The organism is Flavobacterium sp. J27, assembly GCF_004303025.1.
GTDB lineage: Bacteria > Bacteroidota > Bacteroidia > Flavobacteriales > Flavobacteriaceae > Flavobacterium.
Genome location: NZ_PJQW01000002.1, coordinates 1 through 188778 on the forward strand (window position 1 = coordinate 1; position 188778 = coordinate 188778).

Below are 188778 nucleotides of genomic sequence, written 5' to 3' on the forward strand. Positions count from 1 at the left end.
TTGTTAGAATTGGAATTTGAAAGACTTTTGAAATCGGGATATTCATCAAAGAAAGGTTTGGAAATTATATTAATAAAAGTTATGAGATAAAAAAAGAGGCAAATTTTGCCTCTAATCTAATTTCCTCTATTATCTATATTTTTATTTTACTGCTTCTACTTTATATCCTTTTTTTCTAAGTAACTTAATCACACCTTCTTCTCCTGCTAAATGAGCTGCTCCTACAGCAAAAAAAGTAGGTTTTAATTTTACTACTTTTTCAATAATTGGTATCCAATTCTTATTTCTTTTATTTAATAAATCATCAGTATATTCTGAAAACATTTTATTATTTGAGTCCTTTGATAAAGTAAGCATTTCTTCTATATTTTCACTTTTATAAATAGCTAGCATTTTTACCATTTCTTCTTTATCAGATGCTAAATTGTTTTTTGAAGCTTTTACTAATTCCTCTACTTGTACTTTATATGGAATTTTATCGAAAACATTGAATTGATCTTCTATTGTTTCTAGTCCATAAACTTCTTCATTTTGTTCTTTTGAAATTTTCATTAATTCAGCATCTACAGCTATCATTGGACAATCTAATAATTTTGGTAAATACATTGAACTTAAGGTAAATGGTTTGAAATTATCCATCATTTTTAAAGAAAAACCAATATTATCTTTTAAAAATTGATCAATCTGTTTTGATTCTTCTTCAGTAACCAATGAACTAATTGTTACTCCATCTTTCATCATTATTTTGGACATCATGGTAGCTTGAAGCGAAGGGTCGTCCATATCTATTTCTAGATAAAGCTGAGATGTTTTATCAAATGCACTTAAAACAGCTTCGTCTATGTTTGTTTCACAAACAGCATGCATAGTACCATACAAATAAGATGGTTTTTCAATACCATTTCCAGATATTTTCCATAATAATGTGTTCTCTAATTTTTGTGCATTGGCAATATAGCTCACAACCATTATAGCAAATAAAACCGAAAATTTAACTAAATTAACAATGATTTTAATCATGATTATTGAGATTAAGTTATAAATCTAATTTTTCTAATTCTTTGTAATTTTTATTTAAACGTTTTAATAAAATACCATAAAGTAATTTATAAAAAAGCCAAATAAGTGTAATGATAACCGCAACGGAAAGAATATATACAGCAAAAAGTACAAAATAAAATACATTTGGATTTACGTTTTGTGTTGCTTTTTCAATAACTTCATTTAAATTAGGATCATATTTAAATTGGAAAGTAAAAACTAATATGAAGGAAATAAATGACATCATTAAATTATACCATACATAATACTTTACCGTTTTTCTGGTTTTTATGATGGTTAACATTAGTTTTTTTACTGTTTCGGTGGTATTAATATTTTTAAAATTTTTATAAAATAAATAAATAAAGAAAATCAATATTCCATAGTTTATAATTGAAATAACTGGAATTATCTTATTTAAATGATATACCTCAAGTGTTTTAAAATAATTTTCATCGGTTGTTAAAAAACTTAAACTCAACCAAAAAACAATCTCTAAAATACTTATAATTAAAATCCACTTCACAATTGAAGACGATCTTTTGTGTAGCATCTTATAAATGTCTCTTTCTGTAAGTTGGTTAAAAGAATGTTCTTTCTTTTTCCAATCTTTTTTTAATATTTCTAATTCATCCATGTAACTACGGATTTAATATTTTTTTTAATTTTCCTTTTACTCTGTTCATTTTTACTCGGGCATTAACTTCGCTAATTCCTAGAGTTTCTGAAATCTCTGCATAATCTTTATCTTCGAGATATAAGAATATTAATGCTTTTTCAATATCGTTTAATTCACTTATGGCACTGTATAAAAGCTTTAGTTGTTCTTCTTCTTCATAATTATAATCCTCTTGTTTTACTTTATGAAAAGTACTGTCAAATTCAATAGTATTAACCGATTTTTTCTTTTTTCTATATAATGTTATAGCCGTGTTTAAGCCTACACGATATGCCCAAGTAGTAAATTTAGAATCACCTCTAAATTTGGGAAATGCTTTCCATAACTGAATGGTTATTTCCTGAAATAAATCGTTATGCGCATCCTCATCAGTAGTATATAACCGACAAATCTTGTGGATTATATTCTGATTTTCCTGCAACTGTTTTACAAAAATTTCTTCCGATGTTGGATTCATAGAACTATAAGTAGCCATTTCCTGCTATTCGTTACATTTTTTTTAATCCTTTTGTATTTTTCTAACAAGCACAAGAACTTCCTACGGTCGTTTTGTTCTTTTAACAAAAATAAGAAAAGGATTTCAAAAAGATTTCCACTACTATCAGGGCTAGAAATACAATATCAATAACAATATCAATAACAATAACAATATCAATAGCAATTTCAATAGCAATAGCAAAAAACAATAGCAATTTCAATTTTATAGGATTCATTCCAATACTTATAACTCTTTAATACATCAAACGACTTTATAAATGCCTTATGAATAGTATAAATTCAATGAATAAATCTGTATCTTTGATAATACTAAATTAAGTATCTCAAAAATGAATATACCTCGTAGTAGTTTTCCTAGAATTGTAATTATAGGTGGAGGATTTGCAGGCATCGCTTTAGCCAAAAGATTAAGAAATAAGAAAGTTCAAGTAGTATTATTAGATAAACATAATTATCACAATTTCCAACCTTTAATGTATCAAGTTGCGACTGGAGGATTAGAACCCGATTCTATCGCTTATCCCATTCGTAAAGTGGTGCAAGAACACAAAGATTTTTACTTTCGTTTAGCCGATGTTAAAGAAATTGATTCCAATAACAATAAAATCATTGCGGATATTGGTGAATTAAAATACGATTATCTCGTAATTGCTACCGGTTCAAAAACGAACTTTTTTGGAAATAAAGAAATGGAACGCAATTGTATGGCCATGAAGACCATTCCGCAATCGTTAAACATTCGTAGTCTTATTTTAGAAAACTTTGAACAGGCTTTATTAACTAATGATATTGATGAAAGACATAGTTTAATGAACTTTGTTTTAGTGGGTGGTGGACCAACAGGTGTAGAGCTGGCTGGTGCATTAGCAGAAATGAAAAAAGCCATTTTGCCTAAAGATTACCCCGACTTAGACATTAGAAAGATGGAAATTAACCTTATTCAAAGTGGAGACCGCATTTTGAACACCATGAGTAAAAAAGCATCTCTTAAAGCTGAAGAGTTTTTAATTAAGTTGGGCGTAAGTGTTTGGAAAAATGTACGTGTGACTGGGTATGACAGTAGAGTAGTTACAACTAATTCCGATTTAACTTTTGATAGTGCCACTGTAATTTGGACAGCTGGTGTGCAAGGTGCTTTGGTTAACGGGCTTAATATACATTCTTTAATAGCAAGAGCCGATCGTATTAAAGTTAATACTTATAATCAAGTGGAAGGGTATGATAACATTTTTGCTATTGGAGATATTGCCTCCATGTCTTTAGAAGAGTATCCACAAGGACACCCTATGATGGCACAACCTGCTATTCAGCAAGGGAAGCATTTGTCTGAAAATTTAGCCCGATTATTAGTAAAGAAAGAAATGAAACCTTTTATATATAAAGACAAAGGTTCTATGGCAACCATTGGTCGTAATAAAGCCGTTGTCGATTTACCGCATTATCATTTTTCTGGTGTTTTTGCTTGGTTTGTTTGGATGTTTGTACACCTTTTTTCTTTAATTGGTTTTAAAAACAAAGCCGTTGTCTTTTTAAATTGGGTCTATAATTATGTTCGTTTTGACAGAGAAGCTCGATTGATTATTCGACCTTATAAAAAGAAACAAATCGCGACTTTTACTACTGATGAGATTTAGTTTTTTATTTTCTATAATTAAACTATTTTCTTATTTATGAAAAGATGAACGAAATTATTTTGTGTTCTTTTTTTATTACTACTTTTAGCTTTACCACCTTTGGTCAATCCACAATTTGTAGTACTTATAAACAAGCTAGTTTCGATTCTGATTATTTAAAATATTTATGCTAGACTGAAGCAGTTTTAGAAGAAGCAGTAAGTAAAAATATTTAAAAAGATCAAGTTATTGTTCGTTTTTCTATAGGCGAAAATTGTAAAGTAGATGTGTTGGAAATAAAAAGAAAATTAATTGCCTTTAATAAATCAATAGATTAGAGTAAAGAAAAAATTATCGCTCATTTCCAATCCAAAATTGATTGTAAAAAATTACTAAAGGTAAATATGCAATAGCTTTTTATTTTAATATGGAATAATTTTTTATTGGATGTGATGCATTCAACCAACAACCAACCACTAATCACTCTTCACTAACCACTAATTTCTCATACCCAATCGTCAAGCCCACAAATTTACTATAACTTTCCAAACCGTCTTTTTGTTGGTTCATCTTTAAAAAGTTATCATAGAAATATTCAAAAAAGGTATCAATAGGAGTGTGGTAACTTTCCCAAAAAGCTTCGTTTTCATCAAAATTTTTAACAACACCCAGGTTTAGTTTTTCGAAGAAAGGTTTGCTTTTACCTTCTTTAATTTTTTCTAAATTTCCTAAACAATAGCGTGTGATAAAATTATAGGCAGAGTATTGAAAATAGACATCTTCATTTTTTATTGCAGCTAGAAAACCAATAAAATTACACTCACTTTCGCTTGCTATTCCAGTTTGATGTGCCATTTCATGACAGGTGGTCATTGGACAATTGTATTTAGGTTTTAAGGTATTTACCTGAGCTTCATTGGTAAATGGATTTAAATAACCACCAAAACCCATATAACTTAACGGATAACTTAATAAAGAACCTTTTATACTTTGCTGTTCATATTGAAACTCTTTTACATTTTCAGGTAAGTTTTGATACCCTTTTATCGCTAACGTAAAGATTTCAGCTTCTGTATATGGAATGGCTACAGCTAACGAATCAGTACCCGTAATTTTTTCTTGTAAAGTATTGGTTTTGAGAATCATTTTATCGGTGAAAGCTTCTAATTGTGCCAAGGTATATTCTTTTGGAATACCTAGTTTTTTGTTTAATGGAACCCGATAGTAATTCAAACCCCATAAAATATTGAAGAAGAAATAGAATATCGCAAACCAACTCATGATGGTTAATCCATTGGTTTTCCAATTTTTAAAAAATCCTTTTCTGTTTTTCCAAAACCATCTCACTAAAAAAAAGATGAGAATGAAATAAATGAGATCTCCAATAGAGAAAGGAATCCAACCCAAACTATTTCTGGAAATAAAGGCAATTTTTGGATACAAACCGTTACTGTACCATTTCTCAACTCCTTCTGGAAATAACGCAATTAGTTTTACAATAAGAATTTGTAGGAGTAAAGAAAGCGGTAGAATATATTTTTTCTTCAAAGCATAAATTTTAAATGTAAATATAATTAGAAATCATTTAGTAAAGCATTTAAACTTTGTAACTTTGGCATGTTAAAACCTTGAAATTATAAAATAACATGAGTCAAGAAGTAAGAAACTTAGAGCCTAAAGCACTTTGGAACAAATTTGCTGATCTAAATGCAGTACCCAGACCTTCAAAAAAAGAAGAGCGTGTCATTGCTTTTATTATGGACTTTGGAAAAAAGCTAGGCTTTGAAACCATAAAAGACCAAGTTGGAAATGTCATTATAAAAAAACCAGCCACTCCAGGAATGGAAAACAGAAAAACCATTGTCATGCAATCGCATTTAGATATGGTGCATCAAAAAAATAACGATACCGTTTTTGATTTTGATACTCAAGGTATAGAAATGTACGTTGATGGTGATTGGGTTCGTGCTAAAGGAACTACTTTAGGAGCTGATAACGGTTTAGGTGTAGCAACTATCATGGCTATTTTAGAAAGTAATGATATTAAACACCCAGCTATTGAAGCGTTATTTACTATAGATGAAGAAACAGGAATGACAGGTGCTATGGGCTTACAAGGCGGTATGCTTGAAGGTGAAATTTTACTAAACTTAGATACGGAAGAAGATGATGAAATTGATATTGGTTGTGCTGGTGGTGTAGATGTTACTGCTGTAGCAGAATACGATGAAGAAGACACTCCTGAAGGTTCGGTAGGATATACTATTACCGTAAAAGGATTACAAGGAGGTCATTCCGGTATGGATATTCATAAAGGATTAGGAAATGCAAACAAAATCATGAATCGCTTATTATTTGATGGTTTTGATAATTTTGGTTTACAAATTGCTTCTATTAAAGGAGGAAGTTTACGAAATGCAATTCCAAGAGAAAGTGTGGCTCAGGTAATTATTGCCAATGTATATGATGAAGCTTTCGTTTTTGATATGCAAGACATTATTTCGGAAATCAAAACAGAATTAAAAACTACTGAACCGAATTTACAAATTGTAATTGAAAAATCGGAAACTACTCCTACTAAGGTAATGCCTCCAATGGCACAATATTATTTAGTACGTGCTTTATACACCGCACATAACGGTGTGTATAGAATGAGTGCAGATTTTGATAATTTAGTAGAAACGTCAAACAATATTGCCAAAGTAACTGTAGGTGAAGGAAAATTAAACATTCAGTGTTTGACTCGCTCTTCTGTTGAAACGGCTAAGTTTGATTTGGCAAATGCGTTGCGTTCTGCTTTTGAATTAATGGGATGCGAAGTAGACTTTTCAGGAAGTTATCCGGGTTGGACACCAAATGCTAATTCTGAAATTTTAGATGTGCTAACCACTATTTATGAAAAGCAAAATGGAAGTAAAGCCAATGTGGTGGCTTGTCATGCTGGATTAGAATGTGGTATTTTAGGAACGAATTATCCTGATATGGATATGATTTCTTTTGGACCAACTATTCATGGTGCACACAGTCCAGATGAAAGAGCAAGTATTTCTTCTGCTCAAAAATATTGGAAATTTGTGTTGGAAATTTTAGAAAATATTCCAGTGAAAAGTAATTAGTCTAAAGTAATAGTGAATAGTAAAAACCTCGTTTATTTAAAACGAGGTTTTTTATTCTAACATATTTAATAAATAATTTCTGTTTTCTTGAGATAAAATGGTTTTTAAATCTTTACTAGTTGTATCAGACGTGTTTTTTCTTAAATTTTCTACTAATGCATTTAATAAGATGGTTATACCAACGGTATCAAATTGCCCAACATTTTCAGTTGAATACCAATGGATACAATTTTTTAAGTGATTTTCTAAGTCTTCAAATGATGTAAAAGTAATTTTTTCTTTAAAATCCATTTTTTTATTAATTTAAGCTTTAAATTTAGTTAAATATGGCAAGAATTACATAATTTTATTGAGAATTTCCGTTGGTATTAAAAAGGCTCTCTCTTCATGAAAAAATGGCTATTATCTATTCTAATTTTATTGTTTTTACAATCTTGCTCAGATACAAATAAGATAAAAAATGTAACACCAGCATTTTATTATTGGAAAACTTCTGAGTGGAGATTAGATGATAATTTAATGAATATTTTAAAAAATGCTCAAGTAAAAAAAGTATATGCGAAATTTTTTGAAGTTTCACATGATGAATTAATGGGTAATATTCCTATTTCAAAAAATAGTATTCGTTTTAACAATTTAAATGTTGAATTTATACCAACAGTTTTTATAAACAATGATGTTTTTCTAAAAAGTTCTGAGAAGGAATTAGATGTATTGGCTGATAATATTAACTTTTTAATTACTAAAATGCTATCCAATGATTATTCAGAAGATGATTATTTCAATGCAAAATCTTGCAAGGAATTTCAAATTGATTGTGATTGGACATTAAAATCTAGAAATAATTATTTTTATTTTTTGAAGAAAATTAAAGAAATTTCCAAAAAAGAAATTAGTTGCACACTACGCTTATATCCTTATAAGTATCCTGATAAGATGGGAATTCCTCCAGTTGATAAGGCTACATTAATGTGTTATAATTTATTAAATCCATTATCAAGTCCTAAACAAAATTCAATTTTAGATGTAAAAGAACTATCAAGCTACTTAAAAGGAACAAAACAATATCCTTTGCATTTAGATATCGCTTTGCCTATTTATTCATGGATGCAATTATATCAAAACAATCAATTTCAGAAAGTCATTTATGAAGATCATGAAGAGGTCATGAAAAATTTAAAAAAAATTGACAATTTATGGTATGAAGTAATTAATGATTTTACTGCAAGTGAAACTTATTTCAGAATTGGTGATAAAATTAAGTTTGAAGAAATAGATCAAAAATTGGTACATCAAACAATAGATCTATTAAAAAGAAATGTAAAATTTGATAATGAAACTACCATTTCTTTATTTCATTTAGATAATTCTCAATTGAAAAAATATACTGATGAAGAAATTTCTAGTTTTTATACTGCTTTTAATTAATAATTTTTATTCTTTTTCTTGTGGGTTTTATCCTTACGGAGAAGAAATAAGAATGTATTTTTTAAATCCGTCTCATTTTAATTGCTCTACTTTTAATGGTTTTCATTATTCTTCTAAGTCTTTTTCATTAGAATATCCTTATGCAAAAAATGAAATTGCGCCAAATGACCAACTATGGTTTAACTATTGTTTAGGAAGAGTGCCAATTCAAGCAATTGAAGACGCAGTTTATACAATACCTATTGAACTTTTTAATGAAAGGAATCAAAATAAAATGATTCAATTTCTTTATGAAAGTAAAGATTTAGATGCTATTAACTATTTAAAATTTGCCAAATCTTGTGAAGCAGGAAATATGTATCTAAATGATCCTTGGGAGAGAAATGCTGTTTTTGAAAAAGATAAAATGATTAATAAGATAAATGAAGCAATATTTTTTTCTAACAATGTCAAAAACAAGGAGCTAGCCTTTCGTTATCAATTCTTAGCTATTCGTCTCGCTTTTTATGCTGGTGAGAGAACAAAAGTGATTTCTATTTTTGAATCATTACCACAACTTAATAAACCAACTATTTTAGATTATTGGTGCTTATATTTTAGAACTTTAGTGGAAGAAAATAAGGCGTTGCAAAGTTTTTATGCCGCTCAAGTATTTGCAAACGCTCCAGAAAAAAGATTCGCAATACATCGTAGTTTTGATAAAAAGCTTCCATTAGAAGTCATATTAAAATATGCAAAAAATGATGAAGAGAAAGCTAATGTTTATGCTTTAGCTGCTATGAAGAAAGTGGATAAATCTTTGGATTATATTAAAAAGGCATTTGAATTAAATTCTAATGCTATATTTAATACTTTTATATTAATAAGAGAAATCAATAAAATTGAAGATTGGGTCTTTACACCTTATTACACTACTTTTTTTCCATCTTTAGAAAAGAATCCTTTTCAATGGGATGATAATTTAAAATTTTCTTACTCTATTTTAGAGAAAAGAATACAATCGGATAGATTATATGCTAAGGAAGTACTTCAATTTTTAAATTCATTGCCTTTTAAAAATCCACAAATTGAAGTTTGTAAAGCACATTTGGCTTTTATTTCAAAAGAGTATCAAGAGTGTAATAAAATAATTGCAAATGTAGAAAATCAAATACAAAAAGATGAAAAGCTTACTAGCGAACTTCAATTGATAAAAGCTTTGAATGAGATAGTGAGTCAAAAAAATGGAAATGCTACAATTTCAAAAGATATACAAGAAATACTATTACAAAATAAAGACAATGATAGATTTTTGTTTGCCATTGCTAGAGAATTAGAATTTTTAGGAAATACTACTGATGCCGCATTTCTTTTATCAAAAATTAATTATAATAGTAATTTTGAAGAAGGGTATTATAATGGTAGTTTTTTAACTTGGAAATCACGTGCTCATAAGAAAGGTTCTTACAGAGATTATTTCGATGATTACTTTGGATATTTAGATATTATATATACACCACAACAACTAGAAGTGATTATTAAAACTGCTTCAGAAAATAATACTAATTCTATTTTTATTAACTGGATGAAAGATCGAATTATTAAAGAAATGCCTAAATTATATGATTTACTAGGAACCAAATATATTAGGCAAAATAATTTAGAAAAAGCATTAGCATGTTTTCAAAAAATTGATGAAAAATATTGGATCACAAATTATTCCTTATGGGGTGATGATTATATTGCATATGATAAAATATTTGATAAAAACCCATTTTTTACATTTAAAAACACACCAGAATTTATACCCGAGAAGGAAGATTTTTATTTAACCAAAAAATCGGTAACGGAAAGATTGATTTACTATTTAGAAAAAGCCAATAATCCAAACGAAAGCGAAAGAGATTTTTATTACTTCTTAGTAGCAAATTGCTATAGGAATATGATAAAATATGGGAATGTTTGGATGATGAGGCGATTTGGAACCTCAAGCTATGATGTAGCACCATTTCCTGAAGATGAAGCCGAGTTTCAAAATGGTTATCTGTCTAAAAAGTATTATAAATTGGCCTATAAATATTCAAATTCAGAAAAATTTAAAGCTTTATGTTTATGGTTAGCTGAAGATTATAAACAATTAAAAAATAAATTTGAAAATGAGTATTACGATCTTTCTGATAGAAATTGCACAGCTTTTGAAGATTATTTTAATTCCAGAAAATAGCTTACACCTTAATAAAAATCTTCTTTTTATATAAAAAGTATAAGAAGAACCATTCTACAATAAGTAATCCGAGGGTTAGAATAATGGGTTGGTAGTTTCCAAATAACGAAGCAATTCCGCCAAAAATAAAATTAGAGGTAGCTTGAAAATGGATCATTGCCACAGCCATATAAATAGCAATTGAGTTTAAACCAATGACTCTGAAAGCAAAGGTCCATTTTTGGTATTTCCAAACATCGATAACCAAATAGAATAGTGCTAACAAAATAAAACTGATACCGCCAGTTAACAAATTAAAAGTAGATGTCCAAATCGATTTGATAATAGGGTAAACATTTTGTAACAGTAAAGCCAATCCAATTAAAGCCAGTCCGGTTATAATGAATAATTGCACTTTTTTATAAGGAGTAAAAGAATGGGAACGCAAAATAATGCCAGCTAAAGTTCCCATTAAGGTAATGGCAGAAGCCGAAATAATACATAAAAGACCTTCTGGGTCAAATACGATTCCATATAATTTTCCAGGAAGTAATAACCGATCTAGATAGCTGTTTATACTTCCTTCAGGCGTTAAATTTCCTGCTCCAAAATTTGGTACTGGAACAACCAATTGTAAAATTGCATAACCGACTAAAATTCCGATGACCCAAAAAAGTAAGGTTTTAAAATTTTTAAAATGTATCGAGATGAAAGCTGCTATAGCATAAGCAATGCCGATTTGTCCTAAAACACTCGCTATTCGTAATGTATCGAATTGAAAATTCAAACCACCATTGTAAATGATTCCTAATAAGATAAGAATGAAAGCTCTTTTTAGAATTTTGGGATACAATTCTTTTGTCGTTTTTCCTTTTTCTAACTGACTGAATAACGCATAAGGAATAGCTACTCCTGAGATAAACATAAACAAAGGAAAGATCAAGTCGTAAGCATAAAATCCTTCCCATACTGCATGATCCATTTGTCTCGCAAAAAAGTCTGCCCAAGCCCAATTGGTTTCTTGTCCTAAAGCTTTAAAAAGCAAATCACCGCCAATGATCCAAAACATATCAAATCCTCTCAAAGTATCTAAAGCTAAAAGTCGTGGTTTAGAAGTATCGTTCATCGTTTGTTTGTTTGTTTGTTTGTTTGTTAAAGTAAATATAAAAAAACACCAATGTCTTGATGCATGGTGTTTTAGATTCTTTTAAAGTTATTGATAAACTTATACGATAGCCACTGCTTTTTCAGTAGTATTATGGTATTCAAATAATTGAGAACAATCCATTACATTTGGAATACGATCCAATGCACAAAGTTGGGCAACAACAGCTTCTAAACCTTTAAATAGCTTGTCTTTTGAAAGTGTTTTGCTAGTTTTACGATTCAATTGTAAAGGTAAAGTATAACCACAATGGATTAAAAAAGCCATTTCAATTTGTAATAATTCAAGTGGTGTGTATCCATTAAAACGTTTGCCTAATCTTTGATTTACTAAGCCTACATAGTTGAGTTGTAGGGAACCATGTTCATCTGATAAATGTTTCCAAGAATCTTTATTATCCAAAATGTTACCTACTGCACATTGTGTACACGATTCGGGATGCAAGGTGTTATTATGAAAAGCTTGATATAGTTTTTTTACAGCAGTATCAAATCGTTTTGTAGTTTCCATAAGCTAAATTTTGTAAGTTAAAGATACTAAAAATTTAGTTTTGTAACTAGTTATTCAACAGGAATACACAAATCGATAATCGCTTTTTTTTCAGGATGCTTATTGAAATCATTATGATATACTTCAAACGGATTGTGATCTGCTTTTTTATAGCTATTTTCATTCATCCATATAAATAAACCTGTCCAAGCTTTTTCTAAATCTTCAATTAACAATTCATAACGACCTACAATATACTTTCCTTTTGGTAAGTTTCCTATACTAATTTCTCCATTAACAGCAATAGTTTCGGGTAAAGTAACCCCAATACTCATGCGTACTTTATCTGAAGCTGTAATTTTAAAACTATCATGAAAAACACGAATGATTTTAGAATTGTTATTTTCTAAAATTTGTTTTGGTGTACACCATTGAATAATTTTTTGAAAGGCTTTTTCTAATTCTTCTATACCTATATGAGAAACATAAGCATAAGGTTGAGCATTTAGTTCTTTAATTTCAATTTTTGCATGCATAGTCGTAAAATTTTTAAGATGAATAAGGTTACAAATGTAGGTTTCATAATTCTCCATTTGTTGACTATTCTTGCTATCTATTTGACTTATCTTGCTAAATTTATGAGGATGTGTTTTTCTAAAATCGGAAGGATTTTGATGGTAATAATTTTTAAAAGTTCTGGTAAAAACAGCATTACTTGTAAACCCCAATTGATGAACAATAGTAGTAACACTAAGTTCTCTTTTATGTACTAATAAAGAAGCTGCTTTTTCAATTTTTCTACGAATGATGTAATTGTTCAGCGTTTCATTGGTAATCATTTTAAAAATGCGATGAAAATGAAAAGGGGAATAATAAGCTATTTGCGCTACTGTTTCTAACGACAATTCGGAATCCAAATTGGCATCAATAAATTCAAAAACGGTATTTATTCTTTTTTGATATTCTTCTGTCATTGTAGTATTTTTTCAATTTCAGATTGATACATACTATTTTCATTCATCCCATTGTGTCCAAGGTAATTTATTAAAATGAGTTGGGAAACACCCATACATTCTTCTTTTAATTTTTGCGAGGATTGAAAAGGAATAATAGTGTCTTCTTTTCCATGAAAAAGATATACTGGACAACGACAAGTCTTTAAATACTCATTGTTCTCTAATTTATACTTTAAAATAAAGCTAGGAATAAAAGGCATCTTTTGTTGCATCATAGTAGTGAGATTATAATAGGGAGCTTGTAAAATGAGTTTTTTAGGATGATTTGTTGCTGCTAAATAAGAAGCAATACCCGAACCGATAGAATCCCCTGTAATAATAATTTTATTTTCATTATATTCTTGTTTCATTTTTTGATAAGCTAAAGTAGCGTCGTCAAATAATTGTTGTTGACTTTTAATTTTTCCTTCACTTTTGCCATAACCACGATAATCTAAAATAAAAACATCATAGTGTAAACGAGTGTACGTTTCAGCTGTAAAACCCCACGAATTCAAATTGCCTGCATTACCGTGTAAATAGAAGATAAGTCCTTTTAGATTTTCGGATTTAAAAAGTAGGCCATTTAATTTTTTACCATCTGGAGTAATAAAGTTTCTTTCTTCAAATGACTGTTTAAATTTAAACTGAAAGTTCGGATTTAATTTTGTAGGTAAAAAGATAATTTTTTCCTGATAAAAATATAAAATACCACAGAGTAGTATATAAAGTATAATAATAATTTTAAAAAAGTTAAAGAGGAGTTTCGTCATTATTTTTCTTTTCTTTTTTTAGCTTCCTCTTTTGCCTCTTGAAAGGCATCTTTAAATTCGACATCATTATCTACTTGTCTAGTAAAAGCTTCAATCCATGCATTTTGAAATATATGAATCACGGTGGGCCAAACACCAGCTTTAACATTATTTAAATTACCTTCAATAGGAACTTTAGTTGCTAATGTATTAGTTTTTTGATTTTTAAGGACAAATTTAAAGAAACCCACAAAACCTTCCCATAGTTTTTCAAAAAATCCATCTTCTTTGCCTATTAGTTTAGAATCTTTTAAAAGAGGTTTTATATAGCCTTTTAAATAGCCGTCAGCAATAGCCACTTCACTATATAATTCAAAAGTACCCTTTTCAAAATCGATACCAGCATAGTGATTTGACAAATCATTTAAGGCTGTTGCATTAGCAGATTGAAGTGAAAATGTAAGATCCATATCAGGAATTTCTTTAATTAAGTTAATAGTACCTTCTAAAGTCATTTTTCCGTTTCCTACTGATATGCCAGTAGCATGAAAAGGAGAAGGTAAGGTACGAGATTTGGCAACTACATTTCTAAGATTATCGGCATATAATTCAATTTTTTCAATATGTAAATCAATATCAGGACTGGCTTGTATTTGTACAAAAGCAACTTTTCCATTGTGAATTTCAAAATGGTTAATATCAATAGGAATAATTTCAGTTAAAGCTTTAGTCCAATCGTCTACATCTGGTGCTTTACCTTTGGTTTGTTGATCTTCAAATACATATATCACATCGGGATGAAACAGAATTACTTCACTTACAATTTTTCCTTTAAAGAGAGATTTCCATTCGATTGAAATATCGCTTTTTGGGAACTTTAAAAATGGAATTTGCGTTTTAGCATTTACTTTATTTAAGTACATTCCTTTAATAACATAAGCGCCTCTAATTAAGGCAATATCTATATCTTCAACAGCACCATAATAACCAGGAATATCAGCTAAGGTTTTATTTATTTGGTTTTTGACCAAAGTAGGTAAGTAGATTCTAAAAATAATAAGACCTAATAATAATATAGCGATAAAAACATACCGTTTCTTTTTATAAAATGCTATTTTTTTCTTGTCTATCATAGTATAAAAGTACTTTGAAAATAGCGAAGAATAGTTATATTTTTTTTTGGAAATGTTATATAATTTTTTGGGTAGCATACTAGCAACCCTATTTTTTGTTTTTCTTTTTTAATGTTATTTTATCTACAAATTGAACTACTGGTTTTGGAGGATTAAATCGATAACCAATGTAAAAAAGTAAATAACTTTTTCCTTGACTTACTGTTTCGGTATTATTTTCTTTGTAGGCATTGACAGAAAAATTTAATTTGGTACCAAAAATAAAATGATCGGAACTATATCCTAATTGCAATCCGCCATCTAAAAATTGAGTAGCATAAGTATTTTTAGAAATTGTTTTTTCATTTGAAGAGATAGTTGTATTTTTCGAAAAGCGAACACCAGCACCTGGAGCTAAATAAGCAGAAGCAAAACCTTTTTTTCGAATTACCAAAGTATAATAGTACCCTAATGCCAATCGAATGTTAAAAAAATCTTCGGCTAATTTTGTGGTTTCAAGTTGTAATGAAGTTCGGTTATAATCATAATACAAAGTAGGGACAAAGCTACCTGCGCTTTTTTGTTGCCATTCCGATTGAAAAAGGACATTTCGATAGGAAAACTTTGGATTAAAAACATAACTTGTATGGGAACCTATGGTAAGGTATTTTAAATCTGAAAATTGTAAATAAGGGTCTAGATTTTCAGTCCAATTAGGAATATAATCTTGCGTATTTTCAATATAAAATCCTTTCACTTTAACATATTCAAAACCTTGGACCCATTTGCCCAAGAAAAAACGGAATTTATAATTTGTATACGAAGATTTCCCTTTTAAATAATCGTCTGTATTATCTGAAAAAAAATGAGGAGCAAAACCAATGCTTCCTCCAATAAATTTATAATCTAAAGATAAAAAGAGTTTAAAACTATTGTTAGATTGTAGTGTAAGTTGACTATTGTCTTCCGTATTTTTTAGTGAAAATAGGTCTTCTTGAGTATCTACATTTATTCGTATTGAAATTTTATCAGGAAACGATTTTATATAAGTAGAATCGATTGCTTTTTTTTCTTGAGCAGTTACATTGGAACAGAAACACCAAATAAATAACAATATGACATTTTTATAAAACAAATCCTGTAAATTCTTAGTTACTCAAAGATATAAAATATTGAATTACTGTACTTACAGGATTTTTTTAATACAAATAGATTGTTTACTGTTTTTAAAATAACAAAAAACAATTTTATTTATTTCTTTTCCCCCACCAAATCATAAAACCCGTAATTGGTAAACTAGCAATTAACAAACTGATTAAAAAAGCAAATATTTTTCCAGGTAATCCAATGATTGCACCTGTATGAATGTCATAGTTCATTCTCATGATTTTATCTGAAATAGTTGCGTTTTTAAGTTTTCCGTAAATATGTTCCACTTCTTTTTCTTCTAAAGTGTAAGGGTCAAAATAACGGTAATCAGTTTGCCAATAGGTTCCTTGTCCTACATTGGCATTAGCCGCAATAGGCGCTTCATTTGTTTCTGGAGGATGTACCTCAATAGCAGAGGCATTGGGATATTCTTCAACCATTTTTAGCCAAACTTTATCCAAAGGATTTTCAATGACTAAAGGGGATTCAGATATTGAAGCTACTGGCTCAGCATAAAGTAATGATTTCTCTCCACCAATAACCGTATAATAAGAGTAGGCAAACCAAGGAAAACCCCAAACTAAACCTGTAATAGCAAAAATTAAGGCAATCGATAACACATAAAAACCAGTAATGTTGTGTAGATCATAATTTTTGCGTTTCCATTTGGTCGTATTTTTCCAACGAAACCAAAAACGTTGTTTGGCTGCTTTTTTATTTTTGGGAAACCAGAGTATAAATCCAGAAATAATAAGTAAGACAAAAATTAAGGTCGCAGAAGCAATTACTGTTTGTCCGATTTTCTCAGGTAACCAAAGATAAAAATGACCATCCAGAATAAATCTGAAAAAACCAGAGAGTTCATTTACCGTTCGAATTACTTCGCCATTGTATGGATTAACATAACAGATATCATAATACAACGGATTTGCGTTATAAAAAATTACTTCAGCAGCTTCTTCTTTTCCTCTATACTGAATGGCATGAATGTGCTTGTTGGGCAATTGTTGTTGGCCAATAGTTTTTAATTGTGTAGGTAGTACAAAATCGTGTTCTTGTTTTTCTACTTTTTTATAGGTTTCTGTTAGCTCTAAAATTTCTTCTTGAAAAGCATAAATACAACCCGTTATTGCCACAATAAAAACAATGATTCCAGATGCCAATCCCAACCAGAGATGTATTTTTCGAATACTTTTTTTAAAATTCATAATTTTTTGTTCAAAATCTAAGACGTTTCTTGTAATGAGAAACGTCTTAGAAATTACTATTAAAATTTATAGGTTAAACCAGCAACCACATTTCGTAGTTGTTGAGGTGTTACTGTAGACCAACCTGCGTAATACTTTTCATTCAATAGATTATTTACTTTTAGTGCAAAGTTGAAGTTTTCTGTGTTATATGATAATGCACCATTTAAAACAGTGTAAGAAGGAATCTCAAAAGTACCAATATTAGCTCTGTTTAAGGTTTTATAGACACTCGCATAGTTTCCACCAAAGCCTAACCCAAAACCTTTTAATGAACCTTGTGTAAATGTATAATTAGCCCATAAATTAATTAATGTTTCAGGACCTGCTTCTTCTGGTCTTAAGCCTAAATAACCAGCACCAGGTGTTTCTTCAGTCACTTCACTTTTGTTATTACTTATTCCCGTGATAATATTTAAACCTTTGGTAGGATTTAAAACAAAGCTCAGCTCTACACCTTTGCTTTCCACTTTGCCACCTTGTGTAAAACTATTTGGGTTATTAGGATCAGCCATTAAAATATTTTGAACAGTAATATCGTAATAACTTATAGAAGCTGTTAAAATATCTTTAAATAAATTAGTTTTTACACCAAATTCTAATTGATTAGCATGTTCTGGATCATAAGAGGCAATTCTTTGGTTACTGCCATCCACATTAGCTACAGTTTGAGGTGTAATATTTTTAAAACCATTCATATAATTTCCAAAAACAGAAACCTTATTTTCCACAATTTGGTACACCACACCAAATTTAGGCGATAAAAAAGTTTGGTTGTCAATTTCTTCCGTATCATATTGTGAAGGTTTTCCGCCAAAGTTATCCAAACGTAAACTAGTCATTACGGATAATTTATCAGTTATATTTAAAACATTTGAAAAATAAGCGCTGAAAATCTCTTGTGTTGCTTCAGAATTTGGGCTAAAGGAACCAGATAAGGCATTATCAACACCTGCTTGTGTTAGAACCGTAGGATCAGTACCATTTAAATCGGTACCATTCACTAAAGAAACTATTCCGTAACTTACCCATCCTGGACCACCATTAGTTAGTCTTGAATTAAAATAATCTAAGCCAACAGTTAGTCTGTTTCGTAAAGAACCAATTTTAAAGTCGCCTATAAAATTTTGTTGGATATCGGTAGTATAATTGGTACCAATCGCTTTAGAAATAAAACGTGTAAATTCATCGCCATTAGCCGAATCCCATAAATATTGATAATACCCATTTGTTTTAGTGGTACTTTTTGATAACACCGTTTGAGACGTCCATTTGTCAGATAATGTATAGAAGGCTTGTGCTTGTAGATTAAATGAATTGGTGTTTATGGTTAAGTCATTTGCTGTAAATGATTTTTTATAATTTTTTTCAAATAAATCCATTGAATCGAACGAAAGAGGAGAATATCTACTTAAGAAAATCATAGCAGCTTTAGCAGATGTGTTTTTATAGATTTCTGTATTTATATAGAAAGTTAGCTTGTCATTTACCTGATATTTTAAAGAAGGTGCTACAAATAAAGAATTGGTAAAACCAGCATCTTGAAATGATTCTCCATTTTCATAAGCCGCATTTACTCTTACCGCAGCTTTATCATTTACAGGAAGATTGATATCTGTTGTAACTCTGTTTAAGCCATAAGTTCCAGTATTATAGCTAATTTCACCACCAAATTTATAATATGGTTTTTTGGTAACAATATTAATTAAACCACCATAAGAAATAACACTACTTCCAAATAATGTTCCTGAAGGACCTTTAATTACTTCAATATTATCGATATTAATTGGGTCGATAGTTGTATTACTTAAAGCAGGTAATCCATTTATCATTGATGGTTGTACAGCAAATCCACGCATAGAGTAAAATTCGGCACCATCTCCGTTTCTACCTGTAGATTCCCAAAGTCTTGTTACGCCTGTAGCATTTTTTAAAGCATCGTTAAGGGTAGTAACCACTTGTTCTTTTAATAATTCATTGGTAACTAAATTATACACTTGTGGATTCTCTATGTTTTTAAGTGGCATTTTAGCAACAGTATTGCTTTTTTCTCGGCTGTATTTATAATTGCTGGTAACAGTAACTTCTTTTAATTTTTTAACAGTGTCCTTTTGTGTTTCATTGGTTTCTTGACCGAAGATTGAAAAGGAAGAAAAAATCAAAATAGCGGGTAAAAGTTTTTTGTACATTTTATTTAGATTGAATTAAAATAATGATGCAAAAATAAGTTTGTTTACAGAATTATGCAAAATTTATTTAGACTTATTTAATTTAAAAATATAACATTTAGTACTTCTAATGTTTTATTTTTTTGAGAAAAAATGACTATTGTATCAAAAAAAAAAATCCTCAATAAGTAATACTCATTGAGGATTAGGGTTTTATATTTGTTTTTAAGAGAAAATTAAAAACAAGATAGGGAAGAGCAGCCCAGCAAGAGCTAATTTCCATCCTCTTCTTTTAAAAGTATGCTTACCATGCTTAATCATCATAGCACCAGTAACGGCTATTACTATTAAAGATATTCCAAATATATCAGAGAAATAAATCCACCAATTAGAAGTGTTTTTGTGTAAAAACATCGATTGACTAATTAAGGGTGTTTTGATAAAAGAAACAATCTCACCATCACCAGATTTTAAGTCAATTTCGACTTCTGTGTTTTCAAATTGCATTCTAAATTTACCTTTACGAACATTATGTCTTCTAATTTTATCCTCAATTTTTAATTCTTTAGCCAAATTTTCAGCATAGGTATCGTTGATGTCTTTTTCGTTTTCAGGAAGCGTAATATGAATTTCTTTGGCTTCTAAAGTATATTTTTCTGGATGCCAATGTTCTCTATGATTCATCATAATTCCAGAAAAGGCAAAGGAAATAATTAAACCAAGATAAATATATCCTAAATCTCTGTGAAGGTTTCTAACAGTAGCTTGTTTCATTTCTAATTAATATTAAAGATTGTATTGTAATGCAATTGAAAAATTTCGAGGTGCAATTGGATTTAAGCTGTTGTCATCGTGTACATTATAGCTCAATTCGTTAAAAAGGTTGCTTAGTTTTGCTCTAAGTGTCGCTTTTTTGAAATGATATCCTAAAGTAGCATCTACCTGAAAAAAATCTTGCAAATATATTAATTGTCTGGTATCATTTGCAACTCTTACTTGTGTAGATCTTCCTGCATACCTTTCTCCAAAGTAAGTATTAATTACTCCTAAGTTTAATCCTTTTAATGGGCCAGCTTCAAAAGTATAATTAGCACTTAAATTAGCTGTATTTTTGGGATTATATCTAAGTAAACTACCTTCTACATACGTATTGCTTTTTACATATTTAGTTTCATTAAAACTATATCCTGCCACTACTTGTAAGCCTTTATAGGGTTTAGTAATAATGTCAATTTCTAGACCTTCACTTTTGATGGAGCCAGCTAATTCTTTAAAATTAGGGTCTACTAATGATGTTTGTGCTAAGTTATTGTTATTAATTTGGTAAAAAGTAATATTTGCTTGAATAATATCTTTAAATAATTTGTTTTTGAAACCTATTTCATATTGATCAATTATTGAAGGCTTTAAAGGTTCGTTATTAATATCTGCTCCAGTATTAACATCAAAAGAATTAGAATACGTTGCAAAGACGGTATGATTCTTAGTAGGTTGATAAATTAAACCTACTCTAGGAGAAAAGGCATCATCATAGTTATTGGTAACGTTAGTTTGATTGTTATTATAAGTTAAAACATTCGTCTCTGTATCTTGATAACTATATCGTACACCTGCTAACACTTTCCATTTTTCGGTAAGACTTACTAAATCTTGTATGTAAATTCCAAAACGACTAATAGGAGTAGTGGTTAATCTATTTTTTGTAATATCTGGAATTGCTGTTTCCGTATCCGAATTATAGTCTTCAAAAATATTTATCGTATCATATGAAGCATTGTTGTATCTCGTGGCATAATTTTTAAAATTTTCAACATCAGCTCCAAATAAAACATTATGTTTCGTTGTGCCAAGTGCAAATAATCCATTTAAATTTGCTTGTTGTGTAAAATAATTATCTTTTGAATCTGCTTTTTGAACATTTCTGTTCCAATCTCCATTTTCTGATATTAAACCACCTGTATTTGGTCGTGCATTTGACAAAAGCTCGGTTTGATAGTAACGAATTCCGTTAATAAAATTCACACTCCATTTTTCATTGATTTTATGGGTTAAAGTAAGTGTACTTGATAGTTGTTCCGCATCATATGTTCCCCAAGTAACACCTAAAAAACGATTTCTTGGAAGTTCAACAATTTGATAATTAATAACTCCTGCTCCGAAATCGGGAGTTCTAGAATCATTGGTATAATCCGCTTCTACTAATAATTCGGTTTTTTCAGATAGTTGGAAAGAAAAAGACGGATTGATATAATATTTTTCAGAAGTGACATAATTTCTAAAACTTTCCGCATTTTCGTAGCTACCATTTAATCGGAAAGCCACTTTTTTAGACGAACCAAGGCCGTCATAAATATCAAAAGTAGGTTTGTAAGTACTAAAACTACCTTGAGCAAAACCGATTTCGCCTCCAAAAGTGTTTTTTGGTTTTTTGGTAACCAAATTTAAAATACCACCAGGAGCTACATTTCCATATAACATGGCAGCACTACCTTTCAGAAATTCTATTTTTTCCAATCCGGAAGTTTCTATCATCATGCCATTATAATAGCGAATTCCATTTTTAAATGTATTATCACTACGTAATGAAAAACCCCTAGAAGCTATTTCTTCTTGGTAACCACCACTTGTCCCCATTATATAAACACCATTTGCATTTTTTAATATATCAGTTAAAGATTTGGCTTGTTGTTTTTGTAATACTTCAGCAGTAATAATGCTGGAAGCTTGTGGTAAATCCATTTCTTTTATAGTTGATTTACTGGCACTAGGTGTATTATTTTGCGTTGTACCATTTACAATAACCTCATTTAAGATATATTTTTTTGGTTTTACCGTATCATTTTCAATTTCGTTTTCAGTATATAAACTTTCTTGGGCATAACCTGTAGAACATAAAAGAGTGAAGGAGGCAACAGCCACTATATTTTTCATTTTATTTAGATTTAATTAAAATAACGACGCAAAAATAGATGCAAAGTTGGATTTTCCAAAATTTATTTAGAATTATTTTAAATAAAAAAGATAACCTATTAATTTTGAGAATATAAAAAGTAGTTTCTATTATATATTAACCGATTGATTTTTTTATTAACTTTGCACTCCAAAATATAAAATTACTATGTTAGATAGATTGCAATATGTGAAACAACGTTTCGATGAAATATCTGATTTGATTATTCAGCCAGATGTAATTGCGGACCAAAAACGTTATATACAACTCAACAAAGAATATAAAGATTTAAAAGCTTTAGTAGAGAAAAGAGATGAGTATATCGTATTAGAAGGCAACATTACTGAAGCAAATGAAATTATTGCAGATGGTTCTGATGCAGAAATGGTAGAAATGGCAAAAATGCAGTTAGATGAAGCTAAAGAAAGATTGCCACAACTTGAAGAGGAAATAAAATTCATGTTGATTCCTAAAGATCCAGAAGATGCTAAGAATGTAATGGTAGAAATACGTGCAGGTACAGGTGGAGACGAAGCTTCTATTTTTGCAGGTGATTTATATCGAATGTACACTAAATATTGTGAGTCTAAAGGGTGGAGAACATCTGTAGTTGATATGAATGAAGGTACTTCGGGAGGTTTTAAAGAAATTATTTTTGAAGTTACAGGAGAAGATGTTTATGGTACTTTAAAATATGAAGCAGGAGTGCATCGTGTGCAACGTGTACCTCAAACAGAAACACAAGGTAGAGTACATACTTCTGCAGCAACCGTAATGGTATTGCCAGAAGCTGAAGAATTTGATGTACAAATTGATATGAATGATGTAAGAGTAGACTTCTTTTGTTCGTCTGGACCTGGAGGACAATCAGTTAATACTACAAAATCAGCCGTACGTTTAACGCATATTCCTACTGGTTTAGTGGCTCAATGTCAAGATCAAAAATCACAACATAAGAATAAAGATAAAGCTTTAGACGTTTTACGTTCTCGTTTATACGAATTAGAATTAGCGAAGAAAGAAGCAGAGGATGCTTCTAAGAGAACTTCACAAGTAAGTAGTGGGGATCGTTCTGCTAAAATTAGAACGTATAATTATGCGCAAGGTCGTGTAACAGATCATAGAATAGGTTTAACATTATATGATTTAGGCAATATTATGAATGGAGATATTCATAAGATAGTAAGTGAACTTCAATTAGTTGCAAACACTGAAAAGCTGAAAGAGACTGAGGTGTTTTAAAAAAAAATATTATTTTTGAAAGGCTATAAATTAATTTATAGCCTTTTTTAATCACCCTAAATCCTTAAATTATGTGTAAAAGACTCATTTTAATTGTGATTTGTTTGTTTAGCATTATTGGTCAGTCACAATCATTTTTTGGGAGCCAATATGATAATTATGCTGGAATATATAGTGTTATTAATAACCCAGCTAATATTGCTGATTCTCGTTTTAAAACAGATGTTAATATAGCTTCGGGTAGTTTTTTTGCGGGAAGCGACTATTATGCGGTTAAACTAGGTGATGCATTACAGCATTCTGATTTTGAGGATTATGCAAGAAAAACGCCCACAAATAATAATAATTTTTATACTAATGTAGATTTGATGGGACCTTCCTTTCAAATGAATTTGAACGACATAAGTGCGATTGCTTTTTTTTCCAGAGTAAGAGGAATTGGTCATGTTTCAGAAATAGATGGTCTTTTTTTAGAGAAAATACAGGATGATGTAGAACAAGATTTTAATGTTTCCAATCAAAACTTTAGTATTGCAACAAATGCTTGGTTTGAAGTTGGGTTATCTTATGCTAGGGTCTTATTTAACAATGAAAAACATTTTTTAAAAGGAGGTATTTCTGCTAAATATATTGGCGGTATTTATTCAGGATATATAAAAGCAAGAAATTTATCGATTGATTATGATTATACGGGATTAGAAATTACAAATACGACGACTACTTCAGGTGAAATTGAAACAGGTAACGTAAGTAGTTTAGAAAATTTTGATGACCCGGTAGAAAATTATGGGAATGGTTTTGGTACAGACATTGGTTTTACCTATGAATTTAGAACAAATAGCACTAATATAAGTGCAGCTCAAGGAGTAAATAAATATTTATTAAAAATAGGTTTATCGGTTACCGATATTGGTTCAGTTTCGTTTAAAGAAGGGGAGCAAGTTGTTTATGAAGCCAATGCATCTTATACCGATGCAGAATATGCAATCAATGATAATTTTGATGCCTATTATACTAGAATAAGTGAAAGCAAATCTTTTAAAGTTTCTTTACCAACAGCTTTACATTTAAATGCTGATTGGAATGTTTACCAAAAATACTACTTCAATTTAAATACCGATTTCAATTTAAATAAACAGACAAAGCCAAACGCGAATTACATTAAAAATACAATAAGTATGACTCCTCGTTATGAATCGAAATGGTTGAGTATTTATTTACCTTTTTCGATTGTAGAAGATACAGGATTTTTATCTGGTTTTGGTTTTAGAGCTGGTCCACTAACGGTGGGTTCTGGTTCTGTTTTTAATGGTCTTTTTGGGTATACTAATGCTATAGATGTTCATATAGGTTTAAAAGTTCCGCTTTATAAAAGTTCAAAATAATGAAAAAACCGTTTGGAAATTATTTCCAAACGGTCTTCAATAACTAAAACTTTTGTGGAATAAACAGTGAGCATAGCTTACTGTTTGTTTTTATAGCTAAGCTATTATTTTTTTGCTTCTTGGTTTTCTTCCGATTTTGCACCCATTCTATTCACAGTATACATTGGAGCAAATTTAATTTTTAAAGCTGCAATTTTTCTGTTATCTTCAGCACTTAAACCTTCTTTTTCAACTGTGTTTTTTCTGGTATCAAGTGCTTCATATAATAATTTAATTTCATCCCAATCTTCTCTTGAATACGAATCTTTGTTATTCTCTACTGTGGTTACAAAATTGTCATATACACTTAAAATATTATCTTTATTTACCCAAGCAAAAGACATATCTGTTGAACCATCATAACCCTCACCTAATAAAGTTTTACGCATGGTCATTTTGGCATTTTCCATATCTACTTTTTCTTTTTCAGTAACAACTTTTACTTTGTATTCTTCATATCTAATAGTGGTGTTATCTATAGATTCTTTTAATTTTTGCTCATCTTCAACACCAGTTAAAGAGTTTTCTGCATTCATTTTCAATCTTTCATAATCTTTTTGAATTTCATCCCATTCATTTGCTGCTTTATCCATTTCAACATTACTTACAGAATCTACATAGTTAGCATACATAGCAACGTCTTTTTCCGCTTGTAATTTTTTTTCATCTGTACATGCAGTTAATGAGATGGCAACTGCAAATAGTCCTAAAGTGATTTTTAAATTTTTCATCTTTTATTTTTTTATTGTTATTATTGTTTTGTAAAATTAGTTTTGTTAATTCTTTTAGTCATTACATAATTTTTGTAGAGAATTATACAATTTCAATTTGAAGGTATATACGATAAAATAATGGTATCCGATTTTAAATATTTTGCTCATTAGAAGTCATTTCTTCTGCTTTATTTTTAATAAAATTTGAAACAAAATACTGAGCTACTGTTGCTGATAATTTTTTAAATAAGCTTGCCGATTTTCCTACCATCATTTTTCTAGTAATAAATCCACCAGCAATGCCTAGCGTAGTTTCTAATAATGAATTCTTAATTTCTTTAGAAGCTTTAAAATCATGAATGGTTTCTTTAATTATGTTAACAGGTTTCATACTATCTATAGTTGTATGATATTGTGCTCTTAAAATCTCAAAGTCATGCTCGTGTTTTATTTTTAAGAGTCTTATTTTTTCATCCAATAGTTGATTTTCATTTACTCTTCTCATTTTATCTCATTTTAGTTTCTAAAAGCTTTTTAATAACTAAATTAGTTATAGGCGCTTTAATTAATTTATTTCTAAAAAAGTATACAATAATTGCAAGAAGTAAATAGAAACCTGAAACGATGAGGAAGCCTACATATGTTTCTCCAATTATTTTTCCAAGATAAAGGCTAATACCTATATTAACAAATAAGGAAAACATAGCTACAATTAAACCAAAAGCTAATCTAAACGTTAAAGCTGCTGTAATGTCTGCCGTTTTATCTATTGCATTTAACCGAAACAATTCTATGCTAGACTTTGTATACTCTTGCGTTTTTTCAAAAAGCATCTCGATATTTGTAGCTATTTTTTCCATTTTTTAATCTATTAAATTTTTGCTAATTCTTCTTTGATTTTGCTTTTCCCTTCTTTAATTTTTTCGTCAATATTTTCAGAAAGGTAATTGTACTTATCTTGAAGTTCTCCATATTTTTTTTCTATGGTATTCACGGTATTATCAATGCCTTCTTTAAAAGTGTCTTTTAATTCGTTTGCTTTTTTACCGATTTTTTTTCTTGTATTTGATCCTTTATCTGGAGCTAATAAAACTCCAATTACTGCTCCAGCTGCTAAACCAGCTACTACTCCTAAAATTGCTTTATTCGCTTTCATAATCTTTATTTTTATAATTAATATTTTTTAAATTCTTCTTCCTTGTATAATTCTAATTATAATTGCTATTACGGCTATTATTAATAATATATGTATTAATGCCCCAACGCTATACACAAAGAATCCTAGTGCCCAGCCAATAATTAATATGACTGCAACGAGATATAATAAATTTGACATCTTGATTAATTTTTAATTGTTATTAATTTAAACGTAAGGCTAAGTATAAACTTAAGTTACTGTTTTTACCATCTGGAATGGTATACGTTGTACCCGCAAATTCTCTTTCTTTACCTACAGTTTGTAAACCATAATTGTATCTTAGTCCTATTCCTATTGCTTCAAAATCTAGCCCTACACCAGCAGATAAGCCATAATCAAATTTGTTAAAATCGTCATTATTATAATTGTCTTCAAAGTCAAATGTCCCGCTTTCCGTTTCATTCGTTACTTGAGCATCAACTAAATAAGCAAGATATGGACCAGCATGAATATTAAAGCTATTTGTAATATTTACTTTTAATAATACAGGTAACTCAATATAGTTTAATTTGAATTTTGCTGTTCCTTCAGCTAAGGCGTTATTATAGACTAATTCGGCTCCTTTTCTACTGTATAAAAGTTCAGGCTGAATAGCTATTGCATCTGAAAGGGGCAGTTTTGCATATACACCTGCATTAAAACTGGTTAATACATTCTCATCATCCACATCATCAGTATACATATTAGAGAAGTTTACACCACCTTTTACACCAAATTCTGCATTGGAATCTTTTGATTGAGCATTAACAGCTAATGATGTCATTAAGGCTAATGCTAGGGTTGCTACAATTTTTTTTCTTTTTTTCATGTCAATTGTTTTTAGTGTTTGTATTTAAGTTATTATATTTTAGTTTGTTAATATGATACTTGCATTGGCTAAAAGTGTAAAAACGATACATAAGACCAGTGCTATAATCCATTTTTTCATGTTTGAGAGGTTTTAATTTGGTTTACCCTGTCTAAGGATGTGTTTAATTTTACTATAGTTTGTAGGGCTAAAATTTTAAAATCTGCATCTTTAGTTGCTTCAGACAGTACGGTTAAATCTTGTATTTGATTTGTTAAAATTGCGGTAACCGTTTCTAAGTAAATTTTTTTAAAATTCTCTGTTTTTGTTTTGTCTATTTCAGTTATATTTCTTTGTAAATGTATGTTAGGAATTATGATTAATTTTTCTGTTGTTATTTGATTAATTACTTCATTAATAGTATTCTGCTCTTCAATTAAGCTATCGGCCAAACATTTTATTCTAAATGGAATTTCTTTTTCTTTTGCTTTGGTACTAATCTTAATTAGGTTCGCATTTCTTTGATTAAATTTTGCTAGCACTTCAGCTTCTATGTTTTCATATTTTGTTGTATTATTCATACTTGTGAAAATACTTTCTTCTTTTTGATTATTTGTAAAGACACAAGAAGTAACGGTCAACAAAGTAATACTACACAGAAAGAAGTAAAAATGTAACGTTCTTTTGGGGTTTGTCTTTCTCATTTTATTCTCTTTTTAATACATTACAAAGTTGGTTCATTGTAATAAAATTCTTCTTACATGATTTTTTGTATTGCTTATATCATTTCCATTTAACCTTGATATTGCTTATGTTGAAGAACTTATAAGACAAAATTACCTATATCTAATAGGTAAGTTGTTATATGATTTTTCGAGAAGCTTATAGAATTTTAATTTTTAATAAAAAGAGTATTAGAAATAATAAAAAATGCACTCTTTATGGAGTGCATTCTAAATTAAAGTATCTTTTTTTAATTATTTTCTTGTAAAATTTGACTTTCCGTTTTTTTTTCTGTAACCGATATAAATTCAGCAAAAGCAGAAGGTTGAATAGGTGAGGCATACTCTACAGCATAAGATTTTGCTAATTGAGCACCAAAATATAAAATAACAGAAGAATAATATACCCAAACAATTATAATAACAAATGATCCTGCAGAGCCATATACAGAATTTATATTAGAATTTGCAATATAAAATGAAATTAAAAATTTGCCTAAAATAAATAAAGATGCTGTGGTGAAAGAGGCAAATTTTACTTGTCTCCATTTAATTTCGGCATCGGGTAATATTGTAAAAATTGCTCCAAATAACACCGATATGACTATAAATGATAATAAGGAATTGGCTACATAAATAACATAATATAATACTTCTGGAAAGTAAGAGGTTAATTGAGCACCAATAGCATCTAAAATAGCTGAAATGCCTAAAGATACAAGTAAAATAAAACCAATACTTCCTATCACACCAAAAGACAATAATCGCGCTTTTAAAAAAATCCAAAAGCCAGAGGATTTCTTTTTAGGACGAATGTCCCAAATAGTATTGATTGAATCTTGAATTTCTGCAAAAACAGATGTTGCTCCAATAATCAGCATAACTATACCCGTTATTCCTGCTAAGCTACTACTATTAGAAATGCTTAAATTTTGAATCATTTCTTGTAATTGCACAGCACTTTGGTTGCCTACAAAACTTTTTAATTGATTGTATATTGTACCTTCAATAGCTTCCCTTCCCCAAAAAATATCGCATAAGTAAAGAATAACCAGAAGTAAAGGGCCAATTGAAAAAACGGTAGTATAAGCCAAAGCGGCGCTCATTTTAAGGATTTTTTTTTCCAAAAAACCAGTAAATGTATTTTTCAAAACTTTCCATAATCTTTTAAAATCCATTTTCAGCTGTATTTAGGAATATAAATGGTAAATGTAGCCCCTTTACCAGGAACACCATTGGCAAAAATAAAACCACCATGATTTTCAACAATTTTTTTACAAATGGCTAGTCCTACACCAGTTCCTTGATATTCTGTTTTTCCGTGAAGTCTGTTAAATAACAAAAAGATTTTTTCAGCATTTTCTTGTGCAAACCCAATACCATTATCTTTAAATTTGATTTTGTGGTAGACATCATTAGAATCGTCATTTAAAATGGCTTCATTTTTGGCTTTTACTTTTTTATACTTAATGATAATTTCTGGAGCTGCATCTTCTTTAGAATATTTTAAAGAGTTGCTAATTAAATTAGTAAAAAGTTGTTGCATTTGAAATTCTACCCCTTCAATAATATCAAAAGAATCATAAGTAATAATTGCTTTTTTTTCTTCAATATTTTGAGACAATTCTAGCATACTATTTGCCAAAACTTCATTTAAATCTACTTGTGAAAAAACATTGTCACCTCTATTTGTTCTGGAGTATTGTAATAAATCATTAATTAAAATACGCATACGGTTAGATGCTTTTTCAATTCTGATTAAGTAATCTTTTCCAAAATCGGTTAAGTTTTCTTTTTCTTTATCGGTTATTCTAGAAATAAAGGTTTGAATTTTTCTCAATGGTTCTTGTAAATCATGACTGGCAACATGGTTAAATTCACTTAGTTCTTTAATATTTTGTTCTAATTCATAATTTCGTTCTTCTAGTAACTCATTTTTGTTGTATTCTTCCGTTACGTCTTGTGTGGTTCCTATCATGCTTTCAGAACCACTTAAATCGGTAAAAGATTTAGCTACTGTTTTAAAATGTCTAATTTCTTTATCTTTTCTAACAATTCTATAATTTAAAGTAGGAATTTCGCCTGATGTTTGTGCCTGTTCTAAAGCTTCTGTTACCATTTCTTGATCATCTTCATGTACACGAGCCACAAGATTTTCCATTGTTGGCACAAAAGATTGTGGTTCAAATCCCATTAATCTAAATTTATTATCAGAATAGATACATTCATTCGTTTCAAAATTTAAAGTCCAACTCCCATAATTACCTAATATTTCCGCTTGACGACTCGACTCGTCAAAAATCATTAATTCATTATTTGATTTTTGTAAATCATTAATAGTGTCTTGCAGAAGCTTTTTATTTTTAACCTCATCAGTGATATCATGTGTAACTCCTAAAACAGTTTTTTGTCTTAATTTCTCATCATATAATTTTCCTGTGGCTCTAAAAAAACGAGTTTCTCCATCAGAACGAATGATTCTAAAGACTGTAGGTTCTAAATTTTCCTCTCTTACGATTTTGTCCATAATACCAACGACTAATTCTTTATCTTCTGGATGTACAAATTCAAGAAAATTAGCATTAGAAGAAATAAATGCTTGTGGTTCATATCCTAAAATTCGGTAGAGATTATCTGAATACTTGGTCACATGTGTAATTAAATTCCATTCCCAAGTACCAAAGCTTGAAAGTATTTCGGCTTGAGAATTTAAGAAGAACGATTTGCTAAGAATATTGTTGGCTTCTTTTAGTCTTTCCAAATCTTTATTTGTCTTGTAATAAGAATATACAATTAAAAGAATGGTAATTAATAAGATACTGAGCGTTAAAATAGGCGTTAGGCTAATTTGCTCGTAAAAAATGGAATTTCGTTTTTTTAGATAAGATTGTTCTAATTGAATCATCTCATTGATTTTATTTCGAATAGCCACTAAAAGTTTGCTACTTTCATTAAAATCTTTTTTGAACTTCTTTGTTTTTTCAATGTTTTTACTAATGTCAGGATCTGAGTATTCTCCATTATAATCTAAACGTTTTTTTATTATTTCATATAAATCATTTAGGTTTTGTTGTTGTTTTTTATTGTCTTTTGTTAAGTTTTTTAATTTTGAAAAAGACGAATTTATATTACTATTCGCTGTATAATAAGGGTTTAAATAAATACTCTCTTTAGTAATTAAAAAACCTCTCATGCTATTTTCAGAGTCTTTTATGTAAGAAAACAATTGTTCTAATTCTAAATTAACCTCATAGGTATGAATAATTTTTCTTGAAGTAGCCGAAACACCCTCAAAATGACGATACGTTATGGATCCAATAAATAGAACCACAAACAAACTAATTGTAAAAATTATTTTATGAAATTTTGAAGTTTTAAATTTATTTTCTCTCATGAAATATAGTTATAAGCGTAGTAGAAAATTATCTTTATTTAATCCACTGGTGTGGTATTGCCAATTAATGGTGACAACTTCTGATAGTACTTTTTTTAGTGTATTGAAATCACTTGGTTTTTTAATGTAAATATTGGCACCTAACACAAAAGTATTTTCAACATCTTGTTCCGATGATGAAGTAGAGTAGATGGCAATAGCAATATTATTAAATTTATCATTCTTTTTAATTTCTTTTAAACACTCTATTCCATTTAGAATTGGCATATTCAAATCTAAAAATATAATATTAGGTAAAATAGATTCAGGGTGATGTAAAAAATCCAATAGTTCTTTTCCGTTTTTGAAAGTATTAACAACGGTATTGATTTTTAATTCATCAAAAGCATCTGTAAAAAACAAACGATCATCTTCGTCATCGTCGGCTAATGTTATTAGGATATAATCTTTTTGCATTTTTATTAGTTTATATTTTTTGTGGCAATTTCTCTTCGTTTAGCAATGATTCTCTGAAAAGCAGATGGTGTTATTCCTGTGGTGTTTTTAAATTGAGTACTTAAATGTGCTACACTAGAATAATTTAATTTAAATGCAATTTCGGTTAGGCTTAAATTTTCATTTATAATTAAATGCTTTGTTAATTCTATTTTTTGAAGAATAATAAAATTTTCAATTGAAGTGTAAGTAACTTCAGAAAAAATATTTGAAAGATAACCATAACTATGGTCTAATTTTTCGGCTAAAAACACCGAACTTTTTACGTTAGGAGCCTCTTCACTGAACACCATTTCTATAATGGCGTCTTTTATTTTCTGTACTAAAATGTTTTTTTGATTCTCTATAATTTCGAAGCCATATTCTTCTAATACTGCCGTTATTTGATGATATGTTTCAGTTGGAATATTCTCCAGAAACAAAACTTCTGAGGCATTTATAACTTCAAATTTGATGTTAAAATCGCTAAGCTTTTCGTCTAAAATTTTTTTAGCTAGAGCATTCGTGTCGAGCTTTAAGAATAGTTTCACGGTTATTTGATTATAATTTTAGTAAAAGTAATAAAAATGTTTAATAAAAAAACCCTTGTTATTAAACAAAAACTCGGATTCGTTTATTTTTTAGTGGCTTCTTCTTTTGTGTTTTCAGCCTCTTCTTGTGCCTTCTCCAAAGCTTTTCTTTTTTCTCTTTCTTTTTTTCTGAAATACCCCCTTAATAAAAAATTATGCTTAGCAGCTTCCATATTTTCATTTAGTCCTTTGGAACTTTTTCTTAAATTCTCCATTGTTTTTTCTAAGTCTTCTGCCATACCTTCATCGTTCATTAGTTTCCCAAGAGTTCCTTCTCCTTCGTTAATATCTCCTAATAACAGGGCTAATTCGTCTGTAATTACTTCCGCATTTTCTGCTGTAACTTTTACCGAAGCTAAAATGGCATCCATTTCTACAGGTTCATAAGAACCAATTACATCTCCATCGTCTACTTCTTTGGAAGTTGAAGAACCTTGTGAAATGGTAAGTAATTTATCTCCAATAACACCTTCAGAGCCTATAGAAGCTTTGCTGTTCTTTTTAATGAATTTTTTAATATCTGATTTAATAGATAAATCTACTTGAACTGTACTATCATTTACTATTTCTATATTATCGACTGTTCCTACATCTATCCCTGAAAAGCGTACAGAACTTCCTATTTGTAAACCACTTGCGTTTTTAAATCGAGTGGTAAGTTGGATTTCTGAACTAAAAAGATGTTGTTGGCTACCAATTAAAAATATAATTGCTATTAAGAATACTAAGCCTAAACTTACGAAAAGACCTAATTTAATTTTATATGAGTTATTTTGTGTTTCCATGTTTGTTTCTTTTTTGATTAGTTAAAAAATGATTGTATGTAACTGTCTTTATCGTTTTCAAAATCGGATAGTGTTCCTTCTTTGTAAACCATTCCATCTTTTAGCATAATAATTCTATCGGCAACCGTTTTTACACATTTAATATCGTGGGTTATAATTATGGATGAGGTATTGAACTTGTTTTTTGTTGTATTTATCAATTCGCTAATTTCATCTGAAGTTATAGGGTCTAAACCCGTTGTGGGTTCATCATATAATAATATTTTTGGATTCACAATTAATGTTCGGGCTAAACCAATTCTTTTTTTCATCCCACCAGATAATTCAGAGGGCATTTTGTCTATTGCTTCGGGTAAGCCCACATCTTCTAAAATCTTTTCGATTTTATCTGTGATTTCTTCTTTAGAAAACTTTTTGTCTAATCGTGTTAACGGGAATGTAAGATTCTCTCTAACGGTCATAGAATCATATAATGCAGCACCTTGAAAGAGGAAGCCTATTTTTTTTCGTATAGCTGCTAATTCTTCTTCATTACTTTCTGCTACTTCATAATCATCCACTTGTATTTTTCCAGAATCTAATTCCAATAAGCGAACGATGCATTTTATTAAAACTGATTTTCCTGTACCCGATTTTCCTAGTATAACTAAATTTTCATTTTCAAAAAGTTGCATAGTAACTCCTTTTAGGATTTTCTGTTTTCCAAAACTTTTTTTAACTTCTTGGATATCGATTAATACATTTTTCATAATAAATCTGTTATTTGTACTGCAACTAAATCGACAATAATTAGTAATAAAGAGGCTGTAACGACTGCTGAATTTGCTGCTACACCTACACTTTCGGTTCCGCGACCAGCATTAAAACCTTTATAACAGCCTACTAAACCTATGACAGCACCAAAAAAGAAAGATTTAATAAATGCAGGAATTAAATCGATAAATTCAACACTATTAAAAGCCTGATTGATAAAAAGCGTTAAACTGACATCATCTTTTATGTTGACCCCTAACCAACTACCAACTATTCCAATCACATCGGCATAAATAGTTAATATAGGAATCATCACTGTGGTTGCTAAAACACGTGGTATAATTAAAAAATTAACTGGATTAGTATTAGAAACTTCCATAGCATCGATTTGCTCGGTTACACGCATAGAACCTAATTCTGCTCCCATACTAGATCCTATTTTTCCAGCACATATTAGGGCTGTAATTACAGGCCCCATTTCTCTAATAATTGAAATAGCAACCATGCCTGGAAGCATGGCTACCGCTCCAAATTCTACTAAAGGTGGTCTAGACTGAATAGTAAGTACTAAACCGATAATAATTCCAGTTATAGAAATTAGTCCTACTGATTTATTCCCAATTTGATAACATTGTTTAAAGAATTCTTTAAGTTCAAATGGTGAAGAAAATAGATTCTTAATCATATTTTTTAAATAAGACATAACATCGGCTACATCTATAAAAAAGGATATAAATTTTTGCTTTACATTATTAAAAAACGTGTTTTTAATAACGTTGTTATTGGTCTGTAAAGATGTCATTGGTGGTTTTTATTAGTTACTCAAAACTAGAAATAAAACCTCTATGGCTATTTATATAATTTTTTTAAACTTTTATATAATTTATATTAAACACTACTCAAAGGACAAATTATAGTATGTGTTAATTTTAAAATGGGTAACCAATAGCTAAGTTAAAAATTAAATTTTCTTTTCTCCAATTACCATCACCAAAGTTAATGTCATCGATAACCCACTCTTCTCCTTTTGGCAAATACGGTTTACGTAAGGGGAATGCAAAATCGGTTCTTAAAACTAAAAAATTAAAGTCAAATCGAAGTCCTACACCAGTTCCAATGGCTAATTGACTCATAAAATCTTTGGTAAATTTTGCTCCAGGTTTGTTAGTGTCTTCATGGATTAACCAAATATTTCCACCGTCTAAAAAAACAGCTCCTTTTATAAAATTATAGATTTTCGCTCTTAGTTCGGTATTAAATTCGAGTTTTACATCTCCAGATTGATCAGGCAAAAAGGTATTATTAGTAGTGTCTAAAAATGTTCCAGGACCAATAGAACGGGCACGGAATGCTCTAATACTACTTGTACCTCCTATAAAAAATTGTTTAATGAAAGGTAATTCATTTGAATTTCCATAAGGAACACCTACACCCATAATAATTCTACTAGCTAATTTGGTTTCATTACCTAAATTTAAATAATGTCTGAAATCAACTTCAAATTTAGCAAATTGACTAAAAGGAACTCCCAAAATACTTTTAGGATTATTAGGATCATTGGCACCCATTATCAAACCAGTCGCATTAGCTGATAAGTCAGCTGCACCTTTAAAATAAAAAGTATGTTTTTTTTGAGACAGCATAGTATTGGTATACGTATATGAATAAGTAGGACCAAAAATGAGTTGTTTTCGAATTACTTTTTCTAGAGAAGGGTTGGCTTCTATTTGTTCGCGGTATAAATCGGTAACACCATTTGAAGTGGTATAGGTAATATCGAATACATTGAGATTATGCTCTTTTCTAACATTTTCTTTCCATTGATAACCAAATGAACTCTTAAAAGTTTGTAAGGAATATAATTGAGAACGAAATTGATATTCATAATTAATGAGTGCTTTGGTTCGTGGTACAAATCCACTGGCGGTATGTGCTTTAAAAGGAGCTATAAAACGAGGCCAAGTTAGACTAGTTTCACCTCCAAAACGATAAACATTAAAGCCATTGTTTTGTCCTGAAACCTGCACTTCCAAACCTCCAAAGACAGAAATAGCAAGTATTTCTGCACCTCTAAAAGTGTTGCGATTGCTCCAATTTACGTTGATTTCAGTACCAGAATAATTGGCAGAATTACTTTTAGCCAAGGCTTCAAAACGAATTGATTTTTTTGGCAAAGGAGTGAGGTAATAATAAGCATCTAAATAATTTCCTATAGTATCTTTTTCTTTAAATTGATTCTTTACAAATTTAAAAGCACCTAAGGTAATTAATCTATTCAACGATAAATTGTGGTGAGTTCTATTATATAAGTCTCCTTTTTTAAAATTAAGTGTATTCTCAAAAACAACAGGTTTAAATAGGCTATCTTCATCAATAATAGTGAAATTCTCTTCTTTTATAGCATAATTTGTTTTCTGATTAAGTGTATCTTCTTCAATTTTAAAATTAGAATACACCAAAATATCATGAATTTTAAATGGTTTTTTTGCTTTCTCAGGAGTATTCTCTTTGAGTTCTAATAATAATGTTACTTCATGATTACCCACGGTACTATCTACTTTCGTTAAAATATAATTTTCATTGAAGTAGTAATAACCTAATTCTTTTAGCTTTGAATCAATTCGTGCTCTTTCACTTTTAATTTTATCTAGATCATAGGCTTCTCCCACAGTTAAAAGACTTCTTTTATGGAAGCGAGTCATTTCTTTTGAGATTTCTAATGAATCTTTTGGATATACTATATTTTTTAAAAAATATTGGTAATTTAAGGAAACAGTATAAGTAGCTTTTCCTTTTTTACCTCTTCGAGTAGAATCGGTTGCGACTTTTACATTAAAAAAACCTTTATTTTCGGCATGATTTTGAAGTATTTTTTTGTTATAAGCTAAATCCACTTCACTAAATAAAACTGGCTTTTCGCCTAATTTATATTTTAACCAATGTCTAAACCCTTTTTCTTTAGTAACTTCACCAGCTAAATTATAAAAGAAAATTCCAGGACGCATCCCAAGAATTGATCGATTCGTTTTTGGGCGAACAAGTTCGTTTAAGCTTTTCTCTATTTTTTTTCTTTCAGACTTGGTGGTTTTTTCTCCATTTATTTTCAGTTGATGACCAGTATATAATAAATCACCTTCAGGTATATTTTTTGTACCGCTACAACCCGAAAGGAGTAAAATTGTAAAAAATATAATGCAATATTTTGTTCTCATTATTGTTTTTTGTCTTTGTTTTTTTGGAATAATTCTTTAAACTTATCATAATTCATGGTAATAATAAATGCCACTCCGGTTTCTATAACCTGACCTTGTAATGCCACCTGATAATTGTTTTTACGGTAGGCTTTTAATTTATATCGTCCGTCTTTAGTAAGTAAATATTCAGCACTAAGATCACCAGCAATGGTATTTGCTTGTTCGTTTTCATTTGGTGTTCCTTCAACGCCAAAACTACTACCAATGGAAATTTTTAATCGGTCATCTAATAATTCTTTTGTAACACCAATATTTAAATCAGTGCGATCTTGTTTTTGACCAGTTGTATAATCTTCAGTTGCTTCTAAATCAAAATCAATTTGGAAACCATCTATTAAATCACCAGCAATTTGATTGAGTTGCTCCGACAAAATACGACTCGCACTTTGTTTAGCTAAATATCCAGCGCTTAAGCCACCACTTTCACTTTGAAACGGATTTTCGCCAATAAACCTGTTCAATAAAAGGACTGCAAAAACTTGTTTATTTAAAACATCTTCTTGTTGTCTTATCTGTTCTAATTTTGCTTGTGTTGTACTAATAACTTCATTGGAAACATCATTATTTCCATCTGGTAAAACGATATCAAATTGAATTTCAGGTTGCATTAATTCGCCTGACATTTTCAATTGAGTTTCAAAAGAGATTTTTTGTTTGTAGGTGTTTCTCTCATCTGTGCTTGCAGTTCCTAATTGATCGTTTACTAAATCTATTGGGGCAATATCTGATTTATAAATAGCCGTTACACTTACATTGGCACTGGTAGGCTCACCTGTCCAGAGAATATAGCTACCCGGTTTTATGTCAAATTTTCTTTTGATTAAGTTAAAGTTCATTTCATAAGAACCGTCAGTAAATTCATATTTTCCAGTAAGAGTAGTTTTTCCCGAAGGATCAATGCCTCCAGTTAATTTGGCTTCTCCTTTTAATTTTAAAAAATCACCATTTGCTTTATCAATAATAATTGAAATTTCGGCATCCTTATCGATTTCAATTGTTGCCGAAGCATCAATTCCTTTTACATCTGTTTCTGTAATTTGTTTTAAAGAATCTTCGACAGTAATTAATACAGGCTGATCTTGGTCTACAAACGTAACAATACCTTCTCGATCAGCAATAGAAGGATCTTCTTGAGGCAATACGATAGTAAATTCGGTATCTTTATTTATTTTGATATTCCCGTTTACGATTGGGCTTTCTAAAGTACCTTTTAAGTTGATATTGTTATCTAAAAATAAGGTACCATAAAATAATTCATTATCATTTGCTTTAGAATTAATGGCTTTAAAATTTTTGGCAATAATATTTAAATTAAATTCTGGATTTGTATAATCGTTACTATTTACTGTGCCATTTATTTCTAAATCATTGTCATTTTCATCTTTAAATCGAAAGGTTTTAAATGAAATAAGATTGGAATTAAAATCTATTTTATCATTAATTAATTTAAATTTTGAATTAAGAGGAGCGACTATAAAGCCTACATTATTGAATTTTAGACTTCCATTTATATTTGGATTACTTGCTTTACCAGTAACTAATAATTTACCATTCAAATACCCTTCACTTTCTTTTAAATTTTCAGATGTAAAAGGTTGTAATGAGTGCATTTGTAACCGATCTAAATTAATTTGAAAATGCAATGTTTCAATATCCTTTTTATAATCTCCAGTAATAGCTACCTCATTATTTTTTCCTGTTAAAGCAATATTAGCCGAATAGGTATTCGCTATTTTGTTATCAATTTTTACAGATAAATTACCGATTGTATCTTTTTTAAAGGTAAAATTAGCTATAGCTACATCAGCCATAAAAGTAGGTGAGGAGTTGTTATTTTCTATGGTTGTAACACCGTTAGCTGTTCCACCAAATTCATAATTTGAACTAATAATATTTGTTACCGATTGTAATTCAAAATCTTTTAAATCAATTTGAATAGGTGCTGAAAAAGAGTCAGTTTCAGATTGAATTTTTAACTCATTTCCTTCTTTAGATAAAATGAAATCGGAAATGTGAATGCCTGATGAACTTATTTTAATTGTGTTTTCTGCTGCAATGTTCCATTTATTATAATTTAAAACTAAATTTTCTGGGTTAATTTTAATTTCAGAAATATTTTCTTTAGTAATATAATCTCCAGAGATAGCATATTTTTCAATTTCTTTTGCATCTACAATACTGGCTTGGTACGTAAGTGTATTATTTTCTATTTTACCAGAAAGCTTGGTTTTTGGAATGGTAAAATCATTGTTTTTAATGGTTCCAATTTGGGTATTGTAGCGTAAACCTTTTTCTTTTTTATCTACAGAAAACTGTGTGGCAATAATTTCTGTACCTGCATATTTTATATTTGGAATAGTTGCTTTTAAAGCAATACTGTCGGTAAGGGAATTATAGGCCCCAATGATAGAAATAGCTTCCATTTCTTCCAAATTTGGAACTATTTTCTTTAGAATTTCTTCTTCTTTTATATTGATTTCAAAATTTAGAATTTGTGGGTTGTTGTTGTTGTTGTTTTGTGGTTTGGAATTGGAATGTAAGTCGATATAATTTGAAATACTTTCTTGTACATCGCTTACTAAAGAAGACAATTGATAATTTCCGTGAAAGGTAGCATTTGCAAATTGTGATTTTAAAATGATAGAATCTTTTTCAGCAGTTGCTACACTTCGTAAAGAAATAGTATCTAGAGGAAATTGTTCTTTTTCTAGAGCGACTAAAAAATTAGTTGCTTGAAAATGCCCGTTTAAATTATCGATAGCTAAGGTTTCAAAATCGGCCATAACATCGCCTCTCATTTTTAAAGGACCAGCATGTAAGTTCAATTTATTCAAATCAATTAGGTCTATAGTTAAATTAAGTTTGGCTTTAGGGTATTTGCCATCAAAATCACCAGTAGTTTCTAAATTATAAGTCAGATTTGGATCAGAAGATTGAGAAGTAACTGTAAAAGTACCCTTTTGAAGAGTTCCATCTACAACAATATTTTTGTATTCATAGTCATTATATTTTGCTGAAAGTACTTCAATTGTAGCGGTTGCATTTGCTTTTTTAGGGTTTAAAGAACTTCCTTTTACATTGGTTTTAACCGAAACTTTACCTAATGCTTTATTTTGAATGAGTTTACCAATATAAAATTCTTGTAATGAAGCATTCAGAGCGTATTGTTCGTTTTCTTTTTCTTGTTGATTAAAAGAGGCTTCAACAATGGCATTACCATACGAACTTTTGAGATCAATAGAGGTATTAAAATTTTGCATTGTACCTTTAAAATTGCCTGTAGCCGCAAACTGTTCTGGTAAACTAATTGAAGTGGGTATGGTTCCATTAGGAAGTAGATTCTTCATATCTGAAGCAGTACTTTCTAATTGAAGAATATTTAAATCAAAATAAGCTTCATCCATTTTTGGTAAACCAGTAATCGTTCCTTTGGTATTTATTTTTGTGTTTCCAATTCCAGATAGCGTAAATTGATTAATTATCAAATTTGCTAATGAACCATTGGCTCTTGCAGTAAAAAGAACATGATGGTTAGAATATTCTTTAAAAGGCGATTGGTTCGCTAATTTTGGAACTATTAAAAGGACATCTTGTATACCTAAAGTACTATTACTAAAGTTAGTATTTACTTTAATTTTTTCTGGATGCGATGTTATTGAAGCAATAGATGGATAACTGAGGTGAATGTTTTCGTTTTTAAACTGAGTTTGCGGAGTAATCAATTTTAAATTTTTCAAGAAAGCATTTTTTTTAGAATATTGAAATTGTGCACTACACTCTTGAATTGTGAGGCCACTTTTTTCATAAAAATGCAACTCTGAAATAGTTCCAGAGATGGCATCTGTGCTATATACTAAATCGTTTCCTTTAAAGTTGAAATTTTGTACATTTATATGATTAAAATCGAAACCTTTTTTTGTTTTTATGGTTGCATGGTTGTGAAAAGCATAATTAATTTTTTTTAATTCTACTTTTTCGAGAACAATTTTCCAATCGGAATCTTGCTTTGTCGTGTTTTGCACTATATTTCTAGATTCATTTTTGCCTAAATTGAATACTCCTTTTGTGTTTTTAAAAAGTAATTCGCTACAATGAAGATAACGTTGATTCCAATCAAAATCGGTAATTTGAGTTTCTAGCTTTTCGAAAGCAATTTGTGTGTCTATTTTTGAATTTTTGTCATTATAAGTTACTTCAATTTGTGATAAATCGATATGTTTTAATTTTAAATCTACAGATTGTTTTGCTGTTTCTTCTTTAATTTTTGTGTTTACTTTATCTACACTTTCCACTACTCCTTGATTTAATTTTAATTGCAAACCTGTAAGTTTAATTTCAGGAATATCAAATTGCAAACTATCTAAGTTAAATGCCTTAAAATTAGTTTCAAATTGAATCACTTTTAGCGTAACATCGTTTTTATGGATTACATCATTATAATAAAATTTTGTATTTGTAATAGTAACTCCGTCAATTTTTATTTTCATAGGTTGGGAAGTCTCTTTCTTATCTGGAGAAGAAAAAGCGGTAATGATATAGTCGAAATTATAAACAGAATCTTTGTCTTTATCAATTTTAGCGGTTATACCATCTAAATTTACCTGATTAATTTCAATAGAATTACGCAATAGTTTGATAAGACTCACGTCAACATCGATTTTTTTTCCACTCAGTAAAGTATCACCAGATTGATCTTCGAAATAGAAATCGGTTAGAATGACTTTCTTTGGTAATCCAATTTCTATAGAACCAATTTCAACTTTTGTTTTAATTTTATTCTCTAGATAAGAAACGGCTTTGTCTTTGACATAATTTTGGACAAAAGGAATTTGTAAAGCTATCATTAAAAGGAAAATAAGTCCAATTATAGAACCTACGATCCAAAGTATAATTTTTGCAATTTTTTTAATCTTATTCATTCGAATTAAAAGGTATAATTTATGCCAATTCCTTGATATCCTAAACCAACTTCAGTTGCTGTAATTAGATTAGATTGTTTTTTTATGTAGTTTGGGAACTAAAATACCACTGGTTGCACCAATAATATAGCCTACAATTGCATCGGAAAGAAAATGATTTCTTCCCTTTACTCTGTAAAAACCCACCGCAGCAGGAAGTATTGCAGCGCCAAGCCAAATATAAGGTTTTGCTTTCGAATTAGGATAAAAGTCAGGATAAACTTGTGCCGCAAAAAATGTGTAAGCTGTAGCTGTGGCAACATGACCACTAAAAAAGGAATGTTTTTTGTTGCTTTCTAACCGTTGGTCCCAACTTAAATTTGTATTGTATACTTTAGATCTCGATTTTTCTACTAACGCTGAAGTCATAGTAAATGTAACTAAAGACAAACCTACTGCTTCTACATACATTACTGATAATTGCCTTGCATATTCTCTCGTATTTTTATTTAAAGTAAACAGGAAAGGGACTGCTAATGAGGCATACAAAGGAATGTCGCTTTTTGCAGAAGTTTCTTTATTGTAATTTCCAGCAGACGAACGATCAACAAACCAAATATTATTAGAATTTAATTGTTCTAATTTAGCTTCAGTGAGAGTTTTTTTATTCTTAATTAACAATAAACTGACTGTATTTATACCTGCAGTTTTTACAATAATGGAACCATCTGTTACCAAGTCAGTAAGGTAAGAAGAACTGTTTTTTCCTAAACTAATGTTTAGGAAAAACAAACTATATAAGATTGCTATTTTCTTCATTTGGAACTTGTTTGTATTTGTTGTATACAAAATAACAACTCCTCAATAAGAAACGTCTTACACAATATGAGTCAACTTTTATATAATTTAAAGGCAAGTCAGCATATCAAATAGTAATTATATAAATGATTCATAGTAAAGTATAACAGGGTAAGCTTAGTGTAGTTCTAATTTTACAAGACAAAAATAAATACTATGAAACTGAAACCAATAATCCTTATTATTTTTTTCTGCTTTACTGCATTACAAGCACAGTTTGATACAGATGCAATTCGCTTGAATATTTCTCATATTCCTAATTCCAATCTAAAAAATGCAGCAGCAAGAGCCGATTTAACAGAGGTTGATTTTCAAAGTTTCACACCCACAATTAGAATTGGTAAAACCACGAAACTCAATAGCATTATAAATTATAGACTGTATGATTATAATTTCGATTCTAGTGATGCTGAAGCCAATTCGTATCCAGATAATATGCATCATTTTAAGTATGTGTTGCTCATTCGTCAAAAAATAAATGATAATTGGAACGCTTATATTGCTCCTAGGTTAAACATAAGAACTGACTTAAAAACCAATTTTAATCAACAAGATTTATTTCCAGCATTAACAGCTATGTTTGTAAAAAATGTAGTAAGAAATCCACATTATAAGTATGGAATTGGGTTAAATTTTAATAATAATAACGGTAAATTTAGAGTGTTACCCACAGCTTATTTTCATTATCAAAAAGACAATATGAAAATTAGCGCTTTTATTCCATCTAAAGCATCTATTATGTTTTCAAATCATAATGCAATCTACGGATTTGGATATCATTCCGAAAGTAATATAACCCATTTAAATTTGTCTAACAATCTTGGTGCAAATCCCAATAAAATTACTTATCTTAGAAACATGAATGTATTTGTCTATCCTTCTTATTCAAGGCACTTAGGATCAGATATTTGGGCAACATTAAAAGCAGGAATTACCATCCTTCGACTGTATGAACAATACGATAGTAACTTTAATGATATTTCGGAGTACTATAATGATTCATTTAAACCTAATGTATTTTTTAGTATAGGTTTTAGTTACAAAGTCGATGACAGTAAGAAATAACTATGATAACTAAAGAGAATATAAAACAAACACCATCTCCTTTTCAAATTCGATTTTCGATACAATCTTTTGTGGAACATTTTGAAATGCCAAAAAATCCAGTTTTAGCAAAGTATTATAAAGAATTATTTGAAGAAATTGATTGTCTTGTTCAAGATTCTGAAGCAATTGAAACAACGATAGAGACGAATAATGATTTGTTTGACGCTTTTTTTCAAGTGGTGATACCAGAACATATTTCCAGAAACGAATACAAAGGAGTGGTTTTACCTTTCAATAATGGTGTTTTTCATAAATCTGAGAAATTAAACAATATCGATTGTACTATTAAAGAAACGATTAAGTTTTTTAATATTGATGCCGATTATTTATATAAATTGAAGTGTACAATTATTTTAAATTCTCTAATCGAAAATAAAATTGAGTTAGATAATAAAGTCATTTTTGAATTTAAGGATACCAAAGGTGTTTTTCGGACATTTTATATCTCCAATAGTAATAATTTCTTAAAAATTACTCCAAAGAAAAAAGAATATTATCCAACAACAAAACAAATTGAAGAATTGTTAAACGATTTAGATAATACTGTACTTTGGAAAACAACTTTTCCTGAAAATTCTTGGAATATAGAAGGGTTTAGTATTTTAACTTTGGTAGAAAATACGCTTGAAAATGCGGTTTCTCAATTAAAAACAAAGTTACTGAGTTCTCAAAATGATACTATTGTAAATGATGAGGGTTTCATTAAAGTATTTCGTTCGATATTTGATATATGTGATTTAGAAATTGGTATTACTATATATAATGAAGAAGAAAATGCACTAATAAAAACGCGTTATGAAGAAAAAGAAATTGATAGTTTTATCTTGAATGAAACCTTTTCTAAAAAAATTATAGAGTTTAAAAATGATCCTTTGTTAAAGAATTATATTCTCAGAAGACATCCCATTTTAATTCAAAACTTAGAAGAATACCGTATTCAATTTCCTAATTCAGTTTTATTAAAAATTCTGACGGAACAAAATTTAGAAAGTTTGATCATAGCACCTATTGTTAGTAATCAAAAAATTATTGGAACTATAGAGTTAGTTTCCAAAACAAAATATGCTATTAACAAGAGAAGTATCACCAGATTAAATCTTATTTTACCAATTATTACCAATACATTAGAACGTTCTCTTGAAGCAACGGCAAATAGAATTGACGCGATTATTCAAAATGAATATACCTCTATTCATCCTAGTGTGTACTGGAAATTTAAACAGGGAGTTAGAGATTTTTTAAATTCAAATAAAAAAATAGACGAATACACTTTTAAAGATATTGTTTTTAAAGATGTTTATGCGCTCTTTGGTCAGATAGATATTAAAGATTCGTCTCACAACAGACAATTAGCCACTATTGATGATATTCGACATCAACTGCATTTACTTATTGCTATTTTTAATCTTATTATTGAGGAAAACAAAATTTTAATCATCGATCAAATTTTATTTGAATTAGATAAATTTTCAAAAGAACTTGAAAATACATTCGATACTACATCTGAAAACAATTTTAGAATTTATGTGGAAAGTGAAGTACATCCTATTTTAGAAAGTATGGAATTCTCTAAGGAAATAAGTGATAAGATTGATGCCTATTTTGAAAAACTAGATAAAAAATTACATATCATTTATGACAGTAGAAAAGCATACGATCAATCGGTTTCTTTATTAAATAAAAAAATGTCTTCTTATTTGGACGAATGTCAAGTAAGTGCTCAAAAGATATTTCCGCATTATTATGAGCGTTATGCTACAGATGGAATTGAACACAATTTATACATTGGAGCTTCAATCAATCCAAGAATAGAATTTAATCCTATTTATTTTAATAATTTGAGATTGTGGCAATTAAAATCCTTGTGTGAAACGGTCTATAATTTTCAAAAATGGAAGCATATTTTAGAATTTCCATTAGAAGTAACCACATTAATCCTAGCATTTAGTTCACCATTAACGATACGGTTTAGAATGGACGAAAAATTATTTGATGTTGATGGATCGTATAATGCAAGATATGAGGTTGTAAAAAAACGCATCGATAAATCTCACATTAAAAATTCAGAAGAACGAATTACCCAAGAAGATAAGATAACGATTGTTTACGCACAAAATTCAGAGAAAATTGAGTATATGAAATACCTTAAGTTTTTGATTGCAAAAGGTTTATTGGAAGAAGATATTGAAAAATTTGATGTGGAAGAATTACAAAGTATTTCAGGATTAAAAGCTTTGCGTGCCACGATTAAAAAATGGGAAGACTAAGAATGCTGATAAGCATATAAAAATGTTAATACCGAAATAACAATACCCACCATAAAAATATTGTAAGTAATTCGAAGTAATTTATATTTTCGATCTAAAATAATCCCTAGATAATGCAAGTCTTTGGTTAATGAATTATACAAATAATCATTATCTACCATCATTTTATTAATTTCATCTTCATAGTCTTGGTAAGGTACTTTATAAAAATTACCAAAGAATAAAAGATTTACTTTTTTATTTAAAATATCCTCTTTTGTAAATTCTGTTGAGGTTACTTTTGGACGTGTAGCCAAAATAGCAAATACAATTGAAATAACACTGAAGAAAAGTAATACGAAAGTTGGTAACGTTAAATAGGCATTACCTGGACTATCTAATTTAGGAATTAAAACTGATAAAGCTACAGAAATAATAATGGCATTAACAGAAAGCAAAATATTAGCTTTACTATCGGCTATGTCACTCAAGCGAGTATGATTAGTTATTGTAACTCGAAATAAAGTTTCTACACCACGACCTAATTTCTTTTTTTTCTTTTTTTTAGGTTTTGTTACTGTAGCTTCCGTTTGCGCTATGGTTCCATTTTCTTCTTTTTTTTCTTCCAAGATATTTAGATTTTGTTGTTTTACTTTATTCCAGTTATTTTTTGCATAGTCAGTATAAAAAGTATGCTTACTTTTTAAAAAACTAATATTTTCTTTCAGCCATTCTTTTTCAGTAAAAACGGCAACATTGCATAATTTCCATTCGGTACGTAATTCTTTTAAAAATGAAAAATAATCACAACTGCCTACATGATAATAATCGGCATCACAAATAATTTTTTCTAGTAAATCTTTAGGTGTATGATTAAAAACTGTGGCCATAATTAATCGGTTGATTACCTCAATTTTTTCTTCAGGAACATGGTTATCCCTTAAAAATGATGAAGCAATACGTGTACTTTCTTCTTCGTGACCGTCTTTTGTTTTAATATAACCAGTATCATGAAACCATGCTGCTACTTGAAGCAATTCTAAATCTTCTTCGGAAACGCCCTCATATTCACCTATTTGCCTTACTGCATGAACTACATTTTTTGTATGATTTACGTCGTGATATTTATATTTAAATTCTAATACTTTTTTAAATAATTCTGTAACGAATTGTTCCGCGTTTTTTACTAATTTCATACATTCAAAATATACTACTACTAAATTATGAAATTTAATTACTTTAAAAAGCATTTTTTGATAAAAATAACAGGTGTTTTATGTACCATACTCTTTCTCAATTCTTGTGCCACATATTCTGTTCAAACAGGAAGAAACTTAAAAGAACCAGTTGCAGATATCCAAGTAAATGCTAATCAAGTAGATTATACTTTTTATCTGGTTGGCGATGCAGGTAATGCGAATGAAATTAACTCAAAAGAAGCGTTGTTACCTTTGGAAAGCCAACTTCAAAATGCCGCTACAAATAGTACACTAATCTATTTAGGAGATAATGTTTATCCTGTAGGAATGTCTGATGATAAAAACAGTGAGGCTTATAAAACAGCGGAAAAAATTTTGGAAAACCAATTGTCTATTACAAAAAAATATAAAGGAAAAACTTTGGTTATACCAGGAAATCACGATTGGTATAGTGGGTTAAAAGGACTTAATAATCAGGAAGATTTTGTAGTGAAATATTTAAATGATAAAAAATCTTTTTCACCTAGAAAAGGATGTCCAATTGAAGATTTTGAAATTAATGATAATATTACTTTAATTACAATAAACAGTCAGTGGTATTTAGAAGATTGGAATAAAATACCTACAATTAATGATGATTGTACCATTAAGAGTAGAGATGAATTCTTTGGAGAATTTGAAAGCTTACTAAACAAAAACCAAGACAAAATTGTAATTGTAGCCATGCATCATCCTTTATTTACAAATGGAGTTCATGGCGGTCACTTTGGCGTAAAAAAAATGTTGATATCTGCTGAAGCTTCTTTTCCTGTACCCTTACTAGGTACTTTATATAATTTGTTGCGAAAAACTTCTGGTGTTAGTACACAAGATGTTTTAAATAAAGATTATATGACAATGTCAAAACGAATTCAAACCTTAATTCAGAAACATGAAAATATCATTGTGGTTTCAGGACACGAACATAGTTTAGAATACATTGAAAAAAACGGTATTAAACAAATAGTGAGTGGATCAGGAACCAAAACTGATGCTGCTAGAGCGATTTATCCGAATGATTTTTCTTATGGTAAAAATGGTTTTGCAAAATTAGAGTTGTTAAAGTCTGGACAAGGTGTTTTAACATTCTTTGGTAAAGAAAACGGAAAAGAAATTGTACTATACAAACAGACTATCTTAGAACCTGTAAATACCGAAACGAAAGATTACCCCGATACTTTTCCAGAATATGTGGAAGCTACAGTTTATAAACCAGAAAACACAAAACGCTCTAATTTTTACAATTTTTTATGGGGAAAACATTATAGAAATTATTATGGAACACCTATAAAAGCAAGAGTGGCTACAATTGATACGCTTTTTGGAGGTTTAAAAATAGATAGAGAAGGAGGAGGGCAGCAATCTAATTCGTTGCGAGTGGTAGACAATACTAAAAAGGAATATGTTTTAAGAGCAGTAAAAAAGAATGCAACTCGTTTTTTTCAAGCAGCAGTATTTGTGGACCAATATGTTCAAGACGATTTAAAAAATACTTATGTAGAGACTTTTTTAATGGATTTTTTTACTACAGGTCATCCTTTTACGGCCTTTATCATTGATGATCTTTCTAAAAATATTGCTATTTATCATGCGAATCCAAAATTATATTACATTCCAAAACACGATGCTTTAGGAAAATTCAATTCTAGTTTTGGTGACGAATTGTATATGGTACAGGAGCGAGAATCGGATAGTCAGCTGGATGAAACATCTTTTGGTAAACCCAACGATATTATTGGTACCGATGATTTATTTAAAAAATTAAGAAAAGATGAAAAATATAAAGTGGACGAAGCTGCTTTTATAAGAGCTCGTTTATTTGATATGTTATTGGGTGATTGGGATAGGCACTCCGATCAATGGAAATGGTCTGAATTTAAAATAAGTGATGACGAAATTAGTTATAAACCTATTCCAAAAGACAGAGATCAGGCTTTTCCAAAATATGGAGGTGTTTTAATGAGTTTAATTTTAAATCTTCCCGAATTTAGAAAAATGCAGACCTATGATGGAGAAATTCAAAATTTAAAATGGCTTAATCATGTGGGTTATAAATTAGATATGGCATTTTTGCAATCTAATAAAAAAGAAGATTGGATGGCACAAGCTCAGTTTATTCAAAATAATTTAACAGATGCTGTTATTGATGCTGCTTTTCTTCAGTTACCAGTTGAAGTACAAGATGCTACGAGTGAAAAATTAAAAACGGATTTAAAATCGAGAAGAGATCATTTGCAAGAATATGCTGAAAAATATTACAAACTTTTAGAAAAAAGAGCCATCCTTGTAGGTACTGATAAAAAAGAAGATTTTTATATAAAAAAAATAAGTCCAACCGAAATTGAAGTAACTCAAATCCGAAATAAAAAGGATGGAAAAGAGCAATTAATTAGAAAACGTACTTTTAACTCAAAAAATACTAAAGAAATTTGGATTTATGGTTTAGATGATGATGACAAATTTATTGTAGAAGGTAATTTTAAATCTAAAATTAAAATACGACTCATTGGCGGACAAAACAATGATACCTATAAAATAGAAAATGGGCATCACGTTAAAATTTATGATTATAAATCCAAAGACAATACCTTAGAAACAGACCATAAAACAGCAACACGTTTAAGTGATAATTATGAAATGAATGTTTACAGCTATAAAAAAGCCAATTATAGTTCGTTTTCAACAATTCCAGGTGGGGGTTTTAATCCAGATGACGGATTAAAATTAGGTGTTATTATGAATTATGTACACAATGGTTTTAGACAAAATCCTTATACTAGCAAACATACAATTTCTCCTAATTATTTTTTTGCTACCAATGGATTTGAAGTAAAATATAAAGGTCATTTTCCAAAGTTATTAGGTACATTTGATTTTAATATCGATTCAAAATTTACTAGTCCAAATTTTACAATCAATTATTTTGGTTATGGAAACGAATCGGTATATAATGATTTAGATGAAGATATAGATTTTGATTACAATAGGGTAAAATTAAGTACTATTAATTTCTTTCCATCAATAAATAGAGTTGGAAGAAAAGGGAGTATTCTTACCTTTCAATTAGGTTTTGAAAATTTAGAAGTGGAAAAAATAGCTGATCGATTTGTTAGTATTCCCAATGTATTAGAAGATCGATTATTTACGAATCAGCAGTTTGCAAGTACAAAATTAGCCTACGGATTTGAAAATTATGATATTGTATCTTTACCTACTTATGGTATGGGCTTTTTATTATCTGCAGAATGGAAAAGTAATTTAAATGTAGAAAACAAAAACTTTGTTACTCTTGAGAGTAAGTTTAATTTTTCGCATAAAATTGCTACTAATGGTAATTTAGTATTTGAAACCTTATTTAGAGGAAAAATACTAACGAATGATAATTTTGATTTCTATCATGCAGCAGCTATAGGTGGAAACAATGGCTTAAGAGGTGTAAGAAATGAACGCTTTATAGGAAGACAATCTTTTTATCAAACGTCTGATTTACGATTAACTTTAGGTAGTATTAAAAGAAGTTTCATTCCTATGAAGTATGGAATTATTGGAGGGTTTGATTATGGTCGAGTATGGACGAGTAATGATACGTCTAATACTTGGCATACTTCTTATGGTGGTGCTTTATGGCTAAATGGTATCAATATGATTACAGCAAAAGCAGGTTATTTTAAAAACCCTAATGATAAAGGACGTCTCACTTTTGCCGTTCAATTTGGGTTTTAGTTATGCTTCAATATAAACATAAAAAAAGAGTAGTGATTTTAAATCACTACTCTTTTTTATATAAATAATATAGGATTTATTCTTCTAATTTATATTCATAAATTTTTCCACCTACTTTTTTGGTTTTTTCATCCGAAATTAAAAGCAAATCATTGTCTTTAAATGTAACGCCTTCTCGTTGTGTATAAGTATCAAACTGTACTTCTTTTAAGCTTCCTTTTACAAAATTATCTTCTACAAAATCGGTAAAAATCCACATTCTTTTATTACTTAATAAAACAACTTTGTTGTGATCTGGACTAATGGCTGCATCTGTTATTGAACAAGCCGTAAATTTATCACAAGTAACATATTTGTTTAGTAAAATGGCTTTGTGCTCTCCTGGTTCATTTGGAATTTTATAAATATGCGTAGTGCCATCAAAATTTTTACTTCTGTTTTTGGTAAACAAATAAAACGAATCATCTTTAATTAGAAAGGCCTCACAATCATAGAATAAGTTTTCTTTATTTGGTGGAAAATCTTCCTGATCTTCATAATAAAATTCTATTTTTTCTATAGAATCGATAGCTTCTTTTTTTAAGTCGGTATGATTAATTTTATAAATTGCTAAATTTTTTCTTTTATTTCCATTGTTACCAAAATCGCCTATGTATATATTGCCTTCTTCATCCGAAGTTAATGCTTCCCAATCATGATTTTTTGCAGGATTAATTTTTATCGATTTTATGAGTTTACCATCTGTAGTAATTTGGTACAATTTATTTGCATTTCCACTATCTTGAATTACCCATAAAGTATCCTTAACAAATGTCATTCCGGAAACTTCATTTAACTTGTCTGGTAGTTCTTGAACTTCAGTTACAGTAATTTCTTTTATATCAGAATCCAGTGAAATGCAGGAATTGAATACTAATCCTGAAAATAAAAATAGTGTAAGCATGGTGTAATTTTTCATTTCTTTTTCAATTTTTTCTTTAAAGTTTAAACATCTCAAAAATTATGTCGCAATCATTTTTACTTCAACAATGTCTGATGGTAAACCAAATCCTTTATTTAATAACAATTTAAATACCTTGAGCATAATATTACTTTTTAATTTTGCACCAGGTACTTTAATATCATTAGTCATGTACCAATAGGACACTCTTACATTAACAGTACTAGTTGCTAATTCATCTATAACTGCAAAAGGTTCTGGATATTGTAATACACCTTCTTCTGTTTTGAGAATATTTTCTATAATATTTAACGCTTCTTCTGTATTATCATTGTAATCTAACCCAATTAAAAATTCAGTTCGTAATAAATCGTCTAATGTATAATTTACTAAACCATTTTTTGCAATTAAACCATTAGGAATAAAAACCTCTTTACCGTCTAGGGTTTTTATCAAGGTTTCTCTCAAAGACATATTAGTTACTTTCCCTTTAAAACCATCAATTTCAATTAAATCTCCTATTCGAAAAGGTCTTTTAAAAGCCATTATAATTCCTGATAAAAAATTTTCACCAATGTCTTTTAATGCAAAACCAATGATAAAGGTTGTAATTCCTGCACCAGCTAAAATTTTATCGGTAATTTCTCCCAAACCTAAAATACTTAACGAAATGATAAGTAAAAAGATGGTGAGAACTAATGCAATAACATTTACTAAAAAATCGCTAACTAATGGGTCTTTTGATTTTTTATCGATACTATTAAATGCAACCGATTTTAATTTTCTAATGATAAAAATACCAATTATAAAAATACCAATTGCAAAAATTATAGCTGGTAGAGCAACATAAAAATTATTCCAACTTTCTTGTACTATTTGATTGATGTTTTCCATTTGTGAATCCATAGTATGTTCCTTTTATAAATTAGCTGTTATTTGTTTTTCTCTTTTCTTATTTTTTTCCAAATTTTCAATCGGTTTTTAGCTCTGCTACTAAAGTACTTTTCATCTGCTTGCCCAAGTACAAAACCTATGGCTTTAAATTTTACTGAATTGTCAAAAATTACTTTTAATGATGCTGTTATTGGTAAGGCCAAAATCATCCCTGGAATTCCCCATAACATAGAAAACAATAAAATAACTAAAATGGATACAAACGAATTTAACGAAACTTTTGAACCTGTAATTTTGGGTGTTATAAAATTACCTTCAATAAATTGAATAAAGCTAAAAATGGCAATTACACCAATAGCATACCAATAGGAATCTTTGGTCGCCAAAGCAACTAACGCTGGTAACATAGAGCCAATGATGATGCCTATGTAAGGAACTAAAAGAAGCAAAGCGCATAGAAACCCAAAAAAGAAAGGATAATCTATCCCCAAAGCAACTAACCCTAAGCTATTTAATAATCCCACAATTCCCATAACACTTACTAAACCCACTAAATAGTTTTGTTGTACTTTGTAAAGTTCGTTTAAAATAAAACGCATACTCTTTTTAGTACTTACTCCAGCTGTTGCTTTATACAAAAAGCTAATTAAAAAACTACGATAAAGTAACAGGAAAAACATATATAAAGGAGTAAAAAGAAAATCGCTAATTACGGTTCCAGATTGGGTAATAAAATTGAGAATCTTATTCGAATTTTGTTTTACAATTTCTTTAACTTCTAATTTTTCTGAACCTACAATATCTTTACTTTCAATTCCTGTAGAATTTTCAGTTTCTCTAATTAAAATATTGGTTTTTTCTACAATTTTATCATAATAGGTATCACTTTTATCCATAATGTCTTGAAATTGAATACCAATGGCAACAAAAATGAAAAAGATAATGGCAGAAAACACTAAGATAGCTATTAGTATCGATATAATTCTGTTAAAACACAGTCGGGTTTCAAAAAATTTCACAATCGGATATACTAATACACTTAGGAGTATAGCAAATAAAATGGGTATTAAGAAATCTTGCAATATATAAGCCATGAATACAATCAATATAAATGCAAAAAGATCTTGTACAATATGTGTTTTGTGGTTAGTTGTATTCATTTTGTTTGATATAAAAACTGTCTATAAATGTATTAATAGCTTTTTACAACATATCAATAGATTCATAGACAGTAACATTAATTGAGGTTTAGATTACAGCTCAGCAATCCATTGTTTAATTTCATCTTTTGTTTTACCAACTTTCTTTTGGATTCGTCCATAAAGTTCGTCTTCTTTACCTTCTTCATAAAGTAGGTCATCGTCTGTTAAATCGGCATATTTTTGTTTTAGTTTACCTTTAACTTCGTTCCAGTTACCTTTTAATTCTGTAGTGTTCATAATGTTTGTATTTAAAAATTAATATTTGGTTTTTTTCAGTTTATTTATTTGTTTGCTAATTTGTTTATTCTTAGCTTAAATATTTTCTTAAAATCCAAGATTTTGATTCGTGTTCTTGTAATATAGCGGTTAAGAAATCGGCTGTTCCTGCATCTTTAACATCTTCTGCATTTTCAATAAATTCTCTTAATTGGATGATGATTTTTTCATGGTCGTCTAATAATTCTTCCAGCATTTGATTTTGATTTACATATTTTGATTCTTCTTTCAAAATAGAATGTTCAATAAATTCTTTCATTGTACCAATGGTTTTACCACCCAGTTTGCTTATTCTTTCTGCTACTTCATCTATTGTTTTTTCTAATTTACTATATTGATTTTCAAAAAGTTTATGTAACTCCATAAAGCTATTTCCAGTTACATTCCAATGAAATTTTCTACTTTTTACATATAAAACCATTTCATTAGATAATACAATGGTTAAATCTTGTATGCTTTTTGATAAGTTTTTTTTCTCTAATCCAATTTTTGGCGCTAACATTGTTTCCATGATATTGTTTTTATTTGATTTTTTATTACTACAAAGTTACTTTGCTTCTTATTGGTAGTGCTTATATGATTTTTGTGAATACTTATATAATTTCAAGTTTCACTTCTTTTTTCAATGAAGACGAAACGGAACTATTTTTTTCTATTGGAATTTAAAAATCCTAAAGTACTAACTGCGTTAGAAAAATAGGAATAGTTTATCTTTTCAAAAAGAAGCTCATTTTGAAGCTTAAAATGATAATGGAATTCAACATTTTTACTGTTTTTCAATGAAATAAAAGTTTGTTTTATATTTTGTAAAAATATACCTAGCGAAAAAGTGTGTTGGTGAAACCAATAGCTTTTACATTCAATTACAAATGAAAGTAAAAACATTTCAAAATAATTCACTTGTTTAGCTTGTACCACTAAATCATTAGTACAAGTTGCCACCATCAAACAAAATGAATCGATAATTACCTTATTATATATTGCACTTGTTTTCATAACTGTTACATTTTAATATTACAAAGCTACACTAGACTAGAATAGCTTCGCTTATATAATTTCGACAGATATTTACACAATATTTATTTAAGTAATTTAAACTTTGTAGATTTGCACAACTACAAAATTATTGACATGACAACACCACAACTTGTGCATCAAATTAAAACCAAGAAATCCTTTTTATGTATTGGTCTTGATGTTGATGTAACCAAAATTCCTGCGTTTTTACTTGAAAAAGAAGATCCTATTTTTGAATTTAATAAAGCCATTATCGATGCTACACATGATTTATGTGTTTCCTACAAACCAAATACTGCGTTTTATGAAGCTTATGGAATAAAAGGATGGCAATCCTTGCAAAAAACCATACAATATCTCAATGATAACTATCCTGATATTTTTACGATAGCAGATGCAAAAAGAGGAGATATTGGTAATACTTCTTCCATGTATGCGAAAGCTTTTTTTGAAGATTTACAATTTGATAGTGTAACAGTAGCACCTTATATGGGGAAAGATTCTGTAGAACCGTTTTTAGCTTTCGAAGGAAAACATACTATTATGCTAGCACTAACTTCTAATGAAGGAGCATTCGATTTTCAAACCTTACAAACCAAGGATAAAGAATTGTACAAACAAGTATTGGAAACCTCCAAAAAATGGGAAAATGCTGACAATTTAATGTATGTGGTGGGTGCTACAAAAGCAGAATATTTTACTGAAATCAGAAAAATTGTACCCGATAGTTTTCTTTTAGTTCCAGGTGTAGGCGCACAAGGCGGAAGTTTGTCTGAAGTGTGTAAATACGGGATGAATGAGAATATAGGGTTGTTAATTAATTCTTCCAGAGGTATTATTTATGCCTCTAATCAAGAGAACTTTGCTGAAAAAGCGAGAGCAGAAGCATTGAAATTGCAGAAGGAGATGGAAGAAATAATTACAAAGTAAAAAAAATGAAAGAATTAATAGATCAAATGGGAACAAAACACCTATTTGAAAATACACCCAAAAGAATTATTTCATTAGTGCCTTCGCAAACCGAATTATTATATGATTTAGGTTTGGAAGATTATTTGTTGGGTATAACTAAATTTTGCATTCACCCTTTACATTTAAAAGCGACAAAAACAATTGTTGGTGGTACCAAAAAAATAAAAGGAGACAAAATTAAGGCTCTTAATCCAGATATAATTATTTGTAATAAAGAAGAAAATACCAAAGAAATAGTTGAAGAGTTAAGTACTATTTGTCCAGTTTGGGTAACCGATATTCTAACTATTGAAGATAATTTACAAATGATTCACGATTTTGGGATTCTCTTTGATAAGCGCACCGAAGCTAGAAAATGGATAGATAAAACCCGTTTTGCTTGGCAGAATTTTAAAAAATATATCGTTGATAAACCAGTTAAGAAAGCCGCTTATTTTATTTGGGCAAATCCTTACATGGTGGCAGGAAATAACACATTTATCAATGAATTATTGAATTTAAATCATTTTACCAATATTTATGAAAATAAAGAAAGTCGCTATCCAGAAGTAGAACTCAAAAAAATTAGATTAGAAGGTGATCCAGATTATGTATTTTTATCTTCCGAACCTTTCCCTTTTAAAGATGAACATGCTTTTGAAATTGGCAGGGCAACACATCATGCGAAAACGGTATTTGTTGATGGAGAAATGTTCTCTTGGTATGGAAGTCGATTGGTAAAGGCATTCGATTATTTTAAAATACTACACGAAAAAATAGCCTAAAAAATAAAATTAAAAGCATAAAAAAACCACGTCTGAGAAAAACGTGGTATTTTTTTAACTAACCTTAACCAAACAAATATGAGATTTGTTACTTTTAACACTGCAAATATCCGACTATTTTTAGCTAAGGTGTGTTAACGATGTGTTATATATATGTTATTGAATATTAAAATTTGATTACTTATTATCTTGTAACGCAAATACTTTTTTTAATAAATCTGATGTTCTTGAACTTAATTGCGTTCTAATATTCCCTTCTTCAACAGCAATCATTTTAAACACGCCTTCCATGGCTTTATTGGTAGTGTAGTCTGTTAAATCTGGATTTACTTTTGTTACAAAAGGAATATTATTGTATTTTGTAATAATATTTGTCCATACTTTATCAGCACCTACTTTTGTGAAAGAATTCTTAATAACAGGATTAAATTTACTATACAAAGCATTTGAAGTGGTACTTTCTAAATAAGAAGTAGCAGCTCTGTTATCTCCCATTAAAATATTTTTGGCATCATTAAATGTCATTTGTTTTACAGCATCAACAAATATTGGTGTTGCTTCTTTAACAGCATCTTCTGCCGCTCGGTTTAAAACCTTTAAACCTTCATCAGCTAATTTAGATAAACCTATATCTCTTAGTCCTTTATCTACTTTTTGTAATTCTTCTGGTAGTAAAATTTTTACCAATTCGTTTTTGTAAAAACCATCAACCGCTGTTAATTTTGTTACTTGTTTATCAATTCCATTGTCTAACGCTTCTTTTAAACCATTAGCAATATCTAACTGACTTAATCCACCAGGACCTTGGGGTAATTGATTAACTACTTGTTGTAATTCTGAACAACTTAAACTAATAAATGCAAATAAGCAAAATACAATTTTTTTCATGTGTACTATTTTAGGACTTTTCATCAAAGATAATGCCTTTTTTTTTAGCGTGAAATTCTACACTGAAATAACCGCAGAAATTTATTAAATTCGTAAATTGCAGCCTTAAATTTGACATAAAATTACAAATGGAACAACAACAACCTTATATTCCTGTAAATAAAGTAAGAATTGTTACTGCAGCTTCCCTTTTTGATGGGCACGATGCAGCGATTAATATTATGAGACGTATCATTCAGGCAACTGGATGTGAAGTGATACATTTAGGTCATGATAGAAGTGTGGAAGAAGTGGTTAATACTGCTATTCAAGAAGATGCTAATGCTATCGCAATGACCTCTTATCAAGGTGGTCATACCGAATATTTAAAATATATGTTTGATTTGCTAAGCGAAAAAGGAGCAAGTCATATTAAAATTTTTGCTGGTGGAGGAGGTGTTATTCTTCCTAGTGAAATTGATGAATTGCACGAATACGGTATTGAAAAAATCTATTCTCCAGATGATGGACGTGCTATGGGTTTACAAGGGATGATTAACGATTTAGTAAAACGTTCTGATTTTCCAATAGGTAATGCATTAAATGGTGAAGCAGATCATTTAGCGAATAAAAACCCCCGTGAAATTGCGCGTGTAATTTCAGCTGCGGAAAATTTCCCAGAAATTGCAAAAGCGACTTTAGATAAAATACACCAAGAAAATGAAACATCAACCACACCTGTATTAGGAATTACTGGAACAGGCGGTGCTGGTAAATCGTCTTTAGTAGACGAATTAGTGCGTCGTTTTTTAATTGATTTCCCTGAAAAAACAATTGGTTTAATTTCGGTTGACCCATCCAAACGTAAGACGGGTGGAGCTTTATTGGGTGATAGAATTCGTATGAACGCTATCAATAATCCTAGAGTGTATATGCGTTCTTTGGCAACCCGTCAATCCAATTTAGCCTTGTCAAAATATGTAGCGGAAGCAATCCAAGTTTTAAAAGCAGCAAAATACGATTTAATTGTATTGGAAACTTCAGGTATCGGACAATCGGATACTGAAATTATGGACCACTCTGATGTTTCATTGTATGTAATGACTCCAGAATTTGGTGCGGCTACACAATTGGAAAAAATCGATATGTTGGATTTCGCAGATTTGGTAGCACTAAATAAATTCGACAAAAGAGGTGCTTTAGATGCTATTCGTGATGTAAAAAAACAATACCAACGCAATCATAACCTTTGGGATGCCAATCCTGATGATATGCCTGTTTTTGGAACCATTGCGTCTCAATTTAACGATCCTGGAATGAACTCGCTTTATAAAGCGATTATGGATAAAATTGTAGACAAAACAGGAATTGATTTACACTCTACTTTTGAAATAACCAAAGAGATGAGTGAGAAAATCTTCGTCATTCCGCCACATAGAACACGTTATTTGTCTGAAATTGCAGAGAATAATCGTAAGTATGATGAGACAGTTTTAACACAGGTTGAAGTGGCTCAAAAATTATACGGAATTTTCAAAACGATTGAATCGGTAAATGGAAACTTCCCTCAAATTGATAAAGCAGGAATCGTTGAATCATCATTACAAATTAACGATTCAAACAAGGATTTCGTTTCGCTTTTAGTAAAAGAATTTGACCGAGTTAAAATGAATTTAGATCCATACAATTGGGAAGTAATTCAAACTTGGGATGACAAAGTAAACCAATACAAAAATCCTATTTACTCGTTTAAAGTAAGGGATAAAGTAATTGAAATTAAAACACATAGTGAGTCGTTATCACATACACAAATTCCTAAAATAGCCTTACCAAAGTACCAAGCTTGGGGTGATATTTTAAGATGGAATTTACAAGAAAATGTACCGGGAGAATTTCCATTTGCATCTGGATTGTATCCTTTTAAGCGTGAAGGAGAGGATCCAACGCGTATGTTTGCAGGTGAAGGAGGACCAGAACGTACCAACCGTCGTTTCCATTATGTAAGTTTGGGTATGCCAGCAAAACGTTTGTCAACCGCTTTTGACTCGGTAACACTTTACGGAAATGATCCCGATCACAGACCCGATATTTATGGGAAAATTGGGAATGCAGGAGTTTCAATTTGTTGTTTGGATGATGCTAAAAAATTATATTCTGGTTTTGATTTAAGTCACCCAGCGACTTCAGTTTCGATGACTATCAATGGACCAGCTCCTATGTTGTTAGGTTTTTTTATGAATGCTGCAATTGATCAAAATTGTGAGAAGTATATTAAAGAAAATGGTTTAGAAGCAGAAGTTGAAGCAAAAATTAAAGCGATTTATAAAACTAAAGGTTTAGAAAGACCAACTTATAACGGGGCTTTGCCTGAAGGGAATGATGGTTTAGGATTAATGCTTCTTGGTGTAACTGGAGATCAGGTTTTACCTGCGGATGTTTACTTAGACATTAAAATTAAAACCTTAGCGCAAGTGCGTGGAACGGTTCAAGCCGATATTTTAAAAGAAGACCAAGCGCAAAACACTTGTATTTTCTCTACGGAGTTTGCGTTGCGTTTAATGGGTGACGTTCAGGAATATTTCATTCAAAACAATGTGCGTAACTTCTATTCGGTTTCGATTTCAGGTTACCATATTGCAGAAGCTGGTGCAAATCCAATCACGCAATTGGCATTTACTTTAGCCAATGGATTCACGTATGTGGAGTACTATTTGAGTAGAGGTATGGATATTAATGCCTTTGGACCAAACTTATCGTTCTTCTTTTCTAATGGAATTGATCCAGAATATGCGGTTATTGGTCGTGTAGCACGTAAAATTTGGGCAAAAGCCTTAAAATTAAAATACGGTGCCAATGAAAGAGCTCAAATGTTGAAATATCATATTCAAACCTCGGGTCGTTCATTACACGCTCAAGAAATTGATTTCAATGATATTCGTACAACGTTACAAGCGTTATATGCCATTTACGATAATTGTAATTCGTTGCATACCAATGCGTATGATGAAGCGATTACAACACCTACAGAAGAATCAGTACGTAGAGCAATGGCAATTCAGTTGATTATCAATAAAGAGTTAGGGTTGGCGAAAAACGAAAACCCAATCCAAGGTTCGTTCATTATTGAGGAATTAACCGATTTGGTAGAAGAAGCCGTTTTAGCTGAATTTGATAGAATTACCGAAAGAGGAGGCGTTTTGGGTGCTATGGAAACCATGTACCAAAGAAGTAAAATTCAAGAAGAATCGTTGTATTACGAAACCTTGAAACATACAGGTGAATTCCCAATCATTGGTGTGAATACGTTCTTAAGTTCGAAAGGTTCACCAACGGTTATTCCTGCGGAAGTAATTCGTGCAACGGAAGAAGAAAAGCAATTCCAAATTAAAACCTTAGAAAACTTACATGAGGCTCATGAAGATAAAGTAAAAGAGCAAATAGCGTTATTACAAGAAGCAGCCATTAAGAATCAGAATATTTTTGAAATATTAATGAATGCTACTAAATATTGTTCGTTAGGGCAAATTACTTCTGGTTTATTTGAAGTAGGAGGTCAGTACAGACGAAATATGTAAGAAGGATGCATCTGAAACAAGGCGGAAGCCGAAGTTGAAGAATTGCATATCGCTTATGCTGAGCTTGTCGAAGCATCTCAGAGAGCCGAAATCTTTGAAAAAGATTTGGTACGAATCGTTTATACCGAGCTTGAGGAAGTGTTTCAGACTAAAAATTAAATAGTATAAATTAAAAACCTTTCAGAAATGAAAGGTTTTTTTATTTAATAAGAGCAGAAACCTATTAATTACAACCCCAAAGCTATTATTTATAACCTAAAAGGTAGTAGCAATAACCAAAAAGGTTCTAATTATAACCTTAAAGCTCTTATTTATAAGCTAAAAGCTATTAATTTTAACCTCAGAGCTTATATTTATAACCAAAGAGGTTCAAATTATAACCTCAAAGCTAGTATTATGAAGCTAAAAGGTATTCGCGATAAGCTATTTGGTTTTAAATGAATAGTATCTCAAATAAAAAAGACTTTCTAATTAGAAAGTCTTTTTGTTTCCTACTTATAAAAGTAGTCAAATTAAAGAAACATTATCGTACAGGATCGTGTTTACCTTCTTTAATTTCTTCAATCATTTTTTTGTTGAAAGCAGGTAAATCATCTGGTTTTCTACTAGTTACGAGTCCTTTATCGACTACAACTTCTTTATCGTACCATTCGGCTCCTGCATTGATTAAATCTTGTTTTATAGAAGGATAGGAAGTCATTTTTCGACCAGCTACCACCTGTGCACTAATTAAAGTTTGTGGTCCGTGACAAATAGCAGCTACGGGTTTCCCTTTTTCAAAAAAATGTTGTACAAATTGTACGGCAGCGGTATTGGTTCGCAACTGATCAGGATTAATTACACCTCCAGGTAAAACTAAGGCATCATAATCGCTATGATGGGCTTCTCGTAGTGTTTTATCTACAGGATGTAGTTTTCCCCATTCTGTTGAAGCCCAAGCTTTAATACTTCCCGATTCTGGACTTACAATTTCTGTTTTCCAACCTTCTTTTTCTAATGCTTTTCTAGGAGATGTTAATTCAATTTCTTCAAAACCATTGGTAGCCAAAATGGCTATTTTCTTTTTCATAATTTCAATTTTTATAGGTTTACTACTTAATTTGTTATCGTAAAAGTACAGCCCAATGGCTCCTCTTATGTTACATTATTTCACGAGAGTGTTATGAAATATTCAGAGACATCATGCCTTGATAGTATAAAAAAGAAAGACCTTCTGAAAAGAAGGTCTTTTGGAATCAACAATAACACATTTATAATTATTCAACAACTACTTTTTGTGCGACTCCATCTTTTGTTTTTATAAAATAAATTCCTTTAGGGTAATTCATTTCTAAATTTTGTGTGTTTTCCTTTTCAATTAATTTTTTCCCAGTCATATCATATAAACTAACCGAAACAGTAGTGTTAAAATGAACAATTCCGTTTGTAGATGGATTAGGATAAACGAAAAAGGCATTGGTGTTTTCTGCGAAATTTGGAGTAGAAAGAACATCATTCGTAATTTCATATAAGCTTAAAGTAGCACTCACTTCATTTGCCATAATCACTAAACCTTTATTAATTGGACTATTTTCTGGAGTGATGTAAATAATGCCTTCAGGACCTAAATCACCACCTATACCAGATGTATCGCGACTGTTTTTATACGAAATAAAAGTAGGACTCATTGGATTTGAAATATCATACGTCATTAATCCTCCAGTTCTTTCAAGAGTAATAAAAGCATAGGTTGCTCCATTAATTTCTGCAATAGTTATTCCTTCTGGCTCCGGACCTTTGTTATCACTTCTGTTTTTAAAATTATTGTTGTCGTTACTCGCATTGAATAAACTTCCATACAATGGGTCTGCAGCGGTGATTTTTTCAAAATCAGAACCACTATCATATACTAATTGCCCTGTAGCAGTGTTCCAAATACTGAATGAACGAGTACCAAAAACATGTATTTCATCAAAATCACCATCATTATCTGTGTCACCAGTAGCATTGGTAACCGTTAAACGACCTATGTTTTTACTGTTTTTTAAGAAAGTAGCATTTGGAAAAACGGTAGGATCTAAAACATAACTTCCACTACTAATTCTCTTTTCTTCAGAAAGTCCGTTGTAATCTCTAGAATCACCTTCATTAGCTGTTACTAAATAAGTGGTACCATTTACGGTGTAATTCGCAATTGCATCTGGCATATACATTCCTTTTACAGGCCAGTTGCCTAAAAAGATTTCCCCAAACTGATCTGAAGTATCTAATTCATTACCTGGAAGCATATGATCTTTAAATCCAAGTGGTGTAATTTGTGTAATTTGATTGTTTACCAAATCGATAGTTGCAATAGCATTATTTTCTTGTAACGAAACCCAAGCGGTGTTTCCATCTGCTGCAACTGTAATATATTCTGGCTCTAAATCTTTTGATACAGTAGCATTAACACCAAATATTCTTACATTATTGGCTCTTAATGTAGCTAACTGACTGTCAAAAGCATTGAAAGTAAGATGAGTTACATCACTTTGTTGAATATTATTTAAACCAGCCGTTACATCAACTATAGTAATACTTCCTTCTGGATCAATAGTATAATCGTCGTTAGGCTCTCCTTCATTAGCAATAATAACTTTGGTACCATCTGGAGTAAAAGTAACCATATCTGGTAAAACACCAGCATCTACTGTAGCGCCAATAGTTCCATTGGTATCCATAAAAATTACTTTTCCATTTCCGTAATTTGCTCCTTGAACAGTAGCTGCCACTAAACCATTTTTAAAAGCAATACTCGTTCCGCCAATTCCATAAGTTGCTAAATCAACCGATTGAATTGAAGTAATAGCATTTGGATTAGAAAAATCTAATATTTCAATCTTAGATGCGGTAGAGTTCATTACAAATAAGCGTTGTGTAGTTGGATCATGTGCTACAATTTCAGCTGAACCAGAAGGATCTACTAAATAACTAGCAATAAAATTAATATCTAAAGCAGTAGTATTTGCTGGAGCATTTGTTTCGTCTTCTAAAATATAAATTGTTGTTTCTGAAGTTCCTACAATACTTCCATTTACAGCATTGGAAAGTGTTAATACAAAATAAGTATCTCCTGTATATGCATTATCATTAGTAATAGGAATAGTGATGGTTTCTGAACTAGCGTTTAAAGTAAAAGTTACCGTTTGATTAGCAAATGTAAATTGTTGTCCGTTTGTAGCAGTACCATAAGAAGAAACAACCACATCTACACTGGTTATACCATCAGACGGACTGTTTAAATTGAGTATAATGTCTACTGTATTATCGTTTTCGTTAACGACATAAAAATCGGATGCAAAGGTAATATCAGAGGCATATGTGGTTGTCTTTTTATTTTTAATGGGTGTATTATTTTCAGCTAATATAGCTTTGGTAAAAAACACACTTAAAAGTAAGAATAGCGTAATTTTAGATTTCATATTGTAAGTTTATAGTTTCTGGCACAAACTTACAGGTATGATGTCATCAAATCGTTATTTAAAAATTACTAAATCTTTCAGAAAACTTTACTGAAATGTTTAAAAAAAGTAAACAAGTAAATTTATTGTTAAGTGGTTTCTTATTTTTTTACGGTATAAATACCTCCTACAAAAAGTGCTGCTGCTAATCCTAAAAAGATAAAACCTTGTGTTTGACCTGATTCATTAGACGCATCGATTTCTATTCCTAAAAATTTAACTTCAGCGGTGCTGTCGGCTACTTTATTCGCTCCTAAATAACCTACATAAATGGATAATACAATTAAAAGAGTTCCGATGATTTTTGTTGCTTTCATAATTTTTGGTTTTTATTAAGTTAGTGTACTACTTTTGGTAAAAAGAGTACTTTTATTTTCATTAGTAAAAGTAGTAAGCAACCTTATAAAATAATTTACAGAGTTTTTTATTTCTTTTATATGATTTGCATCTTCATGTTTTTTAGAAATACCCATTGTTAGTGATTTTTTTATTATTTTAGAGAAGTAAATTTGTTTTATAATACAATCAAAACATTATGAAAACATATCAATCTTGTGGAAAAATTAATTTAGAGTCTAAAACAGTAGAAATAAAAACGGTTTTACCAGATTTAGAAGAAGGTAAATATAAATATGTAAAATACTATAATATTTCAAATGCCACGTATTTTGGTATTTTAGGTATTCTATATGTAGAAAACGGACCCAATAAGGATTTATCTGAAGTGGTTAACAATCTTAAAAAAGTCCAAGTAGATTTGCAACCACTATCTTTAAAAGAATTAGCTCCATTTAATTCGGGTAAAAGTTTTTCAGATTTAAAAAGTAATGACGTTATTCATTTCATGTGTTTTCATGACGACTCTTTCAGTTTGTCTGAACGTGATTTGTTAATATTTCAAGAGAGTTTGCCTAAATTCCCTGATTTTGATTTAATTGAAGAGCCAAAAGTAGGCAATGGAGGAGTACTTACTATGGAAGGTTGTTCTTAATGAATTCTTTTAAAAATACCATATTTTCTATAGCAGCAATGGTAATTGTTGCTTTTTCATTTGCACAAAATAAAGCGTTAGTCTTATTGCAAAAAAGTATTGCTACCAATAATATCGATTCTTCTAGGATTATGATTAACCAACTCAATAAGGTTGGATTATCTACTTTAGACAAAGCAAGATTTGCTTATTGTAAAGCCAATTATTATAAGTTACTTAATGAAGACGATTTAGCGTATACCAATTATTTAGAAGCTAAAACAACGTTTTTACAACTAGATAGCTTATCAAAAGTGGCTAAAATTAATATTGAAATCACTTCTTTACTCTTAGCAATTGAAAATAATACGATTGATTATAATGTATATATTAATGAGTTTTTAGAGTATGCACAACAATCTAAAGACACTCAATTTTTGAGTGAAGCGTATATGCAATTAGGAAAATCATTTTACAATTCGAATCCTAATCTAGCCATTACTTATTTTTTTAAAGCGCTAAAAGAAAGTCGATTAAAAAAAGACGTCGTTTATGAAGCAAGAATTATGCAGAATTTAGGAGCAACTTATGCATCCGATAAAATTTTAAAATTAGACTCTGCCTTGTTTTTTTATGATAAAGCCATGAAAGTCTACGAACAAAAGCAATTAAAAGAATACATATCTTATATTTATATTAATAGAGGTGTTGTTTTTACCAAACAAAAAAAATATGAAAAAGCAATAGCTAGTTTTCATAAAGCTGATACTGTCTCGGTTCAGGAATTTAAAAATAAAAACAAAGCCATTATTTATGATTTTTTGGCAAATGCCTACAAAGAAAGTGGCGATTATAAAAATGCAATTGCTTATTTAGAGAAACAAAAAGTTTATCAGGATATTTTAGATGAAAACGAACAGAAAAAAGCGATAATTGAGATTGATACAAAATACAAAACTGCCGAAAAAGAAAAAGAAAATATAGCCTTGCGCGGTGTAGTTTCGCAAAATAAAATGATCTTGAGTATTCTTTTAATAATATTATTTTTTTCGATTGTAATTGGTTTTTTAGCTTTTAAAAATATTAAGAGTAAAAAGAAAATTGTAGAACAAAAAAAAGAGATAGAAGTAACTAATTTGGTAAACCAATTAAAAGAAAATCAATTGCATGAAATTGATAAAATGTTACTGGTTCAAGATAAAGAGCGACAAAAAATAGCAGACGAGTTACATGATAATTTAGGAAGTTTACTCACCACATTGAAAATAAATTTTGAAACATTACATCATACAGAAAAAAATACAACCTTATTTGATAAAACGAATCAATTAATTGACGAAGCGTATAAAGAAGTTAGAAATATTGCTCATCTAAAAAATATTGGCGTTATAGGTAAAGAAGGCTTGTTAGTTGCTGTTAAGAAAATGGCAACAAAAATGTCTGTGCCTAATAAAATTGTGTTTACTGTTATTCCATCCGGACTACATAATCGTATCGACAATACCATTGAAGTATTGCTCTTCAGAATCATTCAGGAATTAGCTACTAATTGTATAAAACATGCTCAAGCTTCAGAAGTAAATATATATATGAATCAATACGATAACGAGATAAATATTATGGTGGAAGATAATGGAAAAGGTTTTTATATAAACAATATTAAACATAATGAAGGTATTGGATTAAAAAATATGGAACGGAAAATTGAACAGTTATCAGGAACATTCACCATAGATAGTAAAATAGGAAAAGGAACTACCATAATAATAGATTTACCATTATGATACGAATAGTAATTGCAGAAGACCATCAGGCATTAATTGACGGAATTAAGTTAGCCCTAGAATATGAAGAACATATTGAAGTAATTGGAGAAGCGTTAGATGGAGAAATGTTATTAGAATTAGTTACCCAAAAAAAACCAGATGTGGTTGTAACCGATATTAGAATGCCAAAATGTGATGGTATTGCGGCAACAAGAATAATAAAAAAAGAAAATCCTAACATTCAAATTATTGCTTTTAGTATGTTTGATCAGGAAGAAGCTATCGAACAAATGAAAGAAGCTGGAGCGATAGGATATATAATGAAGAATTCTTCTTTAAAAAAATTAATAGAAGGAATTAAAAGTGTGGCCAAACGAATACCTTTTTATGATGATGCCATTATTACTAAAGATAGTGTTACCAAAGAAGAAATTATTTTAAGTTCGAGAGAAAAAGAAATATTACGCTTAGTAGGAGAAGGAAAAACCTCTCAAGAAATAGCAGATTTACTATTTGTAGCCAAAAGCACTGTAGACACACACCGAAAAAACATTTTAAAAAAAATGAATATTTATGGAAAAACCGATTTGATTCGGTTTGCTATCGAAAGAAAGTATGATTTTTAAGTAAGAAATAGTTTAATTATATGAAAAATCCCTATCGTTAGGGATTTTTTTTTGCTTTATAATGAGCAATTTTACCATGTGTTAGCTAACAAATAAACCAAAAATGGAGTCTAGAAACCATACAAACAGGGCGTAACCGAAAAGCCATATGAGTAGGGATTAATTTAAATATATATTATGGCATTTGGTGTTACAGCAATTAAAAAAATCGTAAACAGAACAAATCAATCTGTAGAAGTAAGAAAGCGAGATAATATAAATGATATAGCCATTGTAAAACCATTATGGGAAGTGTATGAAGATATATGGATTCCTTGGGTATTTCATGAACAAGATTTTGAAGAAAAGGTAATTCAAATTACATATTTACGTGATAACAGAACAGTTTATTTATGGCAAATTGGAGAAAAAGTTAGGTATTCAAATTTTGGATTTGATGCTTTTGCTAAACCAGTTAATGGTATTTCAAAACCCGATGGAGATAGAATGTTAGTAATTGATGATCAATCAATTTCATTGCAATTAATTAGATAATAAAAATTTAAACAAATATAAATATTATGGCAACTATTTGGAACCCACAAAAAAATATCCCTCTATATACCACTAATAATTTTAAAGCAATTTGGAAAACTGTTATTGATGAACCAAAACCAGGAATGATGGTTGGAACAGGTTGGTTAACTCCTTCTTGGATTAATTTTAGAGGTCATAATGAACGTGAATATCAAGAATGTGTTATTTATCATTGGCCTAGAGAAATAATTCCTCAAACTATTTCAGAAAAAGATAAAGTTTCAGATTTATTGGGACATATTAAGGAAATAATAGTAAAAGCAGCTGAATTAAGTGGAATAAAAGAGTTAGAGGTAATTAATAATTTAATAGCAATATGTACAGATTTTTTTACTATTTTCACAAGTGGTCCTGTTGGAGGATTACCTTTATTTAAATTAGCAAACCCAGATGGAAGCTTAACATTTATTTATGCTCATTGGTATGAGGGAACTCCACAAAGTTTGCAATGGGTCTTTGATTTCAATTGGGAAAGATACAATAGGTTACGTGTTTTAAATCAGCAAATTATCCAGATGGAATCTGAAATAGAAAAACTAATAACTCCTTTTGATTTTTTAGAAACAGAACCTTCAAACTTCGCTTCTTCAATTATAACTAAACGATTTGATGAAGAAACTTCTTTTGAAGCAGTAATAAATAGCGTTTTTCAAACTTTGGAAGGTAGATTGGAAAAAAGAATATCTATTAATGGAAGAGGAAGCATTGAATTATGGCATCCTACTTCAAATAATAAGTTAACTGACTTACAATCTTCTAAATATGATATTACAAGAATTCCTGATTTGTTTGAAGATAATATAGTTCAAGTGGTAGGATATGTATTAATCGGAGAGAATGAAAAGTTAGTATTTGATGTGCAAAACTTATTCGTTATAAAAGATGGAAATACAATTTATAACCCTCCATATGAATATGATTTTAATGAAACAAAAAAGGAGTTTATAATATATGATACTAAGGTTTCTTGTCCTCTAGAAGTAAAAAAGAGAATTTTAAAAGAAGTAGCTATAATAAAAGATGCCTCAGAAAAGTTAAATAAAATTGAATGGAAAAAATATGGTACAATTGCTTTAGGCGCAGGCTCTCTTTTAGCAGTAACAATAAGTGCAGCAATTGGTATTTTATCTACAACTACAGTTGCAGGTTCAGTTTTAGCAACATACATTTTAAGAACGAAAGTTATTTCTCTTTTAAGTACTGTAAGTGCTTTACACAATTTAGATGGATGGGCGAAAGCTGAAATTAATAGAATAAAAAGCTCTAAAGATTTAATAGAGAGCTTAAAAAAAAGTCATCCAGAATGTTTTAAAGATTAAATTAGAGTTTGGCACGACTATTGGTTGTAAGTAAATAGAAACAATTTTTAAAAACGAATAGATATGAAGAAATTTACTTTAATTTTAGCTTTAATCGGGATGATTACGCTACAGAGTTGTTATACAGAAGAAGTTATTGTTGATGATCCTATTGATAATGATACTATAAGCGAAGTATTTGAGTTGAGAAATGTTAATTTTAATTACAATAATTCAACTGGAGGATATTTTATTTATAGAGAATTAAATCCAGTAATTTTCTCTTCTGATGTTGTGCTAATTTATAGATTGTCAGATATAATTAATGCTAATACACCAGTTTGGCAATTAATACCTAGAACTGTTTATTTTAGCAATGGTGATGAATTAGATTATGATTTTGATTTTAGTAGAGAAGATTTTACAATTTATGCGGATGGAACATTCAACTTGTCAACAGAACCAGATTATATTTATAATCAAACTTTTAGAATAGTAATTGTTCCAGGTTATTTAAGTAATAGAAGTGCTACACCTATAGACTATTCAGATTATAATGGTGTTATTGCGTATTATGGTATAAATGATAAAAATATTACGACAATAAAATAAAAAATATATAAATTAATTATTGAAGAATCCAGTTTTATGCTGGATTCTTTTTTTATTTTATATATTGCAATATAACTAAAACGTTTTATTATGAAAAAACTAGGTGGATATTTAGCGTTCTTCGGAGGATTTGCTATCGTATTAAAATTTTTTGATAGAGTACCAAGATTATTGTTTTGGATTTATACTTGGGGCGATACGGTCGCTTGGATTATTATGCTTGGTTTTTTAGTAGGAGGTTTAGCTCTTATGTTTCTAACTCCAAGTGAAGAAACCGAAGAAAAACCATCTAATGAATGGAATAGTAAGGAAGAAACAGAAAGTAAAGAATAATAAAAACGTCCTAATTAGGACGTTTTTATTTTATCAAATTTAAGATAACCTATATGTTTTTCATCTTCTTTTTGCGTAGTTGAAGGAGTTATTTTTAATTGGTATTTTTCTTTAAATTTTGGAGGTAAAATATCATCAATTTCATGAATATCATCTACATCTACACCATACTTATCATCAATATGCGAAGTAGCACCTTTAAAACCACAATGTTTGTAAAAAGTAGTTGCTTTCGCTTTTTTTATGGCTTCTGCTTTATTTTTGGCAACAGCTAAAACTTTATAATGGTATTCTTCAAATTCATTTTCTTTATAACCGCCTAGATTAATAAAAAACAACTTTTGTTCTTGGGTTACATTATTTTCTCTGGCTTCAATTGTAATCGTATAATGCTCAATTTGAGTTACTTTTTGCCAAGCATCTAAATGAATTTTCCCTTCCGCTTCTGGCCAAAAATCTAGCATATCTTGTTTTAAATCAAATAAAGAATTGCCAATACCAAAAAAGATATCATGCTGTTCCGTTAGACGACCTTTTGGTGTGCAGCCCAGCATTATCATGAATAAGTTTTTTTCTTCCATCTTTCAAAGATAAAAAATACCCTATTAAAAGCAGTTTAATTTGTTTTATTTAATTTGTTTTTTTAATAAATCGTTAAAAAAAGATGTTTATTTTGAAAATACTAAAAAATAGAGGGGGTGTTTTGTGTTCAAAATATATATTTTTATATATTTGTACCAAAATTTAAGGGGTATAACTCAAAACTATTAAAATTTATGTCAACTTTTCGTTTCCAAGCATTAAAAGAAACAGCAAGCAGAAAGCCTGTTTCTGTAGAAAAATTAGAAAGAAAATCCAAGATTTTTGGAAGTAATGTATTTAATGATAAAGCAATGCGTCAGTTTTTAACACCTGAAGCATATAAAGCAGTTCAAAATGCAGTACAAAATGGGGCAAAAATCGATAGAGTTATTGCAGATCAAATTGCAATGGGAATGAAAGAATGGGCTTTGTCTAAAGATGTAACGCATTACACGCATTGGTTCCAACCTTTAACAGGAAGCACTGCTGAAAAACACGATGCTTTTTTTGAAACTTCTTTCGATGGAAGTGATCCAGTTGAAAAATTTGGTGGAAGCCAATTAGTACAGCAAGAACCAGATGCTTCTTCTTTTCCAAATGGAGGCATCAGAAATACATTTGAAGCAAGAGGCTATACCGCTTGGGACCCTACTTCTCCAGCGTTTATTTATGGAACTACATTGTGTATACCTACAATTTTTGTTTCTTACACTGGAGAAGCATTAGATAATAAAACGCCTTTATTAAGAGCTTTACAAGCTATTGATACTGCAGCTACAGACGTAGCTAAATATTTTGATAAAAACGTAAAAAAAGTAACACCTACTTTAGGTTGGGAACAAGAATACTTTTTAATTGATAAATCATTGGCCAATACAAGACCCGATTTATTAGCAACAGGAAGAACTTTGTTAGGTCATGCTTCAGCAAAAGGACAGCAATTAGATGATCACTATTTTGGTTCAATTCCTTCTAGAGTTTTAAATTACATGCGCGATTTGGAAAATGAGTGTATGTTATTAGGAATTCCAGTTAAAACACGTCATAATGAAGTAGCTCCAAGTCAATTTGAATTAGCTCCTATTTTTGAAGAGATCAATTTAGCCGTAGACCACAATTCTTTATTAATGGATGTGATGCAAAAAGTAGCAGAAAGACATGATTATAAAGTATTGTTTCATGAAAAACCGTTTAAAGGTGTAAATGGTTCAGGAAAACATAATAACTGGTCATTAGCAACAGACACAGGAATAAATCTACTTTCTCCAGGTAAAACTCCAATGAGTAATTTACAATTCTTAACTTTTTTCATCAATACCATTAAAGCGGTTCACGATTATGAAGAATTATTAAGAGCTGCTATTGCTTCTGCAAGTAACGATCATCGTTTAGGAGCAAATGAAGCGCCTCCAGCTATTATTTCTGTATTCATTGGTCAACAATTAACTAAAGTATTAGCAGAATTAGAAGGAGTAACCAAAGGAAAGTTATCTCCAGAAGAAAAAACAGATTTAAAATTAAATGTAGTAGGTAAAATTCCAGATGTATTATTAGACAATACCGATAGAAATAGAACTTCACCGTTTGCTTTTACAGGAAATAAATTTGAATTTAGAGCAGTAGGATCTTCAGCTAACTGTGCTACTTCAATGACAACATTAAATGCTATCGTAGCCAAACAATTAAGAGATTTTAAAGCGGAAGTAGATGCTTTAATTGAGAAGAAAGACCTTAAAAAAGATGAAGCAATTTTCAATGTTTTAAGAGAATATATTAAGCAAACTAAAAATATTCTTTTTGAAGGAGATGGTTATAGTGAAGCATGGGAAAAAGAAGCTAAAAAACGTGGTTTAAGTAATCATAAAACAACACCAGAAGCGTTAAAAGCAAAAGTGTCTAAGAAAGCTATCGAATTATTCGAAGAGTTATCAATTATGAATCACGTGGAAGTTGAAGCACGTTATGAAATTGAATTAGAAGAATACACTAAGAAAATTCAAATTGAAGGAAGAGTTTTAGGAGATATTGCTAGAAATCATGTGGTGCCAACAGCTATTCGTTATCAAAATACATTAATTGAAAATGTAAAAGGGCTAAAAGAAATTTTTGGAAAAGATTTTGAAAAAATTGCAAAAGAACAAATTTCATTAATTAAAGAAATTTCAGAACATATCGAAGGAATCAACTCTAAAATTGATGCCATGATTGAGGAGCGTAAAAAAGCAAACAACCTTTCTGATATCTCTAAAATGGCGGCTGCTTATTGCGATAAAGTAAAACCTTATTTTGAAGAAATTCGTTATCATTCTGATAAATTAGAATTATTAGTGGATGATGAAATGTGGACATTAGTAAAATATAGAGAATTATTGTTTTTAAGATAATTGTTCCCTATGGTTGAAGTAGTTAGAACCCATTCATCAAATCCAGACTTTATTCATTTAGTTTCCAAATTGGATAAAGATTTAGCGATACGAGATGGAGATGAACATGTTTTTTATGCTCAATTTAATGCTATAGATACAATTAAACATGCTGTTGTTTTGTATTTAGATCAAAAACCAGTTGCTTGTGGTGCCATAAAACCCTACGACGAAAATACAATGGAAGTAAAACGAATGTTTGTTCCAGAAGAGTTTAGAGGTAACGGGTTTGCAATGAAAGTTCTAGTAGCTCTAGAAACATGGGCGAAAGATCTTAATTGTACTGAACTAGTTTTAGAAACAGGATTGAAACAACCAGAAGCTATAGCGTTGTATAAAAAAAGTGGATTTATAATTATTCCTAATTATGGACAATATATTGGAATAGAAAATAGTGTCTGTTTTAGAAAAATAATTTAAAATAAAAGCCTATTCATTTATTTGAATGGGCTTTTTTATACTTTTTAAACCTTCTTGCCGTTAAATAAGCAGTAAGGCATTTTTTTATTTTCTAAAAAAAGTGTTACTTCGTAAAAAAAATAGTTTAATGAAGGCAGTTTTGTTACTAATATTACTCTTTTTTTTAGATAGTAGTTTTGCTCAAGAGCAATTCTCTGTTTATTTTGAAAGTAATAAATCTCATTTAACAAATAAAGAATTACTTCGATTAGACGATTGGATTCAGAAAAATAAAAAATCAAAAATAGTTGCCATTAATGGGTATACTGATGAAGTAGGGTCGGTGGAATATAACGATTCTTTAGCGCAAAAAAGAGTCGATTTTATTTCTGAATATGTTTTGGAAAAAGTAGCAATTCGAGATGATTTTAAAACGAGAAGTTACGGAGAAAAATTTAATCAATCTGAAAATAAAGCAGAAAACAGAAAAGCAACCATCTATTATATTTTAGAAAAAGATTTAGATAGAGAAAATGAAATTTTAGGAATTAAAGAAATACCTATTGATGAAAATTTGCCTTTGCATGAAAAAATTAAATTAGCTAGAAAAGGTACGAAAATTAGGTTAAAAGACATTACATTTTTTCAAAATACATTTGCCATTACTCCAGAATCGAATGGAGCTTTGTATGATTTATTATTTGTAATGCAAAATAATCCTACTTTAATGATTGAAATCCAAGGACATATTTGTTGTGTAAGTAGCGATAGAAGAAAATTATCCTTGGAACGAGCAAAACAAGTAAGACGATTTTTGGTAGCCAAAGGAATCGCTTTAAATAGAATAGCGGTTACGGGTTTTGGAATAAATTATCCTTTATATCCTATACCTGAAGCAAATGAAGAACAAGCTGCCGCTAATAGAAGAGTAGAAATTGAAATTTTAAGTAAATAAACCCAATAAATGAAAAAAAACATTTTTGTAGTAATAAGTTTTATAAGTCTTATTTTATCTGGTTGTTCTGATAAGTGTATTGAAGGAAAACAGCCGGTTCCTGCTTCTTTTTTTGTTGAAATTATCGATGAAACTTCAGGAGAAAATGTTTTTTCTAATGGGACATTCATAAGTACAGAAATTACAGTAACAGATGTTATTGGTACCGAGATTCCTTTCAAATTTGTTGAAGAAGTAAATATTATACACATACTTCCTAAAACGACAATTAATGCTAACAACATTGATGTGAAAATTACTTTAAGTAACCCAGATACGATGGTTACAGATGAAGTAAATTTAAAATATAATGTTACCTCTCAAGAAGAAGAATGTTATACTTCTTTTCAAATAGGAAATGTTTTGTTTCCAGAAAATCAATCTGAATATGATGAAGGGGTGTTTATTGTAAAAATTTAATCCTTTTTTTGGTTCAAATTTTAGAATTTTAAGATAAAAAACTATCTTTGTGCCACAACACAACAAACTACTTTTTAATGAGTTCTGATACGAGCCAACGCTACAATCTTAGAGGGGTTTCTGCTTCTAAGGAAGATGTGCATAATGCCATCAAAAACATAGACAAAGGATTGTTTCCAAACGCTTTCTGTAAAATTATTCCAGATTATTTAACTAACGATGAAGAATATTGTATCATCATGCATGCTGATGGCGCAGGAACAAAATCGTCATTAGCATATATGTATTGGAAAGAAACGGGTGATATTTCTGTATGGAAAGGGATAGCACAAGACGCTTTAATCATGAATATTGATGATTTATTGTGTGTTGGTGCAACCGATAATATACTACTTTCTTCAACTATTGGTAGAAACAAAAGTATCATTCCAGGAGAGGTTTTGTCTGCCATTATCAATGGAACTGAAGAATTAATACAGGATTTAAAAAAACATGGAGTGGTTATTCATTCTACAGGTGGCGAAACGGCTGATGTAGGTGATTTAGTACGTACCATAATTGTAGATTCTACAGTTACAGCCCGAATGAAGCGAGCTGATGTAATTGATAATGCGAATATTCAGGCAGGAGATGTTATCGTAGGATTAGCTTCTTTTGGTCAAGCAAGCTACGAGAAAGAATACAATGGAGGAATGGGTAGTAATGGATTAACTTCTGCACGCCATGATGTTTTTGCCAAATACTTAGCCGAAAAATATCCAGAAAGCTATGATGCTTCAGTTCCTAAAGAATTAGTATATTCGGGTCAGGCCCAATTAACCGATGCCGTTGAAAATAGTCCAATTGATGCAGGAAAATTAGTTTTATCTCCGACCAGAACTTACGCACCTGTAATAAAGAAAATTTTATCTCAATACAAGTCAGATACAATTCACGGAATGGTACATTGTAGTGGTGGAGCGCAAACCAAAATACTTCATTTCGTAGATAATGTTCATGTTATAAAAGACAATTTATTTCCAGTACCACCTTTGTTTAAATTAATTCAAGAACAATCTAAAACCGATTGGAAAGAAATGTATCAAGTTTTTAATTGTGGACATCGTATGGAAATTTATGTACCAGAAGCCATCGCTCAAGATATTATTGATATTTCGAAATCGTTTCATATTGATGCGCAGATTGTGGGTAGAGTTGTAGCATCTGAAACAAAAAAATTAACCATAACAAGCGAATATGGAACTTTTGAATATTAGCTTTGAAGTAAAAAGTAAAAAGTTGAAGGTTTATGTTTATGCTGAAAGAAAATGATTTATTGAAAAGAACCTTTAATTTTGGAATTTCGTATTTGAAATATTTAAGGAAATTAGAAGTAAATCCTGAAAACAATCTAATAGGATTTCAGTTAGGTAAATCTTGTACTTCAATCGGTGCTAATTATGAAGAGTCTCAAGCTGCTTCATCAAAAGCACATTTTATTAATAAAGTAAAAATTGCTTTAAGGGAAGCTAGAGAGTCAAATTATTGGTTACGAATTTTTAAAGAATTAAATGGGAAAAATGATGAGATAATTGATGTATTGATTAAAGAAAGTCAAGAATTAAAAAATATTTTAGCAGCTATAATAATAAAATCAAATAATAATTAAAATGTAAGGTTTAGGTTTTTGGAAGTTTTTAACTTTTTCCTTTTTCCTTTTTCCTTTTCTTAAACAACAACAATGCAACACAACGTATTAATTTTAGATTTTGGTTCTCAATACACGCAATTGATTGCAAGGAGAGTAAGAGAATTAAATATTTTTTGTGAAATTTTTCCTTATAACAATCCGCCTAAAGATTTAGATAGTTATAAAGCCGTTATACTTTCAGGAAGCCCTTTTTCTGTTCGTGCAGAAGATGCTCCTCATCCAGATTTATCTGAAATTAGAGGTAAAAAGCCATTATTAGCTGTTTGTTATGGAGCGCAATATTTAGCACATTTTTCTGGTGGAGAAGTAGCACCTTCCAATATTCGTGAATATGGTAGAGCAAACCTTTCTTATATAAAAGAAAACGAATTGTTCTTAGAAGGTGTATCAGTTGGGAGCCAAGTTTGGATGAGCCACTCAGATACTATTAAAGCTTTGCCAACGGGCGCTATTCGCTTAGCTAGTACCAAAGATGTTGAAAATGCTGCTTATAAAATAGAAGGAGAAACCACCTTTGCTATTCAGTTTCACCCAGAAGTATATCATTCTACCGATGGAAAACAAATGCTAGAGAATTTCTTAGTAAAAATAGCCGAAGTGCCTCAAAACTTTACACCAAATGCTTTCGTCGAAGAAATTGTAGCTGAAATGAAAGAAAAAATTGGTAATGACAAAGTAGTTTTAGGACTTTCAGGAGGTGTAGATTCAACCGTTGCAGCTGTATTGTTAAATAAAGCAATAGGCGCGAATTTATATTGCATTTTTGTAAATAATGGATTATTACGTAAAAACGAATTCCAAAGCGTGTTGGATCAATACAAAGGAATGGGATTAAATGTAAAAGGAGTAGATGCTTCACAACGTTTTTATGATGCTTTAGCGGGTCTAGATGATCCTGAAGCAAAGCGTAAAGCTATTGGAAATGCTTTTATCGAAGTATTTGATGATGAAGCACATCAATTAACTGATGTGAAGTATTTAGGTCAAGGAACAATTTACCCAGATGTTATCGAGTCGGTTTCTGCTACCGGTGGTCCATCAGCGACTATTAAATCACATCACAATGTAGGTGGTTTACCAGATTTTATGAAATTAAAAATTGTGGAACCGTTGCGCATGTTGTTTAAAGATGAAGTGCGAAGAGTTGGAGCAACTTTGGGAATTGATCCAGAACTTTTAGGACGTCATCCTTTTCCTGGACCAGGTTTAGCGATTCGTATTTTAGGAGATATTACTCCTCAAAAAGTAGCTATTTTACAAGAAGTTGATGCTATTTTTATCAATGGATTAAAAGAACATGGTTTGTATGATAAAGTTTGGCAAGCGGGTGCAATTTTACTTCCAGTTAATAGTGTAGGTGTTATGGGAGATGAGCGTACTTACGAAAAAGTAGTAGCATTAAGAGCTGTAGAATCTACAGACGGTATGACCGCAGATTGGGTACATTTACCGTATGAATTTCTTATGAAAACATCTAACGAAATCATTAACAAAGTAAAAGGTGTAAATAGAGTCGTTTATGATATTAGCTCTAAACCGCCTGCAACTATTGAGTGGGAATAATTTTTTAGATATATTTAACAAAAAGCTTTGAAAAGTCGTTACAATAAATAACTTTGTAATGACTTTTTAATTTTTAACAAACAAACTTTCATGAGATACTTTTGGATTTTATTTGCATGCACAAATTTGCTTTTTGCTCAAGAAATTAAAACTAAAAAATATAAAGTTCAACCCCAAGAAACCTTATATTCTATTTCAAAAAAACTTAACATTTCTATTGAAGACATTAAAAAAAACAATCCGACTTTGGCTGAGAATAATTTGTCTATTGGACAAGAAATTCTTATTCCACTTTCTGCTGAAGAAGTAAAAAAAGGAACTTCTAAAAATAATACAAGTCATACCGTTCAACCTCAAGAGACCTTGTATGGAATTGCAAGAATGTATAATGTTTCGGTTCAGGATTTGGAAGATTTAAATAAGTACGATTTAAAAGATGGCTTGCAGATTGGTCAGGTTATTGCTATTCCTACAAGAAAGAAAACCATAGATGGAAAATCTAGAATTATTAACGAAGAAACCGTTTTTCATAAAGTAAAAGCAGGTGAAACGAAGTATTCTGTCTCCAAATTATACAACATTAGTATTAAACAATTAGAATTACAAAATCCTGAAATTGTGAATAGATTTGCCGTTGGTACAGTTTTGGCAGTAAATAAAAATGGCATCACTTCGCAGGATATTTCTAATGAATTGTTATTGGCTTTAGCCGAAAAAGATGCTGCAATTGAAAAAAGTAAAGCGCAAAATGCAAAAATTGAAGATTTAGAAGATCGTTTAATTGTGCAACAACAAATGAATCAAAAGATTATAAAAATGAATTCTGTTGCAGTCGATTTAAAAGAAATCGACGATTCTAAAGGATCTTCAGTAGATAAATTGAAATTAATTCTTCAATCTAATAAAACGATTCAAGACGTATTAACGACCAAGCTGGATTCTTTGGTAAGTACAATGTATGAAGATTTAGAAAAGTTAAAAAATTCGAATATAGTTGATGTGGATGAATATAGAAAAATGCAAAAAGAAACTCAAGCGAATCGAATTGAAACGAGTAAATTAATTATTCAATTGAAAAGAGATTTAAATGAGTCTAGAAAGAACTATGTGGCTTTAATGAACAAAGTGCAACGAGTAAATGTAGCCCAAGATCAAGAACTAAAAAGACGTAGTAAATCTATGGCAGAAATTGAAGCTCAAAATAAAGCAGAACAAGAACAAATAGAGAAAATTAAAGCACTTCATGCTGATAGTGATAAAACGAATGAATCGCTATTTTTTAAAATGGCAACAATAGAAAAAGAAAAAGAATATATTATTACAAAACGTATAGAAAAAGCAACTTTTTACAGTGCAGCCGCTAGAGAATATGACGATCGTTTAGCATTACAAAAATTAATTCGTTATCAAAATAATATTAAAAAAGAGAAAAATATTGTAGATCAACCAGAAAAACAAGTTACTTTAGAAGAGATAAGAGCAAAAATTAAAGCGAGTAATTTTAGTAACGAAAAACTACCAGCCATTGAAAGGATGACTAATTTAAAACAGGTTGAAGACGGTTTTTATATTGTACTTAAAGTTACTAAAAGTCAGACAGAAAGAGATGATTTTGCCCGAGAGTTATCAGATAAAGGAGAGTTAAAAACTAGTTTTTTCTATGATATTAGTACCTTCACTTATTGTATTTATACTGAAAAATTTAAATGGTTTGAAGAAGCTTTGTTTGCTATTAAAACCAAAGAAAGTTTACCTTTGTACGAAAATGCAAAAATAGTTGAAGTAAAATTGGAATAAAATTTGACCATATAATATAATAAATCACAAATCTGTTTGTTATTCTATAACAATTTAATACCTAATTATGAGAATTTTTAAGCTTTTAATTTTATTCTTTGTTTTTACTGCTTGCGCAGCAAAAGTAAAACAAGATAATTTCTTAAGACATAATGTAGCCAAAGGCGAAACAATATATCAGATTGCCAGAAAATATCAGGTTACTCCTTTTGATATTTACAGATTAAATCCAGATGCAAAAAACGGTATCGAAGAAGGTCGTGTACTATTAATTCCAAATGGATCTTCCAAAGTTACTTCGGTAAAAACGGAAACAAAAAATATTATACATGAAGTTAAAGCAAGAGAAACTTTATATAGTATTGCTAGAGAATATGAAGTAACGGTTCCGCAATTACAAGAATGGAATGCCGAATTATTACAAGATGGTTTAAAAAAAGGACAAGAAATTATCGTTGGAAAAGAGGCATTACCAGTTAATGAAAATTATATAGAAGTTCAAAATACAAAAAATACAGTTGAAACTTTTTCTCATAAAGTACAACCACAAGAAACATTATATGGTATTTCTAAAAAATATCATATTACTATTGCAGATATTATTGCACAAAATCCAGAAGCTAGTGATGGTTTAAAAGTAGGTTCAGTTTTAACATTGAAAAAGAAATCTGAAAAAACAGTTACAGAAATTAACCATGAAACAAACCTTTACACAGTTAAACCAAGACAAACTTTTTATAGTTTAACAAGAGAACTTAATATTTCCAAAGAAGAGTTAGTTGCTTTAAACCCTGAATTAAAGGAAGGTTTAAAAGAAGGTATGATTTTAAAATTACCTGGTGCATCAAACTCAAATACAAATACAGATGGAATCACAAATATAACGGATAATGGAGTTGCAAAAGATACCCTCATATTCGAAAAAAGAGTGAGAAATTTACAGAACTCAGTAAATAAAAATAAAAAGAAAAATTTAGTACTATTATTACCATTTAATCTTAGTAAAGTAGAATCAAATTCTTCTTCTTTCAAACAAACCTTAAAAGAAAATCCATTATTAAATTTATCTTTAGAATTTTACTCAGGTGCAATAATGGCAATCGATTCTGCTAGAGTATTAGGATTACCAGTTAATGTAAAGATACTCGATGTTGAAAGCTCAAGAACCACTTCTAATATAGCAAAATTAATTTCTGATAATGATTTTTCTAATGTAGCGGCAGTTATTGGACCTTTTCAAAATTCTCATGCAGAAAAAACAGCCGAATTGTTATTAAAAGATAGTATTCCAGTGATTTCTCCATTGTCTAAAGAAGTAGGAGCTAAGTATCCTAATTTATATAATGCCGTACCTTCTGAAGAATTTATGATAAAAAAATTATTTGAACATTTTAAAGCAAATAATGGTAATGTTGTAGCCGTGGTAAGTGCTAAAAAAGGTTCTACAAAAGAATTTTTAGAAAGCCGATACCCCGAAATTAAATTCCCAGGTTTCAATGCAAAAGGAGGTGTAGATACAGATCAATTAAAAATATTTTTACAAAAAGGGAAAAAAAATTATGTGATTATCGAGTCTGAAACAACCGCACAGATTTTAAATGTAACCAATTTCTTAAATAAACTGCAACCTGAATACGATATTCAATTAGTAGTACTAAAGTTATACGATACGTTAGATTTTGAAGAAATACCAATGACTAATTTAACGGAACTTAATATGTTGTTTCCGTCAAACAGAAAAGAAATTGAAACTGATACAGATAAAGCTTTTGCTAATAAATACAAAAAAGAAAACGGAACATTGCCAAGTGCTGCAGCTGCAAAAGGATTTGATATTACATGGGATACTATTTTGAGAATTTGTCAGGAAGAAGGCTTTGCACAATCGGTCAAAAATTATAAAACAGAATATTTTGAAAACACTTTCGATTATGTAAATTATAATGGAAACATTATTAACAACGGAGTGTACTTATTGTATTACGATACAGATTATACAATTAAAACAGTAAAATAAAAATATGCCAACTTCAAAAATAACTTACCTAGGAGAACTGCGCACCACTTGTATTCATTTGCAATCAGGTAATGAAATTATAACAGATGCACCTACTGACAATCACGGAAAAGGGGAAGCTTTTTCACCTACCGATTTAGTCGCAACAGCTCTGGGAAGTTGTATGGTGTCTATCATGGCTATAAAAACCAAAGATTTAGATGTCGATTTGAAAGATTCTACTATTTTGGTTACCAAAATAATGCAGGCAGAACCTAGAAAAATTGCCAAGATAATTGTAGAATTAAACATGGCTATTGCAACTTCAGATAAGAATAAAACGATCTTAGAAAGAGCAGCCATGACTTGTCCTGTTTTATTGAGTTTGCATCCAGATATTGAAAAGGAAGTAACTTTTAATTGGAAATAAATTCACGTTTAAATATAACGGACAACACAATCATTAGAAGTTTTATACTGATACTTTTAATGATTTTTATTTCCTGTAAAAAAGAAAAGCAAATAGAGGTTGAGCATAAAATTGAAATTACCAATGCAGCTTTAATTAATAATGAACTAGAAACTTCAGAAATTGATTCCTCTCTGCTTAGTTTTGATTCTATAGTGTTTGATAATAACACGTTTTATCTTGAAAGATTAGATAATCATTTTTGGAAAGATAAGAGTATTCAAGATTGTAATTTTATTCTTTTTAACTCAAATCATGATACGCTTTACAAGCATAATGGATTAACTAGTGGGTATGAAATCAAAGATTTTAATGAAGATGGATTTATGGATATTCAAATTGATTATATAACAAATGTTCCGGGAATAAATGATATTCTTTTGTTTGATACTATTAACCTAAACTTTAGACTAGTCAAAGATTTTGATTATTATCCATATGCGATTAAAATTCAAGGAACTGAATATTATTATTCATATCATAGAGCAGGATGTGCTGATTTAAATTGGGAAAGCGATTTATTTTATATCCAAAATTTTGAATGTTTTAAAATAGGAAATATTTCTGGTAGAGGTTGTGATGGAGAAGAAAGAAATGGAATTATAATTTCAAAAATAAAAGGGAATAAAAAAATGGAGTTAGAATATATTAAACGTGATGTTGGATATTATGGAGATAAATGGGAATCTATTGACAACTATTGGAAAAAGAATTACAAAAAATTTATTCCAAATTAATTTAAGTTTTCACCTTTCTAACAACCAACAACCAACAACCAACAACCAACAACCAACAACCAACAACTAACAACTAACAACTAATTTTGACCCCAAACGAACAACTCATAAAATTGGCTCATGCCACCATGCCATTTGGGAAATATAAAGATCGATTTTTAATTGATTTACCCGAATATTATATTGTTTGGTATGCTAATAAAGGATTTCCTAAAGGACAATTAGGTGAACAATTGCAATTAGTATATGAATTAAAACTAAATGGCTTAGAAGAAATGATTCGGAATATTAGAAGAAATTTTCCAAAAAAATAAAAGCTCCAATTTTTGGAGCTTTTTTATTATGATATTTAGTAATGAATTTTAAACATTAACTACTTTTGTTTTTGCGATATTATCACCTAGTCTAGGTTTGTCTATCAAAACTAAGATAGCATCCACTAAGGGAATTAATAGCGTTACATTTCTTAATATACTCGTAACAAAGTCTCCATTTAACGAAGTTCCATCTTCTTTAACAGCTTTGTATTTCATTACTTTTTTTCCGATACTTTGCCCGCCAAATAAAGCATCTCTTAACAAAATATAGGCAAGATAAGCTAACCCACCGATAGATACTAAAAAGGTTATACCAGTTGCTCCATAAAGAAAAACGCCTAAATAATAAATGACAGAACCAATTATTCCGTCAATAAAAATGCCTAAAAATCTGTTTAATTTTGAAACTTCCATTGTATTTGTTTTAATTGTTTATTATCTCAAATATATAAAAAAAACTTATTTTTTTAACATTTTTGCATGTATAATACTATCTTTTTTTTTGTATCACAAAAAATGAAATAGTTTAGAGTTTAATGTTTCCATATTAATAATATATCATCCACTAAATCTATTAAGTTCAAGTAGCTTTGGTTTCATTTTTTTACAATTACTAAAAAATAAATTTTACGTATTGGAAATTGCCTATTTCATAAATTTAATCGTATTTTTGCCAAGTTTTTTAAACAACTACAACTACAAACCACAACACAATGAATCAAACGAAGTATATTTTTGTTACTGGAGGTGTTACTTCTTCCTTAGGAAAAGGAATTATAGCAGCTTCTCTAGCTAAATTGCTACAAGCAAGAGGGTATCGAACGACTATTCAAAAATTTGACCCTTACATTAATGTCGATCCAGGTACACTTAACCCATATGAACATGGAGAATGCTATGTAACTGATGATGGTGCAGAAACAGATTTAGATTTAGGACATTACGAGCGTTTTTTAAATGTACCTACATCACAAGCAAATAACGTTACCACAGGAAGAGTATATTTATCTGTTATCGAAAAAGAAAGAAGAGGAGAATTTCTTGGTAAAACGGTTCAAGTTGTGCCACATATTACTAATGAAATCAAATCACGAATGCAATTGTTAGGTCAAAGTGGCAATTTTGACATTGTAATTACTGAAATAGGAGGTACAGTAGGAGATATTGAATCGTTACCTTATATTGAGTCGGTGCGTCAATTGTTATGGGAATTAGGTGATGAAAATGGAATTGTAATTCATTTAACTTTAGTGCCTTACCTAGCTGCTGCTGGCGAATTAAAAACAAAACCTACACAGCATTCGGTGAAAACCTTGATGGAAAGTGGAATTAAAGCAGATATTTTAGTTTGTAGAACAGAACATGAATTATCTGATGATTTACGTCAAAAATTAGCTTTATTCTGTAACGTAAAAAAAGAAGCCGTAATTCAGTCTATTGATGCTTCCACCATTTATGATGTACCTAATTTAATGTTGGAAGAAGGTCTAGATAAAGTTACCTTACAAAAATTAGGATTGCCAGAGAAAAACAATCCAGATTTAACACAATGGAATGAGTTTTTACAGAAACATAAAAATCCAAAGCATGAAATCAATATTGGACTAGTTGGAAAATATGTGGAATTACAAGATTCTTACAAATCCATTTTAGAAGCTTTTATTCATGCGGGTGCTGCCAATGAGACTAAAGTGAACATTATTTCGATTCATTCAGAACATTTAGATGTCAAAACGGCAGAAAAACACTTAAAAGGATTAGATGGCATACTAGTTGCTCCTGGTTTTGGAAACAGAGGTATTGAAGGAAAAATAGAAACCGTTCGTTATGCGCGTGAAAATAACATTCCTTTTTTAGGAATTTGTTTAGGAATGCAAATGGCTGTTATTGAATTTGCTCGTACTATTTTAGGATTTACAGATGCTAATTCAACAGAAATGAATGAAAATTCATCTCATCCAGTTATTAATTTAATGGAAGAGCAGAAAGATATTGAAAATATGGGAGGAACCATGCGCTTAGGTGCTTGGAAATGTAGTTTAAAAGAAAATACGTTGGCTAACCAAATTTATGGAACTACAGAAATTATGGAACGTCATCGTCATCGATATGAATTTAATGGAAAATATTTGAACGAACTGGAAAGCGCTGGGCTTATTGCTTCCGGAATCAATCCAGAAACTGGTTTGGTAGAAGTAATAGAGATTAAAAACCATCCTTTCTTTATAGGCGTTCAGTATCATCCAGAATATAAAAGTACAGTTGCTAATCCACATCCGTTGTTTGTGAGTTTTGTGAAAGCTGCTGTAGCATATAAAAATAAATAGAGTTTGAAGCGAATGGCTTGGTAATTGTTGCAATCCATTTTCCCGCTTTACGTTACCATCTGTTTGGATAACAAAAAACATATCAAAGAATATTTGATATTTGATCCAAACAGGATGTTCACTGCAATCGGGGCTATTCCTTTTTCTATTCGATAATTAGTAGTAATATTAATTTCTAGGAGCATTGGCTTATAGAACAAATAATTAAAATGGAAGAAAAAAAGTTTGATTTTAAATCAATTATTGGATTTGTATTAATTTCTGGTATTTTAATGTGGATGATGTATTCAAATCAACCCACACCTGAAGAATTAAAAGAAAAAGAAAAACAAGAACAGGCTAAAAAAGAGCAAGAAGAAAAGCAAGATGTAGTGGCATCACCAGCAACTGCTAGTATCGAATCAGATTCTATTTCTAAAGAGAAAGCAAAAGCGGCTTTAGGAACTTTCGCGTATTCAGCTACTTTACCTTCAGCTAAAGAAGAAGTTACAGAAATAAAAAATGATGTTCTTTCTTTAAAAATAGCAAGTAAAGGAGGTTACATTGTTGATGCAACTGTTTTAGGTTACGACAAATTTCAAAAAAAATCCAATCAACCTGTAAAAATCATCAAAGATAACAATGCTAAATTTGACTTAGCTTTAAATACAACAGATAACAGATTGTTGCATACTTCCGATTTATTTTTTGAACCAAAAGTTTCTAAAGAAGGGGATAATCAAGTAGTAACCATGCAGTTAAAAGCAGGGCCAACACAATTTTTAGAGTATCGTTATGTATTGAAACCAGGTGAGTATATGTTGGATTTTTCTATACGTTCACAAGGTTTAGAAAATGTGATCAATACCACTAAACCAGTTGATTTAGAATGGCAATTGAAAACTTATCGTAATGAGAAAAGTATCTCTTATGAGAATAGATATACAGAATTAGTTTTTGAATATGAAGGAGGAAAAGACGATTATTTAAATGCGGCTAGAGATTCTGAAGATACTGCTGAAGAAGTAACCTATATCGCTTTCAAACAGCATATGTTTACTTCAGTCTTATTAACAGATACTCCTTTTAAATCAGCTAAATTTGTTTCTGACAATTTGGTTGATGATGAAGAGAAAGATACCATTTTCACTAAAAATTTTATCGCTCAAGTACCTTTGGAAGTTAAAAATGGTACGATTAATTATAATATGAATTGGTATTACGGACCTGCTAAATATCAGATTTTAAATGATTATGATAGAAATTTAGATGAAATTATGCCACTTGGTTGGGGAATTTTTGGTTGGATTAACCGCTATATTTTTATTCCTGTATTTGGATTCATCTCAAGTATAGGTATAGGATATGGTTTTGCCATTATTATATTTACTATCTTGGTAAGATTAGTTATGTCTCCAGTAACTTATAAATCATATGTTTCTCAAGCTAAAATGAAAGTACTTCGCCCAGAAATTGCGGAATTAAACGAAAAGTACAAAGATAATGCAATGAAGAAACAACAAGAAACGATGAAGCTGTATTCAAAAGCAGGAGTAAATCCTATGGCAGGATGTTTACCCGCTTTAATGCAAATGCCTGTTTTTTACGCTTTATTTCAATTCTTTCCATCGATGTTCGACTTAAGACAGAAAAGTTTCCTCTGGGCAAATGATTTGTCATCGTATGATAGTATCTATGAGTTGCCTTTCCGTATTCCTTTATATGGAAGTCACGTGAGTTTATTCCCAATTTTGGCATCTATTGCGATTTTCTTTTATATGAGAATGACAACAGGTGATCAACAAATGAGCGCACCTACACAAGAAGGTATGCCAGATATGAGTAAAATAATGAAGATTATGATTTATATTTCTCCGTTAATGATGTTATTCTTCTTTAATAATTACGCGTCTGGTTTATCATTATATTATTTTATCTCTAACTTAATTACTATTGGAATTATGTTAGTAATTAAAAATTATATTGTAAAAGAGGACAAGATTCACGCTCAAATACAAGAAAATAAATCAAAACCCAAAACAGAAAGTAAGTTCCAAAGAAAAATGAGGGAAATGATGGAACAAGCAGAAGCACAAAAGAAAAAATAATTGAATACTATTTTTATATACATCCCTATTTTGCTAAATAGGGATTTTTTTTAAACAATAATTTAGAAATTGTTATAAAATAAAGTATAATTTTAAAGTAAATAGATAGCTAATATCTTTAAAAAAGATTATAAAAAGCTTAAAAAAAACAGTTAATACAACATGAAAACTTTAATCATCGGTTATGGAAATATGGGACAAACATATGCTAATAGCTTTGTAAGTTCTCGATTTATCTCAGCTACAGATATAAACATCTTACATCGAAGTAATGTAAGTAACAAAAATAAATTCTCTATTTCAGAATCAAATTTTTATACGCAACCAGAAACTAAATTATTCGATGTAGATATTATTATACTAGCTGTTAAGCCTCAGGATTTTGACACTTTGGCACAACAAATACAATTGTTTGTACATAACGAACATCTTATTTTATCTGTTATGGCAGGAATACCTATGCAAGTTATTCAGGATAAACTAGGTTGTGAAAAAGTTATCCGTTCCATGCCAAATATTCCTACTCAAATAGGCTTAGGAATGACTGTTTTTTGTGCCTCTCCAAAGGTTGATCGCAAAGAATTATTTATTATTCAGAATTTGATAAATACTACAGGGAAATCAATTTATATTGAAAAAGAAACGATGCTGAATGCTACTACAGCCGTTTCCGGTAGTGGACCTGCTTATGTGTTCTATTTTATGAATGCAATGATTGAAGCGGCAATAGATTTAGGATTTTCAAAATCTGAGGCTGAATTTTTGGTAAACCAAACCTTTATTGGAGCCGTACAATTGCAAAACCGAAGCGATTTATCTCATCAAGAATGGATCGAAAAAGTGGCCTCTAAAAAAGGAACTACCGAAGCTGCATTATTACTTTTTAAAGAGCATTATGTTTTGGATTCTATAAAAAAAGGAATTTTTGCGGCTAATAATAGAGCAGAAGAATTAGGGAAATAAAAAATCCCTACTAATAATTCATTAATAGGGATTTTTGTAAGAAATTCAGATAGTTTTTGAATTTATAATGTTGGTTGTAAAACCTTATCTACAGCATGTATCATTCCATTAGCACATTGAACATCAGTTATTATTATATTAGCTTGTGTGGTCGATTGATCTGTTATTTTTGGTGTAGCAGGTGCAGATAAATCAATAGTTATATTTTGTTCTGGATTAGTTATCATTGGTATAACTTGAGCATCAGTTAATGCCGATGATTCTACATTACCAGCAGCAGTAACATGGTACTGAAGTACAGTAGAAACTTGTTCTGGAGTTGCATTTTCAGCAAAACCACCAGAGCCAACAGCAACCGCAAACGCATCATTCGTTGGCGCAAATACAGTTAAAGGATTTGTGTTTGTAGTTAAGGCTGTAGCTATTGCACTTTGATCACCAAAACCGTTTCCATTCGTGTCTGTACTTGTTACTACGGTTACTAATGTAGAAAAATTTGGATTTGCCATGGCATGATCTACAATCGTTGCTAAACCAAGTACTGCATCTACCTGATGAATAACACCATTTGTTGCTAGAATATCTGTAGCAGTTACACTAGCAACTCCATTAATTATCACACCATTTTCAGTATTAATAAATAAGCTGAGTGTATTGGTAGATGAGGCAGAACCTTTACCTAACGATTTTACATATCCTGTGGAAAGATTTGATGATAAATTTGTTCCCATAAGCACATGATTCAATAAGATTTCTTTTAAAACAGGTACTGGTACATCATCTAAAGAAGTGTAATTGTTAGCTGTTAAAAATGCACTAAATGCATCATTAGTAGGAGCAAAAACTGTAAAAGGACCATTTTGGTCTAATGTTTGTACTAATCCTGCTTTATCTAATGCAGCAACTAAATTGGTAAATTGTGGTGATCTAGATGCAACTGCAGCAATACTATTGTTTACTGGGGTTACCACAGTATCATCATCTGTACATGAAAACATCGTTAGAAATGTTGTCGCGATTAAAGTTAATTTGATTAATTTTGCAAAGTTTTTCATAGCTTTTTGTTTTATTGTTTAAACAAATTTAAAAAACTTTAAACAAAATAAAATAGATAAGACAATAAAAATGAAAAATTTAACGTTCAGTTAAAAACTGTTCAACCAATTGATTATAAAAATAATACTTATATATTTTAAATGAGAGTGATGAAATTATATACTGTTTTACTTTTTTCCTTATTGCTTTGTTTTGATGCTCATTCACAAGAACAAACGAATCAAATGGATGCCAATGGTAAAAGGCATGGTGTTTGGAAAGGAGTTCACAAAGAATCTAAAAGACCGCGTTATGAGGGTAAATTTAATCATGGCAAAGAAACAGGTATTTTTAAATACTTTGACGACACTAAAGCGGGTACGGTTATAGCTACTAGAGATTTTTCTAAAGGAGATGGGTCTTGTTATGCTATTTTTTATCATCAAAATGGTAAAAAAGTAAGCGAAGGGTTATTAGTTGATAAATTGCCGCAAGGAGAATGGAAATATTATCATTTTGATAGCGACCAATTATTATCTGTAGAAAATTATAAACAAGGAAAATTAAACGGAATAAGAAAGGTTTTTTACCAAGATGGTTCGCTTGCAGAACATGCCAATTATGTGAATGGTAAATTAGATGGTGTATATAAAAAATATGCTGAAAATGAAACGATACTTGAAGAAGTAAGTTATAAAGATGGTAAATTGCATGGTACTGCATTATATTATGATGGTAAAGGGAATTTAAATGTAAAGGGACAATATAAAAACGATCGCAAATGGGGTTATTGGGAAACTTATGAAAACGGTAAGTTAATTTCAAAAGAGAAAATTTCAAAGGAAACCAGAAAAACATTTCACTTAGAAAAAAATAAAGAAGGTAAAATGGCACCAACAGAATTAAAGCCAAAAAATAAAATTGAATAAAATGAAAAGAGTAGTAGTAGGGTTATCTGGTGGAGTAGACTCTAGTGTGGCCGCTTATTTACTGCAAGAGCAAGGATATGAAGTAATTGGCCTTTTTATGAAAAATTGGCATGATGATTCTGTAACAATATCTAATGAATGTCCTTGGTTAGAAGATAGTAACGACGCACTTTTAGTTGCTGAAAAATTAGGAATTCCTTTTCAAACAGTTGACTTATCTGAACAATATAAAGAGAAGATTGTAGATTATATGTTCAAAGAATATGAACATGGAAGAACTCCCAATCCAGATGTTTTATGTAATCGGGAAATAAAGTTTGATGTTTTTATGAAAATAGCACTATCATTAGGTGCTGATTATGTAGCTACAGGACATTATTGTAGAAAAGGAACTATTGAAAATGAAGGTAAGAAAATATATCAATTGCTAGCAGGTAAAGATGCAAACAAAGACCAATCTTATTTTTTGTGTCAGTTGTCTCAAGAACAGTTAGCAAAAGCATTATTTCCAATTGGAGAATTAACCAAACCACAAGTTAGAGAAATAGCTGCCAAGTTAGATTTAATCACAGCAGAAAAAAAAGATTCTCAAGGACTTTGTTTTATTGGGAAAGTACGTTTGCCCGAATTTTTGCAACAACAATTACAACCCAAAGAAGGTATTATTATTGAAGTTCCCGAAGAGGCAGCTATTTTTAATCAAGAGATTCCAACATTTAATTCAGAAGAAGAATTTTTTGCTTACGAATCAAGAAATAGAGATTATTCTAACGAAATAGGAAAAGCTGTTGGAAAACATCAGGGAGCTCATTATTTTACCAAAGGGCAAAGAAAAGGATTAAATGTAGGAGGAACCAAAGAAGGATTGTATGTCATTGAAACCGATGTAGAAAAAAATATTATCTACACTGGTCAAGGAGCAAATCATCCAGGATTATTTAAAAAAGCACTATTTATAAAAAATGAAGAAGTTCATTGGATACGAGAAGATCTAGCTTTGTTCCCTCATCAAACCATGGAAGTAATGGCACGTATTCGCTATCGTCAACCTTTACAAAAGGCGATTTTGCATCAATTTGAAAATGGAATGTATGTTGTATTTGATGAACCTCAATCTGCTATTACAGAAGGGCAGTTTGTAGCTTGGCATCAAGATGATGAAGTATTAGGTAGTGGAGTAATTTCTTAATTTTTTATGGAAAACATATTTTTTATTATTGCAGGATTAGTTTTGTTAGTTTTAGGAGGGGATTGGTTATTAAAATCTTCAGTAGGATTATCCTATCGATTAAATATCTCAAAAATTATTGTAGGCTTAACAGTTGTCTCCTTTGCTACATCGGCACCCGAAATGATAGTGAGTGTTAAAGCTGCAATGAATGGCTTTCCAGACATCGCATTAGGAAATGTTATTGGTTCAAATATTGGTAATATTGGGCTAGTATTAGGTGTTGTTTTGCTAATAAACGCAATACAAGTAGATCGAAGTTTTTATATTACAGATTGGCCCACTAAAATGATAGCTTCTCTTCTATTATTCATTTTTTTGATTCTAGACGGAGGACTAACAAGAGTAGACGGTTTCTTATTTATGGCATTATTGGTCATTTTTTTAATTATATTAATTAGAAATAACCAAAAAGTGCAAATCGATATTGAAGACACTGCAAAAGAGAAACCAATGCCTTATTTTAAAATTTTAGGATTTTTAGTGGTTGGAGGTGTCGCTTTGTGGGGCGGTTCAGAATTATTAGTAGAGGGAGCGGTTAGTTTGGCGACAAATTTAGGGGTGAGTAAAAGAGTAATTGCTATTACCGTTGTATCTATTGGGACAAGTATTCCAGAATTAGCCTCTTCTATTATTGCAGCCATTAAGAAAGAAAACGACATATCCATTGGTAACATTATTGGTTCAAATATTTTTAATATTTTGAGTGTTTTAGGAGTTACTGCTATAATTCATCCCATAGAAAAAGTAGATGTTCGTATTATTCATCAAGATATATATTGGATGTTAGGATTTGCTTTTATTTTGTTACCAATGGTAGTTTTACCCAAAAGAGGTAGTCTCAGTCTAAAAGAAGGAATTTTATTATTGTTTGCATATGGTGTTTTTTTATATTTCACTGTAATTTAAACCAGCTAAAGTTCAGAATTTCATATATTTGGATACAAATATTTACAATATGAAAAAAATAGCTACTCTCTTATTATTTGTACTTTCATTTTCTTCTTTTGCTCAAGAAGAAGATGCATGGGTATATTTTGTAGACAAGCCAGACGAAGTTTATTATGCCAATAATCCATTAGAAATGCTAAGCCAGAGAGCCTTAGATAGAAGAACAACACAAAATATAGCTTTGGATTTAAAAGATATTCCTATTTCTCAAACTTATATGGCACAAGTTGAAGCTGCTACAGGAATAACTGTCATGGCGAAGTCAAAATGGTTGAATGCATTGCATATTAGAGGTTCACAAACGAATATACAAGCATTAACTGCCTTATCATTTGTAGACCATGTACAATTTGCAAATCATAGTTTGAATCCTACCAATAGAGGAGTTGCATATTCAACTTCTCATAGAAATAATGAAGCTTTTGAAATAATGGCTAATTATAACTATGGTAATTCGAGTAATCAAATTCAAATGTTAAACGGACATTTATTACATCAACAAGATTATACAGGTCAAGGCAAGGTTATTGCTGTTTTAGACGCTGGATTTCCGGGTGTGAATACAGCTTCTTCATTTCAAAGATTACGTGATAATAATTTAATTTTGGGAGGTTATAATTTTCCAGATAGAAGTTCTAATTTTTATACTAGAAATTCACATGGCACCAATGTACTTTCTACAATGGGTGGTTATGTTGATGGGCAATTAGTAGGGACAGCACCTGATGCTGGCTATTATTTATTTATTACAGAAGATGTAAATTCTGAAAATCCTGTTGAAGAATCTTATTGGGTAGAAGCATTAGAAATGGCAGACAGTTTAGGTGTAGATGTGGTAAATTCTTCATTAGGATATGGTGAATATGATAATGCAAGTTATAGTTATTCTTATTCTCAACGCAATGGGCAAATAGGGTTTGCCTCTCGTGGTGCTGGTATCGCTCATTTAAAAGGTATTGTATGCGTGATAAGTGCAGGAAATGAAGGAAACACTTCAGAACCTCATATAGGTATACCTGCAGATGCGGATCATGTATTGACAGTAGGTGCTGTGAACAGTTCAGAAGCTTATGCTAGTTTTAGTTCTATAGGACCTTCTTTTGACGGTAGAGTTAAACCAGATGTTTGCGCCAAAGGGCAAAGTGCTACTGTTAGTAGTACGACAGGAGCAATTACTACTTCTAATGGGACGTCTTTTTCAAGTCCAATTTTAGCTGGTATGGTAGCTACATTTTGGTCAGCTTTACCTAATTTAACCGCAGATGAAGTAATTCAATTTGTAAGAGAATCAGCAGATCAATATACTACTCCAGATATTTACAAAGGCTATGGTGTTCCCGATTTTCAATTGGCTCTTAACAATGTCTTAAGTACAGAATCTTTTGTAAAGCAAAGCCTTACTTTTTATCCAAATCCAGTAGGAAATTCATTATATATTAAAGGAAATTATTTTGACAAAGGAGAGTTTAAATTATATAATGGTTTAGGGCAGAAAGTGTTACAAATTGTAGTTTTGCAAAATGATCAAAAAATATCTTTAGAAAGTCTAGCTCCAGGAATTTATGTCTATGATTTTTCTGCTAATAATACTAACTTGCAGGGCAAATTAATCAAGCAGTAATGAATAGAATTACCCAACTTTTCAATATAAAATATCCAATTGTTCAAGGAGGAATGATTTGGAACAGTGGTTATAAATTAGCAAGTGCAGTTAGTAATGCTGGTGGTTTAGGCTTAATAGGAGCAGGTTCAATGTATCCTGATGTCTTAAGAGAGCATATACAAAAATGTAAAAAAGCTACCGATAAACCTTTTGGTGTAAATGTTCCTATGTTATATCCTAATATAGAAGAAATTATGCAAATTATTGTTGAAGAAGAGGTTAAAATAGTTTTTACTTCTGCAGGAAATCCCAAAACATGGACATCTTTTTTAAAAGAGAATGGTATCACTGTTGTTCATGTTGTAAGTAGTTCAAAATTTGCTTTAAAAGCACAAGATGCTGGAGTTGATGCAGTGGTTGCTGAAGGTTTTGAAGCTGGAGGTCATAATGGAAGAGAGGAAACCACTACTTTAACTTTAATTCCTATGGTTAAACAACATTTACATATTCCTTTAATCGCTGCAGGTGGTATTGCAACAGGAAAAGGGATGTTAGCCGCTATGGTATTAGGTGCAGATGGTGTGCAAATGGGAAGTCGTTTTGCCGCTTCATTAGAATCAAGCGCTCATGATAATTTTAAAACTACTATTATTAATACAAATGAAGGGGATACGGTATTGACATTGAAAGAATTAGCTCCCGTTAGACTCGTTAAAAATAAATTTTACAACGATCTTCAAAAGTTATATACCCAATGTCCATCAGTAGAAGATTTAAAAACACTGTTAGGTAGAGCAAGAGCTAAAAGAGGTATGTTTGAAGGTGATTTAGAGGAAGGAGAACTAGAAATTGGTCAAATTGCAGGAGTAATTCATGATATTTTACCAGTTAAAGATATTATTGAAAGTGTTGTACAAGAATTTAATTTTGAAAAAGAAGCGATGCGTAATTTCGCTTTTTAATAGGATAAGAATTTTTGATTATGGTACTTAAATTTATTAAAAAAATAGACAAAACGTTTCTCTATACTGTTAAAAACTTTTATACTAATGAAATTCTTTAAAATTATTGCATTCATTACTTTGTTTTCTTTAAGTTATTCTTTTGGACAACAATTCAATTTTCAAACGACCTCTTTATCTGTATTACAGAAAGATAAAAAAGGAAATTGGGGAAAATGGAGTACTCCTGAAAAGGTAAAAGTTATCGTAAAATTAGATTATGATAAAAACAAAATTATTATTTATTCAAATGTTATTCAGTATTACTCTGTTGTAGAATATTTACAAAAAGAAATTACTAAAGTTGATGAAATCAATTCGTATTTATGTAAAAATATTGATGGCTATCCTTTTAAAATATCTTTTATAGTAAGAAAAGATTTAAAAAATAAAACCCAATTATATGTGTATGGTGAAGATTATATTTTCTGTTATGATATTGTAGAAATTGTAAAATAATACCATTAAAACTTTCAAAATTTTAAAAATTACCATGAAAAAGTTTATCCTACTTATTGCTAGTTTATTCATTTCTATTATCAATGCTCAAGACAAACCAAAATTAGTTATTGGAATTGTTGTTGACCAAATGAAAATGGAGTATTTGTACCGTTTTTCAGATGATTTTTCTGAAAATGGTTTTAAACGTCTTATGAAAGATGGTTATACATTTCATAATACGCATTACAATTATATGCCTACATTTACAGGTCCAGGTCATGCTTCTATTTATACAGGAACCACACCAAGTGTTCATGGAATTGTAGGAAATACTTGGTTTAACAAAGCCATTAGTAAAGAAATGTATTGTACGGATGATAATTCGGTTACAACTTTAGGTAATGGTACAGATTATGAAGGTAAAATGTCACCTAAAAATTTAGTAAGTACAACAATTACTGATGAATTGAAATTAGCAACTAACTTTCAAGGAAAAGTAATAGGAATAAGTTTAAAAGATAGAGGAGCAATTCTGCCAGCTGGTCATTTTGCAGATTGGGCATTTTGGTACAGTAAAACAGGAGCATTTGTTTCGAGTACTTATTATGGTGATAAATTACCAGATTGGGTTACCCAATTTAACAATGAAAAAAATTACGAGAAATACCTCAATAAAAAATGGGAGCTTTTTAAACCAAAAGAAGTGTATAACGAAAGTTTGAATGATAATAATCCATACGAAGGAAAATTATATAAGAAAATACCTTTTTTTCCTTATAATATGAAAGAGATGTATGAAAATAATGATGCTGGAGTATTGCGATCTACACCTTTCGGAAATAATTTAATAGCTGATTTTGCCATGAAAGCTATTGAAAAAGAAAACTTAGGAAAAGATAATATTACCGATTTTTTAACGGTTAGTTTCTCTTCTACTGATTATATTGGTCATTTGTTAGGACCTCGTTCTATAGAACTTCAAGATACTTATTTACGATTGGATCAAACTTTAGCCGATTTTCTAATGTATTTAGATAAAAATGTAGGTAAAAATAATTATTTGGTTTTTCTAACAGCAGATCATGCTGGAGCAGAAAATGTGACTTATCTAAAAGATAATAAATACAATGTCGATCAGGTTAATGCTAGAAAGTTTACTACAGATTTAGAAACCTTTTCTAAAGAAAAATATGGGGAAAATTTGCTTTTAAATTATTCCAATTCCAATATTTTTTTCAATAAAGAAAGTATTGATGCTAGTAATTTGGATATAGAAGAAGTAAAAAATAGTTTTAAGAAATTTATTTATACTCAAAATTTTATTAGAAGAGTATACACAGATACTGAAATATTAGCAAATTCAGGAAATGATATTTATCTTAATGCTATTGCTAAAGGATTTGACCCTATACAAAATGGAGATATTATCATTTTAGAAAAACCAGGCTATTTAGAATATGGTGCAACTGGAACAACTCATGGTTCACCTTATACTTATGATACTCATGTACCACTATTATTTTATGGATGGAAAATAAAACCAGGCGCTTCATATAATAAAAAAGAAATTACTCAAATTGCACCTACAGTTGCTTTAAAGTTAAAAATAACATTGCCAAGTGGAACGGAAGCAAAAGTTTTAGAAGAAATAGTAGAATAATTTTTATGTCATTAGTCTCTTATAAAAAATATCCAACTAGTGCACAAGCCAAAGAAGTAGCCACTCTTTTAAGCAAGCATAATATTCTAAATGAATATGTTGAAAATAAAAATACATTAGATTCCAACTTTAGTAGCGTTTTATTAGAAGAATATGAAATTAAAATAAAGCCAGAAGATTTTAAAAAAGCAGACGAAGTTCTTTTTGAAGATGCTTCACAAGTAATCGATTCTTTACCAGAGGATTATTATTTATTTTCGTTTACCAATAAAGAGCTAATTGATATTGTTATTAAGAAAGATGAATGGAACGAATTAGATTATGTTTTAGCCATACATTTACTAAAGTCAAGAGGTGTTTCAGTAACCGATGAAAGTATTGAAAAGGCTAATAATCAAAGAATTGCTGAATTAAAAAAGCCTGAAAAAAGTAATTCAGACTGGATTGCTGTAGGTTATATATGTGCACTATTAGGTGGTTTTTTAGGCTATGTAATAGGATATATTTTAGTCACACAAAAGAAGACCTTGCCTAATGGAGAAAGAGTGTATGTTTATTCTGAATCGGATAGAAAACACGGTAAAAATATCTTATATTTAGGAATATTTTCTTTTGTACTTTCCTTAATTTTGGTTTTATTTTTATAATGTAATGAAATTTAAAGTTATTAAAATAATTGCTGTAGTTTTTATTCTTTTTGCAGTTATTAATGTTACTGGAATGTTTTTTTTAAACTTGAAAATTTTTAATAAGGAATTAAAAACATCTTTTAAAAGAAATGCATATTATTCATCATCGGAACATGCAGATGTAGAAAGATATCATCAGAAAATCGAAATTTATACTTATAAGTTAGATAGTTTATTAGAGATTAATCCAGTTCAAACGGAATTATTTGCTGATAAATTAATCCAAAAATATAAAAATGAATCTGTCTTTTATAAATATAAAGCGATTGCTTTATTTGATCAAAAAAGATATGAAGAAGCATTACAGCTTTTTAAAAAAAATCGCATTAAATATCTAGGAACTCCTCAATCTAATGATAATTACAGAAATATAGCCATTTGTTTTGAAAATTTAAAACAATTTGATTCAGCTGTTTATTATTATAAAAAAGCCTCTTTAGATGATTCTTTTTTTAGAATAGCAACTTGTTTTGAAACTAAAAAAGAAAATGATAGCGCCATTTATTATTATTCTATTTTATTAAAAGAATTAGAGTCTAGCGAAAACAAAATCTATCAAATAAAAAATATCGATTTTTTAAAACAAAAAATAGCCATTCTAAAACGTAAAAATTTGTAATATTTTTACATGTTTCACAATAATAAGATAAAATGTTATAAACGTGTATATTTGTGTTAATAATTTGTTAATACATTCTAAAAAAGTAAGATAAATAGGTTGTTTTATCTATTTTTTAAATGCTTATGAAGTATTTTATCTGTAAAAAATGTTTTTTATCGTGATTTGAAACAAATTTAATTTTTTAATTCATAAGCTAAAAGATTATATTTGTTTCAAACCAAACAAACAAAACATGAAAAAAAACTACCTATTTTTAATGGGCATATTCTATTGTTCATTAGTGAGAGCTCAGGTTGGTATTAATACTACTATGCCTTCAGCAACTTTAGAAATTCAATCATCTAATATTTCAAACCCAAGTCCTACCGATGGTTTGTTAATTCCCAGAGTAACAAATTTATCGCAAATTAATCCGTCACTTGCTCAAGAAGGAATGTTAATTTATGTGTCAACTGATGTTACTAAGAATGCAAAAACATATTCCAAAGGTTTTTATTTTTGGGACAATGAAATGGAAGATTGGCTGTCAATAAGCTCTAGCGAATGGAAATCTGGCTCAAATTTAAATGGAGAATCTTTAATCTATTCCACATTAGCAAATGCTAATGGTACAAACATAGTAGTTACCGATACAGGTAAAATAGGAATTGGGTTGCAAAATCCAACTGCAAAATTAAATTTGCCTGCCGCTGACGGTTTATCCTATTCAGCCCCTTTAAAGTTTACTCCAGGAACCAACCTAATACAACCTGAATCTGGCGCTATGGAATATGATGGAACCAATTTATATTTTACCAATTCTTCATCAGTTAGAGAAGTAATGATGAAAGGAGTTGTTTTAAATGATATGCTCGATTTTCCTTCCATTTCAAATTTATCTTCTTATGAATTAGAAATACCAATTACAGGTATCTCGTCGAATAGTATTTGCAATTGTAATCCAGAAGGAGGATTAGAAAGTGGTTTAACTTGGAGTTGTTACATCAGCAACAATGCTATAAAAATAAGATTATTAAATGCTTCTATTTTAGGAGCAGTAGATCCAGTTAGTAGAAATTGGAAGATTACCGTTTTTAACCTTAATTAAAATAAAAAACAGTACCAAAGTGATTTGGTACTGTCTTTTTAAAATTAAAATTAACTACTAGGAATTAAACTTTCGTTCAATATATCTATTTCAACTTGATTTCGAATAATATCCTCAAAAGTTTCTCTTTGCCTTATTAAATGACCTTTTCCATTTATCCAAAGAACTTCTGCAGGTTTTACTCTGGAATTATAATTGGAAGCCATAGAAAAACAATAAGCTCCGGCATTTTTAAAACACAAAATATCACCTTCATGAATTTCTGAAATACGTCTGTTATTCGCAAAAGTATCTGTTTCACAGATATAGCCTACTACAGAATAATAACGTTCTTTTCCTTTTGGATTTGAAATGTTTTCAATGTAGTGTTGTGATCCATACAACATCGGTCTAATCAAATGATTAAAACCACTATCAATGCCTGCAAAAACAGTTGACGTTGTTTGTTTTACTACATTTACTTTAGCCAGAAAAAAACCTGCTTCACTCACTAAAAATTTACCTGGCTCAAAAGCAAGAGTTAATGGTTTGCCATATTCTTTTTCGAAAGCAAGAAAACGCTTGGTTAATTTTTTTCCAAACTCTTCTACATTAGTTTCGATATCATCTTTTTTGTAAGGTACTTTAAAGCCACTACCAAAATCGATAAATTCCAGATTTTTAAAATTCTTAGCTGTTTCAAATAAAATTTCTGCAGCATATAAGAAAACATCTACATCTAATATATCGGAACCTGTATGCATGTGAATTCCATTAATATTCATGTTTGTATTTTCAATAATGCGAAGTAAATGTGGTAATTGATGTATAGAAATACCAAATTTACTATCAATATGACCAACAGAAATATTAGCATTACCACCTGCCATAACATGTGGGTTGATTCGCACGCAAACTGGTGTTTTTGGGTGTTTTGTTCCAAATTGTTCTAAAAATGATAGATTATCAATATTTATTTGAACACCCATTTCAGCTACTTTCTCAATTTCTTCCAATGAAACACCGTTTGGAGTATACATAATTTCTTGTGGATCAAAGCCTGCATGTAAACCAAGCATAACTTCTTCAATCGAAACCGTATCTAATCCTGAACCTAATCTTTTTAAAACTTTTAAAATAGATATATTCGACAAAGCTTTAACAGCATAGTGAATTTTAAACTGTTCTACTTTTGAAAAAGCACTAGTTAATCTTTTATATTGTGTTTCAATTTTTGAAGCATCATAAACATATAGTGGTGACCCAAATTCTTCAACTAATTGTAATAATTCCTGATTTTTCATCTTCCTTTTTTTATGCAAATTAAAAACATTTAGTACAAGCAATAATTAAAAAGGTGTTAATTAAACAAAAAATAACATTTAGTTATAAATGTAACAATATTAAAACTTTTTAAATTAAGTTCTAAGCACCAAAGAATTCCAAATTATCCTTAAAAATGTTAGCCAATTAGAAATTAGTTTGTTATTTTTGTGGCACTTTTTAAAAAGAAATAACCTATTATATTATGAATTTACACGAATATCAAGGTAAAGAAATATTAGCTAGCTATGGAGTACGTATTCAACGTGGGCATGTTGCTAATAACGCTGAAGAAGCTGTAGCTAAAGCAAAACAACTAACTGCTGAAACAGGAACTGGTTGGCACGTTATTAAAGCTCAAATTCACGCTGGTGGTCGTGGAAAAGGAGGAGGAGTAAAATTAGCTAAAAATTTAGATCAAGTAGCTGAATTAGCAGGTCAAATTATTGGAATGGATTTAATTACACCTCAAACCCCACCAACAGGTAAAAGAGTTCATAAAGTTTTAGTAGCAGAGGATGTTTATTATCCAGGTGAAAGTGAAACTTCAGAATTTTATATGTCAGTTTTATTAAATAGAGGAAAAGGTAGAAATATGATTATGTATTCTACTGAAGGAGGAATGGATATTGAAGAAGTAGCTGAAAAAACACCTCATTTAATTTTTACTGAAGAGATTGATCCTGCTGTAGGTTTGCAAGGATTTCAAGCAAGAAGAATTGCTTTTAATTTAGGATTATCAGGTAATGCTTTTAAAGAGATGATAAAATTTGTTGACGCTCTTTACAAAGCTTACATAGGTTCTGATGCTTCAATGTTTGAAATTAACCCTGTTTTAAAAACATCTGATGATAAAATTATTGCAGTAGATGCTAAAGTTGATTTAGATGATAATGCATTATTCCGTCATAAAGATTTAGCTGAAATGAGAGACGTTCGTGAAGAAAATCCAATTGAAGTTGAAGCTAAAGAAGTAGGTTTAAATTATGTTGACCTTGATGGAACTGTAGGATGTATGGTCAATGGTGCTGGTCTTGCAATGGCAACTATGGATTTAATTAAGTACGCAGGTTTTGAACCAGCAAACTTCTTAGATGTAGGAGGAACGGCTGATGCAAAACGTGTGGAAACGGCTTTCCGTATTATTTTAAAAGATCCAAATGTAAAAGCTATTTTGATCAATATTTTTGGCGGAATTGTTCGTTGTGATAGAGTAGCTCAAGGTGTTGTAGATGCTTATAAAAATATGGGTGATGCAATTAAAGTGCCTATCATTGTGCGTTTACAAGGAACAAATGCAGAAATTGCAAAAGAATTAATTGATAATTCTGGTATGCCAATTTTATCTGCTGTACAATTCCAAGAAGCTGCGGATCAAGTTAAAGCGGCTTTATCGTAAATAAGATTGAAATCTTTAGTTATATATAAAAAATCTCAAGTTTTACTTGAGATTTTTTATTTTATATAATATCTAAATCAAACTCTAAAAAAAGATGCATTTTATGCACTAGTAGACAGAGAAATAAGATTATTATTGTTTGTGTTATTCTTTTTCTTAGTAATGGAGTTATGTGTTTGATTGTTAGGTGATTAATGGTAAAAAAGAGTAGAACTGAAATAAGACCTAGAATACTACCAATGCTTATAATGATAAAATTTTGTAAGGTTTCAACTAACTTTAAGTTTGTCGTTTTACCAATTTCTAAATAGATAAGAAACATCGAAAGCAAAATACTTAATGAAGTACAAGTAATGAAGAATAAAATTTTTTTTATGACTTTCATTTAGTTAGAATAAAAAAAATCTCAAACTTTTAAGAATGAGATTTATATTATGGAATTCAAAGTTTTTTTATTTAATAGCAATCATCGAGATTTCTACATTTACATTTTTCGGTAAACAGGCCACTTGAACCGTTTCTCTAGCTGGTGCCGTTTTTTCGTCAAAATAGCTTCCGTAAACCGTATTTATTTTAGTAAAGTCATTCATGTCACTAATAAAAATACTAGTTTTAATTACATTTTCAAAGGTCATTTCTGCAGCTTCTAAAACCGCTTTCATGTTTTCCATTACTTGTTTTGTTTCAGTTTCGATATCTGTTAAAACTAATTCACCATTAACCGGATTTATGGCAATTTGTCCAGAAGTGTATAAGGTGTTTCCAACTAAAACAGCTTGATTATAAGGACCAATAGGAGCAGGTGCTTTATCTGTAAAAATTATTTTTTTCATGTTTTTATTGTATAAATTGATTATCTAAAAACGCGATCTGGTAATTGATTCTTTTCCCATTTGATATCGCTTAATACAGAAGAACTAATACCGATGAAGAATCCCCAATAGGTATTGGTTCCAAATGGAACCCAATTGAAGTTCATTCTCCAGCTTTCTAAATCTCTTTCAAAACGCAACTGTGTAAATGTTACTCCTTTTTGTTTAAAATCATAACCTGAAGAAAAGCCTACTTTCCATTTTGGAGCTAATTCAACATTTCCAGATACCATTAAAGAATTTGAAGCTATTTCATTTTGACGATTACTGTTATTATAGGTTAAAGAATAGGCTAATCTTAAATCCCAAGGTAATTTAGTGTTGTACCAATCATTATTTTTATTTTCATTATCTTTTTCATCATCTTTAAAGAGGCTTTGCCTATTGTCATTTAAATTTGTTCCAGTACCAAATAAATCGTCTTGTCTGCCGCCATTTTGTTCTGTTTGATTTGAGCTATTTCCTTTTTTATCACCATCTGCACTTGAAAAACCATAATTGATAGTCATATTGGCGCTTGTCATTCTAAAAAGACTACCGCCGTTATCTATATTGTACGTGTCTATTCTACGTCCAGAATTATCTATTGCATAAGGGTCTAATGTAGCTCCAAAATTAACATTCATTTTTTGTTTGAATAATTGTGTTCCTCCACTAACTCTTACGGGAGACCAAGCTAATGAATCAGCAGCTAAATTATAGCTAGTTGAGAAATTTAAATTATTTAAAAGCATTACTTTTTTAGGTTCGCCTTTTTCACTCTCATCATCTCTTACTTTTGCTTCAAAAGTATTACTTAATGAAAAACCTAAACTGTTGGAATAACTTTTCCCTGGAACACCAAAAAGGCCGCCTTCAAAACGTGTATACTCTTGGTAAGTATTTCCTGTGGCATCTATGGCATAGGTATCATAATATTGATCAAAACTCGGTGTATATCCATATGAAACGCTAGGGCGCATTACATGTCTTAATGCTTGAATTTTTTTATCATCACCAAATTTAAATGTTCCATAAATTGTTGTTCCGATGCTTGCATTGAAATTATAGGTTCTGAAAGCATCAAAACCTTTCACATCTTCAGTAACAACTTTATTTTCTTCTTGACTAAAATATTTTTCGACAGTATTTAATGCCCAAACCTCATTATAACTTGCTCCTGTAGTAACACTAAAATAATTAAAAATTTTAAAATTGGTACTAATTGGAATAGTATGTTGAAACCCTGTTTTGGCATCTCTAAACATTTGAGGTTTAAAAAATAAAGAGTCGGCTGTAGTTATTCTATTTTCCCCTCTTAAATTGTATTGGAAATTTATATTTTTTATGAATCCTTTCTTTATACCATCTTTTGGAGCAAAAGGGAAAATACGATCAACACTTGCTTGAAGTGTAGGTAAAGTCATATTGATAACCTCTGTATTGGTATTTTGATTATGTGTCGCAGATAATGAAAAATTTACTTGAGGAACCGTTTGAAATGTTTTGGAATAGGATACAGAAGAACTTAAGTTGTTGTTTAAACTAGAACCAATGTTTGCTAAATTTACAGATTGTCTAAAATACTGACTACTACCTAAATTTACAGAGGCAGAAAAACGGGAATTAGCTGCTGCTTTAGCATCTTGACTATGAGACCACTGAATATTGTATTGCTTTGACTTTACATAATCAGGTAATCCTTTCTCGCTTTGTATATTATTTTCAAATCTAAAATTAACACGGCCATTAAATTTATACCTTTTGGCGTAACTGCTTTCAAAACGTAAACCATAACTGCCATTTGTATAGTAATCACCTAAAACAGCTAAATCATAATAATCACTTAAGGCAAAATAATAACCACCATTTTGTAAGAAATAGCCTTGCTGGTTTGATTGACCAGGTGTAGGAACAATAAAACCTGAGGTATTATCTTCCGACATTGGAAAATAGGCAAATGGTAAGAATACAGGAGTGGGTACATCTACAATTACTAAATGTGTAGGACCTACAACTACTTTTTTCTTAGGAACAAATTTTACTTTGGAAACAGCAAAATAATATTCAGGATCATCTACATTTTTAGAAGTAGTAATTCTAGCATTTTTTAAGAAAATTACAGAATCGTTTTCTCTTTTGGAGATTTCTGCTTTAATATTGAGTTCCCCTTGTTTTGTTCTTGAGTTCCAAACTAATGCTTTTTTTGTCTTAAAGTTAAAGCGAATAGAATCGGGTTCTATTACATTACTTCCTTGCTTAAAAATGGGATATTGTGTATAATTTCCTAAACTATCTTTAATTCTTCCAGCATATACTTCATTTTTTTCATAATTAAGAACGATAATTCCAGCTTTTAATTCAATATCAGTATAATATAATTCGGCTTCATTGTAAAGGGTGAGTTCTTTTGTTTTTTGATTCGCTTTTTCGTAATCTTTAGCCTTTCGAGTAACCACACCTTCTAAAAGTGGCTTTTTCTTAATCGAATCTCCTTTTTTGACAGTTATTTCATTTGATTTTCTAAGACTATCATTTTTTATAGTAAGGGTATCAATAACTTTATAGACATTGATAGTGTCGTTGCGATTTACCCGTTTTTCTTTCAAAAAAGATTTTTTTGGTTTTATTTCTTGTGAATAGGTTACATAATTTCCAATAATTAGAAAAAATGCTAAAAAAACGATATGAAATAACTTTGTATACAACGCTAATAATAGTATTTTTGTAAAAATTTGGCTTACTTTTTGAAGTGTCAAACTTACATATATTTTTTTGTAAAAATAAGCTTTTAATAAAATTATAACTATGCTAAAGAAAACCTGCTACATACCTCAAATGAAAATTAATTATAAAGCGCTTATTATCATTGGTTTGGTGTTTTTTTATTGTAATTCCTTTGCACAAAATAAATCCAAATTTAAAGTTGTTTTGGATGCAGGACATGGTGGGAAAGATTATGGAAATGTCCATAATGGTTATATTGAAAAGAAAATTGCTTTGGCTGTTACTTTAAAAGTGGGAGAATATTTAAGTAAAGATAGCGATTTTGACTTCTTCTATTCTAGAAAGACTGATGTTTTTGTTGAATTGAAAGATAGAGCTATTAGAGCTAATAAAGAAGATGCCAATCTATTTGTTTCAATACATTGTAACGCTGCTAAAAATTATTCTGCTTTTGGTACCGAGACTTTTGTGATGGGATTAAGTAGAAGTTCAACTAATTTAGAAGTTGCAAAAAATGAAAATTCGGTTATCTTGTTAGAAGATGATTACAAAGAAAATTACAAAGGATTTGATCCAAACAAACCAGAATCATTAATAGGTTTGAAAATTTTACAAGAAGAATATTTGAACCAGAGTATAGAATTAGCCGCTTTTGTAGAAGAAAATTTTAAAAACGGATTAAGTAAGAAAAGTAGAGGTGTTAAGCAAGCTCCTTTATGGGTATTAGATGCTTCATATATGCCTGGTGTACTTATTGAAATTGGTTTTTTGTCTAATAAAGCTGAAGGGCAATATTTAAGTACAGATAAAGGACAAGATGAAATGGCTAAGGCTATTGCTGATGCTATTTTTTCTTATAAGAAATTATATTATAAATCTTCTTCAAATGGGAATCCTACAGCTATAAACACAGTAAAAACGGATGAGCACACTGAAATAGCTAAAGAAAATTCAGTTGAAACTATCATTGAAAGTGTTAAAAAAGGAATTCAATTTAAGGTACAGTTATCGGCTAGTGGGTCAAAAATTGCTACAACACCATCAAATTTTAAAGGATTAAGTGGAGTTCATGTTGAACAATCAGGTAAAATTTACAAGTATCTTTTTGGTTCTGAGGATACTTATGAAAATGCACAAAATAAATTATCAGAAGCAAAGAGTAAAGGTTTTGAAACAGCCTTTATAGTAGCTTATAAAGACGGAGTAAAAATTAACTTGTCGGATGCTATTAAATAAAATAAAGTTTTATTTTTGTTAAAAATAATTTATTTTGAAACTAACCAAAGAAATTAAAACAGCTATATTAGTTATAACCTCTATTTTATTATTCATTTGGGGATATAATTTTTTAAAAGGTAAGAATCTATTTGATTCTAGTAAAAAAATATACGTTATCTATGATTCAGTTGAAGGATTAGAACCTGCTTCATCTGTAAAACTTAAAGGGGTAAATGTGGGAAGAGTAAATTCCTATCATTTTTTAGATAATAAAAAAGTACAAGTTGAATTAGCGATAACTTCAGATTATCCAATTTCTAAATCAAGCGTGGCTGAATTATCGGGTTCTTCTCCATTAGGAGGCAAAGAAATTATTATTTTTCCAAATGATGATGATCCCAATTTAATTCAATCGGGTGAATTTTTGCAAGCTAGATCTAAATTAGGTCTTACTGACGCTTTAGCAGAACAAATGGTACCTTTAAAAGATAAAATTGAAAAATTATTAGACAATGCTAATGTATTATTTACTAATTTTAATGAGGTTTTTGATCAAAACACCAAAGCAAATTTGAAAAGTAGTATTAGTGAACTGAACAAAACGATGAAAGAATTTAGTGGAATTTCTAGAAATGTAAATTCTTTATTAGCAGAAAATAAAACCAAGTTGAATCATTCTTTTGAAAACTTAGATAAAACTACTGCAAATTTTGCAATAATGTCAGATTCTCTTGCTCAAGCTAATTTAGGGCAGACTGTTAAAAACCTTGAAAAAACTTTAGCTAGTGTAGATAAAATTATGAAAGGAATTGAAAGTGGTAAAGGAACAATAGGCAAACTAATGAAAGATGATGCAATGTATACTAATTTTACAAAAGCTTCTAAAGAATTAGAATTATTACTACAAGATTTACGACTACACCCAACACGCTATGTAAACGTTTCTCTTTTTGGTAAAAAAGAAAAACCATATGTGGCTCCAGAAACAAATAAAAAATCAGAAAATTCAGAACAAAAATAAATAAAGACGAACCCTTATGAGTATTTTACCTAATATATTATTCGCTATCGTATTAGTTATTGGAATTGGTTATTTTGCAAAAAATGTAAAGAAATTAATTCGCAATATAAAATTGGGTCAAGATGTAAATCGAAATGATAATCCTTCAGCAAGATGGAAAAATATGACCATGATTGCTTTAGGTCAATCTAAAATGGTAAAAAGACCTGTAGCGGGTTTTTTACATATTATAGTATATTTAGGCTTTATTATAATAAACCTTGAAGTTTTAGAAATTATTATTGACGGTTTATTTGGTACTCATAGAGTTTTTGCTTCTTTAGGAGGATTTTATAATTTTTTAATAGGTTCTTTTGAAGTATTGGCTTTCTTAGTATTGGTTGCAGTTATTATCTTTTGGATTAGAAGAAATGTTACTAAATTACAACGCTTCTGGAAACCAGAGATGAAAGGGTATCCTAAAAATGATGCCAATTACATCCTTTATTTTGAAATGGTATTGATGACTTTGTTTCTAACCATGAATGCAGCAGATTTTCATTTACAATATATACCTGGTGGTTTTTCACATTACCATCAAGCAGGAAGTTTTCCAATTTCCCAATTTATTGCTCCCATTTTTAATGGAATGGATAATACAGTGGTTTTCATGATTGAAAGAGCAGCATGGTGGTTACATATTTGTGGAATTTTAGTGTTCTTAAATTATTTATACTTTTCTAAGCATTTACATATTTTATTGGCTTTCCCAAATACCTATTTTGCTAATCTGAAACCACAAGGACAATTTGATAATTTAGGAAGTGTAACCAATGAAGTAAAATTAATGATGGATCCTTCAGCTGATCCGTTTGCAGCACCTGCGAATCCAGACGCTGTGCCTGCCAAATTTGGAGCATCTGATGTGCAGGATTTAAATTGGGTACAATTATTAAATGCTTATACATGTACCGAATGTGGAAGATGTACTTCATCTTGTCCTGCGAACCAAACTGGGAAAAAATTGTCTCCTAGAAAAATTATGATGGACACAAGAGACAGACTGGAAGAAGTTGGTAAAAATATTGATGCGAATAAGGGGACATTTATAGAAGATGGTAAGAGTTTATTAAACGATTATATTACAACAGAAGAGCTTTGGGCTTGTACTTCTTGTAATGCCTGTGTAGAAGAATGTCCTGTAAATATTAGTCCATTATCTATTATTATGGATATGAGACGTTATTTAGTTATGGAACAAAGTGCCGCTCCAATGGAATTAAATAATATGATGACTAACATTGAAAATAATGGTGCTCCATGGCAATATAACCAAATGGATCGCCTGAATTGGAAAAACGAAAACTAGTAAAAAAGAATTGCAACAACTGCATCAGATGAATTAAATTAGATAATAAAATTTCATTTGCATATAAAGTTGCTGAATAAAAATTTATAGATTAAATAGAAAAGATGTTTCGATTCACAATTTTGATGGCGAACACACTAAATAATAATTGAAAATCATATTTTAATATGTCAGATAATAATATAGTTGTGCCTACAATGGCCGAAATGATGGCAGAAGGAAAACAACCTGAAGTATTGTTTTGGGTAGGATGTGCAGGTAGTTTTGATGATAGAGCTAAAAAAATTACCAAAGCTTTTGTAAAAATTTTAAATAGAGCTAATATTTCTTTTGCCGTTTTAGGAACAGAAGAAAGTTGTACAGGTGATCCTGCTAAAAGAGCGGGTAACGAATTTTTATTTCAAATGCAAGCCATGACGAATATTGAAGTGATGAATGCTTATGAAATTAAAAAGATAGTAACTGCTTGTCCCCATTGTTTTAATACATTAAAGAACGAATATCCTGAATTAGGAGGTAATTATGAAGTAGTCCACCATACTCAATTTTTAAAATCATTACTAGAAGATGGAAGACTAACCATTGAAGGTGGTCAATTTAAAGGTAAAAAAATTACTTTTCACGATCCTTGTTATTTAGGAAGAGCAAATCAAGTATATGAAGCACCACGAGATTTAATCCAAAAATTAGATGCTGAATTAGTTGAAATGAAACGCTCAAGAGCCAATGGTTTATGTTGCGGAGCAGGTGGGGCGCAAATGTTTAAAGAACCAGAAAAAGGAAATAAAGATATCAATATAGAACGAACAGAAGATGCTTTAGAGGTGGCACCAGAAATTATCGCAGCTGGTTGTCCTTTCTGTAATACCATGTTAACAGACGGTATCAAATTCAAAGAAAAAGAAAATAATGTAAAAGTGATGGATGTCGCTGAATTAATTGCTAATGCTCAAGATTTATAATAGTATATGAAAAAAATAAGCTGTATTATCCTGTTTTTTGTAACAACAACATCGCTGTTTTCACAAAAATTGTCTAAAGACGAGTTAAAAACAAAATTAGCTGAAGTAACTTGTAAATGTGCTGAAGGTAAAGAAATGACTAAAGATAATTACGAATTATCATTAGGTCTTTGTATTCTTGAAGCAGTTAATAAATACCAACCTGATGTTGAAAAACACTATGGTAAAGACTATATTTCTAAAATTGAAGAAATTGGTGGCGATGTAGGTGAAAAAGTAGCTGTTGTATGTCCAAATTTGTTATTAAAAATATTAGAAACATCTGGTAGTGATTTTAATGATAGCGCTACAGATGCAGTTGATGAAACCTATGAAGATGATATCATTGAGGGAACTTTTGTAAGTACAAGTGTTGATGGTTTCCTTTATGTAAAAGTGAAAGAAGCTACAGGGAAAACGAATCAATTTTTGTTAATTAATAGTTTTGAAAATTCATATTTAATTTTAGATAAGGTTTTAAAAGCTAATGATAAAGTAAAAGTATATTATTTTGATGCAGAATTATACAATGCAAAAACAAATAAATATGAGTATTTTAAAGTAATAAACGATTTAGTTAAATTATAATGTACGTACCATTTGATACATTACCTTCGCATTCTAGAATTTGGATTTATCAATCTAATAGAAAATTAGCAGATAATGAAGTTGCTGAAATAGAATCGGCTATACACGAGTTTCTTGAAAATTGGGCTGCTCATGGGCAAAGTTTAGAAGCATCTTACAAGATTGAATACAATCGTTTCATTATTATTGCAGTCAATCAGGATGTTCAAGCCGCAACAGGATGTTCAATCGATGCTTCTGTTCAATTCATTCAAAATTTAGAAAAACAATATCAAATTGATTTATTAGATAAAATGAATGTGACTTTTAAGCTTGGAGAACATATTGCGCACAAAACATTAATCGAATTTAAAAAAATGGCAAAAGAAAAAGCAGTTTCTGCTAATACTATTGTTTTTAATAATTTGGTTAACACAATTGAAGAATGGGAAGATTTTTGGATGGTTCCAGCCAGCGAGAGTTGGCATAATCGTTTTTTTTAATATTAATTATCACTAATGGCGAGTGAAATTTTTTTACTAAATATATCCGGGCAAGATAAGCCAGGTTTAACCTCTTCTCTAACTGCTGTTTTATCTGAATATGATGCTAAAATATTAGACATTGGTCAAGCTAACATTCACGATACATTATCCTTAGGAATACTTTTTCAAATAGAATCGGGTAAAAAATCAGCAGCAGTTTTAAAGGACTTATTATTCAAATCCTATGAATTGGGCATAAAAGCTAAATTTAAGCCAATTCCACTCACCGATTATGAAAATTGGGTTGCTCTTCAAGGAAAAGACCGTTATATTGTCACTTTATTAGGCGAAAAATTATCAGCAAAGCAAATTTCTGAAGTTACCAAAGTAATTTCAGAAAAAGGATTAAATATTGATGCTATTAAAAGATTAACAGGAAGAGTTTCATTAGTAAAACAAGATTCTTATCCCAAAGCTTCCATACAATTATCTATTCGAGGTGCTATACACAATAAAGCAGAGTTTACTGAAAAATTCATGCAAATTTCTAGAGAACTAGATGTTGATATTGCTTTCCAAGAAGATACTATTTTCAGAAGAAATAAGCGATTAGTTTGTTTTGATATGGATTCTACTTTAATTCAAACAGAAGTTATAGATGAATTAGCGGAATTAGCTGGAGTAGGAGAACAAGTTAGAAAAATTACTGAGTCGGCAATGCAAGGAGAAATAGACTTTAAAGAAAGCTTTACGGAAAGAATGAAACTTTTAAAAGGATTAAGTGAAAGTGTACTCGAAGACGTAGCTATTAATTTACCTATAACAAAAGGAGCTCGGAGACTTATTGATACTTTAAAAAAATACGGTTTTAAAACAGCCATACTTTCCGGCGGCTTTACATATTTTGGTCGCCATCTTCAAAAAGAATTAGGGATTGATTATGTTTTTGCTAATGAGTTAGAAATTAAGGATGGTTTCCTAACCGGTAATTATATTGGAGAAATTGTAGACGGAAATAAAAAAGCCGAATACTTACAAGAATTAGCCATAAAAGAAGGAATAGATATTAGTCAAACCATAGCGGTAGGCGATGGAGCAAATGATTTACCAATGCTAAATTTAGCTGGATTAGGAATTGCATTTCACGCTAAACCTATGGTAAAAGATAATGCGCAAAGTGCCATTTCTAGTATAGGTCTAGATGGTGTACTTTACTTATTAGGGTATCATGACAAGCATATAGATTTGCATTAAAAACAGCATTACATTACAAAAGATTTAAGATAATTTTGTTATTATTTCACTATATTTGAAAACATCATTAGACCAATTTAATGATGTTTTTTTATTAATATTTTTTTCAATGCGTTATTTATTTTTTCTATTCTTTTTATCGCCAGTTATTTATGCTCAAAAATATTCTAAATTACCACAAGAAAAGTGGGTTGATAGTATCTATAATCAATTGAGTTTTGAAGAAAAAGTAGGGCAATTATTTATGGTGGCTGCCTATTCCAATAAAAATGAATCGCATTATAAAGAAATAGATGAGTTAGTAGAAAAATACAAAGTTGGCGGATTGATTTTTTTTCAAGGAGGTCCAGTAAGACAAGCACAATTAACCAATCGGTATCAGTCTAAGTCAAAAGTACCTTTGTTCATAGGGATTGACGCAGAATGGGGGTTGAGTATGCGACTAGATTCTACCTATAGATACCCTTGGAATATGACACTTGGTGCTATTCAGGATTTTAAATTAATTGAAAAAATGGGAATTCAAATGGGAGAACAATCCAAACGAATGGGAATTCACTTTAATTTTGCACCCGTAGTAGATATTAATACTAATCCTAGTAATCCAATCATAGGAAATCGTTCTTTTGGTGAAGATAAAATTAACGTAGCCAATGCTGCTATTGCCTTAACTACAGGGCTTCAAAGTCAAGGAGTTTTTGCTACTGCCAAACATTTCCCTGGTCATGGTGACACAGAAACCGATTCACATCATACTTTACCTGTTGTAAAATTTTCAAAAAAGAGACTCGATTCTATAGAATTGTATCCTTATAGAGAGTTAATAAAGAATGGTTTAGCCAGTGTTATGGTTGCTCATTTAGATGTGCCTAGTATAGAGCCAAGAAAAGGATATCCAACTTCTATTTCTTACAATGTGGTTACCAATATTTTAAAAGACGAATTAAAGTTTAAAGGTTTAATTTTTACAGATGCCTTGAATATGAAAGGCGCTAGTAATTTTAAAAAACCAGGCGATATTGATTTAGAAGCTTTTTTAGCAGGTAATGATGTATTACTTTTTGCAGAAAATGTACCGGTAGCCATCCAAAAGTTTGATGAAGCTTATAAAGAAGGAAAAATTACAGAAGAGCGTTTAGCTTATTCTGTAAAGAAAATATTACAGTATAAATATAAAGCAGGTTTAAATAAATATAAATCTATAGAAATCAATCATTTGTATGAAGATTTAAATCAGTCAAAATACGATGCCATGAACTATTCTTTATATGAAAATGCTATTACCACATTAATAAATAAAGAAAATCTATTTCCCATCCAAAATTTGGAAAAAGAAAAAATTGCCTATGTAAAATTAGGAGATGCTGATGCCGATTTTTTTGTACAAGAATTAAGAAAATACACTTCGATAGACGAAGTAGATGTTACTATAAAAAAGATAGATGAAGCTTTAGAAGAATTAAAAAAGTATACCAAAGTAATTATCGGATTTCATAAAGAAGATGGTGCTTGGAAAAATCATAATTTGGATAAAGATGAAAGTACCATTTTAGATAAAATTGCTAAAGAAAATAAAGTTATAGTCACTTTTTTTACAAAGCCTTATTCTCTTCTTAAAGTGGATCGCTTTTCAAATTTTGAAGGATTTATTTTGGCATACCAAAACAATATATTTTCTAATACTGTTGCTGCTGAAGCTATTTTTGGCGCTATTGGTACCAAAGGAAAATTACCTGTTTCTATCAATAATGATTTCTATATTAATGATGGAATTACTACTAAACCATTGAACATTTTAGGATTTGGTGCACCAGAAAATGCAGGATTAGATGCTAAAGTTTTAACCAAAATAGATTCTATAGTTAATTTTGCTATTGCTAAAAAAATGACACCAGGAGCACAAATCATCGTGGCTAAAAAAGGAAAAGTTGTTTACAATAAATCATTTGGATATCATACTTATGATAATAAAACGCCCGTTAAAAATACAGATTTATACGATGTTGCTTCATTAACAAAAATTTTAGCAACTTTGCCTAATGTCATGGTGGAATATGATAGCGGAAAATTAAACCTAAAGACCAAACTAAAAGAAATGCTTCCCGTTTTTAAAGGGTCTAATAAAGAAAACGCTACTTTTTTAGATATGCTAACACATCAGGCTCGTTTTCAAGCTTGGATTCCTTTTTATAAAGCCACATTAGATTCGGTAAATAAACCAAGTAAAAAGTATTACAGTAAAAAGTATTCTGAAGCATTTCCATATCAGGTTGCAGAACACTTATTTATAAGGAAAGATTATAATGATACTATTATAAAGAGAATTGCTGATAGCGATTTACTAAGAAAAGTACAATATAAGTATAGTGATTTCTCTTTTATTTTAATGAAAGAATATTTAGAAAAAGCAACGGGAAAGAAATTAGATAGTCTTGCCTTTGAAAATTTTTATTCAAAAATGGGATTAACTACAATGACTTACAATCCATTACACAAATTTGATGTAGACCAAATTGTACCTACTGAAATTGATAATTACTATAGATACCAAACGATTCAAGGATATGTGCACGATATGGGAGCAGCTATGCAAGGCGGTGTTGCTGGTCATGCTGGTTTGTTTTCCAATGCTTTAGATGTTGCCAAAATGATGCAGATGTATTTGCAAAAAGGAAAATATGATAACCAACAATTTTTTAGCGAAAAAACATTTAACGCATTTAATACCTGCTATTATTGCAAAGATAAAAATAGAAGAGGCTTAGGGTTTGATAAACCTCAATTAGGAGAAGCCGGGCCTACTTGTGGTTGTGTTTCTATGACTAGCTTTGGTCATACTGGATTCACAGGAACAATGGCTTGGTCTGATCCTGAAAAAGAAATTGTTTATGTCTTTTTATCCAATCGAACATATCCTGAAGCCAAAACAAATTATTTATCTAAAGAAAACATAAGAGAGAATATTCAAGAAGTTATTTATGAATCCATAATTGAATAAATATGACATCGCAAGCTCAAAATCCAGAGGAGTATATAAAAGAAGTACCAGAAGAAAGAAAAGTAACTATTATAAAATTACGCAATGTAATTTTAGAAAATCTTCCTAAAGGTTTTAAAGAAGCAATGAGTTATGGTATGATTGGTTATGTTGTTCCTCATGAAATTTATCCTTCTGGCTATCATTGTGATCCAAAATTACCACTTCCTTTTATGAGTTTTGCTTCACAAAAAAACAGTATTAATTTCTATCATATGGGGATTTATGCTGATAAAGAATTATACAATTGGTTTGTTACAGAATACGGTAAATTCTCTAAAAAGAAATTAGATATGGGAAAAAGTTGTATGAGATTTAAAAAAGCTGAAGATATTCCATTTGATTTGTTAGGTGAATTAGTTTCAAAAATAACACCACAAGATTGGATTGCAACTTATGAAAAAGCATTTACAAAATAATTTAACGAATATTTAAAAATTGAGGAAATAAAATTATAGTATTTTTATACTTTTAAAAACCTAATCATGAAATCGCCTCAATTAAAAATTTTTAACACAAAAATCTTCCTAATAAAAGCGATGGCATATATGACCTTTTCTAAATAAATATACATATATGAAAATAGCTATAGTATGTTATCCCACTTTTGGTGGAAGTGGAGTAGTGGCAACTGAACTAGGACTAGAATTAGCTCGTAAAGGGCATGAAATTCATTTTATTACTTATAGTCAACCAGTTCGTTTGGCCCTTTTAAATCAAAATATTTTTTATCATGAAGTACACGTTCCAGAATATCCGTTATTTCATTATCAACCTTATGAGTTAGCCTTATCTAGCAAATTAGTTGATATGGTTAAACTTCATAAGATAGAAGTTTTACATGTACATTATGCAATTCCTCATGCTTATGCTGGATATATGGCTAAAAAGATGTTAGAGGAGGAAGGAATACGATTACCAATGGTAACTACACTACATGGAACAGATATTACTTTGGTAGGGAATCATCCATTTTATAAACCAGCCGTAAGCTTTAGCATCAACAAATCAGATGTTGTTACTAGTGTTTCTAAAAGTTTAAGGGAAGATACCTATCGCCTTTTCGATATTAAAAAAGACATTAAAGTAATTCCTAATTTTATTGAAATCAATAAAGAAAGATTGGATATAAATGATCCTTGTCATCGTTCATTAATGGCTACTAAAGATGAAAAAGTAGTAACTCATATTTCAAATTTCAGAAAAGTAAAAAGAATTACTGATGTAGTAAAAATATTCTATGAAATTCAAAAAGAAGTTCCAGCAAAATTAATGATGGTTGGAGATGGACCTGAAAAAGAAAAAGCAGAAACACTATGTCAAGAATTAGGCATACAGAGTAAAGTAATCTTTTTTGGAAACAGTAATGAAATAGATAAGATTTTATGTTTAACAGATTTGTTTTTATTACCATCTGAAACAGAAAGTTTTGGCTTAGCTGCATTGGAAGCAATGGCATGTGGTGTACCCGTTATTTCTAGTAATTCTGGTGGTCTACCAGAAGTAAACAGTCATGGCGTTACAGGATATTTAAGCAATGTGGGTGACATACAAGATATGAGTAAAAATGCCATTTCGATCTTAAAAGATGATAAGGTATTGAATACTTTTAAACGTAATGCTTTGAATGAAGCTTCAGAATTTGATATTAAAAAAATCCTTCCTTTGTATGAAAATGTATATGAGGAAGTTATAAAAGAATATGCTCTATGAAAATAGTATATTTAAATGTATTTTTATTCTCTTTATTTTCTTGCTGTTCTGCAAAGCATAATAATATAGTTACTAAAAAGGCCGAAAACAATACCTATGCAAAGTTAAATGAAGATGCCAAATATGATGTAATGTATTCATCAGAATATGGTGGTAATGACACATTTGGTTATTTTGTAATCGAAGATAAAAACGGTTATGAAAAAGAGCTTATTAAATTGAACTTAAGTAATGAAATACCTCTTTTAGAAGATGATTTCTTTGCTAAAAATACAGTTTTGTTTTTGTATTTAGGTCAAAAAAACACAGGAGGTTATGCTATTGGTGTTGATAAATTAGAAATTTTGGATAATAATAAACTTATAATTTACACTAAAATAACCCATCCAAAAAAAGGAGAAAACGTTACTATGGCAATCACAAACCCTTTTAGTATTATTCAAATTCCAAAATCTAAAAAATATATTGTAAAATAAAAAAGGAACTCTAAGAGTTCCTTTTTTATTTATAGATGTTATTTATTATGATTATTAAAATCTATATCTGATACCTAAGGCGATATCTGGTCCAAAATTATCATTAAAATCTGCATAATCTCCACCAAAATAAATTTCTGGCCTGAAATCTAAAGATAATTGTAATGGAATATCAAATAGATATTCAATACCTATGTCACCAGCAGCAAAAAAGAAGGAACCATCATCTTTGTATCCGTGTTTGTTGTAGTTCCAAGTACCTAAACCACCACCTACACCAGCATACCAGTTAAATCCACCTTCAATATTCCAAACCCATTGGTATAATCCAGCTAATTTAATAGCATCAACATCGTTGCTGTTTCTCCAACCTAAATCAAGTTCTAAACGGTTATTGTCAGATAAACCTCTTTGGTAAGAAATCTCTCCTCCAAATCCATCATTATCACCTAATCTTAGACCTAATGCATTTTTCGATATGTCCTGTGCTTGTGCACTAAAAACCAAGCCTACTAGCATGAAAGCTGTTAAAAATAATTTTCTCATTTGTTACTATTTTATTTATAATTGTTGATTACAAAAGTAGAATTAAAAACGTAACTTTTTTTATAAAATTATAAAAATAAGTTACAGAATTACTATTTAATTTAGTAAATAAGTGTCAAGATACTCATTCTGAGTAGCATAATATGTTGTTGGAATATTTAACTGATTAATAATTTCTGATGGTAATTGAGAATTTAAGGTGTAACTAGTTACTGTATTTGTGTGAACAACACCTATGCTTTCAGCGACAAACTGTTCTGATACTAATACATTTTGTTGTGGCAAAACAGTAACAGTTATTGGAATTCCTGCTATAACTTGAGTCGTAGAAATTTTTACATTTAATACAATTTTACCTGATTTAACATTAGAATAGGTATCTCCGTTTGGTGACGTATAGGAAGAATAACTAACACCACCCACCGATTTTAGAACATATTCAATAGTTAATGGATAACCACTAACAGTTTGTTGAAAACTGCCTGTTCTAGTAGAAGGATTTTCATTTTGAGGGGCATCAGCATCAAAGGCAATGAAATCATTTAAAACTAAATTAAAGTTTAAAGGGGTACTTTGTCCAAGGTTTGCAGAAAAATCTCCAGAAAGAAATAATTTGTTGCCTACAACTCGAACACCATTATTGCGTAACGAATTTGAAAAGAAACCAAAAGCAATATCATCTTTTACTTTCATTTTTTTATATGTTTTAGCGTTGATAATTGTATCATTTCCAACATATAATGAGTCTCGACTAGTATTCATTTCAGAATCTTCAATGTCGTAGGTCCAATAGTTATTTGAATTAAATGGAATGGTAAATGTTACTGCTTGGCTTTCTTCTGTTACCGAATCACTTGAACAAGAGGCAAAAAGCAAACCTAACACAAATAATGTAATTAAATTCTTCATAGAAATTGTGTAATTGATTTTAACAAATATAGAATTTTTTACTAATTAATAATCTATATCTTATAAATTTAAGCTATTTCTCAATAATAAAATTGTTTTATTTAATTAATTATAAAAGTGGTTTAATACATAAATAAAGACTAAATAATAACTAAATTTGTTAACAAGAATAAGTTAAATTATTTTTATAAACTATATTAATAAATCCTAGAATTATAATATTATGGCTGGAAATACCTTTGGAAAATTATTTTCATTAATGACATTTGGAGAATCTCATGGTGAAGCTTTAGGAGGTATAATTGATGGTTGCCCAGCAGGAATTACTTTAGATTTTGAGGCAATTAAATTAGAAATGCAAAGAAGAAAACCAGGACAATCTAGTATTGTTACACAAAGAAAAGAAGAAGATGATGTACAATTCTTATCTGGTATTTTTGAAGGTAAAACAACAGGTACACCAATTGGTTTTATAATACCAAACACAAATCAGAAATCTCATGATTATTCAGATATTAAGGAAACTTATAGACCAAGTCATGCAGATTATGTTTATGATCAAAAGTATGGATTTAGAGATTATAGAGGTGGTGGAAGAAGTTCTGCTCGAGAAACGGCAAGTAGAGTAGTGGCTGGAGCTATAGCTAAACAAGTATTACCAGATATTAAAATTACTGCCTATGTTTCTTCGGTCGGAGAAATTGCTTTAAATAAGCTTTATTCTGAAGTTGATTTTTCTAAAATTGAAAGCAATGCAGTTAGATGTCCCGACACAGATTTAGCCTTACAAATGGAATCTTACATTAAAGAAATAAAAAAACAAGGTGACACCGTAGGAGGTACCATTACTTGTGTTATTCAAAATGTTCCTGTTGGCTTTGGAGAACCTGTTTTTGATAAGTTGCATGCCGAATTAGGTAAAGCAATGTTGTCTATCAATGCAGTGAAAGGATTTGAAATTGGTAGTGGATTTGAAGGAACTAAAATGAAAGGAAGCGAGCATAATGATTTGTTTAATGAAGATGGTTCTACAAAGACAAATCTTTCAGGAGGAATTCAGGGAGGTATTAGTAATGGGATGGACATTTATTTTAAAGTAGCTTTCAAACCTGTTGCAACGCTTATCCAAAAGCAAGATGTTCTAACTAAAGATGGGAAAATTATTAATTTGCAAGGTAAAGGTAGGCATGATCCATGTGTGGTTCCAAGAGCCGTTCCAATTGTTGAAGCTATGGCTGCATTAGTGATGGTAGATTATTATTTATTGAATAAATAACTAATTTTTAATTTGTTTTTTTTGGTTTTTTTATAAGAATTATTTTTTATTTTAACATTTTTGTTGTTTAAAATTTAAATAATTCGTTTTAGATGAATTGGTTTTTGTTTTTTAAATAAATCGCTTACAGTTAGCTAGTTAGTTAAGTTTTGTGAGATTTTTTAGTATACATTTACATAAAAACTAAAACAGCGCTAATTATGAAAAAAAAATTACTTTTCTTAAAGAATGGGTTCCTTTTTTCTCTTTTCTTTATTTCATTCTTTTCAAATGCTCAGTCAGATTACTATGATGTAGTTGAATATGATTTGTCTTTTTCTGCTAATGCAAGAGCACCACAAGGGTCAAGAAGATATGCCAGATCTGTCTTTTTAATTCCTGCTTCAGAAATTACAGGTTCAGGAATTTTAAATGGTGATGTAATTAATGGTATTGCATTTAATTATTTGACAGCACAAGATGTAGCTACAACTGGTTCTTTAATTTTATATTTACAAAACACTACAGATATTGCAAATAATAAAAGTACCACTTGGTCTACAGCTATTTCAGGAATGACAACAGTAAGTAATACTTCTTTAAGTATACCTACAACTACTGGAGATTTATATATACCCTTTTCAGGAGGTAGTACTTTTACATATACAGGAGGAGGTATTTATGTGGCATTTGATTATTCCAATCCTGCTGGAATGATAGCTACGACTAATTCTAGTATTGCTTGTAATACTGCGCTAACTAATGGATTAAAAGGAGCACAATCAAATACAGCTGTACCAACTATAATCGCGGCATCGTCATTTAGGCCAGCTACTAAATTAGCAAAAGCAGTTAGTTGTGCTAGACCTATTAATTTAAATGTGTCTGGAGCAACATTAAATAGCGCTACTTTAACTTGGAACGCTGTAGGCGGTTCAAATATTGAATTAGAATATGGTTTATATGGTTTTACTCAAGGTACTGGAACTGTTTTAACTGGTGCTTCTGTTGTAAGTCCTTATAATGTAACAAGTTTATCACCCAGCTCAGTTTACCATTATTACGTAAGAACAAATTGTGGTACAGGAAATTTTAGTGCTTGGAACGGACCTTTTGCTTTTAATACCGTATTCGAACCTTCGTCATCTCCATATACAACAAGTTTTGAACAGGAAACTTTTCCTTTTATCGGTTGGACAACAGAAACAGGTACACCACCAGGAAGTGATTGGCAAGTAGGTATTTTTGGAGCAGGTGCATTAGTTCAAAATGGGGTAGTTTCTGTTTATTCTTTATCAGGTGTTACCACAGCTGCTGCAAATAACTGGATGGTTTCTAGAGGAGTTAATCTAACTTCTGGTTCAACAGTTACGGTCAGTTTCTATGTTAGAAATTATGTAGACAATGGGTCCACTGGATCTGCAAGTTATAATGTAACTGTAGGAAATGCTCAAACTGTTGCAGCTCAAACTACAACTATCGCTACTCAAACACCATTTACTGACGTGGCTTGGGTACAAAAAACATATACTTTTACGGCTGGTTATACTGGTACTCATTATTTTGGTATTCAAAATACATCACCTACGAATACTGTAGGACGACAAGCATTATTTGTAGATAATTTTTCGGTTTCTGAAGTGTTATCTTCTGAATCTTTCTTAAATAATAAATTTTCAATATATCCTAATCCAGTTTCTGATATAATTACGGTACAAAGTGATAAAGTGGTTTTTAATTCGATTTCAATAGCGGATATAAATGGAAGAATTATTAGACAAATTACGACTCATTCGGTTACTCATTATAACTTGAATGTTTCTGAATTACTTTCTGGAGTTTATTTATTGAAAATAAACACTTCTGAAGGCACATTTGATCAAAAACTCATTAAAAATTAAAAAACAAAGGTATCAATCTAATTGATGCTTTTTTTTAAAATAAAAAGTTAAAAAATTAATAATTATAGTTGTATTGGATTAGTTTTTTGTAATTTCATTCAATTATTATAATCCAAATTTTAATTTAGAAACAATCATGAAAAGAAAATTACTTTATTTATTCTTGTTAACATCCACAATTAGCAATGCGCAATGGGTGTCACAAGCAACAGGTTTTACAACAACTAGTAGAGGTGTAACAGATATTAATATTGTTGATGCTAATACTGTTTGGGCTTTGGGATACGATGGAAGTGGTGGTGGAGCTAATGTGCAAGAATTTACAAGAACTAGCAATGGCGGAACCACTTGGACATCAGGGGCAATTAATATAGGAAATACGGCACTTGAACTAACAAATATATCTCCTGTAAGTGCTACAACCGCTTGGGTTGGTGCTGTAAGTCCTACAAATGGTATGGGGGGCGTTTGGAAAACAACAAATGGAGGTACTACTTGGACACAGCAAAACGCAACCGCTTATACTAATGCAAATTCCTTTTTTAATGTGGTTCATTTTTTTGATGCCAATACAGGTATTACACAAGGAGACCCAATTACCGCAACAGATTTTGAAGTTTACAGAACAACTAATGGAGGAACAACTTGGACTGCTGTACCTGCATCAAGTTTGCCAAACATTGTTTCTGGAGAATATGGTTACAATGGAGGAAATGTAGCTGCTGGTAATTCTTTTTGGTTTGTAACTAATAAAGGAAAAATATACAGAACTACTGATATGGGGGTAACTTGGACAAAATATAACACTCCAATTACTGATTTTGCTGGAACTAGTGTGGGTGGAACATTACTTTTTAGTGATAATAATAACGGTATCTTATTAGGTAGAAACGGTTCAGGAACTTCAGCAACTTACACTATGTATACTACTTCTAATGGTGGAGTACTTTGGAGTGCAGGTGTTCCTTACACGCAACCTTATTTAAGTTTGAGTTTTATTCCTGGTACAACCATTTTAGTTGGAACAGCAAGTAATAATACAACTTTTACCTATAATTCTGGATATAGTACAGATTTTGGTGCGACTTGGACTCCAATCGATAGTGGTGTACAAAGAACGAGTATTAAATTTTTAGATGGAACTACTGGTTGGGCTGGTGGATTTACAACATCTTCTACTACTGATGGAATTTATAAATATACTGGAGCTAATTTAGGCTCAGATTCTTTCTTAGCTTCAAAATTTGCGATTTACCCAAATCCTGCTAATGACGTTATTTCAATAGTAAGTGATAATTTATTATTTGAGAGTATTTCTTTAACTGACATCAATGGTAGAGTTGTCAAAGAAACAAATGCAAGTTCGACAACAAATTTTAATTTGAATATATCAGATTTAAATGCTGGAATTTATTTTATGAAAATAAAAACTGCTGATGGAATTTTAGATAAAAAAATTATTAAAAATTAACTAAAAAAATAAAAAATGCTCAATACTAGATTGAGCATTTTTTTTATAAAAACTTTGCTTTTAATTCTGGAGTAGGAATCATACACGATTCTTTTTTACCATACCATTTGTACCTGTTTTTTGCAATATAGTCATAAACCGTATTTTTAATTGGATTTGGAATAAAACTTAAATATCCTAATATAGCATACACACCTTTTAATCTTTTTGAAATTTGTAAAGCCGCTTCAGCTTTATAATAATATGCTTTTTCTGGTATATATAGTATAATCGAATCTGTTTTTGACGTGTCTATACCTATGTGTTTTATAATTTGCTGACCTAATTCAGATTGAATGGCAACAAACCTGAAAAGGTCTTTTTTATCTCTTTTTATAATAAATTGGACCGATGATTCACATAAATTGCAAACACCGTCAAAAAGAATAATCTGCTTCTCTTTTGGTAAATTTTCTATTTCCATTATTCTTTTTTATTTTATTTATAAAGGTTGGATATATTCTAATTGATCAAGATTTACTTTAGAAGTAAAAATACCATAATTTACAGTGGCTTTATTTTTCTCAATTTTATCAATAGTTCCTATTGCTTTTCCATCGTTCATTCTAACGCGATCACCCACTTTTAAAATTACTTTTGGTTTTTCAGCTTCAATTTTTTGAGCTTTAATTTTCTTCTCTTTTTTCTCAATTCTTATTTCTTCTACTTTCTCCTTAACTTCAGCAATAATTTCTTTTTCTACTTTTTCTTTGGCAATCTTTTCTTTTTTAGTGATTTTTTTTCGTTTAGAATTTTCTATTTCAACCATCTTTAAAAAGTCGCCTATTAAAGTTTTTTTATCTTTATTATTAAAATATTTTTCAGACATATCATCTAAGCGTTGTCCTAGATATATTAAACGCTGATTAGCATCATACAATTCTTGATAACGCTCTAATTTATCTTGAATTTTAGCATTAATGTTTTCCATTTTTTTGCTTTCTTCTCTCGCTTTAGATTCTTCTTCTTTTAAGTTTTGTGACGTTTTTTCTAACTTAGAACGTTCTTTTTGAAGGGTAGCTATTGTCTTATCAAAACGCACTTTACTGCCTTCAATTTTCTTTTTTGCTCTGTTAATTAAACCAAAAGGAATTCCATTTTTTTGGGCTACTTCAAAAGTAAATGAACTACCTGCTTGCCCTAAATGCAATTTATATAAAGGTTCTAGTGTTTTTTCATCAAACAACATATTGGCATTTGTTGCAAACGGCAATTCGTTAGCTAAAATCTTTAAATTTGTATAATGTGTTGTAATAATTCCAAAAGCTTCTCGAGCATAAAATTCTTCTAGAAATGTTTCGGCTAAGGCACCGCCTAATTCAGGGTCTGAACCTGTACCAAATTCGTCAATTAAAAACAAGGTTTTGGAATTACATTTTTTTAAAAAATAATTCATGTTTTTTAATCGATAGCTATACGTACTTAAGTGATTTTCTATAGATTGATTGTCACCAATATCGGTTAAAATACGATCAAATAAGAAAGTAGTACTACGCTCATGAACAGGAATTAAAATTCCAGATTGAAGCATTAATTGTAGTAAACCAATTGTTTTTAAAGAAATGGTTTTTCCACCAGCGTTAGGTCCGGAAATTACTATAATTCTACTTTGATTATCCAATTCAATAGTTTGAGGATGAATAACTTCATTTTTAGCTTTGTTTGTCAAATATAGAATAGGATGATACGCTTCTCTAAAATACAAATGCTTTTCATTTGTAATAGTTGGTAAAATTCCATTAATAGCATTGGCGTATTTGGCTTTAGCCGAAATTAAATCTACTGAAGCTAAGAAATTTTGGTACTCTGATAACAAATCTTTATAAGGTCGTATTTGATTCGTTAACTGCTTTAAAATACGAATAATTTCTTCTCTTTCGTCTTGTTCTAAATCACTTAGTTCTCTAGAGTAACGTAATGTTGCTTCAGGTTCTATATATACAATACTACCTGTTTTTGAACTTCCTAAAACCGAACCTTTTACTTTTTTTCGATACATCGCTAAAACAGCCAAAACTCTTCTGTTTTCTACTACCGTTTCTTTAATGTCATCTAAATAACCTGAAGCATTATATTGCGTTAGTGCGGTGCCAAAACTTTGATTGATTTTGCCTCTAACCAATTGCATGTTTCTACGAATAGCAACTAAATCAGGTGAAGCATTATCTTTAATTTCACCATATTTATCAAAAACAGTATCGATGTGTTTGTTAATGTCTTTGGTATATTCTATTTCACTTGATTTGAAATATAATTTTGGATAATATTCCTGAAACTTTTTTAGAAAATGTAATAAAGTATTGGCTGTTTCTGCAACATGAGCAATCTTTTTAAAGCTTGATGCATCTAAAAAACTATCTTCTATGCCTAAAAACTGTAATTCTTTGGTAATCGTTTCAAATCCATGATTAGGAATAGCATTATTGTTAGAATAAGAAGAGACGTATTCTGATGTTTGTGCTAATTCTAATAGTAATTGCTCTTTATTTTTAAAAGGCACAATTTGTTGCGCTTTTTGTTGGCCAATTTCGGTAGTACACTTATTGGAAATAGTTTCTAAAATAGTATGAAATTCTAAATCCTGTAAAGTTTTGTTTGTAACTGAAATCATTTCTTCTCTCTCTCTTTTTACTTGCAAATTTACATTCTATTATAGTATAAATTTCTATTTTTGGTAAAATTTTAAATTATGTCGATTAAAATTCATGATTCTTGGAAAATAGTATTGCAAAATGAGTTTGAAGAAGAGTATTTTCAGAACTTAATCTCATTTGTAAAAAATGAATATCAATCTCATACTTGTTTTCCTCCTGGGAATCAAATTTTTGCTGCTTTTGATACATGCCATTTTGAAGATGTTAAAGTTGTTATCATTGGTCAAGATCCCTATCATGGCAAAGGGCAAGCTAATGGTTTGTGCTTTTCTGTAAATGATGGCATTTCATTTCCACCTTCATTAATTAATATATTTAAAGAAATTCAGAGCGATTTAGGACAAACTATTCCAGTAACTGGAAATTTAGAACGTTGGGCAAAACAAGGAGTATTGCTTTTGAATGCAACATTAACTGTAAGAGAATCTCAAGCAGGAAGTCACCAAAATAGAGGGTGGGAAACCTTTACAGATGCAGTGATTAAAAAGATTTCTGATGAAAAAGATCAGGTTGTTTTTTTATTATGGGGTGGATTTGCCAAAAAGAAAGGAATAAAAATAGATAGAAATAAACATTTTGTTTTAGAAACGGGTCATCCTTCACCATTGAGTGCTAATAGAGGCTTGTGGTTTGGTAATAAGCACTTTAGTAAAACGAATGATTATTTAAAAAGCATTGGTAAACCAGAAATAGATTGGTAAAAACAGCTAAGAAATTATAAATTAATTAAAAGTCAATTCTCCTAAGATTTCTTCTTTCATAAACGGACCTCCAGGATAATTAGCGGTATAATCTAAGTTGAGCCAAATCTGTCCTCGTTCATCAATATGGTAGTGTATTTGTTGATTTTTAGCTTCTTCTTTAAACAACACTTCTTTAATTAGAAAAATAGCAGTTTCTAAATTATTTTTATCACCAATTAACATCTCAGGATATAAATGCCCTCCAGTATGTATAATTCTTGGCGTTCCTCCAATGGCTTTTATGCAAGCCGACATTAAAATAGCATGATCGTCACAATCTCCTGAAAAATGTTGTAAACTTTCTGATGCATAAGCGATATATTCTCTTCCTTTAGGATCGTTTACATAATTCCAGTTGTCTTTAATTTCTTTAAAAACGGCAAAACATTGGATTAGTTTTCGGTTTTTAGTATATCCTTTAATATTCTTAAAATGTTGAGTTGTTGCATATAATGCAAAATTTCTCACTTTTGGATTAGTAAAATCTACAGCATCAATAATTTTTGATTTATTTGGAAACGGTAATAACTTAGAAATGATTAAGTCTTGCGGTTTTGGATTTTCACTCATAGAATAAATCATGTATTTGTAATCCTCAAAGACGCGATCAAATCCATAATTTCCAAATAAAGTACCGTAGATTAAGGTTAATAGATAAACAAAAATACAAATAATGATAATTGTTTTTAATGCTCTTAAAATGAGTTGTATAAGTACTAAAATAATTAAAAACAATAAGATTCTGTCTAAGTTGTATATCCAGTTTAATTCTATTAAATTTTGATGAGCAATTAAAAAAACGGGTATTGTAATTAAAATATTTAATAAAAAAATGATAATAGTATCCCATGGCTTTGGTAGAGAAAGCTTTTCTTTAATTTTTTTGAGTGAAAGGGATTCTTGGGTTATCATTTATATTTAAAACGATAAAATTAAGTATTTATTTAGCTATCGTTTCATATGGTACTATTTTTTCAATAATATTTAACGTATGAAGTTGGTTTTGAACTTTTTCTACCGTTTGTTTATCTATTTGTTTTTGTGACCAGTGTGTTAAGGATAACCATTCTTGTATATCTTCTGTTTTTTGATTGTATTTAGATGCTAATGTTCGGTCGATGCTAGGAATATGTTTGAATTCTTCTGTAGTAGCATTGATAATTTCTAAAATTTGAGTAACAACATGTCCTTCTTTTTCAAGAATTTCATTTCTAACAGCAATAACAAAACATGGCCAAGGAGTAGGGCAGTCAGCTACTTTTCTAAACGTGCCATTATCGACTAATGGTTTGGTCATAAAGCGTTCCCACATAAAATAATCCGCCATTCCTGAAGTTAAAGCAGTTACTGCACCATCTATAGTATTTACAATTTCAAATTGTAATTGATGTGTATCCCAATGATTATTTTGCGCATTTACATAACTCATTAAGTGCGATCCAGAGCCTAATCTTGAAATAGCAGCTTTGGTATTTTCTAAATCGGAAAGTGTTTGATACGAGGCATTAGCCGCAACATGAATCCCCCAAATTAGAGGACTTTTTACATATACTTGTACTATTTTAGAAGAATTTCCAGCAACAATATCTTTTATCATACCTTCGGTTAAGATAACTGCAATATCGGTTTCTCCGTCACGAAGCATTTGACACATTTTTCCAGTTCCTTCAGGTACATTGGACCATTGCAAATTAATTCCTGCTTCTTCAAATTCTCCATTTTCAATACATAAATGCCAAGGAAAATTAAAATGTTCTGGTACACCAGCTATTTTTATTGTTTTCATATTTTTTACTAAACTGTTTGTGTTATTTGTTTGTGTTTTTCAACTGCCACCATTTCCATAAAACACCTTCTGGATCTGGATAATCTTCTCTAAATTGCATCCCACATTTACTGAGTACTCTATTGGAAGCTCTATTCTGCGCATGAGTATACGCATTTATTTCATCAATATTCATTTGATTCATTCCATAATCTAACCAAAAATGAGTGGCTTCAGTTGCGTATCCTTTATTCCAAAATGGTGCGTTTAAACGATAGCCATAATCAAAGAAATTAGTGTTTCCATTTTCAACATGATCATTCACAAATTTTATGCCAGTCCAACCGATAAATTCGCCTGTATCTTTTAAGATTGTAGCAAAACGACCTATATTGTTTTCTTGGTATTGTCGTAGTACATATTCTATAACTTGAATGGATTCTAGAATATCTTTTGCAGGTTTATTCCAAAGATATTGGTGAACCAATGGATTGGCATCCATCGCAAACATGGCTTTTCCATCCGATAATTCTAAAGGACGAAATAGCAACCGTTCTGTTTCAAATTTGAGGTTCAAATTCATCTTTTTTAATTTTATACCAATTGTGTAATGTGTTATTTACTATATATTGATTTATTTTTTTAAACCCCACTTTTTCTAATAAATGGTTTGAAGCTCTATTTTCATTGTCGGCACAAGCATGAATTTCTGGCAATTTTAAACTCTTTAAACCATATGTAATCCAAAATTGAGCCGCTTCTGTGGCATAACCTTTGTTCCAATGCTTTTCAGCAAAACGATAACCTAAATCATAAAAATTTGAATACCCATTTTCTTCTGTTGCTCTCAATTTTAACCCTGAAAACCCAATTAATTCGTTTTTTTCTTTTAAAATTACGGCAAAGCGAGCTATTTCGTTTTTTTGGTGTTCATTTATAATTTTATCGAGATAATTTACTGAATCTGTTAATGATACAATTGGATTTCTTAAAAATCGATTGATTTTAGTACCTGAATGCATTTCTAAAAAAGCTTTTGCATCGGAAAATGTTAAAGGTCTTAATAATAACCGATTTGTTGTAAATTCTTGAAACATATTTGCTTATTTTGAGGCGTACCAAACACACGTAATGCTGTTATTCCAAAGGTATTCGTTTTTTAATTGTAATCCTATTTTTTCCAAGATTCTTCTAGAGCCTTTATTGTCAATATGTGCGGAAGCGTATAACGTGTCTACTTTTAAATTCGAAAAGGCAAATTCATACCAAACTTTAGCTGCTTCATAAGCATAGCTTTTTCCCCAGAATTCTTCTTTTAAACGATAACCAATATCATAAAAATTGGAATGATTGTTCTCTATTTCGGTAATAAATTTTAATCCACACCAACCCACAAATCGATTTCCATCTTTAGTAATCATAGCAAAACGACCTATTCCATATTGTTCATATTGTTGTAATACATTCTTGAGATAACCAATGCTCTCTTCTTTGGTTTTAAAAGGAGTATTACCTAGATAAATATGTACTTTAGGATTGCTATCCATAGCAAACATATCGTCGGCATCATTTAAATGTAATGGACGAAGAATTAATCGCTCTGTTTCTAATTTTAGATTCATATTTTATAATTTACAACTGTATGATATATAAAATTATAAGCAATCTATGAAAAACTATTTGAAATTAATGTACCAATTTTTCTAAGGTATAATCAATTAAGTTTTCAACTACCTCATATGGATTTTGACTAAAATCACCTGTCGCTCTGTTTGCGATAATGGCATTCAATGACAAACAATGATGTCCTAATAGCTTTCCTAAACCATAAATGGCAGCGGTTTCCATTTCAAGATTGGTCATTCGTGTGCCATTAAAATTAAAATTATCCATTTTGATATTCAATTCTGGATCTTGAATAGCTAATCGCAATACTCTACCTTGAGGTCCATAAAAGCCACCCGCTGTTCCTGTAAAGCCTTTGTGCATTTTAGAACTAAATATCTTTTTGGCTAATGTATCGCTACATTTAATAACATAGGGACGTCCTTTTTTTAAATCCCAATTGGTTTGCGCAATAAACGCTTCTTCAATTGTTGATTCTGAAATAGTATCTATTAAATAAGAACGTAACATATTGTCTAAACCAATTGCATATTCACTCATTACAAATGCATCTACAGGAATATCTTTTTGTAAGGAACCAGAAGTTCCAATACGCACAATATTAAGTGAGGTGTGTGTTTCTTTTGGTTTTTTGGTTTCTAAATTAATGTTTACCAAAGCATCCAATTCATTTATAACAATATCAATATTGTCTGGTCCTATTCCTGTTGAAATAACGGTTAATCTCTTTCCTTTATAACTACCAGTTTGTGTTTTAAATTCTCTTTTTTGAGTGGTAAATTCGATACTGTCAAATCGAGAGGTTATTTTTGAAACTCTATCTTGATCTCCCACAAAAATAATATCGTGAGCTATGTTTTCTGGTTTTAAGTTAATATGGTATAAACTACCATCTGGGTTTAATATTAATTCTGAATTTTTAATCATAATGTTATTGTGAGATTGCTTTGCAAGCTCAATATTTAAATTTTATAAATTGTCAATGTTATATTTTTTTAACCTCCAACTCGTTTTGTTTTAAAACCTTTATTTTGAAGGAATTGCATTATTTTATCACGATAATCGCCTTGTATGATAATTTCTCCATCTTTAAAACTACCACCTACAGCAAATTTATTTTTGATTTCTTTGGCTAATAATTTAAAGTCTTCTTCTTCACCTTCATATCCAGCAATAATTGTTGTTGGTTTTCCTTTTCTTTTTTCATATTTACAAATCATAGGTTCTTTTTGAACAAACAATTCATGTTCTGAAATTTCTGGTGTTTCTTCTTTTTCGTTTGATGGCTGATGATCTGGAAATAATTTTTTTAATTGGTCTTCTAAACTCATAAAAATATAGATTTAAAAAAAGCAAATTCCAAATCCCAAGTTATTACAATTGGAATTTGGAATTTTATAATTTGGAACTATTCCGATTACTTTTTGATTAATCCTAATTCCACTAGTCTTTCATGTAAGAACTCACCAGCGGTTATATCTTCGTATAGTTTTGGATTATTTTCATCAATACATTCTGGTAAGCAGTTTAAACTCATATCACTTACTGGATGCATGAAAAATGGAATAGAATATCGCGAACTCCCCCATAATTCTCTTGGCGGATTTACCACTTGATGAATTGTAGATTTCAATTTATTGTTCGTATGACGCGATAACATATCGCCCACGTTAATCATTAATTCATCAGGTTGTGCAATCGCATCTACCCATTCTCCATTATGGTTTTGTACTTGTAACCCTTTTCCTTGAGCTCCCATTAACAAAGTAATTAAGTTAATGTCTCCATGAGCAGCAGCTCTAACAGCGCCATCTTTAGGCTCATCTGTAATAGGAGGGTAGTGGATAGGTCTTAAAATACTGTTACCGTCTTTGATGTATTTGTCAAAATAAAACTCATCTAAACCAATGTATAAGGCTAAAGCTCTTAAAACATAAATACCTGTTTTTTCAAGCATTTGATAGGCTTGTTTTCCAACTGGGTTAAAATTAGATAATTCCGTTACCTGAACATTATCAGGATATTCGTTTTCGTATTTTGACCCTTCAGAAACATATTGTCCAAAGTGCCAAAATTCTTTTAAATCTCCTGCTGAACGCCCTTTAGCATGTTCTTTTCCGAAAGAGACATAACCTCTTTGCCCTCCAATACCAGGAATTTCATATTTTGATTTGGTTTCTAGAGGTAAATTGAAGAAATTTCTAACTTCAGCATATAAATCCTCTACTAATTTGTCATCTAAAAAATGACCTTTTAATGCTACGAAGCCGATTTCTTCGTAGGCTTTTCCGATTTCATTTACAAATTTTTGTTTACGTGCCGGATCGTCCGACAGGAAATCACGTAAGTCAACACTAGGAATTTGTTGCATACTAAAACTTTATTGTTAATAAATCTAAAGGCGCTTAGCCCAAGTAAATACAAATGTATTGATTTATTTTTAATTTAAAATGAGGAAGTTATCAACATTTTTTTGTGGTTGTCTTTTTTTGGAAAATAAATTTTATAACAAATCATTTTAAAAATGTTATTTTTTATATTTTTGAAATAAAATAATTTAGAAACCTAATTACCATGAACTTTGATAGAAAAGAGTTAAGTAATCCGCAACTTATAGATTTGTATAAAAAGCTTTTAAAACCAAGAATGATTGAAGAAAAGATGTTAATTCTTTTGCGTCAGGGTAAGGTTTCAAAGTGGTTTTCTGGAATTGGACAAGAAGCTATTTCTGTTGGTATTACTGCCGTTTTAGATAAAGACGAATACATTTTACCCATGCACCGTAATTTAGGTGTTTTTACTACTAGAGAGATTCCTTTATATCGTTTGTTTTCACAATGGCAAGGTAAAAAAACAGGTTTTACTAAAGGTAGAGACAGAAGTTTTCATTTTGGAACACAAGAATTTAAGATTGTGGGAATGATTTCTCATTTAGGGCCTCAAATGGGCGTTGCAGACGGAATAGCTTTAGCTAATAAATTGAAGAAAAATGGTAAAATTACGGCTGTTTTTACTGGTGAAGGAGCTACTTCTGAAGGAGATTTCCATGAAGCTTTAAATATTGCTTCTGTTTGGGATTTACCAGTTTTATTTGTAATTGAAAATAATGGATATGGACTTTCGACACCTACAAATGAACAATATCGTTGTGAAAATTTAGCAGATAAAGGAGTAGGTTATGGAATGGAAAGTCATATTATAGATGGGAATAATATTTTAGATGTTTTTCATAAAATTACAGAACTAAAAGCATCCATGATAGAAAATCCGAGACCTGTTTTATTGGAATTTAAAACTTTTAGAATGCGTGGTCATGAAGAGGCGAGTGGAACTAAATATGTGCCTCAAGAATTAATGGATTTATGGGCAGAAAAAGATCCGATTGCTAATTTTAAAGATTATTTATTTAGAACTTTTGTTATAAATGAAGATGATGATGCTTTAATTAAAGAGCGAATTAAAGCAGAAATAGACGAACATTGGGCGAAAACTCAGTTGGAACCCGAGGTGGAAGCTAATTTAGAGGAAGAATTAAATGATATGTATGAACCTTACGAACATGAACAATTTTTTCATTCTGATGCCACTGAAAATATAAGAGTTATTGATGCCATTTCAAGTGCCTTAAAATTGTCGATGGAAAAACATGATAATTTAGTGATTATGGGCCAAGATATAGCTGAATATGGAGGTGCATTTAAAATTACAGAAGGTTTTGTAGCCGAATTTGGTAAAGAAAGAATTAGAAATACACCAATTTGTGAAAGTGCCATCGTTTCTGCTGCAAACGGATTATCGATAAACGGATACAAAGCAATTGTAGAAATGCAATTTGCAGATTTTGTTTCTACCGGTTTTAACCCCATTGTAAATTTATTAGCAAAGCAACATTATCGCTGGAATGAAAAAGCCGATGTAGTAGTGAGAATGCCTTGTGGAGGTGGAACTCAAGCAGGACCTTTTCATTCGCAAACCAATGAAGCTTGGTTTACCAAAACACCAGGATTAAAAGTGGTTTACCCTGCTTTTCCTTATGATGCAAAAGGACTTTTAAATACGGCTATTAATGACCCAAATCCAGTTTTGTATTTTGAGCATAAACAATTGTATAGAAGTGTTTATCAAGATGTACCTGTAGATTATTACACCATTCCTTTTGGAAAAGCGGCTTTGTTAAAAGATGGAAATGAAGTAACTATTATTTCTTTTGGAGCAGGAGTACATTGGGCTTTAGAAACGTTATCAAAAAATCCTGATATTTCAGCGGATTTGATAGATCTAAGATCATTACAACCCCTTGATGTAGAGACTATTTTTAATTCTGTGAAGAAAACGGGTCGTGTTATTATTTTACAAGAAGACACCCTTTTTGGAGGTATTTCAAGTGATATTTCTGCTTTAATCATGGAAAATTGTTTTGAACATTTAGACGCTCCAGTAAAAAGAGTAGGTAGTGTTGAAACGGCAATACCATTTGTAAAAGCACTGGAAGATCAATATTTGCCTAAAAATAGATTTGAAATGGAATTAATTACTTTATTGAAGTATTAATCTAGGATATAGAAAAGGGAACTAAATGTAGTTCCCTTTTTTAATTTTTATTTTCTAAAGCATTCCAAATTACTTCATTAGGAGTAGGAGCAACAAAAACTAAATTTTCTTTGGTAACAGGATGCATAATTTCCAGTTTTCTGGCATGTAAATGGATTCCTCCATCTGGATTGCTTCTGTCAAAACCATATTTCAAATCTCCTTTTATTGGGCAACCGATTGCTGTTAATTGTGCTCTAATTTGATGATGTCTCCCAGTATGCAATAGAATTTCTAAACCAAAATAATGGTCCAGTTTTTTAAAAACAGTATACTCTAAACTTGCATTTTTACTCTCAGGTACTTCTTTTACATGTGCCTTTGAAGTGTTATTCTTTGGATTTCTTTTTAAAAAATGAACTAAAATGTCTTTTGTTTTTGGAGGATTATTTTTTACCACAGCCCAATAGGTTTTTTTAGTATCTCTATTTTTAAAGCTTTCGTTTAATCGTGTTAATGCTTTTGAAGTCTTAGCAAAAACAACTATACCAGTTGTGGGTCTGTCTAAACGATGAATAACACCCAAAAAAACTTCTCCAGGTTTATTGTATTTTTCTTTAAGGTATTCTTTTACTACATCAGAAAGAGGTTTGTCACCCGTTTTATCTCCTTGCACAATATCTCCCACTCGTTTATTGATTACAATAATGTGGTTGTCTTCATGTACTATTTGTAGATTGTTTTTGGTTGAAATAATTTTCGATGACATTTATACTGGATTTATAAGATACAAATGTACTATTTTATTAAATTTTCTTTTCATTTGATTTATTAAATTGAATCATTTTGAAATGAAAATAATCTTATTAAATATGATATATTTGTAACAATGGAAAAACTATTAAAAAATAAGATTTTTTTTTTCTTTCAACTATTTGTCTTTTTTTATCCAGCTTTAGCTACATTTTCTATACCTTTTCTTTTGCATGGTATTTATTTTAAGACAGATATAGTTCAAAATGTACTACTTGGTATATTATTGTTTCTTTTTTCAAATTTCTATTTAACAAAAAATAAAATAATCCTACTGATTCTACTATTTTTTGTTTATTTATTTTCATTAATAGAAACATTTTATTTAATAACTTTTAGAAGTTATCTTACAAGTTCAAGTATTTTTATTTTTTTTGAATCCAATTTTTCTGAAATTAGTTCTTTCACAAACGAATATTTTACCCTTACATTTTTTTTAATTGCTACAAGTTTTGTTTTGATATATTCCACTTTTACGATTCTATTACGCAAGAAAATTATTTGTTTGCCCTATATAAATTTAAAAAAGCAAACTAAAATAGTATTTAAAATAATTTTATTTTTAGGTTTTATTTTATTGATAATTCCACCACTCAACAAGAGTTACTTTCCAATGGTTATGCTAGAAGCAATTCAAGATTACAAATTGCAAATGATAAGTTATAATAATCAGAAGTTTAATAAAACTAGTGATTATTTTAAGAATGTGACTTTAAAAAAGGATTCGATACCAGAAACTTATGTTTTAGTTATAGGCGAATCTACAACAAAAAATCATATGGAATTATACGATTATTATAGAAACACGACTCCTTTATTGCATTCGATTTCTAATGAGCTGCTTGTGTATAATAATGTAATTTGCCCTAATACACACACTTTAACGGCATTGGAAAAAGTATTAACCTTAGGTACAACCGATAATTTAGATTTAAAATATAAAGGTAATTTGTTGCAATTGTTTAATCAAGCAGGTTTTACTACTTATTGGATATCAAACCAAAAACCAACAGGAATATGGGATAATTTTATTACAGGAATTGCGAATAGTTCCCATCATAAGTTTTTTTATAATATTTCAGATAACAAATCTCCGTACGATGAAGTCCTTTTTGAAACTTACAAATCAGTTTTAAAAGAAAAGACTAGTAAAAAGTTAATTATACTACATTTAATGGGAACGCATTTATCATATAAAGATCGTTATCCAAACTCGTTTAATGTTTTTGTAAATAAACCGAAAACTAAATTCAATACAAAAGAAGTCTTTGAAACCATAAATAATTACGATAATTCTATTTTATACCAAGATTATATTTGGTTTTCTATTATTGAACTTTTAAAAAGAGAAAATCAAAAAGCAGCTGTTTTATGCTTATCTGACCATGGAGAAGAGGTATATGAAAGTATAGATTTTTTTGGTCATACTGAAACAAAGGGGACGAAATCTATGTACGAAATTCCATTTCTTTTATGGCTTTCAGATAAAAAAAAGGATGAAAAAAATAATTTAGTTTTCGATGTTAAAAGAAGATATTGTTCTGAAGATTTAATTTATTCGATGGCAGATTTAGCAGGAATACATTTTACTGCTTTTCATTCTAAAAAAAGTATTTTAAATGTTAATTATATGCCTTCTAAAAAGGTAGTAATAAAGATTTTAGAAAAATGAAGCATTACATGGGAAAAAAAGGAAAAAGAGTACTAATAGTCTTGATTAGTTTTGCAGTTTTATCATTAATTTTTTATTCTAATCAAACTATTGCTATTTTATTTGCTCCTAAAATTATGGTACATCGAGTAAATAGTATGGAGAAATTAGAGGAAGTAAAGAATAAGTATAGAGGAGTTGAGCTAGATATTGTGTTTGATTCTTTGAGAAATGTTTTTGATGTAAATCATCCACCAGCAAAAAGCATACAGTTAGATTTAAAAACCTATTTTTCAAATAGTAAAGGAGTAAATGATTTATTCATTTGGCTGGATTTTAAAAATTTATCTGAGAGTAATCAGACGAATGCTATAAATCGATTGAATGAAATAGTGATTCAAAATCATCTTATAAAAAAAAATATAATTTTAGAAACTACTAATCCAAAATTAGCTTTGGCTTTTAAAGATGCAGGTTACAAGACCTCATATTATTTACCACCTTATCTATACACTAAATCTAAAGATAGTTTGGCCTATTATATTTCTATAATAAGCCAAAAGAATACAATTTATCCTACAGATTATCTTTCATTTGATTATAGGGATTATACAATTGTAAATAAATATTTTAAAACCAAGAAGAAATTAACTTGGTTTGCCAATGAATCATCTTACACAAAAAAAATTCCTTCAAAAATAAAATTATATAAAATATTATTCGATAGAAATGTGCATCATGTTTTATTGCCCTATGTTTCCAAAAAAGGAAATAGATAAAATTATAATTGATTTACTTCTTAATATTGCTCGTTTTCATTTGGAAAGTCAACTGCTTTAACATCAGTTACATATTGGCTAATAGCTGTTGTCATATCTTCATACAAATTCATGTATCTTCTTAAAAATCTTGGACTAAACTCATGTGTCATACCAATCATATCATGCAATACTAATACTTGACCGTCTACACCGTTTCCTGCTCCAATGCCTATCACAGGTATAGAAATACTTTTGGCTACTCTTTCTGCTAAACTAGCTGGTATTTTTTCTAATACAACAGCAAAACATCCTACTTTTTCAAGCATTTTAGCATCTTCAATTAGTTTTTCAGCTTCTGCTTCTTCTTTAGCTCTAACGGTATAAGTTCCAAATTTATAAATAGATTGAGGTGTTAATCCTAAATGACCCATCACAGGTATTCCAGCATGTAAAATACGTTTGATTGAATCCTTAATTTCTTGACCACCTTCTAATTTAACGGCATGACCACCACTTTCTTTCATAATTCTAATAGCAGAACGCAACGCTTCTTTTGGATCTGATTGATAACTTCCAAAAGGTAAATCGACAACCACTAAGGCTCTTTCAACAGCTCTAATTACTGAAGAGGCATGATAAATCATTTGATCTAAAGTAATTGGTAAAGTGGTTTCATGTCCAGCCATAACATTGCTAGCTGAATCACCTACTAAGATCACATCTACACCAGATGAATCTACAATTTTAGCCATAGTGTAATCATAGGCTGTTAGCATGGAGATTTTTTCTCCATTGTCTTTCATTTCAATTAATGTTCTAGTGGTAATTCTTTTATAATCTTTTTTAGCTACTGACATAATGTTTTATGGGGATTTATCCTGAATTGAGGTAAAAATTAAATAATTGTTTTTATAAGAATGTAAAATTAACATATTCTTAGAAACTGTAACTATTTTTAAGAAAAAACTACTAATACTAATAAATAAAATAAGATGAAAAAAATAGTATTATATTTTTTGTTACTTTCTTTTACAGCTTTAAAAGCACAAGAAGTTAATCCTAAAGCCACAATTGTAGCTTTTTTTAATGCTTTTCATGCAAAAGATACCGTTAATTTGCAAAAAATTTCTCATAAAGAAATTAGTATACAAACGATTGCTACCACTAAAGAGGAGGAAAAATTAATTACAGAAAAATATTCCGATTTTTTAAAATCTATAAGTGCTATTCCAAATACAGTAAAATTCGAAGAGAGAATTTTAGATTATCAAATACAAATAGACGGTGGATTAGCACACGTATGGACTCCTTATGAATTTTACATTAATAATACGTTAAGTCATAAAGGAGTCAATTCTTTCACATTATTAAAACAGAATAATGGATGGGTTATTATTCATATAATAGATACGAGAAGAAAATAGATAAAAGGTTAGCAATCAGCTAAATTTACACCAATCGCTAAACCACCTTCTGAGGTTTCTTTGTATTTAGTATTCATGTCTTTTGCTGTTTCCCACATGGTGTTTACTACCTTGTCTAAAGGAACTTTGGTATTCTTTGCGTCTGTTTCCAATGCAAGTTCGGCAGCATTAATAGCTTTAATAGCTCCCATGGTATTCCTTTCTATACAAGGAACTTGAACTAATCCACCAATAGGATCACAAGTTAATCCTAAATGATGTTCCATAGCTATTTCAGCAGCTATCATTACTTGCTCTGGCGTGCCACCCATAACTTCACATAAACCTGCAGCGGCCATTGCACTAGAAACACCTATTTCGGCTTGACAACCACCCATGGCAGCAGAAATTGTAGCTCCTTTCTTGAAAATACTACCAATTTCTCCAGCAGTCATTAAAAACTGTTTGATTTGTTCTTCGTTTGCTTGATGATTTTCAATAACTAAATAATACATTAAGACAGCAGGAATTACTCCAGCACTTCCATTTGTAGGTGCTGTTACAACTCTTCCTAATGAGGCATTTACTTCGTTTACAGCCAAAGCAAAACAACTTACCCATTTTAGAATTTGTCTAAATTTTACTTCTGTTTGTCTAATAATTTGCATCCAAGAATAGGGACTATCATAAGGTAATACACCAATCATATTTTTATGCATATCATAGGCTCTTCGTCTCACATTTAATCCTCCAGGTAATATCCCTTCAGAATGACAACCAATGTACATACATTCTAGCATTGTGTCCCAAACACGCATTAACTCGTTATGAATAGCTGCTTCACTTCGCATAGATTTTTCATTTTCATATACTATTTCCCAAACCTTTTTGTTTTCACTTTGACAATAAACTAACAATTCTGAAGCTTTATCTATGGGAAATGGAAAAGCGCATTTTATTTCTTCATTTGCAGCCGAATTAATTCGTTCTTCTACAACTACAAATCCGCCACCAATGGAGTAATAGGTATTTTCATATTCAGAATCTGTGGTGTAAGCGGTAAATTTAATGCCATTAGCATGAAAAGGTAAAAATTCGCGATTAAAAACAATATCTTCTTCAAGATGAAAGGGAATAATTATTTCATTACCTAGAAATAGTTCTTTTTTATTTTTAATAGCAGATATTATTACATCAATACTTTCAACTGGAATGTATTCAGGATCAGCACCACTTAAGCCTAACATTACAGCTAAATCTGTTGCATGTCCTTTACCAGTTAACGATAAAGAACCATATAAATCAACTTTAATTCTATTAATAGAATCTATTAACTCTTTTTCTTTTAGTTCTTTGATAAATCTTTCTGCTGCTCTCCAAGGTCCTAAAGTATGAGAGCTAGAAGGGCCAATACCGATTTTTAACATATCAAAAACTGAGATACATTCCATGGGACTTTTTTTATTTACAAATATAGAATAGAAAATTAAATTTAGATTATTATTTAAAAATTCTTATTTCGTTATATTTTTTTGACGAAGGTTGTTTTTTGTTAATTTTTTAGAAATTTTTAGAAAAAATACCGACAAAAGTTCTTTTTTATAGATATGTTGCTTTTAATTGAAAAAATTAACTTTTAAGACAGATTTAATGTAAAATTAATAATAAAAAAATACATAATATTGTCATATTAATAACCTTAACTATTTTTAATAATGAAAACAAATTTCAGACATGCTTCTCTTTTTTTAGGAGCATTAGCATTAAGCACGATGCTTTCTTGTAGTAAAGACGAAGAAACAACTCTTGATTCTCAAGACGAAGTTTTATCAGTAGTAGATCAACAACCTAATAGCAGAGAAGGAGACTGTGGTTATGTTGATGGAAACTGGAGTTCAACAGCTAGTCTTTATACAAGTTTGCCAAACAGTGGAAGTACCAGAAACTCTAGTTTAGTTACTTCACAGAATAGTGCTATTGCGTCTTTTTGGGGAAGATCAGCTCCTACATTCCGTTATGTAAGAGATTTGTCTAATCCAAACTCAACTTTCAACGCTATTTCTTATAGTAATGGAAAAATTTATTTTGGTGAAGCTATTTTCAAATGGGCTTATGATAGAGACAATTCTAACTTAATCAATGTAATGATTTTAGCACATGAATATGGTCATCAATTACAATATGCTTATGGTCTACCTTCTCGAAATGAGTCAACGGCAAGAGCTGCAGAATTAGAAGCAGATGGGTTTGCAGGTTACTATTTAAGAAGAGGATATGGTAAGTCTACTTTTTCTGCTATAGCATCAGCTTCTGAAGCGGCTTATGCAATTGGTGATTACTCTACTACAAGTCCCGGTCATCATGGAACACCTCCACAAAGAAGATCAGCTGTTCGTTTAGGATTCCTTTTAGCTGATCCAGGAAATCCAAAATTATCAGCATCTAGTTTTGATTATAACTTCTTTTATTACTATAATGGAGTGTTAAATGGAACATATAGAATGGCTAAACCAGATGGAATTAGCCAAGAATTCCACGATTTTATGTTATCTCATATGGAAGAACTAGGAAAAATTGCTAGAGGAGAAATGTCTGAAGAAGAATATATCAACTTAAGATAATTCTAACTATCTAAATTTATAAGAAGGGTTGCCAGTAGGTAACCCTTTTTTTATGACATTCTGTCATTGGTAAAAAAAAGTTATGACAAAATTCTGACAAATAGGTAATAAATTGTTCTTGGCATAATGATTGACTATATGGTTAACAAGTTTTAAAGAATAAAATAAAAAACACACAATAAATTAAGATTAAAATTATGAGTAAAATTATTGGAATTGATTTAGGAACAACAAATTCATGTGTGGCAGTTATGGAGGGTGGAGAACCTGTTGTAATTGCAAACGCAGAAGGAAAAAGAACAACTCCTTCAGTAATTGCATTTGTAGAAGGAGGAGAAATTAAAGTAGGTGACCCTGCAAAAAGACAAGCGGTAACTAATCCAACAAAGACGATTGCTTCTGTAAAACGTTTTATGGGTAATAAATATTCAGAAAGTGCTAAAGAAGCATCAACAGTTGCTTACAAAGTAGTTAAAGGTGATAATGATACGCCACGAGTTGATATTGATGGTAGATTATACACACCACAAGAATTGTCAGCTATGACACTTCAAAAAATGAAAAAAACGGCTGAAGATTATTTAGGAGCATCAGTAACCAAAGCAGTTATTACCGTTCCAGCTTATTTTAATGACGCACAACGTCAAGCTACTAAAGAAGCAGGTCAAATTGCTGGTTTAGAAGTAATGCGTATTATTAATGAGCCAACTGCAGCTGCTTTAGCTTATGGTTTAGATAAACAAGGTAAAGATCAAAAAATTGCCGTTTATGATTTAGGTGGAGGTACTTTTGATATCTCGATCTTAGAATTAGGTGATGGTGTATTTGAAGTATTATCTACAAATGGGGACACACATTTAGGAGGTGATGACTTTGATCAGGTAATTATTGATTGGTTAGCAAATGAATTTAATACAGCTGAAGGTATCGATTTACGTAAAGATCCAATGGCTTTGCAACGTTTAAAAGAAGCGGCTGAAAAAGCTAAAATTGAATTATCATCTTCTACACAAACAGAAGTTAATTTACCTTATGTTACAGCAACAGCAACAGGACCTAAACACTTAGTACAAACATTAACAAGAGCTAAATTTGAACAATTATCTGAAAATTTAGTAAAACGTTCGATGGATCCAGTGGCTAAAGCATTAAAAGATGCAGGTTTATCTACTTCTGATATTGATGAAGTTATCTTAGTAGGTGGTTCTACACGTATTCCTGTTATCCAAGAGCAAGTTGAAAAATTCTTTGGTAAAAAGCCTTCTAAAGGTGTAAATCCAGACGAAGTAGTTGCTATTGGTGCAGCGATTCAAGGTGGAGTATTGTCAGGAGATGTAAAAGACGTATTATTATTAGACGTAACACCATTATCATTAGGTATTGAAACTATGGGAGGTGTTTTAACTAAATTGATTGAAGCGAATACAACTATTCCTACTAAGAAATCACAAGTTTTCTCTACAGCAGCAGATAACCAACCATCAGTTGAAATCCATGTTTTACAAGGAGAAAGACCAATGGCGCAAGATAATAAAACAATTGGTAGATTCCATTTAGACGGTATTCCACCAGCAGCTAGAGGAATTCCTCAAATTGAAGTAACTTTTGATATTGATGCAAATGGTATTATTAAAGTTTCTGCTACCGATAAAGGAACTGGTAAATCACACGATATTCGTATTGAAGCATCTTCAGGATTAACTCCAGAAGAAATTGAAAAAATGAAGAAAGATGCTGAAATGAATGCAGAAGCAGACAGACAAGCAAAAGAAAAAGTGGACAAATTAAATGAAGCAGATTCTATGATTTTCCAAACTGAAAAACAATTAGCTGAATTTGGTGAAAAATTATCTGAAGGTAACAAATCAGCTATTCAAGGAGCTTTAGAAGAATTGAAAGCAGCTTATGAATCTAAAGATGTAGCTACAATTACTCCAGCTTTAGATAAAATTAATGAAGCTTGGAAAAATGCATCTGAAGAAATGTACAAAGCACAGGCTGAAGGTGGAGCGCAAGAAGCACAACCACAAGGAGAAGCTTCTGGTGATCAAACTCAAGATGTAGATTTTGAAGAAGTAAAGTAAATTTTTTTCTTAATATTTAAAAGAAACCCGAGTAAAATACTACTCGGGTTTTTCTATATAAAAAACCGTTTACTTATTGGTAAACGGTTTTGTTTTTATAAAAGATACTATTATTTTGGGTCTAAAGCCAAATCAATTTTTGATAATAAATCTTGTAAATGGAATTTACTTAATCGATCACTAGTTAGGGTTAATGCTGTTTTAATTTCTCTTTTTAACTCCGATAACTGACCTCTAGAAATTGAAGGAATATCCGTTTCATTATAACTTACCGTTCTTCTATTTAACGCTCTAGCTGTTTGTTTTCCTTCCACATCTAAAGCTTGAATTAATTCATTAGTATATAATTTTTGTAAATTTCTTCGATATATATCTATGGTTTTTCCAGTCTTTAATTCTGAAAAAATTCCTTTTCTTAAATCTCCCATTAGTTCATCCACTGAATAGTTGTCTTTACTTAATGAGGATGTTTCAATTAATCGAATTAATCTATCTCCTGATAATAAACTTGATAAAGTGCTGTTTTGTAAAGCTTTAATCGATTCTACACCATTGTCTGGGTTTATTTTTGAAAGGATATTTAGGTCTAAAATCCAAGTTGGTGTTGCAAATAAATTTTCATTTAAAAAGGCCACTGCATCATTTTGTATAGTACTCGGAACAACTTCATACTGTGCGCCTTCCATATCGTAGGTTTTAGGTGTTTCATATATTCCTCCTACATTTTTAGTTACATGCCCCATATATCTTCTGAATTGACCGACTAATGATCCATATAAATCTTGTAATTCAGAATAATCTTCTCCATCTTCTTTACTCCATTGAATTAAATTAGGTAAAATTCGTTTTAGATTTTTAATTCCATAAGCAGAAGCTTTCATGGCGTTATCTCCTAAATCTTCCGTTTGATATCTTGGATCATACGGACTTGTTTCTGTTCCAAACCATAAACGACGATTTTTATAGGCTTCTTTTGTCATCGTATTTAACATGGCTTTTTCTTCTTCTTCATTTTTAGCATCATCAAAATAGGAATAACCCCATTTAATAGCCCATTTATCATAATCTCCTATTCTTGGGAATAAATCTGTAATATTATCTTCGGGTTGTGCTACATAATTAAAACGGGCATAATCCATGATTGAAGATGTATGGCCATTTTTTTCAATAAACTCTTTGTTGCGTAACATTTCTACTGGAGTGGCATTACTTGCTCCCATGTTATGACGTAAACCTAGAGTATGTCCCACTTCATGAGAAGACACAAAACGAATTAATTCTCCCATCAATTTGTCATCAAACTTTTTATTTCTTGCTCTTGGATCTACTGCAGCAGTTTGAACTAAGTACCAATCACGTAATAAACTCATTACATTATGATACCAACCAATATGACTTTCCATAATTTCTCCAGTTCTTGGATCATGAACATTTGGTCCATAAGCATTTGGAATATCAGCAGCAAAATAACGTAAAACTGAAAAACGAGCATCTTCTAAACTCATTGTTGGGTCATTTTCTGGCCAGTATTCACCACGAATTGCGTTTTTCCAACCAGCAAATTCAAATGCTTCTTTCCAATCGTCAATACCTTGTTTAATAAAAGGCTTCCATTTGTCTGGTGTAGCTGGATCGATATAGTATACAATTGGCTTTTTAGGTTCTATCAATTCTCCGTTTTTTTGTCTTAGTGCATCTTCTTCATTTTTCGGTTCAAGTCTCCATCTTACTGCAAATACTTCTTTATCAGCTTTTAAAGATTCTTCTTTAAAAACATCATAATGATTAGCAAAATACCCAACCCGCTTATCGAAAGCTCTTTTACGCATTGGTTTTTCTGGAAGTAATAACATAGATGTATTTAATTCTAAAGTAACCACACCAGCATCTAAACCTGAAGGTAAATCTACTCCAATTTTTGGGGATGGGTTTCTTGAAATTTTTGGTTGTTCTGTTGAGAACGTTTTTACGCTTCTTATTTCAGTATTAATAGGGAAACTTTTTATATCCTGTATAAACGATTTATCTTTCTGAAATGATTGAATACTTAATAATTGCTTATTAATTGGACTTAGCGAAAATGTTTGAACATCAGCATCAAATGTTGCATTCATATCTATTACATATCCAATATTTTCTTTACCAGAAGCATCTTTTTTATATGCTAAAATATCATAGTTACCAATTATTGGATCAGAACTCGAATTTTTCACAGCTCGTGCAATAGGTTTGTCTTCATCTGGAGACATAATTACATAGGTAATCGATCGTAAAAGAATATTATCATTTAATCCTTTTTCAAATTTTACTACTTGTCTATTAATTTCTTCCCCTCCAAATATACCACCACCAGCTGGTGTTTTAGAATATCTTGTGATGGTCATAATTTCCTTCCCGATTAAAGAGTCAGAAATTTCAAATAGAAATTTTTTGTCTACTTTATGAATATCAATTAATCCTCTTTGCGTTACAGCTGAAGAATCAATAACCTTATTATAAGGTTTCGGACCTTTTTTTTCATCTGTTTTTTTTGCTGAAGCAGTTGTACTTGCTTTAGCATCTCTTTTTTTGTTTTTTCTTTGACCATAACTATCAACCCCAAACAAAAAAATCAAACAAGTTGCTAGTAGTGTTACTTTTTTTAACATAAATTAAATTATTGGTTATTTTGGTTTTGTTAATTTCAAATTTATTTGAAAAAAACCAGATTTATTTATTTCTTAATAAATTATTAGAATTATTTAACATTTTTTATTTTTTCATTACAAAAAAGAAGTATTTTGTGTTTTATCTTTTGTTTGTCTATTTTTTGTATTTTGGTATGCAAAAATGAAATAAAATCTTAAAAAAATAGTTTATAAATAATATTTAATAAAAAACAACTAACAACCCCTTAATTTGAAATAAATATGAAAAGAATATTTTTAGTTTCGTTGCTAATCTTATCCACTGTTTGCTTTTCACAAAAGAAAAAATCTACTACTAAAAAAAGTAATGCAAAAACTGTTTTAGCTAAAGTTGATAATATTTCAGCAGAAATGATTAGTGTTAACAAGCAAAAACAAATCGTTTTATTTGTTACCAATGGTAATGTACTAGATACGCTGAAATTAAAAACATCCGATAATCTCGATTTTAAACCACTTAATTTTGCGATTTCATCTTATACAACAAATAATGTAAAACTATATTATGTGCATTGGGAAGAAAATAATGTGATTAGTACTAAATTAAAAAAGGAAGATGAAAACTTTGTAGAATCTCAAATTTGGAATGTATCTAAAAAAGAATTACTTATTGGTAATATTCAAAAAACAAGCCATATAGTAGAAACTGTTTTTTTGGATAAAAATAAAACAGCTTCAGAAACTCAAGAACGTAATAGAAGAGAAGGTTTTGAATTTAATTTATTGCCTAATGGCGATTTTATTTTAAAAAATAAAACTCAGCAAAATACCTATACTTACAATGTTACTGCTGATAAATATGAAATGAAAAAAGGTAGTTATTCTAAAGCATCTTCTTCTAAAAAAAGAAGGTAATATAGATTATTAAATAGTATGCATGCATACTATTTAATAAAACTTTACTATATTTGAATAAAAATACAGTAAAATGGAAAAACCAAATTTGACCACTATATTAGGAATAAAACATCCCATTATCATGGCGCCTATGTTTTTAGTCTCAAATACCAAAATGGTAATTGAAGGTATGAAAAATGGTGTTGCGGGTTGTATACCTGCATTAAACTATCGTACATTAGAAGAATTGAGAGCTTCTATTCATGAGTTGAAGAATGCCAAGGTTGAAGGAGGTAGTTTTGGATATAATTTAATCGTAAATAAATCGAATGTAAAGTACAAAGAACAATTAAGAATATTATGTGAAGAAAGAGTAGACTTCATTTTAACTTCTTTAGGTAGTCCTGAAGAAACAATTCGAGAAGCACATAAAGTAGGAATAAAAGTTTTTTGTGATGTAACCGATTTAAATTTTGCAAAAAAAGTAGAAAGCTTAAATGCAGATGCTTTAATAGCGGTTAATAATCAAGCTGGGGGACATAGAGGGAATATTAGTCCTGAAGAATTGATAAAGCAATTGAATGAAGGCACTTCATTACCAGTTATTTCAGCAGGTGGAGTGGGTAGAAAGGAAGATGTTGATAAAATGTTACAATACGGCGCTATTGGTGTTTCTGTAGGGAGCCCATTTATTGCTTCTATTGAAGCTGGTGTTTCTGATGAATATAAGCAAGCTTGTGTAGATTATGGAGAGAAGGATATTGTAATGACAGAAAGAATATCGGGTACACCTTGTACTGTTATTAATACTCCTTATGTTCAAAAAGTAGGAACCAAACAGAGTTGGTTAGAACGCATTTTAAATAAGAATAAATCCTTAAAGAAATGGGTTAAAATGGTTCGTTTTTACATTGGGATGAAAGCTACAGAGAAAGCAGCAAAACAAGTTACTTATAAGACAGTTTGGGTTGCTGGACCAAGTATTGAGTACACTAAAGCTATTTTGCCTGTAAAAGATATTGTAGCCCATTTGACAGTATAATGTGATGTATGACGCTCTATTTCAATTTTTAAATCGATTTTTTAAAAAAGCTACATTGTTCAAAACGATGTTTAATATTTCTCCTATGTATAGGAGAAGTTGTGGAAGAATTATATCTGTTTCTGAAGATTTACTTACAGTAAAAGTGATTATTCGGTTGAGTTATAAAAATAGAAACTATGTAGGTTCTATGTTTGGAGGCAGTTTGTTTGCTGCCACTGATCCTATTTATATGATTCAATTAATGCAGATTTTGGGAAAAGAATATGTAGTTTGGGATAAAGCCACTGAAATTAAATTCAAGCGTCCTGCTTATCAAAACGCTTTTGTTACGTTCGATTTTACTTCTGATGAAATTCAACAAATAATTGAGAATGTAAAAAATGAAAATGAGATCGATTTGGTAAAACCATTATTTATTACAGATAAAAACGGAAAAGTATTCACAGAAGTAACTAAAACAATTTATATAAGTTCTAAATCGTATTATAAGGAAAAAAGAGCTAGAAAAACATCGTAACAATATATTATTAAGTTTAACTATAATTAGTAAAGCAAAAATAAATTAACATTATTTTTGCTTTTTTTCATGTTAAAAGTGGTTAACTTTACTCTAATTAATGTGTTACAATGAGTAAGTATTTCAAATACTTTATATTTCTATTTTTTTCTTCTCTTTTATATTGTAGTAAAAGTGATTTTAAAGATATATCTAATGTTCAATTGGTTTCCATTTCAGAGCATCAATTTGTAACAGTATATTCAAAATACGATTGCAATACTTCTCTATTTGAAAACCCAAACTCATTTATAGAAGAAACCAATGAAAGTTGTGTTGATACTGAAAAAAATAACCCTTTTTATCCTTTTTACACTACTAATAATACAAGTAGAGAACAGTTTTTTTCATTTTTAAGCACTTTAAATGAGAAAAATTTAAATCACAATTTGTTTACCTTTTCAAAGTTCCAAATTATTTATCCTTTTCATAGTTTTTGGTAATCAACATTATTTTTTAAATCAAAATAGAAATAATTAATCAAAACTTAAATTAAAATGAATGCATTTGGAAACATAATAGGAATATTGATTTTTATAATAATCTTTATTCCTATCTTACTCATAAATAACAAATTAAATAAAAAAAGAAAGCGTCTTATTGATGCATTAAACCAATTTGCTGCTCAGGAAAATAAACGAGTAACAGAATTTGACACTTGGACAGATAATTCTATTATTGGAATAAGTACCGATAAAGAATATCTTTTCTTTATTAGAAACAAAAATGACTATCACACTAAAATTAAAATTCCTGTAAACCAAATAAAAAATAGTTACACGAATCAACAAAAAAATAATTCAAAATCTATTGCGTTTTTAGAATTAATTTTTGAAATGCAGCATCAAAATGAAAACATACGATTGGAGTTTTTTAAAGCGGATAAAAAAGATGCTATTATGGGAGAAGAATTGCGTATTGCCAAAAAATGGATAGCAAAAATTACTGAAGACCTACCAAAACCTAAAGTACTATTATATTTTACATGAATAAAAGGGAGATTTTTTCTCCCTTTAAAAATGAAAACAATTATAATGTTTACTTTTTATTACATTTGTATCTTTAAATGCCCTTTTCTACAAAAAATATAAAACTCCTTTGTACTATAACGATTAGTTTTATCGTTGTTTTATTGTTTTCTTTATTTACTAATACTGTAGATAAGAAAAAGGACATAGTATCTTTAAAATTAAATTCTTTCCAGCAGAATCTTACAAATCACTCAGAGCATGCTGTTTTGTCATCAATCGAATATCATTTTACAGCTGTAACGCGTGGAATTTCTCAAAAAGAATTTACAAATAAGCGTTTTTTTATTGCAAAAACTGCAACCAAAAGAAACAGCATTGTTAATGAAAAAAGATTTAGCAAGTATATTTCACTTACCATACTTGATTCGCATATTTTAATTGGAAAATTAAATCTTCTAAAGATTATTTTCCCTTTTCACCAATTCTGGTAAATACATTCTTTTTTACAGATTACATAACTTAAAATAATTTTAAAAATAAAAAAGACATGGATTTATCTAGTGCCTTAATAGGTTCTGTTTTTATAATTTTAACAGGATTACCTATCTACATAATTAATAGAAGTACAAAAAAGAAAAAAGAAATTTTGATGCAAAACTGTAAGCATGAATTAGGAATTACAGAACCAATATTAGAATATGATATATGGAATTCCAATGAATCAATTATTGCTCTAACTGAAACAAAATTATTTTTTGCAATAAAAAATGATGCTAATTTTATTTCACAAAGTATTTGTGTTCAGGATATTATTAGTTGTAAAACAAGGAAAGAGTTTGCAAATCAATCTGCAACTCATGGTAATAAAGTAATTAAAGGTTTGTTTCTTGATATTACTTTAAATGATACTGTAAATAGTGTTTCTGTTCCTTTTTTTCAATTAGATTCCAAAAATTTTATGATTACAAATGAAATTAATCTTGCAGATAAATGGGTAACAAAGATGTATCAATTGCATCAAAGTTAATAAATAGAAAAGCCGAGTTTAACTCGGCTTTTCTTATTCTAAGATAATTTCAAATGCTTTATCCCAATTTTTACCCGTTACAAAAATGGTTTTTGTTTTTGGGTTATATGCAATACCATTTAAAACATCAACATCTGGATGTTGTGTGATTTTTGTTTTTAAATCACTCAAATTCATGATACCTTCTACAGCACCATTTTTTGGATTAATAACAGCAATGGCATCTCTACCATATACATTGGCCCATATTTTTCCATCAATCCATTCCAATTCATTTAGTGCTTCAATTTTAGATTTCTTGGTATATACATTTATATAGTCTACTTCTTGAAGCGTTTCAGGGTCTAAGATGTAAATTTTTTCACTACCTTCACTCATGTAGATATTTTTGCCATCATTGGTTAAACCCCAGCCTTGCATTTGCTTAAAATACTTAAAAGTTTTAATCTTTTCAAAAGTATCTGCATTGTAAACATACCCTTCATTATTCAACCAGGTTAATTGGTATACTTTATTATTTAAGATGGTAATTCCTTCTCCAAAATATTCTTGAGCAAGAGGCACTGTTTTATACACTTCCCCTGTTTTATAATTTGTTTTACGTAAACTGGAAATTCCTCTAGTTCCTGTACCTTTTCCTTCACCGTTACCAGTTCCTTCGAAAAGTGTATCTCTGTAAAATTCATAACCTTGTGTATACGCTTTGATATCGTGTGGGTAGGTGTTTATAATTTTATATTTTAATTCTTTAGGATTAATGTTAGAAGCTACCATAAAATTAGCATTGGCTTCATAGGAAGTATTATTTGCATAAATCACAGCTTTTACACTCTGATAACCTAACTTTTGATTTTCTAAATCAAACTTAAAAGGAGAATTATTTTTTACAGAACCAATTCTGTTTTCATTGATTGTGTAAACAACAGAATCTATAGTTTCTTTATTTTCGTTTTTTATAACCAAATTAACGCGTTCATCTAATTGATAAACCTGCTTTAAGGCAGATGTATCAATAGAAAATAATTTTTTTTCATCATTTTTATCTTTCCCACAGGAATTAATAAAAAGGCTTAATAGTATGAAAGCGAATGGCTTAAGATTCATCATTACAGTAAATTTTTATTAGTACAATATACAACGATTTTTTAAAGTTACAATTACCCTTGCAAAAATATAAAATGTTTGTATATTTGCACCGGCAAGTCCTACACGACCAGCTCCTGCAGACTCCCCCAGGGTGGGAACGCAGCAAGGGTAAGCGGTTGTAGCGGTGCGATGTAGGTCGCTTGCCATTTTTTTATTTTTTACATGTTTTTTATATTTCTGTAGTCTCCTTTTAGGAGATTTTTTATTTTTATACCAATTCTATAAGGTATGAAATTAAGTTGGAAACATGTTCAATTACAATTAAAAGAAACTTTTACCATTAGTTATGGTTCTTATACCAATAGAGAAGCAATTATTGTTTCATTAAGTTGTAATGGTTTATTTGGTTATGGAGAATGTACCGCAATTGATTATTATGGTATTAAAATTAAAGACTTAATAACGGTCTTAGAACAAATTCAAAGTAAAATAGAAAAGCAACCCATTGAACATCCAGTGTTTTTTTATGTTTTTTTACAACAACTTAAATTGTCTACTTTTTTAACTTCTGCATTGGATTGTGCTTATTGGGATTTATTTGGTAAGCTTGAGAATAAAAATTTTTTAACTCTTAATACAATTTCATTTAATGCTCTTCCAGAATCATCTATTACTATAAGTATCGGCTCTCTTAAGGAACAATTGGAGAAGATTAATAGCTTGAATTGGTCAAAAATAAAAGTAAAATGTAATTTTTTTAATTTAAAAGATATAGAACTACTTTTAAAAACTAACAAAGCGATTGCATTAGATGCTAATGGGAGTTTTTCAATTGAAGATTGTAAAATGCTAGAAAATAATAGTATTTCGGAACAATTGAGTTACATAGAACAGCCCATGCCTATTGGTTACCAAAATTATGCACAATTAGATGCTTCAAAAAAAGTAAATTGGATGGCAGATGAAGATTGTCAGGGAAAGGAAAGCTTATCAAATTTAAAAGCACATTATAAAACAATTAATATTAAATTAGTAAAAGTAGGTGGGTTAACACCTGCTTTAGCGTTAATTGAGGAAGCTAAAAGGGCTCATTTTAAAATTATGATTGGTTGTATGACTGAAAGTACAGTAGGTATTTCTGCAGGAGCGGTTTTAACTCCTTTCGCAGATTATGTGGATTTAGATGGAGCTAATTTAATAGCTAATGATTTGGCGTTGGGAACAAGTATTGAAAATGGAAAGATTCTACTTTCTGAGCAACCCGGATTAGGAATTTATATGAAATAGTTTTAAATAACTTATTAAAAGTTTTAATTTCGCGTTTTAAATATAAAAAATGAGCAAAGTTATTTTTATTACAGGAGCATCATCAGGAATTGGTAAGGCTATTGGAGAATATTTATTAGATAAAGGATTTGTAGTATATGGAACAAGTAGAAATCCTGAAACCGTTTCTAATTCGAGGATACCGTTATTAGCTTTAGATGTAAGAAACGTAGAAAGTATCCAAACTGCTGTAGCTGCATTAATTGCTAAAGAAAACAGGATAGATGTACTCATTAATAATGCAGGTGTAGGAATTACAGGACCATTGGAAGAAATTCCTGCAACAGAAATAAAAAATAATTTTGAAACTAACTTATTTGGTCCTATAGAAGTAATGAAGACTGTTTTACCACAAATGAGAACTCAAAAAAGTGGATTAATTATCAATATCACCTCTATTGCTGGTTATATGGGATTGCCTTTTAGAGGCGTATACTCGGCTTCTAAAGGAGCTTTAGAATTAATTACTGAAGCAATGAATATGGAAGTACAATCATTTGGTATTCGAATTACTAATGTGGCTCCAGGTGATTTTGCAACCAATATTGCTGCAGGAAGATATCATGCACCTGTTGTTAAAGGTTCTGCTTATGAAAAAACATATGGTATGACATTAGATATGATGAATAGACATGTAGATTCTGGAAGTGATCCTAAAGAAATGGCAGCTGTTGTCCTAAAAATTATTACATCTAAAAAACCGAAAATTCACTATAAAGTAGGTGCTTTTATGCAAAAGTTTTCCATTGTACTTAAAAGAGTTTTACCAGATACAGTTTATGAGCGTTTATTAATGAATCATTATAAGTTGTAATATTTTATTTCTAAATCTGAATAAATAAATCGTAATTTTGCATTTTTAAACAACACACATATTATATAAAACAAAAAAGTATGAAATTTTTTATTGACACGGCTAATTTAGACCAAATTAAAGAAGCACAAGCGTTAGGAATTTTAGATGGAGTAACAACAAATCCATCATTAATGGCGAAAGAGGGAATTACAGGAAAAAACAATATCTTAAAACATTATGTTGATATTTGTAATGTAGTTGATGGCGATGTAAGTGCTGAAGTAAACGCTGTAGATTATGATGGTATGATTAAAGAAGGTGAGGAGCTAGCGGATTTACATGAGCAAATTGTGGTGAAATTGCCTATGACTAAAGAAGGAATTAAAGCGTGTAAATATTTTTCTGATAAAGGAATAAAAACCAATGTAACTCTAATTTTTTCTGCTGGACAAGCTTTATTAGCAGCTAAAGCAGGCGCTACTTATTGTTCTCCTTTCTTAGGAAGATTGGATGATGTTTCTACTGATGGCTTGAATTTAATTGAAGAAATTCGTTTAATTTATGATAACTATGGTTTTGAAACACAAATTTTAGCCGCTTCTGTACGTCATACAATGCATGTAGTTAATTGTGCTAAAATTGGAGCAGATGTAATGACAGGACCTTTATCTTCTATATTAGGATTATTGAAACACCCATTGACAGATATTGGTTTAGCTCAGTTTATTGCTGATTTTGAAAAAGGAAATAAATAATAATGAAATAATATTATAATAAAAAAAGAGCTATTGAAAAAGAGCTCTTTTTTTATATTTTTTGTTAAAGATTTTTATCAAAATGAGCGTCGAAAAGATTGACAAAGGCATTTTTAATAGTCCCATCTGGATTTAAAATGATGGTTCTTTGAATTTTAGTAATTACCCAAGTTTTCTTAATCTCTTCAAAATTAGTTGCTTTTAATTCAATAATATCTTTAAAATTATATTTGTTAAAAGTAGATAACCAATTTTCTTTGGAATCATTAACGTTAATGGCAATAAAATTAATGTTAGGGTATTTTGTTTTCAATGCTAATACTTTTTCATGAACAGACTTTATATGTGATTCAGCATGTGTAGTCCAAAAGAATATAACAGTTTCTTTATTATTAAGGTAATCTGTAATTGAAACTTCTTTAGAATTAGTATCAATTAAATCTACTTTAGGTAAAACATTACCTACTTTCAAGTTTTGAACAGCATTATAAATTTGGGTTACTTCATGATGTTTTTCTTCATCGGAAGATAACTCAATATAGCGATCAATAAACTTTTTGTTGTTATACATGTTTTGATCTTCTAAAAGATACATGTATGCTATATTATTTAAAACAATATTTTTTACATTTTGGTCTTTTAATAAAGTATCAGCAATATTTAATTTTTGAATGTTTTTCTCAAGTGATTTTGTTTCTAGTTTGCATTTCCCTTTTTCGTAAGTAACATTATTTAAAAGAGCAGAAACATATTTTATAAAAGGAGAAAAACTTCCTAATTCTGGATTATTTAAGTTTAAAGATTTTCGATAAGAATAATAGTCTTTGGGTAATTTTGGGCAGATATTTTCACCTGTTTTATATTCATGTGCATAGGGATACAATTCTTTTTTATAAAAATAATGCATGTCTACACCTGCTTGAGCTACTGCATCAAAACTAGGCGTCCAATTAATTTCAGATTTACGTTTCAAATAATATTCTTTTCTATTTTCATAGCTAGAATCAATAGCTTTTGAATAGGTGTTTAAATCTTTATCTAATATTTCATACAAATTGGAACGATCATTTTCATTTTTAAGATATAAATCAATTAGAAAGTTATTTTTTTCATCACCTCTTCCACAGAAAGATAATGAATTGTCAAAATCTAATGAATTCAAACGAATCATTAAGCTATCGTTTTTATCAAAATAAACATATTGAAATTCTGGAGTATGTTTAAAAGTGTATAAACCAGGTGCTAATGAATCAAATTTATGTAAAAAACGATTGTTTTTATCTAAGTATATGGTGTCTAAGATGGTTTCATCCTTCATAAATAAAACATATTTATCTTGAGGGTTAATTATCTCGCCACCAAAATAGGCCACATAATTGTCTGGTTGAAATTGTTTTTTACAAGAAAATAATGTGGTTAAAGCTAAAATAGATAAGGGTAAAAAGTATTTAATATTTTTTTGAATCATTTATTAATTTACTAATTATTAGGTAACAAAATTAAATTTTACATGTTAAAAGTGCTGTTAATGATGCGTTAAAATAAACATAATACGACTTATAGATGTAATAGCATTCCAAAACTGCATATTTTTTTCTACTTTTGCAACAATTTTATAAAAACAATCATAATGTTAACAGTTTCTAACTTATCAGTTCAATTTGGAAAACGTGTCTTGTTTGATGAAGTGAATGTTACTTTCACGCAAGGAAATTGCTATGGAATCATTGGTGCAAATGGTGCTGGTAAATCTACTTTTTTAAAAATTTTATCTGGCGAAATTGACCCTACATCAGGAAGAGTAATACTTGAACCAGGAAAACGTATGTCGGTTTTAAACCAAAATCACAATATGTTTGATGAGCATACAGTTTTGGAAACAGTATTAATGGGAAATAAAGTATTGCATGCAATTAAAACAGAAATGGATGCACTATACTTAGATTATACAGATGAAAATGCAGATAGAATAGGAGAGTTGCAATTACAATTTGACGAAATGAACGGTTGGAATGCTGATTCTGACGCGGGAGCTATGTTGTCAAACTTAGGTATTTCATCGGATTATCATTATACTTTAATGAGTGAATTAGAAGGAAAACTTAAGGTTCGTGTGTTATTAGCTCAAGCACTTTTCGGAAATCCTGATGTGTTAATTATGGATGAGCCTACTAACGACCTTGATTTTGAAACCATTGGTTGGTTAGAAAATTTCTTAGCAAATTATGAAAATACGGTATTAGTTGTTTCTCACGACCGTCACTTTTTAGATGCCGTTTGTACACATGTTTCTGATATCGACTTTGGTAAAATTAATCACTATTCGGGTAATTATACATTTTGGTACGAATCGAGTCAGTTAGCAGCGAAACAAAAAGCACAACAAAATAAGAAAGCGGAAGAGAAAAAAGCTGAATTAGAAGAGTTTATTAGACGTTTTAGTGCAAACGTAGCCAAGTCTAAACAAGCTACTTCGCGTAAAAAAATGATTGAAAAATTAAATTTAGACGAAATAAAACCATCTAGTAGAAGATATCCAGCTATTATTTTTGAAACAGAAAGAGAAGCTGGTGATCAAATTTTAAATGTTCAAAATTTAAGTGCTTCTATTGATGGTGAAGTTTTATTTAGTAATGTTGATTTAAACATGGCTAAAGGGGACAAAGTTGTTGTTTTTTCGAAAGATTCACGCGCAACTACTGCTTTTTACGAAATATTAAATGGAAATCAAAAAGCAGACTCTGGTACTTTTGATTGGGGAATTACTACCACACAGTCTTATTTACCAGCTGAAAATCACGATTTTTTTAAATCCGATTTAAATTTAGTAGACTGGTTACGTCAATGGGCAAAAACTGAGGAAGAAAGAGATGAAGTTTATGTACGTGGTTTCCTTGGAAAGATGATTTTTTCTGGCGAAGAAGCCTTAAAAAAATGTAACGTTTTATCAGGAGGAGAAAAAGTGCGTTGTATGTTGTCTAGAATGATGATGTTAAGAGCCAATGTTTTAATGTTAGACGAACCTACTAATCACTTAGACTTAGAATCTATTACAGCTTTTAATAATTCATTAAAGAATTTTAAAGGTTCCGTTTTATTTACGACGCATGACCACGAGTTTGCCCAAACTGTTGCCAATAGAGTTCTAGAAATTACACCAAAAGGAGTTATTGATAGATACATGACTTTCGATGAATATTTGGAAGATCCAAAAATTAAAGAACAAAGAAAAGCTATGTATTCATAAATAGAAAATCCCGAGAAATCGGGATTTTTTTATTTCACAATTATTTTGTCTTTGTTCGATTTTAAAAAGGTTTCAATGAATGTTGTGGCAATTAAATCATCTTTATTTGTAATGGTAGAGAAATCATCTTGATACGTTACAATTTCTTTAGTTTCAATGGTTTCTTTTTGCACACCATTAAACGCCATTTTCCAATTCGGATATATTCGATTGGTCACTTTCCCTTCAAACACTTTAATAATGTGTTTGTGCCTGGGATCCATTATAATTTTACTATACAGTTTTTTTAGAGCCTTTTGTTTCCCTTCAATAATTTGCAAAATATTCCCGTCTGAATATAAAAGCAAACCCGTAATTTCATTTTTTTGATTGTTGTCTCTTGATTTTTCTAATAATTGATTTATATCTTCTTTTGTAAATTTGGTTGTAGCAGAACTGAGATAAATAATTCTATACATAATTTACTGAGTTACATTGCTTTCTAAAATTACGATTTTTTTTACAAATTTAAAAGTTTTTTTTACCAAATTATATTTGAGAATTTTATTGTAAATTTGCACACCAAACAAAACACTATAATGAGTCAAAAAATATTGCTAACTGCAAAAGAGATTAACATCATACTGCACCGTTTGGCTTGCCAACTTATAGAAAATCATTTTGATTTTTCCAATACAATTCTCATTGGAATTCAGCCTAGAGGAAAATATCTTGCACAACGTTTAGCTACTGTATTACGAGAAGAATACCATATAAAAGAAGTACAATTAGGTTTTTTAGATATTACTTTTTTTAGAGATGATTTTAGAAGAAGTGAAAAACCATTGGAAGCGAATAAAACTGAAATAAACGTTATAGTTGAAGATAAAAAAGTCGTCTTTATAGATGATGTATTGTATACTGGTAGAAGTATTCGGGCAGCATTAACAGCAATACAATCTTTTGGAAGACCTTCAGAAATTGAATTACTAACTCTAATAGACAGAAGATTTAGTCGTCATTTGCCTATTCAACCAGATTATAGAGGAAGACAGGTAGATGCCATTAACCATGAAAAAGTAGTAGTGAAATGGAAAGAAAATGATGGAGAAGATTTAGTCTTAATGGAACAAAAAAATTAAAAACAACGACAACACAACAACATAAATGAAAGAATTATCAGTAAATCATTTAATTGGAATTAAGCACATTAATAAGAATGATATTGATTTAATTTTTGAAACCGCCGATCACTTTAAAGAAGTTATCAATCGTCCCATCAAAAAAGTACCATCTTTACGAGATATTACCATTGCAAATATCTTTTTTGAAAACAGTACTCGAACTAAATTATCATTTGAATTAGCCCAAAAAAGACTGTCAGCAGATGTAATTAGCTTTTCCGCTGCTCAATCATCTGTTAAAAAAGGAGAAACGCTAATCGATACGGTAAATAATATCTTATCAATGAAAGTTGACATGGTAGTTATGAGACATAGTAGCCCAGGTGCAGCACATTTTTTATCTCAAAATGTAAATGCGAGTATAGTTAATGCTGGTGACGGTGCTCATGAACACCCAACACAAGCTTTACTAGATAGTTTTTCTATCAGAGAAAAATTAGGAGAAGTAGCTGGAAAGAAAATTGTAATTGTAGGTGATATTTTGCATTCTCGAGTGGCTTTATCAAATATTTTCGCTCTGCAAATGCAAGGAGCAGAAGTAAAAGTATGCGGTCCAAAAACATTACTACCGAAATATATTGAAAGTTTAGGTGTAACAGTAGAATCTAATTTAAGAAAAGCTCTAGAATGGGCAGATGTGGCGAACATGCTTCGTGTACAAAATGAGCGTTTAGATGTAAATTATTTTCCATCAACAAGAGAATATGCGCAACAATATGGTTTAACCAAAGATTTTTTAGATTCATTGGATAAGGAAGTAGTTATTATGCACCCTGGGCCAATTAATAGAGGAGTAGAAATTACTTCAGACGTTGCCGACTCACAACAATCGGTAATTTTAAATCAAGTGGAGAATGGTGTAGCGATTAGAATGGCGGTAATTTACTTACTTGCTAGTAAAATAAAACAATAATATGGTATTATTTTGTAGTATCTAAAAAATAAATTATTTTAGTTAACTCAATTTTTATTGCATTTTTAAATTAGCAATTATACTATGAAAGTAGATAAAAAAGGACACACTACAATTCTTAAAGAAACAAAAGGAGATGTTAAAGCATTTATTGAAAATGTATCTAATCAATACGCATCTTATAAAGATCAAAACCTCATTTTAGATGTATCGCAAGATAAAAAAGTAAGTATTCAAGATATTATTCATTTTAAAGATTTGGCTAAAAAACATCAAAAATCAAAGAAATCTTTTGTTATTGTTACAGATAGCGTCGAATTTAATAAAGTTCCAGATCAGTTAACTGTAGTGCCATCACTTTTAGAAGCACACGATATTATTGAAATGGAAGAAATTGAGCGCGACTTAGGCTTTTAAAGATGGACTTTTATAAAAAAAATACTGGAATCAATAAAGTAAGAATTGGAGTAGCTATTGCCGCTTTAGTTTTACTTGTAATCAATATTTATCTCTCTATATCTGAAGGAGAAATTAAATACTTAGCTATAATTGCGAATGTGTTATTAATTGTGAGCATGTTTATGTCTTTAAAAAACACCAAGAAATTGAATTCCTAAAAATTAAATAACTAATTTGAAACTAACCATACTTGGTTGTTATGCAGCCACACCCAGAACTATTACCAACCCAACTTCTCAGGTTTTAGAAATAAAAAACCAAATGTTTTTAATAGATTGTGGAGAAGGAACTCAGGTACAATTAAGAAAACATAAAATTAAATTTTCTAGAATTAATCATATTTTCATATCCCATTTGCATGGCGATCATTTTTATGGATTAGTAGGCTTAATTTCAACGTTTATGTTGCTCAATAGAGTAAATGATTTACACGTTTATGGACCAAAAGGAATTAAAGAGTTAATCTTAATGCAATTAAAAGCTTCTGGTTCTTATACAGGCTATAATTTATATTTTCATGAATTAGATTCTAATGAAAGTGAAATTGTTTTTGAAGATGAAAAAGTAATAGTACAAACCATTCCGTTGAAACATAGAATTTATACCAATGGTTATCTTTTTAAAGAGAAAAACACCCAACGTAAAATAAATATTGAAGCGGTTAATAACTACAATATTGATACGTGCTATTTCCAAAAAATAAAATCAGGAGGCGATATTATTCTGGATAATGGAACTATTATTGAAAATAAATTACTAACTTTCAATCCAGAACCCGAAAAAAGTTATGCTTTTTGTAGTGATACAGTTTATAACGAAAGTATTTTGCCTATTATTAAAGATGTAGATACACTTTATCATGAGTCGACTTTTTTAGAAAGTGAAGCACATTTAGCAGAAAAAACAATGCATACAACAGCAAAGCAAGCGGCTCAAATTGCTAAAAAAGCGAATGTGAAAACATTAATAATGGGACATTATTCTACACGATACGGAAACATAAACTTGTTTAAAGAAGAAGCAGAAACCATTTTTGATAATGTAATACTAGGAGATGATGGAAAAGAAATCGAACTCTGAAACATATTTCACAAAAATTATTAGATTTTTATTTCAATTTTTTACCAAAAAGAAAAAATAATTTTAATAATGAATGGGATAGTGTTTTTATAACGTATGTTTTGCTATACGTTCTCATTTATGTATATAATTTATCAAAAAATATACTATTATCCCTAAAGATGGTTTTTTACCTTCATATGCCTAAATTATATCTTTTTTAATACTTGTTATTAGTACAATTTCCTAGCATATTAATACCTTTGTAGGTATAGATAATTGAATTATGTCAGATTTAAGTAATTATAGAAAGTCTTACGAAAAAAGGGAGCTTTTAGAGATCAATTTACCAGAAGATCCCATAAATCTTTTTAATAGGTGGTTTCATGAAGTAGAAGACTTCGGAGGTGTAGATGAAGTAAATGCCATGACTGTAGCTACTATTGGGCTAGATGGCTTTCCAAAAAGTAGAGTTGTACTATTAAAAAGATTTAATGAAAAGGGTTTTATCTTTTATACGAATTATAATTCGGAAAAAGGGAAAGCAATTATAGAAAATCCAAATGTATGCTTATCTTTTTTTTGGCATTCTATGGAACGTCAGGTAATTATTAAAGGAATTGCTGAAAAAACAAATGCTGTTATTTCGGATAATTATTTTGCATCAAGACCACTCGGGAGTCAATTAGGTGCTTTAGTTTCCAATCAAAGTGAAATCATACCTGATCGTAATTATTTGGAAAATAAATTAAAAGATTTAGAAGCTACATTTGAAAATAAAGAAGTTCCTCGACCAGATTTTTGGGGTGGATTTATAGTTAAACCTGTTGAAGTAGAATTTTGGCAAGGTCGTCCCAATAGATTGCACGATAGAATTCGATACAAATTGTCAGAAAAATACTACTGGAATATTGATAGATTATCCCCGTAAGCATTAAAATCTGTTAAAAATGTTAAAATTTAGTGTTTTTTATCGATTTTATTTGTATTTAATCGATTTAGTTGTATCTTTGTCTTGTAAATATGAAGTAACAGATATTTACAGCAAAAAAAGAAATTTTGAGTTTATACCTTTTTGCCCTAAATCGTATAAATTTTATATATAAGAAAAAATATTTATATACATATATAAATTTTTCATGTTTGTTTATTTGTTTGTTAAAAAGGCATTACTACCGCCAACGTAATGCCTTTTTTTTATTCTATTTTTGTAACAATAAATTCACTTCTTCTGTTTTTTTGATGGTCTTCTTCACTACAATACACACCATCTGCGCATTCATTTACTAAACGTGTTTCTCCATAACCAGTAGCCGTAAGTCTTTCTATTTCAATACCATTTGCAACCATAAATTGTAGGGTAGATTTTGCTCTTCTGTCAGAAAGTAATTCATTATATCGATGCGTTTCTCTACTATCAGTATGCGATTGAATGGCCACGTGCATTTTAGGATACTCTTTCATAACTTCTATTACTTTTTGAATATCTCTGGCAGCATCTGGTCTAATATTCCATTTGTCTAAATCAAAATAAATAATGCTGATATCAAATACTTTTGCTAAATCTGTGCCTATTTCAAAAGGAAAGATGTTACGGTTTAACTGAAGATTTAAAGTTGTATTAGCAGTAATAGGGTTTATAGGTGTTTCTAATGTTTCAAAATCTTCATTATAAGTACGGATAAAATATTTTGTATTACAATCTAGTTCTATTTCATATTTACCTTCTTTATTTACAATAAGTGTATCAATTTGATTACCATGTTCGTCTAAAATATACAGTGAGGTTTCGGTAAGTATTTCATTGGTCTTACTATCTGTTACTATTCCAGAAATCGTTTGGGTACAAATTTTAAAAAAATAAATATCGTCAAACCCTAAACCCCCTTCTCTGTTAGAAGTAAGATAACCAGTTTGTTTGTCTTTGGTAATCAAACTAAAATCGTCTTTAGAGCTATTTATTGGTTTTCCCATATTAACAGGAGTTAAAAAGATATCCTTTTCTTTTTTTGCTTCAAAAATATCTAATCCTCCTAAACCTAGATGACCATCAGATGCAAAATATAAATTCCCTTCTGGTCCAATAAAAGGAAACGTTTCTCTCCCAGAAGTATTAATTACTGGGCCTAAATTTTCTGGTTTCCCATATTGATTATTTCCTTTTATTGCGACTTTAAAAATGTCGGCTCCTCCTAATGTTCCTGGTCTGTCTGATACAAAGTATAGTGTTTTTTCATCTTCGCTTAAAGCTGGATGTGCAGTACTAAAAGTGTCACTATTAAAAGGAAGCTCTTTGATGTTTGTCCATTCTGCATTGATAAAACTAGCTTTGTAGACTTTTAATAATGTGGTTCTGTTTTTGTCTATTCCTTTATCTCGTCCTTTTTTACCTTCTAAGAAATTATTTCGAGTAAAATACATTGTTTTTCCGTCTTTTGTAAAAATGGCTGATGCTTCATTAAATTTTGAATTGATTGTAGAGGAGAAATTTTCTGGTTCAGATAATATACTATCATTTGTTACTCTAGCAACATAAAAATCGGTAAAATTTTGATTTGTCCAATTGTGTGTTTTTTTTACTAAGACTAAATCTGGTCTGGAAGATGTAAAAACAATTTGATCTTTATAATAGGAAGGATTAAAATCATAGTAAGCCGTATTAATTGTGGTTGTTTGAACAATATAGTTACTTTTCTTTTCTAGAATTTCTTCAAAATTTGAATTATTATTAAAAGAGGAATTGTTTGTTTTTAGGTTGTATAATGCGAGATATTTATTCGCTTCATCATATTTTTCAAGTGACTTTAAAGATTGATAGTAACGATAATAATATGCTGCTTGTTGTTCTGCTTGTAAAGAGAAAAGCTTTTTATACCATTTAGCGGCAGGTTCAAATTCACTATTAAAATAGTAGGCGTTGCCTAATTTTTGAAATAATTCGGGCGATTCATATCCTTTTTCAGCTACTTTTTCATAAATTTTTATCGCATCTATATATGCGTATTTTTCATATTTTTTATCTGCAATGGCAAGATTAGTCTTTTGAGAATATCCCAAAAAGCAAATAAAATAACAGATAATAATACTTATTTCTTTCATATTCTTAAATTAAAAAAATCGAGGAGAAGTAATTCGATTAGTGGTACTAATTTCATATCTTAGAAAGATTTCATGAGAGCCCGAATTATAATTACTTAAATGGGTGGTTTCAGCATCATAACCATAACCTATAAACCAAGATTTTGAAATCTGAAATCCAGCTAGTCCACTAATGGCAGAATCCCATCGATATGCCATACCTAAGGTTAGTTTACTATTTATTAAAAAATTAGCTGTTAGATCTAATTGTAAAGGTGCACCTTCTACAACTTTGGATAAAAAAGCGGGTTTAAAATCGAGATTTTCATGTAGTGAAAAGACATGTCCAGCCATAAAATAATAATGTAATTTCTCTTTAAAAATGGCTACCGAATTATCATTATAAGCATTGGTTTCCGAGATATTGGGAACAGAAAAGCCAAAATAGGTATTATTAGAATACAAATATATTCCTGCACCAATATTTGGAGAGAATTCGTTTTTAAAATTTTGGAATTCGGGGTCGTTTTGATGATAAATATTTAGTTTATTAGTGTTCAAGCTAAATAAGTTGGCAGTTGCTTGTACACCTAAGGACAGCTTAAATTGTTGAGAAACAGGAATAAAGTATGTAATATCAGCTGAAATTGTATTTTCTTCAGTAGGACCTATTCTGTCATTCACAAAAGTCAGTCCTACACCCCAATTTGTAACTCCAATGGGTGTATGAATTGAAACGTTATTGGTAACGGGAGCACCATCTAAACCTACCCACTGTTCTCTATGCAATAAAAAAATACTTAATAAATCTCTACTTCCTGCATAGGCTGGATTAACAACAAGAGGATTATACATGTATTGTGTATACTGCGAATCTTGTTGTGAATAAGCATTTTTGATTATGATAAATAGAAAAAATAAATATAGTTTTTTAAGCATAAGCTAATTTAAAATAGGTTTTATTTTCTGAAATTACTATAAAAATAATACATAAAATTCATATTATAAGTATTATATGCTTTAGGATTGTTTTTTTGTAAAAAAGAGGAGTAAAGTTGTAATATCTTTTTATTGAGAAGCCACTCATAACCAAAACATTTCCTTGAACTACCTTTTCCGAAAAACTTTTGCCTTAAGAATCGGAAAAAAAGTGTTAATATAGAAACTGATAACAGGTACATAAAAAAAGAAAAAAATACCTACAAATAAGTATTGATAGATAGTTATAAACAACTTACCTTTAGGATTTAAAAGTAATAATTATGAACGCTACAGAATTTTTAATTTCATTTAGTATCATAATGATGATGCTAAGTCTCATTTCTGAGAGAGCATCAAACTTTGCTAAACTCTATTTTCAAGGGAAGACCATATATATTCCTTTTCTTTATAAATTAAATAAAAAATGGATTACACATTTAAAAGTAAGACTTGATATTTTAGCTTATAAACAGCCCACTGTAGCAGGTGAAAAGGAAAGGGAATACCGTTTAATGGTAATTAACATTTTAATTGGAATTAGTATTGCTACATTAGCTAATGCTAATTTATTTGAAATAATAAGGTCAATAAAAAAGCAAGTAAAAACATTACCTATAAGTGGTTATGATATCAGTATTATGGAGACCAAACATATCATTGGCTTTTTGTATATGCTTTTCTTTTTATGGTCTATTAGTATTATATTATTCTCGAGATTACCTGAATATGAAACGAAAATAAAAATAAAAAACTATAAATATCCTTTTCTAATTTGGATAGTATTGTCTATTATATTAGTAACTATAGGATTTTTGCTTAAAAAAGCATGGTGCTTGTCTATTATAACGCATACACTAGGTTTTATTTTTGTAGGACTATTTATAAGCTTAGGCTCCAAGTTTTGGCATGATTTACTAGGCATCTTATTTAAACTTAAAAACACCCAACAAGTTTTATCAGATAGTAAAACCTATACCGATTATGATAGTGAAGATCAATTGTTAGCATTAGCTGATACTTCTCAGTATGATGTTGTAGAGCAACTTTTTGAATTATATAAAAATGAAATTGTAGCAATTGAAGGGGTTGTTTCTTATGGACTGAATACTATTTTAGATGAGAAAACGAAATTATATAAAAAAATTATTGAAGTAGAGTTTATAAACGATGAAGCCCAAGATCAATTGCAACGCATTAAATTTACAGGCTCAGTTACTTTAAAATATAATACATTCTTCTTAAAAGATTATTTAGTATATAAATATACTTCCCAGCTGATTGCTTTATCATCAATAGAGGATACCCCTAAATGTTATGCATATAATGCTAATCCTTCAAACCTTAATCCTTCTAAAGGTTCTTTCTCTGTCTATAAGGATGGAGACAATTATTTTGCTATAAGTAATTTACATGTTTTTGCTGACGATGATGAGTTTAAAAATTTTGAGAATAATGCAACTTATAATCTAAATCATAGAACAGTTCAATTTGTTGTAGACAACAATATAACACAAAAAGGGACTATTGTAGATTATAAATTTGGATCTTTTGAAGGTTATGGTATTGATCTTTGTGTTTGTAGAGTGGATAAAGAACTTTATGATTTATTTATTGAATATATTGATATTGATAAGCTTATAGATATAAACGAATATAGTATGAGAATGTTTGGAGCTTATACAAAATATACTAATTTTCATTCATTTAGAAAACCAACAACTTGTTATGTGGAATATAATGGTTTTAGAAATAGGAAAGAATTGTATTTATTTAAAATAGCAGTATCATCAATTGGTATTAAAAATATAGGTAAAGGAGATAGTGGCTCTACAGTATATTACAAAATAAAGAATAAAAATACTATTCTTTTAGCTACAGGCATTATAGTATCCAAAAGTGATGATTATGCCTATATTTTCAGAGGTGAATTATTAACAAATACTAATAAACTTGAATTATGGAAAAATTAATTACAATCTTTTTGCTTTTATTTACCTTTAACCTAATAAATGCACAAATAAAAGTTGAAATCAAAAATGAACAAATAACTATTAATGATGGGGTTCCTAACAAAAATGAATTTCATTTAATTCATGGTACAGACTCAACGAAGGATATAAAAATAAATAAATCCGCTTATGATTTAATGAATGATGAAACTACTATAGATTTTGAAGGAATAATAAATTATAAAAAAGTTAAATCTGAAGATAAGATTAAATTTTGGAAAAATGGTGATCAAGAGCAAAATGCTCACGAATATTTTTTATGTACTACGTCTGAAATTTTTGTCAAAGACAAATCAAAATGTACTAGCTCAAACTCTTCAAGCGATATTAAGTATGAGAATGCAAACCAAATTCCATTTCCTGCTTTTCAAGAACCTAATAATGATATCTTAATTAATAACAAAACAAGTAGATATCTTATTCTAGATGCTAGTCCTAATCATAACCAAAAAATTAATAATAGTCTCTTTAAAGCTAAGAATATTGAAACATTTGGAAAAACAAATACTTTTGAAGATAATTTTCAAAAAGCTGATGCCTTACCTGTAAATGGAAGCTTAACTATTTTTATCAGAAATTATAATTTTCATAATTTAGAGAAAGTTTCTATCGAAATAACTGGCGCTGATTTTTCCTATACTTATAGTATAAAAGACATTCTGGCACAGCTTAAAACTAGGGTTGAAGATAATCAAGAAAATACTGAAGCCACAGATGATAAAAAAATAGAGGTTAGTAAATTAAACAATGATTTAACAGTAATACTAGATAAATTTGAAACGTATAATTACTTAAATTTAAACGACTTATACAAAATAGAAGAGTATAAAAAAATATTATACGATTTTTATAAACTAAATTTTAAAAGCTTTACGGATGAGGAAATCACTATTCTCAGTAAAATAATAAATTGGTATCCAGAATATTTATCGATTACTCCTATTGCTATTACTGTTCCAGAAAATGATGAGGTAGAAATTAATGTAACAATTAAAAACAGAAATGAAGATATGCCATATCAGTCAAAAGTAGGACATTTTAAAACAACAGGTGGTATTGGTTTTAACTTAGGAGGGATGTTTTATATTACGAATTTAAAGAATAATTCAGTTTATACGAAAGCTTCAGAAACATCAGGAAATGTAAGAGCTTTTATGAATTCTAAAAATCAAAGTTCAGTAGGTATTGGATTAAATTCTGAAATTTATTTTAGAACAGGATATTTATTAAGACCAACCTTAAATATGGGATTTTTTCTTCCTTTTGATGAAGATTTAACTCCATTTGGAGCCATTGGACCAGGAGTTAGTATCGCTTCAAAAAAAGTAAAATTTAGTTTATCTTGGGGATTAGCTGTTGGAAAAGTAAATGTTATAAAAGAACAATATGATAATGTTGAATTTGATCCAACTGATTTAACAAACGATCAACTAGAAGAAAAAGTTTGGAAATTTGGAAATTACTTTGGTTTTGGTTTAACATATAATTTGTAAACCAATCTTTATTTTAAAAATAATTTAATATAGTAAAACCGTAAAACAATTAGTTTTACGGTTTTATTTTTACTCCAAAAATATTTTAAATAAATAATTTAGGAAATCATAATCTTAACCTAGAAATTTCATAAGTCTAAAACTTTAAATTAAGTATGATTCGTTTTCCTTGATTGTTAATTTATTGATAATCATGAAAGAAAGAATAATTAATGTTTCTTTTCACTATTTTTTTACAAAAAAGCGAAAAAATTTTCAATAAACGATTTGAAAAGTAATCTTATAAGACACTAAAAAAATATTTATTATTTCGTAAATCTTTTTAAATAAATTGTTAGTTTATCTGAAAAAAAAACACTTACTTTATATGACTAAATTAATGATTATGAAAAATTTAATCCTTATTCGTCACTCAAAATCTAGTTGGGATTTGCCTCTAAATGATATAGAAAGACCTTTGTCTAAAAGAGGAATTCATGATGCGCATTTAATATCTTCAAAGATACAGTCCTTGTTGCCTAAGTCGTTCATAGTATGGTCGAGTAGTGCTAAAAGAGCAAGAGAATCAGCTATTATATATTCACAAAATTTATTAATTCCATTTGAAAATGTTATCATTAAAGAAGAGTTATACACTTTTGATGAAAAACGCTTAGAAGAAATCATAAAAAAATGTGAAAATCGATACGATAACTTAATTCTTTTTGGACATAATGAAGCTATTACAAATTTTGTTAATAAATTTGGGAACCTTTTAGTTGATAATGTACCTACATCAGGATTTGTTTCGATGCAATTTAACATTGATGATTGGAAGTATCTAACAAAAGGAGAAACTATTAAAACCGTTTTCCCAAGTCATTACAAAAATGAACAACATACAGCAAAGCAAGTACATTGATAGAGAAAAAAGTTGGTTAACATTTAATGCGAGAGTATTACAAGAAGCAGCTGATGAATCGGTACCATTATTAGACCGATTACGATTTTTAGGAATTTTTTCAAATAATTTAGATGAATTTTTCAGAGTTCGTTATGCTGCTATTAGAAGAATGCGTTTTGAAAATGTAGATAGCGAAAAGATTTTAGGAGGAATTTCTGCTGAAACCTTATTAAAAGAGATTACAGAGATTGTTATTGAACAACAGTCTGAAAGTTTACGCATATTAAGTGAAATTGAACAAAAACTAGAAAAAGAAAATATTTTTATCCTGAATGAAAAGCAAATTTCTAAAGAACAAGAACTTTTTATAAGAGATTTCTTTATTCAGACCGTAAGTCCGGCAATTGTAACCATCATGTTAAATGATTTGGATAAATTTCCACTCTTAAAAGATACTTCAGGATATTTGGCTATTAAATTAGTCATGCAACAAGAAAAAAATGACGTAGAAGTTACTAAAGAAGTGCGTTATGCAGTCGTTGAAATTCCAAGTACAGTAAATCGTTTTGTGGTCTTACCAACCAATTCTGAAAAACAATATATTATTCTTCTAGACGATGTTATCCGTCTCAATTTAAATTACATTTTCAATATTTTTAATTATGAGAGTATTTCAGCTCACATGATTAAGATTACTCGTGATGCGCAATTGGAGTTTGATAGTGACCTAAGTAAAAGTTTTATTGAAAAAATATCAGATAGTGTAAAAGAAAGAAGAGTAGGAGAACCGGTGCGTTTTGTATACGATCAAGCAATAGGAAAAGATACCTTAGCTTTTTTATTGGAGCGCATGCATATTGATAGTTCCGATAGTATTATTCCTGGAGGAAGATATCACAATCGTAGAGATTATATGAATTTCCCTAATTTGGGTCGCTATGATTTATTATACAAAAAGAATCCGCCTGTAGCCATTCCTGACTTAAATATGGAAGGAAGTATATTGGAGAAGATTAGACATAAAGATTATTTGTTAAATGCTCCCTACCAGTCATTTTCATATATTATTAAATTCCTTCGTGAGGCCGCTTTGGATCCAAAAGTAATCTCAATAAAAATTACATTATATCGTTTAGCAAAAAATTCTCAAATTATTAGTTCATTAATTAATGCTGCTAAAAATGGAAAGAAAGTAACCGTACAAATAGAATTGCAAGCCCGTTTTGATGAAGCAAGTAATATTTCCTACGCAGAACAAATGCAAACCGAAGGCATCCATCTTATTTTTGGGATTAAAGGATTAAAAGTACATAGTAAAATATGCTATATTGAACGAATTGAAGACACTAAAATAAGAAGATACGGATTTATTTCAACGGGTAATTTCAATGAAAATTCGGCTAAAGTATATACTGATGTTACTTTGTTTACTTCGAATACACCTATTTTAAAAGATGTTTCTAAAGTGTTTGATTTCTTTGAAATTAATTATAAAGTGCATCGATATAAACACTTATTTGTTTCTCCACATTATACAAGATCAAAATTTATTAAATTAATTGATCGCGAAATAATGAATGCTTTATCAGGGAAAGAAGCCTATATCAAGTTAAAAATGAATAGCGTTTCAGATTTTAAAATGATAGACAAACTCTACGAAGCAAGTCATGCAGGAGTGAAGATACAAATGATTATTAGAGGAATCTGTTGTTTGATTCCTGGTAAAAAAGGATTGAGTGAAAATATTGAAGCTATTAGTATTGTTGATAATTATTTAGAACACTCACGCGTGTATATTTTTTCAAATAACAATAATCCTGAAATTTATATATCTTCAGCCGATTTTATGACTAGAAATATTGATGCAAGGGTGGAAGTAACTTGTCCTATTTATGACGAAGATATTAAAACAGAATTATTAGAAACCTTTGATATTGGTTGGAAAGCAAATGTAAAAGCAAGATTACAATCGGAAAATCTTAAGAATGAATACCGAAAAATTGCTGGTGAAAAACCATTTAGAGCACAGCTCGAAATGTATCATTATTATAAAGAAAAGATGGAAGCTGCTACCCAAAAAAATAAAATTACAGAAATAAAAGAATCGTAAAATACTACTTTTCAGAACAGATTAAGGATGATTAAATTAAAAAAATATGCTGCTATAGATATTGGTTCCAATGCCATGCGTCTATTAGTAACCAATATTGTTGAAGAAGAAGGAAAACCTACTCAATTTAATAAAAGTTCGTTAGTGCGAGTGCCTATTCGTTTAGGACAAGAAGCGTTTACTGTAGGAGAAATCTCTGATGAAAATATAGATCGAATGGTAGATGCGATGAAAGCGTTTAAGTTATTAATGAAAGTGCATAAAGTTGAAAAATACAAAGCTTGTGCTACTTCTGCGATGAGAGAAGCCATTAATAATGATGAAATATTAACATTAATCAAGAAAAAAGCCGATATTAAAATTGAAATCATAGATGGTAAAAAAGAAGCTTCTATTATTGCTTCTTCCGATTTAAAACAATTTATCAATTCCGATAAAACATTTTTGTATGTAGATGTTGGTGGTGGAAGTACCGAATTTTCAATTTTCTCTGGTGGTAAAATTGTAGCATCAAAATCATTTAAAAACGGAACCGTTCGTTTATTAAACAATATGGTCAATGATATTGTTTGGACAGAAATTGAAAAATGGATAAAAACCATGACAGCTCCTTATGAAGAAATAACCATGATTGGTTCTGGTGGAAATATTAATAAATTATTCAAATTGTCTGAAAAACATCAAGAAAAACCACTTTCTTATTTGTATATCAATTCGCAATATCAAAAATTAAATAGTTTAACCTACGAACAACGCATTTCCGAATTAGGTTTAAACCCAGATCGTGCCGACGTTATTATTCCAGCAACACGCATTTATCTAAGTGCGATGAAATGGAGTGGTGCTCGACAAATTTTTGTGCCTAAAATAGGACTTTCAGATGGTATTGTGAAAGCTATGTATTATGGTAGATTGTAACATTTGAAGTAAGAAAATCAACTAGTATTTTTTTTGAAATTTAAATGAAACAACCACATAATTAAAACGATACAGCCAATCAGTTTTGTTCCAGAAGGAGTAATAGTACCATTATCAACACCGCCTCTAGTAAAAACGTAGCTACTTGATTCAACTTCAAAATAGTCCATTAAATAACCTAAACTTACTATGAAAAGACCTCCAATTAGTGTAAGCCAATATGTAATTTTAAATGGTTTCATTAATGTACGTAAAAAATTAAATCATAAAAGGCTATAAATGCCTATAAATGTAGGATAAATCCAATTATATTAAAGATAAAATATTTTTTATTCATACTATTTCACTTTCTGCAACGTCAATTTTTCAATCCAAGGTATTTCAGAATGATAGAATCGAAATTGATTTTTGTTTTTACCATCAAATCTTCCAGAACTGTTAGTGAAATTTAAGATGTGTTTTTCATCTAAATCATTTGCATTGGTAACAAAATGAATCACATTTTTAATGACTTTCCAAGTGCCTTTACCATACACATTTTCATCTTTACTGATTGATTGACCTAAATTTCTAAAAAAATGAAAGGTAAACGTGCTATCGGAGAGAATTTGTAGTTCGTATTCAAAAACCTCATTTTTAACGCTTTTAATTTTCTTTTCATAAATGCCAACATAGTTGTTGTTTTGCGCATTCAATGTAAAAGAAAATAAGAGTAAAAATAGGAGTAAAGTATCATTTTTCATGTTTTTGGTTTTCTAAAATGTAACAAAAATTAAGCCTTAATTTATTTCAACCAAGTATATATTTTGATAAACTACAAATCCAAATCAAACAATTTCTTTAATAATTCAATATTTGGATTGATGGTTTTTAGTTTTTCAAATTTTTCTAAAGGAGTAAAGGCATACCTTGTTTCTGAGACTTCATTTACCTTAACTTCTATAGTTATGTCGTGGTTGTGTAATTTTCCTCTTAAATAGCCTAATAATTCAATATGACCACTTAAAAACTCTTCTTTAGTACTATGATTTGGTAATTCCAAAGTAATTGTACTGCCTTTAAGTACAGGATCATTCATTTGCATGTAGGTAGCCATAAGTCGTTTTCCTTGATCGGTTAAACGTTGGGCAAACTTGTTCCATACGAGTAACATATCTGTTTCTGTAAACGCTTCTGTAGGCAACTCTTCATGATGTTGCTGATGTTGCGCTTGTTTGGCTTCTAGTTCTTTCTTCGCACGAATGCTAGACAAGGATAAAGCCGATATTTTCGGGCTGGTATTAGTTGTTGGTTGTTGGTTGTTGGTTGTTGGTTGTTGGTTGTTGGTTGCTGGTTGTTGGTTGTTGGTTGTTGGTTGTTGGTTGTTGGTTGTTGGTTGTTGGTTGTTGGTTGTTGGTTGCTGGTTGTTGGTTGTTGGTTGTTGGTTGTTGGTTGTTGGTTGTTGGTTGCTGGTTGTTGGTTGCTGGTTGTTATTTTCTATAACTTTACTTTCAACTTTTGACTTTTGACTTTTAACTTCAGTTATCGAATAAGTAGTATTTCTAAAATAGCTAGCTGGAATTATAAAGGACTTAGCTTTTTTTTTTCTCCATCAATAGTGATAGAGGCTAATTGCATTAAGCATAGTTCCACAAGTAACCGTTGATTCTGACTATTTTTATATTTTAAGTCGGTATCATTGGCTAATTCAATGCCTTGTAATAAAAAGGATTGTGAGGCTTTTTGCGCTTGAGTAGCATACAAACTTTGGGCTTGTTCTCCTGCTTCTAAAAGGGCTAAAGTAGCTGGGTTTTTGCATACCAATAAATCTCTAAAATGAGAAGCTAAGCCAGCTACAAAATGATGACCGTCAAAACCTTTTGCTAAAATATCATTATACCCTAAAAGTAATTCTGGTATTTTATTTTCTAAAATTAAATCGGTAATTTTTATGTAGTACTCAAAATCGAGCACATTTAAGTTCTCTGTTACTGCCTGACGCGTTAAATTGGTTCCACAATAAGAAACCACACGGTCAAATATAGATAGTGCATCACGCATGGCACCATCTGCTTTTTGTGCAATAATATGTAACGCATCATCTTCAAAAGTAACCCCTTGTTCTTTGGCAATTTCAGCTAAATGTTCTTTGGCATCGTTAACCGTGATACGTTTGAAATCAAAGATTTGACAACGCGATAATATCGTAGGGATAATTTTGTGTTTTTCGGTAGTTGCTAAAATAAAAATAGCATGTTTTGGTGGTTCTTCTAAGGTTTTTAAAAAAGCATTAAAAGCAGCTTGAGACAACATATGCACCTCATCGATGATATATACTTTATATTTTCCAGTTTGAGGCGGTATACGCACTTGGTCAATAATACTACGAATATCATCCACACCATTATTTGAAGCGGCATCAAGCTCAAATACATTAAATGAAAAATCTTCATGTGGATCATCATAACCTTCCTGATTGATTTTTCGAGCCAAAATACGAGCACAAGTAGTTTTTCCTACACCTCTTGGACCTGTAAATAATAGCGCTTGAGCTAGGTGATTGGTTTCAATAGCATTCAACAACGTATTGGTAATAGCTTTTTGCCCCACAACATCTTTAAATGTTTGCGGACGGTATTTTCGAGCTGATACTATAAATTGTTCCATTGCAGTAATTGAATTACAAATATAGTGTACAAATTATGATTATTCAAAAGTAAATTTAATATATATTTGAAAAATAATAAGCCAAACTATGGAGTGTAAAAATTGCTTGAACCAGTTAACTAGTAATCAAAAGTTTTGTCCAGAATGTGGAGGCAAAGTAATTGTAAACAGAATCACTTTTAAAACCATTTTTGAAGAGTTTTTGGATAAATTTTTTAATATTGACAATAAATTTTATCAAACCTTTCTCATCTTATTAAAAAGACCACAAGAGGTAATTAGCGGTTATCTAGAGGGAAAAAGGGTAAATTACTTTAATCCGGTTTCTTACTTTGCTTTTGCTTTAACGTTATCAGGTTTATACTTCTATTTGATACAAAAAGGTTTTATAGATTATGGTCAATTGATGGATGCTTCTGCAGCTAGTTATGACAATGACATGCAAAAAGAGATGGCTTTAAAAATCAATTCATATATCGTAGAATATTCAAATGCTTTCGCAGTGCTGTTTATTCCGTTATATGTGTTTTTTACAAAAGTCTTATTCTCAAAATATAAGAATTACAATTGGGCTGAACATTTTATAATCAATATTTATCTGTATTCGGAAGCAGCTATCATTAGTACGGTCGTGTTGTTATTTTCGGCATTTAATAAAGAAATAATAGTAGTGATTAATATGTTGATGTTTTTCTTTCAACTGGCTTATTTTACCTATTCACTTCGAAAAATATTTGGTCTCAGCATCAAATCCATGTTACTCCGAATCTTATTTTTTGTATTATTGATTGCTAGTTTTTTTCTTTTAATCCTAATTGTTGGCATTATTATAGGAATTCTAACGCATAAGGGATAAGTTTTAGAATTTTAATTGGGCTTTACATCGTTTAATTTTTTTTAATAATTCATTTTCCGAACAAAGTGTAGGCTTTTTTACTTGCTTTTAAAGCTTATGTATACATGGCCAATTGTTCTGTTTTGTCCTTTTATATCATGAACTTCCCAATCTTCAGGTAATTCTTGAACCCTTATATCCCTCAATTGATTGCTGATGCTTTAATTTCCTTTACCAAAATGAAAACGCACTAATCTATTAGGTGTCTATTATAATTTTTGTTATGATCACTATTTCCAAACAGGAATTTTAATAAAACTCTCATTATGCCATTTTATTTCCAAAGGCTCTTTGGCATCTTTTATAGTTTCTTCAGAAACTGGTTTTCCTGACCCATAATTAATAATTTCAAATGGATGTTTATTAATGTTGAGTAAAATGATAAGACGACTACCTTTACTTATTTGTTTACTTATAAAACGAGTAGTACTAAAAGGGATACTTTCTTTCTTATTTGGAGTTAAAAGTTGTCTTTTTTCATTGTTTTTAGAATAACTTGCTCTTCCTACATATCGAGTTAGAAAAAAATAGTTTCCATTTGGCATTAGTTCATATAATGCAACGGAAATATCCATGTCTTTTTTATTAATCGTAGCAAATAAATTTCCTATAAATGAGCCATTTATTGAAAACGCATTTTCAAATGGTTGTGATTCAAAACGTATTCCATTACTAATATCGAGTGAGTCGAAAATTATTTCTGGCGTGTAATAATTATTTTGATTTTCACGATTTTTAAAATCTACGATTTGTTTTTCAAAGTTACTCTTTTTAGGCTTATTATTAGTTAGTTTACCTTGATTTAAATAAAAAGAAAGGGTATCATTATTTATCATTTTTAAGGACGAAGCATGCTTCCATTCGTTGGTTCCCATTACCTGATAATTGACTTTGTCTTTTAAGATTTCTGGTTTTGGTTTACCTTTTAAAATATAATCAAGCCAATCATAAGCTAAATCTAGCATGTTAATACTAGCAACTTCATCAATGGTATAACCCATTACTTTTTTTGAAGGCTTTCTTTGTGCTCCCCAATGATCATAAGGCCCTATCACAAAGTAATGATTTGCATTTTTATTATATTTATGATGTAATTTGAAATATTGAATAGCTCCAATTTGTGATCCATCATAATACCCCGTTGTAGTTAAGATAGGAATATTAATTTTGGCATATTCATCAGGACTGGGTACCATAGATTGCCAATAGCTGTCATAGTCAGGATGGGATAGCCATTTTTGAAAAATCAGATTTTTATAACCTGCTAAACTATCCATCTTTTTAAATGCTATTCCTTTTTCAAACCACTCAAATGGTAAACTTCTTCTTAAGGGCTCTTTTTTATAGATATTATCATGTGACCAATACAAGCCTAAATTCATTTGAACATTATTCTCCATTGGTGCATCAAAGCCGGGCATAACGGCTACTTGAGGAACTATCGTTTTTAAGGCGGGATGCACATTTTTTGTTGTTGCCCATTGCGAAAATCCAGTATAACTACCACCATACATTCCTACAGTTCCATTACACCATGATTGTTTACTTAACCAATCGATAACATCATAAATATCGCTTGTTTCGTGTTCATAAGGTGCATAATCTTTTAAATCTGTTTTAATGCCACGAGCGTATGTAACTACACCAACATATCCTTTGTCTGCTGATAACTTTGCAAAATAGGCATCTGATTTCCCTTGATAATATGTGGTATAGAATAAAACAACTGGTAATGGAGTGTTACCTTCTTTTTTTTGTACTATTATCGCTGATAAGGCAACACCACTTTTTGTGGGAATCAATACATCATCTTGAATAACGTAAAGACTATCTTGTGTAACAGATTGTTGTCCTAAGATTGTTGAAATAGAACACAAAAAGAGGAGGATATAAAAATATTTTTTCATGGTTTAATCACTATAATAATTTTATAAAGTTTTAATCTATTGAAATAAGCTGGATTACAACATTTATTTATTATTTACAAATCTAAGCATTTAAATATTAGTTTATAAACAAAAAAAGAGTGTCATTGTGACACTCTTTCAAACTTAAAAAATTATAAATTAAAAAAGGGAACTCTTACTCGGTAGTCGTATTATTTTTGGTAACTAACGTACTGCTGGCACTAGTATTTGGGAAAAACTGTCTCATTTCGTCTACTTTCCCAGTAAAACCTGGTGTTTTAGTTGTCGATTTGTATTTGCTAAAATCATAATCGGTGAGGGCATCTTGGTAATTGTCGTAATCGTGTACAATTTTAAAGTCACTCAGCATGCGGGTAATTGTTGCCAAACGATCTAAACGGGTATCGGCAAAAAGACGATCTTGAAAATCGGCTTCAAATTCTACCCAATCCACATCGGGAGAAGCCAAGCTACTTTGGGTTTGTTGAAATTCGCGGCATTTGTTTACCAATAATTTATTGGTTTCTTTAATGCTACCAAACTTCTGACGCTCTTCATTAGATAAGTTTTGAGTAACCGAAGTTAAATTTGCTTCAATGCTCGCCAAAGCATCGTCAATAGCTTGTTTCTGTGCTGGAGTAAGATGGTATACTCCTAAATTGTTTAATGACATATTTGTACTATTAATTTGTTATAAGAAACTATTTACAAATGATATGCCACAAATGGTAAGAAATATGTTATAAATATGTTAAATGCATGAAAAAACATAAAATTTTATGTGCCGAGGTTAAAATTTTATGTTGTTGAGATAAAATTTTACGTCTCTCTACGTAAAATTTTGGGTCTCTTACCTAAAATTTTAGGTCCTTGAGGTAAAATTTTAGGTTATTGGGGGTAAAAATAAAGATGTTTTAGGAAAGGAGTTCTTTGAAAGAGTTTAGTGATTGGTAAAAACGATGTTGGGCGTTGGTTTTTATTCATTTATAGATTCTATTTCCCCTGTTTGGTATAATCTTTCAATTAAAGGTTTAAGTTGTTGCCAATTAATTCCTTCTATTTCTTTTTTGTATTTTTCAGTTGAATTCATGTAAGATAAAAGAAACCAACTATTAATATGCCCAAACTCTGGATTATTACTTAATACAACTTCGACTTGTTGCTTATATTTTTTATTATAAAATCCACATTCACAACCGTGAAAAGCATAATTCCAGCGTTTAGAAAGTTCACCTTTTCTTGGTATTTCTTTATTATTTCTTGAAATTAATTTTTCGTAATCTTTTTCATTTTCAATATCAAGTCCATATTTTTCTGCAAGTTTACGCATCAATTCTTTACCGTCACTTCGATAATCAATTATGGCTTCTTTAACAACATCAAGTTTTATTTTGATAGTATTCTTTTTAAAGTATTTCAACCATTTTTGTATCATTTTTTTGATGTAGAATTTTTGTTTGACGGTTTTCTTAAAACGGAGTAAAGGTTTAGGATATTAGAAGTGGTGTGAATTTAGCAATAAATTCCACAAGTACAAATATATGGCAGAAATTCCGCAGGAATTTCTAAAGTAGGCGAGAACAAGCAATTACTTATAGCCAATGTTGGTAGCCGTTTTTTATTTTTAATTTTCGTCAAAGTTCAATTCCTTATTTTTCATTGCAGTTTGCCAACCATAGGGAAAAATACCGTGTTCATTTTCTGTTATACTTGTCATTATTTGACTAACTCGTTTTTGTATTCCAATTGGTAGTTCGTAATACGATTCGTCAACTTTAGTATTTCTCTCAAAATCAAGAGTTCCGTTTTGATGCCTAATTGCTCTCTTTTTCCCATTATGATAAACCACTATTTTAATTCGTCCATCATCTGTTCCATTCATTCCATATGTTCCATAAACTATAATTGGGTCAACAAATCCATCATTATCGTAGTCATTTAATTCAAAATATTTTGTCCAAAAATTAATAGAATATTCCTCTGAAACTTCATTGCCCTTTGGAAGAATAAAGTCTTTTAATTTCCATTCTAAATGATATTGTTCCTCTTTTAAATTAAAGCAAAAAGCCTTTATAGAATCAAAGCATTCTTTTCCATTATCACATTCAGTTTTATTTTCGGTCATAATAAGATAATGAGTTCCACCATTATCTTCATACTTATAGATTCGGTATATAGAATAATCTATTTTGAGTTTTGTCTTTAAGCTTTCAGTGAAAATTGAAACAATTTCTTGTTCGGTTAATTGACTGCTATTAGTTTTCAAATTTTGTCCAAACGCAAAATTTGTAACTGTAATTAAAAGTAATATTAATATTTTCCTTTTCATCATTTTGTTCAAATGGCTACCAACGTTCTCACGCTTGACGAGGTTGCGAGCTTTGGAACCGATTATTTTCTGTTAAAGATAAAATATTTTCGTGAAGGAATAATTTCAATTCAAGAAAAACCAACAATAGCGTGAAACCGCTTTTAGTTGTTGGTGTTATTAGATTCAAAAACATATGGAGAATTAATAAAATCCATTATTATTTGCGGATATTTCTCTTGTAAAAAATCCATCAAGTTAATTGAAAATGGTAAAATTCGGTCGTCTTTAATTCCGCTTGTTATATTATTCCAAGCTGTTGGATAATATCTTGAAATTGTACCAAAAATAAAAGACGTAGCAAACATTTTTGAAATATCATTCAGAAAGAAAAAACCATTGAAAGGCGGAATTAAATATGGATCTCCAATAACTTGAAATGTACTAGACCATTTTTGAGATAGATGTGGAGGAACATTACTTTCAAATGTAATTTTGGTTATTCTGTCGGTTTCTTCAATCTTTCTATTTTTATAAATATGTTCAGGAAATATTTCTTCGAAATTTCCTTTACCAATAGCCTCAACAATTGTTTTGTCTCCAGCATGTTTTAACTTATCCAGTTCGTAAGAAGGAACAGATTCGCCTAACCAAGCTTTCACAGATTTCTTTAAATCAGGATAAGAGTACGAAAGTTCTTTAAGGCTAAATTCATATTCTCCGGTAAAAATTACGTATTCTGCATGCCAATTTATTCCGCTGCTTTTCGCACGGAAGTATGATTTATTGTTTGTTGCTTTTAAAAGTTCTTTAAAAGTTCCTGAAGATGATTTTACAATAATATTTTCGAACTTTCCGGTGCATGAGATATCTGTCCAATTATTTATTTTTAATCCATGAGAAGGGAATATATTATTTTCTCTTGAATCTCTATTTAAGATTAATATTAATCCTCGACTTAATGCAACAATACCATAATATTGCAACAAAGGTTTTACGGAAACATCTGCGCTTACGACTGACTCGAAATAACTTCTTCCTTGTTTAAAAGCTGATGTAATTTCTGTTGCTTTGGAAGTATTAATTTCATAACCAAATTTCGTTTTGATATATTGTTTAACCAAATCTTTACTTTCAAACTCGCGTAAAAAATGCCAAATATCATTCATAGTTTTCTGTTAATCGAGGGTTGTCGAACACTTGCCACTAACTTGTATATACTCGCAATCCTATCACCAATCTACCACTTTATGGATATATAAGCCCTACAAGATAACGTTTTTCAAATATATTATTTTTCTATTTAAAAACGATGAAAAAACTTTTGTAGAACTACATAAGTTAATGGGAAGGTGTTTTAATGGAAATATCAATTTCAATGTCAATTTCAATGTCAATTTCAATAGCAATTTCAATAGCAATGGCAAATTCAATGGCAATAGCAATATCAAATTAAACGAACAACCAACAACCATCAACCGACAACTCACAACTCACAACCAACAACTAAAAAAAACAGGTATTTCTACCTATAAATCCCTGCTATATTCTTTGTTACTTTGGGTAAACTAATCCGAACAATAAACAACTAAATATGGCTAGTACCAAAAATCAAAAGGCAATGTATGACCAGGTGGTTTCTATTTTAGATACCTTACAAGGTAATACCATTCCCAGTTATCAAGGCCTGTATGCCTTCTGGCAAAATCCAGAGGTATTCCTTAATGCGTCTTTGTATGGGCAACGCTTAATTGCTCCTCAAGACGGGCTTACGACCCAAACGACGGCTTCAGGATGTTGTGGTAGTAGTGCTCCCGCAAGCAATGCACCCGACAAAACCATGAGTCCTGTAAAAACAGAAGGCTGCTGTGGTTCTCAAGAAACCGCAATGGCACCTATCGATAGTCAACCGCAACTGACTTCTTCGGCTAACTTAGCGGCACCTAAAGTAACTACTGATTGTTGGCCTTCAGGAGGCAGTAGTGGTGGAGGTGGTGCTTTTCCAACGGTGAAAAGAAGCGATCAATCGGGTATTATCATCGGTTTAAAAGGCCAATATCCTTTCGATGGAAGTATGTTCCCTAAATTGTTATGGGACACAACCAATGAAGCAACTGCTGAACAAATTCAGTTTATTGCCAATTGGATCGATTCGGGTTGCCCGTTGACGTTAGAAGAAGAACAAATGAATAAACTGCAATTGGTTTCCACAGCCAAAGTGAGCAATTTAGTGGCTTTAGCCCGTGGAGAAATGTTGCATGCCCAAGCGCAAGCACCTACCAATGAAAGCAAATCAAGTGTAAATGGCTTAACCGTTCGTAAAGAAATTAGTTCGTTAACTGCTGAAGAATTGGAAACGTTCCGTGAAGCGATTAATTGCATGAATCAATACAACGACTATTGGCAAGACGATAGAAGTTTCGATTATTGGGCACGCATTCACACCAATTCGTGTCAGCACGGTTGGGAGCAATTCTTACCTTGGCACCGTTTGTATTTGTATTTCTTCGAGCAAAAATTACAAGATTACAATCCCAACATATCATTACCGTATTGGTCTTGGACCGATTATGCGGATGTAAATACGAATACGTTTAACAATTCACAATTCGATTTAGGAGTCATTCCCGATGCGTACGGTTGTTTTTTAACTGCCAAAGGGTTTGAAAAACTAAGCACGATGAAAGCTGCTGACGGTTCGTTGTTGTTTTCACCCAAAGAAACCACCGCATTGGCTTCGTTAACCAAAAAAGGTACGATTTTCAATTCGGGATTGCGTTTCTTAAAAGCAGCAGGTATCGATTATGAAATTATCAATCAGAATAATGTTGCCATTTGGTCACCCAAAATCAATGCATTGTATACCGTTTTAAAAGAAGTCAATCCCTTATGGTTCCCGAATAGATGGCCGGGCTCTTTAAATGGTACGGCTGCCATTTCACAATATCCAACCAAAGACGATATTGCCTTAATTTTAGACATTAATAACTTTGCCGATATGGGTGGTGGTTCGGCTTACGACCACTATTTTGGAGCTTTGGAAAAAGTCCACAATGGCATGCATAATTTTTCAGGGGGAACTAATCCGAATTATCCTGATAATAACAAAGATTGGGTTAAGATATACCAAAAATTAAACCTAACTCCAGATCCACAAAATTTAGACAACCCTATTTACGGTTGGATGACCGATAATCGTACCACCGCATTTGATCCGTTGTTTTGGGGACATCATTCTAACGTGGACCGTATTTGGGCCAAATGGCAAGAACAACATAATGGGACACCACTAGAAATGGATGCGGTTATGGCTCCTTGGACATTAACCGTAAAAGAAGCGATGAGCATTCAAAAATTAGGGTATACTTACATGAGAGATTCGGTGTTTTATCCGGTTTCTAATGCGGTGGGTTTAACCCAATTTAAAGCAGCTCCAGCACAAGTGTCGCAAACCACTTTACAAGCACACCGCAAAGCGGAAATTGTATTGCATCGTGTTCAAATGGGGAATTTACAAAATGCCAGTATTCGTGTTTTCTTAAACACACCTGATGCTTCTGTAGACACGCCTATTACCGATAATCCCAATTTTGTAGAAGCCTTTTCTACTTTTAATGGCAGTTGTTTTGGTGGTCCAGGACATTGTAATTTACCCTTACCCAATACACGTACGTTCGATAGAAGACCGTTGCACAATCACGAACCTCGAAATTATAAAATCGATGCTTCAGATGCGGTACAACGTGTTTTAAATAATGGAGCGAAAAACATTACCGTGCAATTGGTAATCGTAGGCTTAAATGGAAAACCAGTAGAAAATGCGGTATTCATAGAAGGGGTTTCATTAAATTTTATGGATTAAAAAAACAAAACAAATGAGCAAATCATATACGACATTCAAAATACATCCTAGTATCGGAATTGCGAGATTAGGGAATTCAGACCAATTTTACATCGCTCCTGAACAACCAGGTGCTTTGCCTATTGTTTGTGATGCTTCGGGCAAAGAAAAACAAGATACCAATGGAAACCCAGTGCGTGTGTCTTCGTTTAAAGATGATAACGATTTATCAAAAATCAAAAAGCAAGCGGCTCGTTTTCGCGTTTTTGCTTATGCTGATGAAGGCGATAGCGAAGGCAAAGAGATTCAAGTGGGTGGAAAATATAATTTTATCTATCAAACGGCAGTAACCGCTCCAAGAATAGTGGAAGGCACAGTTACAGATATTGATTGGACCGTACATTTAGCGAATAAAAAGGCTTCTTGGTATGAGTTTCAGGAGAC

At 30.1% G+C, this 188778-nt stretch carries 169 protein-coding genes and 1 other RNA gene; 91 read left to right on the forward strand and 79 right to left on the reverse strand.

The genetic code is table 11. The annotated features are described in order from the left end of the window. Window positions 1-141: 141 nt before the first annotated feature. From CX675_RS02020 to CX675_RS02030, 3 genes are read right to left on the reverse strand one after another with little or no spacing between them, the layout of a single operon-like run. Window positions 142-1020: a TraB/GumN family protein gene (locus CX675_RS02020; protein WP_130733550.1), complete on the reverse strand. Its 879-nt coding sequence runs from the start codon at window positions 1018-1020 to the stop codon at window positions 142-144. A 16-nt stretch (window positions 1021-1036) separates the two neighbouring features. Next, window positions 1037-1678 (reverse strand): hypothetical protein, encoded by a 642-nt coding sequence (locus CX675_RS02025; protein WP_130733551.1) that lies wholly within the window; start codon window positions 1676-1678, stop codon window positions 1037-1039. A gap of 4 nt (window positions 1679-1682) precedes the next feature. Then, on the reverse strand, window positions 1683-2177 hold the full coding sequence (locus CX675_RS02030; protein WP_130733964.1) for an RNA polymerase sigma factor: 495 nt from the start codon (window positions 2175-2177) through the stop codon (window positions 1683-1685). 370 nt (window positions 2178-2547) lie between these two features. Between CX675_RS02030 and CX675_RS02035 the strand changes: the two genes are divergently transcribed. Continuing rightward, window positions 2548-3852: an NAD(P)/FAD-dependent oxidoreductase gene (locus CX675_RS02035; protein ID WP_130733552.1), complete on the forward strand. Its 1305-nt coding sequence runs from the start codon at window positions 2548-2550 to the stop codon at window positions 3850-3852. Window positions 3853-4311: 459 nt separating this feature from the next. Here the strand turns inward: CX675_RS02035 and CX675_RS02040 are convergent, their stop codons facing one another. Continuing rightward, window positions 4312-5379: a DUF3810 domain-containing protein gene (locus CX675_RS02040; protein WP_130733553.1), complete on the reverse strand. Its 1068-nt coding sequence runs from the start codon at window positions 5377-5379 to the stop codon at window positions 4312-4314. 98 nt (window positions 5380-5477) lie between these two features. Between CX675_RS02040 and CX675_RS02045 the strand changes: the two genes are divergently transcribed. Beyond that, a complete protein-coding gene (locus tag CX675_RS02045) occupies window positions 5478-6947 on the forward strand; it encodes an aminoacyl-histidine dipeptidase (protein ID WP_130733554.1) in 1470 nt (489 codons plus the stop codon). Between the two features lie 51 nt (window positions 6948-6998). Here CX675_RS02045 and CX675_RS02050 read toward each other — a convergent pair whose 3' ends face one another. Then, the gene (locus CX675_RS02050; protein WP_130733555.1) at window positions 6999-7238 is read right to left on the reverse strand and encodes a hypothetical protein; all 240 of its coding nucleotides are present in this window, start codon (window positions 7236-7238) and stop codon (window positions 6999-7001) included. 96 nt (window positions 7239-7334) lie between these two features. Between CX675_RS02050 and CX675_RS02055 the strand changes: the two genes are divergently transcribed. Together CX675_RS02055 and CX675_RS02060 are read left to right on the forward strand one after the other, a co-directional pair. Then, the gene (locus tag CX675_RS02055) at window positions 7335-8375 is read left to right on the forward strand and encodes a hypothetical protein (RefSeq protein ID WP_130733556.1); all 1041 of its coding nucleotides are present in this window, start codon (window positions 7335-7337) and stop codon (window positions 8373-8375) included. Then, window positions 8338-10578: a hypothetical protein gene (locus tag CX675_RS02060; protein ID WP_130733557.1), complete on the forward strand. Its 2241-nt coding sequence runs from the start codon at window positions 8338-8340 to the stop codon at window positions 10576-10578. Before CX675_RS02055 ends, CX675_RS02060 begins: the two co-directional genes overlap by 38 nt. Window position 10579: 1 nt before the next feature. Here the strand turns inward: CX675_RS02060 and CX675_RS02065 are convergent, their stop codons facing one another. The 10 genes from CX675_RS02065 to CX675_RS02110 form a co-directional block, all read right to left on the reverse strand. After that, window positions 10580-11683: an acyltransferase family protein gene (locus tag CX675_RS02065; RefSeq protein ID WP_130733558.1), complete on the reverse strand. Its 1104-nt coding sequence runs from the start codon at window positions 11681-11683 to the stop codon at window positions 10580-10582. Window positions 11684-11782: 99 nt separating this feature from the next. After that, window positions 11783-12232 carry a Na(+)-translocating NADH-quinone reductase subunit F gene (locus CX675_RS02070; protein WP_130733559.1) on the reverse strand — a complete coding sequence of 150 codons (450 nt, stop codon included), beginning with the start codon at window positions 12230-12232 and terminating at the stop codon, window positions 11783-11785. Window positions 12233-12282: 50 nt separating this feature from the next. Further along, on the reverse strand, window positions 12283-13185 hold the full coding sequence (locus tag CX675_RS02075) for a GyrI-like domain-containing protein (RefSeq protein WP_130733560.1): 903 nt from the start codon (window positions 13183-13185) through the stop codon (window positions 12283-12285). Then, complete coding sequence (locus CX675_RS02080; RefSeq protein ID WP_130733561.1) at window positions 13182-13979, reverse strand: alpha/beta hydrolase; 798 nt, start codon at window positions 13977-13979, stop codon at window positions 13182-13184. The genes CX675_RS02075 and CX675_RS02080 overlap by 4 nt, the downstream gene beginning before the upstream one ends. Then, entirely contained in the window at window positions 13979-15091 is a 1113-nt protein-coding gene (locus tag CX675_RS02085) for a DUF748 domain-containing protein (RefSeq protein ID WP_130733562.1), read from the reverse strand. Before CX675_RS02085 ends, CX675_RS02080 begins: the two co-directional genes overlap by 1 nt. Before the next feature lie 88 nt (window positions 15092-15179). Continuing rightward, complete coding sequence (locus CX675_RS02090) at window positions 15180-16184, reverse strand: DUF4421 family protein (RefSeq protein ID WP_165395957.1); 1005 nt, start codon at window positions 16182-16184, stop codon at window positions 15180-15182. A gap of 133 nt (window positions 16185-16317) precedes the next feature. Beyond that, complete coding sequence (locus CX675_RS02095; protein ID WP_130733564.1) at window positions 16318-17427, reverse strand: PepSY domain-containing protein; 1110 nt, start codon at window positions 17425-17427, stop codon at window positions 16318-16320. Between the two features lie 59 nt (window positions 17428-17486). Further along, complete coding sequence (locus CX675_RS02100) at window positions 17487-19655, reverse strand: TonB-dependent siderophore receptor (RefSeq protein ID WP_130733565.1); 2169 nt, start codon at window positions 19653-19655, stop codon at window positions 17487-17489. 204 nt (window positions 19656-19859) lie between these two features. Next, entirely contained in the window at window positions 19860-20408 is a 549-nt protein-coding gene (locus CX675_RS02105) for a PepSY-associated TM helix domain-containing protein (protein ID WP_130733566.1), read from the reverse strand. 12 nt (window positions 20409-20420) lie between these two features. After that, complete coding sequence (locus CX675_RS02110; RefSeq protein WP_130733567.1) at window positions 20421-22565, reverse strand: TonB-dependent siderophore receptor; 2145 nt, start codon at window positions 22563-22565, stop codon at window positions 20421-20423. Window positions 22566-22752: 187 nt separating this feature from the next. Here CX675_RS02110 and prfA point away from each other — a divergent pair, with 187 nt between their 5' ends. Together prfA and CX675_RS02120 are read left to right on the forward strand one after the other, a co-directional pair. Further along, window positions 22753-23826 carry a peptide chain release factor 1 gene (gene prfA / locus CX675_RS02115; RefSeq protein WP_130733568.1) on the forward strand — a complete coding sequence of 358 codons (1074 nt, stop codon included), beginning with the start codon at window positions 22753-22755 and terminating at the stop codon, window positions 23824-23826. Window positions 23827-23897: 71 nt separating this feature from the next. After that, window positions 23898-25211, forward strand: a complete 1314-nt coding sequence (locus CX675_RS02120) for a DUF5723 family protein (RefSeq protein WP_130733569.1) — start codon at window positions 23898-23900, stop codon at window positions 25209-25211. A 104-nt stretch (window positions 25212-25315) separates the two neighbouring features. On the opposite strand, the gene CX675_RS02125 is transcribed toward CX675_RS02120, so the two are convergent. The 17 genes from CX675_RS02125 to CX675_RS02205 form a co-directional block, all read right to left on the reverse strand. Further along, window positions 25316-25981: a DUF6565 domain-containing protein gene (locus CX675_RS02125; protein ID WP_130733570.1), complete on the reverse strand. Its 666-nt coding sequence runs from the start codon at window positions 25979-25981 to the stop codon at window positions 25316-25318. A gap of 133 nt (window positions 25982-26114) precedes the next feature. After that, entirely contained in the window at window positions 26115-26468 is a 354-nt protein-coding gene (locus CX675_RS02130) for a hypothetical protein (RefSeq protein ID WP_130733571.1), read from the reverse strand. Window position 26469: 1 nt separating this feature from the next. Further along, complete coding sequence (locus CX675_RS02135) at window positions 26470-26823, reverse strand: hypothetical protein (protein ID WP_130733572.1); 354 nt, start codon at window positions 26821-26823, stop codon at window positions 26470-26472. 11 nt (window positions 26824-26834) lie between these two features. After that, window positions 26835-27119, reverse strand: a complete 285-nt coding sequence (locus CX675_RS02140) for a YtxH domain-containing protein (protein WP_130733573.1) — start codon at window positions 27117-27119, stop codon at window positions 26835-26837. Window positions 27120-27146: 27 nt separating this feature from the next. Then, entirely contained in the window at window positions 27147-27299 is a 153-nt protein-coding gene (locus CX675_RS02145; RefSeq protein ID WP_130733574.1) for a lmo0937 family membrane protein, read from the reverse strand. Between the two features lie 22 nt (window positions 27300-27321). Beyond that, window positions 27322-27969, reverse strand: coding sequence for a porin family protein (locus tag CX675_RS02150; RefSeq protein ID WP_130733575.1), 648 nt, complete (start codon window positions 27967-27969; stop codon window positions 27322-27324). 116 nt (window positions 27970-28085) lie between these two features. Next, complete coding sequence (locus tag CX675_RS02155; RefSeq protein WP_130733576.1) at window positions 28086-28652, reverse strand: DUF4142 domain-containing protein; 567 nt, start codon at window positions 28650-28652, stop codon at window positions 28086-28088. Window positions 28653-28921: 269 nt separating this feature from the next. Further along, window positions 28922-29848 carry a YihY/virulence factor BrkB family protein gene (locus CX675_RS02160; protein ID WP_205728591.1) on the reverse strand — a complete coding sequence of 309 codons (927 nt, stop codon included), beginning with the start codon at window positions 29846-29848 and terminating at the stop codon, window positions 28922-28924. 2 nt (window positions 29849-29850) lie between these two features. Beyond that, window positions 29851-32064, reverse strand: coding sequence for a PAS domain-containing protein (locus CX675_RS02165; protein WP_130733578.1), 2214 nt, complete (start codon window positions 32062-32064; stop codon window positions 29851-29853). Window positions 32065-32073: 9 nt separating this feature from the next. Then, window positions 32074-32520, reverse strand: coding sequence for a response regulator (locus CX675_RS02170; RefSeq protein WP_130733579.1), 447 nt, complete (start codon window positions 32518-32520; stop codon window positions 32074-32076). 5 nt (window positions 32521-32525) lie between these two features. Then, window positions 32526-33089, reverse strand: coding sequence for an AraC family transcriptional regulator (locus CX675_RS02175; RefSeq protein ID WP_130733580.1), 564 nt, complete (start codon window positions 33087-33089; stop codon window positions 32526-32528). 83 nt (window positions 33090-33172) lie between these two features. Beyond that, on the reverse strand, window positions 33173-33913 hold the full coding sequence (locus CX675_RS02180) for an MlaD family protein (protein ID WP_130733581.1): 741 nt from the start codon (window positions 33911-33913) through the stop codon (window positions 33173-33175). A gap of 17 nt (window positions 33914-33930) precedes the next feature. Next, window positions 33931-34662: an ABC transporter ATP-binding protein gene (locus tag CX675_RS02185; protein WP_130733582.1), complete on the reverse strand. Its 732-nt coding sequence runs from the start codon at window positions 34660-34662 to the stop codon at window positions 33931-33933. Further along, entirely contained in the window at window positions 34659-35468 is an 810-nt protein-coding gene (locus tag CX675_RS02190; protein WP_130733583.1) for an ABC transporter permease, read from the reverse strand. Before CX675_RS02190 ends, CX675_RS02185 begins: the two co-directional genes overlap by 4 nt. Window positions 35469-35595: 127 nt before the next feature. Next, entirely contained in the window at window positions 35596-37878 is a 2283-nt protein-coding gene (locus CX675_RS02195) for a BamA/TamA family outer membrane protein (protein ID WP_130733584.1), read from the reverse strand. Next, window positions 37878-42839, reverse strand: a complete 4962-nt coding sequence (locus CX675_RS02200; protein ID WP_130733585.1) for a translocation/assembly module TamB — start codon at window positions 42837-42839, stop codon at window positions 37878-37880. The genes CX675_RS02195 and CX675_RS02200 overlap by 1 nt, the downstream gene beginning before the upstream one ends. A 69-nt stretch (window positions 42840-42908) precedes the next feature. Continuing rightward, window positions 42909-43637: a phosphatase PAP2 family protein gene (locus CX675_RS02205; RefSeq protein ID WP_130733586.1), complete on the reverse strand. Its 729-nt coding sequence runs from the start codon at window positions 43635-43637 to the stop codon at window positions 42909-42911. A 195-nt stretch (window positions 43638-43832) separates the two neighbouring features. Here CX675_RS02205 and CX675_RS02210 point away from each other — a divergent pair, with 195 nt between their 5' ends. Both CX675_RS02210 and CX675_RS02215 read left to right on the forward strand, forming a co-directional pair. Beyond that, window positions 43833-44741: a DUF6268 family outer membrane beta-barrel protein gene (locus tag CX675_RS02210; protein WP_130733587.1), complete on the forward strand. Its 909-nt coding sequence runs from the start codon at window positions 43833-43835 to the stop codon at window positions 44739-44741. 2 nt (window positions 44742-44743) lie between these two features. Continuing rightward, window positions 44744-47050, forward strand: coding sequence for a GAF domain-containing protein (locus CX675_RS02215; RefSeq protein ID WP_130733588.1), 2307 nt, complete (start codon window positions 44744-44746; stop codon window positions 47048-47050). On the opposite strand, the gene CX675_RS02220 is transcribed toward CX675_RS02215, so the two are convergent. Then, a complete protein-coding gene (locus tag CX675_RS02220) occupies window positions 47047-48225 on the reverse strand; it encodes a Pycsar system effector family protein (protein ID WP_130733589.1) in 1179 nt (392 codons plus the stop codon). The genes CX675_RS02215 and CX675_RS02220 overlap by 4 nt on opposite strands. 57 nt (window positions 48226-48282) lie before the next feature. Between CX675_RS02220 and CX675_RS02225 the strand changes: the two genes are divergently transcribed. Next, window positions 48283-51990 (forward strand): metallophosphoesterase, encoded by a 3708-nt coding sequence (locus tag CX675_RS02225; RefSeq protein ID WP_240723572.1) that lies wholly within the window; start codon window positions 48283-48285, stop codon window positions 51988-51990. Window positions 51991-52066: 76 nt separating this feature from the next. Here the strand turns inward: CX675_RS02225 and CX675_RS02230 are convergent, their stop codons facing one another. From CX675_RS02230 to CX675_RS02255, 6 genes are all read right to left on the reverse strand, one after another. After that, window positions 52067-52948 carry an SdiA-regulated domain-containing protein gene (locus tag CX675_RS02230; RefSeq protein WP_130733591.1) on the reverse strand — a complete coding sequence of 294 codons (882 nt, stop codon included), beginning with the start codon at window positions 52946-52948 and terminating at the stop codon, window positions 52067-52069. Window positions 52949-52990: 42 nt separating this feature from the next. Further along, window positions 52991-53836: a mechanosensitive ion channel family protein gene (locus CX675_RS02235; RefSeq protein WP_130733592.1), complete on the reverse strand. Its 846-nt coding sequence runs from the start codon at window positions 53834-53836 to the stop codon at window positions 52991-52993. A 26-nt stretch (window positions 53837-53862) separates the two neighbouring features. Continuing rightward, window positions 53863-54984 carry an AI-2E family transporter gene (locus tag CX675_RS02240; RefSeq protein WP_130733593.1) on the reverse strand — a complete coding sequence of 374 codons (1122 nt, stop codon included), beginning with the start codon at window positions 54982-54984 and terminating at the stop codon, window positions 53863-53865. 93 nt (window positions 54985-55077) lie between these two features. Then, a complete protein-coding gene (locus tag CX675_RS02245) occupies window positions 55078-55263 on the reverse strand; it encodes a CsbD family protein (protein ID WP_130733594.1) in 186 nt (61 codons plus the stop codon). Between the two features lie 70 nt (window positions 55264-55333). Continuing rightward, on the reverse strand, window positions 55334-55813 hold the full coding sequence (locus CX675_RS02250; protein ID WP_240723573.1) for a DNA starvation/stationary phase protection protein: 480 nt from the start codon (window positions 55811-55813) through the stop codon (window positions 55334-55336). Window positions 55814-55944: 131 nt separating this feature from the next. Beyond that, entirely contained in the window at window positions 55945-56298 is a 354-nt protein-coding gene (locus CX675_RS02255) for a hypothetical protein (RefSeq protein WP_130733595.1), read from the reverse strand. Between the two features lie 135 nt (window positions 56299-56433). Here CX675_RS02255 and pyrF point away from each other — a divergent pair, with 135 nt between their 5' ends. Together pyrF and CX675_RS02265 are read left to right on the forward strand one after the other, a co-directional pair. Continuing rightward, the gene (pyrF, locus tag CX675_RS02260) at window positions 56434-57249 is read left to right on the forward strand and encodes an orotidine-5'-phosphate decarboxylase (RefSeq protein WP_130733596.1); all 816 of its coding nucleotides are present in this window, start codon (window positions 56434-56436) and stop codon (window positions 57247-57249) included. Between the two features lie 5 nt (window positions 57250-57254). Beyond that, window positions 57255-58055 carry an ABC transporter substrate-binding protein gene (locus CX675_RS02265; protein ID WP_130733597.1) on the forward strand — a complete coding sequence of 267 codons (801 nt, stop codon included), beginning with the start codon at window positions 57255-57257 and terminating at the stop codon, window positions 58053-58055. Between the two features lie 177 nt (window positions 58056-58232). On the opposite strand, the gene CX675_RS02270 is transcribed toward CX675_RS02265, so the two are convergent. Continuing rightward, the gene (locus CX675_RS02270) at window positions 58233-58943 is read right to left on the reverse strand and encodes a DUF4197 domain-containing protein (RefSeq protein ID WP_130733598.1); all 711 of its coding nucleotides are present in this window, start codon (window positions 58941-58943) and stop codon (window positions 58233-58235) included. 128 nt (window positions 58944-59071) lie between these two features. Here CX675_RS02270 and CX675_RS02275 point away from each other — a divergent pair, with 128 nt between their 5' ends. Further along, window positions 59072-62497, forward strand: a complete 3426-nt coding sequence (locus tag CX675_RS02275; protein ID WP_130733599.1) for a methylmalonyl-CoA mutase family protein — start codon at window positions 59072-59074, stop codon at window positions 62495-62497. Between the two features lie 523 nt (window positions 62498-63020). Here CX675_RS02275 and CX675_RS02280 read toward each other — a convergent pair. The 3 genes from CX675_RS02280 to CX675_RS02290 form a co-directional block, all read right to left on the reverse strand. Next, window positions 63021-63566 carry a type 1 glutamine amidotransferase domain-containing protein gene (locus CX675_RS02280; protein WP_130733600.1) on the reverse strand — a complete coding sequence of 182 codons (546 nt, stop codon included), beginning with the start codon at window positions 63564-63566 and terminating at the stop codon, window positions 63021-63023. Between the two features lie 187 nt (window positions 63567-63753). Next, on the reverse strand, window positions 63754-65937 hold the full coding sequence (locus tag CX675_RS02285) for a choice-of-anchor I family protein (protein ID WP_130733601.1): 2184 nt from the start codon (window positions 65935-65937) through the stop codon (window positions 63754-63756). A gap of 140 nt (window positions 65938-66077) precedes the next feature. Continuing rightward, entirely contained in the window at window positions 66078-66293 is a 216-nt protein-coding gene (locus CX675_RS02290; RefSeq protein WP_130733602.1) for a hypothetical protein, read from the reverse strand. A gap of 218 nt (window positions 66294-66511) precedes the next feature. On the opposite strand from CX675_RS02290, the gene CX675_RS02295 reads away from it, so the two are divergent. The 7 genes from CX675_RS02295 (at window position 66512) to CX675_RS02325 (ending at window position 72157) form a co-directional block, all read left to right on the forward strand. Beyond that, on the forward strand, window positions 66512-66967 hold the full coding sequence (locus tag CX675_RS02295; RefSeq protein WP_130733603.1) for a hypothetical protein: 456 nt from the start codon (window positions 66512-66514) through the stop codon (window positions 66965-66967). Next, window positions 66967-68730, forward strand: coding sequence for a sensor histidine kinase (locus tag CX675_RS02300; RefSeq protein ID WP_130733604.1), 1764 nt, complete (start codon window positions 66967-66969; stop codon window positions 68728-68730). Before CX675_RS02295 ends, CX675_RS02300 begins: the two co-directional genes overlap by 1 nt. Beyond that, a complete protein-coding gene (locus CX675_RS02305) occupies window positions 68727-69338 on the forward strand; it encodes a response regulator transcription factor (protein WP_130733605.1) in 612 nt (203 codons plus the stop codon). Before CX675_RS02300 ends, CX675_RS02305 begins: the two co-directional genes overlap by 4 nt. Window positions 69339-69515: 177 nt before the next feature. Continuing rightward, entirely contained in the window at window positions 69516-69872 is a 357-nt protein-coding gene (locus tag CX675_RS02310) for a hypothetical protein (protein WP_130733606.1), read from the forward strand. Window positions 69873-69898: 26 nt separating this feature from the next. Next, complete coding sequence (locus CX675_RS02315; protein WP_130733607.1) at window positions 69899-71233, forward strand: hypothetical protein; 1335 nt, start codon at window positions 69899-69901, stop codon at window positions 71231-71233. A gap of 63 nt (window positions 71234-71296) precedes the next feature. Beyond that, window positions 71297-71824: a hypothetical protein gene (locus tag CX675_RS02320; RefSeq protein WP_130733608.1), complete on the forward strand. Its 528-nt coding sequence runs from the start codon at window positions 71297-71299 to the stop codon at window positions 71822-71824. 90 nt (window positions 71825-71914) lie between these two features. Further along, on the forward strand, window positions 71915-72157 hold the full coding sequence (locus tag CX675_RS02325; RefSeq protein WP_130733609.1) for a hypothetical protein: 243 nt from the start codon (window positions 71915-71917) through the stop codon (window positions 72155-72157). Between the two features lie 14 nt (window positions 72158-72171). Here CX675_RS02325 and CX675_RS02330 read toward each other — a convergent pair whose 3' ends face one another. Next, window positions 72172-72738 (reverse strand): DUF1543 domain-containing protein, encoded by a 567-nt coding sequence (locus CX675_RS02330; RefSeq protein ID WP_130733610.1) that lies wholly within the window; start codon window positions 72736-72738, stop codon window positions 72172-72174. 195 nt (window positions 72739-72933) lie between these two features. Here CX675_RS02330 and CX675_RS02335 point away from each other — a divergent pair, with 195 nt between their 5' ends. From CX675_RS02335 to CX675_RS02390, 12 genes are all read left to right on the forward strand, one after another. Then, on the forward strand, window positions 72934-75123 hold the full coding sequence (locus CX675_RS02335) for a glutamine synthetase III (protein WP_130733611.1): 2190 nt from the start codon (window positions 72934-72936) through the stop codon (window positions 75121-75123). Between the two features lie 9 nt (window positions 75124-75132). Further along, window positions 75133-75582, forward strand: a complete 450-nt coding sequence (locus CX675_RS02340) for a GNAT family N-acetyltransferase (RefSeq protein ID WP_130733612.1) — start codon at window positions 75133-75135, stop codon at window positions 75580-75582. Window positions 75583-75709: 127 nt separating this feature from the next. Beyond that, window positions 75710-76516, forward strand: a complete 807-nt coding sequence (locus CX675_RS02345; protein ID WP_130733613.1) for an OmpA family protein — start codon at window positions 75710-75712, stop codon at window positions 76514-76516. Window positions 76517-76525: 9 nt separating this feature from the next. Continuing rightward, window positions 76526-76975, forward strand: a complete 450-nt coding sequence (locus tag CX675_RS02350; protein ID WP_130733614.1) for a hypothetical protein — start codon at window positions 76526-76528, stop codon at window positions 76973-76975. 77 nt (window positions 76976-77052) lie between these two features. Beyond that, entirely contained in the window at window positions 77053-78231 is a 1179-nt protein-coding gene (locus tag CX675_RS02355; protein WP_130733615.1) for an AIR synthase related protein, read from the forward strand. Between the two features lie 32 nt (window positions 78232-78263). After that, window positions 78264-78623 (forward strand): four helix bundle protein, encoded by a 360-nt coding sequence (locus tag CX675_RS02360; protein WP_240723574.1) that lies wholly within the window; start codon window positions 78264-78266, stop codon window positions 78621-78623. A gap of 72 nt (window positions 78624-78695) precedes the next feature. Then, the gene (gene guaA, locus CX675_RS02365; protein ID WP_130733616.1) at window positions 78696-80228 is read left to right on the forward strand and encodes a glutamine-hydrolyzing GMP synthase; all 1533 of its coding nucleotides are present in this window, start codon (window positions 78696-78698) and stop codon (window positions 80226-80228) included. Between the two features lie 90 nt (window positions 80229-80318). Beyond that, window positions 80319-82025 (forward strand): LysM peptidoglycan-binding domain-containing protein, encoded by a 1707-nt coding sequence (locus CX675_RS02370; RefSeq protein WP_130733617.1) that lies wholly within the window; start codon window positions 80319-80321, stop codon window positions 82023-82025. A gap of 67 nt (window positions 82026-82092) precedes the next feature. Next, window positions 82093-84042, forward strand: a complete 1950-nt coding sequence (locus CX675_RS02375; protein WP_130733618.1) for a LysM peptidoglycan-binding domain-containing protein — start codon at window positions 82093-82095, stop codon at window positions 84040-84042. Window positions 84043-84046: 4 nt separating this feature from the next. Continuing rightward, a complete protein-coding gene (locus tag CX675_RS02380) occupies window positions 84047-84451 on the forward strand; it encodes an OsmC family protein (protein ID WP_130733619.1) in 405 nt (134 codons plus the stop codon). A 59-nt stretch (window positions 84452-84510) separates the two neighbouring features. After that, entirely contained in the window at window positions 84511-85227 is a 717-nt protein-coding gene (locus CX675_RS02385) for a hypothetical protein (protein ID WP_130733620.1), read from the forward strand. A gap of 86 nt (window positions 85228-85313) precedes the next feature. Continuing rightward, window positions 85314-85541: a DUF3820 family protein gene (locus CX675_RS02390; RefSeq protein ID WP_130733621.1), complete on the forward strand. Its 228-nt coding sequence runs from the start codon at window positions 85314-85316 to the stop codon at window positions 85539-85541. A 48-nt stretch (window positions 85542-85589) separates the two neighbouring features. Here CX675_RS02390 and CX675_RS02395 read toward each other — a convergent pair whose 3' ends face one another. Continuing rightward, window positions 85590-85958, reverse strand: a complete 369-nt coding sequence (locus CX675_RS02395) for an RDD family protein (RefSeq protein WP_130733622.1) — start codon at window positions 85956-85958, stop codon at window positions 85590-85592. 299 nt (window positions 85959-86257) lie between these two features. Between CX675_RS02395 and CX675_RS02400 the strand changes: the two genes are divergently transcribed. The 3 genes from CX675_RS02400 to proC all read left to right on the forward strand — a co-directional run bounded on the left by CX675_RS02400 (window position 86258) and on the right by proC (window position 90921). Beyond that, a complete protein-coding gene (locus CX675_RS02400) occupies window positions 86258-87871 on the forward strand; it encodes a CTP synthase (protein ID WP_130733623.1) in 1614 nt (537 codons plus the stop codon). 209 nt (window positions 87872-88080) lie between these two features. Next, entirely contained in the window at window positions 88081-89958 is a 1878-nt protein-coding gene (gene yidC, locus CX675_RS02405; RefSeq protein ID WP_130733624.1) for a membrane protein insertase YidC, read from the forward strand. A gap of 162 nt (window positions 89959-90120) precedes the next feature. After that, window positions 90121-90921 (forward strand): pyrroline-5-carboxylate reductase, encoded by an 801-nt coding sequence (gene proC / locus CX675_RS02410; protein ID WP_130733625.1) that lies wholly within the window; start codon window positions 90121-90123, stop codon window positions 90919-90921. Window positions 90922-90983: 62 nt separating this feature from the next. Here proC and CX675_RS02415 read toward each other — a convergent pair whose 3' ends face one another. Continuing rightward, window positions 90984-91976 carry a fasciclin domain-containing protein gene (locus CX675_RS02415; RefSeq protein WP_130733626.1) on the reverse strand — a complete coding sequence of 331 codons (993 nt, stop codon included), beginning with the start codon at window positions 91974-91976 and terminating at the stop codon, window positions 90984-90986. 150 nt (window positions 91977-92126) lie between these two features. On the opposite strand from CX675_RS02415, the gene CX675_RS02420 reads away from it, so the two are divergent. The 10 genes from CX675_RS02420 to CX675_RS02465 all read left to right on the forward strand — a co-directional run bounded on the left by CX675_RS02420 (window position 92127) and on the right by CX675_RS02465 (window position 102167). Beyond that, on the forward strand, window positions 92127-92885 hold the full coding sequence (locus CX675_RS02420; protein ID WP_130733627.1) for a toxin-antitoxin system YwqK family antitoxin: 759 nt from the start codon (window positions 92127-92129) through the stop codon (window positions 92883-92885). A gap of 1 nt (window position 92886) precedes the next feature. Next, window positions 92887-94074, forward strand: a complete 1188-nt coding sequence (gene mnmA / locus CX675_RS02425) for a tRNA 2-thiouridine(34) synthase MnmA (RefSeq protein ID WP_130733628.1) — start codon at window positions 92887-92889, stop codon at window positions 94072-94074. A 6-nt stretch (window positions 94075-94080) separates the two neighbouring features. Further along, on the forward strand, window positions 94081-95022 hold the full coding sequence (locus tag CX675_RS02430) for a calcium/sodium antiporter (protein WP_130733629.1): 942 nt from the start codon (window positions 94081-94083) through the stop codon (window positions 95020-95022). A gap of 49 nt (window positions 95023-95071) precedes the next feature. Continuing rightward, the gene (locus CX675_RS02435) at window positions 95072-96685 is read left to right on the forward strand and encodes a S8 family serine peptidase (RefSeq protein ID WP_130733630.1); all 1614 of its coding nucleotides are present in this window, start codon (window positions 95072-95074) and stop codon (window positions 96683-96685) included. After that, a complete protein-coding gene (locus tag CX675_RS02440; protein WP_130733631.1) occupies window positions 96685-97629 on the forward strand; it encodes a nitronate monooxygenase family protein in 945 nt (314 codons plus the stop codon). Before CX675_RS02435 ends, CX675_RS02440 begins: the two co-directional genes overlap by 1 nt. 87 nt (window positions 97630-97716) lie before the next feature. Further along, on the forward strand, window positions 97717-98127 hold the full coding sequence (locus CX675_RS02445) for a hypothetical protein (protein ID WP_130733632.1): 411 nt from the start codon (window positions 97717-97719) through the stop codon (window positions 98125-98127). Window positions 98128-98161: 34 nt separating this feature from the next. After that, a complete protein-coding gene (gene pafA / locus CX675_RS02450; RefSeq protein WP_130733633.1) occupies window positions 98162-99769 on the forward strand; it encodes an alkaline phosphatase PafA in 1608 nt (535 codons plus the stop codon). 5 nt (window positions 99770-99774) lie between these two features. Further along, window positions 99775-100416: a hypothetical protein gene (locus tag CX675_RS02455; RefSeq protein ID WP_130733634.1), complete on the forward strand. Its 642-nt coding sequence runs from the start codon at window positions 99775-99777 to the stop codon at window positions 100414-100416. A 4-nt stretch (window positions 100417-100420) separates the two neighbouring features. After that, a complete protein-coding gene (locus CX675_RS02460; RefSeq protein ID WP_130733635.1) occupies window positions 100421-101077 on the forward strand; it encodes a tol-pal system YbgF family protein in 657 nt (218 codons plus the stop codon). Between the two features lie 235 nt (window positions 101078-101312). Beyond that, window positions 101313-102167, forward strand: a complete 855-nt coding sequence (locus tag CX675_RS02465) for a hypothetical protein (RefSeq protein ID WP_130733636.1) — start codon at window positions 101313-101315, stop codon at window positions 102165-102167. Window positions 102168-102217: 50 nt separating this feature from the next. On the opposite strand, the gene lysA is transcribed toward CX675_RS02465, so the two are convergent. Next, complete coding sequence (gene lysA / locus CX675_RS02470) at window positions 102218-103450, reverse strand: diaminopimelate decarboxylase (RefSeq protein WP_130733637.1); 1233 nt, start codon at window positions 103448-103450, stop codon at window positions 102218-102220. A gap of 224 nt (window positions 103451-103674) precedes the next feature. On the opposite strand from lysA, the gene sucC reads away from it, so the two are divergent. Then, window positions 103675-104868 carry an ADP-forming succinate--CoA ligase subunit beta gene (sucC, locus tag CX675_RS02475; protein ID WP_130733638.1) on the forward strand — a complete coding sequence of 398 codons (1194 nt, stop codon included), beginning with the start codon at window positions 103675-103677 and terminating at the stop codon, window positions 104866-104868. Between the two features lie 452 nt (window positions 104869-105320). Here the strand turns inward: sucC and CX675_RS02480 are convergent, their stop codons facing one another. Next, the gene (locus tag CX675_RS02480) at window positions 105321-105701 is read right to left on the reverse strand and encodes a RidA family protein (protein ID WP_130733639.1); all 381 of its coding nucleotides are present in this window, start codon (window positions 105699-105701) and stop codon (window positions 105321-105323) included. 20 nt (window positions 105702-105721) lie between these two features. Then, window positions 105722-108478: a putative LPS assembly protein LptD gene (locus CX675_RS02485; RefSeq protein WP_130733640.1), complete on the reverse strand. Its 2757-nt coding sequence runs from the start codon at window positions 108476-108478 to the stop codon at window positions 105722-105724. A gap of 49 nt (window positions 108479-108527) precedes the next feature. Between CX675_RS02485 and CX675_RS02490 the strand changes: the two genes are divergently transcribed. From CX675_RS02490 to CX675_RS02540, 11 genes are all read left to right on the forward strand, one after another. Next, window positions 108528-109682, forward strand: coding sequence for an N-acetylmuramoyl-L-alanine amidase (locus CX675_RS02490; protein WP_240723575.1), 1155 nt, complete (start codon window positions 108528-108530; stop codon window positions 109680-109682). Between the two features lie 34 nt (window positions 109683-109716). After that, the gene (locus CX675_RS02495; protein WP_130733642.1) at window positions 109717-110685 is read left to right on the forward strand and encodes an MlaD family protein; all 969 of its coding nucleotides are present in this window, start codon (window positions 109717-109719) and stop codon (window positions 110683-110685) included. A gap of 16 nt (window positions 110686-110701) precedes the next feature. After that, on the forward strand, window positions 110702-112033 hold the full coding sequence (locus CX675_RS02500; RefSeq protein WP_130733643.1) for a (Fe-S)-binding protein: 1332 nt from the start codon (window positions 110702-110704) through the stop codon (window positions 112031-112033). 167 nt (window positions 112034-112200) lie between these two features. After that, complete coding sequence (locus CX675_RS02505; RefSeq protein ID WP_130733644.1) at window positions 112201-112995, forward strand: (Fe-S)-binding protein; 795 nt, start codon at window positions 112201-112203, stop codon at window positions 112993-112995. Between the two features lie 6 nt (window positions 112996-113001). Beyond that, window positions 113002-113622 (forward strand): hypothetical protein, encoded by a 621-nt coding sequence (locus CX675_RS02510; protein WP_130733645.1) that lies wholly within the window; start codon window positions 113002-113004, stop codon window positions 113620-113622. Next, window positions 113622-114104 (forward strand): ABC transporter ATPase, encoded by a 483-nt coding sequence (locus tag CX675_RS02515; protein WP_130733646.1) that lies wholly within the window; start codon window positions 113622-113624, stop codon window positions 114102-114104. Before CX675_RS02510 ends, CX675_RS02515 begins: the two co-directional genes overlap by 1 nt. A gap of 15 nt (window positions 114105-114119) precedes the next feature. Then, window positions 114120-115340, forward strand: a complete 1221-nt coding sequence (gene serB / locus CX675_RS02520; protein WP_130733647.1) for a phosphoserine phosphatase SerB — start codon at window positions 114120-114122, stop codon at window positions 115338-115340. A 109-nt stretch (window positions 115341-115449) separates the two neighbouring features. Continuing rightward, complete coding sequence (locus CX675_RS02525) at window positions 115450-118338, forward strand: glycoside hydrolase family 3 N-terminal domain-containing protein (protein ID WP_130733648.1); 2889 nt, start codon at window positions 115450-115452, stop codon at window positions 118336-118338. 2 nt (window positions 118339-118340) lie between these two features. Next, window positions 118341-118796, forward strand: a complete 456-nt coding sequence (locus CX675_RS02530) for a DUF1801 domain-containing protein (protein ID WP_130733649.1) — start codon at window positions 118341-118343, stop codon at window positions 118794-118796. A gap of 157 nt (window positions 118797-118953) precedes the next feature. After that, a complete protein-coding gene (gene bshA / locus CX675_RS02535) occupies window positions 118954-120090 on the forward strand; it encodes an N-acetyl-alpha-D-glucosaminyl L-malate synthase BshA (RefSeq protein WP_130733650.1) in 1137 nt (378 codons plus the stop codon). Then, window positions 120087-120566: a protease complex subunit PrcB family protein gene (locus tag CX675_RS02540; protein ID WP_130733651.1), complete on the forward strand. Its 480-nt coding sequence runs from the start codon at window positions 120087-120089 to the stop codon at window positions 120564-120566. The genes bshA and CX675_RS02540 overlap by 4 nt, the downstream gene beginning before the upstream one ends. A 54-nt stretch (window positions 120567-120620) precedes the next feature. On the opposite strand, the gene CX675_RS02545 is transcribed toward CX675_RS02540, so the two are convergent. Continuing rightward, complete coding sequence (locus CX675_RS02545; RefSeq protein WP_130733652.1) at window positions 120621-121112, reverse strand: hypothetical protein; 492 nt, start codon at window positions 121110-121112, stop codon at window positions 120621-120623. 96 nt (window positions 121113-121208) lie between these two features. Next, window positions 121209-122021 (reverse strand): hypothetical protein, encoded by an 813-nt coding sequence (locus tag CX675_RS02550; protein WP_130733653.1) that lies wholly within the window; start codon window positions 122019-122021, stop codon window positions 121209-121211. Window positions 122022-122244: 223 nt separating this feature from the next. On the opposite strand from CX675_RS02550, the gene aroC reads away from it, so the two are divergent. The 3 genes from aroC (at window position 122245) to CX675_RS02565 (ending at window position 126648) form a co-directional block, all read left to right on the forward strand. Beyond that, the gene (gene aroC / locus CX675_RS02555; RefSeq protein ID WP_130733654.1) at window positions 122245-123297 is read left to right on the forward strand and encodes a chorismate synthase; all 1053 of its coding nucleotides are present in this window, start codon (window positions 122245-122247) and stop codon (window positions 123295-123297) included. 200 nt (window positions 123298-123497) lie between these two features. Then, entirely contained in the window at window positions 123498-125177 is a 1680-nt protein-coding gene (locus CX675_RS02560; protein ID WP_130733655.1) for a T9SS-dependent choice-of-anchor J family protein, read from the forward strand. 136 nt (window positions 125178-125313) lie between these two features. Continuing rightward, complete coding sequence (locus CX675_RS02565; RefSeq protein ID WP_130733656.1) at window positions 125314-126648, forward strand: T9SS type A sorting domain-containing protein; 1335 nt, start codon at window positions 125314-125316, stop codon at window positions 126646-126648. Between the two features lie 43 nt (window positions 126649-126691). Here CX675_RS02565 and CX675_RS02570 read toward each other — a convergent pair whose 3' ends face one another. Continuing rightward, entirely contained in the window at window positions 126692-127111 is a 420-nt protein-coding gene (locus tag CX675_RS02570) for a thiol-disulfide oxidoreductase DCC family protein (protein WP_370277510.1), read from the reverse strand. Between the two features lie 18 nt (window positions 127112-127129). Beyond that, window positions 127130-129298, reverse strand: coding sequence for a DNA mismatch repair protein MutS (locus tag CX675_RS02575; RefSeq protein WP_130733657.1), 2169 nt, complete (start codon window positions 129296-129298; stop codon window positions 127130-127132). 78 nt (window positions 129299-129376) lie between these two features. On the opposite strand from CX675_RS02575, the gene CX675_RS02580 reads away from it, so the two are divergent. Then, complete coding sequence (locus tag CX675_RS02580; RefSeq protein WP_130733658.1) at window positions 129377-130042, forward strand: uracil-DNA glycosylase; 666 nt, start codon at window positions 129377-129379, stop codon at window positions 130040-130042. A 21-nt stretch (window positions 130043-130063) separates the two neighbouring features. Here CX675_RS02580 and CX675_RS02585 read toward each other — a convergent pair whose 3' ends face one another. From CX675_RS02585 to CX675_RS02620, 8 genes are all read right to left on the reverse strand, one after another. Beyond that, window positions 130064-130996: a transglutaminase gene (locus CX675_RS02585; protein ID WP_130733659.1), complete on the reverse strand. Its 933-nt coding sequence runs from the start codon at window positions 130994-130996 to the stop codon at window positions 130064-130066. A gap of 28 nt (window positions 130997-131024) precedes the next feature. Next, window positions 131025-131870 (reverse strand): substrate-binding domain-containing protein, encoded by an 846-nt coding sequence (locus CX675_RS02590; RefSeq protein ID WP_130733660.1) that lies wholly within the window; start codon window positions 131868-131870, stop codon window positions 131025-131027. A 22-nt stretch (window positions 131871-131892) separates the two neighbouring features. Then, window positions 131893-132432, reverse strand: coding sequence for a GNAT family N-acetyltransferase (locus tag CX675_RS02595; RefSeq protein WP_240723576.1), 540 nt, complete (start codon window positions 132430-132432; stop codon window positions 131893-131895). Beyond that, window positions 132410-132946: a GNAT family N-acetyltransferase gene (locus tag CX675_RS02600; RefSeq protein WP_130733661.1), complete on the reverse strand. Its 537-nt coding sequence runs from the start codon at window positions 132944-132946 to the stop codon at window positions 132410-132412. Before CX675_RS02600 ends, CX675_RS02595 begins: the two co-directional genes overlap by 23 nt. 6 nt (window positions 132947-132952) lie before the next feature. Beyond that, the gene (locus CX675_RS02605; RefSeq protein WP_130733662.1) at window positions 132953-133471 is read right to left on the reverse strand and encodes a GNAT family N-acetyltransferase; all 519 of its coding nucleotides are present in this window, start codon (window positions 133469-133471) and stop codon (window positions 132953-132955) included. A gap of 64 nt (window positions 133472-133535) precedes the next feature. After that, complete coding sequence (locus CX675_RS02610; protein WP_130733663.1) at window positions 133536-134402, reverse strand: nucleoside phosphorylase; 867 nt, start codon at window positions 134400-134402, stop codon at window positions 133536-133538. Between the two features lie 68 nt (window positions 134403-134470). Beyond that, complete coding sequence (locus CX675_RS02615) at window positions 134471-134806, reverse strand: translation initiation factor (protein ID WP_130733664.1); 336 nt, start codon at window positions 134804-134806, stop codon at window positions 134471-134473. An 86-nt stretch (window positions 134807-134892) separates the two neighbouring features. Beyond that, window positions 134893-135846 carry an isopenicillin N synthase family oxygenase gene (locus tag CX675_RS02620; RefSeq protein WP_130733665.1) on the reverse strand — a complete coding sequence of 318 codons (954 nt, stop codon included), beginning with the start codon at window positions 135844-135846 and terminating at the stop codon, window positions 134893-134895. A gap of 203 nt (window positions 135847-136049) precedes the next feature. Between CX675_RS02620 and CX675_RS02625 the strand changes: the two genes are divergently transcribed. Next, entirely contained in the window at window positions 136050-138026 is a 1977-nt protein-coding gene (locus tag CX675_RS02625; protein WP_130733666.1) for a thiamine pyrophosphate-dependent enzyme, read from the forward strand. A 40-nt stretch (window positions 138027-138066) separates the two neighbouring features. Here the strand turns inward: CX675_RS02625 and CX675_RS02630 are convergent, their stop codons facing one another. Continuing rightward, on the reverse strand, window positions 138067-138774 hold the full coding sequence (locus CX675_RS02630; RefSeq protein WP_130733667.1) for an RluA family pseudouridine synthase: 708 nt from the start codon (window positions 138772-138774) through the stop codon (window positions 138067-138069). A 663-nt stretch (window positions 138775-139437) separates the two neighbouring features. On the opposite strand from CX675_RS02630, the gene CX675_RS02635 reads away from it, so the two are divergent. Both CX675_RS02635 and CX675_RS02640 read left to right on the forward strand, forming a co-directional pair. Next, window positions 139438-140490, forward strand: a complete 1053-nt coding sequence (locus tag CX675_RS02635; protein ID WP_165395958.1) for a phosphoethanolamine transferase — start codon at window positions 139438-139440, stop codon at window positions 140488-140490. Continuing rightward, entirely contained in the window at window positions 140487-141248 is a 762-nt protein-coding gene (locus tag CX675_RS02640) for a hypothetical protein (RefSeq protein WP_130733669.1), read from the forward strand. Before CX675_RS02635 ends, CX675_RS02640 begins: the two co-directional genes overlap by 4 nt. Before the next feature lie 20 nt (window positions 141249-141268). Here CX675_RS02640 and panB read toward each other — a convergent pair whose 3' ends face one another. Beyond that, window positions 141269-142087 (reverse strand): 3-methyl-2-oxobutanoate hydroxymethyltransferase, encoded by an 819-nt coding sequence (gene panB / locus CX675_RS02645; RefSeq protein WP_130733670.1) that lies wholly within the window; start codon window positions 142085-142087, stop codon window positions 141269-141271. A 135-nt stretch (window positions 142088-142222) separates the two neighbouring features. Here panB and CX675_RS02650 point away from each other — a divergent pair, with 135 nt between their 5' ends. Further along, window positions 142223-142654 carry a nuclear transport factor 2 family protein gene (locus CX675_RS02650; protein WP_130733671.1) on the forward strand — a complete coding sequence of 144 codons (432 nt, stop codon included), beginning with the start codon at window positions 142223-142225 and terminating at the stop codon, window positions 142652-142654. An 8-nt stretch (window positions 142655-142662) separates the two neighbouring features. On the opposite strand, the gene CX675_RS02655 is transcribed toward CX675_RS02650, so the two are convergent. Beyond that, window positions 142663-144084 carry an L-serine ammonia-lyase gene (locus CX675_RS02655; protein ID WP_130733672.1) on the reverse strand — a complete coding sequence of 474 codons (1422 nt, stop codon included), beginning with the start codon at window positions 144082-144084 and terminating at the stop codon, window positions 142663-142665. Between the two features lie 264 nt (window positions 144085-144348). Here CX675_RS02655 and CX675_RS02660 point away from each other — a divergent pair, with 264 nt between their 5' ends. Both CX675_RS02660 and dnaK read left to right on the forward strand, forming a co-directional pair. Further along, window positions 144349-145254, forward strand: a complete 906-nt coding sequence (locus CX675_RS02660) for a metalloprotease (protein ID WP_130733673.1) — start codon at window positions 144349-144351, stop codon at window positions 145252-145254. 197 nt (window positions 145255-145451) lie between these two features. After that, on the forward strand, window positions 145452-147338 hold the full coding sequence (dnaK, locus tag CX675_RS02665; RefSeq protein WP_130733674.1) for a molecular chaperone DnaK: 1887 nt from the start codon (window positions 145452-145454) through the stop codon (window positions 147336-147338). A 110-nt stretch (window positions 147339-147448) separates the two neighbouring features. On the opposite strand, the gene CX675_RS02670 is transcribed toward dnaK, so the two are convergent. Next, on the reverse strand, window positions 147449-149986 hold the full coding sequence (locus CX675_RS02670; protein WP_130733675.1) for a zinc-dependent metalloprotease: 2538 nt from the start codon (window positions 149984-149986) through the stop codon (window positions 147449-147451). A gap of 261 nt (window positions 149987-150247) precedes the next feature. Between CX675_RS02670 and CX675_RS02675 the strand changes: the two genes are divergently transcribed. The 6 genes from CX675_RS02675 to CX675_RS02700 all read left to right on the forward strand — a co-directional run bounded on the left by CX675_RS02675 (window position 150248) and on the right by CX675_RS02700 (window position 154461). Further along, window positions 150248-150880 (forward strand): hypothetical protein, encoded by a 633-nt coding sequence (locus tag CX675_RS02675; protein WP_130733676.1) that lies wholly within the window; start codon window positions 150248-150250, stop codon window positions 150878-150880. Between the two features lie 73 nt (window positions 150881-150953). Then, window positions 150954-151904 carry a nitronate monooxygenase family protein gene (locus tag CX675_RS02680; protein ID WP_130733677.1) on the forward strand — a complete coding sequence of 317 codons (951 nt, stop codon included), beginning with the start codon at window positions 150954-150956 and terminating at the stop codon, window positions 151902-151904. Between the two features lie 4 nt (window positions 151905-151908). After that, window positions 151909-152424 carry a DUF4442 domain-containing protein gene (locus CX675_RS02685; protein ID WP_130733678.1) on the forward strand — a complete coding sequence of 172 codons (516 nt, stop codon included), beginning with the start codon at window positions 151909-151911 and terminating at the stop codon, window positions 152422-152424. A 110-nt stretch (window positions 152425-152534) separates the two neighbouring features. Then, a complete protein-coding gene (locus CX675_RS02690) occupies window positions 152535-152906 on the forward strand; it encodes a hypothetical protein (RefSeq protein ID WP_130733679.1) in 372 nt (123 codons plus the stop codon). A gap of 54 nt (window positions 152907-152960) precedes the next feature. After that, window positions 152961-153452, forward strand: a complete 492-nt coding sequence (locus CX675_RS02695; RefSeq protein WP_130733680.1) for a hypothetical protein — start codon at window positions 152961-152963, stop codon at window positions 153450-153452. A 529-nt stretch (window positions 153453-153981) separates the two neighbouring features. Next, a complete protein-coding gene (locus CX675_RS02700; RefSeq protein WP_130733681.1) occupies window positions 153982-154461 on the forward strand; it encodes a hypothetical protein in 480 nt (159 codons plus the stop codon). 33 nt (window positions 154462-154494) lie between these two features. On the opposite strand, the gene CX675_RS02705 is transcribed toward CX675_RS02700, so the two are convergent. After that, on the reverse strand, window positions 154495-155568 hold the full coding sequence (locus CX675_RS02705) for a glutaminyl-peptide cyclotransferase (RefSeq protein ID WP_130733682.1): 1074 nt from the start codon (window positions 155566-155568) through the stop codon (window positions 154495-154497). A gap of 89 nt (window positions 155569-155657) precedes the next feature. On the opposite strand from CX675_RS02705, the gene ffs reads away from it, so the two are divergent. From ffs to fsa, 4 genes are all read left to right on the forward strand, one after another. Next, window positions 155658-155756: signal recognition particle sRNA small type (gene ffs, locus CX675_RS02710), an RNA gene on the forward strand. Window positions 155757-155835: 79 nt separating this feature from the next. After that, window positions 155836-156834: an enolase C-terminal domain-like protein gene (locus CX675_RS02715; RefSeq protein WP_130733683.1), complete on the forward strand. Its 999-nt coding sequence runs from the start codon at window positions 155836-155838 to the stop codon at window positions 156832-156834. 49 nt (window positions 156835-156883) lie between these two features. Continuing rightward, window positions 156884-157687 (forward strand): SDR family oxidoreductase, encoded by an 804-nt coding sequence (locus CX675_RS02720; protein WP_130733684.1) that lies wholly within the window; start codon window positions 156884-156886, stop codon window positions 157685-157687. 80 nt (window positions 157688-157767) lie between these two features. Next, window positions 157768-158424, forward strand: coding sequence for a fructose-6-phosphate aldolase (gene fsa, locus CX675_RS02725; RefSeq protein WP_130733685.1), 657 nt, complete (start codon window positions 157768-157770; stop codon window positions 158422-158424). A gap of 64 nt (window positions 158425-158488) precedes the next feature. Here fsa and CX675_RS02730 read toward each other — a convergent pair whose 3' ends face one another. Next, window positions 158489-159892, reverse strand: coding sequence for a thioredoxin-like domain-containing protein (locus tag CX675_RS02730; RefSeq protein WP_130733686.1), 1404 nt, complete (start codon window positions 159890-159892; stop codon window positions 158489-158491). 162 nt (window positions 159893-160054) lie between these two features. On the opposite strand from CX675_RS02730, the gene CX675_RS02735 reads away from it, so the two are divergent. Then, complete coding sequence (locus CX675_RS02735; protein WP_130733687.1) at window positions 160055-161671, forward strand: ABC-F family ATP-binding cassette domain-containing protein; 1617 nt, start codon at window positions 160055-160057, stop codon at window positions 161669-161671. 29 nt (window positions 161672-161700) lie between these two features. On the opposite strand, the gene CX675_RS02740 is transcribed toward CX675_RS02735, so the two are convergent. After that, entirely contained in the window at window positions 161701-162129 is a 429-nt protein-coding gene (locus CX675_RS02740) for a BLUF domain-containing protein (protein WP_130733688.1), read from the reverse strand. Between the two features lie 120 nt (window positions 162130-162249). On the opposite strand from CX675_RS02740, the gene pyrR reads away from it, so the two are divergent. From pyrR to pdxH, 6 genes are all read left to right on the forward strand, one after another. Then, a complete protein-coding gene (gene pyrR / locus CX675_RS02745) occupies window positions 162250-162792 on the forward strand; it encodes a bifunctional pyr operon transcriptional regulator/uracil phosphoribosyltransferase PyrR (RefSeq protein WP_130733689.1) in 543 nt (180 codons plus the stop codon). 25 nt (window positions 162793-162817) lie between these two features. Beyond that, the gene (locus CX675_RS02750) at window positions 162818-163747 is read left to right on the forward strand and encodes an aspartate carbamoyltransferase catalytic subunit (RefSeq protein WP_130733690.1); all 930 of its coding nucleotides are present in this window, start codon (window positions 162818-162820) and stop codon (window positions 163745-163747) included. Between the two features lie 84 nt (window positions 163748-163831). Next, window positions 163832-164164: a ribonuclease Z gene (locus tag CX675_RS02755; protein WP_130733691.1), complete on the forward strand. Its 333-nt coding sequence runs from the start codon at window positions 163832-163834 to the stop codon at window positions 164162-164164. A gap of 2 nt (window positions 164165-164166) precedes the next feature. Continuing rightward, window positions 164167-164364 carry a hypothetical protein gene (locus CX675_RS02760; RefSeq protein ID WP_130733692.1) on the forward strand — a complete coding sequence of 66 codons (198 nt, stop codon included), beginning with the start codon at window positions 164167-164169 and terminating at the stop codon, window positions 164362-164364. A gap of 16 nt (window positions 164365-164380) precedes the next feature. Then, a complete protein-coding gene (locus CX675_RS02765; RefSeq protein ID WP_130733693.1) occupies window positions 164381-165286 on the forward strand; it encodes a ribonuclease Z in 906 nt (301 codons plus the stop codon). A 265-nt stretch (window positions 165287-165551) separates the two neighbouring features. Continuing rightward, window positions 165552-166196, forward strand: a complete 645-nt coding sequence (gene pdxH / locus CX675_RS02770; RefSeq protein WP_130733694.1) for a pyridoxamine 5'-phosphate oxidase — start codon at window positions 165552-165554, stop codon at window positions 166194-166196. Window positions 166197-166462: 266 nt separating this feature from the next. Here the strand turns inward: pdxH and CX675_RS02775 are convergent, their stop codons facing one another. Both CX675_RS02775 and CX675_RS02780 read right to left on the reverse strand, forming a co-directional pair. Continuing rightward, window positions 166463-168364, reverse strand: coding sequence for an OmpA family protein (locus tag CX675_RS02775; protein ID WP_130733695.1), 1902 nt, complete (start codon window positions 168362-168364; stop codon window positions 166463-166465). A gap of 9 nt (window positions 168365-168373) precedes the next feature. Further along, entirely contained in the window at window positions 168374-169282 is a 909-nt protein-coding gene (locus CX675_RS02780) for a type IX secretion system membrane protein PorP/SprF (protein WP_130733696.1), read from the reverse strand. 323 nt (window positions 169283-169605) lie between these two features. Between CX675_RS02780 and CX675_RS02785 the strand changes: the two genes are divergently transcribed. From CX675_RS02785 to CX675_RS02805, 5 genes are all read left to right on the forward strand, one after another. Further along, the gene (locus CX675_RS02785) at window positions 169606-171294 is read left to right on the forward strand and encodes a hypothetical protein (RefSeq protein WP_130733697.1); all 1689 of its coding nucleotides are present in this window, start codon (window positions 169606-169608) and stop codon (window positions 171292-171294) included. Next, window positions 171282-172826: a hypothetical protein gene (locus CX675_RS02790; protein ID WP_130733698.1), complete on the forward strand. Its 1545-nt coding sequence runs from the start codon at window positions 171282-171284 to the stop codon at window positions 172824-172826. Before CX675_RS02785 ends, CX675_RS02790 begins: the two co-directional genes overlap by 13 nt. Before the next feature lie 385 nt (window positions 172827-173211). Continuing rightward, window positions 173212-173727 carry a histidine phosphatase family protein gene (locus CX675_RS02795; RefSeq protein ID WP_130733699.1) on the forward strand — a complete coding sequence of 172 codons (516 nt, stop codon included), beginning with the start codon at window positions 173212-173214 and terminating at the stop codon, window positions 173725-173727. Continuing rightward, the gene (gene ppk1, locus CX675_RS02800) at window positions 173696-175819 is read left to right on the forward strand and encodes a polyphosphate kinase 1 (RefSeq protein WP_130733700.1); all 2124 of its coding nucleotides are present in this window, start codon (window positions 173696-173698) and stop codon (window positions 175817-175819) included. Before CX675_RS02795 ends, ppk1 begins: the two co-directional genes overlap by 32 nt. A gap of 27 nt (window positions 175820-175846) precedes the next feature. After that, a complete protein-coding gene (locus CX675_RS02805) occupies window positions 175847-176737 on the forward strand; it encodes a Ppx/GppA phosphatase family protein (protein ID WP_130733701.1) in 891 nt (296 codons plus the stop codon). Between the two features lie 17 nt (window positions 176738-176754). Here CX675_RS02805 and CX675_RS02810 read toward each other — a convergent pair whose 3' ends face one another. The 4 genes from CX675_RS02810 to dnaX form a co-directional block, all read right to left on the reverse strand. After that, window positions 176755-176979 carry a hypothetical protein gene (locus tag CX675_RS02810; RefSeq protein ID WP_130733702.1) on the reverse strand — a complete coding sequence of 75 codons (225 nt, stop codon included), beginning with the start codon at window positions 176977-176979 and terminating at the stop codon, window positions 176755-176757. 96 nt (window positions 176980-177075) lie between these two features. After that, complete coding sequence (locus CX675_RS02815) at window positions 177076-177480, reverse strand: hypothetical protein (RefSeq protein WP_130733703.1); 405 nt, start codon at window positions 177478-177480, stop codon at window positions 177076-177078. Window positions 177481-177551: 71 nt separating this feature from the next. Next, complete coding sequence (locus tag CX675_RS02820; protein WP_130733704.1) at window positions 177552-177989, reverse strand: DNA polymerase III subunit gamma/tau; 438 nt, start codon at window positions 177987-177989, stop codon at window positions 177552-177554. A 308-nt stretch (window positions 177990-178297) separates the two neighbouring features. Further along, window positions 178298-179383: a DNA polymerase III subunit gamma/tau gene (gene dnaX, locus CX675_RS02830; protein ID WP_130733706.1), complete on the reverse strand. Its 1086-nt coding sequence runs from the start codon at window positions 179381-179383 to the stop codon at window positions 178298-178300. Window positions 179384-179471: 88 nt separating this feature from the next. Between dnaX and CX675_RS02835 the strand changes: the two genes are divergently transcribed. Beyond that, window positions 179472-180239, forward strand: a complete 768-nt coding sequence (locus CX675_RS02835) for a DUF3667 domain-containing protein (RefSeq protein WP_130733707.1) — start codon at window positions 179472-179474, stop codon at window positions 180237-180239. A gap of 269 nt (window positions 180240-180508) precedes the next feature. On the opposite strand, the gene CX675_RS02840 is transcribed toward CX675_RS02835, so the two are convergent. From CX675_RS02840 to CX675_RS02860, 5 genes are all read right to left on the reverse strand, one after another. Beyond that, a complete protein-coding gene (locus CX675_RS02840; RefSeq protein WP_130733708.1) occupies window positions 180509-182185 on the reverse strand; it encodes a CocE/NonD family hydrolase in 1677 nt (558 codons plus the stop codon). Window positions 182186-182360: 175 nt separating this feature from the next. Then, entirely contained in the window at window positions 182361-182858 is a 498-nt protein-coding gene (locus CX675_RS02845) for a hypothetical protein (protein WP_130733709.1), read from the reverse strand. Window positions 182859-183161: 303 nt separating this feature from the next. Then, complete coding sequence (locus tag CX675_RS02850; RefSeq protein ID WP_130733710.1) at window positions 183162-183620, reverse strand: hypothetical protein; 459 nt, start codon at window positions 183618-183620, stop codon at window positions 183162-183164. 189 nt (window positions 183621-183809) lie between these two features. Further along, window positions 183810-184514: a M949_RS01915 family surface polysaccharide biosynthesis protein gene (locus CX675_RS02855; RefSeq protein WP_370277515.1), complete on the reverse strand. Its 705-nt coding sequence runs from the start codon at window positions 184512-184514 to the stop codon at window positions 183810-183812. A gap of 143 nt (window positions 184515-184657) precedes the next feature. Beyond that, window positions 184658-185662 carry a YaaC family protein gene (locus tag CX675_RS02860; RefSeq protein ID WP_130733712.1) on the reverse strand — a complete coding sequence of 335 codons (1005 nt, stop codon included), beginning with the start codon at window positions 185660-185662 and terminating at the stop codon, window positions 184658-184660. A gap of 425 nt (window positions 185663-186087) precedes the next feature. Between CX675_RS02860 and CX675_RS02865 the strand changes: the two genes are divergently transcribed. Both CX675_RS02865 and CX675_RS02870 read left to right on the forward strand, forming a co-directional pair. After that, a complete protein-coding gene (locus CX675_RS02865) occupies window positions 186088-188355 on the forward strand; it encodes a tyrosinase family protein (RefSeq protein ID WP_130733713.1) in 2268 nt (755 codons plus the stop codon). Window positions 188356-188368: 13 nt separating this feature from the next. After that, window positions 188369-188778: LodA/GoxA family CTQ-dependent oxidase (locus CX675_RS02870; RefSeq protein ID WP_205728592.1), on the forward strand; the 410-nt coding region annotated here is incomplete at its 3' end.

Bases quoted from the DNA above. Each gene is read 5' to 3' on its own strand.
- CX675_RS02020 (WP_130733550.1), bottom strand. From the start codon at position 1,020: ATGATTAAAATCATTGTTAATTTAGTTAAATTTTCGGTTTTATTTGCT.
- CX675_RS02025 (WP_130733551.1), bottom strand. From the start codon at position 1,678: ATGGATGAATTAGAAATATTAAAAAAAGATTGGAAAAAGAAAGAACAT.
- CX675_RS02030 (WP_130733964.1), bottom strand. From the start codon at position 2,177: ATGAATCCAACATCGGAAGAAATTTTTGTAAAACAGTTGCAGGAAAAT.
- CX675_RS02035 (WP_130733552.1), top strand. From the start codon at position 2,548: ATGAATATACCTCGTAGTAGTTTTCCTAGAATTGTAATTATAGGTGGA.
- CX675_RS02045 (WP_130733554.1), top strand. From the start codon at position 5,478: ATGAGTCAAGAAGTAAGAAACTTAGAGCCTAAAGCACTTTGGAACAAA.
- CX675_RS02050 (WP_130733555.1), bottom strand. From the start codon at position 7,238: ATGGATTTTAAAGAAAAAATTACTTTTACATCATTTGAAGACTTAGAA.
- CX675_RS02055 (WP_130733556.1), top strand. From the start codon at position 7,335: ATGAAAAAATGGCTATTATCTATTCTAATTTTATTGTTTTTACAATCT.
- CX675_RS02060 (WP_130733557.1), top strand. From the start codon at position 8,338: ATGAAGAAATTTCTAGTTTTTATACTGCTTTTAATTAATAATTTTTAT.
- CX675_RS02065 (WP_130733558.1), bottom strand. From the start codon at position 11,683: ATGAACGATACTTCTAAACCACGACTTTTAGCTTTAGATACTTTGAGA.
- CX675_RS02070 (WP_130733559.1), bottom strand. From the start codon at position 12,232: ATGGAAACTACAAAACGATTTGATACTGCTGTAAAAAAACTATATCAA.
- CX675_RS02075 (WP_130733560.1), bottom strand. From the start codon at position 13,185: ATGACAGAAGAATATCAAAAAAGAATAAATACCGTTTTTGAATTTATT.
- CX675_RS02080 (WP_130733561.1), bottom strand. From the start codon at position 13,979: ATGACGAAACTCCTCTTTAACTTTTTTAAAATTATTATTATACTTTAT.
- CX675_RS02085 (WP_130733562.1), bottom strand. From the start codon at position 15,091: ATGATAGACAAGAAAAAAATAGCATTTTATAAAAAGAAACGGTATGTT.
- CX675_RS02095 (WP_130733564.1), bottom strand. From the start codon at position 17,427: ATGAATTTTAAAAAAAGTATTCGAAAAATACATCTCTGGTTGGGATTG.
- CX675_RS02100 (WP_130733565.1), bottom strand. From the start codon at position 19,655: ATGTACAAAAAACTTTTACCCGCTATTTTGATTTTTTCTTCCTTTTCA.
- CX675_RS02105 (WP_130733566.1), bottom strand. From the start codon at position 20,408: ATGAAACAAGCTACTGTTAGAAACCTTCACAGAGATTTAGGATATATT.
- CX675_RS02110 (WP_130733567.1), bottom strand. From the start codon at position 22,565: ATGAAAAATATAGTGGCTGTTGCCTCCTTCACTCTTTTATGTTCTACA.
- prfA (WP_130733568.1), top strand. From the start codon at position 22,753: ATGTTAGATAGATTGCAATATGTGAAACAACGTTTCGATGAAATATCT.
- CX675_RS02120 (WP_130733569.1), top strand. From the start codon at position 23,898: ATGTGTAAAAGACTCATTTTAATTGTGATTTGTTTGTTTAGCATTATT.
- CX675_RS02125 (WP_130733570.1), bottom strand. From the start codon at position 25,981: ATGAAAAATTTAAAAATCACTTTAGGACTATTTGCAGTTGCCATCTCA.
- CX675_RS02130 (WP_130733571.1), bottom strand. From the start codon at position 26,468: ATGAGAAGAGTAAATGAAAATCAACTATTGGATGAAAAAATAAGACTC.
- CX675_RS02135 (WP_130733572.1), bottom strand. From the start codon at position 26,823: ATGGAAAAAATAGCTACAAATATCGAGATGCTTTTTGAAAAAACGCAA.
- CX675_RS02140 (WP_130733573.1), bottom strand. From the start codon at position 27,119: ATGAAAGCGAATAAAGCAATTTTAGGAGTAGTAGCTGGTTTAGCAGCT.
- CX675_RS02145 (WP_130733574.1), bottom strand. From the start codon at position 27,299: ATGTCAAATTTATTATATCTCGTTGCAGTCATATTAATTATTGGCTGG.
- CX675_RS02150 (WP_130733575.1), bottom strand. From the start codon at position 27,969: ATGAAAAAAAGAAAAAAAATTGTAGCAACCCTAGCATTAGCCTTAATG.
- CX675_RS02155 (WP_130733576.1), bottom strand. From the start codon at position 28,652: ATGAGAAAGACAAACCCCAAAAGAACGTTACATTTTTACTTCTTTCTG.
- CX675_RS02160 (WP_205728591.1), bottom strand. From the start codon at position 29,848: ATGGATTTTAAAAGATTATGGAAAGTTTTGAAAAATACATTTACTGGT.
- CX675_RS02165 (WP_130733578.1), bottom strand. From the start codon at position 32,064: ATGAGAGAAAATAAATTTAAAACTTCAAAATTTCATAAAATAATTTTT.
- CX675_RS02170 (WP_130733579.1), bottom strand. From the start codon at position 32,520: ATGCAAAAAGATTATATCCTAATAACATTAGCCGACGATGACGAAGAT.
- CX675_RS02180 (WP_130733581.1), bottom strand. From the start codon at position 33,913: ATGGAAACACAAAATAACTCATATAAAATTAAATTAGGTCTTTTCGTA.
- CX675_RS02185 (WP_130733582.1), bottom strand. From the start codon at position 34,662: ATGAAAAATGTATTAATCGATATCCAAGAAGTTAAAAAAAGTTTTGGA.
- CX675_RS02190 (WP_130733583.1), bottom strand. From the start codon at position 35,468: ATGACATCTTTACAGACCAATAACAACGTTATTAAAAACACGTTTTTT.
- CX675_RS02195 (WP_130733584.1), bottom strand. From the start codon at position 37,878: ATGAGAACAAAATATTGCATTATATTTTTTACAATTTTACTCCTTTCG.
- CX675_RS02200 (WP_130733585.1), bottom strand. From the start codon at position 42,839: ATGAATAAGATTAAAAAAATTGCAAAAATTATACTTTGGATCGTAGGT.
- CX675_RS02205 (WP_130733586.1), bottom strand. From the start codon at position 43,637: ATGAAGAAAATAGCAATCTTATATAGTTTGTTTTTCCTAAACATTAGT.
- CX675_RS02210 (WP_130733587.1), top strand. From the start codon at position 43,833: ATGAAACTGAAACCAATAATCCTTATTATTTTTTTCTGCTTTACTGCA.
- CX675_RS02215 (WP_130733588.1), top strand. From the start codon at position 44,744: ATGATAACTAAAGAGAATATAAAACAAACACCATCTCCTTTTCAAATT.
- CX675_RS02220 (WP_130733589.1), bottom strand. From the start codon at position 48,225: ATGAAATTAGTAAAAAACGCGGAACAATTCGTTACAGAATTATTTAAA.
- CX675_RS02230 (WP_130733591.1), bottom strand. From the start codon at position 52,948: ATGAAAAATTACACCATGCTTACACTATTTTTATTTTCAGGATTAGTA.
- CX675_RS02235 (WP_130733592.1), bottom strand. From the start codon at position 53,836: ATGGATTCACAAATGGAAAACATCAATCAAATAGTACAAGAAAGTTGG.
- CX675_RS02240 (WP_130733593.1), bottom strand. From the start codon at position 54,984: ATGAATACAACTAACCACAAAACACATATTGTACAAGATCTTTTTGCA.
- CX675_RS02245 (WP_130733594.1), bottom strand. From the start codon at position 55,263: ATGAACACTACAGAATTAAAAGGTAACTGGAACGAAGTTAAAGGTAAA.
- CX675_RS02250 (WP_240723573.1), bottom strand. From the start codon at position 55,813: ATGGAAACAATGTTAGCGCCAAAAATTGGATTAGAGAAAAAAAACTTA.
- CX675_RS02255 (WP_130733595.1), bottom strand. From the start codon at position 56,298: ATGAAAACAAGTGCAATATATAATAAGGTAATTATCGATTCATTTTGT.
- pyrF (WP_130733596.1), top strand. From the start codon at position 56,434: ATGACAACACCACAACTTGTGCATCAAATTAAAACCAAGAAATCCTTT.
- CX675_RS02265 (WP_130733597.1), top strand. From the start codon at position 57,255: ATGAAAGAATTAATAGATCAAATGGGAACAAAACACCTATTTGAAAAT.
- CX675_RS02270 (WP_130733598.1), bottom strand. From the start codon at position 58,943: ATGAAAAAAATTGTATTTTGCTTATTTGCATTTATTAGTTTAAGTTGT.
- CX675_RS02275 (WP_130733599.1), top strand. From the start codon at position 59,072: ATGGAACAACAACAACCTTATATTCCTGTAAATAAAGTAAGAATTGTT.
- CX675_RS02280 (WP_130733600.1), bottom strand. From the start codon at position 63,566: ATGAAAAAGAAAATAGCCATTTTGGCTACCAATGGTTTTGAAGAAATT.
- CX675_RS02285 (WP_130733601.1), bottom strand. From the start codon at position 65,937: ATGAAATCTAAAATTACGCTATTCTTACTTTTAAGTGTGTTTTTTACC.
- CX675_RS02290 (WP_130733602.1), bottom strand. From the start codon at position 66,293: ATGAAAGCAACAAAAATCATCGGAACTCTTTTAATTGTATTATCCATT.
- CX675_RS02295 (WP_130733603.1), top strand. From the start codon at position 66,512: ATGAAAACATATCAATCTTGTGGAAAAATTAATTTAGAGTCTAAAACA.
- CX675_RS02300 (WP_130733604.1), top strand. From the start codon at position 66,967: ATGAATTCTTTTAAAAATACCATATTTTCTATAGCAGCAATGGTAATT.
- CX675_RS02305 (WP_130733605.1), top strand. From the start codon at position 68,727: ATGATACGAATAGTAATTGCAGAAGACCATCAGGCATTAATTGACGGA.
- CX675_RS02310 (WP_130733606.1), top strand. From the start codon at position 69,516: ATGGCATTTGGTGTTACAGCAATTAAAAAAATCGTAAACAGAACAAAT.
- CX675_RS02315 (WP_130733607.1), top strand. From the start codon at position 69,899: ATGGCAACTATTTGGAACCCACAAAAAAATATCCCTCTATATACCACT.
- CX675_RS02320 (WP_130733608.1), top strand. From the start codon at position 71,297: ATGAAGAAATTTACTTTAATTTTAGCTTTAATCGGGATGATTACGCTA.
- CX675_RS02325 (WP_130733609.1), top strand. From the start codon at position 71,915: ATGAAAAAACTAGGTGGATATTTAGCGTTCTTCGGAGGATTTGCTATC.
- CX675_RS02330 (WP_130733610.1), bottom strand. From the start codon at position 72,738: ATGGAAGAAAAAAACTTATTCATGATAATGCTGGGCTGCACACCAAAA.
- CX675_RS02335 (WP_130733611.1), top strand. From the start codon at position 72,934: ATGTCAACTTTTCGTTTCCAAGCATTAAAAGAAACAGCAAGCAGAAAG.
- CX675_RS02340 (WP_130733612.1), top strand. From the start codon at position 75,133: ATGGTTGAAGTAGTTAGAACCCATTCATCAAATCCAGACTTTATTCAT.
- CX675_RS02345 (WP_130733613.1), top strand. From the start codon at position 75,710: ATGAAGGCAGTTTTGTTACTAATATTACTCTTTTTTTTAGATAGTAGT.
- CX675_RS02350 (WP_130733614.1), top strand. From the start codon at position 76,526: ATGAAAAAAAACATTTTTGTAGTAATAAGTTTTATAAGTCTTATTTTA.
- CX675_RS02355 (WP_130733615.1), top strand. From the start codon at position 77,053: ATGAGTTCTGATACGAGCCAACGCTACAATCTTAGAGGGGTTTCTGCT.
- CX675_RS02360 (WP_240723574.1), top strand. From the start codon at position 78,264: ATGTTTATGCTGAAAGAAAATGATTTATTGAAAAGAACCTTTAATTTT.
- guaA (WP_130733616.1), top strand. From the start codon at position 78,696: ATGCAACACAACGTATTAATTTTAGATTTTGGTTCTCAATACACGCAA.
- CX675_RS02370 (WP_130733617.1), top strand. From the start codon at position 80,319: ATGAGATACTTTTGGATTTTATTTGCATGCACAAATTTGCTTTTTGCT.
- CX675_RS02375 (WP_130733618.1), top strand. From the start codon at position 82,093: ATGAGAATTTTTAAGCTTTTAATTTTATTCTTTGTTTTTACTGCTTGC.
- CX675_RS02380 (WP_130733619.1), top strand. From the start codon at position 84,047: ATGCCAACTTCAAAAATAACTTACCTAGGAGAACTGCGCACCACTTGT.
- CX675_RS02385 (WP_130733620.1), top strand. From the start codon at position 84,511: ATGATTTTTATTTCCTGTAAAAAAGAAAAGCAAATAGAGGTTGAGCAT.
- CX675_RS02395 (WP_130733622.1), bottom strand. From the start codon at position 85,958: ATGGAAGTTTCAAAATTAAACAGATTTTTAGGCATTTTTATTGACGGA.
- CX675_RS02400 (WP_130733623.1), top strand. From the start codon at position 86,258: ATGAATCAAACGAAGTATATTTTTGTTACTGGAGGTGTTACTTCTTCC.
- yidC (WP_130733624.1), top strand. From the start codon at position 88,081: ATGGAAGAAAAAAAGTTTGATTTTAAATCAATTATTGGATTTGTATTA.
- proC (WP_130733625.1), top strand. From the start codon at position 90,121: ATGAAAACTTTAATCATCGGTTATGGAAATATGGGACAAACATATGCT.
- CX675_RS02415 (WP_130733626.1), bottom strand. From the start codon at position 91,976: ATGAAAAACTTTGCAAAATTAATCAAATTAACTTTAATCGCGACAACA.
- CX675_RS02420 (WP_130733627.1), top strand. From the start codon at position 92,127: ATGAAATTATATACTGTTTTACTTTTTTCCTTATTGCTTTGTTTTGAT.
- mnmA (WP_130733628.1), top strand. From the start codon at position 92,887: ATGAAAAGAGTAGTAGTAGGGTTATCTGGTGGAGTAGACTCTAGTGTG.
- CX675_RS02430 (WP_130733629.1), top strand. From the start codon at position 94,081: ATGGAAAACATATTTTTTATTATTGCAGGATTAGTTTTGTTAGTTTTA.
- CX675_RS02435 (WP_130733630.1), top strand. From the start codon at position 95,072: ATGAAAAAAATAGCTACTCTCTTATTATTTGTACTTTCATTTTCTTCT.
- CX675_RS02440 (WP_130733631.1), top strand. From the start codon at position 96,685: ATGAATAGAATTACCCAACTTTTCAATATAAAATATCCAATTGTTCAA.
- CX675_RS02445 (WP_130733632.1), top strand. From the start codon at position 97,717: ATGAAATTCTTTAAAATTATTGCATTCATTACTTTGTTTTCTTTAAGT.
- pafA (WP_130733633.1), top strand. From the start codon at position 98,162: ATGAAAAAGTTTATCCTACTTATTGCTAGTTTATTCATTTCTATTATC.
- CX675_RS02455 (WP_130733634.1), top strand. From the start codon at position 99,775: ATGTCATTAGTCTCTTATAAAAAATATCCAACTAGTGCACAAGCCAAA.
- CX675_RS02460 (WP_130733635.1), top strand. From the start codon at position 100,421: ATGAAATTTAAAGTTATTAAAATAATTGCTGTAGTTTTTATTCTTTTT.
- CX675_RS02465 (WP_130733636.1), top strand. From the start codon at position 101,313: ATGAAAAAAAACTACCTATTTTTAATGGGCATATTCTATTGTTCATTA.
- lysA (WP_130733637.1), bottom strand. From the start codon at position 103,450: ATGAAAAATCAGGAATTATTACAATTAGTTGAAGAATTTGGGTCACCA.
- sucC (WP_130733638.1), top strand. From the start codon at position 103,675: ATGAATTTACACGAATATCAAGGTAAAGAAATATTAGCTAGCTATGGA.
- CX675_RS02480 (WP_130733639.1), bottom strand. From the start codon at position 105,701: ATGAAAAAAATAATTTTTACAGATAAAGCACCTGCTCCTATTGGTCCT.
- CX675_RS02490 (WP_240723575.1), top strand. From the start codon at position 108,528: ATGCTAAAGAAAACCTGCTACATACCTCAAATGAAAATTAATTATAAA.
- CX675_RS02500 (WP_130733643.1), top strand. From the start codon at position 110,702: ATGAGTATTTTACCTAATATATTATTCGCTATCGTATTAGTTATTGGA.
- CX675_RS02505 (WP_130733644.1), top strand. From the start codon at position 112,201: ATGTCAGATAATAATATAGTTGTGCCTACAATGGCCGAAATGATGGCA.
- CX675_RS02510 (WP_130733645.1), top strand. From the start codon at position 113,002: ATGAAAAAAATAAGCTGTATTATCCTGTTTTTTGTAACAACAACATCG.
- CX675_RS02515 (WP_130733646.1), top strand. From the start codon at position 113,622: ATGTACGTACCATTTGATACATTACCTTCGCATTCTAGAATTTGGATT.
- serB (WP_130733647.1), top strand. From the start codon at position 114,120: ATGGCGAGTGAAATTTTTTTACTAAATATATCCGGGCAAGATAAGCCA.
- CX675_RS02525 (WP_130733648.1), top strand. From the start codon at position 115,450: ATGCGTTATTTATTTTTTCTATTCTTTTTATCGCCAGTTATTTATGCT.
- CX675_RS02530 (WP_130733649.1), top strand. From the start codon at position 118,341: ATGACATCGCAAGCTCAAAATCCAGAGGAGTATATAAAAGAAGTACCA.
- bshA (WP_130733650.1), top strand. From the start codon at position 118,954: ATGAAAATAGCTATAGTATGTTATCCCACTTTTGGTGGAAGTGGAGTA.
- CX675_RS02540 (WP_130733651.1), top strand. From the start codon at position 120,087: ATGAAAATAGTATATTTAAATGTATTTTTATTCTCTTTATTTTCTTGC.
- CX675_RS02545 (WP_130733652.1), bottom strand. From the start codon at position 121,112: ATGAGAAAATTATTTTTAACAGCTTTCATGCTAGTAGGCTTGGTTTTT.
- CX675_RS02550 (WP_130733653.1), bottom strand. From the start codon at position 122,021: ATGAAGAATTTAATTACATTATTTGTGTTAGGTTTGCTTTTTGCCTCT.
- aroC (WP_130733654.1), top strand. From the start codon at position 122,245: ATGGCTGGAAATACCTTTGGAAAATTATTTTCATTAATGACATTTGGA.
- CX675_RS02560 (WP_130733655.1), top strand. From the start codon at position 123,498: ATGAAAAAAAAATTACTTTTCTTAAAGAATGGGTTCCTTTTTTCTCTT.
- CX675_RS02565 (WP_130733656.1), top strand. From the start codon at position 125,314: ATGAAAAGAAAATTACTTTATTTATTCTTGTTAACATCCACAATTAGC.
- CX675_RS02570 (WP_370277510.1), bottom strand. From the start codon at position 127,111: ATGGAAATAGAAAATTTACCAAAAGAGAAGCAGATTATTCTTTTTGAC.
- CX675_RS02575 (WP_130733657.1), bottom strand. From the start codon at position 129,298: ATGATTTCAGTTACAAACAAAACTTTACAGGATTTAGAATTTCATACT.
- CX675_RS02580 (WP_130733658.1), top strand. From the start codon at position 129,377: ATGTCGATTAAAATTCATGATTCTTGGAAAATAGTATTGCAAAATGAG.
- CX675_RS02585 (WP_130733659.1), bottom strand. From the start codon at position 130,996: ATGATAACCCAAGAATCCCTTTCACTCAAAAAAATTAAAGAAAAGCTT.
- CX675_RS02590 (WP_130733660.1), bottom strand. From the start codon at position 131,870: ATGAAAACAATAAAAATAGCTGGTGTACCAGAACATTTTAATTTTCCT.
- CX675_RS02595 (WP_240723576.1), bottom strand. From the start codon at position 132,432: ATGAATTTGAACCTCAAATTTGAAACAGAACGGTTGCTATTTCGTCCT.
- CX675_RS02600 (WP_130733661.1), bottom strand. From the start codon at position 132,946: ATGTTTCAAGAATTTACAACAAATCGGTTATTATTAAGACCTTTAACA.
- CX675_RS02605 (WP_130733662.1), bottom strand. From the start codon at position 133,471: ATGAATCTAAAATTAGAAACAGAGCGATTAATTCTTCGTCCATTACAT.
- CX675_RS02610 (WP_130733663.1), bottom strand. From the start codon at position 134,402: ATGATTAAAAATTCAGAATTAATATTAAACCCAGATGGTAGTTTATAC.
- CX675_RS02615 (WP_130733664.1), bottom strand. From the start codon at position 134,806: ATGAGTTTAGAAGACCAATTAAAAAAATTATTTCCAGATCATCAGCCA.
- CX675_RS02620 (WP_130733665.1), bottom strand. From the start codon at position 135,846: ATGCAACAAATTCCTAGTGTTGACTTACGTGATTTCCTGTCGGACGAT.
- CX675_RS02625 (WP_130733666.1), top strand. From the start codon at position 136,050: ATGAACTTTGATAGAAAAGAGTTAAGTAATCCGCAACTTATAGATTTG.
- CX675_RS02630 (WP_130733667.1), bottom strand. From the start codon at position 138,774: ATGTCATCGAAAATTATTTCAACCAAAAACAATCTACAAATAGTACAT.
- CX675_RS02635 (WP_165395958.1), top strand. From the start codon at position 139,438: ATGCTAGAAGCAATTCAAGATTACAAATTGCAAATGATAAGTTATAAT.
- CX675_RS02640 (WP_130733669.1), top strand. From the start codon at position 140,487: ATGAAGCATTACATGGGAAAAAAAGGAAAAAGAGTACTAATAGTCTTG.
- panB (WP_130733670.1), bottom strand. From the start codon at position 142,087: ATGTCAGTAGCTAAAAAAGATTATAAAAGAATTACCACTAGAACATTA.
- CX675_RS02650 (WP_130733671.1), top strand. From the start codon at position 142,223: ATGAAAAAAATAGTATTATATTTTTTGTTACTTTCTTTTACAGCTTTA.
- CX675_RS02655 (WP_130733672.1), bottom strand. From the start codon at position 144,084: ATGGAATGTATCTCAGTTTTTGATATGTTAAAAATCGGTATTGGCCCT.
- CX675_RS02660 (WP_130733673.1), top strand. From the start codon at position 144,349: ATGAAAACAAATTTCAGACATGCTTCTCTTTTTTTAGGAGCATTAGCA.
- dnaK (WP_130733674.1), top strand. From the start codon at position 145,452: ATGAGTAAAATTATTGGAATTGATTTAGGAACAACAAATTCATGTGTG.
- CX675_RS02670 (WP_130733675.1), bottom strand. From the start codon at position 149,986: ATGTTAAAAAAAGTAACACTACTAGCAACTTGTTTGATTTTTTTGTTT.
- CX675_RS02675 (WP_130733676.1), top strand. From the start codon at position 150,248: ATGAAAAGAATATTTTTAGTTTCGTTGCTAATCTTATCCACTGTTTGC.
- CX675_RS02680 (WP_130733677.1), top strand. From the start codon at position 150,954: ATGGAAAAACCAAATTTGACCACTATATTAGGAATAAAACATCCCATT.
- CX675_RS02685 (WP_130733678.1), top strand. From the start codon at position 151,909: ATGTATGACGCTCTATTTCAATTTTTAAATCGATTTTTTAAAAAAGCT.
- CX675_RS02690 (WP_130733679.1), top strand. From the start codon at position 152,535: ATGAGTAAGTATTTCAAATACTTTATATTTCTATTTTTTTCTTCTCTT.
- CX675_RS02695 (WP_130733680.1), top strand. From the start codon at position 152,961: ATGAATGCATTTGGAAACATAATAGGAATATTGATTTTTATAATAATC.
- CX675_RS02700 (WP_130733681.1), top strand. From the start codon at position 153,982: ATGGATTTATCTAGTGCCTTAATAGGTTCTGTTTTTATAATTTTAACA.
- CX675_RS02705 (WP_130733682.1), bottom strand. From the start codon at position 155,568: ATGATGAATCTTAAGCCATTCGCTTTCATACTATTAAGCCTTTTTATT.
- CX675_RS02715 (WP_130733683.1), top strand. From the start codon at position 155,836: ATGAAATTAAGTTGGAAACATGTTCAATTACAATTAAAAGAAACTTTT.
- CX675_RS02720 (WP_130733684.1), top strand. From the start codon at position 156,884: ATGAGCAAAGTTATTTTTATTACAGGAGCATCATCAGGAATTGGTAAG.
- fsa (WP_130733685.1), top strand. From the start codon at position 157,768: ATGAAATTTTTTATTGACACGGCTAATTTAGACCAAATTAAAGAAGCA.
- CX675_RS02730 (WP_130733686.1), bottom strand. From the start codon at position 159,892: ATGATTCAAAAAAATATTAAATACTTTTTACCCTTATCTATTTTAGCT.
- CX675_RS02735 (WP_130733687.1), top strand. From the start codon at position 160,055: ATGTTAACAGTTTCTAACTTATCAGTTCAATTTGGAAAACGTGTCTTG.
- CX675_RS02740 (WP_130733688.1), bottom strand. From the start codon at position 162,129: ATGTATAGAATTATTTATCTCAGTTCTGCTACAACCAAATTTACAAAA.
- pyrR (WP_130733689.1), top strand. From the start codon at position 162,250: ATGAGTCAAAAAATATTGCTAACTGCAAAAGAGATTAACATCATACTG.
- CX675_RS02750 (WP_130733690.1), top strand. From the start codon at position 162,818: ATGAAAGAATTATCAGTAAATCATTTAATTGGAATTAAGCACATTAAT.
- CX675_RS02755 (WP_130733691.1), top strand. From the start codon at position 163,832: ATGAAAGTAGATAAAAAAGGACACACTACAATTCTTAAAGAAACAAAA.
- CX675_RS02760 (WP_130733692.1), top strand. From the start codon at position 164,167: ATGGACTTTTATAAAAAAAATACTGGAATCAATAAAGTAAGAATTGGA.
- pdxH (WP_130733694.1), top strand. From the start codon at position 165,552: ATGTCAGATTTAAGTAATTATAGAAAGTCTTACGAAAAAAGGGAGCTT.
- CX675_RS02775 (WP_130733695.1), bottom strand. From the start codon at position 168,364: ATGAAAGAAATAAGTATTATTATCTGTTATTTTATTTGCTTTTTGGGA.
- CX675_RS02780 (WP_130733696.1), bottom strand. From the start codon at position 169,282: ATGCTTAAAAAACTATATTTATTTTTTCTATTTATCATAATCAAAAAT.
- CX675_RS02785 (WP_130733697.1), top strand. From the start codon at position 169,606: ATGAACGCTACAGAATTTTTAATTTCATTTAGTATCATAATGATGATG.
- CX675_RS02790 (WP_130733698.1), top strand. From the start codon at position 171,282: ATGGAAAAATTAATTACAATCTTTTTGCTTTTATTTACCTTTAACCTA.
- CX675_RS02795 (WP_130733699.1), top strand. From the start codon at position 173,212: ATGAAAAATTTAATCCTTATTCGTCACTCAAAATCTAGTTGGGATTTG.
- ppk1 (WP_130733700.1), top strand. From the start codon at position 173,696: ATGAACAACATACAGCAAAGCAAGTACATTGATAGAGAAAAAAGTTGG.
- CX675_RS02805 (WP_130733701.1), top strand. From the start codon at position 175,847: ATGATTAAATTAAAAAAATATGCTGCTATAGATATTGGTTCCAATGCC.
- CX675_RS02810 (WP_130733702.1), bottom strand. From the start codon at position 176,979: ATGAAACCATTTAAAATTACATATTGGCTTACACTAATTGGAGGTCTT.
- CX675_RS02815 (WP_130733703.1), bottom strand. From the start codon at position 177,480: ATGAAAAATGATACTTTACTCCTATTTTTACTCTTATTTTCTTTTACA.
- dnaX (WP_130733706.1), bottom strand. From the start codon at position 179,383: ATGGAACAATTTATAGTATCAGCTCGAAAATACCGTCCGCAAACATTT.
- CX675_RS02835 (WP_130733707.1), top strand. From the start codon at position 179,472: ATGGAGTGTAAAAATTGCTTGAACCAGTTAACTAGTAATCAAAAGTTT.
- CX675_RS02840 (WP_130733708.1), bottom strand. From the start codon at position 182,185: ATGAAAAAATATTTTTATATCCTCCTCTTTTTGTGTTCTATTTCAACA.
- CX675_RS02845 (WP_130733709.1), bottom strand. From the start codon at position 182,858: ATGTCATTAAACAATTTAGGAGTATACCATCTTACTCCAGCACAGAAA.
- CX675_RS02850 (WP_130733710.1), bottom strand. From the start codon at position 183,620: ATGATACAAAAATGGTTGAAATACTTTAAAAAGAATACTATCAAAATA.
- CX675_RS02855 (WP_370277515.1), bottom strand. From the start codon at position 184,514: ATGAAAAGGAAAATATTAATATTACTTTTAATTACAGTTACAAATTTT.
- CX675_RS02860 (WP_130733712.1), bottom strand. From the start codon at position 185,662: ATGAATGATATTTGGCATTTTTTACGCGAGTTTGAAAGTAAAGATTTG.
- CX675_RS02865 (WP_130733713.1), top strand. From the start codon at position 186,088: ATGGCTAGTACCAAAAATCAAAAGGCAATGTATGACCAGGTGGTTTCT.